This window comes from Microbacterium sp. SMR1 (assembly GCF_003289625.1).
Classification (GTDB): Bacteria; Actinomycetota; Actinomycetes; order Actinomycetales; family Microbacteriaceae; genus Microbacterium; species Microbacterium plantarum.
Map to the genome: position 1 here is coordinate 55372 of NZ_QMBN01000003.1, position 226820 is coordinate 282191.

At 69.3% G+C, this 226820-nt stretch carries 221 protein-coding genes, 5 tRNA genes and 2 pseudogenes (2 of these 228 only partly in view); 103 read left to right on the forward strand and 125 right to left on the reverse strand.

What is annotated here, in order from left to right:
- The 3 genes in view from DO944_RS09910 to DO944_RS09920 are tightly spaced (each overlapping or abutting the next) and all read right to left on the reverse strand, a layout consistent with a single transcriptional unit that may run on beyond the window.
- On the reverse strand, positions 1 to 9 hold the 5' end (the start) of the coding sequence (locus DO944_RS09910) for a CDGSH iron-sulfur domain-containing protein (protein ID WP_112617036.1). The gene continues 198 nt to the left of window position 1, outside the view; the window shows 9 of its 207 coding nt (coding positions 1-9); the start codon lies at positions 7 to 9; its stop codon lies off the left edge, out of view.
- Positions 6 to 959: a glycosyltransferase gene (locus DO944_RS09915; protein ID WP_112617037.1), complete on the reverse strand. Its 954-nt coding sequence runs from the start codon at positions 957 to 959 to the stop codon at positions 6 to 8. Before DO944_RS09915 ends, DO944_RS09910 begins: the two co-directional genes overlap by 4 nt.
- Positions 959 to 2041 (reverse strand): iron-containing redox enzyme family protein, encoded by a 1083-nt coding sequence (locus DO944_RS09920; protein WP_112617039.1) that lies wholly within the window; start codon positions 2039 to 2041, stop codon positions 959 to 961. The genes DO944_RS09915 and DO944_RS09920 overlap by 1 nt, the downstream gene beginning before the upstream one ends.
- A gap of 214 nt (positions 2042 to 2255) precedes the next feature.
- On the opposite strand from DO944_RS09920, the gene DO944_RS09925 reads away from it, so the two are divergent.
- Together DO944_RS09925 and DO944_RS09930 are read left to right on the forward strand one after the other, a co-directional pair.
- Positions 2256 to 3404 (forward strand): zinc-dependent alcohol dehydrogenase, encoded by a 1149-nt coding sequence (locus DO944_RS09925; protein WP_112617041.1) that lies wholly within the window; start codon positions 2256 to 2258, stop codon positions 3402 to 3404.
- A gap of 3 nt (positions 3405 to 3407) precedes the next feature.
- Positions 3408 to 3998, forward strand: a complete 591-nt coding sequence (locus tag DO944_RS09930; protein WP_258524662.1) for a hypothetical protein — start codon at positions 3408 to 3410, stop codon at positions 3996 to 3998.
- 13 nt (positions 3999 to 4011) lie between these two features.
- On the opposite strand, the gene DO944_RS09935 is transcribed toward DO944_RS09930, so the two are convergent.
- The 3 genes from DO944_RS09935 to DO944_RS09940 all read right to left on the reverse strand — a co-directional run bounded on the left by DO944_RS09935 (position 4012) and on the right by DO944_RS09940 (position 7102).
- Positions 4012 to 4914, reverse strand: a complete 903-nt coding sequence (locus DO944_RS09935; protein ID WP_181574206.1) for an SDR family oxidoreductase — start codon at positions 4912 to 4914, stop codon at positions 4012 to 4014.
- An 89-nt stretch (positions 4915 to 5003) separates the two neighbouring features.
- Positions 5004 to 5138 carry a hypothetical protein gene (locus DO944_RS15930; RefSeq protein ID WP_258524663.1) on the reverse strand — a complete coding sequence of 45 codons (135 nt, stop codon included), beginning with the start codon at positions 5136 to 5138 and terminating at the stop codon, positions 5004 to 5006.
- A 137-nt stretch (positions 5139 to 5275) separates the two neighbouring features.
- Positions 5276 to 7102 (reverse strand): DEAD/DEAH box helicase, encoded by a 1827-nt coding sequence (locus tag DO944_RS09940; protein ID WP_112617043.1) that lies wholly within the window; start codon positions 7100 to 7102, stop codon positions 5276 to 5278.
- 103 nt (positions 7103 to 7205) lie between these two features.
- Here DO944_RS09940 and DO944_RS09945 point away from each other — a divergent pair, with 103 nt between their 5' ends.
- Positions 7206 to 9185 (forward strand): AarF/ABC1/UbiB kinase family protein, encoded by a 1980-nt coding sequence (locus tag DO944_RS09945; protein ID WP_181574207.1) that lies wholly within the window; start codon positions 7206 to 7208, stop codon positions 9183 to 9185.
- 3 nt (positions 9186 to 9188) lie between these two features.
- Positions 9189 to 9542: a LysR family transcriptional regulator gene (locus DO944_RS09950; RefSeq protein WP_112617045.1), complete on the forward strand. Its 354-nt coding sequence runs from the start codon at positions 9189 to 9191 to the stop codon at positions 9540 to 9542.
- Between the two features lie 4 nt (positions 9543 to 9546).
- Here the strand turns inward: DO944_RS09950 and DO944_RS09955 are convergent, their stop codons facing one another.
- Genes DO944_RS09955 through DO944_RS09965 form a run of 3 tightly spaced genes read right to left on the reverse strand, consistent with a single transcriptional unit; the run spans position 9547 to position 14521 of the window.
- Positions 9547 to 10149 carry a VanZ family protein gene (locus tag DO944_RS09955; RefSeq protein WP_112617046.1) on the reverse strand — a complete coding sequence of 201 codons (603 nt, stop codon included), beginning with the start codon at positions 10147 to 10149 and terminating at the stop codon, positions 9547 to 9549.
- A gap of 47 nt (positions 10150 to 10196) precedes the next feature.
- Positions 10197 to 11225 carry an alcohol dehydrogenase catalytic domain-containing protein gene (locus tag DO944_RS09960; protein WP_220118324.1) on the reverse strand — a complete coding sequence of 343 codons (1029 nt, stop codon included), beginning with the start codon at positions 11223 to 11225 and terminating at the stop codon, positions 10197 to 10199.
- Complete coding sequence (locus DO944_RS09965; protein WP_181574208.1) at positions 11222 to 14521, reverse strand: DUF5107 domain-containing protein; 3300 nt, start codon at positions 14519 to 14521, stop codon at positions 11222 to 11224. Before DO944_RS09965 ends, DO944_RS09960 begins: the two co-directional genes overlap by 4 nt.
- An 89-nt stretch (positions 14522 to 14610) precedes the next feature.
- Here DO944_RS09965 and DO944_RS09970 point away from each other — a divergent pair, with 89 nt between their 5' ends.
- Complete coding sequence (locus DO944_RS09970; RefSeq protein ID WP_112617540.1) at positions 14611 to 15474, forward strand: AraC family transcriptional regulator; 864 nt, start codon at positions 14611 to 14613, stop codon at positions 15472 to 15474.
- Between the two features lie 6 nt (positions 15475 to 15480).
- Here the strand turns inward: DO944_RS09970 and DO944_RS09975 are convergent, their stop codons facing one another.
- The 4 genes from DO944_RS09975 to DO944_RS09990 form a co-directional block, all read right to left on the reverse strand.
- Complete coding sequence (locus DO944_RS09975) at positions 15481 to 16812, reverse strand: cellulase-like family protein (RefSeq protein ID WP_112617048.1); 1332 nt, start codon at positions 16810 to 16812, stop codon at positions 15481 to 15483.
- A 4-nt stretch (positions 16813 to 16816) separates the two neighbouring features.
- Positions 16817 to 17758, reverse strand: a complete 942-nt coding sequence (locus tag DO944_RS09980; RefSeq protein ID WP_112617049.1) for a carbohydrate ABC transporter permease — start codon at positions 17756 to 17758, stop codon at positions 16817 to 16819.
- Positions 17752 to 18645 (reverse strand): carbohydrate ABC transporter permease, encoded by an 894-nt coding sequence (locus DO944_RS09985; protein ID WP_181574209.1) that lies wholly within the window; start codon positions 18643 to 18645, stop codon positions 17752 to 17754. The genes DO944_RS09980 and DO944_RS09985 overlap by 7 nt, the downstream gene beginning before the upstream one ends.
- A 64-nt stretch (positions 18646 to 18709) precedes the next feature.
- Positions 18710 to 20029: an ABC transporter substrate-binding protein gene (locus DO944_RS09990; RefSeq protein ID WP_023954698.1), complete on the reverse strand. Its 1320-nt coding sequence runs from the start codon at positions 20027 to 20029 to the stop codon at positions 18710 to 18712.
- 198 nt (positions 20030 to 20227) lie between these two features.
- Between DO944_RS09990 and DO944_RS09995 the strand changes: the two genes are divergently transcribed.
- Together DO944_RS09995 and DO944_RS10000 are read left to right on the forward strand one after the other, a co-directional pair.
- Positions 20228 to 21658, forward strand: coding sequence for a carboxylesterase/lipase family protein (locus DO944_RS09995; protein ID WP_112617050.1), 1431 nt, complete (start codon positions 20228 to 20230; stop codon positions 21656 to 21658).
- A 104-nt stretch (positions 21659 to 21762) separates the two neighbouring features.
- Entirely contained in the window at positions 21763 to 22140 is a 378-nt protein-coding gene (locus DO944_RS10000) for a hypothetical protein (RefSeq protein WP_112617052.1), read from the forward strand.
- Here the strand turns inward: DO944_RS10000 and DO944_RS10005 are convergent.
- The 6 genes from DO944_RS10005 to DO944_RS10030 form a co-directional block, all read right to left on the reverse strand.
- Positions 22121 to 22588 carry a DUF805 domain-containing protein gene (locus DO944_RS10005; protein ID WP_112617053.1) on the reverse strand — a complete coding sequence of 156 codons (468 nt, stop codon included), beginning with the start codon at positions 22586 to 22588 and terminating at the stop codon, positions 22121 to 22123. The two genes, DO944_RS10000 and DO944_RS10005, sit on opposite strands and share 20 nt — an antisense overlap.
- 34 nt (positions 22589 to 22622) lie before the next feature.
- Positions 22623 to 23615 carry an SRPBCC domain-containing protein gene (locus DO944_RS10010; protein WP_112617054.1) on the reverse strand — a complete coding sequence of 331 codons (993 nt, stop codon included), beginning with the start codon at positions 23613 to 23615 and terminating at the stop codon, positions 22623 to 22625.
- Positions 23612 to 23857 (reverse strand): helix-turn-helix domain-containing protein, encoded by a 246-nt coding sequence (locus DO944_RS10015; RefSeq protein WP_064954960.1) that lies wholly within the window; start codon positions 23855 to 23857, stop codon positions 23612 to 23614. The genes DO944_RS10010 and DO944_RS10015 overlap by 4 nt, the downstream gene beginning before the upstream one ends.
- Positions 23858 to 23923: 66 nt before the next feature.
- A complete protein-coding gene (locus DO944_RS10020; protein ID WP_112617055.1) occupies positions 23924 to 24331 on the reverse strand; it encodes a hypothetical protein in 408 nt (135 codons plus the stop codon).
- Positions 24332 to 24362: 31 nt separating this feature from the next.
- The gene (gene abc-f / locus DO944_RS10025; RefSeq protein WP_112617056.1) at positions 24363 to 26006 is read right to left on the reverse strand and encodes a ribosomal protection-like ABC-F family protein; all 1644 of its coding nucleotides are present in this window, start codon (positions 26004 to 26006) and stop codon (positions 24363 to 24365) included.
- Positions 26007 to 26130: 124 nt separating this feature from the next.
- Complete coding sequence (locus DO944_RS10030; RefSeq protein ID WP_112617057.1) at positions 26131 to 26772, reverse strand: hypothetical protein; 642 nt, start codon at positions 26770 to 26772, stop codon at positions 26131 to 26133.
- 147 nt (positions 26773 to 26919) lie between these two features.
- Here DO944_RS10030 and DO944_RS15675 point away from each other — a divergent pair, with 147 nt between their 5' ends.
- Entirely contained in the window at positions 26920 to 27087 is a 168-nt protein-coding gene (locus tag DO944_RS15675; protein WP_181574210.1) for a hypothetical protein, read from the forward strand.
- A 216-nt stretch (positions 27088 to 27303) separates the two neighbouring features.
- Here DO944_RS15675 and DO944_RS10035 read toward each other — a convergent pair whose 3' ends face one another.
- The 7 genes from DO944_RS10035 to DO944_RS10070 form a co-directional block, all read right to left on the reverse strand.
- The gene (locus DO944_RS10035; protein ID WP_112617058.1) at positions 27304 to 27531 is read right to left on the reverse strand and encodes an RNA-binding S4 domain-containing protein; all 228 of its coding nucleotides are present in this window, start codon (positions 27529 to 27531) and stop codon (positions 27304 to 27306) included.
- Between the two features lie 61 nt (positions 27532 to 27592).
- Positions 27593 to 28234 (reverse strand): hypothetical protein, encoded by a 642-nt coding sequence (locus tag DO944_RS10040; RefSeq protein ID WP_112617059.1) that lies wholly within the window; start codon positions 28232 to 28234, stop codon positions 27593 to 27595.
- A 784-nt stretch (positions 28235 to 29018) separates the two neighbouring features.
- Entirely contained in the window at positions 29019 to 30050 is a 1032-nt protein-coding gene (locus DO944_RS10050; protein ID WP_112617060.1) for an RES family NAD+ phosphorylase, read from the reverse strand.
- Positions 30043 to 30990: a sce7725 family protein gene (locus tag DO944_RS10055; protein WP_112617061.1), complete on the reverse strand. Its 948-nt coding sequence runs from the start codon at positions 30988 to 30990 to the stop codon at positions 30043 to 30045. The genes DO944_RS10050 and DO944_RS10055 overlap by 8 nt, the downstream gene beginning before the upstream one ends.
- A gap of 7 nt (positions 30991 to 30997) precedes the next feature.
- A complete protein-coding gene (locus tag DO944_RS10060; protein ID WP_112617062.1) occupies positions 30998 to 31885 on the reverse strand; it encodes a sce7726 family protein in 888 nt (295 codons plus the stop codon).
- A gap of 185 nt (positions 31886 to 32070) precedes the next feature.
- Entirely contained in the window at positions 32071 to 32298 is a 228-nt protein-coding gene (locus tag DO944_RS10065; RefSeq protein WP_112617063.1) for an RNA-binding S4 domain-containing protein, read from the reverse strand.
- Positions 32299 to 32318: 20 nt separating this feature from the next.
- Complete coding sequence (locus DO944_RS10070; RefSeq protein WP_112617064.1) at positions 32319 to 32861, reverse strand: LysM peptidoglycan-binding domain-containing protein; 543 nt, start codon at positions 32859 to 32861, stop codon at positions 32319 to 32321.
- Positions 32862 to 33183: 322 nt separating this feature from the next.
- Between DO944_RS10070 and DO944_RS10075 the strand changes: the two genes are divergently transcribed.
- Positions 33184 to 34869 (forward strand): AAA family ATPase, encoded by a 1686-nt coding sequence (locus DO944_RS10075; protein WP_112617065.1) that lies wholly within the window; start codon positions 33184 to 33186, stop codon positions 34867 to 34869.
- Positions 34866 to 35687: an HNH endonuclease signature motif containing protein gene (locus tag DO944_RS15555; protein ID WP_146752030.1), complete on the forward strand. Its 822-nt coding sequence runs from the start codon at positions 34866 to 34868 to the stop codon at positions 35685 to 35687. Before DO944_RS10075 ends, DO944_RS15555 begins: the two co-directional genes overlap by 4 nt.
- Positions 35688 to 35991: 304 nt before the next feature.
- Here the strand turns inward: DO944_RS15555 and DO944_RS10085 are convergent, their stop codons facing one another.
- From DO944_RS10085 to DO944_RS10090, 3 genes and pseudogenes are all read right to left on the reverse strand, one after another.
- On the reverse strand, positions 35992 to 36858 hold the full coding sequence (locus DO944_RS10085) for a hypothetical protein (RefSeq protein WP_258524728.1): 867 nt from the start codon (positions 36856 to 36858) through the stop codon (positions 35992 to 35994).
- Between the two features lie 48 nt (positions 36859 to 36906).
- A pseudogene (locus tag DO944_RS15935) lies at positions 36907 to 37008 on the reverse strand (DUF2510 domain-containing protein); the annotation flags it as partial.
- A 73-nt stretch (positions 37009 to 37081) separates the two neighbouring features.
- Positions 37082 to 37894 carry a CPBP family intramembrane glutamic endopeptidase gene (locus DO944_RS10090; protein WP_181574211.1) on the reverse strand — a complete coding sequence of 271 codons (813 nt, stop codon included), beginning with the start codon at positions 37892 to 37894 and terminating at the stop codon, positions 37082 to 37084.
- A 234-nt stretch (positions 37895 to 38128) separates the two neighbouring features.
- Between DO944_RS10090 and DO944_RS10095 the strand changes: the two genes are divergently transcribed.
- Together DO944_RS10095 and DO944_RS10100 are read left to right on the forward strand one after the other, a co-directional pair.
- A complete protein-coding gene (locus tag DO944_RS10095) occupies positions 38129 to 39340 on the forward strand; it encodes a sensor histidine kinase (RefSeq protein ID WP_112617069.1) in 1212 nt (403 codons plus the stop codon).
- On the forward strand, positions 39337 to 39963 hold the full coding sequence (locus DO944_RS10100) for a response regulator transcription factor (protein ID WP_088380110.1): 627 nt from the start codon (positions 39337 to 39339) through the stop codon (positions 39961 to 39963). The genes DO944_RS10095 and DO944_RS10100 overlap by 4 nt, the downstream gene beginning before the upstream one ends.
- Before the next feature lie 48 nt (positions 39964 to 40011).
- Here the strand turns inward: DO944_RS10100 and DO944_RS10105 are convergent, their stop codons facing one another.
- The 3 genes from DO944_RS10105 to DO944_RS10115 form a co-directional block, all read right to left on the reverse strand.
- Positions 40012 to 41763 carry a DUF2075 domain-containing protein gene (locus tag DO944_RS10105; protein WP_112617070.1) on the reverse strand — a complete coding sequence of 584 codons (1752 nt, stop codon included), beginning with the start codon at positions 41761 to 41763 and terminating at the stop codon, positions 40012 to 40014.
- Positions 41750 to 42070, reverse strand: coding sequence for a nucleotide pyrophosphohydrolase (locus tag DO944_RS10110; RefSeq protein WP_112617543.1), 321 nt, complete (start codon positions 42068 to 42070; stop codon positions 41750 to 41752). Before DO944_RS10110 ends, DO944_RS10105 begins: the two co-directional genes overlap by 14 nt.
- A gap of 74 nt (positions 42071 to 42144) precedes the next feature.
- Positions 42145 to 42216: transfer RNA gene (locus tag DO944_RS10115), tRNA-Arg, on the reverse strand.
- Between the two features lie 84 nt (positions 42217 to 42300).
- On the opposite strand from DO944_RS10115, the gene DO944_RS10120 reads away from it, so the two are divergent.
- From DO944_RS10120 to DO944_RS10145, 6 genes are all read left to right on the forward strand, one after another.
- Positions 42301 to 42939, forward strand: coding sequence for a hypothetical protein (locus DO944_RS10120; RefSeq protein WP_146752031.1), 639 nt, complete (start codon positions 42301 to 42303; stop codon positions 42937 to 42939).
- A 117-nt stretch (positions 42940 to 43056) separates the two neighbouring features.
- A complete protein-coding gene (locus tag DO944_RS10125; protein ID WP_023954731.1) occupies positions 43057 to 43338 on the forward strand; it encodes an iron-sulfur cluster assembly accessory protein in 282 nt (93 codons plus the stop codon).
- Between the two features lie 186 nt (positions 43339 to 43524).
- A complete protein-coding gene (locus tag DO944_RS10130; RefSeq protein WP_112617072.1) occupies positions 43525 to 45123 on the forward strand; it encodes a DUF4041 domain-containing protein in 1599 nt (532 codons plus the stop codon).
- Positions 45124 to 45146: 23 nt separating this feature from the next.
- Positions 45147 to 45515 carry an SdpI family protein gene (locus DO944_RS10135; protein WP_112617073.1) on the forward strand — a complete coding sequence of 123 codons (369 nt, stop codon included), beginning with the start codon at positions 45147 to 45149 and terminating at the stop codon, positions 45513 to 45515.
- Positions 45512 to 46063 carry a GNAT family N-acetyltransferase gene (locus DO944_RS10140; RefSeq protein WP_112617074.1) on the forward strand — a complete coding sequence of 184 codons (552 nt, stop codon included), beginning with the start codon at positions 45512 to 45514 and terminating at the stop codon, positions 46061 to 46063. Before DO944_RS10135 ends, DO944_RS10140 begins: the two co-directional genes overlap by 4 nt.
- Before the next feature lie 77 nt (positions 46064 to 46140).
- Complete coding sequence (locus tag DO944_RS10145) at positions 46141 to 46611, forward strand: DUF805 domain-containing protein (protein ID WP_258524666.1); 471 nt, start codon at positions 46141 to 46143, stop codon at positions 46609 to 46611.
- A gap of 45 nt (positions 46612 to 46656) precedes the next feature.
- Here DO944_RS10145 and DO944_RS10150 read toward each other — a convergent pair whose 3' ends face one another.
- On the reverse strand, positions 46657 to 47136 hold the full coding sequence (locus DO944_RS10150) for a DUF2087 domain-containing protein (protein ID WP_112617076.1): 480 nt from the start codon (positions 47134 to 47136) through the stop codon (positions 46657 to 46659).
- 190 nt (positions 47137 to 47326) lie between these two features.
- Between DO944_RS10150 and DO944_RS15765 the strand changes: the two genes are divergently transcribed.
- Positions 47327 to 47545, forward strand: coding sequence for a response regulator transcription factor (locus DO944_RS15765; protein WP_396652023.1), 219 nt, complete (start codon positions 47327 to 47329; stop codon positions 47543 to 47545).
- Positions 47546 to 48034: 489 nt separating this feature from the next.
- Here the strand turns inward: DO944_RS15765 and DO944_RS10160 are convergent, their stop codons facing one another.
- Positions 48035 to 48757: a FadR/GntR family transcriptional regulator gene (locus DO944_RS10160; RefSeq protein WP_112617077.1), complete on the reverse strand. Its 723-nt coding sequence runs from the start codon at positions 48755 to 48757 to the stop codon at positions 48035 to 48037.
- A gap of 182 nt (positions 48758 to 48939) precedes the next feature.
- Here DO944_RS10160 and DO944_RS10165 point away from each other — a divergent pair, with 182 nt between their 5' ends.
- The 5 genes from DO944_RS10165 to DO944_RS10185 all read left to right on the forward strand — a co-directional run bounded on the left by DO944_RS10165 (position 48940) and on the right by DO944_RS10185 (position 54866).
- Positions 48940 to 50721 (forward strand): 2-isopropylmalate synthase, encoded by a 1782-nt coding sequence (locus DO944_RS10165; RefSeq protein WP_112617078.1) that lies wholly within the window; start codon positions 48940 to 48942, stop codon positions 50719 to 50721.
- 4 nt (positions 50722 to 50725) lie between these two features.
- Positions 50726 to 51469 carry an SDR family oxidoreductase gene (locus tag DO944_RS10170; RefSeq protein ID WP_112617079.1) on the forward strand — a complete coding sequence of 248 codons (744 nt, stop codon included), beginning with the start codon at positions 50726 to 50728 and terminating at the stop codon, positions 51467 to 51469.
- Between the two features lie 84 nt (positions 51470 to 51553).
- Positions 51554 to 52138: a helix-turn-helix domain-containing protein gene (locus tag DO944_RS10175; protein ID WP_112617080.1), complete on the forward strand. Its 585-nt coding sequence runs from the start codon at positions 51554 to 51556 to the stop codon at positions 52136 to 52138.
- A complete protein-coding gene (locus tag DO944_RS10180; RefSeq protein WP_112617081.1) occupies positions 52135 to 53430 on the forward strand; it encodes an MFS transporter in 1296 nt (431 codons plus the stop codon). Before DO944_RS10175 ends, DO944_RS10180 begins: the two co-directional genes overlap by 4 nt.
- A 62-nt stretch (positions 53431 to 53492) precedes the next feature.
- Positions 53493 to 54866 (forward strand): alpha-amylase family glycosyl hydrolase, encoded by a 1374-nt coding sequence (locus tag DO944_RS10185; RefSeq protein ID WP_112617082.1) that lies wholly within the window; start codon positions 53493 to 53495, stop codon positions 54864 to 54866.
- Between the two features lie 85 nt (positions 54867 to 54951).
- Here the strand turns inward: DO944_RS10185 and DO944_RS10190 are convergent, their stop codons facing one another.
- Genes DO944_RS10190 through DO944_RS10200 form a run of 3 tightly spaced genes read right to left on the reverse strand, consistent with a single transcriptional unit; the run spans position 54952 to position 60603 of the window.
- On the reverse strand, positions 54952 to 58359 hold the full coding sequence (locus DO944_RS10190) for an error-prone DNA polymerase (protein ID WP_112617083.1): 3408 nt from the start codon (positions 58357 to 58359) through the stop codon (positions 54952 to 54954).
- Positions 58359 to 59900 carry a DNA polymerase Y family protein gene (locus DO944_RS10195; protein WP_258524671.1) on the reverse strand — a complete coding sequence of 514 codons (1542 nt, stop codon included), beginning with the start codon at positions 59898 to 59900 and terminating at the stop codon, positions 58359 to 58361. The genes DO944_RS10190 and DO944_RS10195 overlap by 1 nt, the downstream gene beginning before the upstream one ends.
- 1 nt (position 59901) lies before the next feature.
- The gene (locus tag DO944_RS10200) at positions 59902 to 60603 is read right to left on the reverse strand and encodes a hypothetical protein (protein ID WP_023954759.1); all 702 of its coding nucleotides are present in this window, start codon (positions 60601 to 60603) and stop codon (positions 59902 to 59904) included.
- 101 nt (positions 60604 to 60704) lie between these two features.
- On the opposite strand from DO944_RS10200, the gene DO944_RS10205 reads away from it, so the two are divergent.
- Positions 60705 to 60962 (forward strand): hypothetical protein, encoded by a 258-nt coding sequence (locus tag DO944_RS10205; RefSeq protein ID WP_112617085.1) that lies wholly within the window; start codon positions 60705 to 60707, stop codon positions 60960 to 60962.
- Here the strand turns inward: DO944_RS10205 and DO944_RS10210 are convergent.
- The gene (locus DO944_RS10210; protein WP_220118329.1) at positions 60914 to 62140 is read right to left on the reverse strand and encodes an epoxide hydrolase family protein; all 1227 of its coding nucleotides are present in this window, start codon (positions 62138 to 62140) and stop codon (positions 60914 to 60916) included. The genes DO944_RS10205 and DO944_RS10210 overlap by 49 nt on opposite strands.
- Positions 62141 to 62232: 92 nt before the next feature.
- Between DO944_RS10210 and DO944_RS10215 the strand changes: the two genes are divergently transcribed.
- Complete coding sequence (locus DO944_RS10215) at positions 62233 to 62805, forward strand: ABATE domain-containing protein (protein WP_112617086.1); 573 nt, start codon at positions 62233 to 62235, stop codon at positions 62803 to 62805.
- A gap of 4 nt (positions 62806 to 62809) precedes the next feature.
- Here DO944_RS10215 and DO944_RS10220 read toward each other — a convergent pair whose 3' ends face one another.
- Complete coding sequence (locus DO944_RS10220) at positions 62810 to 63565, reverse strand: ABC transporter permease (protein WP_112617087.1); 756 nt, start codon at positions 63563 to 63565, stop codon at positions 62810 to 62812.
- Between the two features lies 1 nt (position 63566).
- Positions 63567 to 64490 carry an ABC transporter ATP-binding protein gene (locus DO944_RS10225; RefSeq protein WP_112617088.1) on the reverse strand — a complete coding sequence of 308 codons (924 nt, stop codon included), beginning with the start codon at positions 64488 to 64490 and terminating at the stop codon, positions 63567 to 63569.
- Between the two features lie 76 nt (positions 64491 to 64566).
- On the opposite strand from DO944_RS10225, the gene DO944_RS10230 reads away from it, so the two are divergent.
- Complete coding sequence (locus DO944_RS10230; protein WP_181574212.1) at positions 64567 to 65211, forward strand: TetR/AcrR family transcriptional regulator; 645 nt, start codon at positions 64567 to 64569, stop codon at positions 65209 to 65211.
- Positions 65212 to 65227: 16 nt separating this feature from the next.
- Here DO944_RS10230 and DO944_RS10235 read toward each other — a convergent pair whose 3' ends face one another.
- From DO944_RS10235 to DO944_RS10245, 3 genes are all read right to left on the reverse strand, one after another.
- The gene (locus DO944_RS10235) at positions 65228 to 65725 is read right to left on the reverse strand and encodes an HNH endonuclease (protein WP_112617090.1); all 498 of its coding nucleotides are present in this window, start codon (positions 65723 to 65725) and stop codon (positions 65228 to 65230) included.
- A 313-nt stretch (positions 65726 to 66038) separates the two neighbouring features.
- A complete protein-coding gene (locus tag DO944_RS10240; protein ID WP_112617091.1) occupies positions 66039 to 66944 on the reverse strand; it encodes a M23 family metallopeptidase in 906 nt (301 codons plus the stop codon).
- 242 nt (positions 66945 to 67186) lie between these two features.
- Positions 67187 to 67885 carry a metal-dependent transcriptional regulator gene (locus DO944_RS10245; protein WP_112617092.1) on the reverse strand — a complete coding sequence of 233 codons (699 nt, stop codon included), beginning with the start codon at positions 67883 to 67885 and terminating at the stop codon, positions 67187 to 67189.
- Between the two features lie 124 nt (positions 67886 to 68009).
- On the opposite strand from DO944_RS10245, the gene serC reads away from it, so the two are divergent.
- Positions 68010 to 69122, forward strand: a complete 1113-nt coding sequence (serC, locus tag DO944_RS10250) for a phosphoserine transaminase (protein ID WP_112617093.1) — start codon at positions 68010 to 68012, stop codon at positions 69120 to 69122.
- A 74-nt stretch (positions 69123 to 69196) separates the two neighbouring features.
- On the opposite strand, the gene DO944_RS10255 is transcribed toward serC, so the two are convergent.
- Both DO944_RS10255 and DO944_RS10260 read right to left on the reverse strand, forming a co-directional pair.
- Positions 69197 to 69928, reverse strand: coding sequence for a DUF3027 domain-containing protein (locus tag DO944_RS10255; protein ID WP_112617094.1), 732 nt, complete (start codon positions 69926 to 69928; stop codon positions 69197 to 69199).
- A complete protein-coding gene (locus DO944_RS10260; RefSeq protein WP_023954781.1) occupies positions 69912 to 70295 on the reverse strand; it encodes a cold-shock protein in 384 nt (127 codons plus the stop codon). Before DO944_RS10260 ends, DO944_RS10255 begins: the two co-directional genes overlap by 17 nt.
- A 112-nt stretch (positions 70296 to 70407) precedes the next feature.
- Between DO944_RS10260 and DO944_RS10265 the strand changes: the two genes are divergently transcribed.
- The 3 genes from DO944_RS10265 to DO944_RS10275 are packed head-to-tail and all read left to right on the forward strand — an operon-like array spanning position 70408 to position 74116.
- Positions 70408 to 70683: a multidrug ABC transporter ATPase gene (locus tag DO944_RS10265; protein ID WP_112617095.1), complete on the forward strand. Its 276-nt coding sequence runs from the start codon at positions 70408 to 70410 to the stop codon at positions 70681 to 70683.
- 1 nt (position 70684) lies between these two features.
- Positions 70685 to 72412 carry a helicase-associated domain-containing protein gene (locus tag DO944_RS10270; RefSeq protein WP_112617096.1) on the forward strand — a complete coding sequence of 576 codons (1728 nt, stop codon included), beginning with the start codon at positions 70685 to 70687 and terminating at the stop codon, positions 72410 to 72412.
- 60 nt (positions 72413 to 72472) lie between these two features.
- Positions 72473 to 74116, forward strand: coding sequence for a DNA repair helicase XPB (locus tag DO944_RS10275; RefSeq protein WP_112617097.1), 1644 nt, complete (start codon positions 72473 to 72475; stop codon positions 74114 to 74116).
- A gap of 24 nt (positions 74117 to 74140) precedes the next feature.
- Here the strand turns inward: DO944_RS10275 and DO944_RS10280 are convergent, their stop codons facing one another.
- Entirely contained in the window at positions 74141 to 75145 is a 1005-nt protein-coding gene (locus DO944_RS10280) for a CPBP family intramembrane glutamic endopeptidase (RefSeq protein WP_112617098.1), read from the reverse strand.
- 88 nt (positions 75146 to 75233) lie between these two features.
- Here DO944_RS10280 and DO944_RS10285 point away from each other — a divergent pair, with 88 nt between their 5' ends.
- The 3 genes from DO944_RS10285 to DO944_RS10295 all read left to right on the forward strand — a co-directional run bounded on the left by DO944_RS10285 (position 75234) and on the right by DO944_RS10295 (position 78143).
- Positions 75234 to 75926: a response regulator transcription factor gene (locus DO944_RS10285; protein ID WP_023954791.1), complete on the forward strand. Its 693-nt coding sequence runs from the start codon at positions 75234 to 75236 to the stop codon at positions 75924 to 75926.
- A 112-nt stretch (positions 75927 to 76038) separates the two neighbouring features.
- The gene (locus DO944_RS10290) at positions 76039 to 77724 is read left to right on the forward strand and encodes a cell wall metabolism sensor histidine kinase WalK (protein WP_112617099.1); all 1686 of its coding nucleotides are present in this window, start codon (positions 76039 to 76041) and stop codon (positions 77722 to 77724) included.
- Between the two features lie 131 nt (positions 77725 to 77855).
- Complete coding sequence (locus tag DO944_RS10295; RefSeq protein WP_112617100.1) at positions 77856 to 78143, forward strand: WXG100 family type VII secretion target; 288 nt, start codon at positions 77856 to 77858, stop codon at positions 78141 to 78143.
- Positions 78144 to 78203: 60 nt separating this feature from the next.
- Here DO944_RS10295 and groL read toward each other — a convergent pair whose 3' ends face one another.
- The 5 genes from groL to DO944_RS10320 form a co-directional block, all read right to left on the reverse strand.
- The gene (gene groL / locus DO944_RS10300; protein WP_112617101.1) at positions 78204 to 79823 is read right to left on the reverse strand and encodes a chaperonin GroEL; all 1620 of its coding nucleotides are present in this window, start codon (positions 79821 to 79823) and stop codon (positions 78204 to 78206) included.
- A gap of 175 nt (positions 79824 to 79998) precedes the next feature.
- On the reverse strand, positions 79999 to 80202 hold the full coding sequence (locus DO944_RS10305; protein ID WP_023954799.1) for a cold-shock protein: 204 nt from the start codon (positions 80200 to 80202) through the stop codon (positions 79999 to 80001).
- A 124-nt stretch (positions 80203 to 80326) separates the two neighbouring features.
- Positions 80327 to 80908 carry a LytR C-terminal domain-containing protein gene (locus tag DO944_RS10310; protein WP_112617102.1) on the reverse strand — a complete coding sequence of 194 codons (582 nt, stop codon included), beginning with the start codon at positions 80906 to 80908 and terminating at the stop codon, positions 80327 to 80329.
- Between the two features lie 29 nt (positions 80909 to 80937).
- On the reverse strand, positions 80938 to 81180 hold the full coding sequence (locus DO944_RS10315) for a DUF3263 domain-containing protein (RefSeq protein ID WP_112617103.1): 243 nt from the start codon (positions 81178 to 81180) through the stop codon (positions 80938 to 80940).
- A gap of 9 nt (positions 81181 to 81189) precedes the next feature.
- Entirely contained in the window at positions 81190 to 82185 is a 996-nt protein-coding gene (locus tag DO944_RS10320; RefSeq protein WP_112617545.1) for a DUF2332 domain-containing protein, read from the reverse strand.
- A gap of 66 nt (positions 82186 to 82251) precedes the next feature.
- Here DO944_RS10320 and msrB point away from each other — a divergent pair, with 66 nt between their 5' ends.
- Positions 82252 to 82659 (forward strand): peptide-methionine (R)-S-oxide reductase MsrB, encoded by a 408-nt coding sequence (gene msrB, locus DO944_RS10325; protein ID WP_023954808.1) that lies wholly within the window; start codon positions 82252 to 82254, stop codon positions 82657 to 82659.
- Positions 82656 to 83192 carry a nitroreductase family protein gene (locus tag DO944_RS10330; protein WP_112617104.1) on the forward strand — a complete coding sequence of 179 codons (537 nt, stop codon included), beginning with the start codon at positions 82656 to 82658 and terminating at the stop codon, positions 83190 to 83192. Before msrB ends, DO944_RS10330 begins: the two co-directional genes overlap by 4 nt.
- Before the next feature lie 7 nt (positions 83193 to 83199).
- Here DO944_RS10330 and DO944_RS10335 read toward each other — a convergent pair whose 3' ends face one another.
- On the reverse strand, positions 83200 to 83442 hold the full coding sequence (locus tag DO944_RS10335; protein WP_162815455.1) for a helix-turn-helix transcriptional regulator: 243 nt from the start codon (positions 83440 to 83442) through the stop codon (positions 83200 to 83202).
- Between the two features lie 83 nt (positions 83443 to 83525).
- Here DO944_RS10335 and DO944_RS10340 point away from each other — a divergent pair, with 83 nt between their 5' ends.
- From DO944_RS10340 to DO944_RS10365, 6 genes are all read left to right on the forward strand, one after another.
- Positions 83526 to 83852 (forward strand): helix-turn-helix transcriptional regulator, encoded by a 327-nt coding sequence (locus DO944_RS10340; protein WP_112617106.1) that lies wholly within the window; start codon positions 83526 to 83528, stop codon positions 83850 to 83852.
- A 45-nt stretch (positions 83853 to 83897) separates the two neighbouring features.
- Positions 83898 to 84263, forward strand: a complete 366-nt coding sequence (locus tag DO944_RS10345) for a helix-turn-helix domain-containing protein (protein ID WP_112617107.1) — start codon at positions 83898 to 83900, stop codon at positions 84261 to 84263.
- The gene (locus tag DO944_RS10350; RefSeq protein ID WP_146752032.1) at positions 84253 to 84681 is read left to right on the forward strand and encodes an ImmA/IrrE family metallo-endopeptidase; all 429 of its coding nucleotides are present in this window, start codon (positions 84253 to 84255) and stop codon (positions 84679 to 84681) included. The genes DO944_RS10345 and DO944_RS10350 overlap by 11 nt, the downstream gene beginning before the upstream one ends.
- 124 nt (positions 84682 to 84805) lie before the next feature.
- A complete protein-coding gene (locus DO944_RS10355) occupies positions 84806 to 85828 on the forward strand; it encodes a 3-oxoacyl-ACP synthase III (RefSeq protein WP_258524720.1) in 1023 nt (340 codons plus the stop codon).
- Complete coding sequence (locus DO944_RS10360) at positions 85825 to 88491, forward strand: alpha/beta fold hydrolase (RefSeq protein ID WP_181574213.1); 2667 nt, start codon at positions 85825 to 85827, stop codon at positions 88489 to 88491. Before DO944_RS10355 ends, DO944_RS10360 begins: the two co-directional genes overlap by 4 nt.
- Positions 88488 to 89462, forward strand: coding sequence for an NAD(P)-dependent oxidoreductase (locus tag DO944_RS10365; RefSeq protein WP_112617547.1), 975 nt, complete (start codon positions 88488 to 88490; stop codon positions 89460 to 89462). Before DO944_RS10360 ends, DO944_RS10365 begins: the two co-directional genes overlap by 4 nt.
- Positions 89463 to 89479: 17 nt before the next feature.
- Here the strand turns inward: DO944_RS10365 and DO944_RS10370 are convergent, their stop codons facing one another.
- Positions 89480 to 90433 carry a DMT family transporter gene (locus DO944_RS10370; RefSeq protein ID WP_258524673.1) on the reverse strand — a complete coding sequence of 318 codons (954 nt, stop codon included), beginning with the start codon at positions 90431 to 90433 and terminating at the stop codon, positions 89480 to 89482.
- Positions 90434 to 90627: 194 nt separating this feature from the next.
- On the opposite strand from DO944_RS10370, the gene DO944_RS10375 reads away from it, so the two are divergent.
- The 6 genes from DO944_RS10375 (at position 90628) to DO944_RS10400 (ending at position 93120) form a co-directional block, all read left to right on the forward strand.
- Positions 90628 to 90990 carry an ATP-dependent DNA ligase gene (locus DO944_RS10375; RefSeq protein WP_240309743.1) on the forward strand — a complete coding sequence of 121 codons (363 nt, stop codon included), beginning with the start codon at positions 90628 to 90630 and terminating at the stop codon, positions 90988 to 90990.
- Between the two features lie 21 nt (positions 90991 to 91011).
- Entirely contained in the window at positions 91012 to 91287 is a 276-nt protein-coding gene (locus DO944_RS10380) for a hypothetical protein (protein ID WP_112617109.1), read from the forward strand.
- 78 nt (positions 91288 to 91365) lie between these two features.
- Positions 91366 to 91683 (forward strand): hypothetical protein, encoded by a 318-nt coding sequence (locus tag DO944_RS10385; protein WP_112617110.1) that lies wholly within the window; start codon positions 91366 to 91368, stop codon positions 91681 to 91683.
- A 64-nt stretch (positions 91684 to 91747) separates the two neighbouring features.
- Positions 91748 to 92107 carry a hypothetical protein gene (locus DO944_RS10390; RefSeq protein ID WP_146752033.1) on the forward strand — a complete coding sequence of 120 codons (360 nt, stop codon included), beginning with the start codon at positions 91748 to 91750 and terminating at the stop codon, positions 92105 to 92107.
- Between the two features lie 78 nt (positions 92108 to 92185).
- On the forward strand, positions 92186 to 92620 hold the full coding sequence (locus DO944_RS10395) for a hypothetical protein (RefSeq protein WP_309300109.1): 435 nt from the start codon (positions 92186 to 92188) through the stop codon (positions 92618 to 92620).
- 155 nt (positions 92621 to 92775) lie between these two features.
- Positions 92776 to 93120, forward strand: coding sequence for a hypothetical protein (locus tag DO944_RS10400; RefSeq protein ID WP_112617112.1), 345 nt, complete (start codon positions 92776 to 92778; stop codon positions 93118 to 93120).
- A 4-nt stretch (positions 93121 to 93124) separates the two neighbouring features.
- On the opposite strand, the gene DO944_RS10405 is transcribed toward DO944_RS10400, so the two are convergent.
- Complete coding sequence (locus DO944_RS10405; RefSeq protein WP_112617113.1) at positions 93125 to 93454, reverse strand: hypothetical protein; 330 nt, start codon at positions 93452 to 93454, stop codon at positions 93125 to 93127.
- Between the two features lie 200 nt (positions 93455 to 93654).
- Between DO944_RS10405 and DO944_RS10410 the strand changes: the two genes are divergently transcribed.
- A complete protein-coding gene (locus tag DO944_RS10410; protein ID WP_112617114.1) occupies positions 93655 to 94002 on the forward strand; it encodes a hypothetical protein in 348 nt (115 codons plus the stop codon).
- Between the two features lie 18 nt (positions 94003 to 94020).
- Here DO944_RS10410 and DO944_RS10415 read toward each other — a convergent pair.
- Positions 94021 to 94093: transfer RNA gene (locus DO944_RS10415), tRNA-Thr, on the reverse strand.
- A 64-nt stretch (positions 94094 to 94157) separates the two neighbouring features.
- Positions 94158 to 95138, reverse strand: a complete 981-nt coding sequence (locus DO944_RS10420) for a thioredoxin domain-containing protein (protein WP_112617115.1) — start codon at positions 95136 to 95138, stop codon at positions 94158 to 94160.
- A 245-nt stretch (positions 95139 to 95383) separates the two neighbouring features.
- Here DO944_RS10420 and DO944_RS10425 point away from each other — a divergent pair, with 245 nt between their 5' ends.
- Positions 95384 to 96487, forward strand: coding sequence for an ABC transporter ATP-binding protein (locus tag DO944_RS10425; protein ID WP_112617116.1), 1104 nt, complete (start codon positions 95384 to 95386; stop codon positions 96485 to 96487).
- An 85-nt stretch (positions 96488 to 96572) separates the two neighbouring features.
- Entirely contained in the window at positions 96573 to 97877 is a 1305-nt protein-coding gene (locus DO944_RS10430) for a DUF4032 domain-containing protein (protein ID WP_112617117.1), read from the forward strand.
- Between the two features lie 37 nt (positions 97878 to 97914).
- On the opposite strand, the gene DO944_RS10435 is transcribed toward DO944_RS10430, so the two are convergent.
- The 4 genes from DO944_RS10435 to cysS all read right to left on the reverse strand — a co-directional run bounded on the left by DO944_RS10435 (position 97915) and on the right by cysS (position 103604).
- A complete protein-coding gene (locus DO944_RS10435; protein WP_112617118.1) occupies positions 97915 to 98553 on the reverse strand; it encodes an NAD(P)-dependent oxidoreductase in 639 nt (212 codons plus the stop codon).
- A gap of 55 nt (positions 98554 to 98608) precedes the next feature.
- On the reverse strand, positions 98609 to 101077 hold the full coding sequence (locus DO944_RS10440) for a glycogen/starch/alpha-glucan phosphorylase (protein ID WP_396652024.1): 2469 nt from the start codon (positions 101075 to 101077) through the stop codon (positions 98609 to 98611).
- 141 nt (positions 101078 to 101218) lie between these two features.
- The gene (gene rlmB, locus DO944_RS10445) at positions 101219 to 102208 is read right to left on the reverse strand and encodes a 23S rRNA (guanosine(2251)-2'-O)-methyltransferase RlmB (protein ID WP_112617119.1); all 990 of its coding nucleotides are present in this window, start codon (positions 102206 to 102208) and stop codon (positions 101219 to 101221) included.
- Positions 102201 to 103604: a cysteine--tRNA ligase gene (gene cysS, locus DO944_RS10450; protein ID WP_112617120.1), complete on the reverse strand. Its 1404-nt coding sequence runs from the start codon at positions 103602 to 103604 to the stop codon at positions 102201 to 102203. Before cysS ends, rlmB begins: the two co-directional genes overlap by 8 nt.
- 81 nt (positions 103605 to 103685) lie before the next feature.
- On the opposite strand from cysS, the gene DO944_RS10455 reads away from it, so the two are divergent.
- Both DO944_RS10455 and DO944_RS10460 read left to right on the forward strand, forming a co-directional pair.
- Entirely contained in the window at positions 103686 to 104606 is a 921-nt protein-coding gene (locus DO944_RS10455; protein WP_258524674.1) for a DMT family transporter, read from the forward strand.
- Position 104607: 1 nt separating this feature from the next.
- Positions 104608 to 105102, forward strand: a complete 495-nt coding sequence (locus tag DO944_RS10460) for a GNAT family N-acetyltransferase (RefSeq protein ID WP_112617122.1) — start codon at positions 104608 to 104610, stop codon at positions 105100 to 105102.
- 106 nt (positions 105103 to 105208) lie between these two features.
- Here DO944_RS10460 and ispD read toward each other — a convergent pair whose 3' ends face one another.
- Positions 105209 to 106459, reverse strand: a complete 1251-nt coding sequence (gene ispD, locus DO944_RS10465) for a 2-C-methyl-D-erythritol 4-phosphate cytidylyltransferase (protein ID WP_181574214.1) — start codon at positions 106457 to 106459, stop codon at positions 105209 to 105211.
- Positions 106413 to 106895, reverse strand: coding sequence for a CarD family transcriptional regulator (locus DO944_RS10470; protein ID WP_023954865.1), 483 nt, complete (start codon positions 106893 to 106895; stop codon positions 106413 to 106415). The genes ispD and DO944_RS10470 overlap by 47 nt, the downstream gene beginning before the upstream one ends.
- Before the next feature lie 155 nt (positions 106896 to 107050).
- Between DO944_RS10470 and DO944_RS10475 the strand changes: the two genes are divergently transcribed.
- Complete coding sequence (locus DO944_RS10475; protein WP_112617124.1) at positions 107051 to 107584, forward strand: DNA modification methylase; 534 nt, start codon at positions 107051 to 107053, stop codon at positions 107582 to 107584.
- Positions 107585 to 107661: 77 nt separating this feature from the next.
- On the opposite strand, the gene DO944_RS10480 is transcribed toward DO944_RS10475, so the two are convergent.
- Positions 107662 to 108345, reverse strand: a complete 684-nt coding sequence (locus DO944_RS10480) for a response regulator transcription factor (protein WP_112617125.1) — start codon at positions 108343 to 108345, stop codon at positions 107662 to 107664.
- Complete coding sequence (locus DO944_RS10485; RefSeq protein WP_112617126.1) at positions 108342 to 109550, reverse strand: cell wall metabolism sensor histidine kinase WalK; 1209 nt, start codon at positions 109548 to 109550, stop codon at positions 108342 to 108344. Before DO944_RS10485 ends, DO944_RS10480 begins: the two co-directional genes overlap by 4 nt.
- Before the next feature lie 171 nt (positions 109551 to 109721).
- On the opposite strand from DO944_RS10485, the gene phoU reads away from it, so the two are divergent.
- Entirely contained in the window at positions 109722 to 110408 is a 687-nt protein-coding gene (gene phoU, locus DO944_RS10490; RefSeq protein ID WP_112617127.1) for a phosphate signaling complex protein PhoU, read from the forward strand.
- A 66-nt stretch (positions 110409 to 110474) separates the two neighbouring features.
- Here the strand turns inward: phoU and DO944_RS10495 are convergent, their stop codons facing one another.
- Positions 110475 to 111224: a phosphoglyceromutase gene (locus DO944_RS10495; RefSeq protein ID WP_112617128.1), complete on the reverse strand. Its 750-nt coding sequence runs from the start codon at positions 111222 to 111224 to the stop codon at positions 110475 to 110477.
- 40 nt (positions 111225 to 111264) lie between these two features.
- On the opposite strand from DO944_RS10495, the gene DO944_RS10500 reads away from it, so the two are divergent.
- Positions 111265 to 112083: a class I SAM-dependent methyltransferase gene (locus DO944_RS10500; protein WP_112617129.1), complete on the forward strand. Its 819-nt coding sequence runs from the start codon at positions 111265 to 111267 to the stop codon at positions 112081 to 112083.
- 28 nt (positions 112084 to 112111) lie between these two features.
- Here the strand turns inward: DO944_RS10500 and DO944_RS10505 are convergent, their stop codons facing one another.
- Positions 112112 to 112804, reverse strand: coding sequence for a HEAT repeat domain-containing protein (locus tag DO944_RS10505; protein WP_112617130.1), 693 nt, complete (start codon positions 112802 to 112804; stop codon positions 112112 to 112114).
- 31 nt (positions 112805 to 112835) lie between these two features.
- Positions 112836 to 113783 carry a LysR family transcriptional regulator gene (locus DO944_RS10510; protein WP_112617131.1) on the reverse strand — a complete coding sequence of 316 codons (948 nt, stop codon included), beginning with the start codon at positions 113781 to 113783 and terminating at the stop codon, positions 112836 to 112838.
- A gap of 106 nt (positions 113784 to 113889) precedes the next feature.
- Here DO944_RS10510 and DO944_RS10515 point away from each other — a divergent pair.
- Together DO944_RS10515 and DO944_RS10520 are read left to right on the forward strand one after the other, a co-directional pair.
- A pseudogene (locus DO944_RS10515) lies at positions 113890 to 114972 on the forward strand (MFS transporter); the annotation flags it as partial.
- Positions 114973 to 115211: 239 nt separating this feature from the next.
- A complete protein-coding gene (locus tag DO944_RS10520) occupies positions 115212 to 116861 on the forward strand; it encodes an amidohydrolase (protein ID WP_112617133.1) in 1650 nt (549 codons plus the stop codon).
- Between the two features lie 32 nt (positions 116862 to 116893).
- Here DO944_RS10520 and DO944_RS10525 read toward each other — a convergent pair whose 3' ends face one another.
- From DO944_RS10525 to DO944_RS10545, 5 genes are all read right to left on the reverse strand, one after another.
- Positions 116894 to 118105, reverse strand: a complete 1212-nt coding sequence (locus tag DO944_RS10525) for an alcohol dehydrogenase catalytic domain-containing protein (protein WP_112617134.1) — start codon at positions 118103 to 118105, stop codon at positions 116894 to 116896.
- 104 nt (positions 118106 to 118209) lie between these two features.
- Positions 118210 to 119328 carry an FUSC family protein gene (locus DO944_RS10530; RefSeq protein ID WP_112617135.1) on the reverse strand — a complete coding sequence of 373 codons (1119 nt, stop codon included), beginning with the start codon at positions 119326 to 119328 and terminating at the stop codon, positions 118210 to 118212.
- Between the two features lies 1 nt (position 119329).
- Positions 119330 to 120418 carry a folate-binding protein YgfZ gene (locus DO944_RS10535; RefSeq protein WP_112617136.1) on the reverse strand — a complete coding sequence of 363 codons (1089 nt, stop codon included), beginning with the start codon at positions 120416 to 120418 and terminating at the stop codon, positions 119330 to 119332.
- On the reverse strand, positions 120418 to 121023 hold the full coding sequence (locus DO944_RS10540; protein ID WP_112617137.1) for an FABP family protein: 606 nt from the start codon (positions 121021 to 121023) through the stop codon (positions 120418 to 120420). Before DO944_RS10540 ends, DO944_RS10535 begins: the two co-directional genes overlap by 1 nt.
- Positions 121024 to 121194: 171 nt before the next feature.
- Complete coding sequence (locus tag DO944_RS10545; protein WP_181574215.1) at positions 121195 to 121485, reverse strand: hypothetical protein; 291 nt, start codon at positions 121483 to 121485, stop codon at positions 121195 to 121197.
- 108 nt (positions 121486 to 121593) lie between these two features.
- Between DO944_RS10545 and DO944_RS10550 the strand changes: the two genes are divergently transcribed.
- The 8 genes from DO944_RS10550 to DO944_RS10585 all read left to right on the forward strand — a co-directional run bounded on the left by DO944_RS10550 (position 121594) and on the right by DO944_RS10585 (position 130823).
- The gene (locus DO944_RS10550) at positions 121594 to 122292 is read left to right on the forward strand and encodes a response regulator transcription factor (protein ID WP_112617138.1); all 699 of its coding nucleotides are present in this window, start codon (positions 121594 to 121596) and stop codon (positions 122290 to 122292) included.
- Between the two features lie 50 nt (positions 122293 to 122342).
- Positions 122343 to 124511, forward strand: a complete 2169-nt coding sequence (locus DO944_RS10555; RefSeq protein ID WP_112617139.1) for an RNA degradosome polyphosphate kinase — start codon at positions 122343 to 122345, stop codon at positions 124509 to 124511.
- Positions 124508 to 125446, forward strand: coding sequence for an NUDIX domain-containing protein (locus tag DO944_RS10560; protein WP_112617140.1), 939 nt, complete (start codon positions 124508 to 124510; stop codon positions 125444 to 125446). Before DO944_RS10555 ends, DO944_RS10560 begins: the two co-directional genes overlap by 4 nt.
- Positions 125447 to 125608: 162 nt before the next feature.
- Positions 125609 to 126718, forward strand: a complete 1110-nt coding sequence (pstS, locus tag DO944_RS10565; protein WP_112617141.1) for a phosphate ABC transporter substrate-binding protein PstS — start codon at positions 125609 to 125611, stop codon at positions 126716 to 126718.
- Positions 126719 to 126797: 79 nt separating this feature from the next.
- On the forward strand, positions 126798 to 127751 hold the full coding sequence (gene pstC, locus DO944_RS10570) for a phosphate ABC transporter permease subunit PstC (protein ID WP_112617142.1): 954 nt from the start codon (positions 126798 to 126800) through the stop codon (positions 127749 to 127751).
- A gap of 1 nt (position 127752) precedes the next feature.
- Positions 127753 to 128850, forward strand: coding sequence for a phosphate ABC transporter permease PstA (pstA, locus tag DO944_RS10575; RefSeq protein ID WP_112617143.1), 1098 nt, complete (start codon positions 127753 to 127755; stop codon positions 128848 to 128850).
- Between the two features lie 19 nt (positions 128851 to 128869).
- On the forward strand, positions 128870 to 129649 hold the full coding sequence (gene pstB, locus DO944_RS10580) for a phosphate ABC transporter ATP-binding protein PstB (protein WP_112617144.1): 780 nt from the start codon (positions 128870 to 128872) through the stop codon (positions 129647 to 129649).
- Between the two features lie 337 nt (positions 129650 to 129986).
- A complete protein-coding gene (locus DO944_RS10585; RefSeq protein ID WP_112617552.1) occupies positions 129987 to 130823 on the forward strand; it encodes a type IV toxin-antitoxin system AbiEi family antitoxin domain-containing protein in 837 nt (278 codons plus the stop codon).
- Positions 130824 to 130865: 42 nt separating this feature from the next.
- Here DO944_RS10585 and DO944_RS10590 read toward each other — a convergent pair whose 3' ends face one another.
- The 4 genes from DO944_RS10590 to sigK form a co-directional block, all read right to left on the reverse strand.
- The gene (locus tag DO944_RS10590; RefSeq protein WP_112617145.1) at positions 130866 to 131750 is read right to left on the reverse strand and encodes an aminodeoxychorismate lyase; all 885 of its coding nucleotides are present in this window, start codon (positions 131748 to 131750) and stop codon (positions 130866 to 130868) included.
- Between the two features lie 340 nt (positions 131751 to 132090).
- The gene (locus tag DO944_RS10595) at positions 132091 to 132729 is read right to left on the reverse strand and encodes a hypothetical protein (RefSeq protein WP_036306059.1); all 639 of its coding nucleotides are present in this window, start codon (positions 132727 to 132729) and stop codon (positions 132091 to 132093) included.
- Between the two features lie 115 nt (positions 132730 to 132844).
- Positions 132845 to 133696 carry an anti-sigma factor domain-containing protein gene (locus DO944_RS10600; protein ID WP_112617146.1) on the reverse strand — a complete coding sequence of 284 codons (852 nt, stop codon included), beginning with the start codon at positions 133694 to 133696 and terminating at the stop codon, positions 132845 to 132847.
- Positions 133693 to 134292, reverse strand: a complete 600-nt coding sequence (sigK, locus tag DO944_RS10605) for an ECF RNA polymerase sigma factor SigK (RefSeq protein ID WP_181574216.1) — start codon at positions 134290 to 134292, stop codon at positions 133693 to 133695. The genes DO944_RS10600 and sigK overlap by 4 nt, the downstream gene beginning before the upstream one ends.
- A gap of 245 nt (positions 134293 to 134537) precedes the next feature.
- Between sigK and DO944_RS10610 the strand changes: the two genes are divergently transcribed.
- Together DO944_RS10610 and DO944_RS10615 are read left to right on the forward strand one after the other, a co-directional pair.
- Positions 134538 to 135209: a fasciclin domain-containing protein gene (locus DO944_RS10610; RefSeq protein ID WP_112617147.1), complete on the forward strand. Its 672-nt coding sequence runs from the start codon at positions 134538 to 134540 to the stop codon at positions 135207 to 135209.
- A gap of 172 nt (positions 135210 to 135381) precedes the next feature.
- A tRNA-Lys gene (locus DO944_RS10615) sits at positions 135382 to 135454 on the forward strand.
- 34 nt (positions 135455 to 135488) lie between these two features.
- Here the strand turns inward: DO944_RS10615 and DO944_RS10620 are convergent.
- Positions 135489 to 136499 carry a LacI family DNA-binding transcriptional regulator gene (locus tag DO944_RS10620; RefSeq protein WP_220118331.1) on the reverse strand — a complete coding sequence of 337 codons (1011 nt, stop codon included), beginning with the start codon at positions 136497 to 136499 and terminating at the stop codon, positions 135489 to 135491.
- A 283-nt stretch (positions 136500 to 136782) separates the two neighbouring features.
- Between DO944_RS10620 and DO944_RS10625 the strand changes: the two genes are divergently transcribed.
- The 3 genes from DO944_RS10625 to DO944_RS10635 are packed head-to-tail and all read left to right on the forward strand — an operon-like array spanning position 136783 to position 139756.
- Complete coding sequence (locus DO944_RS10625; RefSeq protein WP_112617149.1) at positions 136783 to 137742, forward strand: carbohydrate ABC transporter permease; 960 nt, start codon at positions 136783 to 136785, stop codon at positions 137740 to 137742.
- Complete coding sequence (locus tag DO944_RS10630; RefSeq protein ID WP_112617150.1) at positions 137742 to 138635, forward strand: carbohydrate ABC transporter permease; 894 nt, start codon at positions 137742 to 137744, stop codon at positions 138633 to 138635. The genes DO944_RS10625 and DO944_RS10630 overlap by 1 nt, the downstream gene beginning before the upstream one ends.
- A gap of 32 nt (positions 138636 to 138667) precedes the next feature.
- A complete protein-coding gene (locus DO944_RS10635) occupies positions 138668 to 139756 on the forward strand; it encodes a glycosidase (protein ID WP_220118333.1) in 1089 nt (362 codons plus the stop codon).
- Positions 139757 to 139902: 146 nt separating this feature from the next.
- Here the strand turns inward: DO944_RS10635 and DO944_RS10640 are convergent, their stop codons facing one another.
- Positions 139903 to 144216 carry a discoidin domain-containing protein gene (locus DO944_RS10640; RefSeq protein ID WP_112617151.1) on the reverse strand — a complete coding sequence of 1438 codons (4314 nt, stop codon included), beginning with the start codon at positions 144214 to 144216 and terminating at the stop codon, positions 139903 to 139905.
- 138 nt (positions 144217 to 144354) lie between these two features.
- On the reverse strand, positions 144355 to 145659 hold the full coding sequence (locus DO944_RS10645; RefSeq protein ID WP_112617152.1) for a sugar ABC transporter substrate-binding protein: 1305 nt from the start codon (positions 145657 to 145659) through the stop codon (positions 144355 to 144357).
- A gap of 445 nt (positions 145660 to 146104) precedes the next feature.
- Between DO944_RS10645 and DO944_RS10650 the strand changes: the two genes are divergently transcribed.
- The 3 genes from DO944_RS10650 to DO944_RS10660 all read left to right on the forward strand — a co-directional run bounded on the left by DO944_RS10650 (position 146105) and on the right by DO944_RS10660 (position 148495).
- Positions 146105 to 147760, forward strand: coding sequence for a catalase (locus DO944_RS10650; protein ID WP_112617153.1), 1656 nt, complete (start codon positions 146105 to 146107; stop codon positions 147758 to 147760).
- 77 nt (positions 147761 to 147837) lie between these two features.
- Positions 147838 to 148179 (forward strand): Lsr2 family protein, encoded by a 342-nt coding sequence (locus DO944_RS10655; RefSeq protein ID WP_036305878.1) that lies wholly within the window; start codon positions 147838 to 147840, stop codon positions 148177 to 148179.
- A 79-nt stretch (positions 148180 to 148258) separates the two neighbouring features.
- A complete protein-coding gene (locus DO944_RS10660; protein WP_112617154.1) occupies positions 148259 to 148495 on the forward strand; it encodes a hypothetical protein in 237 nt (78 codons plus the stop codon).
- Between the two features lie 74 nt (positions 148496 to 148569).
- Here the strand turns inward: DO944_RS10660 and DO944_RS10665 are convergent, their stop codons facing one another.
- Together DO944_RS10665 and DO944_RS10670 are read right to left on the reverse strand one after the other, a co-directional pair.
- A complete protein-coding gene (locus tag DO944_RS10665) occupies positions 148570 to 148809 on the reverse strand; it encodes a hypothetical protein (protein ID WP_112617155.1) in 240 nt (79 codons plus the stop codon).
- A gap of 20 nt (positions 148810 to 148829) precedes the next feature.
- Positions 148830 to 149198 carry a VOC family protein gene (locus DO944_RS10670; protein WP_112617156.1) on the reverse strand — a complete coding sequence of 123 codons (369 nt, stop codon included), beginning with the start codon at positions 149196 to 149198 and terminating at the stop codon, positions 148830 to 148832.
- A 59-nt stretch (positions 149199 to 149257) separates the two neighbouring features.
- Between DO944_RS10670 and DO944_RS10675 the strand changes: the two genes are divergently transcribed.
- From DO944_RS10675 to DO944_RS10685, 3 genes are all read left to right on the forward strand, one after another.
- A complete protein-coding gene (locus tag DO944_RS10675; RefSeq protein ID WP_112617157.1) occupies positions 149258 to 149761 on the forward strand; it encodes a MarR family winged helix-turn-helix transcriptional regulator in 504 nt (167 codons plus the stop codon).
- A 4-nt stretch (positions 149762 to 149765) separates the two neighbouring features.
- Positions 149766 to 150803: a YdcF family protein gene (locus DO944_RS10680; protein ID WP_112617158.1), complete on the forward strand. Its 1038-nt coding sequence runs from the start codon at positions 149766 to 149768 to the stop codon at positions 150801 to 150803.
- Between the two features lie 76 nt (positions 150804 to 150879).
- The gene (locus DO944_RS10685) at positions 150880 to 151158 is read left to right on the forward strand and encodes a PLDc N-terminal domain-containing protein (protein WP_220118335.1); all 279 of its coding nucleotides are present in this window, start codon (positions 150880 to 150882) and stop codon (positions 151156 to 151158) included.
- Between the two features lie 22 nt (positions 151159 to 151180).
- Here DO944_RS10685 and DO944_RS10690 read toward each other — a convergent pair whose 3' ends face one another.
- Genes DO944_RS10690 through DO944_RS10700 form a run of 3 tightly spaced genes read right to left on the reverse strand, consistent with a single transcriptional unit; the run spans position 151181 to position 154119 of the window.
- Entirely contained in the window at positions 151181 to 152035 is an 855-nt protein-coding gene (locus tag DO944_RS10690; RefSeq protein WP_112617159.1) for a PhzF family phenazine biosynthesis protein, read from the reverse strand.
- Between the two features lie 60 nt (positions 152036 to 152095).
- The gene (locus DO944_RS10695) at positions 152096 to 152854 is read right to left on the reverse strand and encodes a response regulator (RefSeq protein ID WP_112617160.1); all 759 of its coding nucleotides are present in this window, start codon (positions 152852 to 152854) and stop codon (positions 152096 to 152098) included.
- Positions 152851 to 154119, reverse strand: coding sequence for an ATP-binding protein (locus DO944_RS10700; RefSeq protein ID WP_258524678.1), 1269 nt, complete (start codon positions 154117 to 154119; stop codon positions 152851 to 152853). Before DO944_RS10700 ends, DO944_RS10695 begins: the two co-directional genes overlap by 4 nt.
- Before the next feature lie 163 nt (positions 154120 to 154282).
- Between DO944_RS10700 and DO944_RS10705 the strand changes: the two genes are divergently transcribed.
- From DO944_RS10705 to DO944_RS10715, 3 genes are read left to right on the forward strand one after another with little or no spacing between them, the layout of a single operon-like run.
- Positions 154283 to 155305 (forward strand): tripartite tricarboxylate transporter substrate binding protein, encoded by a 1023-nt coding sequence (locus DO944_RS10705; RefSeq protein WP_112617557.1) that lies wholly within the window; start codon positions 154283 to 154285, stop codon positions 155303 to 155305.
- Positions 155302 to 155922, forward strand: a complete 621-nt coding sequence (locus DO944_RS10710; protein WP_112617161.1) for a tripartite tricarboxylate transporter TctB family protein — start codon at positions 155302 to 155304, stop codon at positions 155920 to 155922. Before DO944_RS10705 ends, DO944_RS10710 begins: the two co-directional genes overlap by 4 nt.
- A gap of 1 nt (position 155923) precedes the next feature.
- Positions 155924 to 157441, forward strand: a complete 1518-nt coding sequence (locus DO944_RS10715; protein WP_112617162.1) for a tripartite tricarboxylate transporter permease — start codon at positions 155924 to 155926, stop codon at positions 157439 to 157441.
- A gap of 74 nt (positions 157442 to 157515) precedes the next feature.
- On the opposite strand, the gene DO944_RS10720 is transcribed toward DO944_RS10715, so the two are convergent.
- From DO944_RS10720 to DO944_RS10735, 4 genes are all read right to left on the reverse strand, one after another.
- Entirely contained in the window at positions 157516 to 159063 is a 1548-nt protein-coding gene (locus DO944_RS10720; protein ID WP_112617163.1) for a GMC family oxidoreductase, read from the reverse strand.
- Positions 159060 to 160055 (reverse strand): hypothetical protein, encoded by a 996-nt coding sequence (locus DO944_RS10725; protein ID WP_112617164.1) that lies wholly within the window; start codon positions 160053 to 160055, stop codon positions 159060 to 159062. The genes DO944_RS10720 and DO944_RS10725 overlap by 4 nt, the downstream gene beginning before the upstream one ends.
- Positions 160052 to 160951 carry an SDR family oxidoreductase gene (locus DO944_RS10730; RefSeq protein ID WP_112617165.1) on the reverse strand — a complete coding sequence of 300 codons (900 nt, stop codon included), beginning with the start codon at positions 160949 to 160951 and terminating at the stop codon, positions 160052 to 160054. The genes DO944_RS10725 and DO944_RS10730 overlap by 4 nt, the downstream gene beginning before the upstream one ends.
- Before the next feature lie 109 nt (positions 160952 to 161060).
- On the reverse strand, positions 161061 to 161651 hold the full coding sequence (locus DO944_RS10735) for a TetR/AcrR family transcriptional regulator (protein ID WP_112617166.1): 591 nt from the start codon (positions 161649 to 161651) through the stop codon (positions 161061 to 161063).
- A 94-nt stretch (positions 161652 to 161745) separates the two neighbouring features.
- Here DO944_RS10735 and DO944_RS10740 point away from each other — a divergent pair, with 94 nt between their 5' ends.
- Both DO944_RS10740 and DO944_RS10745 read left to right on the forward strand, forming a co-directional pair.
- Positions 161746 to 162135 carry a DUF1304 domain-containing protein gene (locus DO944_RS10740; protein WP_112617167.1) on the forward strand — a complete coding sequence of 130 codons (390 nt, stop codon included), beginning with the start codon at positions 161746 to 161748 and terminating at the stop codon, positions 162133 to 162135.
- Positions 162136 to 162220: 85 nt separating this feature from the next.
- Positions 162221 to 163240: an NADP-dependent oxidoreductase gene (locus tag DO944_RS10745; protein ID WP_112617168.1), complete on the forward strand. Its 1020-nt coding sequence runs from the start codon at positions 162221 to 162223 to the stop codon at positions 163238 to 163240.
- A 77-nt stretch (positions 163241 to 163317) separates the two neighbouring features.
- Here the strand turns inward: DO944_RS10745 and DO944_RS10750 are convergent, their stop codons facing one another.
- Genes DO944_RS10750 through DO944_RS10770 form a run of 5 tightly spaced genes read right to left on the reverse strand, consistent with a single transcriptional unit; the run spans position 163318 to position 166968 of the window.
- On the reverse strand, positions 163318 to 163950 hold the full coding sequence (locus DO944_RS10750) for an HAD-IA family hydrolase (RefSeq protein ID WP_181574217.1): 633 nt from the start codon (positions 163948 to 163950) through the stop codon (positions 163318 to 163320).
- A 59-nt stretch (positions 163951 to 164009) separates the two neighbouring features.
- Positions 164010 to 165422, reverse strand: coding sequence for a PTS ascorbate transporter subunit IIC (locus DO944_RS10755; RefSeq protein WP_112617170.1), 1413 nt, complete (start codon positions 165420 to 165422; stop codon positions 164010 to 164012).
- A gap of 54 nt (positions 165423 to 165476) precedes the next feature.
- On the reverse strand, positions 165477 to 165758 hold the full coding sequence (locus tag DO944_RS10760; protein ID WP_023954969.1) for a PTS sugar transporter subunit IIB: 282 nt from the start codon (positions 165756 to 165758) through the stop codon (positions 165477 to 165479).
- Positions 165755 to 166207, reverse strand: a complete 453-nt coding sequence (locus DO944_RS10765; protein ID WP_112617171.1) for a PTS sugar transporter subunit IIA — start codon at positions 166205 to 166207, stop codon at positions 165755 to 165757. The genes DO944_RS10760 and DO944_RS10765 overlap by 4 nt, the downstream gene beginning before the upstream one ends.
- A gap of 14 nt (positions 166208 to 166221) precedes the next feature.
- On the reverse strand, positions 166222 to 166968 hold the full coding sequence (locus DO944_RS10770) for a GntR family transcriptional regulator (protein ID WP_112617172.1): 747 nt from the start codon (positions 166966 to 166968) through the stop codon (positions 166222 to 166224).
- Positions 166969 to 167089: 121 nt separating this feature from the next.
- Here DO944_RS10770 and tkt point away from each other — a divergent pair, with 121 nt between their 5' ends.
- Positions 167090 to 169165 (forward strand): transketolase, encoded by a 2076-nt coding sequence (tkt, locus tag DO944_RS10775; protein WP_112617173.1) that lies wholly within the window; start codon positions 167090 to 167092, stop codon positions 169163 to 169165.
- Between the two features lie 78 nt (positions 169166 to 169243).
- On the opposite strand, the gene DO944_RS10780 is transcribed toward tkt, so the two are convergent.
- Positions 169244 to 170749 (reverse strand): DHA2 family efflux MFS transporter permease subunit, encoded by a 1506-nt coding sequence (locus DO944_RS10780; protein ID WP_112617174.1) that lies wholly within the window; start codon positions 170747 to 170749, stop codon positions 169244 to 169246.
- 23 nt (positions 170750 to 170772) lie between these two features.
- Here DO944_RS10780 and DO944_RS10785 point away from each other — a divergent pair, with 23 nt between their 5' ends.
- On the forward strand, positions 170773 to 171447 hold the full coding sequence (locus DO944_RS10785; RefSeq protein ID WP_112617175.1) for a TetR family transcriptional regulator: 675 nt from the start codon (positions 170773 to 170775) through the stop codon (positions 171445 to 171447).
- A 75-nt stretch (positions 171448 to 171522) separates the two neighbouring features.
- Here the strand turns inward: DO944_RS10785 and DO944_RS10790 are convergent, their stop codons facing one another.
- The 4 genes from DO944_RS10790 to DO944_RS10810 all read right to left on the reverse strand — a co-directional run bounded on the left by DO944_RS10790 (position 171523) and on the right by DO944_RS10810 (position 175030).
- Complete coding sequence (locus DO944_RS10790) at positions 171523 to 171816, reverse strand: hypothetical protein (RefSeq protein WP_146752034.1); 294 nt, start codon at positions 171814 to 171816, stop codon at positions 171523 to 171525.
- Positions 171817 to 171988: 172 nt separating this feature from the next.
- Entirely contained in the window at positions 171989 to 172858 is an 870-nt protein-coding gene (locus DO944_RS10795) for a WcbI family polysaccharide biosynthesis putative acetyltransferase (RefSeq protein ID WP_112617177.1), read from the reverse strand.
- Between the two features lie 45 nt (positions 172859 to 172903).
- Positions 172904 to 173455 (reverse strand): CGNR zinc finger domain-containing protein, encoded by a 552-nt coding sequence (locus tag DO944_RS10800; RefSeq protein WP_112617178.1) that lies wholly within the window; start codon positions 173453 to 173455, stop codon positions 172904 to 172906.
- Positions 173456 to 173677: 222 nt separating this feature from the next.
- Positions 173678 to 175030 (reverse strand): D-alanyl-D-alanine carboxypeptidase family protein, encoded by a 1353-nt coding sequence (locus DO944_RS10810; RefSeq protein ID WP_112617180.1) that lies wholly within the window; start codon positions 175028 to 175030, stop codon positions 173678 to 173680.
- Between the two features lie 115 nt (positions 175031 to 175145).
- Between DO944_RS10810 and DO944_RS10815 the strand changes: the two genes are divergently transcribed.
- From DO944_RS10815 to DO944_RS10835, 5 genes are all read left to right on the forward strand, one after another.
- Entirely contained in the window at positions 175146 to 176114 is a 969-nt protein-coding gene (locus DO944_RS10815) for a hypothetical protein (RefSeq protein WP_112617181.1), read from the forward strand.
- Positions 176111 to 177721 (forward strand): hypothetical protein, encoded by a 1611-nt coding sequence (locus DO944_RS10820; RefSeq protein ID WP_181574218.1) that lies wholly within the window; start codon positions 176111 to 176113, stop codon positions 177719 to 177721. The genes DO944_RS10815 and DO944_RS10820 overlap by 4 nt, the downstream gene beginning before the upstream one ends.
- On the forward strand, positions 177718 to 178470 hold the full coding sequence (locus tag DO944_RS10825) for an ABC transporter ATP-binding protein (RefSeq protein WP_112617182.1): 753 nt from the start codon (positions 177718 to 177720) through the stop codon (positions 178468 to 178470). Before DO944_RS10820 ends, DO944_RS10825 begins: the two co-directional genes overlap by 4 nt.
- Positions 178470 to 179786: an ABC transporter permease gene (locus DO944_RS10830; protein ID WP_112617183.1), complete on the forward strand. Its 1317-nt coding sequence runs from the start codon at positions 178470 to 178472 to the stop codon at positions 179784 to 179786. The genes DO944_RS10825 and DO944_RS10830 overlap by 1 nt, the downstream gene beginning before the upstream one ends.
- Positions 179787 to 179894: 108 nt before the next feature.
- On the forward strand, positions 179895 to 181517 hold the full coding sequence (locus DO944_RS10835) for a serine/threonine-protein kinase (protein ID WP_112617184.1): 1623 nt from the start codon (positions 179895 to 179897) through the stop codon (positions 181515 to 181517).
- Positions 181518 to 181521: 4 nt separating this feature from the next.
- Here DO944_RS10835 and DO944_RS10840 read toward each other — a convergent pair whose 3' ends face one another.
- From DO944_RS10840 to DO944_RS10855, 4 genes are all read right to left on the reverse strand, one after another.
- The gene (locus tag DO944_RS10840; protein ID WP_112617185.1) at positions 181522 to 182106 is read right to left on the reverse strand and encodes an isochorismatase family protein; all 585 of its coding nucleotides are present in this window, start codon (positions 182104 to 182106) and stop codon (positions 181522 to 181524) included.
- A complete protein-coding gene (locus DO944_RS10845; protein ID WP_258524681.1) occupies positions 182103 to 184307 on the reverse strand; it encodes an efflux RND transporter permease subunit in 2205 nt (734 codons plus the stop codon). Before DO944_RS10845 ends, DO944_RS10840 begins: the two co-directional genes overlap by 4 nt.
- Positions 184308 to 184368: 61 nt before the next feature.
- Complete coding sequence (locus DO944_RS10850) at positions 184369 to 184764, reverse strand: hypothetical protein (protein ID WP_112617560.1); 396 nt, start codon at positions 184762 to 184764, stop codon at positions 184369 to 184371.
- Between the two features lie 69 nt (positions 184765 to 184833).
- Positions 184834 to 185412: a TetR/AcrR family transcriptional regulator gene (locus DO944_RS10855; protein WP_112617561.1), complete on the reverse strand. Its 579-nt coding sequence runs from the start codon at positions 185410 to 185412 to the stop codon at positions 184834 to 184836.
- Positions 185413 to 185600: 188 nt separating this feature from the next.
- Here DO944_RS10855 and DO944_RS10860 point away from each other — a divergent pair, with 188 nt between their 5' ends.
- Both DO944_RS10860 and DO944_RS10865 read left to right on the forward strand, forming a co-directional pair.
- Positions 185601 to 186365 carry a sugar phosphate isomerase/epimerase gene (locus DO944_RS10860; protein WP_181574242.1) on the forward strand — a complete coding sequence of 255 codons (765 nt, stop codon included), beginning with the start codon at positions 185601 to 185603 and terminating at the stop codon, positions 186363 to 186365.
- Positions 186362 to 187489, forward strand: coding sequence for a Gfo/Idh/MocA family protein (locus tag DO944_RS10865; RefSeq protein ID WP_112617187.1), 1128 nt, complete (start codon positions 186362 to 186364; stop codon positions 187487 to 187489). The genes DO944_RS10860 and DO944_RS10865 overlap by 4 nt, the downstream gene beginning before the upstream one ends.
- Before the next feature lie 68 nt (positions 187490 to 187557).
- On the opposite strand, the gene DO944_RS10870 is transcribed toward DO944_RS10865, so the two are convergent.
- Positions 187558 to 187633, reverse strand: a tRNA-Thr gene (locus DO944_RS10870).
- Positions 187634 to 187863: 230 nt separating this feature from the next.
- Between DO944_RS10870 and DO944_RS10875 the strand changes: the two genes are divergently transcribed.
- From DO944_RS10875 to DO944_RS10890, 4 genes are all read left to right on the forward strand, one after another.
- Positions 187864 to 188760 carry a MetQ/NlpA family ABC transporter substrate-binding protein gene (locus tag DO944_RS10875; protein WP_112617188.1) on the forward strand — a complete coding sequence of 299 codons (897 nt, stop codon included), beginning with the start codon at positions 187864 to 187866 and terminating at the stop codon, positions 188758 to 188760.
- Positions 188761 to 188828: 68 nt separating this feature from the next.
- The gene (locus DO944_RS10880) at positions 188829 to 189866 is read left to right on the forward strand and encodes a methionine ABC transporter ATP-binding protein (RefSeq protein WP_112617189.1); all 1038 of its coding nucleotides are present in this window, start codon (positions 188829 to 188831) and stop codon (positions 189864 to 189866) included.
- Complete coding sequence (locus DO944_RS10885) at positions 189859 to 190518, forward strand: methionine ABC transporter permease (RefSeq protein WP_181574219.1); 660 nt, start codon at positions 189859 to 189861, stop codon at positions 190516 to 190518. The genes DO944_RS10880 and DO944_RS10885 overlap by 8 nt, the downstream gene beginning before the upstream one ends.
- Before the next feature lie 119 nt (positions 190519 to 190637).
- Complete coding sequence (locus DO944_RS10890; RefSeq protein WP_112617190.1) at positions 190638 to 191444, forward strand: nucleotidyltransferase domain-containing protein; 807 nt, start codon at positions 190638 to 190640, stop codon at positions 191442 to 191444.
- 107 nt (positions 191445 to 191551) lie between these two features.
- Here the strand turns inward: DO944_RS10890 and DO944_RS10895 are convergent, their stop codons facing one another.
- The 9 genes from DO944_RS10895 to DO944_RS10935 all read right to left on the reverse strand — a co-directional run bounded on the left by DO944_RS10895 (position 191552) and on the right by DO944_RS10935 (position 200886).
- Entirely contained in the window at positions 191552 to 193105 is a 1554-nt protein-coding gene (locus DO944_RS10895; RefSeq protein ID WP_112617191.1) for an alpha/beta hydrolase, read from the reverse strand.
- Positions 193102 to 194256, reverse strand: a complete 1155-nt coding sequence (locus DO944_RS10900; RefSeq protein ID WP_112617192.1) for a DNA polymerase III subunit delta' — start codon at positions 194254 to 194256, stop codon at positions 193102 to 193104. Before DO944_RS10900 ends, DO944_RS10895 begins: the two co-directional genes overlap by 4 nt.
- 75 nt (positions 194257 to 194331) lie before the next feature.
- On the reverse strand, positions 194332 to 194970 hold the full coding sequence (gene tmk, locus DO944_RS10905; RefSeq protein ID WP_112617193.1) for a dTMP kinase: 639 nt from the start codon (positions 194968 to 194970) through the stop codon (positions 194332 to 194334).
- Positions 194967 to 197672, reverse strand: a complete 2706-nt coding sequence (gene topA / locus DO944_RS10910; protein ID WP_112617194.1) for a type I DNA topoisomerase — start codon at positions 197670 to 197672, stop codon at positions 194967 to 194969. Before topA ends, tmk begins: the two co-directional genes overlap by 4 nt.
- A gap of 352 nt (positions 197673 to 198024) precedes the next feature.
- Complete coding sequence (locus DO944_RS10915; protein WP_112617195.1) at positions 198025 to 198342, reverse strand: helicase; 318 nt, start codon at positions 198340 to 198342, stop codon at positions 198025 to 198027.
- The gene (locus tag DO944_RS10920) at positions 198342 to 198650 is read right to left on the reverse strand and encodes a TadE family type IV pilus minor pilin (RefSeq protein ID WP_240309716.1); all 309 of its coding nucleotides are present in this window, start codon (positions 198648 to 198650) and stop codon (positions 198342 to 198344) included. The genes DO944_RS10915 and DO944_RS10920 overlap by 1 nt, the downstream gene beginning before the upstream one ends.
- 26 nt (positions 198651 to 198676) lie before the next feature.
- Positions 198677 to 198877: a DUF4244 domain-containing protein gene (locus DO944_RS10925; RefSeq protein ID WP_112617563.1), complete on the reverse strand. Its 201-nt coding sequence runs from the start codon at positions 198875 to 198877 to the stop codon at positions 198677 to 198679.
- Between the two features lie 96 nt (positions 198878 to 198973).
- Positions 198974 to 199873, reverse strand: coding sequence for a type II secretion system F family protein (locus DO944_RS10930; protein ID WP_112617197.1), 900 nt, complete (start codon positions 199871 to 199873; stop codon positions 198974 to 198976).
- A complete protein-coding gene (locus tag DO944_RS10935) occupies positions 199870 to 200886 on the reverse strand; it encodes a TadA family conjugal transfer-associated ATPase (RefSeq protein WP_112617198.1) in 1017 nt (338 codons plus the stop codon). Before DO944_RS10935 ends, DO944_RS10930 begins: the two co-directional genes overlap by 4 nt.
- Positions 200887 to 200992: 106 nt before the next feature.
- Here DO944_RS10935 and DO944_RS10940 point away from each other — a divergent pair, with 106 nt between their 5' ends.
- Both DO944_RS10940 and acs read left to right on the forward strand, forming a co-directional pair.
- Positions 200993 to 202264, forward strand: a complete 1272-nt coding sequence (locus tag DO944_RS10940) for an MFS transporter (protein ID WP_112617199.1) — start codon at positions 200993 to 200995, stop codon at positions 202262 to 202264.
- Positions 202265 to 202551: 287 nt separating this feature from the next.
- Entirely contained in the window at positions 202552 to 204516 is a 1965-nt protein-coding gene (gene acs, locus DO944_RS10945; RefSeq protein ID WP_112617200.1) for an acetate--CoA ligase, read from the forward strand.
- Positions 204517 to 204538: 22 nt separating this feature from the next.
- On the opposite strand, the gene DO944_RS10950 is transcribed toward acs, so the two are convergent.
- The 3 genes from DO944_RS10950 to DO944_RS10960 all read right to left on the reverse strand — a co-directional run bounded on the left by DO944_RS10950 (position 204539) and on the right by DO944_RS10960 (position 207066).
- Positions 204539 to 206278: a Na+/H+ antiporter gene (locus DO944_RS10950; RefSeq protein ID WP_112617201.1), complete on the reverse strand. Its 1740-nt coding sequence runs from the start codon at positions 206276 to 206278 to the stop codon at positions 204539 to 204541.
- Between the two features lie 102 nt (positions 206279 to 206380).
- Complete coding sequence (locus DO944_RS10955; protein ID WP_112617202.1) at positions 206381 to 206848, reverse strand: RidA family protein; 468 nt, start codon at positions 206846 to 206848, stop codon at positions 206381 to 206383.
- Entirely contained in the window at positions 206845 to 207066 is a 222-nt protein-coding gene (locus tag DO944_RS10960) for a DUF4177 domain-containing protein (RefSeq protein WP_094261190.1), read from the reverse strand. Before DO944_RS10960 ends, DO944_RS10955 begins: the two co-directional genes overlap by 4 nt.
- A 107-nt stretch (positions 207067 to 207173) precedes the next feature.
- Here DO944_RS10960 and DO944_RS10965 point away from each other — a divergent pair, with 107 nt between their 5' ends.
- From DO944_RS10965 to DO944_RS10980, 4 genes are all read left to right on the forward strand, one after another.
- Complete coding sequence (locus DO944_RS10965; RefSeq protein ID WP_112617203.1) at positions 207174 to 209714, forward strand: transglycosylase domain-containing protein; 2541 nt, start codon at positions 207174 to 207176, stop codon at positions 209712 to 209714.
- The gene (locus DO944_RS10970; protein ID WP_112617204.1) at positions 209714 to 210643 is read left to right on the forward strand and encodes a metallophosphoesterase; all 930 of its coding nucleotides are present in this window, start codon (positions 209714 to 209716) and stop codon (positions 210641 to 210643) included. Before DO944_RS10965 ends, DO944_RS10970 begins: the two co-directional genes overlap by 1 nt.
- A 48-nt stretch (positions 210644 to 210691) precedes the next feature.
- Positions 210692 to 210765, forward strand: a tRNA-Pro gene (locus DO944_RS10975).
- Positions 210766 to 210826: 61 nt separating this feature from the next.
- A complete protein-coding gene (locus DO944_RS10980; protein WP_162815461.1) occupies positions 210827 to 211591 on the forward strand; it encodes an HAD-IIB family hydrolase in 765 nt (254 codons plus the stop codon).
- Between the two features lie 97 nt (positions 211592 to 211688).
- Here the strand turns inward: DO944_RS10980 and DO944_RS10985 are convergent, their stop codons facing one another.
- From DO944_RS10985 to DO944_RS11010, 6 genes are all read right to left on the reverse strand, one after another.
- Positions 211689 to 212972, reverse strand: a complete 1284-nt coding sequence (locus tag DO944_RS10985) for an alpha-hydroxy acid oxidase (protein ID WP_112617206.1) — start codon at positions 212970 to 212972, stop codon at positions 211689 to 211691.
- Positions 212973 to 213020: 48 nt separating this feature from the next.
- Positions 213021 to 213740: a FadR/GntR family transcriptional regulator gene (locus DO944_RS10990; RefSeq protein ID WP_112617207.1), complete on the reverse strand. Its 720-nt coding sequence runs from the start codon at positions 213738 to 213740 to the stop codon at positions 213021 to 213023.
- 101 nt (positions 213741 to 213841) lie between these two features.
- Entirely contained in the window at positions 213842 to 214456 is a 615-nt protein-coding gene (locus tag DO944_RS10995) for a thymidine kinase (protein WP_112617208.1), read from the reverse strand.
- A gap of 5 nt (positions 214457 to 214461) precedes the next feature.
- Positions 214462 to 215970: a malate:quinone oxidoreductase gene (locus tag DO944_RS11000; RefSeq protein ID WP_181574220.1), complete on the reverse strand. Its 1509-nt coding sequence runs from the start codon at positions 215968 to 215970 to the stop codon at positions 214462 to 214464.
- 20 nt (positions 215971 to 215990) lie between these two features.
- The gene (locus DO944_RS11005) at positions 215991 to 217049 is read right to left on the reverse strand and encodes an aspartate-semialdehyde dehydrogenase (protein WP_112617209.1); all 1059 of its coding nucleotides are present in this window, start codon (positions 217047 to 217049) and stop codon (positions 215991 to 215993) included.
- Positions 217050 to 217143: 94 nt separating this feature from the next.
- Entirely contained in the window at positions 217144 to 217860 is a 717-nt protein-coding gene (locus DO944_RS11010; RefSeq protein WP_112617210.1) for an NRDE family protein, read from the reverse strand.
- A 71-nt stretch (positions 217861 to 217931) separates the two neighbouring features.
- On the opposite strand from DO944_RS11010, the gene coaBC reads away from it, so the two are divergent.
- Positions 217932 to 219143 carry a bifunctional phosphopantothenoylcysteine decarboxylase/phosphopantothenate--cysteine ligase CoaBC gene (gene coaBC, locus DO944_RS11015; protein WP_112617211.1) on the forward strand — a complete coding sequence of 404 codons (1212 nt, stop codon included), beginning with the start codon at positions 217932 to 217934 and terminating at the stop codon, positions 219141 to 219143.
- A gap of 150 nt (positions 219144 to 219293) precedes the next feature.
- On the opposite strand, the gene thrC is transcribed toward coaBC, so the two are convergent.
- Both thrC and DO944_RS11025 read right to left on the reverse strand, forming a co-directional pair.
- Entirely contained in the window at positions 219294 to 220697 is a 1404-nt protein-coding gene (thrC, locus tag DO944_RS11020; protein ID WP_112617212.1) for a threonine synthase, read from the reverse strand.
- A 71-nt stretch (positions 220698 to 220768) separates the two neighbouring features.
- Positions 220769 to 222055 (reverse strand): aspartate kinase, encoded by a 1287-nt coding sequence (locus DO944_RS11025; RefSeq protein ID WP_112617213.1) that lies wholly within the window; start codon positions 222053 to 222055, stop codon positions 220769 to 220771.
- Between the two features lie 155 nt (positions 222056 to 222210).
- Between DO944_RS11025 and DO944_RS11030 the strand changes: the two genes are divergently transcribed.
- Entirely contained in the window at positions 222211 to 223602 is a 1392-nt protein-coding gene (locus DO944_RS11030) for a threonine/serine exporter ThrE family protein (RefSeq protein ID WP_112617214.1), read from the forward strand.
- Positions 223603 to 223683: 81 nt separating this feature from the next.
- On the opposite strand, the gene DO944_RS11035 is transcribed toward DO944_RS11030, so the two are convergent.
- Together DO944_RS11035 and DO944_RS11040 are read right to left on the reverse strand one after the other, a co-directional pair.
- The gene (locus DO944_RS11035) at positions 223684 to 224712 is read right to left on the reverse strand and encodes a 6-phosphofructokinase (protein ID WP_023955073.1); all 1029 of its coding nucleotides are present in this window, start codon (positions 224710 to 224712) and stop codon (positions 223684 to 223686) included.
- 171 nt (positions 224713 to 224883) lie between these two features.
- Positions 224884 to 226820, reverse strand: the 3' portion of a protein-coding gene (locus DO944_RS11040; protein ID WP_112617215.1) for a DEAD/DEAH box helicase. 217 nt of this gene lie beyond the right edge of the window; the window shows 1937 of its 2154 coding nt (coding positions 218-2154); the start codon falls outside the window, past its right edge — the gene reads right to left on this strand; its stop codon occupies positions 224884 to 224886.

Sequence of the window (226820 nt, forward strand, 5' to 3'; positions counted from 1 at the left end):
CTCGCTCATCGTGTCTCCTTCTTCCGTAGCGTTCTCATGCTGTTCGCCGCTTTCCGCAGTCGCGTGCCCCGGTAGGGCACCCCGCCGCGCAAGCGCAGAGACAGCGCCACCCAGCTCGTCACGCCTCGCTCGACGACCCAGGGGACGGCCCACAACGCATCCGTCCGCCCGAACACCCCACCGCTCCCGTCGCGGCGGCGCCCGGCCTCCGCGACGGCGATGACCGCCACCCCGGCGAGCGCGAGTGCTGCCGGTCGCCGGCGCAGCGCGAGGATGAGCGGAACGACTGCCAGCTCCACCGCGAGCCGAGCGGGCTGCGCGAGGCTGTCGTACGCCTGGCGCACGCGCTGCTCGCGAAAGCGGCCAGCAGTCGCGGGCCGGCGCGCGACGAAGATGTCGCGTGCAATGCGACGGCGGCCGCCGCGGGCGAGGACCGTGCGTTCGAGCTCGAGGTTCTCGAAGAGGACGTCGGTGTCGTAGCCGGGGCGCGCGCGGGCGGTCCGCACGGCGACGGTTCCGGAGAAGTCTCCCCCGAAGGCCCGGTTGATGAGGGTTCGGCCCGTATCCCAGCGGGCGTGCCACGGGCGGGGTCGCTGCCAGATGTTCTGGGGCCGCACGATGTCGGCATCCGCCAGCGCCGCAACCACCCGTTGCAGCGCGCCGTCGTCGTACCGGACGTCGTCGTCGGCGATCACGGTCACCGGATGCCGGGCGAGGAGAAGCCCCGTCATCGCTCCGCGTGCCTTCCCATTGCGGCCGGGGACCGACGGCGGAACCACCCGCACGGCGTTCCAGTCTCGGCGGTGGGCGGCGAACAGGTGCGCGGGCGAGCCGTCGACGACGGTGACGTCGACGCGACGGGCGAGCCAGGCGAGGTACTCCCCCAGCTCGGCCTCATCGGCCCGACGGGTCTCGTCATCCCAGCGCAGCGGCAGAACGTACTCGACGTCCTCGCGCATCACGCCGTGAGGTCGGGAAGAACGCCGCCGCGGAGCGCGCTGCGCCCCGCCTCCCAGGCGGCAAGCACATGGTCGCCCACGAGGTCGTCCAGGACCAGGCACGCGCGGGCGCCGAAGAGGATGTCGGGCAGCAGGTCGGGCTCGTCCTCGGCGAGGGATCCCGCGAGGTCGCGGCCGGCGATCTGCTCGTGCACGGCGTCGGCCTCGACGTGCTCGTCGAAGTACCACGTGACGTCGGTCCCGAATCCGAGGCGCCGGAAGCCGTCACCGTAGGAGCGATTGGGGATCGACGAGGTCATCTCGAACGCTGCGAGGTGACCGACGATCGCGCCGCGCAGGCGACGGTGGAGCCCGAACAGCGACATGGCGTTGTGGCTGGCGAGCACGACGGCGGGCACCGTGTCGATGTACGCGCCATACGTGTCGTCGAGGCCCGCGCCGCGCACGGTCTGGGCGAAGATCGTCGCGTGCACGCCTGCGGGGTCACCGCCGCCGTACTCGTCGGACTGGATCTCGACGAGCGCCGCCTTCGAGCGACCGCTGAGCCGCGGGATCGCCCACGAGTGCGGGTCCGCTTCGCGCAGCGTGTAGACGGTGCGGAGGATGAGGAACTCGCGCAGCTGCTCGAGCGAGGCCTTCTTCGCGACGTATCGCGACATGCCGGGCCCCGCGGTCGGGGCGGTCAGGTCGAACAGCCAGCGAGCGACGGCGTCACGGTCGGGCTCGGGCGGGTCGATGACCTCGGCGGAATCACGCAGGGCCGCTTCGAAAGCGCGCTCGATGCGGCCGCGCGCCGCGATGAGCGACGGCTCCCATTCCCACGAGGCGTCGAGGCCGGGCAGCGAGCCGTAGTGGAGGGCGTACATCAGGAACAGGGCGAGCTGCAGGTCATCGTCGCGGAGGATGTCGCCCGTCTCGGCGAGCGCGCGACCGACGATCTCGGGAGCATCGACGGGCAGACCGCTCGTCGCCGGCGCGACGAGCACCCGCTGGAGCATGGCGCTGACAGGTCCCCTCGAGCAGAACGGCAGGGGGTCGGCGATGCCGAGATCGATCGGGACGGTCTCGATGGTGGTGCTCATAGGGCTCCTCGGGGGTGACAGCCGTGACCGTACGTGCCCCGCGCGGCATCCTTCGAGCGGGTTGACCCGCGTGATCGCGGTGTGCAAGCGGCACCATCGGCCCGGCGCGACGCGCGCGGGTGATAGCGCCTCGTCGTCAGCTCGTCCAGCCCGTGGGCGGCAGGCGGAGTCGCGCGCAAGGTGACGGGCACGAACTCCGGCAGAGAGGCGATCGATGAAAGCCATGACCTATCGCGGACCGTACAAGGTCCGCGTGGAAGAGAAGCCCGATCCGCGCATCGAACACCCCCATGACGCGATCGTGCGGGTGACGCTCGCGGCCATCTGCGGCTCGGACCTGCACCTCTATCACGGCATGATGCCCGACACCCGGATCGGTCACACCTTCGGCCACGAGTTCATCGGCGTGGTCGAACAGCTGGGCGGTGCGGTGACGAACCTCGCCGTCGGCGACCGGGTCATGGTGCCGTTCAACATCTACTGCGGATCGTGCTACTTCTGCGCACGCGGGCTGTTCTCGAACTGCCACAACGTCAACGCCAACGCGACCGCGGTCGGGGGCATCTACGGCTATTCGCACACGGCGGGCGGGTACGACGGCGGTCAGGCCGAGCGCGTGCGTGTTCCGTTCGCGGATGTCGGCCCCACCGTCATCCCGGATTGGATGTCGGACGAGGACGCGCTCCTCCTCACCGACGCCTATTCGACGGGCTACTTCGGCGCTCAGCTGGGAAACATCGTCGAGGGCGACACCGTCATGGTGCTCGGTGCCGGACCCGTCGGCCTCGCGGCGGCGCAGTCCGCCTGGCTGATGGGCGCGGGGCGTGTCATCTCGTTCGACCACCTCGACTACCGCCTGACGAAGGCGCGCGAGTTCGCCCGCGCCGAGACGGTGAACATCTCCGAGCACCGCGACGTCGTCGTCGAGATGAAACAGATGACCGACTACCTCGGTGCCGACGTCGTCATCGATGCCGTCGGTGCCGAGGCGGACGGCAACGTCACCCAGCACGTCACCTCTGCCAAGCTCAAGCTGCAGGGCGGCTCGCCCGTCGCCCTGAACTGGGCCATCGACGGAGCACGCAAGGGCGGATCGGTCTCGGTGATCGGCGCGTACGGTCCGCTGTTCAGCGCGGTGAAGTTCGGTGACGCGCTGAACAAGGGCCTCACGCTGCGGATGAACCAGGCACCGGTCAAACGGCAGTGGCCGCGGCTGTTCGAGCACATCCGCGCGGGGTACATCTCACCGGGCGACCTGATCACCCACCGCATCCCTCTCGAGCACATCGCCGAGGGCTACCACATGTTCTCATCCAAGCTCGACGACTGCGTGAAGACCGTCGTCGTCCCCTCGGAAGGCTGACCCATGTCCTCGAACTCTTCTGACGTGCCCACCCCGTACACCGCGAGCGTGCCGCGGCCGGCTCCCGATCGTGCGGCGCTGCGCGCGCGCATACCGGGATGGGGCGTCGACCTCGATCCCGCCGACCGTCCCTCCGGCACCGTCGAGAGGCTCGACGAGGCCGCCGCCGGACGCGGGATGCCGCCGCGCCAGGGCCTCGACCCGCGACGCGAGCGCTCGATCGAGCACGCCTTCCTCACCCCCGTCTACGGCACGGCGCAGCCGCTTCACGGACTGTCCGGTCGTATCCGCAGGCTCGGATACGACCGGTTCAGCGAGGGGCGCGGCGCGCACTGGCTGCTCCTCATCGCCGGCGATCGCGTCGAGGCGATCGGTGCGCATCTGCGTTCGTTCGCGACCACGCGGCCCGATAACCCGATCACCGAGACCGGTGTTCTGAGCGAGGCCCGGCGGCATCCGATCCGGTCGCGGTTCGGACACGGCCGAGTCGATCAGCGCCACACGTGGCTCGACCCCGTTCTCGTCGCGGGCCCGTGGGTGCTCGCCGTGTGGGGTGTGTTCCGCCTCGTGCGTCGGACAGTCCGACGGAGCTAGCCCGGGCGGGCGTTCAGCGCCGCGGTGTCTCGGCGACGGTCGCCGGATCAGCGAGGGGTTCGAAGAGCGCGCCGTCGCTCGGCGGCGTCTTCGCACCGCGACGGACGCGCGCGTCGGCGATGTCGGCGGACAGGCGCGCGGTCACCCGTGGCGCCAGCCGCGCACCGATGAGCGAGGCCCGCGCCTTCCAGCCGGCGGGCTGCGCGACCCGCGGGCGCAGGCCCGCACGAAGGATGGCGTCGACGACCGGTTCCGGCTCATCCATGAGCGGCATCCGCAACGCCCGGCCCGCGTGGTTGCCCGCGTGCCGCCAGAAGGGTGTCCGCACGGCCCACGGCAGCACGGCAGCCACCGCAACGCCTGAGACTCCCGTGAGCCGGAGCTCCTGCTGCAACGTCTGGGTGAGGCTGAGCAGCCCGGCCTTGGTCGCCGCGTACGAGGCCTGGTAGGCCAGGGGCACGACGCTCTCGACCGAGGCCGTGTTCACGAGCACGCCGGATCCCTGCGCGATGAATCGACGAAGCGCGACGTGCGCTCCGCGCATGGCCCCGATGAGATTCGTCTCGACGACGCGGACGTGCTCCTCGATCGGGACGTCGCCGAACAGGCCGATCGTGCCGACGCCGGCGTTGTGCGCCCAGACGTCTATGCGCCCGAACACCGTTTCCGCCTCGTCGGCGAGGCGCTCGAGGTCGCCCGCACGTGAGACATCCCCGGCCACGGCATGAGCTCGTCCGCCGGAATCCCGGATGCGCTCGACGAGGCTCGTCAGCGCGTCCGGTCGCCGGGAGAACACGACGACGGCGGCTCCGAAGCTCGCCGCGCGCAGGGCGACGCCTCGCCCGATGCCCGTCGAGGCCCCCACGACGACGACGGTAAGCCCGGACAGGTCGGCGAGACGCGAGGAAGCAGCCATGCTCGAAGCATCACCGCCACCGCGCTCACCGCGATGCCCGTTGCGCCGGGTGCTCCCAGGCGCTACGGGCATCGCCGTAGGCGCACTGGTCAGCGGTCGGTACGCGCGTCCTCGGCGGCCTCTTCGGCCTCGGCGCCCTCTTCGGGCGACTCGGAACCGGCGGAGGCCGCTTCGTCGTCCTCGTGCTGGTGCTCGTCGTCTCGTCCGTGGTGGTCGGCACTCATCTGGCTTCTCCGATCGGCTCGTGTGGCGCCCCCCGACTGCGGAGGCACCTCCCACTCTGCACGCGGATCGGATGCCGCGAACCGGGCTTGCACCGGGAGCGGATGCGTGCGAGCCGCACCGCTCCCGGAAGCCGCGGTCAGTCGCGCGTCTCGGAGCGGTGGCGGGGCTTGCGAGCCGGCCGGTCGTCGCGGTCGCCGTCACGGTCGCGGTCACGCGGTCGATCGTCACGGTCGAAGCGGCCGCGCGAGCTGCGGCTCGGGCCGCCGGTGTCGACGCGGATCTCGATCGCCTTGCCCGAGATGCGGGTGTCGGCCAGGCGGTCGAGCGTCGACTGGGGCATGTCGGACGGCAGCTCGACGAGCGAGAAGTCGGGACGGATCTGGATCGCGCCGAAGTCGCCGCGGCTGAGACCGCCCTCATTCGCGAGCGCCCCGACGATCTGACGGGGCTCGACGCGGTGGCGCTTGCCCACCGCGATGCGGTAGGTCGTCATGTTCGGGTTGCTCGCACGCGGGCGGCGTTCCGGCCGCCCGTCGCGGTCGTCGCGGTCGAACGAGCGCGGGGCACGGTCCTCGCGCGGCGCGCGTGCGCGCGGCTCGGGGTCGGGCTCGAGCAGCAGCGGGGTCTCGCCCTGCGCGACCACGGCGAGCGCGGCGGCGACGTCCACTTCGGGCACATCGTGGTGACGGACGTAGTGGGCGACGATGTCGCGGAACCGCTCGATGCGGTCGGTGTCTTCCAGCGCAGCGGTGATGCGGTCGTCGAAGCGCGACAGGCGCGTGACGTTGACCTCGTCGACGCTCGGCAGCTGCATCTGCGTGAGCGGCTGGCGCGTCGCGCGCTCGATCGCGTTCACGAGCCCGCGCTCACGCGGCGTGACGAAGCTGATCGCGTCACCCGTGCGGCCGGCACGCCCGGTGCGGCCGATGCGGTGCACGTACGACTCGGTGTCGGTCGAGATGTCGAAGTTGACCACGTGCGAGATGCGCTCGACGTCGAGGCCGCGGGCAGCGACATCCGTGGCGACGAGGATGTCGAGCTTGCCCGACTTCAGCTGGTTGACGGTGCGCTCGCGCTGCACCTGAGCCACGTCGCCGTTGATGGCGGCGGCAGAGTAGCCGCGGGCGCGCAGCTTCTCGGCGACCTCCTCGGTCGCGCTCTTCGTGCGGGCGAAGACGATCATCGCCTCGAAGTTCTCGACCTCGAGGATGCGGGTGAGCGCATCGATCTTCTGCTGATACGACACGATCAGGTAGCGCTGGGTGATCGTCGAGGAGGTCGTCGTCTTCGACGCGACCGTGATCTCCTCGGGGTCGTTGAGGTACTGCTTCGACATGCGGCGGATGGCCGCCGGCATCGTTGCGGAGAACAGGGCGACCTGCTTGGTGTCCGGGGTGTCGGCGAGGATCGTCTCGACGTCCTCGGCGAAGCCCATCTTGAGCATCTCGTCGGCCTCGTCGAGCACGAGGTACTTCAGCTCGGACAGGTCGAGCGTGCCCTTGTCGAGGTGGTCCATGATGCGCCCGGGCGTTCCGACGATGACGTGGACTCCCCGGCGCAGCGCCGAGAGCTGCACGCCGTAGCCCTGACCGCCGTAGACCGGGAGGACGTGGACACCCTTCGTGCGCGACGCGTACTTCTCGAACGCCTCGCAGACCTGCAGCGCGAGCTCGCGGGTCGGGGCGAGCACGAGGGCCTGCGGGGTCTTCTGGGTCAGGTCGAGCCGGTCGAGGATCGGCAGCGCGAAAGCCGCGGTCTTGCCGGTACCGGTCTGCGCGAGGCCGACGACATCGCGCCCCTCGAGGAGCGTCGGGATGGTCGCGGCCTGGATCGCCGACGGGGTCTCGTAGCCCACGTCGGAGAGCGCCTTGAGCACCTGCTCTCCCAGCCCGAGGTCGCGGAAAGTGATGACGGGCGGCTCGTCGACGGACTCGGGTACAGACTGTTCAGCAGAAGTGGACACGCTTCAGGGTAGTCCGCCTCTGCCGAGATCGCATGATCGGCCCGGCGCGACGGAGCCCGGTGCCCTAGCCTCGAAGCAGGTCGACGGGCTCGAGGGGGTATCGATGCCGGAGTGGTTGCTCTTCACCATCGCCGCGGTGGTCTTCTCGATCGCGGCCACCTGGCTCGCCAAGCGGGCGCTCGAGGCGCGTGTCGGCTGGGTGCGCGGTCCTGTCGTCTCGCTCATCGTCTTCGTCGTCTTCGGCCCGCTCGGCATCTGGGTGCTGCGTGGAGCGGGCGTGCTGCAGGAGCAGGGCGGGCTGCTCACGGATCAGCCCGTCGCTTTCGGCTTCGTTCTGCTCGTGCTGGCCTGGCTGTTCGCGATCGTCCTCATCGCCCTCATCACGCTCGAGCTCATGTGGCCGGCGCGGCCGCCGGTCGGTCCCGTCACCTACGTCCGCGAGGCGTTGCACCGCCGCCGCCGGGCGGTGAGGTACGCGCGTATCGTCGCGATCGCCTCGCGGCACGGCCTCGGCGGAATGCGCAGCGAGTCGGCGCGAGCCGAACTGCCTCGGGCGCTCGCGGCCACCCTCGACGACGCGGGCGTGACCTTCGTCAAGCTCGGTCAGATCCTGTCCACCCGCAACGATCTGCTCCCCGCCGAGATCACGAGTGCGCTCGCCTCGCTGCAGATGGACACGACGCCCATCCCCTGGCCGGAGGCCAAGGCCGCGATCGAGAAGCAGCTGGGCCGGCCGATCGAGCTCGTCTTCGCCGGCATCGACGAGACGCCGCTGGCGGCGGCATCCGTCGGTCAGGTCCACAGCGCACGGCTCAAGGACGGACGCGCCGTCGTGGTGAAGATCCAGCGACCGAAGGCGCGCGCGCAGGTCGCCACCGACCTCGACATCATCGAGCGTGCCGCCGCCGACCTCGAGCGGCGCACGACGTGGGCGAAGGATGTCGGCGCCTCGGCCCTCGCCGCGCAGTTCTCCGCCGCTCTGCGCGAAGAGCTCGACTACCGCGTCGAGGTCGCGAACATGGAGATGCTGCGCGACTCGATGACGGCCGCCGACGCTCGCGCGGTGCGGATCCCGGACGTCTATCCCGACCTGTGCACCGAGCAGCTGATCGTGATGGAGCACGTCCAGGGCATCCCGTTCAGCCGGCTGCCCGAGCCCGGCAGCGACGCGCCGGGCGCCGTCGCGCCCGCGGAGGCGACGCGCATCGCCGACGCCGTGCTCGACGTCATCGTCGGGCAGATCGCACTGCGGGGGGTCTTCCACGCCGACCTGCATCCGGGCAACCTCATCCTGCAGCCCGACGGGATCGTCGCCCTCATCGACTTCGGGTCGGTCGGGATCATCGAACGCAGTATGCGGCGCCTGCTGCTGCCGATGCTCGTGGCATTGCACAACGAGGACGACTCCGGCGCGACGGATGCCGTCCTGATGCTCGTGAAGCCGCGCGGCGACGCCGAGCTCGATGTCGGAGCGCTTCAGCACGACATCGGCGTCATCCTCACACGACTGCACAACTCCACCTCCGACCAGCATCTCTTCACCGCGCTGATCGAGGTGCTCCGGCGCCACCGACTCGCACTCCCGCCCGGTCTGCTGCTGGGGTTCCGGACGCTCGGCGCGATCGAGGGGACGCTGCGGCGCCTCGATCCCGACTACGACATGATCAAGCGCGCTCTCTCTCGGGCCCCGCAGTACGCCCTGCACATGGGCGATCCGCGCTCGGCGCCGATGACCGCTCAGGTGCAGCTGCAGCTTGGGCTCGAGCGAGCGCGTGAGCTGCCCCGCCGCGTGGACGGCATCCTCAGCGACCTCGAGTCGGGCCGCCTCACCGTACGACTCCGCGCTCTGGAGTCCCCCGACGACCGCTCGTGGGTCGAGTCGCTCACCGGACGCCTCACCACGACGCTCGTGGGAGCGACCCTGGTCATCGTCGGCGTCATGATGGGGGTCGTCCAGCACGGTCCACTGCTCACCGACTCCGTGTCGGTGTTCCCGTTCCTGGGTAGTGTGGTCGGGCTCGGCGGCCTTCTGCTGCTGCTGCGTTCGCTGCGTTCGGCGCTCGTCCGTCGCGATGGAAGGTGACCCATGAAGATCCGCGATCTCGTCCACTTCGTCGCGGCCGCCGATGCCCTGCACTTCCCGCGCGCTGCGGAGAAGCTCGGAGTGTCGCTTCCCGTGCTGTACTCGTCGATCGACCGCCTGGAAGAAGAGGTCGGACATCCGCTGTTCACGAAGGACGGCGGCAAGCCGCGCCTGACCCCGGCCGGCACCCTGCTGCTCGCCGACGCCCGAGCCGAGGTCGCCGCGGCGCCCGCGCCGGCTGTCGCGCCGAAGCAGAAGGCGTCGGGCGGCGGAAAGGCCAAGGCGTCGAAGGGCTCGGGTCGCGCCCCCATCGTCAAGGGACAGCCCAAGCCGTACAAGAAGCGTCAGGGACGCTGAGGCCTCAGCCGCGGGTGGCGGCAGTCTCGTGTGCGCTGTTCCCGGTGCGCGACTGCGGCTGCGGGGTCCAGCGGAACAGGTCGATGAGCCGCGCCAGCGCGGGGACGCGCGCGAGCAGAAGCAGCAGGCCGTAGCCGAGGGCACCGCCGGCGACGTTCGAGAGGAAGTCGTTGATATCGGCGATGTGTCCGCCGGCGAAGTACGCCTGCGCCGCGAGCTGCAGCGACTCCACGGTCAGGCTCGTGATCGCCGCCGTGCCCACGACCTTCAGCCACGTCGGCCGGGCGAGCATGAGCGGGATCAGGATGCCGAGCGGCACGAAGACCAGCATGTTCATCAGCGCGTCGTCGAGCTCGTAGTCGGCGAACGGGATGAGCGCCAGGCCCGGCGTCCACGGGATGCCCGAATCGGGCTTGTCGAGGAAGATCGGGAAGATCGTGTTGCCCACGATGCCTGCCGCGTAGACGGCGACCGCCGCGGCCACGGCCGCTCGAGGCAGCGAGAAGCTGCGCCGAGCCCAGAGCACGGCCAGGAGCACGGCGAAGACCACGATGCCGAAAGGGATGACGACGGGAAGGACCGGTACTTCGGCGAAGGGATTGCTCATCACCGTCGACGCTATCGCGCCGCCGCCCCACGCCCGGACGGCGTGCCTCACCGCAAGCGCGGGTCGATGAGGAACTTCATCGTGTCGGGGTCGGAGTTGCGCCTGAAGAAGTCGGCGAGGTCATCGAGACCGCCGCGCGCAGTCACGAGGTCGTCCACTTTCACGGCCCCCGACGCGACCAGCTGGATGGCGAGCGGCCAGGTGTCGACATAGCGGAAGAGCCCCTCGACGACGAGCTCGCGACTCTGGAGCAGGAAGAGGTCGAGGTCGACCGTCGCTGATCCCATGCCCACGAGGACGGCGCGGCCGGCGCCGCGGAGCGACCGCAACCCGGCGGCGATCGCCGCGCGGGCGCCGGACGCGTCGATGAACGCGTCCATCCGCCCGTCGAGTGTCGCCACCTCGGCGGGCTCCAGCACCCGCGTCGCCCCGTGCGAGAGTGCGACCTGCCGACGAGCGTCGACCGGGTCGACCACCACGACCTCGGCGGCGCCGAACGCGCGCGCCGCAGCACCGGTCAGGATGCCGATGGGACCGGCACCGGCCACCAGCACCCGCGAGCCCGGCACCACCCCGGCCTTGCGCACGGCGGCTATGCCGACCGACAGGGGCTCGAGCAGCGCACCCTCGTCGTCGCTCATCGTCTCGGGCAGCGGGTGCGCCGCGTCGCCGGGAACCGCGAGGTAGCGCGCGAACGCGCCGTTCTCGGGCGGTGCCGAGGGGAACCGCATCCGCTCGCACAGATTCGTCCGCCCCGCCCGGCACGCCGGGCACCAGCGGCAGGGACGCTGCGGGTCGATCGCGACCCGCTCTCCGATCCGGTTCGCGTCGGCGGGAGAGGCGACGGCGGCGATCACTCCGGCGGCCTCGTGTCCGAGGATGAGGGGGCTCTCGACGACGAGGTCGCCGACGCGGCCGTGCTCGAAAAAGTGGACGTCCGACCCGCAGAGCCCGACGGCGGTGAGCTCGACGAGCACGTCGCCCGGTTCCATCTCCGGTACCGGCATGTCGCGGACCTCGAGACGACCCGGCTCGACCAGCACGCTCGCCATCATGCGATCGGGGATGCCGCTCATGCGTGCACCCGCTGACCCGCAGATCCGGTCGTCGGCGCTCCTGCGGACGGCGCGTCGATCTCCTCGTCGTAGCGGGCGAGCGCCGCGGCGAGGTCGTCGGCCCGGCGGCCCGCTGCCTCGACCGGATCGAGCGAGAACAGCAGCGTCTCGGGCAGCGATGTCGCGAAGTAGTCGACCCGTGCCGGAGCAGAGCGCAGCTCCGTCACCCGGGCCGCGACGCGTGACCGCAGGCTCGCCGCGGCGGCGGCGTCACCCCGGGCACGGGCGGCCCGCGCCCCGTCGAGCGTGTCGGCGTCGACCTCCGCCGCGGCCGCCTCCGCCATCGCCGCCCGCCACGCGTCATCGGCCGCCGCCGTCTCATCGAGATTCGCTCGAAGCCGCCCGAGACGCAGCCACAGGGCCGCCCGGCTGTCGAGCAGGTGCCAGGCCTCGCCGAGCGATCGCGGAGCGTCGAGAGCGCGCTCGAGGATGGCCGCGGCCTGCGCGGCATCCGGCTCCACCTCCGCAGCGCGCGCGATCGACGCCCGGGCGAACGCGCGGATCGCGACGCCCTCGCCGCCTTCCCACGGCTGCAACGGACGGCTGAGCAGCAGGTCGATGGCCTCGGCGGGTCGCCCGACCATCGTCAGCAGGTCGGCCACCGTCACGAGGAGGTCATCGCGCACGATGAGCCGGTCGCGGTGCGGCTCGAGCCTGGCCAACCGGGCGGCTGCGGAGATGCCGCGCCGCTGCGCGAGCTGGTCGAGCTCGAACCAGAGCCGGGGGTCGTCGCTCACCTCGACGGCCCGGTCGTACAGCACGGCAGCCGCGTCGAGGTCGCCCTCGACCTCGGCCGTGGCCAGCGCGGCGTTGCGCAGCAGCACCCCGTCGCGCGTCGCATCGTCGAGCGCAGCACGCCACTGGACCAGCGCGTCGGCTCGGCGTCCGCGGTCGTAGAGCCACATGCCGAGCAGCGATCGGGCACGCGCATCCGTCGGATCCGCGACCACGGCAGCGTCGAGGGCGTCGAAGGCGTCGAGCCCCGCGGGGAACACCCAGTCGGCGGGCGCGCACTGCGCGCGACGGCGTGCCTCGGCCGCGGCATCCGTCTCACCCGCCTCGGCGAGCACCCGCGCCCGGACGTACTCGGCGATCGGAGCGACGCCTCCCGTGCCGGCCGCCGGGATAGCGGCCGCGGCGGCGAGCACGGCGAGCGCGTCGTCTCGTTGCCCCACGCGGGCGAGGTCACCGGCGAGGTCGAGCAGCACGAGGCCGTCGTCGGGAAGCCCGCGCCCACCGAGATAGGCGGTAAGCACGTCGAGCCGATCGCTCTCCTCGAGCGTCATGAGCTCGGCCGTCGCCTCGACCTCGCGCCCGAGGCGACCCAGGATGATCACACGCAGGTTTCGCGCGAGCGGGTCGTCCGACCCGTGACGCAGCGCATCGTCGAGGCGGCCGAGCGCGGCGAGGTCGCGCCCGGCTCGCGCGTCGAGCAGAGCCATCTGCACGCTGGCGGGGTGGGCCCACCGCACGTCCCACGCGGCCTTCGCGAACGCGTCGTACGCACGCTCATCGTGGCCGCGACGCGTCTCGACGAGTCCGAGGCGGTAGTGCGCCTCGCCGTCGGCGGGGTTCGGGTTGCGGAAGGTCAGCCGGTCGACCGCGGCGCGCAGGTAGGCCGCGGCGGCGTCGTACTCACCGCGGCCGTAGGCGGAGGCGCCGAGCGCCGTGTTCGAGCGCGCGTCGCCGGGGTCACGGCGGAGCGCCTCTTCCCAGTACGGCTCGGGATGCCGCGTCGGGTGGCGGTACTGCGCGAGGTGGACGCCCGTGAGGTACAGCTCGTCGGCTGAAGCGATGTCTGCGGGCAGCGGCGGCTCGGTCGCAACGGCAGGCTCGGGCGCGGCGTCGTGGTCAGCGCGCGGGCGCCACCGGATGAGCTCGCGATCGCCGTCGTGGACGACCACCTCGACATCGGTCGCACCCGCTCCCGCCGGGCAGGGAATCGAGTCGACGAAGGGCCGGCCCGGCTCGAGGTCGATGACACGCTCCGCGGTGTCGGCCCCGACGGAGACCCGCACCCGGGCCGCGGGTACGGCCCCGGTGACGGCGACGCCGACGTGCACGCGCCCCTCCTCGAGACGCACCGAGACCGCGGCATCCTTCGTCGCCTGATGCGCCGCGCCGATGCCGGTGATCGGGAACCAGTACTGCGAGAACGTCTTCACCTCGCCCGGTGCCAGGTAGGCGAAGTCGGGCTGGTTGTCGGTGTACACGCCGGCCATCAGCTCGACGTAGGGGCCGTCGCCGTCGGTCAGCTGGTCGTCCCAGGCGTGGCCGAAGGGGGCATTGCCCCACGTCCACTGCTTCTTGCCCGGTGCGATGCGGCGGTCCGCCCAGTGCACAAAGCCCGCACCGGCGGCATGGTCATAGCCGCCGAAGAAGTCATCGCGCGTCTCGACCACCATGTACGACGTCGGCACCGGGATGTTCCCGTAGTAGTCGATGCGGTCGGCATCGGGGTGGGCTGCGTCGACCCGGGCCGGGTAGTCCACGCCGTAGTACGGGCGGTCGGCTCGCGGGAAGGCGGTGACGGCACGCCGAGCGTGATCGGCGACGTAGCGGACGTCGGTCGGGAAGAACGACTGGTAGTCCTCGTGCGCGCGCGCCGCGACGTTCGCCCACCACAGGAACGTCTGCGGCACCTCGGTGCGGTTGTGCAGGCGGGCCCGCAGCTCGATCAGTGAGCTGTCGGGGCGCAGGCGGATGCCGTGGGTGCCGCGCATGCGCGCGAAGGGGTCGTGATCCGACATCCAGACGGTGACCGCCCCGTCGGGTTCGCGCTCGATCCAGCTCTCCATCGGCAGGAAGGTCGCGGGCCGGTGGTGCTGCGGCCAGTTGAACTCGACACCCCCCGACACCCAGGGCCCGGCGAGCCCGACGAGGGCGGGCTTGATGACGTTGTTCCGATAGAAGAAGTCGTAGTCGGCGCTCTTGTCGTAGCCGATGTGGATGCGGCCGCCGAGCTCGGGAAGCAGCACCAGCCGGATCCAACGGTTCTCGAGGTGCACGGCCCGCCAGTCACGCTCGCGCGGCTCGGCGGCGATCCGCTCGGTGAACGGCAGCGGGTACACCCGCCCGCTCGACCCCTGGTAGACCCGACGGTCGAAGAACATCGGGAGCTTCTCCGGTTGCGCCGGCTCGTACGTGGGGATCGCGAGTGGCTGCTCCCAGACGGCCACGCCGCCGTCGTCGAGCGTCGCCTGCTCGTCCGCGGGCGGCTCGGGAAGACGCAGCGAGGATGTCGAGGTCGAATGCATGCCTCCAGCGTCGCCGAGCGAGCGCGGCCGCGACATGGCGGAAGCGGCCGTGCACCTGGACGATCCGCCGATATGCCAGGATGGCGACCATGGCCATCTCGGACGGTTTCGCGGGTGAGAGGCTGTGCGTCGTGCCGGCGCCGGCCATCACCGCAGCACTGCAGCGCCCCGTGACCCGCCGACTCGTCGTCACCGATGCCGGCTGGTTTCCGCACGCCGCAGATCATGGCCGGACTCGCGAGCGCGGCATCCGCACGACGATCGTCATCGTCTGCACGGCGGGCGCGGGGTGGCTCGAGATCGCCGGGACACGCCACCGGGTGCAGGCCGGCACCGCCGTGGTGATCCCTGCGCGCACGCCGCACGCCTACGGGGCGGATGCCGATGACCCCTGGACGATCTGGTGGTGCCACGTCGTCGGCTCCGACGTCGATGACCTCACCGCGGCGATCGGCACGACCGCCGCGCGTCCGCTCGTACGGCTGCACAGCGTCGAGCGTGCGGTGTCGCTGCTCGATGAGATCGTGCGCGGGCTCGAACGCGATCAATCGCCGGTGCGTCTGGTCGCCGTCACGGGCGCAGCGTTCAAGCTCATGACGCAGCTCGCGTCAGACCAGGCGCTGCCCGAGCGCGGCGACCCGCTCGAACGCGCGATGACGTTCCTGTCCGAGCGGCTCGACAGCGCGGTGCCGGTCAGCGAGCTGGCCGCGCTCGTCGGGGTCTCGGCATCCCACCTCACCTCGCTGTTCCGGCGCGCGACGGGCGGGGGCGTCCTGGCGTACCACACGGGCCTCCGCATGACGGCGGCGCGCACCCTTCTCGAGCGCACCGACCGCACCGTCGGCCAGATCGCGACCGAGGTGGGTTACAGCGACCCGTTCTACTTCTCGCGGCACTTCCGACGCGTGCACGGGATGAGCCCGAGCCGCTACCGGCAGGAGCGTCGCGGATGACCCCGCTCAGCTGCCGTCGCGCGTGGCTGTAGTCGGAGCCGCGAGGATCTCGGCGTTGAGGCGTCGCTGCCACGCGACATCCGACCACTGCGGATGATGCGGCGCCGCGTTCGAGCTGAGCACCATTCCCCACACCCCGTGCTCGAGCGCGGTGCGTACACCGTGCTCGGCGAGCTCCGTTCCGACCGGCCCGTCTTCGAAGTCGGCCCGGAGCGGGGTGTAGCCGACCCACCCCTCCCCCACGACAGCGGGGATGCCGCGGCGCCGCGACCACGCGGCGAGCGCCGTCACCCGCGACCCGATCTCGCGCAGCATCTCTTCGCGGTAGAGCCCGTAGTGGTTGTAGAGCCAGCGGTCCCAGAGGTCGGGGTCGACCCAGTCGTATCCGTAGATCTGCTGATCGGTGATGACGGTGGCCTCGAACTTCCAGTCGGCGGCGCGGCCGTACTCGGCGAACGTGGGCGCGTCATCGACGAGCAGTGCCCGCATGGCTGCGCCCGGGAAGCCGTCGGTGCCTTCGGAACGGATGTCGATGCGTCGCTGCAGCGCGTCGAGCACGCCGTAGGCGTAGACGTGCAGCTGACCGACCTGGAACCGCTCGGAGAGTCCCGCGAGGTCGAGGAAGGGCGCCTTGCCGTAGCTGGCGGTGACGAGGTGACCGGGGTGCGCGGCACGCACGCGGTCGAGGGCGGCATCCCCGCCGTCGACGAACGCGGGGACGATCGAGAAGTCGACCTCGTTGTGGAGCTCGGCGAAGGCGATCGTATCGTCCAGACCCGCGGCCTCGATCTCATCGAGCATCCGAATCGTCGCGGACGCGAGCAGGTCGTAGCGCTCTTCGAGCGGCACGGCGTCGATCGCGCGGAACCAGCGCTCGTCCGCCGCGAACGCCGGCGACTGCTGGTACTCCCAGCTCGCGAGGATGACGACGATGCCGCGTTCGCGGGCACCGCGCAGCAGGTCGAAGAAACGCGTGCGGAGGTCGAGCCGGTAGCCGCCGGGCACGTCGTACCAGCGCGTTCCGTTGCCGAACACCTCGCCGTGCGGCGAGCGCCCGAGTCCCTCGATCTCGAGGTCGCTCGCAAGGTCGTCGAGTCCGAGACCGCCGAACAGCAGCAGCGGCGCGGCGCAGATCCGGATGGCGTTGTAGCCGCGGTCGACGGCCTCATCGAGGGCTGCGCCGAGGTCGGCGTAGGGCTCGCCGGCGCCGGCACGCGTGTACCAGGAGAAGTCCCACAGGGTGATCGTGAGGCGCGGCGGCAGGTGGGCGGGAACGGCGCCCGTCAGCGCCCGGGTGTCGGGGGCCGGGTCGTGTCCGGAGCCGAGGTAGCGGGTCATCGGGTCATCCCTTCGTCGCGCCGGCGGTGAGACCGGCTCGCCAGAATCGTTGCAGAGCGGCCATGACCACGATGAGCAGGACGGCCGAGACCGCGGCTCCCGTCACGACGAGCTCGTAGTACAGCGGTGCGCGCTGCGTCTGGCCGTTCCAGAGCATGAGCCCGAGGGTGACCGGGAACGTGCGGGCGTCGTTGAGCATGACGAGCGGCAGCAGGTAGTTGTTCCAGATTCCCACGAACTGGAAGAGGAACACCGTCACGAGGGCGGGCGCCATCATGCGGGTGGCCATGGTCGCGAAGATGCGCACGTCGCCGGCGCCGTCGAGGCGCGCGGCCTCGATGACCTCGTCAGGCACGCCCGCGGTGGCGTAGATGCGGCAGAGGTAGACGCCGAACGGGCTGACGATGCTCGGCAGCAGGAACGACCAGTACGTGCCGGTGAGGCCCACCGCATTGAACATGAAGTAGGTCGGCAGGGCGATCACCGTCGCGGGAACGAGGACGCCGCCGAGGATCATCGCGAACACGGCCTCGCGTCCGGCGAAGGCGTACTTCGCGAAGGCGTAGCCCGCCGCACCACTGAGGATCGTCGCGATGAGTGCGCCGAGCCCCGAGTAGAACAGGCTGTTGAGCAGCCACTGCGTATAGATGCCGCGATCGGTCGTGAAGAGGTTCTGGAGGTTGGTCAGCGGCTGCGGCGCATCGCTGAACCAGAGTCCGAACGAGCCGAACAGGTCGGCGTTGCTCTTGGTCGCGGCGAACAGTACCCACACCACCGGCAGCGCGAAGTAGACGAGAGCGGCGACGAGCACGGCGAGGGTCGGCAGCGATGCCCAGAACCCCACGCCCGGTCCCCCGGTGCGGCGAGCCGCCCGGCGATCCCGACGATCGGATGCCGCGCCGGTGGTGACCGAGCGGGTGGATTCGGTGACGGGTGCGATCACCATGCGCGGTTCCCCTTCCGGTTGACCAGCCGCAGGAACACGAACGAGAACACGAAGGCGATGACGGCGACGATGACGGCCATCGCGGCGGCGAGGTTCGGATTGCTCTGCGTGAACGCCTGGTTGTAGGCGGCGAGGTTCGGCGTGTAGTCGGTGTTGATGGCGGTCGTGAGCGGCCGCAGCACCAGGGGTTCGACGAAAAGCTGCAGCGTGCCGATGATCGTGAACACCGTGGTCAAAACGAGCGAGGGACGCAGCAGGGGGAGCTTGATCTCCCACACGATGCGCCACTCGCCCGCACCGTCGATGCGCGCGGCCTCGTACAGATCGGCGGGCACCGCCTGGAGCGCCGCGATGAGGACGAGCATGTTGTAGCCGGCGAACGTCCAGATGCCGATGTTCGCGATGGCGAACATGACGGTGCCCGATTCGAGCGGGGCGGCCGAGATGCCGAGGGCGGAGAGCCCCTGGAGGATCGGACTCGTGCTCGGCACGTAGAGGAAGCTCCACAGCAGCGAGGCGATGACGCCGGGCACGCCGTAAGGCATGAAGAACGCGACGCGGAAGAACTGCGGCCAACGGGCTCGGGTCGACTCCAGCAGCAGCGCGAGCACCGCCGAGAGCACGACCATCAACGGCACCTGGATGAGGGCGAACACGGCGATGCGTCCGAGGCTCGAGACGAACGCGGGGTTCGCGAGCGCCCGGGCGTAGTTGTCGAGTCCGACGAAGAGCGTCTCCGGCGCGCCCAGCCCGAGTCCGCTCGCCCGGACCGTGAAGAGGCTCTGCACGACCGCCCAGATGATGGGGGCGACGTAGAAGACGGCGAAAGCGAGGAGGAACGGGCCGAGCAGCAGCAACAGCGGCAGCCGGCTTCGGGTGGTGTGCATGCGATTCCCTTCGGGGCGCGACCGGGAGGGGCGGACGGCGTCGCTGCCATCCGCCCCGCGGGGTTCAGTCGGCGACCGAGATCCCCTTCGCCGTCATCTCGGCCACCATCCGCTCCTGCACCGCGGCGTAGGCCTCGGTGAGCGGGGTGCCCGACTCGACGGCGGCGGCGACCTCGTCGAGGAGGCTCGCGTTCAGCGCGTCGACCAGCGGCGGCCACTGCCAGTCGCGCGCGACCTGCTCGCTCGATTCGGCGAAGACGTCCCAGATGTCCTGGCCGCCGAAGAACTCGAACACCTCGGGAGCCGACTGGATCGAGGGGATCGAGTCGACGTCCGCGATCGCGGGCCAGCCCGCTCCGTTCTCGGTCAGCAGGCTCACGCTGTCGAGGTTGCTGTTGAGCCAGAGGGCGAATTCGGCGGCCTGCTCGGGGTGCGCCGACCCCTTCAGCACGACGTTCGCGGAACCACCCGACCAGCTCGCCGAGCGGGGGTTGGCCTCGTCCCACTGCGGCATGAGTCCGACCGACCACAGTCCCGAGGTCTCGGGGGCGTTGTTGCGGATGATCGCGTCGGCCCACGAGCCGCTCATCCACGAAACGATGCGCCCGGCCTGCACGTCGGCGAACCACTCGCTCGACAGGTCGGCCTGCACCTTCACGAGATCCTCGTCGATGAGGCGCTGCCAGTACTCGGCCATGCGGAGGGTGTCGGGGTTGTCGATCGCGACCTTCCAGGCGTCGCCCTCGACTTGGAACCAGGGCTCGCCCGCCTGCTCGGCGAGGCCTTCCATCCACGCAGCCTGGTTCGGCGCGAACGCCGCGATGTAGCGGTCGGGCGCCGTCGCCCGCACCGCCACGGCGGCCGCATAGAAGTCGTCCCACGTCGCGGGGGCCTCGGTGATGCCCGCCTCGGCGAACACGTCGGAGCGGTAATAGAGCCCCATCGGCCCGGCCGCCTGCGGGATGCCGTACACCCGATCATTGAACGTCGTCGCGCCGATCTGCCAGTCGGAGAAGACGTCGACCTCGTCGCCGACGTAATCGGTGATGTCTTCGAGGGCGCCGTTGAGGAGGAACGTCGGCATCTGGTCGTAGCCGACCTGGGCGACATCCGCGGGGTTGCCGGCCTGGACATCCGAGAGCATCTTGGCGTAGCCGCCCTCGGCGCCCGAGACGATTGTCTGCAGCTCGACCTGGATGTCGTCATGCTGCTCGTTGAAGAGATCTACGGCCTGGTCGATACCGGGCACCCAGGTCTGGAACGTGAGGGTGACCGGCCCCTCGTCGGCGGGCGCGGAACAGGCCGCGAGCGGCGCGATGACGGCGGCGGTGACCGCCAGCGGGAGAAGGCGACGGCCGCGGAGCCGCCGGGGTGGAGTAGACATCGATGCCCCTTTGCATGTGTGCGACGAGCTGCTCGGGTAGCAGCCGGATTTCACACGCTAGAACCGCCGAGAGCGCGCGCACATAGCCGAATGAGCGTGCGCCCTGGACGATCCGCTGATCACCCCCTGAGGACAGCCCCTCTCCGGGACGCCTCATAAGTGGGCCTCATACGGTGGGAGCACACGGAGGGAGCAGGGATGCCGGAGGAAGTCGTGTCGGACGAAGCGCGGGTCAGCATCGGCGGCGGCGAACTGCGAGGCTCGCGCCTGAACGGGGTCGACCGCTACCTCGGCATCCCGTACGCGAAACCGCCCGTCGGCGAGCGCCGCTTCCGGGTCGCCGAGCCGGTCGACCCCTGGGACGGCGAGCGCGACGCGACACGGTTCGGCCCCACGGCCCCGCAGACCCCGTATCCGGGCGACCTCGGCGAGCTGCTCACCGTCCCGACGATCGAGGGCGACGACATCCTCACCGTCAACGTGTGGGCACCGGTGGGAGCGGCGGACGCCCCCGTCGTGCTGTGGCTGCACGGCGGCGCTCTCGAACGCGGCGCCGCCGCGCAGACGATCTACGACGGCACGACGTTCGCCCGAGACGGCATCGTCTTCGTCTCGGCGAACTACCGCCTCGGCGTGGAGGGATTCAGCGTGCTGGACGGCGTTCCCCGCAACCTCGGGCTGCGGGATGCCGCGGCGGCCCTGCGCTGGGTCAGCGACGAGATCCGGGCCTTCGGCGGCGATCCGGCGCGCATCACACTCATGGGCGAGTCGGCCGGCGGCGCTCTCGTCGCCGCACTGGTGAGCGAACCCCGTTCACGCGCCCTGGTCGCGGGAGCGATCATCCAGTCGGGTCCGCTCGAAGCTGCGGAGCCCGACAAGGCGCGCCGGGCGTCGGACGCGATCGCCCGCGAGCTCGGCATCCCGACCACCCGTGAGTCCTTCGCCGCAACGTCCACCGCAGATCTCCTGAGCGCGCGGTCGCGGGCCTCGGCCGGTTCGAGCCCGCTGCGCGGCGCGCCGGGATTCGTCCTCGCCCTCGACGATGAGTCGCTGCCCGAGGTGCCCGAGGTCGCGCTGACGTCGGCGGAGCTGCCCATCGTGATCGGGACCAACACCGACGAGTACCGCCTGTGGCTGACACCCGACGCGATCGCCCGGATCGGGCGACTCAAGGCGTGGGTGGCGCGGCGCGCGATGGGAGTGTCGGAGCGGGCGGCCCGGGCCGTCGCACGCTCATTCCCCGGCGCATCGCCCGGTGAGGTCCTGGGTCAGCTGCTCACCGATCGGATGCTCCGCGCACCTGCGACGCGCGTCGCCCGCGCGCGCACCGCTCCGACGTTCGTCTACGAGTTCGCCTGGCGCAGCCCAGTTCGGGGTTTGGATGCCGCACACGCGCTCGAGATCGGCTTCACCTTCGACCGGCTCGGCGACCCCGAGGCACTGCTGCTCGCGGGCCCCGACGCCCCCGCCGACCTCGCGCGCGACATGCACGCGGCCTGGGTCGACTTCATCCGCAGCGGCGACCCCGGCTGGGCGCCGTTCTCACTGTCGCGCATGACGCGCATCTGGGATGCGGCGAGCCGCGACCTTCCGCAGCGCCGGGTAGAGGTCATCGACGCCCTGAGCTGACCCGGGCATACGCGAAATCCGCCGCGTCGGCTAGGGCCTCTCGCCGATTCGTCGTCGGTGCGAGAGTTTCGTCCGGACCTCTCGCACCGACGAACGGAGCCGTCATGACGGACGCCAACACCTCACCTGCCACGGGCGACGACGCAGCCGACGCGCAGACGCCCGCCCCGGAGGCATCCGAGAACACATCGGGCGTCACCCGCGCCGCGTCGCGGGTCGTGCACGGTGTCGCTGATGCCGGCAAGGGCGCCATCCACAAGGTGCAGGATGCCGCGAAGGATGCGCTTCCCGACGCCGTTCCCGACGTCGCAGACAAGATCGTCGACGCCGCAGCCGGCTTCGCCACCGCCCGGATCGATCAGAACGTCAGAATCGTCGACGGCGCGCTGACCCTCACCCGCCGCACCGGCAAGGCCGCGCGCATCGCTGCGGTCATCGGTGTCGTCGCCGTCATCGCACTGCTCATCGCCCGCCGCTCGTAACGGGATCGAAGCGCGCTCCCCCGCGCTCACCGCGCATCGAGAGCATCATCGCGAGGGCGATCCAGCCGATGAGCGGTAGGACGATCAGAAAGAACCACACGCCGCTGCGGTTCGTATCGTGCAGGCGACGCCAGGTGACGGCCAGCATCGGCAGCAGAGTGGCCAGCGAGAAGACGAGCACGATCACGTCGGGGACGTTCTGCACGACTCGAGTGTCGATGGGCCGCCAGTCGCCTGTCGTGAGACCGTTGACCACCTGGACCACGATCGGGAACAGGACGATCACGAGCATCGGCCACCAGAACTCCGCCCGGCTCGCGCGTCCGCGGAAGGTCGAGTAGTTCTGCATCCACCGCCGCAGCGCCGCGAGCGGCGATGCACCGACATAGGGCCGGGTGAGCGGAGGTTCAGTCAGACGGTTCGGTCGGGGAGTCGCTTCACTCGTCATGCCGTGAGCCTACGGGGCGCCCTCACGCGGGCGCCTACCGGAACACGCGCCCGATCGACGCACCGGTCTGCGAGATCTGCAGCCAGATCGCAAAGCTGTACAGCGGTCGCATGACCCACCGCAGCAGCGGGATTCCTCGCCGCGAACTCGTGCGCTCCCACGCATGCCGGATCAGCAGGCGGGTACCGCCGGCCGCGGGCTCCAGCTCGATCCGCATCCGGCGCTTGTTCGACGTCGGCGAGTCGGGCCAGGTCGTGGTCCACTCGATCGCCGTCGTGGGCTCGCTCTCAACGAGTTCGATGCGGGCGCGCCGACGCTCGGGGTTGATGCGCTGCGGCTTGCCGTTCGGCGCCGTCTCGAGCGCGTACGCGGTCCATGTGGCTCCCGGCGCGACGTCGTCGGGCAGATCGTCGACCCGGCCGAACAGGAGATCCCATTCCGGCATCCGGGCGGGGTCGTTGAGCAGCGCCCACACGTCTGTCACTGGAGCGGGGACATGCACTGCGCCGGCGCCCGAGTGCGACCGGCCGTTGTCGGCGGCGCGAGTCGGCAGCGCGGGGTAACGCTCAGCCTGATCCAGGAGCTCGCGCACCTGCTGCGGGCTCGTGTCGAGGCGCTGGAGAATCGCCTCGATGAGCCCGCTGCCCTCGTCGACCAGCTCGCGCAGCACCGCGGCGGCATCACCGCGCTTGCCGCCCTGACCCGCGCGTCGGAGGACGTCGAGGGCGCGATCGTTCCACGCGAACTCCCCACGCTCGTGATATGTGATGCGGCCAGGACCGGGCATCGTGGCCTGCACTCCGAGTGACGCGAGCTGATCGGCGTGCTGCTGCTCGACTGCCGCGCGCGTGCGCTCGAGGTCGGCGCCGAGCGCGCGCAGAACCTCGCCGGCCACCTGCTCGTTGATCGTCAGGGCCAGCAGAAGGTGGTCGATGTCACCGCTCTGCTCGCCGAGTCGAGATGCCTCCTCCGCACCGGCGAGGGACAGGTCGTACATCGTCGCGGTCGCGACCGTGAGCTTGCTCATCGGGTTCTCCTCGGGACATCGATGGTCGGATCGATCCGTTTGGCGTACTTCTTGTGCACGGCCTGGCGCGAGACGCCGAGCGCGTCGGCGATCTCTTGCCAGCTCATGCCCGCGCGCAGGCCCGCCTCGACCTGCGCCAGCTCGAGGCGCTCGGTGAGAGAGCGCAGCGACGCGATCGCGCGCAGACCCGCACGTGGGTCACGCGTGTCTGCGGCGACGCCGGCGATCTGGGTGGATTCCATATAAGCAACCTAGGTTGCTCGCGGCATTCTTGTCAACCTTGGTTGCCAAGCGAGGGACGCGTCGTACTACAGCCCACCCCGGATGACGACGACGCTGTCACTGATCTGCTCACGGCCCGGGCGGCTCTCGGCATCCGGCAGGTAACGGAAGTCGCCGACCTCGATGGCAGGCCCTCCCGTGATGATCGTCCCGAGTCCGCCTCCCGAGGAGCATGCCTTGTTCTCGAAGCCACCGTCGTGGAGCTGGATGAGGCAGATCTCGTCGTCCTGGCTCTTCGCGAGGAACAGCTCGACGCCGTCCACTTCGCCGACGAAGCGCGTCGTCTCGGACGCGATGCCCTCGATTGCCCGCTGGTCGGCGACGACGTCGCGGTCGGTCTGCTCGGTCGCAAACTCGGGCGGATCGCCTGCCGAGCAGCCTGCGAGCAACAGGATCGGTGCGGCCAAGAGCAGCGCTTTCATCGGCGATCGCATGCCTGCACCCTATCGGGATGGCTGTCGCGGCTCAGGCCTCGGTGACGCGGCCACCCTCGACGTGCCAGCGGCGGTTGGTGCTCACGGCATCCAGCATCCGCCGGTCGTGGGTGACGAGCAGCAGCGTGCCGTCGTACGACTCGATCGCCTGTTCGAGCTGCTCGATCGCGGGCAGGTCGAGGTGGTTGGTCGGCTCGTCGAGCACCAGGACGTTCACGCCGCGCGCCTGCAGCAGCGCGAGACCGGCGCGGGTGCGCTCCCCCGGCGACAGCTCGTCGACCGGGCGCAGCACGTGATCGGCCTTGAGACCGAACTTCGCGAGCAGCGTGCGCACCTCGCCGGACGCCATCTCGGGCACGAGGGCCTCGAACGCGTCGGCCAGTGGGCGTGAGCCCACGAGCAGCGAGCGGGCCTGGTCGATCTCGCCGATGCTCACGCTCGACCCGAGTCCCGCCGATCCTTCGTCGGGCGTCTGCCGACCGAGGATCGTGCGCAGCAGCGTCGACTTGCCCGCGCCGTTCGGCCCGGTGATGCCGATGCGGTCGCCGGCGTTCACCTGCAGCGAGACCGGTCCGAGCGTGAACGCCCCCTGCCGGACGACCGCGCCGTTGAGCGTCGCGACGACGGAGCTCGACCGCGGCGCAGCACCGATCGTGAATTCGAGCTGCCACTCCTTGCGGGGTTCCTCGACTTCTTCGAGCCGGGCGATGCGGCTCTCCATCTGGCGCACCTTCTGCGCCTGCTTCTCGCTCGACTCCGTCGCGGCCTTGCGCCGGATCTTGTCGTTGTCGGGGTTCTTCTTCATCGCGTTGCGGACGCCCTGGCTCGACCACTCGCGCTGCACGCGGGCACGCGCGACGAGATCGGCCTTCTTGCCCGCGAACTCGTCGTACTTCTCGCGGGCGTGGCGGCGCACGGTCGCCCGCTCTTCGAGGTAGGCGTCGTAGCCGCCGCCGTAGATGCGGTGCGAGTTCTGTGCGAGGTCGAGCTCGAGCACGCGCGTGACGCTGCGCGCGAGGAACTCCCGGTCGTGGCTGACCAGCACGACTCCCCCGCGCAGGCCGCGCACGAACGCTTCGAGACGCTCGAGCCCGTCGAGGTCGAGGTCGTTCGTGGGCTCGTCGAGCAGCACGATGTCGAAGCGCGACAGCAGCAGCGCGGCGAGTCCGACCCGCGCTGCCTGACCGCCCGAAAGAGAGGTCATGTGGATGCCGTCGGCGTCGAGCTCGAGCCCGAGGTCGGCGAGCACGATCGGCAGGCGCTCGTCGAGGTCGGCCGCACCGCTCGCGAGCCAGCGTTCCAGGGCCGTGGCGTACCGGTCGTCCGCGCCGGGGACCGAGGGATCGCCGAGGTCGGATGCCGCGGCATCCATCTCCGCCGTCGCCTCCGCACACCCGGTGCGGCGGGCGATGTACGCCGCGACGGTCTCGCCCTCGACACACTCGTGCTCCTGCGGCAGCCAGCCGACGAACGCGTCGGCGGGCGCGAGGCTCATGGTTCCCGCCTGGGGTGCGTCACGCCCGGCGAGGATGCGCAGCAGCGTGGACTTGCCGGCGCCGTTGGCCCCGACGACCCCGACGACGTCGCCCGGGCTGACGGTGAGATCGACACCGTCGAAGAGTGTGCGGTGGCCGTATCCGCCGGCGAGGCCCTGAGCGACGAGAGTTGCGGTCACCGGACGATTCTTCCATCTGGTGGGGCGGGCGCCGGGTCGTGCGGGGTGACCGGTGGCTAACGGGACGTGAACCCGTGAGCCGGAACGACGCCTGTGTCGATTCGCGGTCGCGGCGGGTGGGCGTCTAGCCCTCGCCGAGCGCCGCGTCGCGTTCTCTGCGCCAGGTGACCAGGTATGGATAGGCGGTGTTCACGTCGTGTGCGCGGCGAGCGGCGCGGACCGCGGGGGCGAGCAGAGCCGCGTCGGCGCGATCGTACGAGTGACCGAAGGGCAGGGGGAACCGCGACCGGAAGTGGTCCATCCACAGCAGCACGAGGTCGCCGTCGTGGGCGAGGACCCCGTTCGAGAACGATCCGCGCTCGTGGCGGACGATGTCCCAGCCGCCGTCCGTCCGCGGAACCGCGGAGAAGTCGGGGTCACCCATCCACCGCCACGCATCGCGGTGGCGCACCGGTGCGCCGATGCGACCTGCGAGGGCTGCGGCGAGGGCGTCGGGGGTCCAGGGCGCGGGGAAGAACGACGAGAGGCTCGCGATCAGTGCGAGCGGGCTGAGAGGTCCGGCATCCACACTCCTGCGCTCAGCGGCGAGAGCTTCGTTGAGGATGACCGTGTTGGTCGCGGGCGCTCCGGGATCGAGCATGGCGAGGTAGAGCTGCAACATGTCGAGGTACCGCCGGTGGTCGGCGGCCGTCGCGAACGGCGGGAGCGGGATGCCGGCGACCGCCTCGCGTCCCGCGGGAACGTCAGCGTCGAGGAACTGTTCCATGCGGCCAGTTTGGCGCAGCTCGGGGCGGGTGCTGGCGAGGCGAGGCGCAAGTGGGCCATTCGAACGACGAACACGAATCGATAGCATCGAGGTCAACCATGGGGAGGGCGCATGAGGAAGCACTGGACCATATGGTCGGCATCCGTCTTGGCTCTCCTGACCCTGATCGTGGTTCTCGGCAACGTGCTCCCTCCCGACTCACCCGTCACGACTTTCGTCACCTTCGCGACCATCATCATCTCGAGCGGCGGGCTGTACTGGCTGCATCAGAAGCGGAGCCGGACGCGCGAGAAGAGCGGTCACAGCGACGGATGACTGCACCCCGCCAGCTCACGAGCCCGGCTTCATCACGGGAGCCATCGTGAACGTCACGAGCATCGTGACGTTCGTGGTCCGCGGGGCCGCCGATTTCGGTCGCGGGAACGACGATGCACCGCCTGTCCTGCCGTCGGACTTTCCGCGCCCGACCGCTACTCGGACCGTCGGCACATGAGAACGGCCGCGCTGGCCTCTCGCGAGGGGGTCTCAGCGCTACGGACGAACCCGAGCCCCGCGCCCGCCGAAGACGACCACGTCGTCGTGCTGCAACTGGCGTCCGCGGCGGCGGTCGACCTCGCCGTTGACCGTGACGAAGCCGTCGATGATGGCTTCCTTCACGTCTCCGCCCGAGTCGAGCAGGCCCGCGAACTTCATGAACTGGCCGAGGCGGATGCCGTCGCTCCCGATCGAGACGTCGATGATCCGGGTGGAATCGGGCAGGGGGAAAGGCTAGTCGAGCGACGATGCCCGGAGGATCACCACCACCACGGCGCTGACTTGTCTACGCCACTCGCGCCAACGCGGCAGCGACGGCGTCTGCGGCAACATTGACGGAAGTCGTGGGGCCAACCATGCTGCCGTGGACGATCGCCCAAACGTCGTCGGCGAATGCGTATCCCAGGTATGTACCTAGGCCTTCCGGGATGCCTTTCGAGAACATGGCGATCTCGCCGCGCGTCGTGTGCTCATATTCGTCGGATTCAGCCAGCGCGCTGACGAGCTCCGATGCCGCTTCCTCGTCGATGTCGAGAACCATGACGGAGAAGCCTCCGTCCGTTTGAGGAATGCCGTAAGTGCAACCCACCACATCCGCCGCGGTGTCGAACGCGTCTTGTGCTGCAGGCCCCAATACGTCCGGCGCCTCGATGACCTCGAGCGGATGCGGGCCTTCGACCCGATCGTCGTTGACGGACACACGCACCTGCTCGATGCCCATGAGATTTGAGCAGTCCGGGAGCGCGGCCCGCTCCAGGGGCGGCGTGACACCCGGCTGCACCGTCGGACTTAGGGCACTGGGCTCGGGAGTCTTGCGGGAGTCGGTCGGTGGCGGGGACGAGTCCATGCCATCGATCTGATCTGCGCAGCCACTCACCGTCACCAGCAGGAGTGAGAGCACCGCTACACGGAAAATGCGTGACGACATGCGTCGACCTTATCGGCGGCGCTCTCGCGGACGCGTATGCGCTCGACACCGACCTCGCGACAGTGTCAGCTGCCGCACCCCTCCGGCTTACGGTGAGACCATGTTGCACTCGACTCGGCGAGGCTCCGGCAAGCCGTTGCTCCTGGTTCATGGGCTCGGCTCCAGCGTCGGCAACTGAGCACCGGTGATCCCGGCGCTGGCGGCTGAGCGCGAGGTCATCGCCGTCGGCCTCCCTGGGTGCGGCGAGTCCGCGCCGCTCGTAGGCGAAACCAGGTCGCCACGCTGACGATCGCCGTCGAAGACTTCATCCGCGACGCGGAATCAAGGGACGTCGACGTGGCCGGCAGCTCCATGGGCGACCGGATAGCGATGGAAGTGGCGCGATCGAGGCAAACTTTATCGTGCACGCCATGGTCGCCGCCGCGCAATCGAGCTCGGCATCGAGAGCGAAACCATCCCCACGATTCAGTTCGGCCCGCGCAGAATGATCCCGCGTGCCCCGCTGCTGCGGGCCTTCGGCGTCGACGCCTGACGGACGTCTACGGCGCAGGGTCAAAGGGTATTGGCACCAGGGCCATCAGAATCGCGTCCGTTGATGCACGGAGGCAACAGTACGCGTGCTCGTGAGCTTGATCCGGATCCCCTGGCTCTTCGCGAGCTGCGTCCTGGGACCGAGCTGATGAACCGGGGTCGCGCGGGTCGGCGGCCGGTTCGAGGGCGACGCCCCATCGACCGACGAGCCCTACGCGACACAACGCGCACCGATGCGCTGTGTCGTCCGCTGTCAGGTTGCCAGGGCGACGTGCACTTCTAGCTGCTTGACCGCATACTGGCGCACGGCCACGCCATCCGCCACATCTGGGTGGAAAAGTGCGATGTTGATGCCGTCGCTCACGGAGCTCCGATAGACGACGCCGTCGTAGCCGCAATGCTTGATGAATTCGCAAAGGTGCTGGCTCGGGACGTACTCGAACGGTGCGCTCTTGGGTAGAACGGGACGGGTGAGTTCGTCGCCCAGGCGTTCGAGGAACGGAATGTCGGCCAGTAATTGAACCACGGCTTCATCCTCTAACCCGAATGGTGATATCCGTTCCCGCGGCTGCCGGAGATCGACAGCTTTTAGCTCTGGAATGGTGAACTCCGCTACGCAGGCTGCCTCGCCCGTGTGGGGACGAACTTCGGAAACGGCAGTGCGCGGAGAGGACCCAAGATACAGGTAAGGAATCCCTGCAGGGTTCGCCCGACCATGTCCGGCGTAGGCGGCCGGCGGCGCCCCCATCTTGTCGATCGCGTAAGCCACGTCATCGTTCATGATGCGGGCGCGGTGCCAACTTTCGCTTAGCGTGGAGGGATCTTCGATGAGCAGGCTGAACAGGTAGCGCAGCCTGTCGTAGTCGATCTCCTTACTCAGGAACCAGCGGTTGCCGTGCATCATCTCGGCGCGCAGGTCATCCCACTTCGTCAGGTTTTCCGTGTCATATCCGCTAGGTGGGCCGAAGGACTTCCGGAAAAGGTCACCACTATCGAGAACGTCGGCGAGGAGATCCTTCGCGTGCGCGTCGTCTACCATCACAGGGTGAGTGAACAGAGCCCAGTCCCGGCGGAGGATCTCCGGCAGGGACAAACCATCGTCGACTATTTCGTAGACACCGACCAGAACCTCGAACGCCTCACGTAGGTCCGTCGGTTTGACGAGCGCCGTCTCTTCCGTCCTGCAATACCAGCAGGTGCCGGTTCCTACAGAAGGATCAGCGAAGAAGTTGTCCCGCAGGTGAGTGTCGCCGAAGCATTCCGCGCAACAAAACCGGTCAGGCACTTTGCCCGCGTTGGTAGTCGGCGAGTGTCTCAAGGTGGTGGCGAATGGAGAGCTTCTTGACGTAGCCGAGGCCAGGGAAGTGGCCGGTCTCGTGCAGGACGCGGAATTCCTGCATGGCGGAGGTGTTCAGCAGCTTCGAGTCCCCCGAGTCGTACCTCGCAATGAGCTTCCTCAGAGCTTGAACAAACTTGCCGGCGGGGTCGGTGGGCGTGTCGTTGGTGTCGGATTTGAAATGGTAGACGAACATCGCATCGTCCTTATCCGGGTCGATGAAGGTCAAGTGGATCGCGACCGCGTACGCAGGCCCTCCTCCTTCGCTGTACCGGTCCCCGACGGTGAGGAAGTCGCCGTAACCCTGCACTCCGAAGTCGCCATAAGTGACGTGCAGGTCGGAGAACTGGTCGATAGGCCCGTAGTCGGCGTTCTTACGCTGTTCGAATCCGTCCTTGATGAGCACCCTCGCACTGCTCTGGAAGTGACGACGGTAGAGGGTGCTGGCCTGTTCCTCGATGAAAACGTTCGTCGTGCTCGACATCCGGTCGCCGAGGATCGAAATCAGCGCCTTCGGCTCAGTGAAACCCGCGTGGATGATGGCTTGCGTGTGAGCCGTGTGACTGTCGATCAGGGACTGGGCAGCCTCCACCGGTGTGTCGCTGAGGAGGAGGGCGCCGGCTGAAATTGCGTCGTTGCCGCGGTAGTTCCGTCCGAGGAGGGAACTGATACTGGTGCCGTTGGCCTTCATATCGCCGTGCCGTGGGTTGACGATCACGATGGCGCGCGCCCCCGCGTCCGTCAGCGCACCCAGCGCGCGTTCGAGGCCGGTCAGCGTTTCCCGCACGGGTTCGATGATGGGAACGAAGCCCGCGTCCGCGATGAGAGCTGCGCTCTCACGCAGAGCGATGAGCTCGAACTGCTTACCTCGAAAGTAGGGGTGGTACATCGGGGGGTCAACTCCAAGCGAGGGCGGCGGGAACTGGCAATCTCGTCGCGTCCCGGAGTTTCCTCTCCGACGCTCCGTTCATCTTCACAGCTAGCATGGCAGCACGCAGCGACATCGGGACTGTTTTAATGAAGTCCGATGCTGCGCTCTGGGAGCGGGTGGCCTTGAGCGTCGTGACCATTTGGGCGTGGACGTCCTCAGGGTTAAGGCAGCGGAACATTTCCCGCAGCGCGCCACGCATCTGGGTGTTCGGCACGTTCGGCGGCACGAAGTCAAGTGCCCGGAGGATCTGGTGCGCTTCGTCGACACGGATGAAGTCCAGTGCGGCGATGGGGTCAACGCGCGCCGCGTCGACGACGGCAGGGCGTTCGACCTGCAGGGTGAACTTCTCCGACAGTGCGATGACGCCCACCCATTCCGGGGCGAGACGGAGAACGTGCGCGACGTGCGAGGGGCTGGTGACTACGTTCACCGCGGCGAACACTTCACCGTAGGCGGCCACCTGGTTGGGCAGCCGGGCCAGGGAGTCACGCTCAGACTTGATCTCGTAAGCGGTGGCAGTCCCGTTGAGGACGACGACGTCGGCCTTGCAGATGCCGACGCGAGCCTCGCTGAGCATCGACGCGGTTCGCAGGCTGTGCTGGCCGAGCAGGATCTTCTGGGTGATCGCGGAACGGTAGATGTACTCGTCTCTGTTTCCCACAGAGCGCAGCAGGCGGAATGCGTGGTCGAAGACATCACCGATTGTGGCATCGCCGGGCATCGCTGAGGCCACACCGGACTGGGCCAGAAGCCGAGCGAAGAGTTCCGAGCGTCCACTACGGCCGAACTCGCGCACAACGGCCGCGGAGAACATGCGCGTGAGGGCGGCGAACTCGGACTTCCCGGGATTCATCGACAGCCCCCTTCCACGTAACCCTTACCCACGGCCTCGCTGCTGATCGATTCTATCGGGGGCTCCGACACCGAGGATGGAACGCCACCCCCCCGGAGACGTCGGACTTCCCGCGCCCGACCGTCACCGCGACCGTCGGCCCCTAAGAACGGCCGCGCTGGCCCCTCGCGAGGGGAACCTCGGCGCTACGGACGAACCCGAGCCCCGCGTCCATCGAAGACGACGATGTCGTCGTGCTGCAGCTGGCGTCCGCGGCGACGGTCGACCTCGCCGTTCACCGTGACGAAGCCGTCGATGATGGCTTCCTTCACATCACCGCCGGAGTCGAGCAGGCCCGCGAACTTCATGAACTGCCCGAGGCGGATGCCGTCGCTCCCGATCGAGACGTCGATGATCCGGGGAGTTTCAGCCATGCGGAAATGCTAGCCGAGCGCTACGGGCGCAGGACCAGGATGTCGCCGGGCTGGATCTCCACCTGGGACATGAACTTGCCGTTGTATGCCATCACGGTGACGTAGTCGATGCACAGGCGATCACCGATGCCCCACGCCGTGTCGCCGGACGCCACCGTGTACGTCGAGATCTCGCCCTCATTATCCAGCCGGACCTCGCCAGATGCGTAGGCGGTCGGACCGAGGTCGGTCATCGTCTCACCGAGCCGCGCCGCAGGATTCCATGCGTCGTAGGGATGGATCGCGGCCCACATCGGGCAGTCGCCCGGACCCTTCGCGGAGATACTGACTCCGCCGGTGTCCTGGTACTCGACCGTGCCGTCCTGGCCGTCCAGTGGTGTGGTGATCTTTACGACGGTGTCTGACCGCGGGCTCACCGACGGGGCCGCTGTCGGCCGGACGTTCGAATCAGAGTCCGCGCTCATCGAATCTGCGAGCCCCGAAACGGCCGGCATAGCCAATGCGACAAGACCGGCGACCGCTAGCCCGGCGGCGCACAGCAGAATTCCCTCGCGTTTGTTCATTGCTGAGGAGGCTATCGGACACTCCACTTTCCCGCGCCGACTCGAACGAGAATCACGCTTAGTGCCGCGAGCCGCTTCGCTCAACCGAGACCACCGCGGCCTACCATCCAATCATTCCCAGGTGCCGGCCGTTCAGATGGTCGAATGGTCGGGCACCCGACGGTGTGGCAGGTCGAGTTACGGGTATTGAACGCGATGTCGTTGGACCCCGACGCCGTGCGCTCAGCCAGCGCAGCTTTCGTGATCGCAATCATCGCTAGGCTTCGAGAGTCGCCGGGATCGCGCCGCCGACCATCTCGAGACACGGAGCGCCAGAACACCCATGCCGTCGATACCCGCAGAGACCAGCATCCCTGTTTATCTTGCTCGTGAACTCGAGCTCGCGAGCAAGGCGATCCCCGAGCCGGCCCTGGTCGTCGTACCGGTGATCGATGGCTGGGACGACTTCTCCACTTCGTTCCGTGCCGCGCTGCACTTCACCCGATCGAACAACTCCGCCGTCTCGGTACGTCTCATGTTCGCCGACTCGGCGAGCACCGGGCCAGCGACGACGCGACTGCTGGGCGGCCGTCCGTATATCGCATTCGACGAGATCGAAGAGCCGTTCGTGTCGATCCTGGGTGAGGCAGCGGGATACCGCACGCTCGTCGAACGCCTCGGTTTTGAGCATGCGGTCTCGGCGCTTCGCCGCATGCGTGACCTCGTCGTCGCCGAGCTCGAGGGCATTGACGAGCCCATGCTCCAGCTCTCTCGTTCGAAGGACTTCGCGCAGGGCGTGCTGCGCGACGACGCCACCTGGACCGCCTACCGGCAGGGCGGACGCTACCTTACGCCGACCGGCGCCGCCGACGTTGACGACGCTGCACGCTCATTCGAAGCGTCGGCGCAACTGCCGGGCATGAGGGGCGCGCACATCCTCGACGCAGACTTCGGCTCGGACTTCCCGTTGGCGCGGCGGTCACTCGTTCTCGTCGGGCAGAACGGCGTCGGCAAGACCCGGTTCCTCCGTTCGCTCATCGATGGCCTGCAGACCGCACCCGACGAGAATGCTGCGGCCCTCCAGCATCCCGCTTCTTTCGAGCCCCGCCCGCGTGTGTCGCGAGTGCTCGTCTTCTCATCGACAGTGTCGGACCCTTATCCCGCCGAGGTCCCGCCTTGGCGCGGTCTCGACTATAGGTATCACCGCATGGTCGGCCATCCGCCCGGAGCGGACGATGATCTGGCTCGATCGCTCGTTGATTGCTTGCGCTCGGCGGGTGAGGTCGAAGGTCTTGGTGCGCGGGGCGGGATAGATGTCCTCGACGCCGTGCTGGAGCCGCTTGGCATTCGTGACGAGCTTCATGTTGAGGTGAAGGCCGTCCCGCCGGATGCGGACGCACTCCCGCCAGCAATCGCCGTTGGAGGAAGGCTATACCTCCCGTTCTTCCACAGATGGAATGAACAGCGACGGTTGCATTTGCACGCACGGATGATCGAGAACGCTCCACCCAAGGCGATCGTCGCCGGCCGCGCGCGCGACCTGAGCAGCGGCGAGCAGACACTCCTGCGCTTCGCGGTGCAGGCCATCGGCTCGTTGCGCACCGGTTCGCTGCTGATTTTCGATGAGCCGGAAACACACCTGCACCCGCACTACGTCTCGACGTTCATGTCGATCCTCGACGCGCTACTCGAAGCATCGCACTCGATCGCTCTGATCGCCACCCATTCCGTGTATGTCGTCCGGGAGGTTCCGGCACGCCGCGTGCGAATCGTGCGTCACGACCGTGACGGCGAGATCACGATGGATCCGCCTCGATTGCAGACCTTCGGAGCGAGCATCGACAGCATCTCAAGCTTCGTCTTCGGCGACGTATCGACGAAGCATCGCTTTCAACAGGTGCTCGACGAATGGTTGGCCGAATCGCCGGGTGCCACAGTCGCGGACTTCCGCGAGCGCTTCCGCGAAGACCTTAATGCCGAGACGCTCTCGTATTTCGCGCAGCGCGTCGCCGAGAAGGGTGCGAAGTGAATCATCTGCCGCTGCCGCCCGGTGCCGGCGACGCGATCATTCATCACGAATGCCAGTTGGCCGGATGGAGCGGTTATCTGCATCGGTGGTTGGCCGCCGCAGCCGGATATCGCACTGCCGGCGGCGACCCGTGGCAGGTCACTCCCGCCGCGTTCTCCCAGACTGAGGCAAAAGAGCTGTACGTCCTTTACGATCGTCGGCGCAGGTACGGCGACATTGCCAAGATTCGCAGGCCCGCGGGCGGATATCGCTCCTGCCCCATGTGTGGGTCGGGCGGCACAGGAGTGGTGGATCACGCGCTACCCCGTGGCGAATTTCCCGAGTTCTCCGTCGTACGAGAGAACCTCGTGCCAGCATGCCCGTACTGTAACAGCGACGCGAAAGGAAGCACTTATCGCGGCACGGCCCCCGATGAGCGCCTGATCCACCCGTACTACGACACCTGGGCGTCCCTTCCGCTCTGGCACGTGGAATTCGGCCCCGACCTCGACGCGCTGGTGTTCGACGCCGTCCCGGATGGCGAGCTACCGCCTGCGCGGCGCGCCACCGTTGCTTTTCATCTCGGCTCGGTGCTCGGTGCCGAGTGGCGGAACAGCACCACTTCGTACTGGGGAAGCTTGCCGCGAATGATGCGTGTACGTTTGGGGCTCCCAGTTTCCGTCGATGCTGTTCGGTGCGAGCTCGAGATGCGCCTCGCGGAGGAAGAGGAGCTCTCCGGCCCCAATGCCTGGCGGTCCGCGTTCCTGCGCGGGGCGCTTCGCGATCAGCGAGTCATTGCGCACCTCGCTGCCGTCGCCGAGGCCACACTGGCGCCATAGGCGCACGGCGCACGGCGGATACGGCTCGTCACCGCCCGAACACGCGCCCAGCGACAGAACGGCGACAGCGACGAGCGCCGGCATGGCAGGACGATGTCTCACGGAACACCTGCACGCTGATGTCGGCTCGACCTGCTCAGTTGAGCTCAATCGCACGGCACATCGACACGACCTCGGCCCTTGGCAGACGTACACCAGCGCGGCTCCGTCTGTGCGATGATCTCGACGCCGTACCAGCGCACCGCGCACTTACTCGATCGACTCGCTCGTCACCGTCGCGCGGTGCCGCGCGGTCGAACGGACCTCAGAACGATATGTAGTTACCGTTGTCATGCAGCATGAACGATTGCGCCGTCTCGGGTACCACGTAGGCCGTGTAGCCGGTGAAGGAGTTGCCCGGGTAGAGGGTCGGCCCCTCCCACATCTGCGGCATCCCGTCGCCGAAAACAACCGATTCGCTTGAGTACTGATTGCCTTCCGCCGTAGCGAGCGAGAGATCCCATTCCGCCAAGCTCGGCTCCACTCCATCAGGGTCGATACCAGTCATGGTGAGCTCTACGACGACGTACTTGAAGCCGCTCGGTGCCGGCGAGTTGAACTGATTCCAATCATTCACAAGCCCGCCTGCGTTTGCATCCACGATTCGCCCGGTGAGACTGTACTTCTCGCCGCCGAACAGGCCGACAGCGACGTAAGGCTGAGGATAAGGGCGTTCAGCTGACCCGTCCGCACTCGGCGCCGCAGGCTCCGCAGCCGGTCGTGACGGGGCCGATTCCTCGGCGACCGCCTCTTCCGCCGGCGGTCCCGGCTGCTGTGTCGCTGGCGGCTCGACAGCCTCCGCTGCCGGTGAGGCAGCAGCCACCGGCCTTGCCGGGGCAGTCACGACATTCATGAAGCTGATCGTCATCACCAGCCCTGTGAGCATCGCGAGGCCGAGCACGAGGCCGAAAATGCCCATCACCTTCGACTGGTGCTTGACCAGTGCAAAGATGCTCAGCGCGACGGCCGCGACCCCGAGCAGCAACCCCAACCACGGAATCCAGCCGATAATGAAAGCGCAGATTCCAACGAGCAATGCCGCGAGCGCCAAACTCTTGGGCTTCGCAGGAGCATTGCCGGGGTACGCGGGCGCGTTTGGAGCCTGCGTGTACGTCGCAGTGGCAGCGCTCATTGCGATCGAACCGTTACCCGTCGCCGGTGACGGCGAGGGCTGTGGCCCGCTCACGGGCGGCGGCGACTCGAGCCAGCGAGAGCCGTCCCAGTAACGCGGTTCATTGTTTGCGTGCGGTGCCGCGTACCAGCCGGCAGGTGTTCCAGACATTCGTCTCCCCAGATGAAATCCAACGCCCCAGTGCGTCTACAGGGACGTTACCGCCTATCGAGCACCTCGCCAGTCACGCGAGCATCCTTCCGTCTCGAAGTGCGGCGATTGTCAGCGCGATTCCGATGACCGCCTGCACTCCCCCGACAGCGAGCCACGAGCTGACAGCATCCACTTCCGGCATCGCCGCCACGGCGATGTAGTTGCCGACGTGGAAGCCACCGTGCACGCCGACGGCGGCCCACAGCGACCCCGTCCACAGCAGCAGCCCGACGGCGAGCAGGGAGAAGCCGAGCGGGAGCGCGAGGTACAGCACGTGCTCCGAGACCGATTGCTGTCCGCCCTGCGACACCAGGTGGATGGCGGTGAAGACGAGCGTGGTGACCGTGATCGCCAAGACGGGGCGGTCACGCAGCCGCCAGAGCAGCCATCCACGGAACAGCAATTCCTCGGGCAGCGACTGCTGCACGAAGGCGAGCCCGAGGTAGTAGATGATCAGTAGCGCGCTGATGAGGACGGCATCCTGTTCCCCGCCGGGAAGTTCGTCGTCTCGGACGGGGCCGATCGCCGGAAGCGCTGCATAGACGATGACCACGGTGAGCGCGGAGACTCCGATGCCGAGCGCAAGCCACAGGCCCGAACTGCGTCGCCAGCTCCACCCTGCGGCTCGCAGGGGTGCGCGCTCGACCGTGGTCATCCAGATGCGCAGCACGAGTAGGACGAATCCAAGCACCGACAGTTGCACGACTGCGGCCAGCGCGAACCCCCACGGCGACGAACCGCCGAAGACCTCCGCCGCCCCCGGAATCAGAACCACAACGGCGGGAATCACCCCCGCCAGGAGGTTTGCCGCCATCAGGATCGCGACCGCGACGACCGCTCTCACGATGATGCCGACCGGACCAACACCGAGTCGGGGCTGGCCCGGTGAATGAATGAAATCGCCCGAAGGTGCGGCGCTGGATGCCGGTGAGGAGGTCATGTCGCAAAGCTAAAAGCGGGTATATGACGCGGCATCGCCCTCGGGTCAGTCCTGTTCATTCGGCGGTCACTGCTCGCCGCGCGAAAGTCGTGACTCGGGTCACCGCCATGACCCGCTCCGCCTGCATACGCTGAAGCCATGGCGCGCATTCCGACTCTCCGTACCGGTCTGCTCGACATCGCCGTGAGCTTGGGCTTGGCCGGTCCGGTTCTGATGGTGCTCTACTCCTACGACATCCGTCCCCTCTGGCTCACCGCAACGGTCACGGTTCTGACGGTCGTCTCCGTTGCCCTCTGGGTCATCTGGCGCAAGTCGGGCCAGCGTTCGCGTGTTGCGGCTGCCCTGTTCGCCGTCATCGCCGTCGTCGTGATGTCGTTCGGCAACGGCGCCCTCTACTACGGCATCATCTGGGCGGCTCTGCTGATGCTCGGCGTCACGTTCTCCGCGACGAGAGTGCTGTGGGGTTATGCGACCGCGCTCGTACTCATCGTCCTATCCCTGCATCTCGCCAGCGGAAGCCCGGCAGAGTTCATGCTCGCGGAGGCCATCGGCACGGCAGTGCTCGCGGGGATCGCTGCGGCGGTCGCGGTCGTGCTGCGAGACAGTCTGCGTGTGAACGACGATCTGCAGGATGCTCTCGCGCGGCTCGACGCGGCTTATGCCGAGTTGCAGCGACGGTACGCCGCCGATCGCGATCTAGTTCTCGCGCAGGAACGGGAGCGTACGGCTCGCGAACTGCACGATGACCTCGGCCATCGCCTCACGGCGGTCGGGCTCTCGCTGGACTACGCGAGCCGCGTCGCCGATCCGGCTGCAGCGCGCGACGAGGTCGTCCACGCCCGAGCGGTCGTCGGCGAGAGCCTGGAAGCGATGCGGCGGCTCGTCCGTGCGATGCATCCGATCGAACTCGGCGAGATCGGCGACCTCGATGCGTTCCGCATGCTGGCCGAGAGCTTCCGCGGCACGGGACTGACTGTCTCGGTCGAGATCGAGGGTGAGCGCTCTCTGCCACGCGAGCACGCACTGCTCCTCCTCCGCTTCGTTCAAGAAGGTCTGACAAACGTCATCCGACACGCGGATGCCGCCACCGCCAGCCTGCGCATGGAGGTCGGCGCCACGTCGATTCAGGCGACGCTCGACGACGACGGCGTCGCGTTCCAGGGTGGGACACCGCCGGCTGCGGGCTTCGGCCTGCGCTCGCTGCGTGCACGGGCCGAGGAGCTCGGCGGCTCGCTGGCGGTTGAGGGAGGAGCGTCGGGTTTCCGACTCTCGATGCTGCTGCCCGTCCGGGCTGGCGGCGAGACTGCGGGTGCCCCGGAAGATGTGAGCGTGCCGGCGGGAGTCGCGTGAGCGTCATCCGAGTGCTCGTCGTCGACGATCAGGAGCTTCTTCGTCGCGGCCTGCGAATGATCCTCGAGACCGACAGCGGCGTCGAGGTGGTCGGCGAAGCGGAGGACGGTTCGCGGGCGCTCGCGCTCATCCCGACCGTCCGCCCCGACATCGTGCTCGCGGATGCGCGCATGCCGGTCCTGGATGGATTGGCGCTCGTCCGAGAGTGCGCGGTGCATCATCCGGGTCTGCCCGTGCTGGCCCTTACGACGTTCGACGACGCGGAACTTGTCCGGTCGCTGCTCGAAGCGGGCGCCGCGGGATTCCTTCTGAAGGATGTCTCCCCGGACCGACTGCTCGACTCGATCAGGCAGGTCCTGAATGGCGGCTTGGTCATCGACCCGCGCGTCGCACGCGTCGCGCTCAGCCGTGACAGCGGTGTCGCTCCCCCGCTCTCACCCGAGCTGACGCAGACGGAACAGGCCGTCGCCGAGCTGCTCGCGCTCGGGCTACCGAACGCGGAGATCGCGGCGCGCCTGCACCTCGCTCACGGCACCGTGAAGAACGCGGTCTCGGCGCTGCTGAGGAAGCTGGGACACAGTGACAGGACGTCGCTGGCGTTGGAGTTGGCGCGCGGGAGGTGAGCGCAACCAGGGCTCCGTTCGGGAACCGCTCGGGCGCGCTCGCTCAGGTCAGGCGCGGCCCGCTTGCAGGCCGACATCGATGACAGATCTCATGTACTCCCGGAGACCAGGGTCACAGACGTACACGTACGTCCCCAGAATCCCGCGCGTCAGCAGGACTCCATAGATGTTTTGGACGAGCGCGAGGAGATCTGCATCCGTCGTGCGCCGACCGAGCTGGCTCAGGTTCTCCTTGCCCTTCCTATCGCGGTACGCAGCGCGATCCACCGCGACTCGTCCGTCATAGCGCAAATCGTTACCGATGATCACGCCGGTGTAGTTGAGGTCGTATCCCTGAACCGTATGGATGGATCCCACCTCCTCCAGCGACCCGGGAGAGTTGATCCAGTCCTTGTCAGTGCGATTCCACGTGAACGGGATCCCTTCCAGCTCGAAGTCGGATCCCGGTTTGTTCCCTCGTGTCCTCCAATCCCAGGCGTAGCCGGCCACGAGACGGGCAAGCCCAACCTCGCGGTCGCGCTCGCGGATCGCATCTTGCATGCCCGCGACGCTGTCGAAGAACCTCAGATCGTATTTGCCGAAGTCAGGGCGGTCTCCCGCCCGCAGCTCGCCTCGCAGCAGCTGACGAGTGAACCCGACATAGTCGGCATCCGCCCTGACGCGCATCTGTCTCGCTAAGGGGAACCACCGCTTGTCTCGCTGCGCGTCCCTGATCTCGGTGTCAAGCACCTCACTCGGGAGATCTGCCGGCCGGACACCCTGCCGCTCGTCGATGAGCAAGATCTGGTGACGGCTTTGCGCACGGACCCAGTCGAGTTGAGTCTTGGTCGTGTCGTCCAGTCCGAAGAGCCGTGCGTTGATCTCAGCGAAGTCCCGGTTTCGGATGCCCGACGACTGATTCGCGCGACGATTGAGCCGGTGCGTTTCGTCCACGATCAGTAGGTCGAACGGCACCGTCGACTTGCCCACATCGAAGGGGTTGAGAACGAGCTCCTCGCTGACCTTGGGGGTCTTCCGAAAGACCTTCTTGATCGAGTCGCGTAACGACTGCTGCGGGACGACGAGCCCGATACGGACGCCCCTCAGCAACTCCCGGTTCTCAGGAACGAAAAACTCCGCAAAGAGGGAATCCTGTTCGACTTCATCCGCGTCGTCATAGTCGCGTATGTCACCCAGCAGCTTCATGAGGAAGATGGCAACGATGGTCTTGCCAGTGCCGGGGTTTCCCTGGATGACGCTGGTGGATCGGGTGCCCGCCGCGAGATCTTCCAGAAGCGCCTCGACGATCTGCTCGACGGCAATCGCTTGCTCATGCGTGAGGACCTTGAACGGCGAGAGCTTGAATAGATCGGTGTTCTCGATCTCGGGAATGCTCCGCTGAAATAGCCCCTCGGAGCGCAGCTGCTCGAAGACCTCGCGGAAGCCCTCCCGGTACCGTTCCCGCTCGTAGTAGCGCGCATCGATGATGCCCTCGTTGCCGTTGAGAACGGTGAAGTGCCCGTCACCTGCAAGCCAGCGGATGAGATGCGACTCGAGATCGAGGCAAGCTGACTTGTTGAATGCCTCGTCGATCACCACCCGCGATCGGCGCAACGCTGCCTTGGCCGGATTGCGCAGGTGCTGCTCCATCCGCGAGGCAGCATTGATGGTCTCGCCGACATAGACGAGCGGTGGGCCCGGGGCTCCGGCGCTGTCGAGTACATACACGACCGGCCAATTCGTCCGCCGCTCATCTTCAGACGCCCAAGCCCGGACGTTTGACGCGGTGAGGTCGAACTCCTGAATCTCAGAGGGCGTCATACTTGGTGCTCCGTCCCCTCGCCTTGTCGACGGGGTACTTTGCCCGGGTCTCGGCAAGCTTGTCGAGAACGATCTGGTCCAGGTCGAGGCCAAGCCGCTCCGCGAGAAGAGTGCAGTAGGTTACGACATCAGCCAGCTCTTCTCGAACCCGCGTCTCGTCGGCATCGTCGCTCCACTGGAAGCACTCGAGCAGCTCCGCGGCTTCTATTGAGATGCTCTTGGCGAGATTGCTCGCCGTGTGGAACTGACCCCAGTCACGCTCCTCGACAAACTGCGACAACGCTTCTTTCACCGACTCACTCGTCACGGTGTGACGGTACCGCAGGCGAACCCGACTCACGGCTTCGGAGGTCCGGGACAAGCGAGCCAGCGAGTAATAGGTGCCCCTGGAGGGATTCGAACCCCCGACCCGCTCCTTAGGACGGAGTGGCTCTTCCACTGAGCTACAGAGGCTAGGCACCCCAAGTCTAGACGGCCGCGGGCCGCGGCATCCCGTCCCTCCTCAACCCCAGCGCGCCCCGCCCTAAGCTGACCAACGTGACCCGAGATGCCCCAGCCGCCGCGCCAGCGCGCGGGCCGCTACGGACGGCAGTCGGGATCCTCGCCGCGTTCGTCTTCTTCTTCGCCACCATGGCGACCTGGATCGGCGGACTCATTGCGTTCGACGCGCTCGGCATCCCGATGCAGGGCGATGAGTGGCTCGGCTGGGTGCTCGCGGGGCTCATCGCCCTCGCGGTGTGGCCGCTCGCGGGACGGCGAGCACATCGCGAGTTCTGGGCTCACCAGCACCACGGCGCCACTCCGCCGAGAGCGTCCGTGACGGCACCGGATCGCGCTCTGCGCATCCTCGTCATGGTCGTCGGCGCGGCGGGGCTCGTCGCGCTGTGCGGGCCGCGCAACATCACCCTTGCGCTGGCCGAGGCGTGGCAGATCATCGCTCCGGGCGGACGGTCATCTAGTGCGCTCCTGCAGCTAATCGGTCTGCTGCTGTGCTTCGTGCTGATGGTTCCGCCGATACTCATCACACAGCGGAGCCTCCGCCGCACCCCGCGCGATCACCCGGATCGCCTGGGCCTCGAGCTCCGCCAGAACTGGTACGTGTCGGCGGCGACCGCGTGGGTCTGCTGCCTGCTGCTCGGGCTGATCGTGAGCTTCGTTCTCGCCAAAACCCTCTGACGCGGTAGTCGCCCGCCGACCTTCAGAATCGCCTGGGAGTCGGCGCTCACGTTTGCGTTCGGCTCGGATTCTCGGAATCGTGGCGGGCTCCGCAGCAATCCACGGAAGGAGAGCTTCATGCTCACGCTCACCGAGAACGCCGCCACCGCGGTGAAGAACCTCACCGCCCAGATCCCCGCCGAGACGGGCGGTATCCGTATCAGCGACTCCGGCTCCCCCGAAACCGGCTTCGCCCTCTCCCTCGCCGAGGCCCCGCACAGCGAGGACGCCGTCGTCGAAGCCGACGGTGCCCGCATCTTCGTCGACCCGGCCGCGGCCCTTGCGCTGGATGACCGCGTGCTCGACGCACAGGTCGACGGCGAGGGCGCGATCAGCTTCGCGCTCGGCGTCAGGGGCTGACACCCCACAGACTTCGAGAGCCCCGGCATCCGCATCCTCAGCGCGGAAGCCGGGGCTTTCGTCTGTCCGAGCGACAGCAAAGTGAGTCCAGGATGCGACGCGCATTCATTCCCGGCGACAAGCGAAATTTGAGCATGGCCCGCCATCGGGCATATTAGAAGGGTCTCATCTGAAAGGCCCAACGACGTGACCGATCGCACTTCTCCGCCGCCCGCATCGTGGTATCCCGACCCGGGTGGAGTATACGAGAGCCGCTACTGGGACGGCGCTACCTGGACGGACCACATCGTGATCGATGGGGTTCAAACGCGCGAGCAGGTCCGCGAAACACCCGACAGGGCCGCGACCACGCCCGGCCAGCCCACGACACGGCGTGCGGCCCGTGAATCGACGGTCAGCGAGTCCGCGAGCGATGACATGCCCGCTACGGGCGGGCAGGTCGACGCACCCATCCTCAATGAAGCTGCGCCCGCCATCGCGCAACAGCCGAGCGCGCCTCTCGCCCCGCAGGAACTGTCGCCAGCTCGGTCGACACCGCCGCAGAAGGTGCCGTTCTTCGGTGCCCGCAAGTTCGCTCAGGACCTCCAAGCAGAGAATGCCCGCCTCGAGGAACTCATCGCTCGCTACGGCCTTCGCGAGCTTGCCGACTTGGACGCGGCGAAAGTGAGCATTCAGGCGGAGACCGCGCGGGCAGAAGCGGATCTTGACCGCGCTCGTTCCGGTGCCTTCGCGGCCCACCAGGAGAAGGCATCGGTAGCCGCCCAGGTCATCGACCTCCGCAATCAGATCGAACTGCAGGAGTTCGGACTCTTCGATTTCGAACATCCCGCGGAAAGCTCAGTAGCGCTAGCGACGGAACTTGAGTCCGTGCGCAGCGAGATCAAGAGCAAGATTAGAGCTGGTGGGGCCACGCAGGCCACGCAGAACTTCACGTTCAACAACAGCGCCGCCAAGGGACGAAAGTTCGTCGCCGACATGTCGAAGCTTCTTCTGCGGGCCTACAACGCCGAGGCTGAGAACTGCGTCAAGACGGTTCGAGCAGGCAACCTCGAGGCCGCCCGCAAACGTCTCTCGACGGTCGTCGATCAGGTCGAGCGTCTTGGCAAAATGATCGACCTGCGCATCACTCCCGGGTACCACCGGCTTCGGCTGCGCGAGCTCGAACTTGCGAGCCGTCATCTCCAGGCGGCCCAGGCCGAGAAGGAGCTCGAGCGCGCACGACGCGAGGAACTGCGGGAGCAGAAGAAGGCTGAGCAGGAGCTCGCGCGAGAGAAAGAGCGGCTGCAGAAGGAGCGCTCGCATTACGCGAACGCGCTCGCGACCCTGGAAGCGAAGGGTGACCTCGAAGGGGCACAGCGCATTCGCGAGAAGCTCGACGATGTTGAGAACGCGATCGAGAACGTTGACTACCGCGCGGCGAACATCCGAGCCGGTTACGTATACGTGATCAGCAACATCGGTGCTTTTGGCCCCGATGTCGTCAAGATCGGACTCACGCGACGGCTCGACCCCATGGACCGGGTGAACGAGCTCGGAGACGCGTCCGTGCCGTTCCGATTCGACGTGCACGCGCTGTTCTTCGCCGATGACGCTGTTGCGATCGAGTCCATGCTGCACCAGCAGTTCGCTGAGCAACGGCTGAACAAGGTGAACCTGCGGCGGGAGTACTTCCGCGTGACGCCCGAAGACGTACTCAAGGCGCTCAATGAGCATCACGTCGAGGTCCTCGAGTACACCCTGGACCCGGTTGCAGCCGAGTATCGGAGCTCCATCGCCGTCGCCTGAGACCCGTCGATAGGGTCGAAGGGATGGAAGCCGAGATCATCCCCCGCATCGTCCTGTTCGTCACTATGGCCGGCTCGGGTGCTCTGCTGATCTGGATGGCGCGGGCTGCGGCATCCGGAAAGCTGAAGCGGAACTCGCTGGCCGGCATCCGCACCCCCACCACCATGGCCAGCGACGAAGCATGGCTTGCTGCCCACGAGCGTTCGAAGGGGGCGACCCTCCTCACCGGTTACCTGTCCATCGCAATCGGCGTGGCCTCTCTCGTGCCGATGGCGCCGGCAGCGCTCGGGATCATGGTGCTCGCGGGCGCAATACTCATGGTCGTCGTGATGATGTGGGGAACCCGCGTCGGCACCAAAGCGGCGCTGGCGGCAACCGAGGCAGCGCAATGACACCAACGCCCGTCGAGATCAACCTGCACGACGACGTCGTCTTGCGGTCGCTCCGCACAGAGGATGCCGCGGCCCTCGCCGAGGCGTACCGCGTGAATAGCGAATACCTCGCACCTTTCGAGCCCCTCCGCCCGGCGAACTTCACCACCGAATCGGGCCAGCGCACCGAGATCGCCGCGCTCACCGCAAGCCGCGAGGCCGGTACGGCACTCCCCCTCGTCCTCGCCCACGGATCACGGATCATCGGGCGGATCACACTCTCGGCCATCACCCGCGGAGCCTTTCAGAGCGGCAACCTCGGCTACTGGATCGACCGAAGCTACGCAGGTCGCGGCCTCATGACCGCGGCGGTCAACGAGATCTCACGCCTCGCTGCGGACGAGCTGCAGCTGCACCGCATTCAAGCCGGCACGCTCGTCGACAACGTCGCCTCGCAAACCGTGCTCAGAAAGTGCGGCTTCATCGAATTCGGGCTCGCACCTCAATACCTGCTCATCGCCGGGCGCTGGCAGGACCACCGGCTATTCCAGAGGATTCTCGCGAGATAACCCGCGGGCGAGCGCACGAATACGGCAGGATGGGCCCGCACCATTCTCGTGAGTCGAACCACCCACTGGAGGATCCTGTGACCTACGCCGCCGCGCCCCAAGCTCCCGCTTCCGGACCCAACCCGCTGTCACAGCCTCTTTATGGCGCCTCGTTCGGCCAGGCGTTCGCCCGCTTCTGGCGGAAGTACGTGACCTTCTCGGGTCGCGCGAGCCGGAGCGAATTCTGGTTCTGGTACCTCGCACACTTTCTCGTCGTGACGGCCATCACCGTGTTCATGATCATCGGCGCGTTCGCCGGGATGACGACCGACCCACTCACCGGCCGGAACGAACCCGGACCGCTCCTCGGCGTGGGCGCACTTCTCTTCGTGCTGTGGCAGCTCGCGACCCTCATTCCGATGATCGCGCTCTCGTGGCGACGACTGCACGACGCGAACCTGGCGGGTCCGTTCTGGTTCCTCGGTCTGATCGCCGGGATCGGTGGGATCGCGGTCCTCGTGCTCTGCGCACTGCCGAGCAACCCCGCCGGAGCCCGCTTCGACAGGTGACCGCCGCCGCCCTGTAACCCGAGGCGCGCAAGAAGCTGCCCGCCGTCACTCGCCGCGATCGGCGAGCCAGTACAGCGCCCCGTCGGCTGTGCGCACGAGCACTCCGGTGTCGACGGCGTGACGGCGGAAGAACGCGGCATCCGTCACGAACATGCTCAGCCGTTCGTTGAGCGCCGGCTCGCTCACCCGTTCGCCCGCGCCGACGACCCGGCGCGCTACCGCCGCCACGGCGGGGTCGAGCTCGTCGAGCGCGAGGTCGCCCGCTGAGATCCGCGACCCCTGCAGAACGGCGAGAGCACCGAGCTGAACGTCGAGCGCGGCGAGCGCGTCATCCAGAAAGCTCTCGCTCAGGCGCACGCCGTCATCCGTCCGTTCGGCGACGCCGCTTCGAACGAACGCCTCCGACTCTCCATCGACGGATGCCGACGGCGTCGGCCCGATCAGCTCAGCGAAGGCCACCCGCAGCCGCGGGCTCCGGAGCATCATGACGAGGGAACGAACCGGACGCAGCGACGAGTCGGACATCCCTCGATCCTCACCGAGCCACGCGCGCGCAGCAAGACGAGGCCCGCTTCCTGCTGAAGAACACCCTCCCCAACGAGCTCGTGGCCGCGGTGCGGGCCGTCACGGCACGTGATGCCGTCGTGTCGCCCCGGACTACCGCGAAGCTCATCGACGCGGCGATGCCGCATCTCTCGCGCACGGGCCGACCGGCATCTCTCGAGGCGCTCTCGGCCCTGTCGCCCGCGAGCTCGAGGTGTTCCACTACGTCGGGGAGGGCTTGACTAATGCCGAGATCGCGGCTGCGCTGCACCTGAGCGAATCGACCGTGAAGGCCCGCTTCGGCCGCATCCTCGTGAAGCTCGATCTCGCCAACCGCGTACAGGCTCTGATCCTCGCCTACGAGCTCGGAGTCGTCAGCGTCGACCGCTGAGCCTGTTTGCGGCACGGCGCCGCGGTGTGTCTCACCCGGGCTGGTGCTTCGCCTGGCACGTCGCGCCCCTTCGCGAGCTGGGTCTGCGCATCAGATGACAGGTGAACCGCATGAGTCTGGGCCGCGCACGTGCCAACCTCGCGCAGCTCGACCTGTCCCACGGCAGCCCGCGCTCCGCCGGGCACGTCGAGCCCCCTCGCAGCGCCGATAGGGGCGCGAAGTGACAGGTGAAGCCGCCAACCCGGGGAGCCATCGCGCGACTCGGCAGGTCACGCCCCCTCACAGCGCCAGCATGGGCCCGAACTGACAGGTGAAGCCCCCAGCCCGGGGAGCCATCGCGCGACCTGGCACTTCACGCCCCCTCGCAGCGCCAGCATGGGCCCGAACTGACAGGTGAAGCCCCCAGCCCGGGGAGCCATCGCGCGACCTGGCACCTCGCGCCCCCTCGCAGCGCCAGTACGGGCGCGAAGTGACAGGTGAAGCGCCAGGTCAGGCTGCCAACTGATCCAGCAGTGACGTCAGGTGCGCGCGGGTCAGCGCTGCTGCGCGCTCGCCATCGCGGTCGGCGATCGCGTCGGCGATGCGCTCGTGCACCTCGTGGTCCGCGTCACCACCACCCGCACCACCCGCAGCACCCCCGCCCACGCGACCCGCGCCAGCACCCCCGCGCCCGCCCCGCGCGCGGAGCATCGCGATCATGGCCTCGCGGCTGCGCGGGGTGAAGCCGTCGAACATCTCCAGCAGCAGCGGATTGTGCGACGCGGCGACGATGATGCGGTGGAACGCGGCATCCGTGTCGACATGTTCCTCGACGTCCGAACGGTGCGCCGCACGCCGGTCGAGGGCAGCGCGGAGCGCCCGCACCTCGGCGGGGGTCCGGCGCACGGCGGCGAGCGCCGACGCTTCGACCTCGATCGCGAGACGGGCTTCGAGCACGGCGCGGATGTCGGCCCGTCCGACGACGCGCGACCAGTCTTCCGGGGCGTCGAGTGCGGCGACGAACACTCCCGCTCCCTGGCGTGAGATCAGCACCCCACGTCCGGCGAGCTGTCGAATCGCCTCGCGAACGGTCGAGCGACCGACGCCGAGCTGCGGCGCCAGGGTGGTCTCCCCCGGCAGCTTCGCGCCCAGCGCCCACTCCCCCGCACGCACCCGGGCGAGCAGCAGCTCGGCAGCCTGATCAGCGAGCGGTTCCCGTCGGACGGTCGTCATACCCACATCCTCTCACCAATCAGGCAACACCTCAGCTTGTCTGAGGAGTTGTGCTAGCGTCTGGGTCATGCTCGATCGTCACGACCTCCTTCTTCGCCGCCACGGCGGGGCCTAGCCAGACCGGCTCCCCACCGTGGAGCCTCCCCGCGCCGGTCTCCCCTACCGACCATGCGAGAAAACCCATGACGATCCACGCCTCCATCCGCCTCTCCACGCCCGCGGGCCCCGTCCCCGCCGATGCGCCCACCTGGAACCGGCAGCGCCAGTCGCAGATGCCGTCGCACCGGTACCGCGACGCGTTCGCGCGCGTCGACATCCCGGCGGCAGATCAGGCAACCCCGCGCAGCTGGCCCGCCAACCGCCTCACGGCCGCACCGCTGTGGGTGCCCGTCGACCTCCGTGACGGCAACCAGGCCCTCGCCGAACCCATGGATCCCGAGCGCAAGCGTCGCTTCTTCGAGCTGCTCGTGACGATGGGCTACAAGGAGATCGAGATCGGCTATCCCTCCGCCTCCCAGACCGACTACGACTTCGTGCGGCTGATCGCCGAGACCGATCTCGCGCCCGACGACGTCACGATCGTCGTGTTCACGCCCGCAAGACGCGACCTGATCGAGCGGACGGTCGCGTCGATCCGCGGCATCCGCAACGAGGTCGTCATCCACATGTACACGGCGACCGCGCCGGTGTGGCGGGATGTCGTGCTGGGGCGCGACCGCACCGAGCTGGCGGAGCTCATCCTCGCGGGCGGTGAGGACGTGCTGCGCCTCGCGGGCGACTCGCCGAACGTCCGCTTCGAGTTCTCGCCCGAGGTGTTCAACCTGACCGAGCCCGACTACGTGCTCGAGGTCTGCGACGCGATGACGGCCCTGTGGGATGCCACGCCCGCGCGCCCCGTCATCCTGAACCTCCCCGCCACCGTCGAGATCGCGACACCGAACGTGTACGCCGACCAGATCGAGTACACGCATCGAAACCTCACCCGTCGCGATTCGGTGATCTTGTCGGTCCACCCGCACAACGACCGCGGCACCGGCATCGCCTGCGCCGAGCTGGCCGTGCTCGCCGGGGCCCAGCGCGTCGAAGGGTGCGTCTTCGGCAACGGCGAGCGCACCGGCAACGTCGACATCGCCACGCTCGCGCTCAATCTGCACGCGCAGGGCGTCGACCCCATGATCGACTTCTCCGACATCGATGAGATCCGGCGCACCGTCGAGTACTGCAACCGCATCGAGATCCACCCGCGGCATCCGTACGTCGGAGACCTCGTGCACACGGCCTTCAGCGGCACGCACCAGGACGCCATCAAGAAGGGCTTCGCCGAGCACCGCGAACGTGCCGCCGCGCTCGGGCGCGACGAGCGCGAGATCGACTGGCGCGTGCCCTACCTGCCGATCGATCCCGCCGACCTGGGGCGCAGCTACGACGCCGTCATCCGGGTGAACTCGCAGTCGGGCAAAGGCGGCGTCGCGTACCTGCTCGAGACGGCGTACGGCATCGAACTGCCACGGCGCTTCCAGATCGAGTTCGCCCGGCACGTGCAGCGACACACGGATGCCGGCGGCGGCGAGGCCACGGCGAGCGAGCTGTGGGAGCTGTTCCGGACGACCTATCTCGGCGACATCGCGACCGGCCCGCGGCTGACGCGCTACGACTCGACGGATGCCGGCACCGACATCACCCTCGCCGTGGACGGGGTCACGCACACCAGCGAGCACCCCGGAGTCGGCCCCGTCGAGGCGCTCACGGCCGCCCTCGCCGAGCACGGGATCACGATCGAGGTGCTCAGCCTGCACCAGAGCAGCATCGGCAGCGGCACCGATACCGACGCCCTGACCCTCGCTGAGTACCGTGACGGCTCCGGCGTGGTCGCCTGGGCCGCCGGCTCGAACCGATCCGTGCTCGCTGCCACTCTCGACGCGATCATCCGCGCCGCGCAGGGGCCGGCCGAAGCGTCAGACTGACCTCGTGAGGATCGCGATCGCCGGCAGCACCGGCACCGTCGGCAAGCTCGTCCACAGCATCGCCACCGAACGCGGACACGACGTCGTCGCGCTCGCGCGCAGCAACGGTCACGACCTCGAGCATGCCTCGCTCCCCGCCTCGGTTCTCGACGGTGTCGACACGATCGTCGACGTCAGCGGCATCCAGACCCTGTCGCGGCATCGCTCGCGCCGGTTCTTCGAGAGCGTGTCGGCCAACCTGCAGCAGGCGGGAACGGCCGCAGGTGTCAAACACCTCGTCGCTCTCTCGATCGTCGGCATCGACGGGGTGGATGCCGCCTACTACGGCGGCAAACTCGCGCACGAGCGGGCGGTGCAGCGCGGGGCGCTCCCCCACACGCTGCTCCGCGCTGCGCAGTTCCACGAGTTCGCCGAGCAGACGCTCGTCCGCGGAAAGTTGGGCCCGATCACGGTCGTGCCGGCCGCCCGGGTTCGCCCGATCGCTGCGCGCGAGATCGCCGAGCACCTCGTCACACTCGCGGAGGGCGAGCCGGTCGGCCGGGCGCGCGATCTGACCGGGCCGCGCGACGAGCTGCTCATCGACATGGTGCGAGCGCTGCTCGATGCCCGCGGCATCCGCCGCACCACGGTCGAGACGCGCCTGCCGGGCTCGTTCGGCCGTGCAATGTCGTCGGGGCGCCTGCGCGGGCACGCGAACGCCGAACGCGGAACCGTCATGTTCGCGGAGTGGCTCGCGAGCCAGACCTGAGTCGGCGGTCACACCGCGCGCACGGCGTCCGACAATACACAAGACTTGTTGCGCAATGGTTCTTGTGCATCTAGCGTTGCGGGTATGACCTCTGCTGATCGCTCCGCTTCTCGACTCGAGACGGCGGCCGCCATGCGCGTGCTCGCGCACCCGACCCGACTGCGTCTCCTCGGCATCCTGCGCGAGAACGGCCCGCAGACGGCGGCTCAGCTCGGCGAGATCGTCGACGAAGCGCCGGGCACGATCAGCTATCACCTGAGCAAACTCGCCTCGATCGATCTCATCGAGCCCGCCGAGCCGCGCAGCGCCGATCAGCGCGAGCGCTGGTGGCAGGCCGCCGCTGCCGAGACGACGTGGGAGCCGGCCGAACACCTCGACGACCCAGCCCAACGAGCTGCCTCATCGGCGCTGGAGAAGTCGATCGCGCAGATCTACGCCGCCCGCTACAGCGAGTACGTCGACGCGATGCCGACTCTTCCCCCCGAGTGGGTGGCCGCCGGGGCGACCGGTGACCGGACGCTGCGCCTCACGCTCGACGAGCTGACCGCGATGCGCACCGACCTCGAGTCGCTCATGCACCGGTGGCAAGAAGCGAGCGCGCAGCACGACGATGCAGATGATGCCGCCGTACCGGTCGCCCTCGTCTACCAGGCCTACCGCCGGCCATGACCACGACCGACTCCCCTGTCCGTTCGGCCGATGCGACGCACCGGCGCGCAGCATCCCGCGCCCTCTACGCCCTACTGTCGGCGCACGCGATCTCGCAGACGGGCAACGTCATCACGGCCTTCGCGATCCCCTTCTACGTCCTGGCCACGGGCGGCTCGGGCGTCGAGGTCGGGCTGGCCGCGTTCGCCGCGACCGCGCCCGTCATCGTAGGAGGCGTGTTCGGCGGGGTGGTCGTGGACCGCATCGGCGGCCGTCGCGCCGCGATCGTCGCCGACATCGTGAGCGGTGTGACGGTTCTCGCGATCCCCGCGCTCGCGCTCACGGTAGGCCTGCCCTTCTGGGCTCTGCTGGCACTCGTCTTCACGAGCGGCGTGCTCGACACACCCGGCCAGATCGCCCGCCGCGTGATGCTGCCCGAACTCACGGAGGCGGCGCACGTCAGGCTCGAGCGGAGCGTCGGACTCCTCGACGGCTCGGAGCGCCTCTCCAAGCTCATCGGCGCGTCCGTCGCCGGCGCGCTCGTCGCTCTCCTCGGACCGATGGCAGCCCTCGTCACGAACGCTGCTGCGTTTCTCATCTCGGCTGCGATCACCCGCCTGATGGTCCCCGCGACGACGGCGCGAATGACCGCCGTCGGCGACACGGATGCCGCAGCCCGGCGCTCGTACTGGCGCGAGCTGCGCGACGGGTTCCGGTTCGTCGTGCGTGATCCGCTCATGCGGCTCATCGTCGGCATGGTGCTCATCACCAACCTGCTCGATGCGGCCCGCAGCGCCTCGCTGATGCCTCTCTACGCGAACGCCGAACTCGGCGGCGCCGGAGCCCTCGCCGTCATCGTCGCTGTCATGGGCGGGTGCGCGCTCATGGGCAACATCGCGTTCGGCTTCATCGCGCACCGGATGCCGCGGCGCGTGACCTTCGCGCTGTGCTTCCTCGTCGCCGGCGGCCCGTCCAGCGCGGTGTTCGCCCTCGGCGCGCCGTTCCCGGTGCTCGTCGCTGCCGCCGGCGTCTCGGGGCTCGCGGCCGGCGCGTTGAACCCGATCCTCGGCGCGGTGCAGCTCGAGCGCGTCCCGGCGCCCATGCGCGGTCGCGTCTTCGGCCTGCTCAACGCCGGCACATGGGCAGGGGTCCCGCTCGGCGCGCTGCTCGGCGGCATCGCCGCCGATGGCCTCGGTCTCTTCGCATCGTTCGGCATCGTCGCGATCATCTACACCGTGGTCACGACGGCACCCCTCACGGGCGGAGCCTGGCGGCTGATGGAACGGCGACCGAACGAACAGGCGGCACTCTAGGCCCCTGCGCCGCGTCTCGCACGTCGTTCCCTATCCGGCATCCGCTCGTGTTGACTGCGGGGATGAGCAACTGGGCCGAGACCGTCATGTTGTGGCACGTGTACCCGCTGGGGTTCACGGGAGCACCGATCCGGCCGGACGGCGCCGACGACGACGGCCAGTCGGATGCCGGCGCCGCAGACCAGCCCGTCGAGCACCGGCTGAACCGCATCGAGGCCTGGCTCGATCATGTCGTCGAGCTCGGCCTCAACGGGCTGCTCCTCGGCCCGGTCTTCCCCTCGAGCACGCACGGATACGACACCGTCGACTACTTCCGCATCGATGCCCGGCTCGGTGATGACGGCGACATCGACCGTCTGATCGCGGCGGCCCACGACCGCGGCATCCGCGTGCTGTTCGACGGTGTCTTCAACCATGTGGGGCGCGAGCACCCTGCGTTCGCGGCTCTCGAAGAGCAGGGGCCGGAAGCCGACACCGCCGACCTCTTCCGCGTGCGGTGGGACGGCTGGCAGGCCGGCGAGCCGGTCGACGCCGACGTCTTCGAGGGGCACGACGCCCTGGTCACGCTGAACCACGACTCCCCCGCTGTCGCGGATCTCGTCGTCGAGGTGATGACCCACTGGCTGGGCCGCGGCATCGACGGCTGGCGACTGGATGCCGCCTACGCTGTGCCGTCCGCCTTCTGGGCGAGAGTGCTGCCGCGGGTTCGCGCCGAGTACCCCGAGGCGTGGTTCCTCGGCGAGGTCATCCATGGCGACGCTGCCCGCATCGTCGAGGAGTCGACGATCGACTCGCTGACGCAGTACGAGCTGTGGCAGGGCATCTGGCACGGCATCGCCGACCGCAACCTGTTCGAGCTGAAGCACGCGATCGAGCGGAACAACGAGCTCCTGTCGGTCTTCGCTCCGCAGACCTTCGTCGGCAACCACGACGTCACGCGGATCGCCTCGGCGATCGGCCCCGACCTGGTGCCGCACGCGCTGGCGGTGCTGTTCACCGTGGCGGGGGTGCCGTCGGTGTATGCGGGCGACGAGTACGGCTATGAGGCGGTGAAGGAGGAACGTCTCGGCGGTGACGACGCGGTGCGCCCCGAGTTCCCCGACGCGCCGCCCGCGCCCGATTCGCTGCCCGAGAGCGCGCAGCACATCCTCCGCACCCATCAGCAGCTGATCGCCGTGCGCCGGCAGCATCCCTGGTTGCATCGCGCCCACACCGACGTGATCCATATCGACAACACCGCGATGGTGCTGCGGACCGCGACGGGAACGGATGCCGTCGTCACGGCGCTCAACGTCGGCGACGCGCCGGTGACCGTGCCGGTGGCCGATGCGACGCGGCTGCTCGCCGGATCGCTGGTCGACGACATCAACAGGCACGCCGGCGAGGCATCCCTTCCCCCGCGCGGTTGGGCAGTCCTATCGGCTACCCCCGCCTGACCCGCGACCCGACCCAGATGGCGGTCGGTTCTCCCCCACGCGTGACGACAATTCGCGTCGGCTCGCATCGGGTCGCGCGGTGGCGTCAGCGGAAGTCTCGTGACTGGTGCCTCACCCCCACCCGCAGGTCTTCGAACGCGTCGGCGAGGATGTTCACGACCCCCTCGTTGGACCGCTCGAGGATGCCGCGGACGATGAGCGCCGGGCTGTCGCGCACCACCCGCCGGTAGCGATGCCACATGCCCGTCGAGCAGATGACGTTCATCAGTCCGTGCTCGTCCTCGAGGTTGAGGAACGTGATGCCGGAGGCCGTCGCCGGCCGCTGCCGGTGGGTGACGAGCCCGGCGATCTCGACGCGGCGCCCCGACTCATGCTGTCGCAGGTCGTTCGCGGTGAGCACGCCGCGCGCATCGAGCTGCGAGCGGTAATGGGTCATCGGATGGTCGTCGGGTGAGATGCCCGTGGCCCACAGGTCGGAGGCCAGCACGTCGTAGCTCGACTGGTCGGTGAACAGTGGCGGCTGTACGGCGATGAGCGAATCGGGCAGGTACTCGATGCGGTCCTGCGCGGCCGATCCCGCCAGCCAGATCGCCTCGCGACGGGTGTGCCCGAAGCACTCCAGCGCTCCCGCGGTGGCGAGCGCTTCGAGCTGCGTCGTGTCGGCACCGGTGCGGCGCACCAGGTCGCGCATGTCGCGATAGGGGCCGGATGCCTCGCGCTCGGCGACGATCCGCTCGGCGAACCTCTTGCCGATGCCGGTGACCGCGGCGAGCCCGAGCCGCACCGCGAAGCCGCCGTCGCGGCGATGCGCCGCCGACTCGTCGGGGGCGTTGATGTCGAAGACCGGCACGGGAGGCTGCTCGCCGAGGCAGCTGTCGCGGCCCGTGGGACCCGGCCGCCCCGCCTCACCCGACACGGATTCGAGCACGGCCTCGGCTCCCGAGAGCTGCAGGTCGGGGCGTCGCACCTCGACCCCGTGACGGCGGGCGTCGGCCGCCAACGTCGCCGGTGAGTAGAAGCCCATCGGCTGAGCCCGCAGCAGCCCCGCGAGGAACGCCGCCGGGTAGTGCAGCTTGATCCACGAGCTGGCGTAGACGAGCAGCCCGAACGACAGCGAGTGGCTCTCGGCGAAGCCGAAGTTCGCGAACGCCTGGATCTTCGCGTAGATGTCGTCGGCGGCATCCCCCACCAGGCCGTTCTCGGCCATGCCCTCGTAGAGCTTCTGCTTGAGCGAGTCGATGCGCTCGATGCCGCGCTTGGAGCCCATCGCACGACGCAGCAGGTCGGCATCCTCGCCCGAGAGTCCGCCGATGACCATGCCCATCTGCATGAGCTGCTCCTGGAAGACCGGCACCCCGAGCGTGCGTTCGAGCACGGGCTTGAGCTTCTCGTGCGGATACGTCGTTTTCTCGTATCCGAGCTTGCGGCGCACGTACGGGTGCACGGCACCGCCCTGGATGGGCCCCGGCCGGATGAGAGCGATCTCGATCACGAGGTCGTAGAACCGTCGCGGCTGCAGGCGCGGCAGCAGTCCCATCTGCGCGCGGGACTCGACCTGGAACACCCCGATCGAGTCGGCCCGGCACAGCATGTCGTAGACGGCGGCCTCTTCCTTCGGAAGCGTCGAGAGCTCGAACCTCTCCCCCGTCGCTCCCTCGATGAGGTCGAAGCAGTACTGCAGCGCGGCGAGCATCCCGAGGCCCAGCAGGTCGAACTTCACCAGGCCCATCCAGGCGGCGTCGTCTTTGTCCCACTGGATGACGGTGCGGTCCTGCATCCGGGCGTGCTCGATCGGCACGACCTCGCCGACGGGACGATCGGTCAGCACCATGCCGCCCGAGTGGATGCCCAGGTGCCGGGGTGCCTTCAGCAGCTCGGCGGCGTAGCTGAGCACCCGCTCGGGGATGTCGTGGTCGGGACCGGTGTCGAGCGTGGCCCCCCAGCGTTCGACCTGCTTCGACCAGGCATCCTGCTGTCCCGGGGAGTGCCCGAGGGCCTTCGCCATGTCGCGCACGGCGTTCTTGGGCCGGTACTGGATGACGTTCGCCACCTGCGCCGCACGCTCGCGCCCGTAGGTGGCATAGACCCACTGAATGATCTCCTCGCGCCGGTCGGAGTCGAAGTCGACGTCGATGTCGGGTTCCTCCTCGCGGAGGGCCGACAGGAACCGCTCGAACGGCAGCCGGTAGTAGATGGAGTCGATCGCGGTGATGTCGAGCAGGTAGCAGACGGCGCTGTTGGCCGCCGAGCCACGCCCCTGACAGAGGATGCCGCGCCGCCGCGCCTCTTGCACGATGCCGTAGACGATGAGGAAGTAGCCGGGGAAGTCCTTCTGCTCGATGACCGCGAGCTCTCGCTCGATGCGGTCGCGGTCTTCGGGCGGGAGGTTCGGGTACTTGCGGGGCACCGCCTCCCACACGATCTGGCGCAGCCACGACATCGGCGTGTGCCCCTCGGGAACGGGAAGCTTCGGCAGGGCGGGCTTGGCTCGACGCAGCGGGAAAGCGAGCTCGTCGGCGAGCTCGACGGTGCGTGCCACGGCTCCGGGGAACCGGCGGAAGCGCCGCGTCATCTCGGCTCCCGACCGCAGGTGCGCCCCGGCGTGGGACGGCAGCCACCCGTCGAGCTCGTCGAGACCGCGGTTGGCCCGGACCGCCGCGATCGCGGCAGCGAGGTGGGCGCGATCGGGCACGGCGTAGTGCACGTTGTTCGTCGCGAGGATCGGCAGGCCGCGCTCACGCGCGAGGCCGGCGAGGATGTCGTTGTGCCGCGAGTCCAGCGGCTCGCCGTGGTCCATCAGCTCGACCTCGACGGCGTCGCGCCCGAACCGGTCGACCAGAGCGTCGAGCTCGGCGGCGGCAGCATCCGGTCCGCGCTCGATGAGCGCCCGGCGCACTGCTCCCTTGCGGCATCCGGTGAGGATGCTCCATTCGCCTCCGGCGATGTCGGCCAGATCGTCGAGCCGGTACCGGGGCTTGCCCTTCTCCGCTCCCGCGAGCTGGCCCTGCGTGAGCGCCCGCGCCAGCCGGTGGTACCCCTCTTCGCCGCGGGCGAGGATGAGCAGATGCTCGCCCGGCGGGTCGGCCTCGTTGCGCGCGGCGCCGACGCGCTGCGGCAGATCGAGCGACAGCTCCGCCCCGAACACGGTCTTGACGGCCAGCTGCTCGGCGGCCTCGGCGAAGCGGACGATGCCATAGAACCCGTCGTGATCGGTGACAGCCAGGGCGTGCAGCCCCAACCGTTCGGCCTCTTCAGCCAGCTCTTCGGGCGATGAGGCCCCGTCGAGGAACGAGTACGACGTGTGCGCGTGCAGCTCGGCGTATGGCACCGCGTTCTCGGGACGCTCGATCCTCGGCGCGGAGTACTTACCCCGCTTGCGCGACCACGCGGGACTGTCGCCCCCGTCCGCACCCGGCGGCGCGCTCGGCGCGCGGTTGCCGCTGAGCAGCCGCTCCATCTCGGACCACGGCACCGAGGGGTTGTTGAAGCCCATCAGTCGTACCGCCCCTCGACCGACCATTCGCCGCCGTCGCACACCAGCAGCCATGCGGTCTGGGTGGCATCGACCATCTGGAAGCGGTGGGCATGGCGCGCTCGCGCGGCATCCCACGCCCGCTCGATCACCGGCCACGGTCCCGCCCACGAGCGGATGCCGCGAGACCCGGTCGACGACACCAGAGCGGCCGGGATCGCCGTCAGCTCGCCCCGTCCGTCGACGGCCACCATGTCGCCCTCCCGATCGACGACAGCCAGCGGCAGCGCCCGCTCGAAGACCGTCGCGGGCAGCGGATCGGGCAGGCTCCCCGGCCAGGGCCGTTCGCGCGAGCTCGTCACCGGGCGGTCACCCCACGGCACGAGCACCTGCCGCTCGGCGAGCCAGCGGCCACCGCCCACGACCGGGGTCACGACGCCCGTGTGGCCGAGCATCGCCTGCACCCGCGACAGAGCGTGGTGCACCCGCTGCTCGGGACCGGAGCCGAACAGCGAGACGGCGTGATGGGATGCCGCATCCACCGCTTCGGGCTCGATCTTGACCCGAGCGACACCGCTGGTGAGCTTGCCGCTCTCGGCCAGCTGCCAGCGCACCCGGTCGACGACGGCGGCGGCGTCGAAGGTGCCGGGGTGGAGCCAGACACGGTTGCTCGTCTCGCCCCGGTCGCCGGTGAGGATGACCCGCAGCTCGGTGCACACGAGGTCGACCGCGCCGAGTCCGGAGATGAACTCCTCGGCCGCGACCCTCATGCCGAACGCGACCTGGTCGGCGAGGTCGAGCGGAGGCTCGAACGAGACCTCGCGGTGCAGCTCGGGCGGCGGAGTGCGCGGGACCACCGGGCGTGAATCGGCGCCGGAGGCGAGGCCGTGCAAGCGCGCGCCGCGGGGGCCGAAGCGTTCGACCAGTCGTTCGGGCTCGATCGCGGCGAGGTCGCCGAGGGTCTGCACGCCGAGCCGGGCGAAGAGGTCGACGGAGTCGTCGTCGAGCACCGCGATCGTCAACGGAGCGAGGAACTCCGCCGAGCGCCCGGCCTCGACCACCCGGATGGGCCGGTCGGGGCGGGTGCTCATCCGCGCGGCCTGCTGCGCCGTGAAGGGGCCGTCGGCGACACCGGCCCGCACGTCGAGGTCGCCCTCGGCGACTGCGGCCAGCAGCGCGCCGGCGGCCTCGGTCTCACCGCCGTAGAAACGTGCGGGGCCGCGCACGCGCAGCGCGCAGAGCCCTGCCTCGAGCACCTGCACTCCTGGCGCCATCTCTTCGAGGCGCGCGACGATGGGAGCGAACTCCCGGTGATCGCGCACCGCATCCGCGTCGGCCACCTGCAGCGCGGGGCATCGCGCCTGCGCGTCGCGGCGACGCTGCCCGCGGGCGACGCCGTCGGCACGCGCGGCCGCTGAACACGCGATGACCACGCCCTTCTCGAAGACCGCGATCGGCGCGTTCGGATCGCCGCCGCTTTCGCGCACGAACGCCACGACCGGCCAGTCGGGCACCCACACCACCAGGCTGCGTACCGGTGCCGTCGCCTCCTGCTCCCCCACGTCAGACCGCCCGTCGCATCGGGATCGGCTCGACGACCGGGCCGCCCGCGAGAGCCCGCTCGTGCGGAGCAGCCGAGATCGCGCCATCGGGCGCGGGCAGCAGCATCCGCGCCGATCGGGGAACCGGGAACCGCCGGCTCGACACGGTGACCGTCAGCTCGCGGTCGCTGAGGTAGCCGTCACCGTCGCCCAACCCCGACCACCGCGGATCGGTGACGTCGAGCATCGCCTCGGTCTGCGGCCACGGCCCCTGCACGAGCAGCACCGTTCCGCGGTCGCGCAGCCGGCCGGCGAGCTTGGCGATGTCGGAGTCTTTCGCACGCTCGGGCGGACGCACCGCGACGACAGGAAGGACGTCGGCGATCGTCGCGGTGACGGCGAGCCACCGGGCTCCCGGATCGGGGATCAGCACGACGCGGGACAGGTCGACCCCGGCGTGCTCCGCCGCTTCGGCTCCGAAGCCCGGCATCCCGACTACACCGCACCACGACCCGGTCTGCGACGGCTGGGCGAGTAGGGCGAACAGCAGTGAGGACGACGAGCCGAGCGAATAGGCGGCGCCGGGACGCAGCCCCCGCCCGGGCAGCAGTCCGGCCAGGGCAGGATGGGTCGGCAGTACCGGAGCATCGAGGCGGCGCCCCTGCATCCGCTCCATCTGCGCGCGCAGTCGCTGCACGTCCTCGGCGGCAGCGGGATTGCGCATGATCGTCCTCACTCAGCAAGGGTAGAACATATGTTCTAGACCATCAATGTCGAGATCGAAGATACGACCGACTTCCGACATCGCCTGGCAGATTGGATCGCGTGAACGCCTCCGACACCCCGCCCGTGACCCTGCGCCCCTATCACCCTCCGAGAGGGCGGCGAGTTGCACACCCGCAGCGGGCGCGGTCGGCGGCGACCCCCGAGCTCACCTCCGACGTCAGCATCGCCGCCCGGCCCTTCTTCGAGAGCGTCGGCTTCCGCGTCGTCCGCGAGCAGCACCCGGTCAAAGAAGGGGTCGAGCTGACGAACTACCGGATGCGGAAGGTCCTCTCGCCGTCCGCGACCGCGGCATCCTGATCTCCGGCCTCCGCGAGCACGGCGGCCAGCCCCTCCCGCAGGTCGGCGACGAAGGCCTCGGGCATCTCGAGCGACGGGAAGTGCCCACCGCGCCCCGCTGCCCGCCACCGGACGATGTTGCGGAAGCGTTGCGCCACCCACGGGCGGGGGTGCTTCTCGATGTCGTGGGGATACGTCGTGAGAGCGGCCGGCACGTCGACCCGGAGGTCGGGGTCGAGCGACTGGTGGCTCTCGAAGTAGATGCGCGCCGCTGACGCACCGGTGCCCGTCAGCCAGTACAGCGTCACGTTGTCGAGCAGTCGGTCGCGCGAGATGCTCTCGAAGGGAGTGTCGACGGTGTCGGTCCATTCGTGGAACTTCTCCAGTATCCACGCGAGCAGACCCACCGGAGAGTCGACGAGCGCGTAACCGATGGTCTGCGGCGACGTCGCCATGACCTTCGCGTAGGCGAGTCGGTTCGCATCGAACGCGCGCGTCTCGTCCACCCAGCGCCGCTCGGTCGCATCGAGCCCATCGGCGCTGAGCCCCGGCGGACTCTGGGGCGTACTCGTGTGCATGCCGATCACATGGCTCGGGAATCGGCCGGCGAGCACGATCGTGACGGGACCACCCCAGTCGCTGCCGTGCGCCAGGAACCGCTCGTAGCCCAGGCGCGTCATGAGCTGCGCCCAGGCAGCGGCGATCCGTTCCGTGCCCCATCCGGGCTCATCGGGCTTGTCGGAGTAGCCGTATCCCGGCAGGGACGGCGCCACGACATGGAACGCCGGCATCGTCGGATCGTTCGGTTCGGCGAGGTCGTAGATCACGTCGACGAACTCGGCGACGCTGCCCGGCCACCCGTGCGTCATGATCAGCGGCACCGCATCGGGGCGCGACGACCGGCGATGAAGGAAATGGATGCCGAGGCCGTCGACGACCGTGCGGAACTGACCGATCTCGGCGAGACGCCGCTCGAACGGGCGCCAGTCGTAGACCGTCCGCCAGTACTTGACGAGGGCGGCGACATCGGCTCGTGGTGGGCCCTGGGCCCAGCGATCCTGTCCGCGGGCGTCGGGGCGGGTGGTCGCGCGTTCGGGTAGACGCGCCATGCCGAGGCGCGCCCGCAGGTCGTCCAACTCAGTATCCGCCGCACGTTGCACGAAGGGCGATACCGCCTCGGACGGGTGGGAAGCGGTCACGATCACTCCGTTCGTCGCGGCACGCAGTTGCGAACCGCCATAGCCGGTTCTATCAGAATCGGGCAGCCAATGGAACCAGCTATGGTGGTGCCATGTCGGACGGCTTCCCCGAGTTCCGTGTCGGCTCCGTGCTGTCGACGAGCTTCACAGGCACGCTGACCGAGCGACACGGCGCCCGCGTCGAGCGCATCCCCACACCGGCGCGGCTCCAGGCGTGGTTCGAGAGGTTCGATCTCGCGGTCGCACGGTGCTCGGCATCCGATCTCGACCGGGCCTATGTCCTGCGAGAGGCGATCCACGCCGCCGCGACAGCGCGGGCGCAGGGCGCGGCGTTGCCGACCGAAGCGGTCGATCGGCTCAATGAATTCAGCGCACGCGGCGGGGCGACCGCCGCCCTGACCGACGACGGCCGGCGGCGCTGGCACCTTGGATCGCCCGCTGCGGTCGACGCCGCGCTCGGAGTCGTCGCCGCAGACGCGATCGAGATCCTCGCCGGCGCGCGACCCGGCGCGTTCGCACTGTGCGCGTCACCGACATGTCGTGCCGCGTTCTTCGACACCAGCAGAGCCCGCACCCGGCGATGGTGCGACATGAACACGTGCGGCAACCACGCGAAGAAGGCTCGGCTGCGCGCGAAGGAAGCTCACACGGGAGAGGCTCACTGAGGAGTCACACGTCACGCGTTCTGAGGACGAGAAGAGCGGCGAGCGTCGTCCATAGCGTGAAGATCGCCATGATCCCGAGTCCCACCAGCGGCGGCATCCCGCTCGTCGTCCCGACAGCGTACGAGGCCTGGCCGGCCGTCGTGGGCCAGTAGGTACCCGCGAACTCACCGATGACCCCGGGCATCCCCGGGGCGAGAGCGGGCACGAGAAGCGCGACGGTCACGATGATCGCGAGCGCACCGGAAGAGCTTCGCGTGATGATGCCGAATCCGAGGCCGAGGACGGCCGTGAGGACGAGGTACACGATCGCACAGACGATGGCCCGAGCAGTTCCAGGGTCATCGAGTGCCGACACGGGCAGACCAGCCGCAGCAAGCGCGGCCTGCGTGGCACCGAAGCTGCCTGCCACCGCCGCGACTGCCACGACCAAGCCGACGAGCGCCGAAACTCCGAGCTTCGAAGCCAGGAGGGCCCCGCGCCGGGGCACGATGGCGAGGCTCGTGATGATCTGCCCCGAGCCGTATTCACTGGTGATGGCCTGCGATCCGATGGTCGCGAGGAGGATCTGACCGACCAGGATGCCCTTGAAGCTGATGCCGGTGGGGTCGAAATCGGAAGGGAGCGCGGCCTGCCAATCGGCCACGAGCCCGCTCACCCCCAGCAGGCTGACCATCACCGTCACGACGACTGCCGAGGCAGCGAGGATCCAGGTGCTGTGGACACTGCGGGCTTTGATCCATTCGGAAGCGAAGAGGTTCATGTCAGGCGGCCTTCTGCTCGATCGTGGTCATGGCGAGAAACGCGTCTTCGAGCGAGTCCCGAACGAGGGTGAGCTCGAACACCTCGGCGCCGGAGGCGGCTGCGATGCGGCCGACGCTCTCCGTCGTCGTCCCCGAGACGACGAGAACGTCGTTGCGATCGGCGTCCGCCCGAACCGGAAGCCCGGCTCGCCGGAGCGCATCACGCAGGACATCGGCATTCGGAGTCCGAACGCGGACGTACTCGTTCGTGTGCGAGGCGATGAATGCGTCCAAAGACTGGTCGGCGAGCAGACGACCGTGGTTGATCACGATGAGGTGATCCGCCGTCAGTTGCATCTCACCCATCAGATGGCTCGAGAACAGCACCAATCGGCCTTCCGCGGCGAGCTCGCGCATCAGGGATCGAGCCCAGCGGATGCCTTCCGGGTCGAGCCCGTTGAGAGGTTCGTCGAAGATGACGATGCCGGGGTCGCCGATCAACGCCGTGGCGATCCCCAGCCGTTGCTTCATCCCGAGCGAGAAGTCGCCGGCCGGCCGGCTCCCTGCTTCAGCCAGGCCCACCAACTCCAGAACCTCCCCGACTCGACCCCGCGGCACGCCTCCAGCACGCGCGACGGACGCGAGATGATCCACGGCCGTACGCCGCGGATGAACGGCACGCGCATCGAGCATCGCGCCGATCACCCGCATCGGATGGGGCAACTCATGCAGACGATGCCCGTTCACGGTCGCGGCGCCGCTCGTGGGCTTGTCCAGGCCGAGGAACATGCGGAGAGTGGTGGACTTGCCCGCCCCGTTCGGCCCGAGGAAGCCGGTCACGATCCCGGGCCGAACCTGGAATGACAGACCGTCGACGGCGGTGACGGTTCCATAGCGCTTGACGAGATCGTGAGCTTGGAGAGATGCCTGCGTTGTCTTCTGCACGGTAGGTACACTACACCGTACCGTGTAGTTCTGCTGCACTGGTCGGTGTAGAGTTCGGGAAGAGCAAAGGATGACGATGAGCGATGCGAGGCCGGTTAGGCAGGGCCAGGAGCAGAAGCGCTCCGCGATACTCACGGCGGCGCGAGAGCTCTTCGTCGAGGTGGGCGTCGAGCGATCGAGTATGGATGCCGTTTCGGCGCGCGCGCGTGTCTCCAAGCGCACCGTCTACGACTACTACGGAGATAAACGGCGGCTGCTGCTCGGAGTGGTCGAGAGCGCGGGCGAGACGGCCGTGAACACCCTCCGCGAGCTGTCCGAGACGCACCTGCCGGACACAATCGCGATCGACGGCCGCGATAGATTGCACCAGGCTGTGATCGCGTTCGCCGCCGAACTCGGGGGGTTCCTCGCCACGTCGACGAACTACGCAGCTGCGGTCAAGCTGATCTCGGAGAACGAATCGCTCCTGCCCGAACTCGAGGACCACCCGCTGGACCGAGCGCACGCCGACGTTCTCGCCGAGCGCTTCGCTCACTTCGCGACCGAGGGTCTGCTCGACCTCGACGACCCGGGACTCGCCGCCGAGCATTTCCACGCGCTCACGACGCTCCGGGTTCTCAACGAGCCCGCTCGCCGCCGGACGGACGCCGAGCGGGTCCGACAGATCATGACCGATGGCGCCGGCGCATTCCTGCGCGCTTACGGCCAGAGAGCGCGGTAGGCGCGCACCGCGGCGATCAGGCGGCGAGACTCAGGTACGGCTCCCAGCGCGGGTCGGATCGCTCCGTGCCCCGTACGGCCCACTGCGGGCCTCGCGGGGGCTTCGGCAGCCATCGCAGCTCCCACCCCATCTCCTGCGGAGTGTGGTCGCTCTTGAGGTTGTTGCACCGCAGGCAGCAGGCGACGAGGTTCTCCCACGAGTTGCTGCCCCCGCGCGAGCGCGGCATGACGTGGTCGATCGTCGACGCCGCCTTCCCGCAATAGGCGCATCGGTGCGCGTCGCGGCGGAGCACGCCACGCCGCGTCACCGGCACGCGGCGCGCACTCGGGATACGGACGTACCGGGTCAGGACGATCACCGCCGGGCGTTCGTACGTTCCATCGATCCCGAGAACGGGATCGTGGACGACGTGCTCGACGATCGTCGCCTTGTCGTTCAACACCAGGAGGAGGGCCCGACGGAACGACACCACAGCGAGTGGCTCATACCCGGCGTTCAGTACCAGAGTGCGCATTTCCTGTCCTCACGAACTGCCCTGACGGCTTCAGCGGATGTTCGATGACCGACGTCGCGCGAGCCGTGCGGGCAGGTCCCGCGAGGGTGCGAGCACGAAAAAAGGCGCTGTCATGAAGACAGCGCCTTGATTCACGGCCGAGGCCGCAGTGGTGCACACGATGCCGCAGGACGTAGCGACCGATCGCATTCACGGTTCGAATGCCCGGTACTGGTCCCATCAGCTCCCCCTCGGCGTGCGCGAGCGTCGCGTTCAGGGTAATACACCCTCGACGCAGGAAGGTCGACGGGAGATGAACGGATGATGCGTGTCGTCAGCCCGCGTTCGCGACGAGCCACGACTCGGCGTTCATGTACGCGCCGTCGACCACGATCTCGAGATGCAGGTGCGTTCCGAACGCGCGGCCCGTATCGCCGACCTGGCCGAGCAGCTGTCCCGCCGAGACGGTGTCGCCGACCTGCACCGCGCGGGTGCCCCAGTCCATGTGCGCGTAGAGGCTCGTGACGTTCGTGCCGTTGATGTTGTGCGCGACCTTGACGTACACGCCCCAGCCCGGACCGCTCTCGCTCGAGGCGACGACCGTGCCGTCGGCGACCGAGTAGATCGGCGTGCCACGGTCGGCCATGTAGTCGGTGCCGCGGTGACCGGCGTACGGGGTGCCGAAGTTGTTGAACGACATCAGCGGACGACGCACGAGACCGGAACCCGGCGCGACGAGCGGGATCGACTGGCTGTACGACGTCGACGACGAGGCGGTCGAGCTGCTCGCGGAGATGCGGTTCGCGAGGGCCTCGGCGGCTGCCTTGGCGGCGGCCTCCTCGTCCTTCTTCTTCTTGATCTCTTCGGGCGTGGTCGCCGTGAAGCCACTGCGGTCGAGAGACGCGGGTCCGACCTCGGACGCGACGACGATCGACTGCGCGTTGTTGGCGGCGACCTGCTGCAGCGTCATCGCGTCGGCCGACGTACCGCGCACGGCGGCGAAGGCCGGGATGGCGACGGTGGCGACAAGGCCGACCACGGCAGCGACGGTGAAGGTGCTGCGAACGGGGTGGACCCGGCGACGGCTCCGGCGGGAAGCGCGGTTCTCGATGGTCGCGACGTCCCGCTTCTGCTTCTTCGCCATCGGGAAGCGGCGGCCACGCAGGGCGCGACCAGAGCGTTCGGGATTCGTCGCGTCGACCTCGGGTACGTCTACCGACGAATCGTTGTGTTCAGCCAAATCAGTCCTCCGGCGCCTCTGCGCGATGGTCTGCGCTGGCTCGTCGACACTGCGCGTGTAGATCCACGCGACATTCGGGTGTCACCGCGTGGACGACGAGCCGAAGAGGCAATCCATGCAGCGGTCTCGGGCGGGCTTCTCGCCTGAAGACTTCTCGAGGCTACCGGAAGGTAACGAATAAGTCACGCTGTCGTTCCCTTCCCCACCGGACGCTCAGGTCCGGTGGCCGAACGCTCGCGGACTCAGTCGCGACGCGTGAGGAAGATGTGCGACGCGACCTCGACGGGCAGCTCGAGCCCCTCGTCGACACCGTCCATCTGAACGAGGACGTACCCCTCCGAGAACTGGAACGTGCCCTCACGGCCGGGGACGACGCCCGCTGCCCGCAGCTGCTGCAGCAGTTCGGGGTCGACCTGGGCCGGCTCGGCGAGCCGTCGCACGGTGCCCTCGATCGGCCCGCCGGTCTCGTTCAGCAGACGCACGAGGCCCACCACACCGTCGTCGAAGGTGCGCGCAGGCACATCCCCGAGCTGGTCGAGACCGGGGATCGGGTTGCCGTAGGGCGATTCGGTGGGGTGACCGAGCAGCTCGATGAGGCGACGCTCGACGAGCTCGCTCATCACGTGCTCCCAGCGGCAGGCCTCTTCGTGGACATAGGCCCAGTCGAGTCCGATGACATCACTGAGCAGGCGCTCGGCGAGACGGTGCTTGCGCATGACGTCGACCGCCTTCTGCCGGCCGCTGTCGGTCAGCTCGAGCGAGCGGTCTTCCGACACGACGACGAGTCCGTCGCGCTCCATGCGGCCGACCGTCTGCGAGACGGTGGGACCGGAGTGCCCGAGGCGCTCGGAGATGCGTGCACGCAGGGGGACGATCGCCTCTTCCTCGAGCTCGAGGATGGTACGCAGATACATCTCTGTCGTGTCGATGAGATCGGTCATCACAGCCCTTGTCGTGCGCGTGGTCGGGAGGATCCCAGCCTATCCGCTGGTGAGGACATGCGAGGCTGCCCTTACCTCCTACTCATGGCACGGCAGGCCCGGACGCCACCCCTAGAATCGGCTCATGGCGCACGTCACCCTGCCCCGAGACATCCTTCCCCGCGACGGCCGCTTCGGCTGCGGTCCCGCCAAGATCCGCCCCGAGCAGGTCGCCGCCCTGTCGGGTCCCGGCTCGATCCTGCTCGGCACGTCGCACCGCCAATCGCCGGTGAAGAGTCTCGTCGGCCAGGTCCGCTCCGGCCTGTCCGATCTGCTGCGGCTGCCCAACGGATACGAGATCATCCTCGGCAACGGCGGATCGACCGCTTTCTGGGATGCCGCGGCATTCGGCCTCATCGAGAACCGCAGCCAGAACCTCATCTTCGGCGAGTTCGGCGGCAAGTTCGGCGCGGCCGCATCCGCGCCCTGGCTCCAGGCTCCCGACATCCGCAAGGCCGAGCCCGGCTCGAGCATCTCGGCCGAGGCTGTGGAGGGCGTCGACGTGTACGCCTGGCCCCACAACGAGACGTCGACCGGTGTCGCCGCCCCCGTGCGCCGCGTCGTCGGCGACGAAGGCGCGCTGACCGTCATCGATGCCACGAGCGCGGCGGGCGGCATCGACTTCTCGGTCTCGCAGTGCGACGTCTACTACTTCGCCCCGCAGAAGAACCTCGGCTCGGATGGCGGCATCTGGTTCGCCGCGGTCTCCCCCGCCGCGATCGAGCGGATCGAGCGGGTCGCCGCGTCGGGCCGCTACATCCCCGAGTTCCTGAGCCTGAAGAACGCGCTCGACAACTCGCGACTCAACCAGACACTGAACACGCCCGCCGTCGCGACGCTCTATCTGCTCGACAAGCAGCTCGAGTGGATCCACAGCAACGGCGGCCTGCAGTGGGCGGCTGACCGCACCGCAGAATCCTCTTCGGCGCTGTACGACTGGGCCGAAGCGTCCGAGCACGCGACGCCGTTCGTCGCCGATCCCGCCGACCGCTCCCCCGTCGTGGTGACGATCGACTTCGACGACACCGTCGATGCCGCTGCCGTCGCCAAGAGCCTGCGCGGCAACGGCATCGTCGACACCGAGCCGTACCGCAAGCTGGGCCGCAACCAGCTGCGCATCGCGACGTTCGTCTCGATCGAGCCCGACGACGTGCGCCAGCTGATCAAGTGCATCGACTACACGATCGACCGTCTCTGAGCGCGTAACGCCGCTGAGACGACAGAAGGGATGCCGCACCGCGCGGCATCCCTTCGTCGTTCCCGCTCGAGCGGTCAGCGCTCCCAGGGCGATTCGTCGTGGTCGGAGTCGTCATCCTCGGCCGAATCATCGTCCTCGTCCGAATCATCGTCCTCGTCCGAGTCGTCATCATCGTCGTCGAACTCGTCGTCAGCCGAGTCGTCTTCGTCGTCATCGGCAGCGCCGGAATCGAGCGCGTCGATGTCGACCCCGTCGACGTCGCCCGCGTGGGTGACCGCCGTGCTGCCGTCCGCGAAGTCGTCCTCGTCCGCGTCGTCGTCGAGGTCGTCCGCGTCGTCGTCGAGATCGTCCGCGTCGTCGTCGCTGTCATCGTCCTCGTCCGCGGCGGCCTGTGCGGCCTGGTAGTCCGCGAGCCGCACGGCCCACGGAACCCACTCGGGAGCGAGCAGCGCTCCGACGGCCGGGAGCAGCTCGACCTCGAGCACCGTCGGCTCGGCGTCTTCGACGACGGCGACGCTGACCGTCCACAGCCACCCGGGGTAGCCGGCCAGACGGTTGGCGAAGCGCAGAGATACGACGCCGTCGGCCTCGACGACGTAGTCGACGGGATCGCCGACGGTCGACGGGGGCGTGATCTCGGCGAGCGCGGCCAGGGCGAGATCGTGAGCGGCGAGCAGACGTTCGTCGACCGCGACCGGCTCGGACGCTACGGCATCCTCGGGCGCTGCGGCCTCGTCAGACGCCGGCTCGATGACGTCGACCTCGTCCGTCGCCGACGTGTCGGCGGGCTCAGGCGTCGAGGTCATCGGCGACCTTGCGCAGCACCGCGGCGATCTTCTTGCCGTGACCCGAGCTGGGGTAGCGGCCGCGACGGAGATCGGCGCCGATGCCGTCGAGGAGTTTCACGAGGTCCTCGACGATGATCGCCATGTCGTCCGCGGGCTTGCGGTTGCGCTTGCTCAGGCTCACGGGAGCCTCGAGCACGCGGACGGCCAGCGCCTGCAGACCGCGCTTGCCATCAGCGACACCGAACTCGAGGCGCGTGCCGGGCTTGAGCGACTCGGTGCCCGCCGGGAGTGCCGTGGCGTGCAGGAAGACGTCCTGGCCGTCATCGGAGGAGATGAAGCCGAACCCCTTCTCGTCGTCGTAGAACCTGACCTTGCCGGTGGGCATGTGCGTACCTCGCTGTCACGGACCGCGTTTCGCGGGCAGAACGGAATGCCGGGGCCGTGTCAGCCCCGGTAACCAGCCTACGGCACCACTGCGAACCGCTACGCTGATGCGGATGAGCACGCGCAGCACGGGCGACGACCTTCCGGTCCGCCGTATCGACCGCATCCTCGCGTTCATGTCGCTGGGGCTGCTGATTCTGGCGATCGTCTGTTTCTTCGCGATCATCATCGGCACCGCGACCGGCATGGAGCAGACAGACTTCGGCACCGGGGCGTGGCCCACGGTCAGCGCCATCGTGTGGATCGCGCCGCCCGTCGCGTTCGCCCTGCTGCTGACGGTGCTGATCATGACCTTCATCCGACGGAGCCGGGCCAACAAGGGCCGGTGACGTGTCTCCCGTCGACGCCCGTGCCCTCGCGAGCTGGCTCGCCACGGTCGACGACGACGTCCTGACGGACCTGCTCCGTCGACGCCGCGTCTCGCCCGACGTCGCCTGGGCCGATTTCTTCGACGCCGCCGAGGCCCTGCTCGATCCCGCGGCGGTGGCCAAGGCCGCTCCGCTTCTCTCCCGGCCGCTCGTCGAGGCCATGGACGACGCGGTCGCCTCCGGCGATGCGGTTCCGCCCGGTACGGCACGCGACGCCCTGCTGCATCTCGGGCTCGTCTCTCCTGGCGGGATGCCCTACGCCGGTGCCGCTACGGCGTGGCGCGATGTCCCCCGCCCCGAGGCCCCCGGCCGTTCCATCACGAGGGGCTCGCCGGAGGAAGATGCGCAGCTGGCCGAACGCGCCTTCACCGCGCTCTCATCACTCGCCGATGTCCTGTCGCTGACGCAACCGTCGCCCCTCGGACGCACCGGTGCGGGAACCCTGGGTGCCGCCGACCGCCGCCGCCTGATCGAAGCAGGAGCGGTGGCGGATGCCGAGACAGCCGACCTCGTGATCGGGATCGGTCTCGACGCCGAGCTCCTCGGTCCGGTCGAGCGCGAGTGGCGGGTGACGACCGACGGAACCGCCTGGTTGCTCCGTGGCTCCGCCGATCGCTGGGCCGACACCGCCGGCCGCCTGCGCGACGCGCTCCCGGCGGCTCTGCGGACGACGGACGGCGGATGGCAGCCGCCGGCGCAGTGGCACCTCGCCTATCCGCTCGACCCGCAGTGGTACGCCCGCGCCGACCGCCTGACGGCGCAGTGGCGGCTGTGGGCGATCATCGACGCATCGGGGCGCCCGGCAGCCTGGGCGACGGCGCTAGCGAACGGAGGCGACGTCGACCGGACGACGCTGCAGGAGCACCTGCCCGGCGAGGTCGACCGCATCTTCCTCCAGAACGACCTCACGGCGATCGCGCCCGGGCCGCTCGAGCCCGCGATCGATGCGCGGCTGCGCCGGGCGGCGCGGCGCGAGTCGCGCGCGCAGGCGTCGACCTACCGGTTCTCGGCCGAATCGATCGGAGCAGCGCTCGCGGCCGGAGAGGATCCGGCATCCCTCGCCGAGTTCCTCACCGCGATCTCGCTGACCGGCCTGCCGCAGCCGCTGGCGTACGAGCTCGAACGGGCGGCCGGCCGCCACGGCCGACTGCGCGTGGGCTCCGACCCCACCGGTCGAACGCAGGTCACCGCATCCGACCAGGGTGCCCTCGACACGCTCGCCGTCGATCAGGCGCTGCGTCCGCTCGGGCTCGTGCGCGATGGCGACCGGCTCGTCAGCCGCAGCTCGGTCGACACCGTCTTCTGGATGCTGAGCGACGCTCGCTACCCCGTCGCCGCGGTCGACGAGAACGGAGAGGTACGGATCCTCGACCGCGCCAAGCTGGCCGCATCGGCGGACGACGCACCGGCGGGCACCGACGACACCCGCTTCTTGCCTCTCATCGAGCGAATGCGTCGAGCCCATTCCTCCGACGACGCGGATGCCGCGTGGCTGGGGCGCGAGCTCGAGCAGGCGGTCAAGGCACGCGCGGCGATCGAGGTGAGCGTGCGTCTGCCGGACGGCTCGACGCGTGACTTCGTGCTCGAAGCGACGGGGCTGGGCGGCGGCCGGCTGCGTGGGCGCGACCGCGCCTCGGATGTCGAACGCACTCTGCCGGTGTCGAGCATCGTCTCCGCCCGGCTGACCTGAGCATCGCAGGCACCCTCCGTACAGGCCGACGTGGGCTGAGCACCGGTACGATTGCTCGTTATGGCTGATGGCCCCCTGATCGTCCAGAGCGACCGCACCGTGCTGCTGGAAGTCGCCCACCCGAGCGCGGAGGACGCGCGGCACGAACTGGCGATCTTCGCCGAGCTCGAGCGGGCGCCCGAGCACATCCACACCTATCGCATCACGCGCCTGGGGCTGTGGAACGCACGCGCCGCGGGGCACGATGCCGAAGACATGCTGGCCACACTCGACCGCTGGTCGCGCTTCCCCGTGCCGCCGTCGGTGTCGACCGACATCCGCGAGACGGTGACACGCTACGGCCGCCTGGTCATCGAGCGCGACGACGAGGGCACCCTGATCCTGCGGTCGAGCGACGCGGCCGTTCTCTCGGAGGTCACGCGCAACAAGCGCATCCAGCCGCTCCTCCTGGGCAACCCCACGCCCGACACGTATGTCATCGATGCCTGGGCCCGCGGCCAGATCAAGCAGGAGCTGCTGAAGATCGGCTGGCCCGCCGAAGACCTCGCCGGCTTCACGCCGGGCACGCCGCATGAGATCGAGCTGCACGAGGACGGCTGGAGCCTGCGCCCCTACCAGCGCAAGGCGGTCGACATCTTCACCGAGGGCGGCTCGGGTGTGGTGGTGCTCCCCTGCGGCGCGGGCAAGACGCTCGTCGGAGCCGCGGCGATGGCCGACACGAAGACGACCACGCTCATCCTCGTGACCAACACCGTCAGCGCGCGGCAGTGGCGCAACGAGCTGCTCAAGCGCACGAGCCTGACCCCGGACGAGATCGGCGAGTACTCCGGTCAGTCGAAGGAGGTCAAGCCGGTCACGATCGCGACGTACCAGATCCTCACCGCGAAGCGAAAGGGCGAGTACGCCCACCTCGCGCTCCTCGACGCGCTCGACTGGGGTCTCGTCGTGTACGACGAGGTGCACCTGCTGCCCGCCCCCGTGTTCAAGCTCACCGCCGACCTGCAGGCGCGACGCCGGCTCGGCCTCACCGCGACCCTCGTCCGGGAGGACGGCCGCGAAGGCGACGTGTTCAGCCTCATCGGCCCCAAGCGCTTCGACGCGCCGTGGAAGGAGATCGAGGCACAGGGCTTCATCTCCCCCGCCGTCTGCTACGAGGTGCGCGTCGACCTCCCGGCATCCGACCGCCTCGAGTACGCGGCCTCGGCCGATGACGAGCGGTACCGCCTGGCTGCCACCGCGCACGCGAAGATCGGGGTCGTCCGCGACCTCGTCGCGAAGCACACGGGCGAGCAGATCCTCGTGATCGGGCAGTACCTCGATCAGATCGACGTGCTGTCCGACGCGCTGGGAGCGCCGAAGATCACGGGTTCGACGCCCGTCGACGAGCGCGAGGAACTGTACGAGGCGTTCCGAACGGGTGAGATCCCCGTGCTGATCGTGTCGAAGGTCGCGAACTTCTCGATCGACCTCCCCGACGCCTCCGTCGCCATTCAGGTCTCGGGATCGTTCGGCTCGCGCCAGGAGGAGGCGCAGCGACTCGGGCGTCTGCTGCGGCCGAAGTCCAACGGTCACACCGCGAGCTTCTACACGCTCATCGCGCGCGACACGGTCGACCAGGACTTCGCACAGAACCGGCAGCGCTTCCTCGCCGAGCAGGGGTACAGCTACACGATCCTCGACGCCGAGAAGCTCGAAGCGGCCTGAGCCGGTCGCCCTACGGCGGAGGTGTCAGGGCTTGGTGAGCTCGGGCGTCGGCTCGCCGGGAAGCGGCACGGTCGCCGTCGGCGTCGGCATGGGGATCGGCGGCGGCAGCTGGGTCCGCGGCAGGCCGTACGTGCGCGCGATCGGTCGCCGCCGCAGCACGAGCTCGACGGCGAGACAGTAGCCCCCGAGCAGCAGCACCGACGTCGCGAAGCTGACCCAGCCGACATCCGCCGCCGCCGGGTCGGCTCCCGTCGCGATCCCGGTCACGAAGGCCAGCAGGTTGTTGACGATGTGCACGGCGATGGCCGCTTCCAGCCCGCCCGTCCGCCAGGTGAGCCAGCCCGCGGCGATCGCGAAGAGGCCGACCGCGGCCTGACCGACGGGGTCGTACCCGTGTCCGAGGACGAACACGGGCACCGGCAGCAGGATGGCGAACAGCGGATGCCGCAGCCACCGCCCGATCGACTGCATCAGGTAGCCGCGGAAGATGTACTCCTCGGCGGCCGCCTGGACCGGCACCACGAGGATGACCACGAGCAGGCTCAGCCACAGGGTGGCGCCCACCGGGGGCGTGAGCGATTCTCCGCTCTGCTCGGCGGGGAGGAGCGCGGTGGCGATGGCCACGACGATCGCCATGGCCACGGCCAGCCCGGCGCAGACGAGCAGCCACCGCCACCGCAACCGTCCGAACACGGCGGAGGCGAACCCGACACGACGTCCGTTGACGATGAGCGACGCGAGCAGGTACGCGGGCAGCAGCAGCGCGATCGCGCCGAGGCCGATGAACAACGAGAGCGGGTCCGAGATGTCCAGGACCCCGCCATCGTTGAGGACCCGGTTCAGCGCCCGCGCCGCCTCTTCGCTCGACAGCGCGATCAGCAGGGCGACGAGTGCGGCGCCCAGCACCATGAGGAGGAACAGAACGATGCCGAGAGCGCCCACCGCGAGCGGGGTCCACCACCCCGAACGACGACGTGCGAAGACGAGCCGATGGAATGCGAGACGGTCGGAATCGATCGGACGCGGCATGCCTCCATCCTCTCGCGACCCCTACCAGGTCGACCCCCTGCGGCGCGATATCCAGCAAACCGATGGGATCCGGTGCCAGTATGGGCCTATGACAGCACCGCGCATTCTCGTCGTGGACGACGAACCGAACATCCGTGACCTGCTGATCACCGGGCTGAAGTTCGCCGGATACCAGGTCCGCGCCGTGGGCAACGGAGCACAGACGATCTCGGCCGTGCTCGAGGAGGAGCCCGACCTGATCGTGCTCGACGTGATGCTGCCCGACATGAACGGCTTCAGCGTCACCAAGCGCCTGCGGGGCGCGGGCTACACCGCGCCGATCCTCTTCCTCACCGCAAAGGACGAGACCGAGGACAAGATCGAGGGACTCAACGCCGGCGGCGACGACTACGTCACGAAGCCGTTCAGTCTCGACGAGATCGTCGCCCGCATCCAGGCCATCCTGCGCCGCACGATGCAGGCCGACGAGGAGTCGATCATCCGCGCCGGCGAGCTGACGATGGATCAGGACACCCACGACGTCCAGGTCGGCGACGTCTCGATCGACCTGTCGCCCACCGAGTTCAAGCTGCTGCGCTACCTGATGCTCAACCCGAACCGGGTGCTGAGCAAGGCGCAGATCCTCGACCACGTGTGGGAGTACGACTTCAACGGCGATGCCGGCATCGTCGAGAGCTACATCTCGTACCTGCGCCGCAAGATCGACCCGCACTCCTCCGAGCCGCTGATCCAGACCAAGCGCGGTTTCGGATACATGCTCAAGGCCGACAAGTCGGCGTGATCCGCGGGAGCGCAGACGCCTGAGCGATTCCGCGAACGACGGCGTCACCCGGTGGTGGCGCGGCATCAGCCTGCGCACGAAGGTCACGGGCGTCATCGTCACCCTGCTGGCGATGGGGCTGATCGCGGCGGGCGTGGGAACGATGATCTTCCTGCGCAACGCCCAGGTCGCCGCGCTCGACGGCAGCCTGAGGTCGCTGGCCCCGACCGACCTGGCGAGCACGGTGATGGATGTCACCGTCGAAGACGGCATCGCGCTCTTCGAGGCGAAGGAGTCACCGGCGCCGACCACCTTCGTCGTCGCGATCTACAGCGCTGAGGGCGAGCTGCTGTCGGTCGCGGGCGGGCCCGAGTCGGTCCGCCCCGATCTGCCCGCCTCGTTCCCCCTCGACCGCACGGTCGTCAAGGGCACCGAGCCTTTCGAGCTCCCCGCTCGCCAGGGAACCGGCACCTTCCACGCGAGTGTCGATGTCCTCCAGCCCGAGGGGTCGCGTGAGAGCTATACGCAGCTCGTCGCGCTTCCGCTGACCTCGGTGACGCAGACCGTCGCGAACTTCATCAGCATCTACACCGTGATCGCCGCCCTCATCCTCGTGGCCGGCGCTCTCGGCACCCGCTGGCTCGTGACCCTCACCTTCCGCAGCCTCAGCCAGGTCGAGGAGACCGCGATGACGATCGCGGCCGGCGATCTGAGCCAGCGCATGGGCGACATCTCCCCCGGCACCGAGGTGGGCCGGCTGAAGATCGCCATCAACGCGATGCTCGACCGCATCGACACCGCCCTGGCCCAGCGCGACGCCACGGTCCAGCAGATGCGGCGGTTCATCGGCGACGCCAGCCACGAGCTGCGCACGCCGCTCGTGACGGTCCGCGGATACGCGGAACTGTACCGGATGGGCGCGATCACCGACGCCGAGCACACCGCGCAGTCGATGGAGCGGATCGAGAAGGAGGCCGTTCGGATGAGCGGCCTCGTCGAAGACCTCCTGGCGCTCGCGCGCCTCGACGAACGCCGTGACCTGGTCATCGCGCCGGTCGACCTGCGTCCCATCGCCCGTGACGCCGCGCTCGACACGCGAGCGGCGGCGCCCGAGCGCCATGTCTCGGTGATCGAGTACTCCGATGAGACGCTCACGGTGGATCTGCCGACGAACACGCGGACCGGCACGACGACGAAGCGTTCCGGCGGTGCCCGCAACCGCACCGGCCAGACGCTCTCCCGCCTGCGGCGGCGGCCGAAGGACGAGCGGGGCGCTCGTTCGGGAGACTCCGGCACGGCGTCCCGGAAGACGGATGCCGCGTCCGCGAGCACGTCGCCCGGCGCGACCGCCGACACGAAGCCGCTGCTGCAGCCAAGCGAGCCGCCGCTCGTACCGGTCGTCCTCGGCGACGAGAACCGCATCCGCCAGGTCGTCGCCAACCTCATCGGCAACGCGCGGCGTTACAGCCCGGAGGGCACCCCGATCGAAATCGCCGTGGGCCTGGATCGCGACGCCCGCATGGGATGGATCTCGGTGATCGATCACGGCGAAGGCATCCCCGAACCGCTGCGCGAGAAGATCTTCCAGCGGTTCTGGCGGGCCGACACGTCGCGCACGCGCGAGACCGGCGGCTCGGGCCTCGGCCTGTCCATCGTCGCCTCGATCGTGGAGGCGCTGCACGGTTCGATCGACGTCCAGGCCACGCCGGGCGGCGGCGCCACGTTCCGGGTCGCGTTCCCCCTGGCCGATCGCCGCGAGGCCGCCGAGCATCTCTGGATCGAGACCCAGCCGCTGCCGCGTCTGCGCGACGAGCGCTGAGCGGGGTGGCGGCGGCTTCTCCCCCGCCGCACCGGGCACCGGCCTCTCCCCGATCGCTTCCGCGCGCGAGTACAGCGTGTCGACGGCGACCTAGCGTGTCGGCATCCACCGCACACGACACAAGGAGCGACATGGCCACCTTTTCGATCGACAGCGACGCCGTAGCGAGCGCCACCGCCGCCATCCGCGCCACCTCGGGACGCATCGAGAGCGACACAGGCGCGATGATGGCGCAACTGACACAACTGCAGGGCTCGTGGACCGGCAGCGCCGCTCTCGCATTCCAGGCCATCGTCGAGAGGTGGCGCGCGGCGCAGCGCGAGGTGGAGGCGGCGCTCGGCGACATCGGATCGGCACTGGATGCCGCCGGCCAGCAGTACCTGCAGGCCGAGGCTGCGGCCGCGGGCCTGTTCCGCTGAGGCCCCTCCGAAACGCAGAACGGCCCCTCCCGAAGGAGGGGCCGTTCTGTATGCGATGGATCAGAAGTCCATGCCACCCGTGGGGTCGCCCGCGGGAGCCGGGGTCTTCTCCGGCTTGTCCGCCACGACCGCCTCGGTCGTGAGGAACAGGCCCGCGATCGACGCGGCGTTCTGCAGCGCGGAGCGCGTCACCTTGGCCGGGTCGATGATGCCCTGCTCGAACAGGTTGCCGTACTCGCCGGTCGCGGCGTTCAGGCCGTGTCCGATCTCGAGCTCGGCCACCTTGTTGGCGACGACGCCCGGCTCGAGGCCGGCGTTCAGAGCGATCTGCTTCAGCGGAGCCTCGATCGCGACCTTGACGATGTTCGCACCGGTCGCCTCGTCGCCCGAGAGCTCGAGACCGCTGAACGCGTTCTTGCCGGCCTGGATGAGCGCGACACCACCACCGGCGACGACACCCTCTTCCACAGCTGCCTTGGCGTTGCGGACGGCGTCCTCGATGCGGTGCTTGCGCTCCTTGAGCTCGACCTCGGTCGCAGCTCCGGCCTTGATGACGGCAACGCCACCGGCGAGCTTCGCGAGGCGCTCCTGGAGCTTCTCGCGGTCGTAGTCGCTGTCGGTGTTGTCGATCTCGCGACGGATCTGGGTCACGCGGCCCTCGAGCTGAGCCGAGTCACCGGCACCCTCGACGATCGTGGTCTCGTCCTTCGTGATGATGACCTTGCGCGCACGGCCGAGCAGGTCGACGGTGGCGTTCTCGAGCTTGAGGCCCACCTCTTCGGTGATGACCTGGCCACCGGTGAGGATCGCGATGTCCTGCAGCTGAGCCTTGCGACGGTCGCCGAAGCCGGGAGCCTTGACGGCAGCCGACTTGAAGATGCCGCGGATCTTGTTGAGGACCAGCGTCGCGAGAGCCTCGCCCTCGACGTCCTCGGCGATGATGAGGAGCTCCTTGCCCTCCTGGATCACCTTGTCGACGATGGGCAGAAGGTCCTTGATGTTCGAGATCTTCTGGTTCGCGATGAGGATGTACGGGTCCTCGAAGACGGCCTCCTGGCGCTCCGGGTCCGTGACGAAGTAGGGGTTGATGTAACCCTTGTCGAAGCGCATGCCCTCGGTGAGCTCGAGCTCGGTGCCGAAGGTGTTCGACTCCTCGACGGTGACGACGCCCTCCTTGCCGACCTTGTCGATGGCCTCGGCGATCAGTTCGCCGATCGAGGCGTCAGCAGCCGAGATCGAAGCGGTGGCAGCGATCTGCTCCTTCGACTCGACCTCCTTGGCGTCAGCGAGGAGCTGGTCGGTGATGGCCTTGACGGCCTTCTCGATGCCCTTCTTGAGCGAGATGGGGTCGGCGCCGGCTGCGACGTTGCGCAGGCCTTCGCGGACGAGCGCCTGAGCGAGGACGGTCGCGGTGGTCGTTCCGTCGCCGGCGACGTCGTCGGTCTTCTTGGCGACCTCCTTGACGAGCTCCGCACCGATCTTCTCGTACGGGTCGTCGAGCTCGATCTCCTTGGCGATCGAGACGCCATCGTTCGTGATGGTGGGGGCGCCCCACTTCTTTTCGAGCACGACGTTGCGACCGCGCGGGCCGAGCGTCACCTTGACGGCGTCGGCCAGCGTGTTCAGGCCGCGCTCGAGGCCGCGGCGGGCCTCCTCGTCGAAAGCGATGATCTTTGCCATGTGTGTGTCGTCCCTCCCGGACGGTGGAGAACAGTCTTTAGCACTCGATGAACGTGAGTGCTAAAGCCATTCTGGCACTCGCCCATGGGGAGTGCAAGCCGCGTGGCCGGTGACGCGACCCGGGGAAACGACGGAGCGCACCGCGATGGCGGTGCGCTCCGTGGAGTGTTGCGATTCAGGCGACGACGCGCACCGATTCCGCTTGCGGACCCTTCTGCCCCGTCCCCACGGTGAACTCGACCGCCTGCCCCTCTTCGAGCACGCGGAAGCCGCTCATCTCGATGTTGGAGTAGTGGACGAAGACGTCCTGCCCTTCGTTCACGGTGATGAAGCCGAAACCCTTCTCGGCGTTGAACCACTTGACGGTGCCCTGTGTCATGCGAATCTCCTGATGCTGTGCGACAGCGTCATCGTATGCAGGGCGTTCCGCCGGATCCGGCGCTTCCGGTCACTGTTGACACGGCCGCATCGAGAATTTCACGAGCGTGAAACACGCCCGGTCGTCAGCCCTCGCCGCCACCGCCCGCGCGGTCCTCGCCGACTACCACAGTGAGCTGCTTGCTGGGCTCCCCGTCCGCGCCGTCCGGGCCTGCATAGGCCTCGCTCATCTCCACGTCCGCTCCGCCGATCACTTGGGCGAGGCCCCGCGCGGCACCCTCGTCCTCCGCATGGACGTAGAAGATCGTGGTCGTCGCGAAGTCATGAGTGCTGGCGTCACCCGCGTCGACGACATCCGAGTTCCATCCGGCACCGACGACGGTGTCACGGAGGGCGGTCGCCAGTCCGCGCTCCGACGTCGCGTTGAGGATCAGGACGGGATACGAGGTGTCGACGACCGGATCGGCCTCGACGGGAGCCTCGACCACGGACGTCGCCGTGGGCGCCGCCGGGAACAGCCCGATGCGACCGGTGACGATCATCGTGCCGAGGACGCCCGCCGCCACCAGGACGAGGACCGCGACGGCAGCCCAGACCAGGAGCACGCCGGCACGCAGCCGGGGGTTCTCGGCCCGGTGGGCGCCGACGCGGGTGGTGTCGGCGGGCAGCTCGTCGAAGCGGTCTTTCGGGTATGTCGTTGTCGGCACGGAGGAATGCTATCTGCCGAAGCTTCGCGTCACATGGCCGCGCGGTCGGCTCGCGAGCGCTCGGCCGCCGCACGCATGCGCCGCAGGCGGTGCACGAGCAGGGGGTCGTGCGACACCGCGTCGACCGACTCGATGATCCGCCCGAGCAGCTGGTAGTACCGCGCAGGGCTCAGCGAGAGCTCTTCGCGAACGGCCTCTTCTTTCGCGCCGCTGTGAGCACCCCAACGTGCCTCGAAATCGAGGATCGAGCGGTCGCGTTCGGAAAGTGCCACGTCTCCACGCTACGACCGCGCGCGCTCGGAGCCGGGACGCCACTCCCACCATCGCCCCAGCGGGTCGGCCGCAGCGTCGATCTCCCCGTCGAGGGCGACCGCGAAGCCGTCGCGCCAGCCGGAGGGAGCACCGCCTGCCCAGCCGTCATGGGTGGCGGGCTCGTCGATAGTCAGCCAGCGCCCGAGTCCGCGCGCACGCGTGACCACGCCCGCGCGTCGTTCCCGCGGGATGTGCACGAGCACCCCGGGCGTGGTGATCACGAGCGTCGCGTCGGCCGGGGCGAGCGCTGCTACGTCCGGAAGAAGGTCGTACGCGTCGCCGGCGAACAGAAGGGGCGGGTCGGATTCCGCGACAGCCGCCGCCGCTCGGATGCGCTCCGCCCGCCCGCTCTCGCCCGGCCACACCAGGCGCGTCAGCCAGTCGACGTCGCGGGGATCGCGCACGTCCAACGGGGCGAGATCGATGCCGGCGCGCCAGACGATCTCGGGATGCCGCACGCGCGGCATCCGCACCCCCCTCACCTCGCTCGGCAGCTCGACCACGGCTGCCCCCGCGGGCGGGTCGAGGCGCGTCTCGCCGTCGTCACCCCGGTACCGATACGAGTAGCGGTCGGGATACAGGCACAACCCGGCGCTCGCTCCGACCTCGAGCAGCGCGATAGGCCCCGAGATGCGCGACAGCGTCGGCAGAAGCGCCGCGCAGCGGAGCGGCTCGTTCGTCTGCACCGAGCGGACGAGGGTCTCCGAGACGACGGCGTCGGCGTGATCGAGCACCCACGATGCCCACGACGACGAATCCACGTCGCCGGAACCCAGCAGGCGGCAGACCGCGAACACCAGCGGCGGCTGGCGCCGGTTCGCGGGAAGCCGCGACAGCACCTGCTGCAGGTCGCGGTCTTCGACGACGCGCCGCGCCCATGCCGCGTAGAGATCCGATCGCCCGGGTGCCTCGTCGACGGCGAACCGCCGGTAGCGCTCGATCACGGCGGCGAACTCGTCGGACATGAAGCCATTCTCCGGGAACATCGACCCGCAACGTCGAGTTGAATAGGACGAGGCGAAGGAGCAGACATGACCTATTCCGTGAACAAGACCGACGAGCAGTGGCGCGAGGAGCTCACCCCTGAGCAGTACGCGGTGCTGCGGCAGGCCGGCACCGAGCGCGCGTGGACCGGGGAGCTGCTCGACGAGAGCCGCGCGGGCCTGTACACCTGCGCCGCCTGCGGCGCCGAGCTGTTCCAGAGCGGAACGAAGTTCGACTCGCACTGCGGGTGGCCGAGCTTCTACGAGTCGGTGCGCCCCGAGGCCGTCGAACTGATCGAGGACCGCTCGCACGGCATGGTGCGCACGGAAGTGCGCTGCGCGAACTGCGGTTCGCACTTGGGGCACGTCTTCCCCGATGGTTTCGGCACGCCCACCGGTGACCGCTACTGCATGAATTCGCTGTCGCTGTCGTTCACGCCCGAGCAGGAGAAGTGACCGGAGCCTTCGAAGCCGCCGGCGCACGCCGGTCGTGGTCGAAGGTCACCGACGAGGCACCCTCGCACGAGGAGCTCGTGCGACTGGTCTCGGCCGCGGGGCGGGTCGCCGACCACTCGTCGTTGCGTCCGTGGCGGCTCATCGAGATCCGAGGCGACGGACGGACGCGGCTGGGCCGCGCGCTGAACAAGGCCGAGGGCAAGCTCGGTGTCTCGACGAAGCCGATGCGCGCCCCGCTGCTCATCGCGGTCGTCGCCAGCTACAGCAAGAAGAGCAAGGTCCCGCGGTGGGAGCAGGAGGCCGTGGCATCAGGCGTCGCTCACATGCTGAGCCTGCTTCTCGACGAGGCCGGGTGGGGCGTGTTCTGGCGCACGGGCGGCGCGACGCGATCCAAGGCGGTCGCGAAGGCGCACAAGCTCGGCAAGCGCGAGGAGCTGCTCGGCTGGCTCTATGTCGGCGGTAAGCCCGCAGACCGCGACTCCGGGCGCCGCAAGTCGATCGACGGCGAGTCGTTTCTGAGCCCGATGCCCTGAATCGCCCTCAGGTCGGAGGCTGCGAGCGGGATCGGAGCCTGCGGGCCGACAGACGACGCTCGTCGAGGAGGTCGGCGATGTCGACGTCGAGCGCTGCCGAGATCCGCGCCAGCTCCTCGATCGACATCGCCGACGGCTGCCGAACGTGCAAGCGGCGGGCGAGCGTTCGCATCGGGATCCCGCTCGCCTCTGCCAGCCATTCCTGCGTCAACCGCTCATCCGCGAGAACCGCGCGGATGGACCGAGCCACTCGAGCGCTTAGCAAGCCGTCTGCCATATGGCAACACTATTGACGCTCTTGCCACATGGCAATAGTTCAGCCAAACTTGGCACGTGCCCACAGGAAGAACGCCGGAACCCGGCTCGCTCAGTCGCCACGTCGCGAATCTGCTCGCCGTCGAGATCGCTCGTCGCGGGCTGCGTCAGACCGATGTCGCCGCCCAGGTCGGCATGTCGGCCTCGCAGCTGTCGCGCGTCCTCGCCGCGAAGAAGGTCTTCACGATCGATCAGCTCGACGCGGTGTGCCGCGCCGTCGGCATCCCCATCGGGCAGGTCGTCGTCATGCCCGGCCGGCGGCGGTGGCCCGGCAGCGGAGCCGTCGACATCGCCGTGTCCAAGGCGCCGCAGAACGACCGCGGAGCGGACGAGTGTGACGGATGATGCAGCCGGGCGGCAGAATGCCGCCAACTCCGCCAAACTGGGCACGTGCCCTCAGGAAAGACCCCGGAACCCGGCCCGCTCAGTCGTCATGTGGCGAGTCTGCTCGCCACCGAGATCGCACGCCGCGGACTGCGCCAGACCGACGTCGCCGCCCAAGCGGGCATGTCGGCCTCGCAATTGTCGCGGGTGCTCGCTGCCAAGAAGGTCTTCACGATCGACCAACTCGACGCCGTCTGCCGCGCGGTCGGCATCCCCATCGCGCAGGTCGTCGTCATGCCGGGCGGGCGGTCTCGCCGGACCCGCGACGGGTCTCCCATCCCTCGCATCGATGTCGGACCCTCACGCGATACTGAGCGGGCGGTGGCCAAAGCGCCACACGATGACCGCGGAGGGGACGACGGTGACGGATGACGAACTTCTCGACACACTCGATCTTCTCGGCGTACGCCTGACCATCACCGACCTGCCTCCCGACCGCGACGGAGAGTACGAGCACGGGCTCCGTATCGTCCGGCTCCGGCCGGGAATGGCCCGACGCCTCCACCGGTCGGTGCTGGCGCACGAGTGCGCCCATGCCGTCCACGGTGACGTGCCGCTTCGCGACCCGCACCACGCCGAACGGCAGGAGGCGAGAGCCGACGAATGGGCGGCGCGGATGCTGGTGTCCGTCGACGACTACGCGCGCGCCGAGAACATTCACGACGGACACGTGGATGCGATGGCCCTCGAGCTCGATGTGACCGTCGACCTCATCCGGGCCTTCCAACGCACGCTCCGGCATCCTCGCACCCTTCGTATGCCGGACATTCCGACGGGCGCGCCGCGGTAGCACAGCGATCCGCATGCAGCCGACCGCATGAGTCGAGACGTAAAATCGAGGGATGCCCGGAGGCGCCTCGAGCGCGGGTCGGAGGCAGAAGCCGCTGGCCACCGGAGACACCGCGGGAGTCGCATTGCACGGAAACGCCACCACTCGTTACGACGACGTCGCCCTCCTCTCGGTGGCGAGTGTCCTCCCCTCCCGCATCACCCCGTCAGACGCGATAGAGGAGCGGCTGTCGGATGTGCTGCGTCAGCTGAAGCTCAAGCCCGGACTGCTGCGACGCGTCGCGGGCGTGAACGAGCGACGCAATTGGGCGGCGGGCGAGTCGTCCGACGACGCGACGATCCAGGCCGGTCGGCGAGCGCTCGACGAGGCGGGTGTGCGCCCGGATCAGATCGGACTGCTCATCAACACCTCCGTGTCGCGCAAGCATCTCGAGCCGTCGGTCGCGGTGCGACTGCACCACGGGCTCGACCTGCCCACCTCGGCCATCAACTTCGACGTGGCCAACGCCTGCCTCGGATTCATCAACGGCATGAGCCTCGCGTCGGGCATGATCCAGTCGGGCCAGATCGACTACGCGATCATCGTCAACGGCGAGGACGCCGACGAGATCCAGGTCAACACCGTCGAGCGACTCAATCGCGGCGGTCTCGGCCGCGACGGCTTCATGAGCGAGTTCGCGTCGCTCACGCTCGGCTCCGGCGCCGCCGCGGCCGTGCTGGGGCGGGCGAGCGAGAACCCCGGCGGGCACCGGATCGTCGGTGGCGTCACCCGCGCGGCCACGCAGTTCCACGAGCTGTGCGTCGGCAGCGTCGACGGGATGTTCACCGACGCCAAAGCGCTCCTGAAAGGCGGGCTCGCGCTGGTCGTCGATGCGTGGAAGGAAGCGCAGTCGACCTTTTCGTGGTCGACGATCGACCGCTACATCACGCATCAGGTCTCGTCCGTGCACACCAACGCGATCGTCAAGGCGGTCGGTCTCGACCGGCGTCGTGTTCCGGTGACCTACCCTCACCTGGGCAACGTCGGACCGGCGTCCATCCCGATCACCCTCGATGCGGAGAAGTCGACGTTGCAGCGTGGCGACCGGGTCCTGCTGATGGGGGTCGGGTCGGGCCTGAACACCAGCATGCTGGAGCTCGCCTGGTGATCCCCTCGGTGCCGCGGCAGCTGCCCGGAGTAGAGAGCAACGTATCGACGACCCGCGTCGTCACCGGTGTCGGCGCCGACGCCGGGTCGCAGCGCCGGTGGCACCTGCTCGACACCGCCCCGCTGCTCGTGCGCGAAGGGATCACGCCCGTCGGGACGATCGTCGCCGTGCACGGCAACCCGACCTGGTCGTATCTCTGGCGCGGGCTCGTCGCCGCGTCGCTGCAGCGTGCACGGGCCGGCGGGCCGGCCTGGCGGATCGTCGCCGTCGACCAGCTCGAGATGGGCTACTCCGAACGGACGTCGCTGACGAGAGGCCTGCCGCAGCGCATTGCCGACCTCGGTGCGATCATCGACGACCTCGACATCACCGGCACGCTCGTGACTCTCGGACACGACTGGGGCGGCCCGATCTCTCTCGGGTGGGCCGTGCGCAATCGTGACCGGGTCGACGCCGTCGCCGTGCTCAACACGGCTGTGCACCACCCGGCCGGGATGCCGCTGCCCTCGGCGCTGCGCGTCGCGGGAGCCCGATCGCTGCTGGCCACCACGACGGTCAAGACGACCGCGTTCCTCGACACGACTCTCGCGCTGGCCGATCCCCCGCTCGCGCCCGACGTGCGCGCCGCCTACCGGGCGCCCTACGCGTCGAGCGAGCTCCGCCGGGGCATCGGCGCTTTCGTCGCCGACATCCCCGCGACGCCCGACCACCCGAGCACGCCGGCGCTCGATGAGCTCGCGGGCGGTCTCGTCGACCTCACCGTGCCCGCCCTGCTGCTGCGCGGACCGCGCGACCCCGTCTTCGGCGAGCACCACCTCGACGATCTCGCGCGTCGCCTCCCGCACGCCGACGTCCACCGTTTCGAAGGCGCCGGTCACATGCTCGCCGAGGAACGACCGTACGCAGATCTGGTGCTCGACTGGCTCGATGACAAGGGCCTGTCCGGCGGCGACCACGGGGACTCCGTCGACCACGGCATCCGCGCCGAGGAGGAGAACGCGCACGACGACGCGCAGCCGTTCGTTCCGATCTGGCAGCGACTGTACGACCGCCGCGACGACGGCGACACCGCCGTGGTCGACCTCACCCGTCGGGTCGGCGGCGAACCGCTCGATGTCAGCTGGAACGAGCTCGCGCAGCGCGTCGACCAGCTCGCCGCCGGATTCGCGGCGTTCGGCATCAGTCCCGGAGACCGCGTCTCGCTCCTGGTCCAGCCCGGCCCGACCCTGACGGCCGTGCTCTACGCATGCCTTCGCATCGGTGCCGTCGTGGTCGTCGCGGACCGGGGGCTGGGCGTCCGCGGACTCTCGCGGGCCGTTCGCGGCACCGAGCCCGCCTTCGTCATCGGCGAGCAGGCGGGCCTCGCAGCAGCCCGCGCACTCGGATGGCCCGGCCGACGCATCTCGGCGCCGAACCTTCCGGCGCCGGCAGCGCGCGCGCTCGGCGTCGAGGCGAGTCTGGCCGAGATCGCAGCATCCGGGTCGCGTGCCGCTGTTCCGGCGCCCCCGAGCGCGCACGACGAGGCGGCCATCCTCTTCACGTCGGGTTCGACGGGACCGGCGAAGGGCGTCGTGTACACGCACGCGCAACTGGCCGCGCTGCGCGACACGCTGGGGGCCCACTTCGACGTCACCCCGGACGTCGGACTGGTCACGGGCTTCGCTCCGTTCGCGCTGCTCGGGCCCGCGCTCGGCACGCGCTCGGCGACGCCGCGCATGGACGTCTCGGCACCGCGCACCCTCACGGCCTCCGCCGTCGCCGAAGCCGTGCGCGCCTCACGTGCGCGGATCGTGTTCCTCTCCCCCGCCGCCGTCGCGAACGTCTGCGCCACAGCCGGCGCGCTCACTCCCGACGATCGCGCAGCGCTCGCGCAGGTCCGGACCTTCCTCTCGACCGGCGCGCCGGTGAGCATCGACCTCCTGCGTCAGGCGCACGAGCTCATGCCCGCCGCCGCGGCGCATACGCCCTACGGCATGACCGAGTGCCTGCTCGTCACCGACGTCACCCTCGACGAACTCGAGAGCGCGCAGCAGGCACCCGACGCCGGGGTCTGCGTCGGCACGCCGATCGGGTCGGGCACGGTGCGCATCTCGGCGCTCGACGAAGACGGGCGGGCGACGGGCGATCTGTCCGACGCGCCGCACGTGACGGGTGAGATCGTCGTCTCGGCACCGCACCTCAAGCGCGGATATCACCGCCTCTGGGCCACCGACCGCGATGCCGCACGCGACACTCAGGCGCATCCGGGACGCTGGCACCGCACCGGCGATGTCGGCCACCTCGACGCCGATGGCAGGCTCTGGGTCGAGGGGCGGCTTCCCCACGTCATCGTCACGGCCGACGGCCCCGTGACGCCCGTCGGTCCGGAGCAGCAGATCGAGAGCATCGACGACGTTCGCCGTGCCGCGGTCGTCGGGGTCGGACCGCGCGGCCGCCAGGTCTGCGTCGCGGTCGTCGAGACGACGCCCGGCGCGCGTCGGCCGGGCCTCGCACCGTCGGAGCTGGCCGAGCGTATCCGGGCGGCATCCGACACTCCCGTGGCCGCGGCGCTCGTCGTCGCGGCGCTGCCGACCGACATCCGTCACAACTCCAAGATCGACCGGTCGCGCTTGGCGGCATGGGCCGAGCGCGTGCTCGCGGGCGAGAAGCCGAGCACGCCGTGATCGTCCTCGCCACCGGTGCATCCGGATTTCTCGGTCGCGCCGTCGTCGCCGAGCTGATCTCCGCCGGACATGAGGTGCGAACCCTGCAGCGTCGCCCCTCGGGTGTCGCCGGTGCGCACGACATCCGGGGATCCGTCACGGATGCGACGACCGTGTCGGATGCGGTGGCGGGCGCCGATGCCGTCGTCCACCTCGCCGCGAAGGTGTCGCTCGCCGGTGACCGGCGTGAATTCCACGACGTCAACGTCGGCGGCACGACGACTCTCCTCGACGCCGCGGCGGCAGCCGGCGTGGCGCGCTTCGTTCAGGTCTCCTCACCATCGGTCGCCCATGCCGGGTCTGCGCTCGCAGGAGCGGGGGCCGACCCGGCCGACCCCGTCCGCGCGCGCGGCGAATACGCGCGCACGAAGGCGGAGGCCGAGCTCATCGCGCTGAGCCGCGACAGCGCAGCGATGCACGTCGTCGCGGTGCGGCCGCACCTGGTGTGGGGGCCGGGCGACCCGCAGCTCATCGAGCGCATCGTCGCTCGGGCGCGGCGGCGAACCCTGCCCCTCCTCAACGGCGGCACGGCGCTGATCGACACCACGTACGTCGATAACGCCGCCTCCGGCATCGTCGCGGCCCTGCACCGGGCGGATGCCGTCGGCGGTCGCGCCTACGTGCTCACCAACGGCGAACCGCGGCCCGTGGGCGACCTGATGGCGGGCATCTGCCGCGCGGCGGGAGCCCCCGAGCCGAAGCTGCGCCTACCGGCTGCCGTCGCGCGCGCGGCGGGAGCCGCCGTCGAGAAGGTCTGGGAGGTGCGTCCCGGCGCCGACGAGCCGCCGATGACGCGCTTCCTCGCCGAACAGCTGTCGACCGCGCACTGGTTCGATCAGACCGACATCCGGCGCGACCTGCAGTGGGCGCCGACCGTCTCGATCGATGAGGGTCTCGCGCGCCTCGCGGAGCACTACGCCGCTCGTCGCTGAGTCGCGCTCATCACACCTCAGCGGACTCGGCGCCGCCACGGTACGACGGCGATGACGACGCCGACGAAGGCCACACCGGCCGCGACCGTGGCGGCCAGCAGCGACGGTCCGGCCGGAGGGGGCGCGATCGCATCGAGGACGATCGATGCGGCGAGCAGCCCCACGACCGATCCGAGGCCCAGGAGCAGCACGCCGGTGCGCTTCACCAGCGCGGCCGAGATGACGATGTAGACGACCCCCATCGCGCCGCCCAGGTACATCCAGGGCTCGGACGGCAGCGCCGCGGGCATTCCATTGAGGGTCACGCTCACCGCAGCCGCGATGCCGAGCGCGATGGAGCCGCCCGTGAAGTTCACGACCGTCGTCGACAGCGGGCTGCCCAGCTCCTGGCGCAGGCGCCCGTTGGTGCCCTGCTGCCAGGCGATGCCGGCTCCGGCGATGAGCGGCAGCGCCAGCATCCACCACGCGACCGGTTCACCCCGCTGACCGAGCGCGCACAGGACGACTCCGACGATCGCGAGCAGTCCCCCGACCAGGCGGGGCACGGTCACGGCGACCACCCCGGCGGGTCCGTACCCGACGCGATCGAGTACCAGGCCGCCCGCCGTCTGGCCCGCGACCAGCCCGACGGTGAAGAGCGCGACACCGATCGTGGCGACGGTGAGCCCCTGCGTGGCGACCGTGACGGCGCCCGCGAGGCCGCCCAGCAGCATCCAGATCGGGATGCCGCGCCCCGCCCCCGCGATCAGGAGACGGAGTCCCCGCCGGCCGCTGGGGGCCAGCAGGGTGATCGCGAGGATGAGCACCAGCCCGCTTCCGAACGAGATGGATGCCGCGACGAACCCGTCACCGATCGCTGCGCCGAGCGCGCCGTTGATGCGCGCTTGAACGGCGGTGAGGACGCCGATGAACACCGTCGCGGCGATCGCCGCTCCGAGCGGCAGAGCCGGGGGTCGAGTCTGATCGGTCACTCGGTCAATAGTGCATCAGGAGCGCCGCACGCCACGAACCCGCGCGCACTGCATCCGCCCCTCTTGACGCTCGCAGGACGAACCGGGACCGTGGACAAGGAGAACGGGGAACGATTCGCGGGTCTGGTCCACACGCCGCATATCCCCCCTCGGTGCGGCGGCCGACCCGCGAATCGTTCTTCTCGGGGACCATCATGGGGCGATTCATCTACGGCAACGGCAACACCAAAGTCGAGATCGAGGACCGCGCGCTCGCGCACCTGCAGCAGGTGATCGGGTCGAAGCTGCGGCGCAACGAGTGCTTCTTCTTCACGTGGCGCGACGACGTGAGCATCGGCGACGGGCGGCGGTCGGTCTGGATCCATCAGAGCGCCGACCTGGTGTTCAAGTACCACGGTCACCGTTCGCCGCAGCTGAACCGCGACTGGCTCGAGGCGCTCACCGCCGTCGCGAATTCCGGCAGCGGTCTGTACTTGACCCCGGAGCCGACCCCGCGGGGTCGCAGTGACGTGGACGCCGCGGCCCGCGGCCGTGTCGACCTGATCGGGCTGAACTGACGCGACGCTTAGGCTTGTCCCATGTACGTGGGCACCATTCGTCGTGTCGAGAACACCACCGTCGAACTTGCCGGGCACTCGCTCGAGGAGATCCGCGATCAGGCGCAGGCTGCTGCGCCGGAAGGCTTCGACCTCGTGTCGGCTCCCGTCCAGATGATCAAGGGCAGCACCGAGCTGAAGGCGACCGCGACGTATCAGCGGCGCGACGGTTTGCGCGACATCGAGGCCGATGACCGGCAGGCGCTCTTCGCGCAGGTGCCGGAGGGCTGGCAGCTCGTCAACATCCGCAAGCACTGACGACGCATCCGCGCGCCATCTCGTCGGGATGTCGTCGGGCCATGACAGTCTTCGGGCCGGGAGAGGAGAACCCGGCCTGTGGGGACGAACAAGCGCTACGCCGATGCGATCGATCGCCGTGCCGACGAGCGCACCGAGCGGGTCCTCATGCGCATCCCGCCGTGCACGATCCCGATGCAGGCCTACGGCCCCGACCCGCTCGAGTGGCCGGCGGAGCGGCCCACGGTGTGGGCATGGGTGTCGTGGCCGCACAAGCCGGCCGAACGCGTTGCGGCTGTCGCACACGGATGGAACGACCGCGTCGTGGTGGTGCATTGGATGAGCCCGGCCGGCGAGCTCAACACCGTCGTCTGGCGCAACGCCGTGACACGTCGCACCGACCGCGCGCACGGATAGCCCGCCGCTCCCGAGTTGGCAACCCCGTGCCGCGCCGTCGCTCCGCGTGGCATGGTGCGTCACGATGCGTTACGTCAAGTACGGGGGCGAGACCTTCATCACCAGCGACGCCGTCGCTCGCGCATTGCTGGCCTTGACCGCGAGCGTCGCCGCCACGTCGGGAAGTGAAGTCGTCACCATCCTCGCGATCGAGCCGGGATCGGAGGAACCCGCGCAGGTCGACCTCGTGATCGGGACGGGCATCCACATCCTGTCCCGGCCCGCCGCCATCGATATCCCGGAGCCGGATTTCGAGGACGCCGTCGGCTGGCTGCAGCTGCATCCCGACTATCCCCGGCTCTCCCCGGAGTCCGACGCGACGTCCGGGACCGAGGATCTCGCATCATGGAACGACGATTTCGGTGGAGCGATCGACATCATCTGAGACCTCGCGGCGTGAGCCGTTACGCGCCGAGCCCTTGACGACCGCTCGCGCGACGAGGACCGTTGTGAGCAAGCAAGCGTGAAAAACGCGACGGCCTCCTCGCTCCCTCCCCTCATCGGAGCGGCCGTCGCCCTGTGCACGTATGGCGGCCAGCATGGGCCGCTTCATCTACGGAAATGGAACACCAAGGTCGAGATCGAGGATCGCACGCTCGCTCACCTGCAGCAGGTCGTCGGCGCGAAGCTCCGACGGAGCGAATCGTTCTTCTTCACCTGGAAAGACGACGCGAGCGTGGGCGGCGGGCGGCATGCCGTGTGGATCCACCCCGCCGCAGACATCGAGTTCAAGTTCCACGGGGGGCGCGAGCCCCAGCTGAGCCGGGAATGGCTTGCCGCGCTCGCCACGGTCGCGAGCTCTCCGACAGGGCTCTACGTGGTGCCGGAGCCTGCCCCGCGGGCGGCATCCGTGCGGGGCGGCGGAGCTGAGCTCTATGGGGAGCGCATGGGCGCGTGACAGGCCGATGCGCGCGGCACGGCATCCGGTTTCGGTCGCCGCGAGCACCGGCGCGGCTCCTGAGGTTGCGAACTTCAGGAACGGTTGGCTGCGCGGGTGATAATGAGCGCTGGCAACACGACAGGGTGTCTTGCCGGGTGCCATTGGAGGAGCGCATGCCGTTTCGCACGAAGGAAACACTGGAGGCCTGGCTGGCCGAGTTCGCTGAGCTCGGTTACCCGATCAGCGAGCGGCTGCGGGTCATGCCTCAGGACGGCACCGGGGGCCACGATACCGGCCTCATCGGCCTCGACCTGGCGAACGCCGGCACCGTGACCTACCTGCAGCCCGAGCCCGTCGGGTCGACGCACTGGGCGATCACGTTCGAAGCCCGCGAGCAGGACGTCAAGCTCGACGCGGGCCGCGCCTTCGAACTTTCGTCGGAGCTCGCGATGGTGTCCGCTCTGTGCTCGTTCCTGCAGTCCAAGTCCGCCGCGTTCATCGCCAATCGGGCAACCTGAGGACTCAGTCGCCGGGCGGCTCCGGGACCAACCGCAACCCGGCCGCGCTGTTCGCCGCCTCGTTGAGAACCACGAGCCACCGCCGGTTGAGGGTGCCCGTCGGCGCGTCAGCAAAGCTGAAGTACAGCGAGGAGGCGCGGGAGATCCAGACGCTCCCGTGCTGACCTTCCTGGCCCTCGGCCGCGTCGTCGCCATGCGTGTCGGGCTCGCTGCCCCATGTGAAGACGAAGCTCTCGTCACGACGGAGCTTGGTGACGATGACCGCTCGGAGATGCTGCAGCGCCCAGTCGTCGATGTTGATGGCCGGTGCGACACCGTAGATCAGATGTCCCATGGTTCTCCCTCTCGAGCAGCGGTTCCGACCCGCCCCGGACCGGGGGCTCCTGTGACGCCTGAGCGTCCGAGCGGCTGACCAAAATGTACCGCGCCCGTCGGGGCGTCGGGTGACTGCGCCGAGGGCGCAAATGATGCGTCGCACTCCCCCGCTCGCGCAAGCCACCTTGCGCACTTTCGCCGCCCGACGACAATTGTCCGGTGCGTCGGATCCACTACGGAACGGGCGTCGTCCTCACGACGGACGACGTCGCCGACGTGTTGCTCCGACTCAACGTCGCCCTCGCGAACCTTGCACACTCCGAGCGGGTGACGATTCCCGTCGCGAGTGGCGATTCGGCGAACAGCAGCGTCGAACTCATCCTCGGGCCCGGCATCGCGATGATGTCCGAGCCCGCTCCGTGGCACGGAGACGAACCGGACTTCTCGACCGGTGCCACCCTGCTCCGGATGAACCCGCACTACCCCTATCGGCGCCCGGCCGGACAGGCGCAGCCGATGTCGCCGATCGAGACCGACGACTGGGACCCTGATCTCGACGGCTACTGACACCGGACGGGGTCACGGAGCCGACTACGGGACTCGAACCCGTAACCCCCGTATTACAAGTACGGTGCGCTACCAATTGCGCCAAGTCGGCAAGGCGTCCAGTCTAGCGACGGACGCGAGCGGCGCCGAAACGTCGGCGGCGCTGAGGCGGCCCGTCAGGACGCGGGCGCCTCGGTCGGCGTCGGAGTCGGGGTGGGCGCGGACTTGTAGTACGCGTCGCTCGCGGTCGTCAGCACGAACTGCGAGAACTCGGCCGGGTCGCTCAGGTCGCCGATGTACTGCTTGCCGTTGACGAGCACCATCGGTGTTCCGGTCAGCGCCAGTCCATTCGTGTCGGGGATGCCGGCGACGGCGCGCTCGGTCGCCGACTTCGCCCATGCGGCGTACGAGCCCGACTCGATGCAGTCGCGGACGACGCGGGTCGAGTCGACGCCGGAAGCCTGCGCCATGTTGGCGAGCTCGGTGTCGGAGTAGCCGTCGGAGTCGACCTCGGGCTGACGCGTCAGCAGTTCGTTGTTGAACGCGAAGAAGGCGTCGGGCGCGTTCGTCGCAACGCACGCTGCAGCGCTGGCCGCACGGAGCGAGTACTTCGTTCCGTTCGACTTCGCCGTCAGCATCGCGACCGGGTAGTAGCTGAGCGTGACCGCACCGTCGTCGACCCACGAGGTCAGCTGCTGCGCATTGGCGACCTGCCACTCGCGCGCGCCGGCGGAGAGGTAGTCGACGTAGACCCGGATCTCGACGGGCGGTGCCGTCGTGGAGGTCGGAGTCGGAAGGCCCTCGGCGGGAGTCGCGGCCGCGGCATCCGGGGCGGGCTCGGCAGGCGCGGACGCGTCGGTCTCGGCGGCGATGTCGGTGGAGACCGAGGTATTGACGACGTCGGCGACGACGAAGCCGTCGCCCGACGCGGTGGCGGGCTCGAGCTGCGGCTTGCTGCCGGCGCTCGAGACGGTCATGGTGACGGCCACCGCTGCGGCTGCCACGACTCCGACGGCGAGCACCCCGAGACCCGAGCGACGCGCGATGCGCGCACGCGACTGCCGGGTGTGAACCTGCAGCGCCTTCTCGCGCACCGCCTCGCGACGGTCGATGACTGCCGGCGATTCGGGAGCGTCAGGAGTGTCGTCAGAAGACATGGAACCTCGGGGAACAGAAGTAAGGATGAGGCCGCGCGGGGCGACTCGCGACGGGCCTCACGGGTCACTCGATGGTAATCAGCCAGCCTGGGAAAGCCCAGAGCACCACCCGGAATGCGTTGTCTCCCGCACGCCCGCGCCCGTGCCATACTGAGAGCGCGCCCGATGAGGGGCGTACGGGGGCGACCCCGTTCCATTCACAACGGATCGTCCGGCACGTACCTGCCGGTGAAGGAGAAGAAACGATGGCGACTGTCACTTTCGACAACGCAACCCGTCTGTACCCCGGTGGCACGCGCCCCGCGGTCGACAAGCTCAACCTCGAAGTGGGCGACGGCGAGTTCCTCGTCCTGGTCGGCCCCTCCGGTTGCGGAAAGTCCACCTCGCTGCGCATGCTCGCCGGCCTCGAAGAGGTCAACTCGGGCAGCATCCGCATCGGTGAGCGCGACGTCACCGACGTTCCCCCGAAGGACCGCGACATCGCGATGGTCTTCCAGAACTACGCGCTCTACCCGCACATGACGGTCGCCGAGAACATGGGCTTCGCGCTCAAGATCGCCGGTGTCGGCAAGGAAGAGCGCGCGCAGCGCGTGCTCGAGGCCGCCAAGCTCCTCGACCTCGAGGAGTACCTGACCCGCAAGCCGAAGGCCCTCTCGGGTGGTCAGCGTCAGCGCGTCGCGATGGGCCGCGCCATCGTCCGCAAGCCCCAGGTGTTCCTCATGGACGAGCCGCTGTCGAACCTCGACGCCAAGCTCCGCGTCCAGACGCGCACCCAGATCGCTTCGCTGCAGCGCAGCCTCGGGGTCACCACGGTCTACGTCACGCACGACCAGACCGAGGCCCTCACCATGGGTGATCGCATCGCGGTCCTCAAGGACGGCATCCTGCAGCAGGTCGGCACCCCGCGCGACCTGTACGAGAAGCCGAACAACGTCTTCGTCGCCGGCTTCATCGGCTCGCCCGCCATGAACCTGTTCACGGCGTCGCTCGCCGAGGGCGGTGTGCAGTTCGGCACCAAGGTCGCCGCGGTCGAGGCCGACACGCTCGGCAAGGCACACGGTTCGACGGTCACGATCGGCATCCGCCCCGAGGACATCATCGTCAACCCCGAGGACGGCCAGGGCCTGACCGTCGACGTCGACCTGGTCGAGGAGCTCGGTGCTGACGGCTACCTCTACGGCCACACCGACATCAACGGCAAGCGCACCGACATCGTCGCGCGCGTCGACGGCCGCCGTCACCCGAACGCGGGCGACAAGGTCGTCCTGGCTCCCGTCACCGGACACGTTCACGTGTTCGACGGCGAGACCGGCGAGCGCCTCACCGACAAGGCCATCGCTTCGGCCTGATCCGGTATCTTCGTACGCTGCGGCGCGGGTGGCCTCTGGTCGCCCGCGCCGCAGTCTTTGCGCCTCACATCCGATCGGAGAATCCGTGACCGCCTCGCTCTCGATCACTGCCAGCAGCGTCGACCCGGGTCTGCTCGCCCTCCCCTGGTCGACGACCCTCGCCGATTGGTCGACGCCCGACATCGTCTACCTTCCCAAGGGCATCTCGCGTCACCTCGTGCGCTTCGCGAACCTGTCCGGACGCGTCGTGGCGATCAAGGAGACGACGGCGACGATGGCTCGGCGCGAGTACGAGATGCTCGGCTCGCTGCAGCGCCTCGACGTGCCCTGCGTCGAGCGCGTCGCAGTCATCGACGGACGTCGCGACGAGAACGGCGAGGAACTGCCGGCTGCCCTCGTCACGGCCCACCTGAAGTTCTCCCTCCCCTACCGCGCCCTCTTCACCCAGGTGCTGCGTCCCGACACGGCGACGCGTCTCGTCGACGCCCTCGCCGTGCTCCTCGTGCGCCTGCACAACGTCGGCTTCTTCTGGGGCGACGTCTCGCTGTCGAACACGCTCTTCCGCCGCGACGCCGGCGCGTTCGCCGCGTACCTGGTCGACGCCGAGACCGGCGAGCTGCACGAGCGGGGCCTCACGCGCGGTCAGCGGATGCACGACCTCGACATCGCACGCACGAACATCGCCGGCGAGATCATGGACCTCGAAGCCGGTGGCCGCCTCGAGGGCGGTGTGGACGCCATCGCGATCGCCGACGGCATCATGTCGTCGTACCACTCCCTGTGGGCGGCCCTCACCGACCAGGAGACGTTCTCGGCGAACGAGTCGTGGCGCATCACCGAGCGCGTCCAGAAGCTCAACTCGCTCGGGTTCGACATCGGCGAGATGTCGATCGACGCGGCCGCCGACGGCACACGCGTATCGATCCAACCGAAGGTCGTCGACGCCGGCCACCACCAGCGTCGCCTGCTCCGCCTGACGGGACTGGATGTCGAGGAGAATCAGGCCCGCCGTCTGCTCAACGACCTCGACGAGTTCAGCGCGCGTGTGTCACGCCTCGGGTCGAACGAGGAGATGGTCGCGCACGAGTGGCTCACCCGCGTGTTCGAGCCCGTCGTCCTCTCCGTGCCCTGGGACCTGCGCGCCAAGCTCGAACCGGCGGAGCTCTTCCATCAGGTGCTCGAGCACCGCTGGTACCTCTCGCAGACCGAGGGGCGGTCCGTTCCCCTCGCGGAGGTGCTGTCGTCGTACGTCGAGAACGTGCTCCGTCACCGGCGCGACGAGGCGACCGTCATGGGGCCGCCGACCGAGACGATGTCGGTGCCGATCGTCACCGATTCCGTCCCGGTCGACGACGACGAGGCGGAGGTCGACTGGCGCGACCTGGTCTGAGCGCCCGGTCGCCCGCGCTTCGAGGGCGTGCCGCCGGTCAGTAGCCGACGGTGAAGCGCTCGCGGACGTGCTTCGGGTTCTCGATCTCGTCGACGACCGCGATGGCGAAGTCGGCGCCCGAGATGGACGAGTCGCCGTTCTCGTCGGTCACGAGCACGTCTCCACCGTCGCGATAGTGTCCGGTGCGCTCGCCCGGGTTGAATGAGCCGAAGCCGCCGGCGGGGTGGATGAAGAACCAGTCGCGACCGCTCTCGTCGGCCTGCAGATCTTCGAGGATGCCGATCGCCTCGAGCGCCTCGTCCTTGAACTCCTCGGGGAAGCCGCTGTCGATCAGGCGCGGACCGCCCGGCGCGACGAGGCTGCCACCCGCGCCGCCGACCACGCCGACGCGCACGTTCTCGGGAAGACTCTCGACCAGCAGCGCCGTGTTCGGGCGCACCTGGCCCTGCATGTCGCCGCGCGGCGCGACGGCGGAGACCACGATATCGACGCCCTCGAGCTGACCGACGAGCGCCGGCACGTCGAGCAGGGTGCCTTCGAGGTAGGTCGCACCCTCGACGCGCTCAGCGGGAACCTTGCGGGCGACCGAGACCACGGTGTGGCCGCGCGACACGGCTTCCTCGACGATGTGGCTGCCGGCGTAGCCGGTGCCTCCGATGACAGCGATGCGTGCCATGACTGTTACCTCCGTTGGATGTCGAGCGCAGACCGCGGTCCGCGCGTGTGGCGAGTCAGCGAGCGGGCTGGGTGTGCCAGATACGGTCGATGTAATCGCGGATGGAGCGGTCCGACGAGAAGAAACCCGTGCGGGCGACGTTCAGGATGGCCGAACGGGTCCAGGCATCGCGGTCGGCGTAGGCGGCATCCACCCGCTCCTGCGCCGCGATGTACGACGTGTAGTCGGCCAGCACCATGAACCGGTCGTCGTAGAGCAGGTTCGAAACGACGGGCTCGAAGGTCGAGCGGTCGCCCTCCGAGAACGCGCCCGACCCGATCAGGTCCAGGGCACGGCGCAGCTCGTCGTCAGCCTGGGCGAACTCTCCCGGCCGGTAGCCGGCGGCCCAGAGTTCCTCGACCTCGGGCTCGCTCATGCCGAACAGGAAGAAGTTGTCGTCACCGACGAGCTCACGGATCTCCACGTTCGCGCCGTCATCGGTGCCGATGGTGAGCGCGCCGTTCAGGGCGAACTTCATGTTGCCCGTGCCCGAAGCCTCCTTGCCGGCCAGCGAGATCTGCTCCGACAGGTCGGCGGCGGGGATGACCCGCTCGGCGAGGGTGACGTTGTAGTTCGGCGGGAAGACGACCTTGAGGCGCCCCTCGAGGCGCGGGTCGTTGTTGACGACGGCGCCGACCGCGTTGATGAGATGGATCACCCGCTTGGCCATCGCGTAGCCGGGAGCCGCCTTCGCGCCGAAGATGAAGGTGCGCGGCTGCAGGTCGGATATCGCCACTCGGCCCGACACGACACGCTCGTAGAGGGTGACGATGTGCAGCAGCTTCAGCGTCTGACGCTTGTACTCGTGCAGCCGCTTGACCATGACGTCCAGCAGATGGTCGTCGGCGATCTCGAAGCCGTCGCGCTTCATCAGAACGTCGTTGAGGCGCCGCTTGTTCGCGGCCTTCACGTCGGCGAAGGCAGCGCGGAAGTCCGGGTCCTCCGCGTACGACTCGAGTTCACGCAACCGCTCGAGGTCGGTGAGCCAGCCCGTGCCGAGCGCGGCCGTGATGAGTTCGGAGAGCTTCGGGTTCGCGAGCCGCATGAACCGGCGCGGCGTGACGCCGTTCGTGACGTTCGTGAACTTCTCGGGCATCATCTCGTCGAACTGATGCAGCACATTCTCGCGCAGCAGCTGCGAGTGCAGCTCGGCGACACCGTTCACCTTCGCCCCGGCGACCGTCGCGAGGTAGGCCATGCGCACGGCCCGGTGCTCGGAGACGATCGACATGTCGCGCAGACGCTGCTCGTCGTCGCCGAACCGCTCGCGCACGCGCAGCAGGAACTCGTCGTTGATGCGGTAGATGATCTCGAGATGCCGCGGCAGCAGGCGACCGAGCAGATCGACCGACCAGACCTCGAGCGCCTCGGGCAGCAGGGTGTGGCAGGTGTAGGCGAAGCACTTCTGGGTGATCGCCCACGCGGCATCCCAGTCGAGCTTCCGCTCGTCGACCAGCACGCGCATCATCTCGGGGACGGCGATGACGGGGTGGGTGTCGTTGAGCTGGAAGATGACGCGGTCGGGCAGATCCTCGAGATCGAAGTCCTCCGGCAGCACCTTCGTCATGTAGTCGGCGATGGATGCCGCGACGAAGAAGTACTGCTGCTGCAGGCGCAGCTCCTTGCCCTGCGGAGTGGAGTCCTCGGGGTAGAGGACCTTCGAGATGTTCTCGGCGAAGGTCTGCGCGCGCACCGCCTCGACGTAGTCGCCGCTGTTGAAGGTGCGCAGGTCGAAGGCCTTCGTCGCCTCGGCGCTCCAGAGGCGGAGGGTGTTCACCCGACCGTTCTGGTAGCCGGGGACCATGTAGTTGTAGGGCACGGCACGGACGCTCCAGGCCGGCACCCACCGGCTGCGGATGACGCCGTCATCGTCGTAGGTCTCGGTGTGACCCGCGAACGACACAGTCTGCGCCGCTTCGGGGTGACGGAACTCCCACGGCGAGCCGAGTGCGAGCCAGGCATCCGGCTTCTCGATCTGCTCGCCGCCCCGGAACACTTGCCGGAAGATGCCGTATTCGTAGCGGATGCCGTAGCCGATGCTCGGCACGCTGAGGGTGGCCAGCGAGTCGACGAAGCACGCGGCCAGCCGCCCGAGACCGCCGTTGCCGAGGCCCGGCTCGACCTCGTGGGCACGCATCGTGTCGATGTCGACGCCGCACGCCGCCAGTGCTTCGGTGGCGATGTCGGTGAGCCCCGACGCGAGCAGGTTGTTGTCGAGCTGGCGCCCGAGCAGGTACTCCGCCGACAGGTAGCAGACGGCCTTCCGCTGGTCCTCGCGCTGACGTCGCTGATCTTCGAGCCACCGCGCGACGAGGTAATCGCGGACGGTCGCCGCGAGCGCCATGTACTTGTCGGTCTCGGTGGCCGCCGACAGTGCGACGCCGCGCTCCATGTTGAGGTTCAGCAGGAACTCACGCACGAAACCGTCGACCGTGGCCGGAGGCGAGCTCACCGGCGCGAGCGCCAGCGGGTGGGTCGCGACGATCGTGCGGGAGCCGGAGGTGTTGTCGTTCTCGCTCACGCTTCGAAACTACCCGCTGGATCGTCATCCCGCGGGGTCGTCTCCGATGGACCTCCCGGAATTTACAGGAAGGTCATCGCTCGGTCACAGCCGGCGTCACCGCGATCACTCCTGGGCGGCGCGGATCGTGGCGACCTGGTAGAGCGCGACGGACGCCGCAATACCGGCGTTGAGCGACTCGGTCGCCGACGAGATGGGGATCGAGACGACCTGGTCGCACGTCTCCGTCACGAGACGCGAGAGCCCCTTGCCCTCCGAGCCCACGACGATGACGACCGGGCGGTCGGCCAGCTGCAGCGCCGGCAGCGAGACGTCTCCCCCGCCATCGAGACCGAGTACGAAGACGCCCTGCTTCTTGAACTCCTTGAGCGTGGTCGTCAGGTTCGGTGCGATCACGACCGGGATGCGCGCGGCCGCGCCGGCGCTGGTCTTCCACGCGGCGGAGTTGACGCCCGCCGAGCGGCGCTGCGGCACGATGACGCCCTGGCTGCCGAAGGCGGCCGCCGAACGCATGATCGCCCCGAGGTTGCGGGGGTCGGTGACGCCGTCGAGCGCGACGAGCAGCGGAGTCTCGCCCGAGTCGATGACCTGCTCGAGAAGATCCTGCGGGTGGCCGTACTCGTACGGGGGCACCTTGATCGCGACGCCCTGGTGCACGCCGTCGAACCCGGCCATGCGGTCGAGCTCCTGCCGCGTGACCTCGAGCACGGGGATGCCGCGGTTCGTGGCGATCGACAGCATCTCCTTGACGCGGTCGTCCATCTCGACGCGCTGCGCGATGTAGAAGGCGGTGGCGGGGATCTTGGCGCGCAGCGCCTCGAGGACGCTGTTGCGGCCGGTGACCGTCTCGGTGTCGTCACCCGACTTCGACTTCGGCGCGCGGTTCGAGCTGCCCTGGCGCTGCTGCGGCTTGCCGCCGGCGGCGATGTAGCGCTCCTGGGCGGCCTTCCGCTTGCCGGCGGGGTGCCAGGCGCGGTCTTCGGCCTTGGGGGTCGGGCCGCGCCCCTCGAGCGAGCGACGGTTCTTGCCGCCGGTGCCCTTGGTGGGGCCCTTCTTCTTGCCGCGTCCGGCGGACGGGTTTCCTGGCTTAGCCACGGTTCACACTCCAATGGGTCCCCTCGGGACCGTCTTCGAGGACGATGCCGGCCGCCGCGATCGCGTCGCGGATGCGGTCGGCCGTCGCCCAGTCCTTGGTGGCGCGCGCCTCGGCGCGCTGGTCGATCATGGTGCGCACGAGCGCATCGAGAGCGATGGTCTCGGCGTCGTCGCCGCGCGCCTCGCCGGCGGCGTCGAGTCCGAGCACAGCGAGCATTCCCGAGACGGCTGCGACGGCATGCGCCACTGCGTCTCGATCGCCCGCGTCGAGAGCGGTGTTGCCCGCCCGGACCGTCTCATGGAGCACGGCGAGCGCCTGCGGGACGGCGAGATCGTCGTCCATCGCCGAGGCGAAGGCGGCGGGAAGGTCGACCTCGCGAGGCGCTGATGCGTCGGGAAGCAGGCGCGCGGCGCGCTGCAGGAACGCCTGGATGCGGGCAAGCGCCGCCTCCGCCTCATCGAAACTCTGTGAGGTCAGGTCGAGGCTCGATCGGTAGTGGGCGGCTCCGAGCGCGTATCGCACGACGCGGGGGTCGCGCTCACGCAGCACATCGTCGGCGAGCAGGAAGTTGCCGAGCGACTTCGACATCTTCTGATCGCCGACCGTGACGAGGCCGTTGTGAATCCAGTAGCGCGCGAAGGCGTCACCCGCGGCGGTGGACTGCGCGAGCTCGTTCTCGTGGTGGGGGAAGCGCAGGTCGAGCCCGCCGCCGTGGATGTCGAACTCGCCGCCGAGGTAGCGCCGGCTCATCGCCGAGCACTCGATGTGCCACCCGGGACGGCCGAATCCCCAGGGGGCGCTCCAGGCGGCATCCGACGGCTCGTCGGGCTTGGCGCCCTTCCACAGGGCGAAGTCGCGCGGATCGCGCTTGCCTCGGGGGTCGGCGTCCGCCGCGGCCTCCATCGCATCGAGCGACTGGCGCGTCAGCGAGCCGTACTCGGGCCACGACCGCACATCGAAGTACACGTCTCCCGATCCGTCCGGCGCCGCATAGGCGTGGCCGCGCTCGATGAGGGTCTCGATGAGCTCGATCATCTGCGGAACGGATGCCGTGGCGCGCGGCTCGTACGTCGGTGCGAGCACGCCGACCGCCGCATAGGCGCGAGTGAACTCGAGCTCGATCCGGTAGGCGAGCGCCCACCAGGGCTCGGCGTCCGTGGCATTGGCGAGGATCTTGTCGTCGATGTCGGTGACGTTGCGGACGAAGGTCACCCGCCCGTGACGGTACTCGAGCCAGCGACGCAGGATGTCGAACCCGACAGCGGCCCGGACATGGCCGATGTGGGGCCCCGACTGGACCGTCGGACCGCAGACGTAGACCGTGACGTTCGACGGGTCGCGCGGCGCGAAATCGCGCAGCGCCTGCGCGCGGGTGTCGTAGAGGCGAACGGTCACTGCACCAGCCTACCGGCGGGCTGCCACGCCGCCGTGGCATGAGCGCGTTCCGAGACGCGGTAGAACTGGAGGGTGCTGCCCGTGATCGCCGTCCTCGCCGCGGCAGTGCTGTTCGGCACGACCGGCACCGCACAGGCCCTCGGCCCCGAAAGCACCACACCGCTGGGGGTCGGCGCCGCCCGGCTCATCGTCGGCGGCACGGCGCTCGCTGCCGTCGGCCTTTCGGTCGGGGCCCGAAGACAGCGCGCACGCTTCGCTCGCGACGGCATCCGCCCGGTCACGAGTTCACGCGCCGTCGCCCTCATGGCACTGACCGGGCTCTGCCTCGCCCTCTACCAGCCGTTGTTCTTCCTCGGCACGGCGCGCAACGGTGTCGCCGTCGGGACGGTCATCGCGCTCGGATCCGCGCCGGTGCTGGCGGGACTGCTCGAGTGGGCCCTCACGAGGCGGCGGCCGACGACGTCGTGGATGACCGCGACCGCCCTGGCCACGGCCGGAGTCGCCCTGCTCGCCGTCGCGGGAGGCGGCTCGGCGGGGGCGGACGGTCTCGGCGTGTTGGGGTCACTCGGGGCGGGCGCCTCGTTCGCGGTGATCGCCAACGCGCAGCGGCGGCTGATCTCCGGCGGCTGGGACGCCTTCACCGTCTCGGGCGCGATGGGAGCCGGAGCTGCGGCGTGCGGCGTCGCGATGCTTCCCTTCACCGACATGGGCTGGCTCACCGACCCCCGCGGCTGGGCGATGGCTCTCTGGCTCGGGCTCGCGACCGTCGCGCTCGCCTACGCCCTGTTCACCTGGGGGCTCGGCGGTCTGAGCGCCGCGACCGCGGCGACTCTCACCCTCGCCGAACCGCTGACGGCGAGTCTGCTCGGCGTCATCCTGCTCGGCGAACGTCTCGCTCCGCTCGCGCTCGTTGGGCTGGCGGTGCTCGCCGCGGGCCTGGTGCTGCTCGCCGCGACCTCGCGCTCTCGTAGCAACCCCGCCCCGACACCCCTGGAGGCCTGACATGACGGAATCGCTCACCATCGTCCGAGATGATCTCTCCGGCCTCGCGACGCGCGGGCTGCTGGCCGCGCATCTGGCCGGCATGCTCGCGAACACGCCCGTCGAGAGCGTGCACGCACTCGACCTGACGGCGCTGCAGCATCCCTCCGTGCGGGTGTACTCGGCTTGGCTCGGCGACGAGATCGCCGCCGTCGGAGCGTTCAAGGTCTTCGGCAGCGACCGCGCGGAGATCAAATCCATGCGCGTCTCGGAGGCCTTCGTCGGGCGCGGGCTCGGGCGCGCGATGCTGCAGCACCTCGAGCGGGAAGCCCGGGACGCCGGCATCCGCTCGCTCTGGCTCGAGACCGGCTCCGGGGCGGATTTCGTCCCGGCACGCGGACTCTACGAGAGCGCCGGGTTCTCGTACTGCCCGCCCTTCGGCGATTACTCCCTCGATCCGCTGTCGGTGTTCATGACGCGCGACCTCGATCCCGCGACCGAGTCGGCTGCTCGCTGAGCCGCAGCGCGGTCGACGTCGGGCGCACCTCGATACATCAGGCGCAGCTCGAACCGCGCTTCATCCGCGCAACTGCGCCCTACCCGTGCCGATGACGGTCGACCCGTCAGCGGATGCGGTGAACGAGGGCGACGGCGGTCGCTGAGACGCCTTCGCCGGTGCCGGTGAACCCGAGCCCGTCGGTCGTCGTCGCGGCGACGGAAACCGGCGCCCCGAGGGCATCCGTCAAGACCGCCTCGGCTTCGGCACGGCGGGGCGCGAATCGCGGGCGGTTGGCCTGCACCTGAACCGAGACGTTGCCGATCGCGAACCCGGCCTCAGACACGAGCTCGCGCACCCGCCGCAGGAAGACGACGCCCGAGGCACCCGCGTATTCGGGACGGTCGACGCCGAAGTGGGTGCCGATATCGCCGAGGCCCGCGGCCGCGAGCACCGCGTCGACGATCGCGTGGGCGACGGCGTCACCGTCGGAGTGTCCGCGCAGTCCGGCCTCACCGGGCCAATCGAGCCCGGCCAGCCGCAATGCCCCGTCTCCCCCGAAGGCGTGGACGTCGGTACCGATACCGACGAGCGGGATCACGGATTCCGCCGCAGTCGTCGGCCGCAACAGGTGACGCGCTCGATCGAGGTCGGCGGGCGTGGTGATCTTGAACGACAGGTCGTCGCCCATCACCGTGTGGACGGGGTGACCGGCGGCCGCGAACAGGGCGGCGTCGTCCGTGTACTCCTCGGCCGCCGCGGCGTACGCCGCCTCGAGGAGAGCGCGGGGGAAACCCTGGGGGGTCTGTGCCGCTACGAGCGGAGCGCGATCGACGGCTTCGTCGACCACGGCGCCGGTCACGCGTTTGAGCGTATCGACGACCGGTCGGGCGGGGACGACCCCGGCGCCGGTGCGTTCGACTTCGGCGATCACCCGTTCGAAGACATCCGGCGGGGTGAGGGCGCGAGCGGCGTCATGGACGAGGACGGTCTCAACGTCGGCCCACAGTGCTGCGAGCCCCGCGGCGACCGACTGCTGCCGCGTCTGCCCACCGACGACGACCGAGACGAGATCAGACCGCCCGCCGAATGCCGCTTCCGCCTCGGTCAGCGCGTCGCCCTGACGCCCGTGGGGAACGACGATCACGACCTGCGCCGCCGGCGCCGCGGCAATGCCGTCGAGGGCGTGCCTCAGGATCGAATGCTCGTCGATACCGACGAAAGCCTTCGGCGCCCCGGCCGACAATCGTGTTCCGGAACCGGCCGCGACGACGACGATAGCGACGCGCGGAACGGGGATGATGCCCACGGCAGCGGATGCCGGATCGGCCTCAGGAGGCGAGGACCTCGTCGAGGACGCCCGAAGCGTGGTCCTCATCGGCCTTCAGCGCGAGCGCGATCTCGGAGACGAGGATCTGACGCGCCTTGGCGAGCATGCGCTTCTCACCCGCGGACAGGCCACGGTCCTGGTCGCGACGCCACAGGTCGCGAACGACTTCGCTCACCTTGATGACATCGCCCGAGGCGAGCTTCTCGAGGTTGGCCTTATACCGACGCGACCAGTTGGTCGGCTCTTCGGTGAAGGGAGCGCGCAGGACGTCGAACACGCGCTCGAGACCGTCCTTGCCGATGACGTCGCGAACGCCGACCAGGTCGACGTTGTCAGCCGGGACCTCGATGATGAGGTCTCCCTGGGTGACGTTGAGCTTCAGGTATTTCTTCGTCTCGCCCTTGATGATCCGGTCCTTGACCTCGATGATCGTGGCTGCCCCGTGGTGGGGGTAGACGACGGTTTCGCCAACCTCAAAAAGCATGGAGTTATATCCCTTCGGCAACATCCAGGATAACACAGGGGGCATACAGTAAGGTTTGCCGCCGCTTATGCCCCGCAGCGTCCAGCCGATGTCGGCGGACCAGCCTCGTCACCCTCTAGACTGCTGAGGACGCCGTCTGCCTGCCTGGAGGATCCGTGAAACTGCGAATCGTCGCTTCGATTGCCGTGGGCGCCGCCCTGACCCTGGGAGCCGCCGGCTGCAGCATGATCGCGCCGCAGGCGACCACGATCGACTTCTCCGCTTCGGACGGCGTGAACATCCCGCCGTCCGGCCCGCTCGACGTCCGCAACGCGATGGTCATCGCCGACGAGTCCGGCACGGCCGGCAACTTCCTCGCCGCCATCGTCAACCCCACCGACGAGGACCACACGCTCATCTTCGGGTTCGACGGCGTCACCACCGAGATCGAGGTCCCGGCCCGCGACAGCATCAGCCTGGGCGTCGACGGCAACGAGCCGATCCTGCTCGACGGCATCGACACCAAGCCCGGCGCGACCCTTCCGATGTCGTTCCAGTCGGGCGACGCCGAGGGCGTACGCATCGACGTGCCCGTCCTCGACGGCAAGCTTCCCTACTACACCGAGTACGTCCCGCTCGAGACGCCGACCCCGTCGGCCACGCCCACTCCAACGGCGACGCCCACCCCGTCGGCCAGCCCGACCCCGTGACGACTCGGCGCATCTGACGCGACGAGAGGGCCCGGCGTTCATCGCCGGGCCCTCTCTTTTCATCGCGCTCGCGAGCGTCAGCCTTCGAATCGATAGCCGAGGCCCCGAACGGTGAGCAGCATCGACGGCTGCCCCGGGTCGCTCTCGATACGCGAGCGGATGCGCTTGATGTGCACGTCCAAGGTCTTCGTGTCACCGAAGTAGTCGCTGCCCCACACGCGGTCGATCAGCTGGCCGCGGGTCATGACACGTCCAGCGTTGCGCATCAGCACTTCGAGCAGCTCGAACTCCTTGAGCGGCATGTTGATCACGCTGCCGTCCACGGCGACCGTGTGACGGTCGAGGTCGATCGTGACCCGCCCGCCGACGAGCACGCGTTCGTCGACATCGACCTCTGCGGTCGCCGCACGGCGCAGCACAGCCCGCATCCGCGCCAGCAGCTCGCGCGACGAGTACGGCTTCGTCACGTAATCGTCGGCGCCCAATTCGAGCCCGACGACGATGTCGACCTCGGAGTCCTTGGCCGTGAGCATGATGATCGGGATCTTCGACGTCGTCCGGATGATGCGGCACACCTCGGTTCCCGGCATCCCGGGCAGCATGAGGTCGAGCAGCACGATGTCGGCACCACGCGACTCGAAAGCCTCGAGCGCAGCGGGTCCGTCCTCGGCGATCTCGACCTCGAAACCTTCCCGTCGCAGCAGGTAGGCCAGCGGGTCGGCGAGGTCGGGCTCATCCTCCACGAGCAGGACACGGGTCATGATGGGTCTCCCTTCGTCCGGGCGGGAAGGGCCCGGGCGATCTTCTTTCTGGTCTTCCTGGGCGTCGGCGCCGCGCCGTCGGGCGCGGCGATCGCGGGAAGGCGGATGGTGAACGTGGAGCCGCGGCCCGGCCGCGACCACAGCTGGACCTCGCCCCCGTGGCGCTGGACGGCGTGCTTGACGATCGACAGCCCGAGCCCCGTGCCCCCGGTGCGTCGGGAACGGGCGTAGTCGGCCCGGTAGAAGCGCTCGAAGACGCGCTGCTGCTCACTCTCGGGGATCCCGATGCCCCGGTCGGTGACGGCGATCTCCACCGTGTCGCCGTTGCCACGGATGCCCACGCCCACTTGGCTCGCCGGCGGCGAATAGACGATGGCGTTGGCGATGAGATTGCCCACCGCTTCGCTCAGCACCTGCACGTCGCCGCGGACGTAGAGCCCGCGGTCGCCACCGCGCACGAGCGCGACGCCCGCCGACTCGGCAGCGATCGCGTGCGTCTCGATCGCCGACGTGACGACCTCGTCGATCGCGACGTCGCGCAGCTCGGTCAGCTCGTCGGAGGACTGCAGGCGAGACAGGCTCATGATGCGCGAGGTCAGGTTGCCGAGCCGCATCGCCTCGGCGCTCAGCCTGCTGGCGAACGAGCGCACCTGTTCCGGGTCGTCGGCGGCCGACTCGATCGCCTCGGCGAGCAGAGTGACGGCTCCGACCGGTGTCTTCAGCTCGTGGCTCGTGTTGGCCACGAAGTCGCGGCGCATCTCGGCGAGCCGCTCGCGCTCGGTGATGTCGCGGACCAGCACGAGCGTGAAACGCGGCGTGATGCTGCTGGCGCGCGCGACGATGAGGCGCGGTTCCGCCGGCGCGACGCCGCGTCGGAGCTTCAGCGTTCCCGTCTCGGAATGCGGCACGCCGCGGGAGGACCGCAGCAGCTCGCGCAGCTCGTCTCCGGGGATCGACTCGCCCTCGAAGAGACCGAACAGCTCGGCGGAGGGCGACGTCGCGACGATCGTGAACGACGCATCGACGATGAGCGCAGCCTCGTCGAGGGCGCCCAGAACCTCACGCGCGCCCGCAGGCAGTTCGCCGTCGGCCTGTTCCTGCGCCTGAGCGCGAGCACGCCAGGCGAGGAAGGCCACGGCGCTGATGAGAAGGCCGACGAACACGCCCGCGAGAAGGGCGAGCAGCGCGAGCTGCGTCGGATTCATTCCTCCAGATTAGAACGCGGCGCAGGGTCCGCCCATCGCGTCTCGGCCGTTCCTACCCCGACTCGCGCGGATGTTCATCGGCTCGGCACCGTTCGTTAACCTTGTCGAGCGACAATCGCGTCGCCGTGAGTACGGCGTCGTGCTGTCTCCGCAAGAAGGAAAGGTGCTCCGATGCGCGAAGTGTTCCACCAGTCCCTCGAGGACGTCCAGACCCGCCTGGTCGAGATCTCCGAGCTGGTGACCGTCGCGATCGAGAAGGCCACGCGTGCATTCGGCACGAGCGACATCACCCTCGCCGAAGAGGTCATCGACGCGGATGCCGTGATCGATGAGAAGGCCATCGCGATCGACGAGCTGGCGATCGAGATCCTCGCCCGCCAGCAGCCGGTCGCCCGTGACCTGCGCATCGTCGTCTCGGCGCTGCGCACGAGTGCGTCGCTCGAGCGCATGGGCGACATCGCCGAGCACATCGCGCAGCTCACCCGCATGCGCTTCCCCGAGCGAGCGATCCCGAAGGGCCTCAAGGGCACCTTCACCAAGATGGGCGAGATCGACGTCGAGGTCGCGCGCACGCTGACCGAGCTGCTGCGCTCGGAAGACCTCGCGCTCGTCGAGACCCTGCGTGCTCTCGACGACCGGCTCGACGACCTCCACCTCAGCGTCTTCGAGAAGGTACTCAGCGAGAACTGGCAGGGCGAGGCCGCGGCCACGGTCGACGCGACCCTCGCCAGCCGGTACCACGAGCGCTTCGCCGATCACGCGGTGACGGTCGGCAAGCGCGTGGCCTACCTCGCGACGGGTGAATGGCGCCCCGACACCGAGACGATCAACGTCATCGTGAACGAGAGCGGTCTCTGACCGACATCCGGTCTCGACGACGAAGGGGCGGTGCCGATCGGCACCGCCCCTTCGTGCGTGTCGTACTTATGCCTTGCCCTGGTTGGCCACGGCAGCAGCTCCCGCTGCGGCCGCCTCGGGGTCGAGGTACTCGCCCGGACCGAGCGGCTTCAGGTCCTCGTCGAGCTTGTAGACCAGCGGGATGCCGGTGGGGATGTTCAGCTCGGCGATGTCGTCGTCGCTGATGCCCTCGAGCTGCTTGACGAGCGCGCGGAGCGAGTTGCCGTGAGCGGTGACGAGCACGGTCTTGCCGGCACGCAGGTCCGTGGCGATGTCGGACTCCCAGTAGGGCAGCAGACGGTCGATGACGAGCTTCAGTGACTCGGTGCGGGGCACCTCGCCGTCGATGTCGGCATAGCGCGGGTCGTTCACCTGGCTGTACTGGTCGTCGTCGGCGAGGGGCGGCGGCGGCACGTCGAACGAACGACGCCACAGCATGAACTGCTCGTTGCCGAACTCCGCGAGGGTCTGCGCCTTGTCCTTGCCCTGCAGGGCGCCGTAGTGACGCTCGTTCAGACGCCACGAACGCTTGACCGGGATCCAGAGGCGGTCGGCCGCATCGAGCGCGATCTGAGCGGTCTGGATGGCGCGGCTGAGGACCGATGTGTACAGGACGTCGGGAAGCAGGCCCGCCTCGGCGAGCAGCTCACCGCCGCGCTGGGCCTCGGCCTTGCCCTGGTCGGTCAGTCGGACGTCGACCCATCCGGTGAACTGGTTGGACTTGTTCCACTCGCTCTGCCCGTGGCGGAGGAGGATCAGCGTGTAGGGCGCACTCATGCTCCGAGTCTATCGAGCCGGGGCCTGCGATCATGGGGTCATGGCCCCGGGACATATCGGGCAGGCCACCCGTGGAACCACGAACACGAACCGCCTGCGTCGCGTCGATCGCTGGATCGCGCGGCATCCCGTGCTGCGCCGGTGCGCCGACCCCCTGGTGATCGACCTCGGCTACGGCGCGAGCGGCGTCACGGCGTTCGAGCTGGAGGCACGCCTGCGCCCCGCGCGACCCGACGTCGAGGTGCTCGGGCTCGAGATCGATCCCGAGCGCGTCGCTCGCGCGCGCACGCAGCTCGAGGAGGTGCGGGTCGGACGGACGCCCTTCGCCCCGGACGCCCGCGTCGGATTCGCGCGAGGCGGGTTCGAGGTGCCCGTGCCGGGGAGCCGACGGCCGGCGATCATCCGCGCCTTCAACGTGTTGCGCCAGTACGACGAGGCGGATGTCGCCGACGCGTGGTCCCGGATGACGTCGCGCCTCGCGCCCGACGGGATGCTCGTCGAGGGCACGTGCGACGAGATCGGCCGGGTGAGCACCTGGATCGAGGTGGGCCCGGATGCCGCACCCCGCAGCCTCACGATCTCGCTCCGTCTCGCGGGGCTCGACTCCCCCGCGATCGCCGCCGAACGGCTGCCCAAGGCGCTCATCCACCGGAACGTCGCGGGTGAGCGGGTGCACGAGCTGCTGTCGTCGCTCGACGACGAGTGGCGACGGGCCGCGCCGGCATCCGCTTTCGGCCCGGTGCAACGGTGGCGGACGGCCCTGGGGGCGATGGCTGACCGCGGAATCGACCTCGGCGACCGTTCACGGTGGCGCCTGGGCGAGTTCACCGTTCCCTGGAGCGCAGTCGCGCCGCACTGACGCCCGCCGCGTCCGTCATCGCGCGAGGTCAGCCCTCGTTCCAGTCAGCGGCGTCCCGTCGCGCCGCAGCACGGCGAGCGACGGCGACAGCGGCTTCGTAGCCCTCCTCGGGGTACGAGACGAGGTGCTCCGTCGCGAGGGCGTGCACGCGGACGTTCCACTCCCCCGCTGCCGCAGCCCGGTCGATCGCGTCGCGGCCCGATTCGCCGAGCATCACGAACGCCCGGCTCAGACTCTGCTGCAGATCGTCCGGCCCGAGGCCGAAGTGCGCCGCCAGTTCCGATGCGAGCGCGGCGCGCTCGGCCTCGGGTGCGAGTCCGGCTGCGGTACGCCACGCGGTCCGCGCGACGTCGGCGTTCTCGTCGTGCAAGAGCTCCGATGTGATCGCGGGCCAGGCCCGGGGGTCGCGGATCTTCGAGAGCGTGTGGAGCGCCTGAGCCCGTGCCCTCGGGAACGGCGATCCGAGCTCGGGAAGCACCCGATCGAGAGTCGTGTCGCGGTCCTGCCGGGTGAGGGCCCAGGTCAGGGTCTCGCGAACGGTGAGGTCGGGCTCGTGCGCGCACTGCTCGACGAGCACCGGAACGTACTCGGGACGCGGGTAGGTTCCCGCCGCCATCGCGCTGCGAACCCGCTCCGACCCGTCGGGTGAGGCCAGTGCGCGGCGCAGCAGATCCGCGGCCGTGGGGGCGTCGGCGGCGGACGGGATGTTCTCACTGGTCATGGTGTGGCTCCTCGTCTCCTATCGAACACGCTCAGCGGCCCTCGGGCTCGGATCCGGCCGATCTCACGAGGCGGCTGCGGCGCGCGGCTTGCCGCGCCCGCCCGCGACCGCGCTCGGCGAGGAAGCCCGCCAAGTCGTCGACGACGGCTTCGATGAGCGGAGCCCGCGGCCCGTCCGCATCCCACCCCGCGTACAACTGCGCCTCGAGGCATCCGTCAGCCCCGGCGATCGGGACCGTCACCGTTCCCGGAGCCGGGTCGTCCGTCAGCACGGCGATCCCGCGTCCCGCGGCCACCAGCGCGCGAGCGATCGCGGGCTGGCGCACGGTGATGGGGTCGTCGTAGGCGAGGCCGGCCCGGCCGACCTCGTGGTCGAGGGCACGTCGCGCCGCGCTGTTGGGCGTCAGCAGCACGAGCGGATGCTGCACGAGCTCGCCGACGCCGACCTCCGCGCGCCGCGCGAGGTCGTGCTCGCGCGGCACATGAGCCCACACGCGCGCTGCGGACAGACGGCGCCCACGCCACCCCGGCCGCGGCGTCGTCGTCGAGATCCCGAGGTCCGCGCCTCGCGTGGCGGCCAGGTCGAACACGCGGAACGGGTCGGCGTCGTCGCAGTCGAGCACCGGCGCGGCCGCACCCCGTGCGACGAGGTAGGGGGCGATCGCCGACGTGATGGTCGCCGACGGCGCGATGACGTGCAGAATGGCTCGGGTCTGCCCGCTCTCCTGCTTGGTCCGTCCCACGACGTTCTCGGCGAGCGCGAGCAGGTCGGTTACGCGATCGTAAAATCTGGCACCGGCCGGAGTCGGGCGCACCGGCCCGTTGCCCCGGACCAGCAGGCGAACCCCGAGCTCCTCCTCGAGCCGCTGGATCTGCCGTGACATCGCCGGCTGCGTGATACTGCGGCGACGCGCACCCGCCGAGATCGAGCCCTCCTCGACGACGGCGGCGAAAGACGCGAAAGCGAACAGGTCGGCCATGCATCGAGAACATACCTCAATGCCCGAATATCATTCGACAACATGGCGGGCTCTCGGGAGCATGGCCGGACGGCGCTGCTGCGTCGATACGAGAGGACCCGACCCCATGACCGTTTCCGCCTCCGCGCTCCACGATGAGCGCAAAGCCCGCCGCGCCGCCTTCGGCTCGTTCGTCGGCACCTCGATCGAGTGGTACGACTTCTACCTGTTCGGAACCGCAGCCGCTCTCGTGCTGCCGACGGTGTTCTTCCCCGGCGCGGATCCGGCCATCGGGCTGCTGGCATCGTTCGCGACCTTCTGGGCGGGCTTCCTCGCGCGGCCCCTCGGCGGACTCTTCTTCGGCCACATCGGCGACCGTCTCGGACGCAAGAACACGCTCGTCGTCACGCTCATGATCATGGGCGTCGCGACCTTCCTCATCGGGCTCCTCCCCGGGGCCGACGCCTGGGGCATGGCCGCCCCGATCCTGCTCATCGTGCTGCGGGCCGCACAGGGGTTCGCGGTCGGCGGCGAGTGGGGCGGAGCCGTCCTGATGGCCTCGGAGAGCGCGCAGAAGGGACGGGGCGTGCGGTCGGCGATGTGGGTGCAGCAGGGTTCACCGGTCGGCAGTATCCTCGCCACCGTCGCGTTCCTGCTCGTGGGGCTGCTCGACCAGGAGGCCTTCCTCTCGTGGGGCTGGCGGGTGCCCTTCCTCGCCTCGGCCGTGCTCGTCGCCGTCGGGCTGCTCATCCGGCTCAAGGTCGAGGAGTCGCCCGAGTTCGAGGCGGCTGCGTCGGATGCCAATGTGCCCCGCATTCCGATCAGCGAGCTGCTGCGTCATCATTGGGGCACCCTGCTGGTCGGCGTGCTCGCGTGCGGCCTCGGCATCGGCGGCGCCTATTTCACCTCGACGTTCATGCTCTCGTACACGACGACTCAGCTGGGCGTCGACCGTCAGACGATGCTGATGATCCTGCTCGGCACGGTCTTCGTGCAGTTCGCCTGGCAGCCGATCGCGGCGCGCATCGCCGAACGCGTCGGGACGGCACGGTTCATGGTCGTCAGCCTCGTCGCGGCGATCGTCATAGCGTTCCCGGCATTCCTCGTCATCTCGTCGGGCGAGCCACTCGGCATCTTCCTGGTTCTCGCGGCGGTCATGATCCCGACCTCGGGCTACTACGCGGTGCTCGCCGGCTTCCTCGCTCAGGCGTTCCCCGTGCGCATCCGCTACACGGGCATCTCGGCCGCGTATCAGCTGTGCGCCACCCTCATCGGCGGCACCACTCCCCTGCTCGCACAGCTCGCGCTGAACATCGGCGGGGGCAGCTGGGTCGGGATCGCGGTCTTCTACGTCATCCTCATCGGCATCACCCTCGTAGGTGTCGTGGGCGTGACGGTGCGCAGCGGCTTCTCGGCCGCCGCGGAGAAGCGCGAGCGCGAGGTGTCCGCATGAGACTCGACGCGATCATCGAGAACGGGCGCATCCGCACCGGCGATGCCGAGCGACCGATGGTCTCGCGGGTCGGGGTCTTCGCTGGGCGGGTCGTCGGGGTCGATGAGGAGATCGACGGTGCGACCGCGGAGCGCGTGCTCGACCTCGGCGGCGCTCCCGCGGTGCCGGGCTTCCATGACGCGCACCTGCACTTCAGCCTCCACGGGCAGAAGCTCCTCCGGCTCGATCTTTCGCACACGGCACAGCCCGACCTCGACGCCGTCTACGCGGCGATCGCGACGGCCGTGGCTGCCACCGCTCGCGGCGCGTGGGTGCTCGGGCGCGGACACGACCAGAACAAGCTCGGCCGCCACCCGCAGCTGGCCGATCTCGATCGCATCGCGCCCGACAACCCGGTCTACCTCGAACACACCTCGGGACATATGGGCGTCGCCAACAGCGCCGCCTTCCGGGCCATGGGCCTCGACCCCTCCGCGCTGCCGCATCACGTCGACGGCGGACACATTTCACGCGACGCCGACGGCCACCCCGACGGCCTGCTGCAGGAGCGGGCGCAGGAGCTCGTCACGGGCGGGTTCCTGCCGGTGGCACTCGATACGCACCGCGAGGGCTCTCGGCTGGCCTCGGCCGACCTGCTGGGATACGGCATCACGACCGTGACCGAACCGGGCATCGGGGCACCGGGGCAGATCGGGCAGAGCCCCATCGAGCTGCGCGCCTACCAGGAGGGAATCGAGGCCGGCGACATCCGCCTGCGCATCAACGCCATGCCCTACATCCGCGTCATGCACGACCTGGGCGCGATCGGCGGCGGCGCACGAGGATGGGGGCTCGACTTGGGAGCCCGTACCGGGCTCGGCGACGACCGACTGCGCATCTCGGGGACCAAAGTACTCAGCGACGGCTCGCTCATCGGACGCACAGCGGCGATGTGCTGCGACTTCAGTGACGACCCGGGCAACCGGGGCTTCCTGGTGTGGGAGGAACCGCAGCTGCGCGAGATGATCCGCGACGCGCACCGCAACGGCTGGCAGATCGCCACTCATGCGATCGGCGACCGAGCGCTCGATGCGCTGATGGATGCCGTCGACGCCGCGCAGCGGGAGTTCCCCCGTCATGATCCGCGGCACCGCATCGAGCACTGCGGCGTCTCGCGTCCCGACCAGATCGACCGAGTCGTCTCACTCGGCCTCATCCCGAGCCCGCAGGGCCGGTTCGTTTCCGAGACCGGCGACGGCCTGCTCGCGGCCGTCGGACCCGAGCGCGCCGACATGGTCTACCGCATGCGGACCTGGCTCGACCGCGGTGTCGAGCTGCCCGGTTCGACCGACGCCCCCATCGTGCACCCCGACCCGATCGCGAGCATCCATGACATGGTCAACCGCCGCACGGCGGCCGGTGTGCCGCTCGCGCCCGCCGAAGCGGTGTCCCCCGCACAGGCTCTACGGGCCTATACCTACGGTTCCGCCTACGCCGCGCGCGAAGAGCATGTCAAGGGCACCATCCGCCGCGGGATGCTCGCCGACCTCGCGGTGCTCAGCGACGACCTGCTCGAGGTCGACCCCACGCGCATCTCGTCGATACAGGTGGGCGCGACGATCGTCGGAGGCGAACTCGTGCACGACCGCGGCGCGGTCGTGTCGTGATGGTGCCGCAGCTGCGGTGACGCCCGGCCGGATCAGCCGCCGATGTCGAGGGCGACCTTGATCCAGCCGGGCTCGCGGCGGTCGAAGGCCTCGTACGCATCGATGACGCCCGCCAGCGACTCGTGCGCCGTGATGAGGGCGGTGGGATCGAAGACACCGGCGGCGACCATGTCGATCAGCGGAGGCGTGACGCTGTGGTGATCGCAATTACCCATCCGCACCGTGAGGTTCTTGTTCATGGCCTGCCCGATCGGATAGACCTCGGCCAGCGGTGAGTAGACCCCGATGATCCCGATGCGGCCGTACTTGGCGACCATCTCGACCGCCCAGCGCGACGCCTGCGACGGAGCGTCTCCCGGTCGCCAGAGATCGCCCTGGGGTGCGATGTCGGGCGCGACCTGCGCGACCTCTTCGTCGAATCCCGCCGCGGCGTCGTCATCCGGAGCGGCCGGCCCGCGAGCCGGACGCTCGGCATCCACCCCCACGGCGTCGATGACGCAGTCGGCCCCGATGTCGTTCGTCAGCTCCATGACGGCCGACACGGGGTCGACGTCGTTGAAGTCGACGACCTCTGCCCCGAGGGTCCGTGCCTGTGCGAGGCGATCCGCGACGCCGTCGACGACGATAACGCGTCCCGCCCCCTGCTTGAAGGCCGAGACGACGGAGAACTGCCCGACGATCCCCGCTCCGAGCACGACGACGATGTCGCCCCGGGAGACACCGGCGAGCTGAGCGCCGAACCAGGCGGTCGGGAAGATGTCGGAGAGCAGGATCGCCTGATCGTCCGTGACGGAGTCGGGCAGCTTCGTCATCGTGTTCTGTGCCCACGGGATGCGCGCATACTCGGCCTGCAGGCCGTTGACCGGACCCGTCGCCTCGGGCCCGCCGAAGAAGGATGTGCCGGCGTGCGGCCCGTTCGGGTTCGCCACATCGCACTGCGCGGTGTGCCCGTCGCGGCAGTAACGGCACGCGCCGCACGACATCGTCGAGTTGATCACGACACGGTCGCCGGGTTGGAAGCCGCGGACATGTTCGCCGACCTCGGTCACGACGCCGACCGCTTCGTGTCCGAGGATGGTGCCCTCCTTCATCCCCGACATGGTGCCGCGGATGAAATGAAGATCGGTGCCGCAGATCGCGCTCCGGGTGATGCGGACGATGGCGTCATGCCCGTCTTCGATGCGCGGTTCCTCGACCTCGTCGAGCCGGATGTCGCCGATGCCGTGCCAGACGACTGCCTTCATGATCGCTCCTCACTCCAGGGGAAGACGACCACGCTAGGGAGAGGCCGGGATGCCGCGCGAGGCGGTTGCGAACCCCTGCTGCCTGCCGTACCGTCGGCGGGCGCTCAGATCCGCGGCATCGCCGCGCGGGCCTCGGCCTGCGGCATCCCCGCCGCCGTGAGCAGATCGACGACCAGTGGACGCAGCGCCGTGATGACGTTCTGGTCGCCGAGTGAGGAACCGGGCGCCAGACTGGTCGGATCGAGCCGGGTCGCGACCGCGAGCAGCGACTCTCGGGCGGCCGGTTCCAGCGCGATGTCGTCGATCGACTGGCCCAGCAGGTCGGCGGCGCGCGCGATCTGGGCGAGCAGGTCCGCCGCGATCGGGCGCGGCTGGCGGTCTTCGAGGGCGTACACCACGCGGCGCGCGATGACCCGGAGGTTGCGTGTCGCGAGGTCGAGGGATGCGCGCATCCGGTCCTGCCGTTGCAGCTCCTCACGCTGGCGCCGGAGGAACGGCGAGATGCGCGCTACGGCGAGCCCGGAGTCCAGCGAGGTCGTCCAGTCGTCGACGAGCGGCTGCAGCGCCCGCGCCTTCTCGAGTCCGCGGTCGGCACGCACGCGGTCGCCGCGGCGCAGCGCCTGGATGACCGTCGCCGCCGCGCCGTCGAAGTCCGCGAACAGGGCGCGGCCCGCGCGCGAGACTTCGCGCAGCGGCCGGCGCGGCAGCAGGGCCGTCGCCAGCAGCGCGGCCACCGCTCCCACCGATCCGTCGACCAGGCGCAGGAACGGCATGCTTCCGGGAATCGCGATCACGATCACCGACTGGATCGCCGCCGAGATCGCGAAGCTCGGCTGCGCCGAGAGCGCCCGTGCGGTGAGCAGCGTCGCGGCGAGAGCCAGGGCGAGCTGCCAGGTTCCCGATCCGACGACGACCACGATGAGCTCCGAGACGAGCACGCCCACCAGCATCCCGATCACCGTCTCGAGAACCCGACGAGGCCGCGCGTCGCGCACCAGACCCAGGCTCGAGATGGTCACGGTCGCCGCGAGCAGGGGCGACGGATGCCCCAGCGCGAGGTGCGCGAAGGCGTAGGCCGCGGATGCCGCGACGACGATCTGCACGATCGCCGGAGCGGAGTCGCGCGCGCGCTCGAAACCCCGTCGCGGGCGCACGCGCGCCCGCCAGCCGGTCGCGATGGGTGCGGTGACGGCGGGCGGCTCGTCGGAGCGCTCGGGCGACACGTCAGGTGCGGCGGCTCAGGCGGGGCAGCCTCGGCGGCGCAGCGGTGCGCCCGGCGTCGGGCGGCACGACGACCTCCTGCACAGCGGCCACGCTCTCGCCGTCCGCGTCCACCACGAGCTCGGCGTCGACGGGCACCGACCGCTTGACGATGGCCAGGGCGATCGGGCCCTGCTCGAAGTGCCGGGCGACCGAGGTGATGCGACCGACTTCGTCGCCGTCGCGGCGCACGACCGCTCCGCGTTCCGGAAGCACCGCGTCGCTGCCGTCGAGCTGCAAGGCCACCAGCCGGCGGGGCGGGTGGCCGAGGTTGTGCACCTTCGCCACCGTCTCCTGGCCGCGGTAGCAGCCCTTCGACAGGTGGACGGCGGTGCGGAGCCAGTCGACCTCGTGGGGAAGCGTCATGCCGTCGGCCTCGGTGGCCGCGCGCGGCCGCCACGCGGCGACGCGCAGGGCGTCCGCGGCCCATCGCCCGGCGACACGGCGACGGCCCGCGGCGGCATCGTCGGCGAGCCGGTGGAGCTCCTCGCGGTCGACGACCGCCTCGGCCCAGTCGCGTCCGGCGCCGGGATGCCCCTCGCCGGCCGCGTACCCCCACCCTCCGATCGAGACCTCGGGCCACGGGTCGCGCCACACGGCGGACGATGCGAGATCGGCCACTGCGGATGCCGTTCCGCCGACGACCGCCGTGTCGCCGGAACGATCGACGACCTCGACCCGCAGCCGGAACCGCATGCGCGTGAGCCAGGTGATCAGCGCCTCGAGACGCTCGACATCGGTGATGAGCCAGGTCGTCTCGCCGTCATCAACGACGGATGCCGCGTGCTCTACGTGACCGTGCGGGTCGAGCACGAGCAGTTCGGTGCTCTCCCCCGGGAGCAGCTGCGTCAGCGCCTGCGACGTGAGCGAGTCGAGCCAACTGAGCCGGTCGGGGCCTGCGACCGTGACCACTGCACGGTCGCCCAGGGGTGCGACCGCACCGCCACTGTCGAGGAGCTGCTGCTCGCGCATCGGATTGCCGATGTGCGTGAGCCCCAGGTCGTCGCACACCGCTCCGTCGACGCCGGCGAAGGTCGCGCCGTCGCCCGGCATCACTCGGCCTTGGCCAGACGGGCGGACGCGTGCGAGGCGAGCTCGCCACCGAGCGCCGCGATGTCCCACGCCCAGAGGAGGTGGCCGTCGACCAGCCCGTACATGCGAGTCGCCGCGGTGTACTCCTTCGCCCCCGCCGTGCGGACGACGGCGTCCGTCGCGAGGTCGATGCGCGGCCCGCGGACCTGCCCGAGGTAGAGCTCGCTCACGCCGTCGGAGTGCACGAGGGCGACCTCCAGGTCGAAGCCGCCTTCAGCGTTGCGGAGCGCCTCGACGTCGTCGACGGTGCGCTCGCGCCCGGGTGCGGATGCCGGAAGCAGTCCCGGTCCCGCATCCTCGGCTCCTGCCGGACGCGCGACCCTCCAATAGCCGGTCTCGGCGACCAGCGGGCGGATGCGTGCACCGCTGTCATCGAGGAGCCAGGCGCTGGCGGAGTAGTTCAGATAGTCGCCACCGTCGTGGCTGAAGCTCACCTGGTGCGCGAACTCGCCGGTCAGATGACCGTCGGCCGTCTCGTAGTCGATGACGCCCGAGCCCTCCCAGACTCCGAGCAGCCACGACAGCGGGACGAGGTCCGCCGGCAGGTCGGTGGGCAGCTCGAGCACGATGTCAGCGCTGGCCGCGGTAGAGGTTCTTCACGACGACACCCGACACGAAGACGATGGCGAGCGACGCCAGTCCGAGCAGGCCCACGTAGAAGATTTCGAGCACGAGGAGATCCATGTCTCTACTCTATGCCCGCGCGGACCGTTCACGCCTGTGGCAAGCGGTTGCGGTCAGGCTCCGACGAGCGACGCGAGCCCGAACCCGATGCCGACGAAGCCCATGACGAACAGCGCGCCGAGCACACTCACGGCCACGCGCTCGATGAAGCCGCGCACCCGTCCCAGCGCCAGCTGGATCGCGAAAGCGAGGATCAGGCAGCCGCCGAGGGCCACCGGCATCCACATGGCCCGGTCTTCGGCGGGGGCGAGGATCCCGACGACGACTGCGGCGACAGCCGCGGCGATCCAGACGGCGACGACTCCGACGACGGTGCGCGGGGGTGCGAGATCGGGCGTGGTCACCGTCCCATTGTGGCCCACCATGTCGCGCGGTGCGACGGTGCGCACAGGCCGCGCCCAGCGAACGCCTAAGATGAGGTCACGTCCCGGCCGCTCCCGGAGGAATCCCCGTTGGCACAGCTTCTCGTTCTGAGTTCCACGCACGGCGGTGGTCTCGCGCTCCCGGCGCTCGAGCTGCTCAGCCACCGGGTGCGGCAGATCCCCGCCGAACCCGCACAGCTGGTCAACGCCCCCAGCGCCGAAGTCGTCTTCGTCGACGCGCGTCATGACCTCGTGGGGGCGAAGTCGCTGTGCAAGATCCTCGGCAGCACCGGCATCGACGCACCGCTCGTGCTCATCGTCACCGAGGGCGGCCTCACCGCCGTCTCCACCGACTGGGGCATCGATGACGTCATCCTCGCGACCGCCGGCCCCGCCGAGATCGACGCGCGCATCCGTCTGGCGATCGGACGTGTGAGCAAGGAGGCGGTCTCGAGCCGCATCCAGACCTCCGGCATCACGATCGACGAGTCGTCGTACTCAGCGAAGGTGCACGGACGGCCGCTCGATCTCACGTACAAGGAATTCCAGCTGCTGCACTTCTTCGCGACGCACCCCTCGCGGGTGTTCACCCGCGAGCAGCTGCTGAGCGAGGTCTGGGGATACGACTACTTCGGCGGCACGCGCACGGTCGACGTTCACGTCCGGCGACTGCGCGCGAAGCTCGGCGACCTCGAGCAGCTGATCGGCACCGTCCGCAACGTCGGCTACCGCTTCAACGTCTACGAAGACGAGCCGGTTCCCGCCGGCGGCGCATCCGCGCAGAGCTGACTCTCCGCCTCGTTCACCGGCAGGACACGCAGGACTGCCATGATGAGGGGATGATCGACACCGAGGCTCTGGACTCCGGTCTGGGCGACGCCGACGACGACGACTTCGACCCGGCCGTCGAAGACGTCGACGCACAGCTGCCCGACCACCGCTACACCGACCGTGAGATCAGCTGGCTCGCCTTCAACCAGCGCGTGCTCGAGCTCGCCGAAGACCCGACGCTGCCGGTGCTCGAGCGGGCCAACTTCCTGGCGATCTTCGCGAGCAACCTCGACGAGTTCTTCATGGTGCGCGTCGCCGGCCTCAAGCGGCGAATCGTCACCGGCCTCGCGGTACCCACCAACGTCGGCCGAGCTCCGCAGGAGGTGCTCTCCGACATCTCCGCCGAGGCGCACGCGCTGCAGCTGCGCCACGCCGGCGCATGGGGCGACATGGTGCAGCCCGCCCTGGCGGAGGCGGGCATCGAGATCGTCGGATGGGACGACCTCGACGATTCCGAGCGCGGCCGACTGTATGACTACTTCCAGGCGCAGGTCTTCCCCGTTCTGATGCCGCTGGCCGTCGACCCGGCACACCCCTTCCCCTATATCTCGGGGCTGTCGCTGAACCTCGCGATCCGCATCCGCAACGCCAAGACCGGCCGGCAGGAGTTCGCGCGCCTGAAGGTGCCGCCGATGCTCCCCCGGTTCGTCGAGCTGAACACCGGCACGTCGGTCAAGCGCTACCTGCCGCTTGAGGACCTGATCGCGAACAACCTCGAAGACCTCTTCCCCGGCATGGAGATCCTCGAGCACCACACGTTCCGGCTCACGCGCAACGAGGATGTCGTGATCGAGGAGGACGAGACCGAGAACCTGATCCAGGCCCTCGAGGCCGAGCTGCTCCGGCGTCGCTTCGGGCCGCCGATCCGGCTCGAAGTGACCGAGGACATGGACGACGTCACGCTCGACCTGCTCCTCGGCGAGCTCGACATCACCGACCAAGAGGTCTACCGGCTGCCGGGACTGCTCGATCTGCGCGGACTCTTCGACCTCGCGCGCATCGATCGCCCCGAGCTGCGGTACAAGCCCCACGTCCCCACGACGGCGACCGCCTTCCAGCCTGCCGAGCAGAACGGGCGCACCGACTTCTTCGGCGCCATCCGCGCCGGCGACGTCCTCGTACACCACCCGTACGAGTCGTTCACCACGAGTGTCGTCGCGTTCCTCGAGCAGGCGGCCCGCGATCCCCACGTGCTCGCCATCAAGCAGACGCTCTACCGCACCTCGGGTGACAGCCCCATCGTGCAGGCGCTGATCGACGCCGCCGAGCGCGGCAAGCAGGTGCTGGCGCTCGTCGAGGTGAAGGCACGCTTCGATGAGGCCGCCAACATCGTGTGGGCTCGCAAGCTCGAGAAGGCCGGCGTGCACGTCGTCTACGGCCTCGTGGGGCTGAAGACCCACTGCAAGCTGCTGCACGTCATCCGCGAAGAGGACGGCACGCTCCGCAGCTACAGCCACATCGGCACCGGCAATTACAACCCCAAGACCAGCCGGCTCTACGAGGACTTCGGCCTGTTCACGAGCGACGAGCAGGTCGGCCGCGACCTGACGCGTCTGTTCAACGAGCTCAGCGGCTACGCGATCGAGAAGAAGTTCAAGCGGCTGCTGGTCGCACCCCTCCACCTGCGGAAGGGGCTGCTTCGGCACATCGACGCCGAGCGCCGCAACGCGCTCGACGGCAAGCCCGCTCACATCCGCATCAAGGTCAACTCGATGGTCGATGAGCAGATCATCGACGCCCTGTACCGGGCGAGCCAGGCGGGCGTGCGTGTCGACGTATGGGTGCGCGGCATCTGCTCGCTGCGCACCGACCTTCCCGGCGTCACCGACAACATCACCGTCCGGTCGATCCTCGGGCGCTATCTCGAGCACTCGCGCATCTTCACGTTCCACAACGACGGCGACACGATCGCGTACATCGGCAGCGCCGACATGATGCACCGCAACCTCGACCGCCGCGTCGAGGCCCTGGTGCGCGTCGTCGCTCCTGCCCACGTGAAGGAGCTGACGACGCTGTTCGACCTGGCGATGAGCGACTCGACCAGCTCGTGGCACCTCGGTGACGGCGGAGTGTGGACGCGCCACGCGTTCGACGACGACGGCAAGCCGCTGGTCGATCTGCAGGACCGCACCATGGCTCAGGTGCAGCGGCGCCGCCGGGCGCGGGCGGTGCGATGACCGACACCGCGGTGTACGCGGCAGGCGGAGTCGTCTGGCGGTGGGTCGACGACAAGGTCAGGGTGCTGATCATCCATCGCACCAAGTACCGCGACCTCACCCTGCCCAAGGGCAAGGTCGATCCCGGTGAGATGCTCGCCGAGACGGCCGTGCGCGAGATCCGGGAGGAGACCGGCATCTCGGTCCGGCTCGGTCCGCCCGTCGGTGTCTCGAAGTACCACCTGCCGAGCAAGAAGCAGAAGATCGTCCACTACTGGGCGGCTGAGGCGACCGACCTGGCGATCAGGATGTCGACGTTCGTACCGAACAAGGAGATCGCCGCGCTCGAGTGGATGAGTCTGAAAAAGGCTCGCAAAGCGCTCAGCTACCCGGTCGACGTCGAGATCCTCGACGAGTTCGTGCGGCTCGTCGACGAGCGCGCCATCGACACATTCCCCCTCATCGCGCTGCGGCACGCGAAAGCCGTGGCTCGCGAGGACTGGGACGGCGAGGATGCCGCGCGGCCGCTCTCGTCCCGAGGCAAGAAGCAGGCGCACGCGATCGTCGGCCCGCTCGTCGCGTTCGGCGTCCGCCGCATCATCTCGTCCGACGCGCGGCGATGCGTGCGCACCGTGACGCCCCTGGCGGCCGCGATCAGCAAGCGGATCGACAAGTCTCCGCACCTTTCGCAGGACGCCTGGGAGAACGGTCAGGCCGATGTCCGGTCGGTCGTCGGTGATCGCGTGCGCGCCCGCAAGCCGGTCGTGCTCTGCACCCACGGCCCGGTGCTGCCCGACCTCCTCAGCGAGATGGCGCTGGCCACCGGCACCCTGCGCGGGTCGTATCTCGGCAGCGCCTCATCGCTCGAGACGGGCGCATTCTCGGTCGTGCACCTGCCGCGGGAGAACCCCGGGGCCGGGATCGTCGCAATCGAAACCCACATGCCGAAGGTGTGATCTCGCACGCGATGATCCCCCGATAGCCGCGTCTTTCCGGGGCTGGGGAGCGCCGTTCACCTTCTGTTCACCCCCACAGCGCACTCTCGTAAGGGACGGTGTCTACCGTTCGGGACGAACCTGCACCGGGTTCTCGTCATCAACATGCGAAGGATTCACACAGTGAAGCTCTCCCGACTCGCCCAGCTGGGCGCCGTGGCCGCCGTGGCCTCTCTTGCCCTCGCGGGCTGCGCTGCGAACGAAGGCGGCGCTCCCGACGCCGGCGCCGGCTCGAGCGACTCCTCGGCCCCCTCCCTCGAGGGCAACCTCGTCGGTGGCGGCGCCTCGTCGCAGGAGGTCGCCGTCCAGGCCTGGACCCAGGGCCTGCAGACCGCCAACCCCGGTCTCACGATCGACTACGACCCCTCCGGCTCGGGCACGGGACGCGAGTCGTTCCAGGCCGGCGCCGTTCAGTTCGCCGGCTCGGACCGCGCGTTCAAGACCGACGAGATCACCGCCGGCCCGTTCGAGGCGTGCGCCGAGGGCTCCGACCTCGTCGAGCTCCCGACCTACATCTCGCCGATCGCCGTCGTCTTCAACATCGACGGTGTCGACTCGCTCAACCTCGACGCCATGACGCTGGCGAAGATCTTCGCGGGCCAGATCACGACGTGGAACGACCCGGCCATCACGGCCCTCAACGAGGGTGTCGAGCTGCCCGCGACCGCGATCACCCCGGTCCACCGCTCCGACAAGTCGGGCACCACCGGCAACTTCACCGACTACCTCGGCAAGACCGCTCCCGACGTCTGGACCGCCGGTTCGGTCGAGGAGTGGCCGGCCCTCGGCGGCGAAGCCGCTCAGGGTACGTCGGGTGTCATCTCGGCCGTCGAGGGCGGCCAGGGCACCATCGGCTACGCCGACGCCTCGCGCGCCGGCGACCTCGGCACCGTCGCGATCAAGGTCGGCGAGGAATTCGTCGAGTACTCCCCCGAGGCTGCTGCCGCGATCGTCGACGCCTCGCCCGAGGAGGAGGGTCGCGCCGCCACCGACATCGCGATCAAGCTCGACCGCACCAGCACCGAGGCCGGCGTCTACCCGATCGTCCTCGTGAGCTACCTCATCGGCTGCGCCGAGTACAAGGACGCCGCGACCGCTGAGATGGTCAAGGGCTTCTTCAGCTACGCCGCGAGCGCCGAGGGCCAGGATGCCGCGGCATCCGCTGCCGGCTCCGCTCCGATCTCGGAGACCCTGCGCACGCAGGTGACCGAGGCCATCGAGGCCATCAAGTAATACGCTCCGGGTGCCCGGTCCGGTTCGCGCCGGACCGGGCACCTCGCGCGGTTCCCGTCCGTCGCACAGAATCGAAGCCATGACCACCACACCCGAGGTCACCCGCACCGGAGCCCCGAAGGCCAAGACCCGAGCGGGCGACCGCTGGTTCTCCGGCACGGCGCTCTTCGCCGGCTCGATGATCCTCGTGACCCTCGCCGCGGTCGCGATCTTCCTGGTCATCCAGTCGCTCCCCGCCTTCGTCGCCACCAACGAAGACGCCTCGATCCTGCCCGACAACTTCTGGTCGTACGTCGGGCCGCTCGTCTTCGGCACCGTCTGGGCAGCCGCGTTGGCGCTGCTCATGGCCGTGCCGCTGTCGCTCGGCGTCGCCCTCTTCATCTCGCACTACGCCCCGCGCCGGCTGGCTCAGGCCCTCGGGTACGTCGTCGATCTGCTCGCGGCCGTCCCCTCCGTGGTCTTCGGTCTGTGGGGCATCGGCGTACTGGCACCGGCCGTGCAGCCGATCTACAGCTGGTTCGTCGACAACGTCGGGTGGTTCCCGCTCTTCAACGGTCCGGTCTCGAGCACGGGCCGCACGATCTTCACGGCATCCGTCGTCCTCGCGGTCATGGTCACCCCGATCATCACCGCGATCTGCCGCGAGATCTTCCTCCAGACCCCGACCCTGCACGAAGAGGCTGCGCTGGCCCTCGGGTCGACGCGCTGGGAGATGATCCGGATGGCCGTCTTCCCCTTCGCCCGCAGCGGCATCGTCTCGGCCGCCATGCTCGGCCTCGGGCGAGCACTCGGCGAGACCATGGCCGTCGCCATGGTCCTGTCCGTGTCCGGCGGGGTCACGTTCGCGCTCTTCACGTCGGGCAACCCCTCGACGATCGCGGCGAACATCGCTCTCACCTTCCCCGAGGCCTACGGGACGAACGTCAACGTCCTCATCGCCACGGGCCTCATCCTCTTCGTCGTCACCTTCGCGGTGAACGCGGTCGCGCGCTACATCGTGAGCCGCCGCAAGGAATTCTCGGGGGCCAACTGACATGACCGCGACTCTCACTCCCCCGAGCACGTCGGCGCGCAGCGCTTCGACGAGCCTCACCACGGGGCACCTGCCCAAGTGGGGGCCTTGGGCGATCCTCGGCGCCTCGCTCGTGGTCGTCGGCATATTCTTCGGCGTCATCGCCGCGGCATCCGGCGATGCGCTCAACGTCCCCGGATGGCTGATCCTGTCGGCCGTGGCATACCTCGTGCTCATCACGGCGGTCTCGGCCGCCGTGGAGGGCCGCCGCAAGTCGGTCGACCGCCTGGTGACCGGGGTCGTCACCGTCGCGTTCCTCATCGCGATGGTGCCGCTCGTCTCGGTGGCTTTCACCGTCATCACGCTCGGCGCTCCCAGCTGGAGCGGCGAGTTCTTCAGCTCGTCGATGCGCAACGTCGTCGGTGAAGGCGGCGGCGCGCTGCACGCCATCATGGGCACGGTCCTGATCACTCTCGCCGCAGCCGTGATCTCGATCCCGATCGGAATCTTCACCGCGATCTACCTGATCGAGTACGGCCAGGGGAAGCGTCTGGCTCAGGGCATCACGTTCCTCGTCGACGTCATGACCGGTATCCCGTCGATCGTCGCGGGCCTGTTCGCCTACGCCCTGTTCGCGCTCTTCCTCGGCCCCGGCATCCGCCTGGGCATCATGGGGTCGGTCGCACTCGCCGTGCTGATGATCCCGGTCGTCGTCCGCTCGACCGAGGAGATGCTGCGTCTCGTCCCCAACGAGCTGCGCGAGGCGTCGTACGCGCTCGGTGTGCCCAAGTGGCTCACGATCGCCAAGGTCGTGCTCCCCACCGCCATCGCCGGTATCACCACCGGTGTGATGCTCTCGATCTCGCGCGTCATCGGCGAGACCGCCCCGCTGCTGATCACCGCCGGCTTCACGGCATCCATGAACTACGACCTCTTCAACGGTCGTATGCAGACCCTGCCGGTCTTCACCTACACCCAGTACATGAACCAGGGCATCCCCGCCGAGGCCTTCGTCGGCCGCGCCTGGGCTTCGGCTCTGACCCTCATCGTCATCGTGATGCTGTTGAACCTCGTGGCGCGCCTGATCGCCAAGTTCTTCGCACCCAAGACCGGCCGCTGACCCGAAAGAAGAAACCTCCGTGTCCAAGAGCATCGAAGTCAACGACCTCAACGTCTACTACGGCGACTTCCTCGCCGTCGAGGGCGTCTCCCTCGACATCGAACCCCGCAGCGTCACCGCCTTCATCGGCCCGTCGGGCTGCGGCAAGTCGACCTTCCTGCGCACCCTGAACCGCATGCACGAGGTCATCCCCGGCGCTCGCGTCGAGGGCAGCGTTCTGCTCGATGGCGACAACCTGTACGGACCCGGGGTCGACCCGGTGCTCGTGCGCCGTCAGGTCGGCATGGTGTTCCAGCGGCCGAACCCGTTCCCGACCATGTCGATCCGCGAGAACGTGCTGGCCGGCGTCAAGCTCAACAACCGTCGCATCTCGAAGTCGGACGCCGACGCGCTCGTCGAGAAGTCGCTGCGCGGCGCGAACCTCTGGAACGAGGTCAAGGACCGCCTCGACAAGCCCGGCTCCGGCCTCTCGGGCGGACAGCAGCAGCGTCTGTGCATCGCTCGCGCGATCGCGGTCTCGCCCGACGTGCTGCTGATGGACGAGCCCTGCTCGGCCCTCGACCCGATCTCGACGTTCGCGATCGAGGAGCTCATCCAGGAGCTCAAGAGCGACTACACCGTCGTCATCGTCACGCACAACATGCAGCAGGCGTCGCGCGTCAGCGACAAGACCGCGTTCTTCAACATCGCCGGAACCGGCAAGCCCGGCAAGCTCATCGAGTACGACGACACGACGTCGATCTTCACCACCCCGTCCGTGCAGGCCACCGAGGACTACGTCTCCGGCCGCTTCGGGTGAGTCGAGCCCCCGGCTCGTCGTGTGCCGGGATGCAAGGGATCGTGCGCAACGCGCCGGTGCGAGGACTCCTCGCCCGGCGCGTCGCCGTTTCCGCCTTGCATCCCGGTGCGACGGGCTGCGTCGGGCGTTCGGGCGGCCGTCGTGCCCGGATGCAAGGGATCCGTGCCGACACCCCGGTGAGGATGCCGTTCGGGCGGGGTGTCGGGGCGAATCCCTTGCATCGCGGAACGGGCTCGCGCCGCACAGCGGTTCCTGCACGGAGCGGGGCGGGCCAGGCCAGTGCACAGAACGAGCGATGTGTCCCACCGGTCGGCGCCGGGTCGAGCACGGTGAGGAGATGTGCGAGTCGCGATCGGTCTTCACGACCCGGGAGCTCCGGGCCGACGGGCTGAGCCGCCGGGAGATCACCGCGGCGGTCGATTCCGGCCGGCTCAGCCGCATCCGGATCGGGATGTATGCCTCCCCTGGCGCGTGCGCCTCCGCCCGCGCGGTTGCAGCACACGGCGGCTCGATGGCGTGCGTCACGGCGGCCCGCCACCACGGCCTCTGGACCCTCGATGACGACGACGAGCCGCACGTATGGCTGAAGACCGGCCAGCGAGCCCACCACGACGGGTCGTGCGGGTGCATCGAGCACTGGGACCGAGATGCACGTGACGCGGCATCCGGTCCTCTTCCCCTCCGGCAGGTCCTGCGCCAGATCCTCGGATGCCGCGGTCCCGAGCACTTCTTCGTCACGCTCGAATCCGCGCTGCGACAGCGCCGCCTCACGAGGGACGATCTGCGGTGGCTCCGCCGGCACACCAATGGCCGCGGCCGGCAGGCGCTGCGCCTCGCTCGAACGGATGCCGACAGCGGACTCGAGTCGCTCCTGCGGTGGCGTCTACGGAAGCACGGCCTCCGGGTGAGGACGCAGGTCTCCGTCTTCGGAGTCGGCGTCGTCGACGCGCTGATCGGCGACCGGCTCATCGTCGAGCTCGACGGCAGGGCCAATCACCACGGCGAGGCGAAGCGCCACAAAGACCTCACTCGCGACGCGAACGCCGCCTCATGGGGTTACGTGACACTGCGCTTCGACTACGCGCTCGTCGTCTACGACTGGGAGCTCGTCGAGTCCGCCGTCCTCGGCGCCCTGCGCTCCCACCCGAGCCTGCAGCTCGCGGCATCCGCCTGATGCCCACTCCACACCCTCGGCCTTGACCGCCGAGACCGGGGGTCAGTCGCGCGGCGAGAGCAGGTAGGCGTTGAGCGATGCCGTGAACTCGGCGTCCATGTCGAGAGCGGCGCCGTCGAGCTCGATGATGGGAGCCGCGAGCCGGACGCTCGACACCAGCCATGCGGCATCCGCTCGTCGCAGCTCGTCGACCGGAATCGTCTCGTACGCCGTCTCGAAGCCGCGCTCCGCGAGGTGCTCGAACAGGCTCAGCTGCGTCGTGCCGTGCAGGATCCCGCCGTTGGGCGCCGGGGTGACGAATGTGTCGCCGCGCCGCAGGATGAGCGATGCCGTCGGCGCCTCGAGCACGAACCCGTCGGAGCTGAGGAAGATCGCATCGTCGGCTCCCCGCCGGTGCGCCTCGCGCAGGGCGGCCATGTTCACGGCATACGACAGGGTCTTCGCACCCAGGAGCAGCCACGGAGCCTGCGCGGGCGCGTCGATGGCGTAGCCGCGGTCGAGCGTCACGACGCGGATGCCGCTCGTGCGCGGCTCGCTGAAGTCCGCCGCGGCCGCTGCCGTCGCCCACGCCGTCGGGGTCGGTCCGTGCTCGATGCCGCGGCTGAGGATCAGCTTCACGACTCCCTCTCCCGAACCGCATTCGGATGCCGCGACAGCCACGGCCGCCCGCCACTGGGCGATGTTCGGCACCGGCAGGTCGCAGAGCTCGGCGGAGTGCGCCAGGCGCTCGAGGTGCGCCTCGACCTCCTGGGGGTGGCCGTCGACCACGCCGATGGACTCGAAGATGCCGTCGCCGCGCTGGGTGCTGAGCTCTCCCACCGTCAGCGCCGGGGCCGCGGGATCGACCGCAGTGAAGGTCGACGCGAAGTCCGACCGGGTGTCATCCGCCGCGAGCGGGTCGATCATCAGCGCGAAACGCAGTGCCATGCGCCGAGCCTACGACGCGCCCGGTGCCGGGATGCACGACATCCTGCGCGACACCCCGGTACGGATGCCGCTCCCCCGGCGCGTCGCCCACGATCCCTTGCATCGCGGCCCGCCCGCCGCCGCCCGAGAGTCCCCTCCAGTACCGGCCGACCACCGGTTTTGTCTACCCCGGGAATGCCCACGCCCGAGGCTCCGTTAGACTGTATGTGCCGGGCCGCAGTAACCCCGGGCTCCATCTTCAGCCGCTGCGAGCGGCCACGCGCCGAGAGGCGTTCTGCGGCCCGGCACTTCTCATTTCCGGCCTCTTTTCCCGGCTTTCTGTCCGGGCGCCGGCGCTGCCTCAGGTAAGAGCCTCGCGGCGCCACAGCCCCGCGCACGAGCCCAGGTCGTCGGCGTACGTGCTCAGGCGCAGGGCGCGTGCGGTCAGCGCCGACGAACGGTCGGGTTCGCTGACGTCGTGGTCGTCGGCCACCGAGGTCGCTCCGGCGGATTGCACGCGGCAGAACGACGCGGCGCGTTCGAGCGCAACCGCGAAGTCGCCGCGGAAGACGCCCCGCATGATCACGTCGATGAGGGCCACGAGCTCTTCCGGCCCCGCCGGCGTGGGGGCCCCGGCGATCACTTCGTCGGCAGAACGCAGCACGACCCGTCCGCGTTCATAGAGCAGCGCGGCGGTGCGCGGGTCGCGGTGGATCATCAGCTGCAGCAGGTAAAGCCGCCAGAGCGCGCCCGGGAGCGACTTCGCGGGCGATCGCGACCACAGCTCGGCGACGGTGTCGATGCCGTGCTCGGCGGTGAATCCGACGAGGCGGTCGACCACGGCGTCGCTCGGGTCTTCGCGCACCCGCGACAGCAGGGCACCCGCCGTCGCGTGGGCGACGCGAGACACCTCCGCCGGATCTTCACCCGCGAAGTGCCGATCGAACTCGTCGGCGGGTCGCCGAACGGGCTTGTGGTAGTCCCGGGATCCGTCCGTCATCATTCCAGGCTAAGCGAGAGCGGCAGCCCTCCGGCCCTCGCGGGCACAAGCTGGAAACGACAGAACGGCCCACTCGGGGCCGGCCGTTCCGCTGCCGGATAACGGGGTCGGGCAGTCAGGCGCTCGTCGGGATCGCGACGATCGGGTCGGTGGTGGGCAGGCCGCTCGGCGACCCGCCGCTCTGCTCGATCGTGAGGGCGATGACGTCCTCAGGCTGCATGTCACCCTCGAGAAGCATGGCGGCCGAACCGTCGCTCGATTCAAAGGCGCCCGCCGGGATCGGCGCGCTGCCGCGCACGAACCATGCCTCGTACGACTGGTCGTCGGCGATCTCGGGCAGGCCTTCGGCGACGAGAACGACGCCGTCGACGCTCGGCGACCAGTGAACAGTGGCTTCACCGCCGTCCACGAGCTGTGCGGTGCTCGACTGGGCGTCGTCGGAACGCTCGATCTGTGCGAGCACGCTCTCGGCGGACGGCGCGCGCATGCCCTGAGTCAGGGTGCCGACACCCCAGCCGATGCCGACGAGCAACGCGATCGAGGCGGTCAGTGCGAAGAGGCTGCGCGTCCAATTGCGACGCTGCACCAGCTGCACTTCCTCGGTCACGGGAGAGCCGACGGAGTAGCCGGATGCCGCGGCCCGCGGGTCGTCGTTCTGGAGCTCGTCCGCCGGGTCGGCGATGTCGTCTTCGTGGCGCGGCGCTTCGACGGGTGCGGACGTCTCGGCCCGCGGCCCGACGGCTTCGGGCGCACCGATCTGCGCGAGCAGGCTCGTTTTCAGGCCCGGCGGGGGCGTCACATCGGCGACACCTTCCGACAGCAGAGCCGCCGCTGCGGCATCCGCCTCGACCAGGGGCATCCACTCGGGGTGCGCGTCGAGGGCCTCGCGATAGGCGAGCTCGTCCTCAGGCGACAGCGCTCCGAGCGCGTACCCTGCCGAAAGCTCGGCGAATGTCTGTTCGTTCACGATGTCACCCCCATTGCACTACGGAGCTTGGTCAATCCATCACGCATCCGTGTCTTGATCGTTCCGAGCGGCGCTCCCACCAGCGCTGCGATCTCGCTTTGACTGTAACCCCCGTAGTAGGCGAGGGTGATGGCCTCTCGTTGCGCCTCGGGTAGAGAGCTGAGAGCCCGAGCGACGCGCCGTCCTTCGATGCGCAGCTCCACCTGTTCGGCGACGCCTTCGGGCTGTGTCGCCATCTCTCGGTAGCCCGCGCGTACATCGCGATCGCTGCTCGCCTGCGACGACCGGACTCGGTCTACCGCTCGGCGGTGGGCGATCGTGAGAACCCACGATCTTCCTTGCCCCTTCTTCGGAGCGAACGTCGAAGCGGATTGCCACACCTCGAGGAAGACCTCCTGGAGCACTTCCTCGCTCTGCGCGCGGTCGACCAGCACGCGCAGGATGAGTCCGAAGACCCGTCCGGACAGGGTGTCGTACAGGCTGGCGAAAGCACTGTGGTCACCGTCGGCGCAACGCTGGATCAGCTCCGCGACGTGATCCGTCGACGGCCCGTCGTCGGGCACGTCCATTCCATCTATGACCATCGCTACCAGCATGCCGCATCCTCCGACCTGTTCCCGGATGCAGCGCCGACCTGTTATCGGTTCTCTACCTGCCGCGCTTCGCGGCCAGGACCGTCACGGCGTCCGTGTCGCCCTTCTTCGGATGAGAGGAGTGCTTCGGATGCCTGAAAACTCGGTTTCGAACTTTCTTGAACTTTTTCCGATCCGATCGGTGGGGGCCTCCGAAGAACCCTCGACGCCGGGGACGGACCCACGGCGGAGAACACACGGAGGCAATCATGCTCAGCACCAAGAAGAAGTTCACTGCTGCCCTGGCCCTCGGCTTCGCCGGAGCCCTCGCTCTGTCGGCCTGCTCGTCGGGATCGGGTGACACGATGACCGAGGAGACCGAGGCCCCCTCGTCGTCGGCCGCCCCCATGGAGTCGGCATCGCCCGACGCTTCGATGGACCCGGCCGCCAACCTCGTCGGCCCCGGCTGTGCCGACTACGCCGCAGCCGTTCCGGACGGCGCCGGCTCGGTCGAAGGCATGTCGCAGGACCCGGTCGCCACGGCCGCCTCGAACAACCCGCTGCTCACGACGCTCGTCGCCGCCGTCAGCGGACAGCTCAACCCCGACGTCAACCTCGTCGACACGCTGAACGGTGACGAGTTCACCGTCTTCGCTCCCGTCGACGACGCTTTCGCGAAGATCGACCCCGCCACCATCGAGTCGCTGAAGACCGACTCGGCGACCCTCACGTCGATCCTCACCTACCACGTCGTGCCCGGCCAGATCGCGCCCGACGAGATCGACGGCACCCACACCACCGTCAACGGTGCCGACCTGACCGTCACCGGCTCGGGCGACAACATCATGGTCAACGACAGCGCCGCGGTCATCTGCGGTGGCGTCACGACGGCCAACGCCACGGTCTACCTCATCGACACGGTGCTGATGCCCCCGATGTGACCCGAACAGCCGCGGTGAGGGGTTCCCGCGGCACGGCCTCGGTATCTCCGTGGCCGAGGCGAAGCCGCCGGTGCGAGCACACCGGCGGCTTTGTCGTGCCCGGACGGATGTCGGCGGGTCGGGTGTCGGTCGGTTCGGGGCCTCCCCCGCGGCTACTAAGCTGGGAAGCTCAGGGCCTCTAGCTCAGTCGGTAGAGCATCGGACTTTTAATCCGCGGGTCGTGGGTTCGAGCCCCACGGGGCCCACTCCTCGAAGGATGGCACGGCACGCAGAACGCGGTCAGCGCATCACTCGAGCTGTGCTTGCGCGGACCACGAATTCCACCGACGGAAGCTGGACGGCCTCCGGTTCTTTGCCTTCGACCAGCGCGACCAGGGCATGCGCACATGCTCTTCCCCAGGCGATCACATCCTGACGCACCGTTGTCAGCGGCGGCACGATGTACGGCGCGAGCGGGATGTCGTCGAACCCGACGATCGACAAGTCACCGGGCACCGTCAGCCCGCGGTCGATGGCGGCCGACATCCCGGCGATGGCCATCAGATCGTTGGCGTAGACGATCGCCGTCGGAGGATCCGACAGGTCAAGTAGCTCGTGGGTCGCCGAGGCCCCCGCCGCACCGGTGAAATCGGCGCTGACAGCGGGCCCGGGCGGCAGCCCCAGGTGCGCCATCTCTTGCTCCCAGGCCTGCCGGCGGACGTGGGAGTGGATGTAGCGGTCCGGGCCGCCGACATGCGCGATCCGTCGGTGCCCGAGGGCACTCAGGTGGCGCACGGCGCGCCGCACGCCAGCGGCGTCGTCCAAGCCGATGGGCGCTATGTCGCCACTCGCGGGACCAGCTGGCCCGACCATGACGAACGGCATGCCGAGGCGCGTCAACTCATCGGGACGGGTGTCGTCCATACGCAGGTCGCCGAGGAAGACGCCATCCACCCGCGACTCGCGCGCGAAGCTGACATACGCTGCGTGCTCGGCATCTTCGCTCTCGACCACTTGGAGCATGAGCGCATAGCCGATGCCCGACAGGCCGCTCTCGACGCCAGCGATGAACTGCGGGAAGAAGGGGTCGGTGCTGAACAGCTCGGGCTCGCGGCGCACGACATAGCCCAGAGCCTGCGCACGGCTGCGAGATAGGGCACGCGCGCGCGAATCAGGGCGCCAGTCGAGATCGGCCGCGGCCTGCAGGATGCGCTGACGAGCGGTGTCGCCCACACCGCCGCGTCCATTGAAGACGAACGACACGGCGCTCTTCGATACGCCCGCGCGAGCGGCGACGTCGCCGATGGTCACCTTGCGCTCCCGATGCTCGCCGCGGGACGGGCGGGGCCGGTCCTCGGGGCTCTGCGAAGCAGCCGGGCCTGGCGGGGGCGTGGTCATCGCCCCATCATAGCGCGCGTTTTAGCGCTCTTTTAGTGCGGATCGCCGGCGTTGATCCGCGTTCTGGTGCGGCGAAGACGCGTTCACGCCCAAGAGTTGACCTACGGGAGACAAACCGGTTTACTACCATCGTCGGGATGCCTGCCGTCCACCCAAGACCGACGGCGCACGCGACTCGAGAATGAGGAGTGCCGCGATGACGCGCGTAGCAGACAGGGTCTCCGATCCGACCGGCGTCGTCTCGCCCCAGACGACCGCGACACCGCGACGGAAGCGACGAGTGCACCGCTGGCTGGGCGAGAATCCGATCGGCCTGCTCTTGAGCAGCCCCTATGTCGCCTTCGTCGTCGTCGTCTTCCTCGTGCCGTTCTGCTTCGGCATCTGGATGTCGTTCCACGAGTTCTTCTTCACCGCCCCCGGCGTCGCGGTGCCGCATCCGTTCGTCGGATTCGACAACTTCGCCACGGTGCTCGCCGACAGCCAGGTACGGCAGGCGTTCTTGAACCTGCTGATCTTCCTCGTCATCAACGTGCCGCTGACGGTCGTGCTCGGCCTGCTGCTCTCGAGCGGACTCAACGCCGTCGTGCACTGGAAGGGCTTTTTCCGCGTCGCCTACTACATCCCCTACGTCACCGCGTCGGTCGCGACGATCGCGGTGTGGATCTTCTTGTTCAACGGCAACGGCGTCGTGAACGCGCTGCTGGGCAGTCTCTCCCCCGACCCGACGTGGCTCGCGAATCCGACGATCATCATGCCGCTGATCGCGGTGTACGTGACGTGGAAGAACCTCGGCTTCTACATCCTGCTCTATCTCGCCGCACTGCAGAACGTGCCCGAAGAGCAGTACGAGGCCGCGCAGCTCGACGGTGCCGGCCGCTGGCAGCGCTTCCGCTCGGTCACCCTGCCGGGAGTGGCTCCGGTGACGTCGCTGGTCATTCTGCTGTCGATCATCACGACCGGCCAGATCTTCACCGAGCCATATCTGCTCACCGGCGGTGGGCCGAACGGCGCCTCGCTGACACCGGCTCTGCTCATGTACCAGAAGGGCATCCAGCAGGGGCAGCCCGACATCGCCGCTGCGATCGGCATGATCCTCGTCGTGGCCGTGATGCTCGTATCGCTCGTGTCGCGCCGCCTGACGGAGAGGAAGAACTGATGACCACCGAAACCCCCCTCCCCGTCGACGCACGCACAACACGCGCCCGTAGGCCCGGCGGGTCGCGTGTCCTCGCCGCGCTCCGCTTCGGCGCGCTCGGCGTCGGCGCCCTCGCCGCGCTCGTGCCCTTCTACTACATGGTCATCGGGGCGCTGCAGCGCGAACGCGACACCAGCCTGTTCGGCCTGCTCCCGCTTCCGGGCAACCTGACGCTCGAGAACTTCATCGAAGTGAACGAGTCGATCAACCTGCTGCGCTCGCTCGGCAACTCGCTGATCATGACGGCCGGTGTCGTCGGCTGCACGCTCGTGTTCGGCCTGCTCGTGGGCTACGCACTGTCGATCCTGCAGTTCCGCGGTCAGGGCCTCGTGTTCGCCCTTGTGCTGCTGGTGCAGGCGATCCCCTTCCAGCTGCTGATGATCCCGCTCTACGTCATGGTCGTGCGCTACTTCAACCTCGCCGACAACTACGTCGGCATGATCTTGCCGTTTGCGATCAACTCGGTCGCGGTTCTGATCTTCCGCCAGTACTTCCTGCAGATCCCGAAAGAGATCTTCGACGCCGCTCGCATCGATGGGGCGAGCGAGATGCGCATCCTGCGGTCGATCGCGGTGCCCCTCGTGCGCCCCGCAGTGCTGACCGCCATGCTCGTGACCTTCATCGGGCCGTGGAACGAGTTCCTCTGGCCCTTCCTGGTCACCAAGAACGCCGACCTGCAGACCCTCGCCGTGAGCCTGGCCAACTTCTCGCAGTCCAACGGCACCTTCCTCGCCAACCCGATGGGTGCCGTACTCGCCGGAGCCTGCGTACTGGCCGTGCCGGTCGTCGTGCTGTTCCTGCTCTTCCAGCGCCATTTCACCTCGGCGAACCTCGGGTCCGCCGTCAAGGGCTGACGCAGCCCGTCCCTCCGAATGAAAGACACACGATGACCACTCATTCCCCCGTGGAATCGATGACCGACGTGCCGTACGCGCTGCGCCGGATCGGCACGATCATGACCTCCGACGCGAACGATCCGTTCGAAGTCGAAGGCGTGCTCAACCCCGGCACCGCCTGGGGCCCCGATGGTGAGCTGTACCTCTACCCACGCATCGTCGCCGAGGGCAACGTGTCGCGCATCGCACGCGCACGCGTCGTAGTCGACGACGGCCAGCCGGTCGCTGTCGAGCGCCTCGGCGTCGTGCTCTCGCCCGACGAGGGATGGGAGTACGGCGCGAGCAACGCCGGTGTCGAGGACCCGCGCATCACCTTCGTGGCGCCCCTCGGTCTGCACGTGATGACCTACGTCGCCTACGGCCCGCTCGGTCCGAAGTCAGCCATGGCCGTGTCGACCGACACCGTCACGTGGCGTCGACTCGGGCCCGTGCGGTTCGCGTACCAGCCCGAACTCGACTCAGACCTGAACCTGTTCCCCAATAAGGACATCGTGTTCTTCCCGGACGCCGTTCCGGGCCCCGATGGTCGCCCGAGCCTCGCGGTGCTGCACCGCCCCATGTGGGACCTCGATTGGTTGCGCGACGGCGAAGGGGCGCGCCCTCCGGCGGGGATCGACGACGACCGCCCCTCGATCTGGATCGGCTACATCGACCTCGAGGCCGCGACACGCGACCTGTCGACGCTCACCCACATCGAGAAGTCCGAGATGATCGTCGCGCCGGAGGCCTGGTACGAGAGCGCCAAGATCGGCGCCGGCCCCTCCCCGCTCCGCGTTCCCGAAGGCTGGCTGCTGCTGCACCACGGCGTCTCGGGCGCGCAGCCGAAGGGGTTCGAGCTCGCACACGGCTCGAAGTACGCAGCGGGCGCCATCATCCTCGACGCGGCGGACCCACGCCGGATCATCGCGCGCTCGTCCGAGCCGCTGCTCGCGCCCGAGGTCGCAGAAGAGGTGTCGGGCACGCTCGGAAATGTCGTCTTCCCGACGGCCATCGAAACGATCGGCGGGCGCGACTTCGTGTTCTACGGCATGGCCGACTCGTCGATCGGCGTCGCAGAGCTGCGGCGCACCAACGACTGATCCGCAGCGCGAACCGAACCACACACGACGGAACCCCCTTCCCACCGGGAGGGGGTTCCGTCGTGTGTGTACTCAGGCACCCGCGGGTCGGACAGACGAGTGCGGCCGGTACCCCACAGGGCTCCGGCCGCACTGTCGCTCCGGTTTCAGGCGCGGTTTCGACGAGCGCCGCGCACCGCGGCGGCTCCCGCTACCAGCAGCGCCCCGGCGATGCCGATCGCCCACATGACGCCCGCGATCTGCCCGCCCGTAGCCGACAGCTCACCGTCGCGGTCCAGGTCGCCGGTGGACGGAGGGCCGGCGGGGTCGCCGCCCGAACCGCCGCCGGCGCCGCCATCCGAGCCACCGCCCGTGCCGCCATCCGAGGGCGCAGCGGCGACCGTGACCACCAGCGACGCGACATCCGTCTCGCCCTGCATCGCGACGAGCGTGTGCTCCCCCGGTGCGACATCGGCAGGCACCGCCGCCCTCAGCTCGAACGCCCCTTCGGCATCCGCGATGACTGCGCCCAGGTCGACAGGCGTCGAACGCAACTGCACCACGTACTCGGCGCCGCTTTCGAACCCGGTGCCGACGACGCTGATCGGCGACCCGGCCCGCACCTCGCCCGACACCGACAGCGTCGGCGTCGCGGGTGCTTCATCGACGAGCAGCCCATCGATCGCCGCGCGGAGCGCCGCGGCTCGAGCATCCGCCGTCTCCTGCGAGACGCCCGCGGGCGCCCGAAGCAGCTCCTTCGCGGCCTCGAGGGCCGGAAGCAGCGGTTGCCAGCTTTCGGCGGTGTACCGCGTGCTGTCGAGGGCGTTCGCCTGCTCGACCAGCCTCTGCAACTCCGCGGTCGAGATGGCGATGCTTACGCTCGACCACACCGGCTCGTCGCCGTTGGCGTGCAGCAGCAGCACCGACGTCGACCCCGACCGGCCCGTTGTCAGGTCGAACTCGATCCGGCCGTCGGCCGCCACGCGGGCGTCACCGTCGACTGTCGCGACCGCAGCGTCGAGCGGGTACGCCGAGAACGTGTCATCGCCGTCGAGCGGGGTGATGGATGCCGCGACCACCGCGGTGCTGTCCGCCTCGACGGTCACCGACTCGGTCAGCGACGCGAAGTTGTACCCGCCGTACAGCTCGAGCTCGAAGATCGACATGCCGTAACGAGTGACGGGCAGCCCCTCAACACGCACGTAGCGCACTTCGGTGTCGGCGAAATCGACGACGTTGCGCAGCTCGGCCGATGTCTTCTGCACCCGCGCGAGCTCGCTCCACGTCGCGCCGTCGATCGATCCCTGCACACGGTAGTCGTTCGACGTCGCCGCCTCCCACGTGATGACCGCCTGGTTGACCGTGCGCTCAGCGCCCAGGTCGACCTGCAGCCAGCGCGGAGTCGTATACGGCGCGTTCTGCCGCAGCGACGCCCACCGGGTCGTCGTGTTGCCGTCGGTCGCGTACTGAGCGGCGAGGGCATCGCTGAACTGCGAGTCGGCTGTCGTGTCCTTGCCGAGGGCGAGATTCTCGCGCCCTGCGGGCGCTGCGTTCGCCGAGACGATCAGGTCATCGGGGAACACCTCGAACTCCCACAGCGAAACGCCGTATTGCGAGGCACTGCGCGCCGACGCCTGCATCCGGACGTACCGGGCGTCTGCGTCGATCTCGAGCACGTCGACGCCCCCGTCGCTGCCGGCTTCCGGGGTGGTGTAGACATCACGCCACGACGCGGCGTCATCGGAGACCTGGATGCGGTAGCGGGTCGCGTACGACGCCTCCCACCAGAGCCGCACCGCTCCGATCGGCTGCACCGACCCCAGGTCGACCTGCGTCCATGCGGTGTCCGACAGGTTCGAGCTCCACCGGGTGGCCATGTTGCCGTCGGTGATGCTCCCGATCGCGCTGCCTCCCGACGCGGTCACCGACCGGCCGAGGGCGATGTTGCGCGTCGAGCTGACCTCGAACTCTGCGACGCCGTACGACCCGTCGCCGACGCTTTCGAGCATCAGCAGGCGCACGTATGTGGCCGCCTGCGGCGCGAACTCGACCGCATCCGTACCACCGTCGCCGTCCTGCACGACCCGCTGATCGACCCAGGTGCGGCCGTCGAGAGATGTCTGCAGCAGGTAGCGCTCGGCCGCGGCATCCTCCCACTCGATCGTGACCCCTGTGACGAATGACCCGACCCCGACATCGGCGGTGAGCCACTGCACACCGGCCTCGCTCGATCGCCACGCCGTGCCGGCGTCACCATCGCCCGCGAACGCGGCGTCGGACCCGGCCGCCGTGCTGCTGGCGCTGAATGGCGACGCAGCGCCGCCCTCGGAATTGGTCAGCGGCGCGGTCACCGTCTGCCCCAGATAGGCGCCCGAACCGAGCGCGAACGTGCCGCGCTGGCTCGTCTCTGCGCCGATGAGGTCCACCCGCACCAGGAGCGCCGGCTTGTCAGGGTTGGCGAGGCTGACGACCGGAGAGTCGCCCGACTCGTCGAGGATGACGATCGCGGGCTGGTCGACGCGCAGCACGCGTCCGTCGCCGAGATCGAGGTCACCGGCTTCGTAGAACGTGGCCATCGTGCGCTCGAGCCCTGCGTGGCGCACCGCCTGCACCGACGCGTCATTGCGCAGCGTCTCGACTGCGGGGGCGGCGGCATACGCGGCGACCTCGCCGGGGCCGGCCGCCGGCAGGACCGTGTACTCGTAGCTCGCATCCGTCGGCCGCACGCCGTGATCGAAGTAGAGCGTGAATGCGTCTCGCTCGACGACGTCTTCACCCACCCAGCTGCCGCTCTGCAGCTGGCGTGAGACACGCAGCGAGCCGTCGTCCGGCACGACGTAGCCGACCTGGTCGTTGTAGGCCCAGCGGGCGCCGTCGAGCGGCTGGTCGGCCGTGCCGGCCTCGATCGCCTCGCCGCCTACCGAGGCGTTCGGCTTCGCGGACGCCTGGTTCACGACCGTGTGCACGGCGCCGTCCGACGTCGACCGGATGCCGGCGCCCAGGGCAACCATCTCGTCGTCGAAGTAGTAGTAGCTCTTGCTCGCCTTCGACGACGAGCGATCGAGCGTGTACACGCTCGCACCGTACGTGCCGTCGGAGACACCGCCGGTGAAGCTGCCGCCGTTGCCGACGCGCCCGTTCGTGCCGCGCGTCTGTTCCTTGACGTAGGGAGCGGTAACTCCCGGGTAATGGAACCAGTCGAAGGCGGGCCCGAGCTCGAGGTACTCGCGACCGGTCACCTGGATCGCGGTCGCGCCGGCGGAGTTCCAGTACACCTCGTTGCCGACTGCGGGACGGAACGTCGACCGGTACTCGGCTCCGACCGTGCGGCTGGAGTTCAGACGGGTGAAGATGCCGTAGTCATCGCGCAGCTGCGACGAGAACTCCGAGCGCCAGAAGTACTTGTTTCCGGTTACTCCGTTCCCGACCGCCTGCCCGCGGATATTGGCCGCGAGATCGCGGTACGCGGTGGCGTACAGGGCGTCGGTGCGCACCATCTGATCGAGCGGCTCGAGGAACTCGGCGGCGTAGCCGGTGACGCCGTCGACCGTCTTGGGCGGACGGTAGCCGAGATACAGCATCCCGACCTCGCCGCGGATCATCCATCGAGTGCCGTTGATGATGTAGAACGCGATCGTGTCGAGCTGTTCCCGGGTGAAGCCGAGGCTCGTCCCGCGTGCGGCATCCGCCCAGATCGCGACGTTGGTGAAGAGGGCCATGCCGTAGCCCTCGCTGTACAGCTGGGCCTCGTGTGCCCAGAAGCTCGCATCGGGCTGCACCGCTTCGTTGACGTCACCGGACTCGTCGACTTCGACCGTCTCGACCATCGTGGCGAACCCGGCGGTGATGTCCTCGAAGTTGCGGGTCGACACCGCCTCGAAGAGGTAGTTGGTCGTGCGCCACGCACCGTTCGCGCCGACGGGGTCGAGCTTGCCGGTGTTGTGCTCCTGCGCCGCGTCGAACGCCTCGCCCGACAGCTCATCACCCACGAAGACTGCTATGCGGCCCATCACCATCGACTCGCCGATCTCGGTCTCCCACCAGTTCTGGTTGCCGGGGTCGACCCGATCCCAGTGCACGAGGGCGCGATCGAGAGCTGCTATCAGTTCAGGGTCCTCGAACCCGGGGGCATCGGGCGACCGGTAGGCCTGCGCCATCGCGAGCATGCGGTACAGGGCGATGTAGGCGGACCACGTCGAGCCGTTCGCGGAACTCGTGCGGTCGGCGTAGTTCACGTCCGCCCACGAACCGTCCTCGTTCTGCGAGGCGGCGTACTCCTGGGCCTCCGACGCGCGCGCGAGGAAGATGCCGTTGGCGATGATGATGTCATCGCCCTGCCCCAGGTAGTAGTCCTGCAGGCGGCTGACGATCGTGTCGACGTCGTCGTCGAGGGTGGCAGCAGCCGCCGGCGGAGCGATGAGGGCGCCGGCGCCGAGCACCAGGGCGGTGATGGTCGCGGCGAGCGCGGTAAGGGATCTCAAGACGGCTCCTTCGGCCTGACGGGCGCAGTGGAGCGTCGGTACGCAGCACTGCGGAGATGGGGATGATGCAGGACGGCACGAACACCGTCGACGGAACGGAAAGGCCGGGCGGAGGACACCCTCCGCCCGGCCCGGGAATCAGCCCTGCGAGGCGAGCTGGTCGATCGTGTCGGCTGCGCTCTGCATGGTCTCGTCGAGATCGGCGCTGCCGGTCTGCACCGCTGCGCCCCAGGCATCGCGGAAGGTCTGCCAGATCTCCGACGCGTTCGCGATGTTCGGCACGTCGACCGTCAGCGGCACCTCTTCGGCGAAGGTGGCGAGCAGCGGGTCACCGGCGAGATAGTCGGCGGCGACCTCGGTCAGGTCGGTGCGGATCGGGAACTGCCCCGTCGTCTCGAGCAGCGCCAGGTCGTTGTCTGCGTTCATCGAGAACTGGGTGAAGTCCCACGCGGTCTGCTTGTTCTCGCACGAGGAGTAGATGCCCACGTTCTTCGAGTCGCCGAACGTGTACGTCTCCTCGAGCGGAATGCCGTCGGCCGTGGGCAGCGGCACCACTCCGAACTCGACCTTGCCCTCGAACTGCGCGGCGCCCCAGGGCCCCGCGATACCCATCGCGGCGACGCCGTCGGCGAACGGGCCGGCCCAGGCGTCGCCGGAGTAGGCCTCGGCCGACGAGTAGCCCTCGGCATAGAGCGTCTTCCAGAACTCGAGCGTCTCGAGTCCCTCCGGGCTCGTGAACGTTGCTGCTCCGTCAGCTACGAGCTGCTCACCGCCCGAGTTGGCCAGGAAGAAGGGGTAGAAGTCGAACAGGGCGTTCGTGTAGTCACCGGATGCCGGCGGGTACAGCGCGAAGTCCGCCGAACCCGCGGTCTTGATCGCCGCCGCGGCGGCCAGCACGTCGTCGTACGTCGACAGGCTGGGGTTCTCGGCATCCAATCCGGCCTGGGCGAAGGCCGTCTTGTTGTAGTAGAGCATGAACGGATTCGCCTTCCAGGGCACCTGGTACAGGTCACCGTCGGGCGAACGGAATCCGTCTGCGGCATCGCCCGAACGCTCGGTGATGAATGACTCACCGTCGTCGAACGTCTTCGAGATGTTGACCAGACCGCCCTGCTTCTGGAACGCGGGTACCGCAGCGGGCGCCGTGTTGTAGACGAGGCACGGCGTGTTGCCCGCGGTGATGGCGGCCGCGATCGCGTCTTCGGAAGACTTGCCCGAGGGGATGGCCTCGGCGGTCACCTGCGCGTCGGGGTTCTCGGCGTTCCACGCGTCGACGACGGCCTCAGCCCACGCGATCTCCTGCTCGTTGGTCGAGTACCAGATCTTGATCGGGCCTTCGGTCAGCTCAGAGCCTGAGCCGGGACCGGTTCCGCCACCTGCACAGGCGGTGAGCGGCAGGGCGACGGCGACGAGTGCGGCGGCCGCGACAACGGAACGCTTCATTGCGCGCTAACTCCTTCGTATGGCGCTGCCCGCGTCAGCGACGGAACTTCACTGTGATGCGGCTCCCGATGCGGTCATCGGCGACGACTTCGGCACGCCGGAACGAGTTCGAAGTCGCGTCCTGCCACGATTCACGCGTGCGGGCCGCGTTCGTCGTGACGGTGGATGCTGCACTCCTAGTAAACCGGTTTGGTCGGGGACATGTCAAGGCGCAATACACCTTCTCGCACGGCAACTAAAACGGTCTATCCCGACCATGCCGGCGCACCCGCAGCACAGGTTCCCCCCGGTCGATTCGCCAGGATCTGCGCATGCCGGAGGCCCAGGATCCACCGTTCGTGGCGACTCGACGATCGGGGCACCCCGCAACCCCCTTTCGACCGCATCCGCTCCCCCGTAGCGTCGGCCGCATCCCCACGACGATGCGAACCATACGGAGGACGCGATGACCGATGTATCGAACCAGGGCCCGGCTGAGGGCGACGACCGTCCCGAGCTGACGACCCGACAGGGACACCCCGTCTACGACAACCAGAATCAGCGGACGGTCGGAGCTCGCGGGCCGGCGACGCTGGAGAACTACCACTTCCTCGAGAAGATCAGCCACTTCGACCGCGAGCGCATCCCCGAGCGGGTCGTGCACGCGCGCGGCTTCGTCGCTTTCGGCTACTTCGAGGCGACCGGGATGTGGGGCGACGAGCCCATCTCGCAGTTCACGCGCGCGAAGCTCTTCCAGGAGCCGGGCAAGCGCACCGACCTCGCCGTCCGGTTCTCGACCGTCATCGGCGGACGCGATTCGTCGGAGGCGGCGCGCGACCCGCGCGGCTTCGCCGTGAAGTTCTACACCGAAGACGGCAACTGGGATCTCGTCGGCAATAACCTCGGTGTCTTCTTCATCCGTGACGCGATCAAGTTCCCCGACGTCATCCACTCGCTCAAGCCCGACCCGATCACTTTCCGGCAGGAGCCGGCGCGCATCTTCGACTTCATGTCGCAGACGCCCGAGTCGATGCACATGCTCGTGAACCTCTTCAGTCCCCGCGGCATCCCGGCGAACTATCGCACCCAGCAGGGTTTCGGGGTCAACACCTACAAATGGGTCAATGAGCACGGCGAGACGAAGCTGGTCAAGTACCACTGGATCCCCTCCGTCGGCGTCAGCTCGATGACCGAAGCGGATGCCGCCGCCGTGCAAGCCGGTGATCTCGGTCACGCATCCCGCGATATGTACGAGGCGATCGAGCGCGGCGAGTATCCCGAATGGGAGCTCCAGGTGCAGATGATGGACGACCACGACCACCCCGAGCTCGATTTCGACCCGCTCGACGACACGAAGGTGTGGCCCGAGAACGAGTTCCCGCCGCGTGTCGTCGGCAAGATGGTGCTCAATCGGAACGTGTCGAACTTCTTCGCCGAGAACGAGCAGATCTCGTTCGGCACCGGCGTCCTCGTCGACGGCCTCGACTTCTCCGACGACAAGATGCTGGTAGGGCGCACCTTCTCGTACTCCGACACTCAGCGCTACCGCGTCGGTCCGAATTACCTGCAGCTGCCGGTCAATTCCCCGAAGAACGCCTCGGTGGCGACGAACCTCCGCGATGGACAGATGGCGTACCACGTCGACAACGGCGGTGAGAATCCCCACGTCAACTACGAGCCGTCCATCACCGGCGGGCTCCGCGAAGCCCAGTACCCGACCCACGACGAGCAGGGGCCGGAGATCGTGGGGCGGCTGACGCGCAAGCGGATCCCCCGGACGAACGACTACACGCAGGCCGGACAGCGGTACCTGCTGATGGAGGACTGGGAGCGCGATGACCTCGTGGCGAACTTCGTCGACCTGATCGGACAGGCCGCTCGCCCCGTCCAAGAGCGGATGCTCTGGCACTTCTACATGGTGGAGGACGACCTCGGCCGTCGCGTCGGCGAGGGCTTGGGAATCACGCTGGAGGAAATCAAGGACCTGCCGCCTCTGCAGTCGCAAACGCTCAGCGAGGACGAGCTCGAGCGACTGCGCAATCTCGGGCACAACGGCTCTCGCGACGTGGCGGGTCTTCAGATGACTCATTGCGTTCCCAATGCGCGCGCACAGGTGGCCTGAGCATCAGATAGCCACGACACGAAATACTGCGGTCACGTGGTGATGCAGAACGCCGTCAAACCGTTAATATGTCAGCCATGGCCCGCAAACAAATCACCCAGCTCATCGACGATCTCGACGGAACCGTTCTCGAGAGCGGCGAAGGAAAGCAGATCACCTTCTCCATCGAGGGACGCGCTTACGAGATCGACCTCTCCGACGATAACGCCGAGAAGTTCTACAAGGCGCTGGCACCGTTCGTGGATGTCGCTCGCTCGATCCGCGCGAACACGCCTTCGCGTTCGCGCTCCTCGCGCGCGAACAAGAGCGACCTCGATCTGACGGCCGTCCGTGAATGGGCGCGTTCGAACGGTCACACCGTCAACGAGCGCGGCCGTGTTCCGGCAGCCGTGATCGAGGCGTACCGCGCCGCGAACTGACCCCATTCCATCGCAGAAATGGCTCAGGCACCTCCAGGCCTGAGCCATTTCTCGTTCTCCTCGATGGACGGAGGATCCCATGACCGAACCGCCATCAGGCGATAGCGATAGCGATAGCGCGAGCAAGAGCGGCGGCGTGAACGGGGTCGCGATCGGGATCGCGCTCGGCCTTCCGCTCGGCAGCGCCATCGGCATGCTCGCGTTCGACGACATCGCGCTCGGCGGCGCAATCGGCCTCTCCCTCGGGATCGTGTTGGGCGTCGCGGCCGACGCGCGCCGCCGCGATCAGTCGGATGATGCCGATGCCGGCGGCTGAACCCGCAGGTCACGGCCCCGCGCGGAATCCCGGATGCGGTCACGCGGATGAGGCGACGTCCTGCGCGGAGCTGATCAATCGCGGGACGCCCGTGAACCCCGCCGCCGTCGGATGCCGAAAACCAGCGCCACCACCCAGTAGAGCGCGAGTAATGGCGAGATGACGGCGAGCACGATGCGGATGACGTCGCCGCCGTTGAGCGCCCAGGGAATCCAGATGGCCGACATCCCGACCCAGACGACCGCCTGCATGACGATGACGCCGAACGGGGTCGCGGCGGAGGCCGTTCCGATTCGCTGCCACAGACTCTGCACCCAGCGAACCTAACAGCCGATCAGCCCCGGTCGTGAAGCGTGACGTGGTACCCGTCGGGGTCGGCGAAGGTGAAGGTCAGCCCGAACGGTCCGTCGACAGGCTCAGACACGATTCGGTGCCCGGCAGCGAGCAGTTCATCGTGGATATCCTGCACACCGGTCGCATGAAGCCACAGCGCGACGCCCTGGCCGGGCTGCTCGAGCGCGTCGAAGTCGACGCCGGGCATCGGGTCCCGCAGGGCGAACGCGATCGGCGTGGTGGAGAAGACGACGGCATGCGGCGGCCCCTGCGGCGATTGCTCGAGCCCGAGGAACCGCTCGTAGAACGCGTGGGCGGCCGCGAGATCGCGCACTTGGAGGGAGATGAAGTCGGGTCCGGTGACAGGCATGAGCAGATTCCTTTCGCATGTCAGTTATCTGACACGTCCCACTATGTCAGAATACTGACATGAGTCAAGACCGCGACGGAATCGACCTCGAGACGTCGATGGGGTACCTCGTGAAGGAGGTATCGAGCGCCCTTCGATCGGCGATGGAAGACGTGCTGCGCCCGCTCGGCATGAACATCACCCACTACTCGTGCTTGGAGCTGCTCGCACAGCGCCCCGGACTGTCGAACTCCGAGCTCGCTCGGGGCACGTTCGTCACGCGACAGAGCATGAACGTCCTGCTGCAGACACTGGAACGAAACGGCGAAGTCACGCGTGCGAACACGCCTGCAGCCGGCAAGGCACTGCCGACGGAGCTCACCGCGCGCGGGCGTGAACGACTGGCGACGGCGACGGCGGCGGTACGCGGAGTGGAACTGCGGATGCTGGCAGGGATCGATGACACCGACAGGCTGACGACGTTCCGGGCGCTGCGGCGTATGGCGCGGTCTCTGCGGCAGCCCGGCGCCGTCGGCGACGAACCAGCGGCGGACCCGGCGTCTCATGCACCCTCTCTAGGCTGAGGTCGTGCCCGGCTTCTTCACACTCCTCTTCGCGGCGCTCGGCATCCTCCTCGCCGCCCGCGACCCCCGTCGAATGCTGCCCGGCGTCCTGCTGACGCTTGCAGCGAGTGCGCTCGTGGCCGAGGTGGTGATCTTCATCCTCGGCGTCGGGCTGGTGGTGGCGACACTGACCGTTCCCGGGAACAGCGTCGTCTCGCTCGTGCTGATCTTCAGCATCCCCCTGCTCGCAGCGGTGGGACTCGGCGTCGCGCTGCTCGCCAACGGCGTGGTGATGATCCAGCGCGAAGGACGGTCGCTGGCGAACCGCCTCTCGCTCCTGGCCGGAGTCGGCGTCTTGGCCATCCTCGCGCTCGGCATCGTCGCCGTCACGGCGGGATGGTTCGAGCTCGCCGTCATCCTTCTGCTGCTCGCCGCTCCGATCGGCTACGTCGGCATGGGCTTCGTCGCCTACCTCTGCTGGTCGGCGGTGTACGCGCGCATCGCACGACGCGCGCCCGCGCCGGCGGCGATCGTCACGCTCGGCTCGGGCCTGCGCCGAGACGGGAGCGTCCCGCCGCTGCTCGCCCAGCGCGTAGCGCTCGGCGTGGCGACGCTGCAGCGCTCCCCCGGCGCGATGCTCGTCGTCTCGGGCGGTCAGGGCGCAGACGAGCCACGGAGCGAGGCGGCCGCGATGGCGGAGTACGCCGCAGAGCTCGGCGCCCCCGCGGAACGCCTGCTCGTCGAGAACGCATCCCGCACCACCGAGGAGAACCTCACGCTGACCCGCGCGATCCTCGCAGAACGTGACGTCACCGGCCCGGTGCTCGCCGTGACGAGCGACTATCACGCGTTCCGCGCCGCGACGCTGCTGCGCACCCTCGGCATGCGGGGCCACGCGATCGGCGCCCGCACCGCCCGCTACTACCGGCCGAGCGCGCTCCTGCGCGAGTACCTCGCCCTGCTTCGCGACCACCTCGTGCTCAACGCCATCGCACTCGGCGTCCTGATGTTGCCGCTCATCGCGTTCGTTGCGATGTCGCTGATCACTCTCTTCGCGGATTGAACGTCATTCCGCGGGGGTAGGCGAGATCCATCGACAGGCTCACGACACGAGCCCTGCCTCGGGCGAGGCTGGAAGCATGATCGAAACCGCACGATTCCTCGTCGTCTCAGACGAGTGGCTGCCGCGCGAGTGGATGCCGGGGGTGGCGACATCCGTCGTCGTGGTGCTCGCCGTGATCGCTGCCCTCGCGGCGATCCTGTTCATCTCGAGCCTGATCTCGATCCTCGCTTCGCCGCGCTACACCGGCGGCGGCAAGCTGCTGTGGATCATCGGGATCTTCGTCTTCCCGATCGCCGGCCCGCTCGTCTGGTGGCTCGGTGGCCGCAAGGCTCGCATCCGCACCGACCGCGTGTGACCGGAAGCGCCCCTGCAGGTCGTCAGACGATGGCGACGGCGTGACCCGAGACCGTGATGCCCCCTGAGACGGGGATCTCGACAGTCAACTCCCCCGGTCGGCCGACGTGTGCGCCCTGCTCGATGACCACGACCGCGGGAGCGTCGACGGCCCCGAGCGAGCGCAGGTAGGCCCCGAACGACGCCGCAGCCGACCCCGTCGCCGGGTCCTCCGTGATCCGACCGACGGGGAAGAGGTTGCGCGCTTGGAAACGATCGGATGCCGCGCGGAACGCAACGGTGATGGTGGCGGGCCACCCTCGGTCGTCGAGCAGCGCACGAACCGCGTCGGGGTCGAACGAGAAGTCGTCGAAGGTCTTCTGCTCTGCCAGCACGATGACCGGATGCGTGTTGCCCGTGTTCGCGAGCCGCGGCGGCAGCTCGGGGTCGAGGTCGGCCCGCGTGAGGCCGAGCAGATCGAGAATCGCCTCGAGATCGGCGTCGTCGAGGTCGCGGACCGATGGCTCGATGCTGGTGAAGGAGGCACGGATGCCGTCGCCGTCGCGCGAGACCGCGATCGACACGACGCCGACGGGGGTATCGAAACGAACCGCGCCGTCTGCGGCGACCTGGCCTCGCTCGGCGAGCGCGACCGCTGTGGCCACCGTGGCATGGCCGCAGAACGGAACCTCGGCGATGGGCGAGAAGTAGCGGACCGAGCGCGCACCGTCGACGGTCGTGCCGGTGACGAAGGCCGTCTCGGCGTAGTCGACATCGGCCGCGATGCGCTGCATGGCGCTGGCGTCGAGTGCGCCGGCATCCAGGACCACGCCGGCGGGATTCCCACCTTCGGGTCGCGTGCTGAACGCGGTGTATCGCAAGACCTCGGGCGTACTCATCCGTTCAGGCTACGCCCGCGCGTCGGTGGCACGCCGAAGTTGCCGACGACGCGGCGACGCTCAGCGCTCGGGCGACGGGGCGAGCCGGTACAGCACCTGCGGACGGCCGCGTTTGCCGTAGCGATGCGAGAGATGGATGACGCCGGTGTCGACCAGGTGCGTCAGGTAGCGGTTCGCGGTAGCGCGAGAGATGCCGCAGGCCGCGGCCACCTCGGCTCCCGTGAGCGCGACGACCGGGTCGAGGGCGGCGACGACCTGCGCGAGCGTCGGCGCAGCGAGGCCCTTCGGCAGGCCGGCGTGGTCACCACCGCCCGTCATCCGTCCCTCCCCCCGGTGCGATCCGGATGCCGCGACCGGCGCGGTTCGGATGGTGCCGGTCGACAGCAGCCGGTCGATCTCGCCCTGAGCCAGAAGCGCGTCACGGTCGCCGCTGACGATCCGCTCGCGGTCGGCGGCATAGCGTTCGAGTCGCTCGCTCAGTGCGGCCTGCGTGAAGGGCTTGACGAGGTAGCCGACGACCCGCGCAGCGAGAGCCTGACGCACGGTGGTCTGATCCTGCGACGAGCTGATGACCAGCACGTCGGGTCCGTCGTCGCCGAGCGTGCGCAGCCGGTGGAGCACCTCGATGCCGCTGATGCCGGGCAGCCGCATATCGAGCAGGATCAGGTCGACCCCGGACCGGCTGTGCTCGAGAGCCGCCTCGCCGGTACCCGCGGTGGCGACGACGACGAAGCCGGGGGTGTCGGAGACGAATCCCGCGTGGAGGGCGCGCGCACCGCGGTCGTCATCGACGACGAGGACCCGGATCGGTCCGGTCATCGCGCAGCCTCCAGCTCGAAGGCGAATCGCGCTCCCCCGAGCGCCGATCTCCCGACCTCGACCGAGCCCGATCGGGCCGTGACGATTCGGCGTACGACATCCAGTCCTAAGCCTCGACCGAGGCCCGTCGTGTCGGTCTTGGAGGAGTAACCGGGCGCGAAGATACGGCGGGCGACGCGCGGCTCGACACCCGGGCCGTCGTCGTCGACCGAGCCCACGATGCGGGACCCCCGGCGGCCCAGCTCGCAGATCACATTCGCCGCGCCCGCCTCCGCCGCGTTGCGGCACAGGTTCGACACCACCGACACGACCCCCTCGTCGATGTCATCATCGATGTCGAGGTCGAAGCGCACCCGAGCCCCGAGCTCGTGCAGCTCGGCACGCACGGTCGGGATCATCGCGGCGAGCACGGGCTGGTCGTCGCGGGCCCCGTCATCGCCGGCGCCGAGGGGGCGGCGCACGCTCGCGATCTCTTCGATGTATCCGCGAGCCTCGTCGGTGTCGCCGCGGGACAGGAGGCCGTGGATGACGTGCAGCCGGGTGCTGAACTCGTGCGACTGCTCGCGGAGAGCCGTCGTCGTCCGCCGCATCTGCGCGTGCTCCGCGGCGATGACATCCAGCCGGCGGAACCGGCGCTCCACCGCGGCGGTCAGGATCGAGCTCGCGAGCGTCGCGACGACGAGCGCACCAATCGCCCAGGGCAGCAGGGCGCCGACGGCCTCGTCGAGCTCGCCGGCGATCTGCGACTCGAGCACACCTACAGCCACCATCCCGATGGGCGTTCCGTCGGGCCCGCGCACCGGGACCTTCGCGCGCAGCGACGGCCCCGAGGCGCCGACCTCCGTGCCGACGAACGTCTCGCCCGCGAGCACGGAGGCGTTGGCGGTCTCGACCTGCACGCCGCGTTCGGACGCCAGAGGGTGGGTGATCCGGACGCCCTCGTCGTCGGTGATGACGACGTAATAGACACCCGCGGCTCCACCGACAAGCTCCGCGATCGGCTGCAGGACCGCGGTCGCATCGGCCAGGTCGGCCGCATCCGCCAGGTCGGTCGACGACCCGGCTCCCGTGGCTCCGGCCACGGCCTCGCGCACCTCCGGAAGGTCGGCGAGGCTCGAGGCCACCTCGAGCACGCGTTCGGTCGTCGCCTCTCGGATCGTGCGCTCCTGCGCCGCGAGAGCGATGGCCACGGTGGCCGACAGCGCCGCGAGCGTCACGACCGACGGGAGCACGAGCAGCACGAGGCGCGCGGCAGACGCTCTCACCGTGAACGGCATCCTGTCCACTTCCTCGTGCGATCGGACGCTGTCGGGCCGTGCCCGTGCGCATCTATGAGAACAAATCCCGCCACGCTCGGGGGCGGCTCAGCGAAGTGCCATCCTAATTCGATCTCGCGGAGACGACGATGTCCGCGCGAATGGAGTGATCATGACGCATAGCGCGACAGACGCCGGCGCGCGCCCGGCGCACCGTGGCCGCACGCTCGCGGCCCGCATCATCGGGGGCGCCGTCGCGGCGGCGGCCATCACGACCGCTGCGGTCGGCTCGGTCACCTCGGCCGCCACCGGCCAGGAGATCAACGCCTCGATGACGATCATCGCCCCCGCGGCCGCCGGCGGCGGCTGGGACGGCGTGGCCCGCGAGCTGCAGCAGGCGCAGAAGGCCAACGGCCTCGTCAACAACGTGCAGGTGGTGAACATGCCGGGCGCGGGCGGGACGATCGCGCTCGGCAACGTCTCGGTGCTCGACGGTCAACCGCGCAACATGCTCGTCGGCGGCACCGGACTGCTCGCGGCGACGATCCAGTTCGACTCAGCCGCCAAGCTCAGCGACGTGACTCCGCTCGCGGTCGTCGTCGAGGAGTACGACGTCATCGTCGTGCCGGCCGACTCGCCGTACGAGACTCTCGACGACCTCGTGAACGCCTGGCGCGAGAACCCGAAGTCGATTCCGTGGACGGGCGGCGGATCGTTCGATCAGCTCGTGGTCACCGACCTGGCCCTCGCCGCGGGCATCGACCCCGTCGACACGACCTACATCTCGTCCGACGGCGGTGGTGAGGCCATCCAGGCGCTCCTCAACGGCACCACGAAAGCGGCCGCCGGCGGCTACCCCGACAACATCGATCAGATCGAGGCGGGCCGGCTGCGGGCGCTCGCGCTCGTCGCGAAGGAACCGATCGACGGCATCGACATCCCCACCGCCGCTGAGCAGGGCTACGACATCTCGCTGTCGAACTGGCGCATGCTCGCGGCGCCCTCGGGGCTCGATGAGGCCGACGTGACCGCTCTGACCGAGCTCGTGCTCGACTCTGTCGCCACCCCGGAGTGGCAGGACGCGATCGAGCGCTACCGCTGGACCGAGCGGATCATCACCGGAGACGAGCTGACCGCCTTCCTCGACGACGAGGAAGAGCGCATCACGAACCTGTACGAGGAGATGGGACTATGACGTTCCCCCCGAACCCGACCGCAACCTCGGCCGTCGTCGGCGATCGCTTGCGGCTCGTCTCGGGCCCCGGCATCGCCGCCCTGCTCAAGGGGCTGACGATGCCGGTGATCATCGCCGCATTCGCCACCTATCTGCTGGTGGGGATCTTCACGATGAAGGTGCCGGCGAACGCCGTGTTCCCCGGTCCCCAGTTCTTCCCCGCGATCATCGCCGGAGGGCTCTACATCTTCGCGGCCGCGCTCGTCGTGTCGGCGGTGAAGGAGATGCGCGAGACGAGCGCGGCACAGCCCGACATCGCAGCGGTCAGCGCCGACGTCATCGGCGGCGACGAAGCGGATGCCGAATCCGACGGCTCCGCTCCCGCCCGGGCCGTCCGGGTGGACGTGCGTTCGCTGCTGTGGGTCGTCCTGTCGTTCCTCGGCTTCGCCTTCCTGCTCGAGGTCCTGGGGTGGATCATCGCGGCAGGTCTCCTCTTCTGGTGCGTCGCGCGCGCCTTCGGCTCGACGAGGCATCTCGGCGGACTCGTCGTCGGGCTCACGGTGAGCTCGATCGCCTACATCGGTTTCGACATGGTGCTCGGGATGCCGCTCCCCTCCGGCATCCTCGGAGGGTTCTGACATGGATGTGCTTCAGCTTCTCGGCGAGGGCTTCGCCGGTGCACTGACCCCCGCCAACCTGCTCTGGGTGCTCATCGGCTGCCTGCTGGGCACCGCGGTCGGCGTTCTCCCCGGACTCGGCTCCTCGATGGCAGTCGCCCTGCTGCTGCCGATCACGTTCTCGCTCGATCCGACGGCCGCCTTCATCATGTTCGCGGGCGTGTACTTCGGCGGGCTGTTCGGCGACTCGACCATGGGCATCCTCATGAACACGCCCGGCCAGGCCTCGGCGATCGCGTCGACCTTCGAGGGCCACAAGATGGCGCTCAACGGACGCGCGGCCCAGGCGCTGGCGACCGCAGCCATCGGCGCGTTCATCGGCGGCTTCGTGGCGTCGATCGTCGTGGTCTTCGTCGCTCCGGCCCTCGCGGACTTCTCGAGCAGGTTCGGCCCCGCCGAGTTCTTCGCGCTCGCGGTCTTCGCGTTCGCGGCGACGTCGTCGGTCGTCACCGACAACGTCGTCAAGGGCCTCACCGCCCTGTTCATCGGCCTCGGCATCGCCGTGATCGGCATCGACGGAGTCTCAGGCGCTCCGCGCTTCACGATGGACTCCCCCCACCTGTTCGACGGCATCTCCCTCGTCACGGTGACGGTCGCGATCCTCGCCCTCGGTGAGGTCATCTACGTCGCCTGCCTCGAACGGCATACCTCGAACAAAGCGCTCATCAAGCCGACGGGGCGCCCGTGGCTCTCGCGCCGCGAGCTGAAGGAAGCCGCACCCGCCTGGGCACGCGGCACCGCGATCGGTCTACCGTTCGGCGTCGTGCCCGCCGGCGGTTCGGAGATCCCGACCTTCCTCGCCTACGGCCTGGAGAAGCGACTCGATGCGCGGCGCAAGAACCCGCAGTTCGGCAAGGGCGCCATCCGTGGTCTCGCCGCTCCGGAGGCCGCCGGCAACTCCACGACGGGTATGGCGATGGGTGCGCTGCTCGCGCTCGGGCTGCCGATCTCGGCGACGGCCGCGATCATGCTGGCGGCCTTCCGCCAGTACGGCCTGCAGCCCGGTCCGCTGCTGTTCGACCGGGCACCCGACCTGGTGTGGTCCCTGCTGGCGAGCTTCTTCATCGCGATGGTCGTGCTGCTCATCCTGAACCTCCCGTTCGCGATGCTGTGGGCGAAGCTGCTGCTGATCCCGCGCCCGTACCTCTACGCGGGGATCACGGTGTTCTGCGGCCTGGGTATCTACGCGACCTCGGGCTCGACGTTCGACCTGCTCATGCTGCTGGGCATCGGACTGCTCGGGTTCCTCATGCGCGCGCTCGACTTCCCGCTCGCGCCGCTGATCATCGGCATGGTGCTGGGGCCACTAGCCGAGACGAGCCTGCGCGACGCGGCGATGAGCTCCAATGGCGACTTCTCCGTGCTCGTCCAGAGCCCGATCACGATCGTGCTCTACGCGCTCCTCGCGCTCGTGCTGATCGTCTCGGTGCGGGGCCGCGTCGTCGCCCACAAGCGCGAGAAGCAGCTCGTGAAGAGCTGATCGAACACGGCACGGACGGGTAAGGGCGGATGCCGCAGCACGCGGCATCCGCCCCTCCTCCGTCTTCCCGACGATCAGGCCGAGGCGAGCAGTCGATCCGCCGTGCGCAGTGACAGCGCCATCTGCGTCAGTCCCGGATTCGCCGACAGCGCGCTCGGGAACGTCGAGTTGTCGCAGATCCACATGTTGGGGATGTCGTAAGACCGACCCTCCGGATCGACGACGCCGTCACCGGGATCGCTGCTCATGCGACACGTGCCCATCGTGTGGGCTGTCCGCGCGAGCACGCGCGTCTCGCGTGCGCCGGCAGCGTCAAGGATCCGCGTCATGATCCCCACGGCGTGGTCGTCGATCGCTTTCTCGTTCGGCCCGGGCGAGAAGCTGATCTCCGCGCGCGGGATACCCCACTCGTCGGTCTCGTCCGAGAGGATCAGCCGATTGTCGTCGGACGGGAGGCACTCGCCGTTGATCCCGATGCCCGCGGAGAACTGCCAGGCGTCGAGAGCGTCCATCAGGTCCTGACCCCACAGCGACCCGCCGCGCACGAGCGACGTCGCGTAGGTCAGCGGCATGACCCCGAGGCTCTGAATGAGGTAGCCGCCCGCGAAATCGACGCCCTCGGGCCGCACGAAGTCCTCCGTGATCGCCGCAGACGGATAGCCGCGGTAGCCGCGGATGCTCTCGTCGAAGCGGCCCCACACCTGCACCGCGCCGTGAGCGAGGAAGTTTCGACCCACCTGACCGCTCGAGTTCGCGAGCCCGGTGTTGAGCAGAAGCCGCGGCGTCTCGATGCCCCCGCCGGCGAGAACCAGAGCAGCGCAGCGCTGCCGGTACTCGACGCCCTCGTGCAGGTAGACGACGCCGGTCACCCGGCCCGCGGCATCCTGTTCGATGCGATGCACCATCGAGTCCGGGCGGATTTCGGCTCCGTGAGCGACTGCGACGGGCAGATAGGTGATGGCTGTCGTCGCCTTGTACCCGAACCGGTCGCCCTGATGGATACCGCCGACGTCGATGCTCGCTTTACGCAGGCCGTAGTGCGGCTGGTCGCGATCGCTGGTGATGATGGCGGCCGGAGCGTCCGTCGCGGTGATCCCCAGACGTTCGCACCCCTGCAGCACGAGATCGGCCGGCGCATTACGGCGGGTCGGACCGTCGAGGTACTCGCGCTGCGGATCCCACGGGTAGGGAGTCGGACCGCTGACGCCGATGACCCGCTCGACCTCGACGATGTACCGGATGAGCTCGTCGTAGTCGATCGGCCAGTCGTGTCCCTGCCCCGTCTCGCTGTGCAACGAGAGGTCGCGGCGGTCCGGGCGCGGGGTGAACGCACCCCAGTGCAGCGTCCCGCCGCCGACGCCCCAGCCGCTGTTGTTCGGGCCGAAGGCTGTGGGGGTGTCGCCGCCGCTGAACCGGTCGGACATCCAGTTGATCCGCGTCGCCTCGCGCTCATCGGGGGTGAACTCGTCCATCTCGAGGTTCGGTCCGGCCTCCAGCGCGACGACCCGCAGTCCGCGCTCGGCAAGCCTGCTGAGCAACGGCCCGCCGCCGGCTCCGGTCCCGACGACGACGACATCCACGACCTCGTCGAGGTCGTATCGGCGCATTCCGGAGAGGTTCATGCGGTGCGTCCTTTCGCGGCGCCGAGGCGTCCGAGCTCTTCGGGTTCCCATTCCTCGCGCTCGCCCGCGGCCAGCACGAGGTAGCCGGCGGGCTCCGGCCCCGTTCCGCCGGTCGCGAAGCCGGTGTAGCCGACACGTGCGAGCGACGCCGGGTGCGACAGCCAGACGCGGGCGAGGTCGTTACGGGCGTCCTCGAACCACAGGCTCAGCTGATCGGGCGTGAGGACCGTGCCGGAGGGGGCTTCGCCATCGATCACCTGACGGATGACAGCATCCTGGGCGGCAGGTCCGCGCATCCAGATGGCGGCGAGCGCGTCGAGCCCGGCGCGATAGGCCTCGACGTCGGACGACATGCCGGTGGGACGCCAGCCGTCGCTCTCCTCCGCTTCGATCATGCGGTCGAGGCGGGCAGCGAGATCGATCGTCGCTCCAGCGCCCTGCGGGACGATACGGCGCGCGACGTCGCGCAGGAGCCCCAGCTGCGCGGGGGTGAGGGCCGTCGGACGATAGGCCGGGTCGTCGGCGAGCGCACGTCGGGCGAGAGTGGCGCGCATGGCGGCGTCCGTCCGCGACGACGCGATGATTCGCGCCCACGCCTCGGGAACGCGCGGACCCCACGCGGCGATGTCCGCCGCGAGGTCGCGCACCGACGCCCCGACGTCCTCCGTCGCGGCCGCGGGCACCTCGTGCTCTCGGATGCCGTCGGGGATCACCGTCCCCTCGAGCACGACCCCGGCAAGCCCGAAGACGCCGAGCGCGCCGTCGAGGATCCGCTCGACGAGATCTTCCGCGAGCCTGTGATCGTCGTAGCCGGCCACGAGGATCCACGGTGTGGTGATCTCGGCGTGGGCGATCTCCTCGATCAGAGCATCGGCGCCGAGAGCCGGGTCGACCGTGATCTGCCGGAACGCGTCGGCGGAATCGTCCGAAGCGTCATCGAGCTGCGGTACGTCTCCCCGGAGCGAGACGACCGCGAATGCGTTGTCGCTCACGGGGTGACCATGCCCCCGTTGACGTTGAGCGTCTCACCCGAGACGTAGCTCGACTCGGCCGACGCGAGGAAGACGAACGCAGGAGCGATCTCGGCCGGCTGGCCGGCGCGCTGGTAGGTGCTCTCGTCGTCGAAGGCCCGCATCTGCTCGTCCGAGACGCCATCGCTCACCTGGAGCGCCGACCACGTCGGACCGGGGGCGACGACGTTGACCCGGATGCCGCGCGGCGCGAGCTGCTGTGCGAGCCCCTTCGAGAGATTGTTGATCGCGGCCTTCGTCGCGGCATAGTCGACCCGGTCGGGTGCCGGCTTGTACGCCTCCAGCGAGGCGGTGTTGATGATCGAGGCGCCCGCCGGAAGATGGGCCAGAGCCGCCTTCGTGATCCAGAAGTTCGCGAAGACGTTCGTGTGGAAGGTCTCGGCGAACTGCTCGTCGGTCAGGTCTTCGAGCCGTTCGACCGCGACCTGCTTTCCCGCATTGTTGACCAGGATGTCGATGCCCCCGAGGAAGTCAGCGGCCTCCGCCACGAGCGCACGGCAGGCCTCGGCCGTCGAGATGTCAGCGGCGATGGCATGCCCGCGCACGCCGGCGTCGGCGATGAGGCCGAGGATGCGGTCGGCGTCGCGCTGCTCGGCAGGCAGGTGGACGATCACGACGTCGGCGCCCTCGCGGGCGAAAGCGATCGCCGTCGCACCGCCGATGCCGGAGTCCCCGCCGGTGATGAGGGCTTTGCGACCGAACAGGCGCCCCGAACCGCGGTACGTCTGCTCGCCCAGGTCGGGAACCGGCTGCATGTCGGCCTGGATGCCCGGCTCGGGCTGGTGCTGGACGGCCGGCTCGACCCGGTCGTATCGGGTCACCGGGTTGTCGAAGGTGTACTGATCGCTGTGCTCCACGGGCTCACGGTAGGTCTCGGCCGAAACTCGGCGCGAACGCTTGCCAAAAGTCAAGGAGTGGGCGTAAAGCGGATCACCAGCCGACGCCCTGCGGACCCGCCTCGCGGCGTCAGGGCTGCAGCGACCCCGTGACGAGCGCGATCGCCGTGCCCACAGCGTCCGCCGCGCCGGCGGCATCCACGCGCGCGAGGGCGAAGGCCGACACGACCAACCCCGTGCACGCGTCCGCCAGGGTCGCGACCTGAGCACCGTCGAGGTCGGAGCGGCGGGCGGCGACACCGCGACCGAAGGCTGAGCGCAATTCGGATCGGTACCCGGCGATCACGTGCGCGACGGCTTCGTCGCGCCCGATGGGCGCCGCTGCCGTGTTCACGAGCAGGCACCCGCTCGACGCCGGAAGCGAAGCGGGCTGCTTGAGGGCGGTTCGCAGGCCGAGGAGGTACTCCTCCAGCGCGCCCGGGGCGACCTCATCGACGGTCAGAGGCGACAGTCGGGGCCGGATGATCTCGTCGAGGTAGCTCTCGACCGCGGCGTCGAAAAGGCCGCGCTTGGAGCCGAATGCGTGATAGATGCTCGATCGGTTGAGGCCGGTGACGCGCTCGAGCTCGGGCAACGGTGCGCCTTCGTAGCCCTGCTCCCAGAAGACGCTCCGCGCCGCGCGAACGACGTCGTCGCGGTCGTAGCTCTGCGTTCGGCCCATGCGCCGCGCCCCCTTTTGTGTATCGGTCAGTTCAGTATATATTGAACCAAGCGATACAGAAACTGCGGTGTCCACCGCCGGAAGGGAACAGCTCATGATCTTCGTCGGTCTTGCGCTCGCGGGCCTCGCAGCGCTCATCCACGTCTTCATCTTCTACCTCGAGTCCATCGCCTGGACGAGCGAGCGGGCACGCAAGACGTTCGGCACCGGAACGGTCGCGCAGGCCGAGACGCAGAAGGCGCTCGCCTTCAACCAGGGCTTCTACAACCTCTTCCTGGCGATCACGGTGTTCATCGGCATCGCATTCGTCATCGCCGGGAACGTCCCGGTCGGTGCGACCCTCGTCTTCACCGGAGCAGGTTCCATGGTCGCGGCCAGCCTCGTGCTCATCCTCTCCGACCACTCCAAGGCCTCCGCCGCCCTCAAGCAGGGCGTGATCCCCGCCTTCGGCGTCATCGCACTCGCGCTCGGCCTCGCGATCTGACCCGGCGCCCATCCGCGCCGCCCTCTCGTCCGCGACTCCGACCGAGCCCGCGGCATCCGTTACCGACCCCTCACGAAGGAGAAACATGACCCACGCAACGAGCACCCAGATCCGTCTGGCCCGCCGCCCCCAGGGCTGGCCGACGCCCGACGACTTCTCGATCGAGCGCGTCGAGCTGAGCGAGCCCGCGCCGGGCGAGGTGCGCGTGGCGAACGAGTTCGTCTCCGTCGACCCGTACATGCGCGGGCGCATGAACGACGTCCGCAGCTACGTCGCGCCCTACGCGCTCGGAGACGTGATCGCCGGCGGCGCGATCGGCCGCGTCGTGGCGAGCGCCTCGGACGACCTGCCCGTGGGAACGGTCGTGCTGCATCAGCACGGGTGGTCGGATGTCGTCCAGGCCGATGCTTCGACGTTCCGCGCCGTCCCCGAGGTGCCGGGCCTGCCGCTGTCGGTGCGCCTGCACATCCTCGGCATGACCGGCCTGACCGCTTACGTCGGACTCACGGCCATCGCGCACATGAAGCCGGGCGACACCGTGTTCGTCTCGGGAGCGGCCGGAGCGGTCGGCACCGCCGTCGGTCAGATCGCCAAGCTGCTCGGAGCAGGCCGGGTCATCGGCTCGGCCGGCTCTGCGGAGAAGGTCGCGCTGCTCACCGAGAAGTACGGCTACGACGCAGCCTTCAACTACAAGGACGCGCCTGTCCGCGAGCAGCTCGCCGCGCACGCCCCCGACGGCGTCGACGTGTTCTTCGACAACGTGGGCGGCGACCACCTCGAGGCCGCGCTCGACGTCATGAACGCCGGCGGACGCCTGGCGCTCTGCGGCGCGATCACGGGGTACAACACCACCGAGAAGACGCCCGGGCCCGACAACATGGCCAACATGATCACCCGTGGTCTCACCGCGACCGGCTTCACGCTCGCCGCCTACCTGCACCTCGCGCCGGAGTTCACCGAGAAGATGAGCGCCTGGTTCGCCGAGGGGAAGATCGCCTACGACGAGACCATCGTCGACGGCATCGAGAACACCGTCGAGGCCTTCCTGTCGATGATGCGCGGCGCCAACACCGGCAAGATGCTCGTGCGAACCTCCGCGCGGTAAGCCCTGACCCGACCGAAAAGGCGGTGACGCTTCGCGCGTCACCGCCTTTCGCTTCGGCTCGACGACGGACGAAGCCGTCACTCCCGCAGGTGCAGGCTGCCGTCTCGCCAGTCGGCGGAGCGAAGGTCGTCGATCCGGGCGTCGACAACGGCGGAACCGAGGTGGTCCCCCACACCGACGACCCATCCCGCTCCGGCGGCGCGGGCCGAACGCACGCCGGCCTCGGCGTCCTCGAACACGACGCATCGCGCGATGTCGACGCCGAGCAGCGCGGCGCCGGCGAGGTAGGGCTCGGCGTCGGGCTTGCCGTGACCGACGTCCTCCGCCGACACGAGCGCGGACGGGACGGGATGCCCCGCGGCCGCGAGCCGCCGGCGCGCCAGCTCGCGCGTGGCCGAGGTCACGACGGCCCACGACCCCGACGGGATACGTGAGGTGAGGGCGACCGAGCCGGCGATCGGCGCCGTCAGCGCGGCGGATGCGGCCTCCGCCTCATCGAGAGCGGCGACGGCCTCGTCACGCAGGCCCGCCGCCACAAGCGTCGCGACGGTGTCGGCGGCGCGCACCCCGTGCTCGATCTGCGTGCGGAAGTCGAAGCCCGGGGCGTACCGCTTCGCCCAGGCGTCCCAGGCGGTGGCGGCGGCCTCGAGCGAGTCGACGAGCACTCCGTCGCAGTCGAACAGCACGGCGCGTGGGGTGATTGTGGTCACAGGATGCTCCAGGGAGGACGATGCCCGCCGGGGCGGACCCCGGCGGGCATCGGTTCGGTTCAGCGGGACGTGGCTGCGGGGGCCGCGGGCGCGTCGGCCTCGGCTTCAGCCACCTTGCGCCGGTCGCGACCGCGCAGGGCGAAGGTCGTGCCGTAGAGCGCGACGAGGGCGACGGCGAGCGCGACGATGACGGCGATCTGGCCGCCGGCACCGGAGACGCCGCCGAGGATCAGGCCGAACACGCCGTAGTCCGAGTCGGAGAAGGTCGAGTTCGAGAACCCGATGTCACCGAGGACCGGCAGCAGGAACAGCGGCAGGAAGGTGATCGCCACGCCGTTGGCGAAGGCTCCGAGGACGGCGCCCCGGCGACCGCCGACGGCGTTGCCGATGACGCCCGAGGCGGCACCCGTCATGAAGTGCGCCACGACGCCGGGGATGATGATCGCCGTGCCGAGCGCGGCCATCCCGAGCATGCCGACGATGCCGCCGACGAAGCTCGCGAGGAACCCGATGAGCACCGCGTTCGGGGCGAAGGGGAAGACGATCGGCACGTCGAGCGCGGGCTTGGCGTTCCTGACGAGCTTCTCGGAGATGCCCTTGAAGGCGGGCACGATCTCGGCGAGCACGACGCGCACGCCGGCGAGGATGATGAAGACGCCGGCCGAGAACGTCGCGGCCTGCAGAGCGAGGAACACGATGAAGTTCTGTCCGTTCGACAGCTCCCCCTCGATGTACGCGGCTCCCGCGAACAGTCCGACGATGATGTAGATCACGGCCATCGAGAGTGCGACGATCACGGTCGTGTCGCGGAGAAAGCCGAGCCCGCTGGGGAATGAGATCTCCTCGGTCGACTTCGAACCGCCCTTGCCCCGGGTGATCAGGGCGACGAGACCGCTGAGGGCGACGCCGGCGCCGCCGGTGTGCCCGAGGGCGACGTCGTCGCTGCCGGTCACGCGGCGCATGAACGGCTGGACGAGAGCAGGCGAGACCACCATGTAGATGCCCTGCGCGATCGAACCCCAGAGGACGACAGCCCACGGCTCGAATCCGGCGACACCGAGGATGACGGCGAACATGGCCGCGATGTAGAACGCGACGTGACCCGACAGGTAGATGTACTTGAAGCGCGTGGTCGCCGCCAGCACGATGTTGACGATCATGCCGAAGAAGAAGATGAGCGCGGCGGCGGAGCCGTAATCGAGCAGCACCTGGGCGACGATCGCCTCGTTGTTGGGGACGACGCCCTGCACGTTGAACGCGTGCTGGAACATCGCACCGAACGGATCGAGCGAGCCGACCACGACGCCGGCGCCGGCGGCCAGCACGAGGAAGCCGACCAGGGTGCGGATCGTGCCTTTGAGGACGTCGCTGAACGACTTCCCCTGCACGGCGAGACCGATCAGGGCGATGAGCGCGACGATGACCGCCGGCTGGGTGAAGATGTCGAGCAGGACATCGATGACAGCATCCATCGCGGATGCTCCTTTCGTCGGTGAAAGCGTCGGGTGGAGGGCGGGAGGGTCGGGTCAGGAGTGCCGCTTGACGGCCTCGTCGACCTTCGTCCGGAGCTCCGCGAGGTCGATGATGCTGTCGAGCGCGACGACGTCGTCGCCGAGGCCGCTCGCGGCCTCCGCGATGTCGCGGCCGACGAAGATGGTGTCGGCGTCGCCCCGGGCGACCGAGCCGAGGTCGGCGTGATCGACGGTGATGCCGGAGACTCCCAGCTCCTTCAGCACCTTCTCGATGTTCATGTGCACCATGAAGCTGCTGCCGAGGCCGGAGCTGCAGACGGCGAGGAACTTGGTCATTGGTTGACTCCTGTCATGAGGGCCGCGCGGACGTCGGCGGTGGTTCGGGCGGAGAGCAGAACCGCACGGGCGCGGTCGTCGCTGAGCAGTCGGGCGAGCTCCGACATCGTCGAGAGATGCGACTCGGTGTCGGTCGCCGCCAGGCAGAAGAAGAGGGTGATGGGGTGGGCCTCTTCGTCGTTGAGCAGGACGGCGGGGTCTACCCAGAGCGCGGAGAGCCCCGTGCGCACGACACCCTTCTCGGGGCGGGTGTGGGCCAGCGCGATGCCGAACCCGAGATCGATGTAGGTGCCGCCGGCGGCGATCGACTCGATCATCGCGTCGATGTACGACCGCGTGATGGAGCCGTCGCCGAGAAGCGGTCGGCTGACCGTCTCGATGGCCGCGCGCCATCCGTCGAGGTCGGTCGCGAACTGGATGCGGTCGTCGCTGAGCTGTTCGATGAGCATGGGGGTCCTTCCGGTCAGACGCCGGGCCGAGGGCCGTGGAGCGTGAGGGAGATCTCGCTGTTCTCCGGAGCGTGGCGTGCCGTGCCGAAGGCGACCGGCGTGCCGTCGGCGTCGAACACGAGGGAATCGATGGTGAGCAGCCGCAGGCCGGCGCTCACCCCGAGGTTCAGCGCCACGTCCGGCGCTGCCTCGTCGACGCGCACCGTCATGTCGTTGCGGACGAGGCTGACTCCGTACTGCTCCTGCAGGAAGGCGTACAGCGACTGGTCCGAGAAGTCACCGGTGTACACCCCGGGGTACCGGGCGTGCGGAACCCACGTGAACACGTGCTGGTGGAGCTGGCCGTTGACGTAGCGCAGACGGACGAGCTCGACCACGCCCTCCCCCTCCTCGAGTTCGAGGAGGCGGGCCACCTGCGCACCGGCGGGCACGAGCTCCTGACGGAGCACGCGGGTCGTGACGACGTTGCCCGCGCTCGTCTGCTGACGGTGGAACCCGGTGACGACGTCGGCGAAGTGCTCCGGGTAGTGATCGCCCGCAACCGGCTCGGTGACGAACGTGCCGCGGCCGTGCTCGCGAGCGAGCCATCCGTCCTGCACGAGCCCGTCGACGGCCTTGCGCAGGGTGATGCGGCTCACCTCGAACTCCTCGCACAGCTCGGGCTCGGACGGCAGCCGGTCACCGACGGCCATCTCGCGGATGCGTCGCAGGAGTTCGTCGTGGACGGTCCGGTACTTCGCGGTTCCGGCTGCTGTCACCATTGGTCGCCTCCTTGCTGACTCGCGTCATCATGACGTCATGACTAATCCGAGCTCGATCATGCCCGAAACCCGGCTTTCCCGCAAGATTGCGTCACAAAGTCGTTATGACATCATGATGACTATGGAGAACCTGATCTCGACGCCCGCCGCACCGGCCACCATCCCGGACACCACCGAAGCCACCGATCACGACGTCGTCGTCGCCGCCCGCCTGCTCGCTGCGGATGCCGTGGAGGCCGCTCGCTCCGGACACCCGGGCACCGCGATCGCCCTCGCGCCGATCGCGACCGCGCTCTTCCAACGGCACATCGAGCACGACCCCGCCGACCCGCAGTGGCAGGGTCGTGATCGCTTCGTGCTGTCATGCGGGCACGCGAGCATCCTGCTGTACACGCAGCTCTTCCTCACCGGGTACGACGTCACCATCGATGACCTCCGCGCCTTCCGCACGCTCGGCTCGCGCACTCCCGGCCACCCCGAACTCGGGCACACCGCCGGGGTCGAGACGACGACCGGGCCGCTCGGACAGGGCCTCGCCACCGCCGTCGGCATGGCCATGGGCATGCTGCACGAGCGGGCGACCTTCGACCCCGACGCCCCGCGGGGCGCATCGCCCTTCGACCGGCACGTGTGGGTGCTCGCCTCCGATGGTGACCTGCAGGAGGGCATCTCTTACGAAGCCGGGGCCCTCGCGGGCCGTCATGGACTCGACAACCTCACCGTGGTGTACGACGACAACGACATCCAGATCGAGGGCGACACGCGCCTGACATCGTCGGAGGACGTGGGCGCCCGCTTCCGCGCCCAGGGGTGGCACGTCGAACGGATCGAGCTGGCCGCAAGCGGCGACGTCGACGTCGACGAGCTCGACCGCGTCCTGGGCGCACCGAACCCCGTCGGCAAGCCGCGCCTGGTCATCCTGAAGTCGCAGATCGCGTATCCCTCGCCCGGAGCCCTCAACACCGCGGCATCCCACGGCGCCCCGCTGGGGGCCGCCGAGATCGGACTGCTGCGCGAGGCGCTCGGCACGCAGGCTGCGCCCTTCGACGTGAGCGAGGCGGTCCTGCGCCGTTCGCGCGTCGCTCGAGCGCGCGGTGCGCGTCTGCACGCGGAATGGGACGAGGCGTTCTCACGGTGGCAGGCATCGGATGCCGGTCGAGCCGACGCGCACGCCGCGTTCCGGGCACGCCGCCTGCCCGATGATCTCGACACGCGACTCCCCCGCTTCGACCCCGGCACGGAGGTGTCGACGCGCGACGCCTCCGGTGCCGCCATCCAGGCCCTCGCGCAGGCGCTGCCCGCGATGTGGGGCGGATCGGCCGATCTCGCCGAGCCCAACCGCACCGAGATCCACGCGGGCGGATCGTTCCTGCCCGAGGAGACGGCCCTGGGAACGCGAGCGGGCCGCAACATCCACTGGGGCGTCCGTGAGCACGCGATGGGTGCCGCGATGAACGGCATCGCCCTCGCCGGCGGTTGGCGCGTCTTCGCCGGCACGTTCCTGGTGTTCAGCGACTACCAGCGCCCCGCGATCCGCCTGTCGGCGCTCATGGGACTTCCGGTGACCTACCTGTGGTCGCACGATTCGGTCGCGCTGGGTCAGGACGGCCCCACCCATCAGCCGATCGAGCACCTGGCGAGCCTGCGCGCGATGCCCGGCTTCACCGTGGTTCGCCCAGCCGACGCGAACGAGACCGTAGCGGCATGGCAGGCGATCGTCGAGGCGGACTCCCCCGCCGGGCTCGTGCTGGGCCGGCAGGGCGTGCCGGTGCTCGACATTCCGATCGCTGACGTGCGCGCCGGGGTCCGCCGCGGCGGCTACGTCGTGCGCGACGTCGTCGCTCCGGACGCCGTCATCATCGCGACCGGGAGCGAGGTCGCCCTCGCGCTGTCGGCCGCCGAGACGGCCGCAGCATCCGGGCTCGCGATCCGGGTCGTGTCGATGCCGAGCCGCGAGTGGTTCCTGGCTCAGGACGCGGCCTACCGCGACGCGGTCCTGCCGCCGTCGCTCCACGCGCGAGTCGCGGTCGAGGCGGCGTCGCCGTTCGGCTGGCACGAGATCGTGGGCTCGTCGGGCGCCGTGGTCGGCATCGACGAGTTCGGGCTCTCCGCTCCGGCGGCAGACGCTCTGCGCGAGCGCGGCATGACGGAGGAGCGCGTTCTCGACGCCCTCCGCTCCGTCACCGCCCGGAGCTGATCGACCTCATCCCTCGACCCGACCGAAAAGGCGGTGACGCTCCGCGCGTCACCGCCTTTCGCGTCGGCTCGACGACGGTCAGCGCCCCGGCGTCGCGACGGGGGCCGGGCGGCGGACGAAGAATGTCAGCACCACCGCCGCCGAGGCGATGCATGCGCCGGTGACGAACGCCGTGTGGACCCCCGTGGCGGTCGCGGCGATCACATCGACGCCGTCAGCGACAGCCGATACAGCACCGACCGACATCAGGGTCACGAACAGAGCGGTTCCGGCGGCACCGGCGACCTGCTGCAGCGTGCTCACCGTCGCACTGCCGTGGGAGTACAGCCGCGCCGGCAGCGAGCCCAGCGCCGAGGTGAGCAGCGGCGTGAACACGCAGCCGAGGCCGAGGTTGAGGGCCATGTGGACCGCGATGATCCAGGCGATCGGGGTTCCGACGCCGAACGTCGTCATGCCCCACAGCGCGGAGGCCGCGACGATCATGCCCGGGATGACCAGCGGGGTCGGGCCGAACCGGTCGAACAGCGCGCCGACCACGGGAGCGATGAGCCCCATGAGCACGCCGCCGGGCAGCAGCATCAGGCCCACGGTCAGGGTGTCGAGACCGAGCACCTGCTGCAGGTACAGCGGCAGCAGGATGAGCGATCCGAAGAGGGCCGACATCACGACCACGACCAGCACGACGGCGAGGCTGAACGACCGCGACTGGAAGGTCCGCAGGTCGAGCAGGGCCGCATCGGTGCGCTGGAGCTTGAGCTGACGCACCACGAAGGCCGCCAGCGACAGGGCACCGACGACGAGGGGTATCCACACCGGGACCGGCGCGTGGCCGGTCGCCGACTCTCCGATCGAGCTCAACCCGAAGATCAGCCCGCCGAAGCCGAGAGCGGAGAGCACGACGGATCCGACGTCGAAGCGCGCCTCGCGCGTCTCAGTGACGTTCTGCACCCAGATCGCGCCGAGGCCGAGCGCCAGCAGCGCGATCGGGAGGACGAGCCAGAACATCCAGCGCCAGTCGAGCACCGACAGGATCAGACCCGAGACGGTCGGGCCGATCGCCGGCGCGACGGCGATGACGATGCTGATGACGCCCATCATGCGACCCCGGCGGGCGGGTTCGACGACATTCAAGACGGTGGTCATCAGCAGCGGCATCATGATGGCGGTGCCCGAGGCCTGCACGACGCGGCCGGTGAGCAGCATCCCGAAGCCCGGCGCGAGCGCCGCGATCAGCGTGCCCGCAGCGAACAGCGACATCGCGGTGAAGAAGACGCTGCGGATCGGGAAGCGTGCGAGCACGTAGCCCGTCAGAGGGATGACGACGGCCATCGTCAGGAGGAATCCGGTGGTCAGCCACTGCGCGGTCGCGGCGGTGATCTGCAGGTCGACCATGAGCCGCGGCAGCGCGACACCCATGATCGTCTCGTTGAGGATGACCACGAACGCCGAGGCGACGAGCAGTGCGATGACGGGGCCGGTGCGCACAGTCGTCGCGCGGGAGGCAGGAGGCGTCGGGATGGCTGAGGTATCGGGATGCTGCTGCTCAAGTGTCACTGACTGATTATATGGCAGTCTCTGCCACATTGGCGCTGTGCGACACTGAGGTCATGCACCGCGACGGCGAGAACGACGCCCCGATCATCGAGGAGCATCCCGCGGGTCTGCGCGAACGACGACGCCAGGAGACCCAGCGCGAGCTGTCGGATGCCGCGCTCGACCTCTTCGAGCAGCACGGTGTGCATGGCACCACGGTGGACGACATCGCACGCCGCGCCGGCACGTCGCAGCGCACCTTCTTCCGCTACTTCGCGACGAAGGAGGCAGCCGTGTTCGCCAGCGCCGACGACTCGGCGCGCGTCGTGGGCGACGCCATCGACGCCGTGCGCGCGGGAGCGTCCGTCGTCGAAGGGATCGAACGCAGCTGGCTGAAGCTCCTCGACCGCTTCGACGCGCATCCCGACGAGCACATCCGCGCGCTGCGCATCCGCCGTCTCGTCGGCTCGGAGCCGTCGCTGCTGGCCGTCGCGCTGCGCAATGAGGCCGAAGAGGTCGAGCAGCTCACCGACGCCGCCGTCGACGCGGCGGGCGCCGACGCCGATGTGCTCGCCGCTCGCGCGGCCGTTTCGACGATGGCCCTCGTCCTCCGGCTCACGATCGACGAGTGGGTCCGGCGTGCCGAGCTCAACGAGCGCGCGAGCGTCCGCCAGATCTACCTCGAGATGCGCCGAGGCGTCGCGACGGTCGCCCGCGACCTCGAGGCCGATCCCCCGCACCACGGCTGACCGAGGTCCCATTTCGGCCGGAAAAACCGGCGGTGGACCCGACCTAAGTGGGACCTCGCAGGGTGGAGTCGGAGCTCAGGCGCGTACGCGCTGAGGCGACGCCGGGCCGCGGGCGCGTCGTCGCGGCGAGCGCGCATTGCGGCGCGCAGACGCCGGCCGGGCCGCTTCGGCGACGGCTGCAGCAGCCGCGTCGGGCGAGGCGTGGGTGCCGAGATCGGCGCCGTGGCCGCTCTCGGCGTCGAAGGTCGCCGGTGCCGAACCGGTGGTCACGAATCCGGCGTACTGGCCGTCGAGGGTCGCGACGAAGAAGTCGGCGTCCGCCTGTCGCCAGACGAGCGCGGGCGCGGAAGAAGAAAGAGTTGAAAGCACGATGTCCTGAGAATGAGCGCGCACAGCATGATGCGCGGAAGAAGAAGGGAGCTGGATGAACCAGTGATCGCGTCGGACGATCTGCTCGACAGTGAGCCAGGCGAACGACACACGAGCCCCGAAGGGACGTTTCAACGCTAGCACGCCCCCGATGAGCGGGGGCCGGACGGGGTCAACCGCTCCACCGCCCGGCCAGCTCGCGGAGCCTGACGATCGCCGCGGCGACGAAGTCGGGGTGCGCCCGGTACCACTCGGCGTGAGCTTCGGCGACGAGTGCCGGATCGACCTCGACCCCGTCGACGATCCACGAGCGACGCGGTGCATCGGGCAGCCCCCAGGCGTCGACCACCCAGTCCTCGAGCGGGGCCCACACGGCGTTCAGCAGGGGCCTCCCCGGGTCGGTCGGGCCGCCGGGCAGGCCGAGCGCCGACAGCACGCGCTCCGCCAGGGGCATCCATACGCCGTTGCCCGGATGGTTGATCGTGCGCATGACCTCGGCGGAGGTAGGCCGCAGCAGGTCTGACGCAGCGACGTCGATCGCCTCCTCCCGGCGACGCAGCTCGGCGAGGGAGTCGCTCTCAACCTGGTGCACAGCCCGGCGGTCGAGCAGCGGAAGCGCAGGGAGCCCCGCCGCCGCTGCGAGGGTGCGGATGTCGTGGTACGCCACGATCGGCGGCACCTCTTCGATCCCGTCCACGTGCAGCGCAGCCTGGAACGGATGCAGGCCCGCGTAGCGGACGACCGGGAAGGTCACGAGGCGGGCGGTCGGGGCGAGGGATGCCGCCAGCTGGCGGGTTCCCAGGCGCAGGCCGTGGTAGTCGTCCCGCACGGGCTGAGCCACGAGGAAGGATGCCCGGGGCAGCAGCTCGTGCAGGCGCTCGACGTCGGCGGCATCCATCTCGTGAACGGGAGGAACCCGAACCGTCGGACGGTCGGGGGCGTCGAGCACGATGCGCATCGATTCGGCCTGGCAGTTGCCGACGACGAGCCCGAAGCCCTCCGGCGGCTCGACACCCCGGAACGGGGAGGGGGCGTGGTGCATCCCTCTACTGTGGCCATCGGCCTCGACGGACGCCGGTGTTTGCGGTCAGCCCGCCCGATGCGCTATCGCCGAACGCGCCCGGTGACGACGCACGCCGTCACGATTGGCGCACCGAACCGAGCAGTAGCGCTGCCGACCGTTCCGGGTCACGTCGACCACGACGTTGCGGCACGGATCTCCGGCGACGCGGCCCGCGGCGCACCGCGACAGCCTCTCCATCCCCCGCGTCGTCACGTGGAGGGCCGTACCGACCGCGATGACCGCACGAAGCACCTGAGGCAGACGCTGGTCGTCGTCGCGGTAGTGGAGGTGCCACTCGCCGTCGTGGTCGGTGAGCCGGGGGTACGCCGTCGCTGCGGCCATGAGTCGGTTGAGCAGCGTGGCGCGCTGCGCTGCCGACTCGGCATCGACGACCTCGAGCCAGGAATCGATGACCGCACGGGTCGCATCGAGGTCGGACGGAGCCGCCGGGGCGTAGATCGCGGTCATCCCGAACTCGTATGTGCGCTCGACGATCGCATCTCGATCGCTCGGCCAGTCGTTGGCCAGCGAGGCGGCGAGCAGGACCGCGTACTCGCCGTAAGGGTTGAGCTGCATAACGGCATTACATCACGATCGAATCATGTCACCCTCCTCCCCCGCATCGCCCGTCGCACCGCTTCACACGCGCACTCACGAGCACGGCTGGACGACCGAGTCCGCGCACCCCACGTCAGAGGGAATCGTCCGTTACGTCCGATGCGCGGGATGCGGCACACGACGGGTCGACCTGCAATCGACACCATCGCTCCCGCCGGTCGCGGAGACCGCTGAAATCGATCAGCCGATTTCACCCGGATGAGTGAGACGCCACCACTCGGAGGGAGGCTCGATCTCACCGTCGAGCACGACGGGCACAGTGACCGACTCCGGGCCGGCCGACCAGGTGATCTCGCCGAGTACCTCGCCGTCGGTCCAGAGGCGGGGCTCGCGCACGTCCCCGTCGACGACGATCGGGGTGTCGGACCACGTGCGCAACGAGGCCCCCTCCCCCAGCACGACCCGGGCCGAGCTGCCCCACGCGGTCGTGTAGGTGCCGATCTGCTGGCGGGGCTGCGCGACCGAGGTGACGTGGAACCCGTCGACGACACGTTGCAGGATGCCGAGCACACTGGCGCCCACGCCGCGCTGCGATGAGCCGCCGAGCGCCACCCCCACGACGCTCAGCGGCTCGGGAAGACCGACGTCGAGGGTCGCCGTGTAGAGCAGATTCGCACCGGTTTCCTCGAGCGTGCCGGTCTTGAGTCCCGTGATCCCGCTCTGTCCGAGCAACCCGTTCGTGTTCGCCATGGCCCCCGGCCCCGGCAGGTTCAGAGACGGCGTGGCGGCGATCGCCGCCACCGTCGGATCTGCGGCGGCGATGCGACCGAGTGCGATCAGGTCGCTCGGCGAGCTGGTGTTCCGGGGATCCAGCCCCGACGGCTCGACGATGCTCGTCCGCTCCAGTCCTTTCGCCGTGAGCCACCGGTCAGCGGCTGCGCGGAAGCCCGACACCGAGCCGAACGCCCACACGGCGATCGCCTCGGCGTAGTTGCTCGCCGAGGGGATGAGCATGGTCGCAAGGGCGTCGCGCAGCGAGAGCGAGCTGCCGATCGGCATCGGAGCGATCGTCGCGTCACGGACGAAGTACGCGTCGTAGAGCGCGTGATCGTCGCGGTCGAAGGTGAGCGTCGGCCCCCGGTCGCCGTCGGTGATCGGGTAGGCGTCGAGGACCACGAGCGCTGTGACGAGTTTGGTGATGCTGGCGATCGGACGAGGGTCGTCACCGCCCTGGACCGTCCAGACCCCGGCGGCCTCCGGGCCGAGATACGGGTCGGCGCCCGCGACCGAGAGCGCGGCTGCACCATCAGCGGTGAGACCGAGGTCGACGGCAGCCGGCGGGGCGGGCGCTCGGGGAATCGAGACCTCACCCGCAGCCGGCTTGAGCGGGGCCGTCAACGCCCAGGCGGCGTATCCCCCGGGCGCACCGAGCACGATCGCGGCCGTGACGCCCGCGGCGATCCAGCCGGTGCGGCGTCGACGGCGGCGCGATGCCGACACTTCTTCCGGGGACGCCGCCGGCACCCCGGCGGCTGCCGAGAAGAACTCGCCGAATTCGCCGAGGTCGTCGCTTTCCGAGTCGCGTCGCGTCATCGCGGTTCCCTCCGTCTGTGTCGCCCATCTTCACCCAAACGTCATCCTCATGGATGATTCGCGACTCTCAGCGACCCCATAGTGTTGAGGCGATCTTGAAACAAGGGGGTTGCACGTGCACTGCAAAACGCTTCGATGGGCCGCACCGGCCGCGATCGGTCTCGTCTTCGTTCTGGCCGGCTGCACGGCCGCCGACGGTTCCGCCGACGCGGCTGAGGAATCGCCGCTCTCCGAGTATTTCTCCGCCTTCTACGGCAGCGACATGAGCGAGGAAGAGCAGCAGGCGAAGTTCGAGAAGGAGAACAAGCAGCGCGAAGAACTCGTCGCGCAATGCATGCAGGACGAGGGCTTCGAGTACATCCCCGCCCCCAGCAGCATGTCGTTCAGCTCGGGCACCGAATGGAAGCCCGAAGATCGCGACTTCGTGGCCCAGTGGGGATACGGCGCGGTGGAGTACCCCGAGGCCGACGAACAGACTGAGCCCGAGCAGATGCCCCCCGACCCCAACTCGGACTACGTCATGGCGCTCTCCGAGTCGGAGCAGGCCGCGTATTACGAGGCGTTGTACGGGCCGACCCCGAGCGAAGAGGAGATGTCGGAGGACGGATCGTACGAATACAACTGGGAGACAGCCGGCTGCAACGGCTGGGCCTCTCACGAGATCAGCGGCGACGACCCCCTGCAGTCCGACGAATTCGCCGACGTGATGGACGCCATCACGAAGTTCTACGAGAACTCCTCGTCTCTCCCCGCCATCGTCGACCTCGACCGCGAATGGTCCGCGTGCATGGATGCCGCGGGATACCCCGGATTCGCCACCCAGGCGGACGCCCAGAACTCGATCTTCGACGAGCTCAACGAGATGTACGAGACCATGACGGAAGCCGGGCCCGACCAGGCGACGATGGACGAGATCCACGAGCGCGAGGTCGAACTCGCTCTGGCCGATCTCGACTGCCGCAAGGAGACCGACTACCGCGCGAAGTACGACAAGGCGCAGTTCGACGCCGAGGAGCAGTTCATCGCCGATCACAAGACGGAGCTCGAGGCGATGAAGGCGGCGGCTGAGCAGGCTCGCCCGTGAGTGGTGAGCGCGTGAACGACGCCTCGGCGGCTGACGACTCGTTCGATGAACTCGTCGGCGACCCCGCGGAGGCGCCCGACGCCGCCGACAGCACGGATGCCGCGGTATCCACGCCGGCGGCCGGAGGTGGGCGACTCGCCGTCTGGCGATCGGTCGTCTCACGCAACCGCGTGCTCTGGATCTCCGCAGCAGTGGCCGTGGTCGCGTTGGTCGGCGGGCTTCTCGTCGGCCGGTTCGTCATGGCGCCCGCCTCGGCGGCGGCAGACGACGCCCCCGCACCCGGTCTCGTGACCGTCCCGGTGGAGTTCGGCCCGTTGAGCAATGACGTCACCATCCGCGGTGAGGTGGGCTTCGCCGACCCTGTCGAGGTCAAGATCGATACGTCCGCGATCTCGGGTCCTGCCGTCGTCACCGGGCAGGTTCCGGCCCTGGGAGCCGAGCTGACGCAGCTCTCGATCGCGCTCGAGGTCGCGGGGCGTCCCGTCATCACGCTGCCCGGCGAGCTGCCTGCGTACCGCACACTCCGGTTCGGCGTCTCCGGCCCCGATGTCGTGCAGTTCAAGGAGGCCATGCGCTCCGTCGGCATCGACGCGGGAGATCCCGCCGACAACGTCTTCGACGAGCAGGCGGCGAACGCGGTCACCGCGCTGTACGCCGCTGTCGGCTACACCGGCCCCGAGTCGGAAGAAGACGGCGACAGCGCGGTGCGCGCAGCGCAGGAGAGCGTCCGCTCGGCCGAGCAAGCTCTCTCCACCGCGCGCGCTCAGCTGGCCTCGGCAGGACGGGACGGTGACGCCATCGCTCGCGCGGACCTCGAGGTCGCGAACGCCCGGGCGGTCCTGCAGGGCGCGCGGGATAACGGCGCCTCCTGGGACGAGATCGTCGCCGCCCAGAACCAGGTGGCTACCGCGGAGCTCGCGCGCGAGCAGGCGAACGCCGCCCCCGACACGAGCAGCGAGCGCGCTGCGGTCGATGCCGCCGCGAGCCAGCTCTCGCAGGCGCAGGACGACCTCGCCCGAGCCCGCCAGCAAGCGCTGCCTGCTCTGCCTGCCGGCGAAGTGCTCTACCTGACCGAGCTGCCCCGCCGCGTCGACGCGGTCACGGCCGAGCGCGGCAGCATCCTCTCCGGCGCGGCGATGACCGTCTCGGGGGCGACCGTGGCGCTGAACGGCTCGGCGGCCGAGGCCGACGCGAAGCTGCTCGCGGTCGGCTCGGCCGCCACGTTCGCGCTGCCCGATGGGACTGAGCACGCCGCGACCGTGACCGCGGTGGAACCGGGCACCGGCGGCGAAAGCCGGTGGAAGGTCAGCCTCGAGCCGGCGGAGCTGACCCCCGAGCAGATCTCGCAGCTCCAGGGCACGAACGTGCGCGTGACGATCGCCGTCGGCGCAACCGCCGGCGACGTGCTGAGCGTTCCCGCGGCGGCGCTGACGGCGGGGCCGGGCGGCGAGACCCGCGTCGAGGTCGTCGAGGGCGACCCGCGTGACCCCGACGCCCGAACCCGGCTCGTCGTCGTGGAGACCGGACTGTCGGCCGGCGGCGCCGTCGAGGTGCGTGCCACCGAGGGCGAGCTGGCGGAAGACGATCTCGTCGTGGTCGGGCGATGACAGACACGATCGTCGCCACCTCCGACCGTTCCGCCGCACCGGACGCGGGCGAGGACGTCATCCGATCGGATGAAATTCCGCCGGTGATCGAACTGCGCGACGTCACTCGATCATTCCCCGGACCGCCCGAGGTGCAGGCGCTCAAAGGCATCAATCTGACCGTCTCCGACGGCGAGTACGTGTCGATCGTCGGGCCGAGCGGGTCGGGCAAGTCGACGATGCTCAACATCCTCGGCCTCCTCGACCGCCCGACGGTGGGTGAATACCGCCTCGCGGGCGAGCTCACCGGCGGATACACCGAGGACGAGCGCGCCGCGGTGCGAGCACGTCGGCTCGGGTTCGTGTTCCAGGCCTTCCACCTGATGCCGCGGCGGACCGTGCTCGAGAACGTCATGCTGCCGATGCTCTACAGCGGCACACCGCGGGCCGAGCGCGCCGACCGCGCACGGGCCGCGCTCGAGCGCGTCGGCCTCGGCCACCGCGTCGACTTCCGGCCCGGTCTCCTCTCGGGCGGCGAGCGCCAGCGGGTGGCGGTGGCGCGTGCCGTCGTCACCCAGCCGCGGGTCATCCTCGCCGACGAGCCGACCGGCAACCTGGACCAGTCCACGACGGCGGACATCATGGCGTTGTTCGAGGAGCTGAACGCGGGTGGGCTGACCTTCGTCGTCATCACCCACGACCAAGGCGTGGCCGACCGCGCGGCACGGCGCATCCGCATCGCCGACGGCCGGATGAGCGAGCTGAGCTGATGCCGGCGTTCTGGAAGAAGCTCCGCGGGCGCGTCTCTCGCCGCCGCACCGACGTCGAGACGACGACTGCGGTCGCTGAGGCACGCCAGGTGGCGCGCGCCGATCGCTTCGGATTCGGCGACCTCGTGCTCGAGGCGACGACCGACATCGGCTCACGCCCGGGACGCCTCGTGATGACCGTCATGGGAACCGTGCTGGGCATCGGCGCGCTCGTCGCGACCGTCGGCTTCGCGCAGACCGCAGCCGGCCAGATCGCCCGGCAGTTCGACGCGGCCGCAGCCACCCATCTGAGCATCGCCCCGACCGAAGCGCAGGCGCGGGGCGGACAGCGGGTCGCGACCGCCTCGCTGCCGTGGGACGCCCCCCTGCGCCTCGAGCACCTCGCCGGCGTCGAGTCCGCCGCCGTGCTGGCGCCCGTCACGCTGCGCGAGAACACGATCACCACCGTCCCCATCAACGATCCCTCGATCGCGGCGCCCGCTCCGCCGGCGCTCTTCGCGGCCTCGGGCGAGATCCTCGACACTCTCGGTGGGCGCATCGTCACCGGCCGATCGTTCGACGAGGGGCACGACGCACGCGGCGACCGCGTCGCGATGCTGGGGTCGCGGGCCGCCGAGCGGCTCGCGATCAACCGCGTCGACACGCAGCCGTCGGTGTTCATCGGAGGGGTGGCCTACGCCATCGTCGGCATCTTCGACGAACTCGACCGCCGCGCCGAGGTCGTCGATGCCGTGGTGATCCCCACGGGCGCTGCCCGGCAGGACTTCCAGCTCGCCTCCCCCGGCGACGCGATCGCGCGCATCGTGGTCGGCACCGGTCCGCAATTGCGCGAGCAGGCACCGCTGGCCCTCGCCCCCGACGCGGTCGACACGCTCGAGGTCAGCGCACCGCAGGGGCGTTCCGACCTCGCCCGCGACGTGCAGGGCGACGTGAATGTGGTCTTCCTCATCCTCGGCGTCATCGTGCTGCTGGCGGGAGGGCTGGGGATCGCGAACGTCACGACCCTCTCGGTGCTCGAACGCACCGGCGAGATCGGGCTGCGCCGCGCGCTGGGGTCCACCGGCAGGCAGATCGCCGGCCAGTTCGTCGTCGAGTCCATCGTCATCGGATTGCTCGGTGGCCTCATCGGGTCGGCGCTCGGCGTGTTCGCCGTGCTGGGGGTCTCGATCGTGCAGCAGTGGTCGCCGGTGCTCGACCCGTGGGTAGCACTCGGCGGAACGGTCCTCGGAGCGATCATCGGCCTCGCCGCCGGCGGCATCCCGGCTCGACGAGCCTCTCGGATCGAACCCGTCGTCGCCCTGCGCGGCAACGCCTGAACCGTCGCCCCATAGCGCGGACCGGGCCCGAGCGCCAGTCCTCTTCGCTCGGGATCGCGCAGGTCTACCGTTGCTCGCGGTGGGGACGGCCGAGGACGAGGACGCGGGATGATCGACGGTGTCGCGAACGATGATGTCGCGCTGCCGGGCGCCCTCCTGGCGGGCCGGTATCGCGTCGTCGAGCCGATCGGCTCGGGCGGCATGGCGCGGGTGTTCCTGGCGCGCGACGAGGCCCTCGGACGCCCGGTCGCTGTCAAAGTGCTGCGGCCCGAGCTGACCGACAGTGCCGCGTCCGATCGTGCGGCGATCGAGACGCGCCTGCTCGCCTCGCTGAACCACCCGGGACTGGTCACGCTGTTCGACGCCCATCTGACGGCCGAACCGCGCTTCCTCGTGATGGAGCATGTCGTCGGGACGACGCTGGCCCAGCGGATCGCGACAGGTGTGCTCGACGAGGGCGAGCTCACAGCGCTCGGCGGCCAGCTCGCGGACGCGCTTCACGTCGTCCACGACGCGGGAATCGTGCACCGCGACGTGAAGCCGTCCAACATCCTCCTCGCGCGCTCGACGGTCCCGGGGGTTCCGCTGCGCGCCAAGCTCGCCGACTTTGGCATCGCCCACCTTCTGGACAGCGAACGTGTCACCTCACCGAGCCTGCTGATCGGCACCGCCGCCTATATTGCTCCCGAGCTGCTGCACGGGGCCGACCCGGCCCCGCCGTCGGACATCTACGCCCTCGGCCTCGTGATGCTCGAGGCGGCCACGGGCGAGCGCGCGTTCTCCGGGTCGGACGGCAATCGCGGCCAGCTGCTGGCACGCTTGTCACGCGATCCCGACATGCCCCAGGGGCTCGATCATCACTGGCGCGACCTGCTGTGCGCGATGACAGCACGCCGCCCCGAGGATCGCCCGACCGCGCTCGAGGTCATGTCACGGCTGAGTGGGGCGCACGCCCAGGCCGACGTCGCGGGAGAAGCCACCGTCGCCTTCCCGGCCAGCACAGCAGCGACGCGATCCGGCTTCGTGCCCGCCGCGAGCCGCGCCGCTCAGTCTGACGTCGCGACCGCCGCGTGGCCGCTCACCTCGACGCACGGGACCGCGTCGCCGACGAACCTCGACGCCCCCGTGACGGCAGCCGCGGCTCTCGCGGCACGCGGAGCGGGCACGGAACCCACGTTCTTCTCGCCCAGCCTCAGTGCGACCGCAACGTCCGCACCGGAACGGGTCACCGCCGCCCGACAGCGTCGCCGAAAGCGGACGGCGATGGCTGTCGGCGCCCTCGCCGCAGGGTCGGCTGGCGTGGTGGTTGCCGCACATCTCATGCTGATGCCGCCGCAGGCCTCTCCGGTGACGGATGTCGCCGTGCCGACCGTCGTCGAGACTCCGTCCCCGTCCGTTTCGGGCGTCGACGGCGATGCAGGCGAGAGCGAGGAGCCAGAGACGCCCGCGGACGATGTCACGACGGGGACGCAGACTGTCGTCGCCCCCGGCACCGGTCAGGCCGGCGCTCCGACGCAAACCACCGACACTGTGCCGGCCGACATCGTGCCAGCCGACACCCCGACCACCGAAACGGTCATCAGCGACGCGCCTCCCGCGGGGAGCAACGGATCAGCGCCGGGCGAGAACAGCGGCAACAGTAACGGTCCCGGCGCGAACAGCGGCGCGGGGCCGATGTCCAACGGTCCGGGCTCTCAGAAGCCGGGGAAGCCGGAGAAGCCGGGCGGCTGAGCTCTCAGCGGTCCGTGCTGGCGGCGAGCGCCGCGCCCGCGTGGGCCAGCTCGGCGAGCGCGGCCGCGCTCGATTCTTCCGCGACTCCCGCCACGAGGTCGGTCAGGATGCGTACCCGACGACCGTGCGCGATCGCGTCGAGGGCCGATGCGCGCACGCAGTAGTCGGTTGCGATGCCGACGATGTCGACGTCGACGACCCCGTGCTGCGTCAGCAGGTCGGCGACGGCATGCCCCTCCTCGGTCGTCCCTTCGAAGAGCGAGTACGCGGGTACGCCCTGCCCCTTCTTCACGTGGTGGGTCACGGCGGACACGTCGAGCTCGGGGTCGTACTCCGCGCCCGCGGTGTCGGCGACGCAGTGCACCGGCCAGGTGTCGACGTAGTCGGGCTCGTCGACGGCGAAGTGCCCGCCGTTGTCATGATCGCCGTGATGCCAGTCGCGCGAGGCGACGATGATCTCGTAATCACCGGCGTGCTCCCGGAGGTGACGCGTGATCGCCGCGGCGACCGCGTCACCCCCGGTCACACCGAGTGCTCCGCCTTCGGTGAAGTCGTTCTGGACATCGACGATGAACAGGGCACGGGTCATGCGTCGAGGGTACGCCGCGTGTCCTCGCGCTGCACGTCCCGCTCGCGTCGCCACTGCTTCGAGGGCCACCAGATGGCGGGGCCGATGTCGTGAGCGAGTGCGGGGACGAGGAGCGAGCGGACGACGAAGGTGTCGAGCAGCACCCCGAAGGCCACGATGAAGGCGATCTGCGCGAGGAACAGGATCGGGATGACGCCGAGAGCCGCGAACGTCGCCGCCAGCACGAGCCCCGCCGAGGTGATGACCCCGCCGGTCGCCACGAGCCCCCGGGCGATGCCTCGACGGGTTCCGTGTTCGAGAGTCTCCTCACGAACACGCGACATGAGGAAGATGTTGTAGTCGACCCCCAGCGCCACCAGGAACACGAAGCCGTACAGCGGCACCGCGGGATCGCCTCCGGGGAAGTCGAACACGTGGTTGAACACGAGGGCACTCACTCCCAACGCCGTGCCGAACGACAGGATGGTGCTCAGGATGAGCAGCACCGGCGCGAGGATCGAGCGCAGCAGCAGCATCAGGATGAGCAGGATCACGACCAGGATGACCGGGATGATGACTGTCCGGTCGCGGATCGAGGTGTCGTTGGTGTCGACGTTCGTCGCTGTGGTCCCGCCCACGAGCACCTCGGGTACCTCGTCGGCGAAGGTCGCTCGTAGATCGCGCACCGTCTGCTCGGCCTCGAGCGAGTCCGCCGGATCGGCGAGCGTCACCGACAGCAGGACATCGCCCTCCGACACTGTCGGCTCGGGGGCCGGTGCCCCCGGGGGCCCGGCGGCGGTGAAGACCGGCTCGCCGCCCTCGAGAGCCACCGAGACCTGTCCGGTGGGCGAGTCCGCTGCGACCGCGGCGACCGACGAGATGCCGGGGTTCTCCTCGAGCACGGCGAGCGCGTCGGCGAGACGGTCTTGCGGAACGATCACGGACGCCGGGCTGCCCGACCCCGCCGGGAAGTGCTCGGCGAGAGCCGCCTGACCGTCGCGGGCTTCTGAGGCTCCGAGCACGAGGTCGCTCGAGGGCACACCGTTCGCGTTGAGCTGCAGCACGCCTGCAGCCCCGACGAGCAGCACGACGGTACTCGCGATCCAGACCGCCCGGGCACGACGTGCGACGAAACGCGCCTGACGCGGCCAGAGTCCGCGAACCGGCTCCCGCGGGTCGTCAGGAAGATCGATGGCGCCGGTGCGGGGGATGAAGGGCCAGAAGGCGGCCCGCCCGAACAGCGCCAGGAGTGCCGGCAGGAAGGTCAGCGCCGAGAGCATCGAGAACGCGATGCCGATGGAGGCGATCGGACCGAGCGCCTTGTTGCTCGCCAGGTCGCTGAGCAGCAGGCAGAGAAGGCCCGCGATCACGGTGCCGCCCGAGGCGAGGATCGGCTCGACAGCGCCCTTCCAGGCGCGGAGCGTCGCGTCCCAGCGGGATGCGCCCGCCCCGATCGCCTCGCGGTAACGAGCCGTGTAGAGCAGGGCGTAGTCGGTCGCCGCGCCGATCACCAGGATGAAGAGGATGCCCTGCACCTGTCCGTTGAGGACGACGATGTCGGCCTTGGCGAGCCACCAGACCGTCAGGAGGGCGACGCACAGCGCGAAGACCGATGTGAGCAGAACGAGGATCGGCAGCAACGGCGAGCGATAGACGACGACCAGGATGATGAACACCGCGGCCAGCGCGACGATCAGAAGCAGTCCGTCGATGCCGAGGAAGCCCTCGGCGAGATCCGCCGTGAACCCGGCGGGTCCCGTGACCCACGCTTCGACGCCCGCGGGCAGGTCCTCCTGGACGAGCGCCCGGACCTCTTCGACGACGTCGCGCACCTCCCCCGAGGCGTCGATCGGCACGAAGACCTGGACAGCCAGACCGTCCTCGGACGGGATGGGCGGCGACACCTCGCCGACACCGTCGAGCTCGCCGATGGCGGTGCCGAGCTCGCCGAGTGCTGCGAGCTGCGCCTCGTCGAGCGGATCGGATGCCGCGGCGACGACGACCGCCGGGATCTCCTCGCCGCCGGTGAAGTCGGTCAGGCGCTCACTGACCTTCGTCGCGTCGGCGCTCGCGGGGAGGAACGAGGACTGGTCGTTCGTGGCCACCTCGCTGACGCGCCCGAAGTAGGGTCCACCCACCGAGCCGCCCACGAGCCAGACGAGCACGAGCAAGGCGGGAATGCCGATGCGCAGCCAGCGTGGGACACTTCGTTTGCTATTCACGTAGGTAGCTTATCTAGCTACATTCGGATACGCCAGTCCGTCTGCCGACTCGAGACCCCGCTCAGCCGCGGACGAAGAGGACGATCCAGGATGCGACGAGCGCGACGACGCCCACACCGAGAAATCCGGATGACAAGCCGACGAGCAGTCGGCGAACCGGCGGCCGACGGGTCAGCCGCATCCTTCCCCGCCACCCGTGGCGATACCAGATGTCGGCTCGATCGCGGCCCGCGAGGAGCGCGGCCGTGTGCTCATCGACCCGCGCACTGTTCGCCTCACCCTCGTCGTCGAACCAGCGCACCCACGTGCCGTCGGGCTCGTGGTCGACGAGCGCATCGGCCGGAAGCCACGTCCCGTCCGCCGCCCACAGCACGAGGAGCGCGATGCCGAACGTGACAGCGCCGCCGAAGCCCGCCCAGCTGAGGATCTCGAGGACCGCGTCGAGAGTCGTCGTCACGCGCGCCGCCGGCTCGGGAAGCGGGTCGCTCGGGCCATGCACTCAGTATGGTTCACGCCGGGCGCGAATTCATGACGGACGCAGGAGCACTGCGAGAGAGGCGAGCGTGCGCTCGAGCTCGATCGAGGGCTCAAGAAGCCACTGGATCTGCAAGCCGTCGGATGCCGCGATGAGCAGAGCCGCCAGTTGTTCCGCCGGCACGTCGTCACGAACGGTTCCCGCACGCTGCTCGGCCCGCAGCCGCTCGGTCAGCTCGCCTCGAATGCGCTCGAACCGGGCCGTGAAGAAGCGCTTGCCGTGCTCACTCCCCGCCTCGAGCGCACCGGCGACGAGGATCGAGTAGAGCTCGACGAGGCCCGGAACCTCGAGGTTGTCGACGGCTGCGCGCGTCATCACCCCGACCGCCGTTTCGGGCGGAGTCCGACCGCGCTGTCCGCGCTGCGTCTCAGCGTGCTCGTACACGGCCACGAGGAGCTGCTCGCGCGACTCGAAGTAGTGCAGCAGTGCGGCGTGCGAGACCCCGATGGCCTCGGCGATCCGCCGCAGCGACGTTCCCTGCAGCCCACGCTCCTGGAAGACCTCGATCGCGCGGTCGAGGATCTCCTGACGTCGCGCCACACCCTTGGCGTACGCGCCGGGGCGCCCCATCTTCGCGCGATCGTCGTTGCTCACACCGCGACTGTAACAAGAAACCTCCACCTGGATGTATTACGTGTTAGCGTGACGTCGTGCCACCACGGGCACCCCGCACGATGACGTACGAAAGAAGGTCGACTGTGACTCAGGTCCAGGCATCCGTCCAGCTCTATTCGCTTGCGAAGGAGTTCTCCGCCGACATGTCCGGCTCGCTGGCGAAGCTCGCCGAGATCGGATTCGCACACGTCGAGGCGTTCGACTTCGTCTCGCGTCCGACCGAGATCCGCGCGGCGCTGGATGCCGCCGGCCTCACCTCGCCGACCGGTCACGCTCCCCTGCTGACCGACGAGCTCTGGACGCCGGACGGCTCCATCCCCACCCCCGCACCCGAGGTCGTCTACGAGGCCGCCGCAACGATCGGCATGAAGACGGTCATCGACCCGTTCGTCGCCCCCGAGCGGTGGCTCACCGAGGACGGCGTCGCCGACATCGCGGAGCGCCTGAACGCGCAGGCCGAGATCGCCGCCGGCTTCGGCCTGAGCGTCGGTTACCACAACCACGCGCAGGAGTTCGTCGCGTCCTTCGACGGTCAGAGCGCCTACGAGCGTTTCGTCTCGCTCCTCGACGAGCGCGTCACGCTCGAGCTCGACCTCTTCTGGGCGCTCACCGGTGGCCAGGACGTCCCGGCCCTCGTGAAGAGCCTCGGCGACCGGCTCGTCGCCGTCCACGTCAAGGACGGCGTCGTCCCGGCCTCCAACCCCTGGGCCCCGGGAGCCGCGGAGTTCGGATCCGACAGCCTCGATCAGCGTCACGCCGGCACGGGCGACGTCCCCCTCGCCGAGTCGCTGCGCGCGGCGACCACTCTGAAGTACGCCGTCGTCGAATACGACAAGGCACCCGGCGACGTCTTCGCCGACGTCGCCGCCAGCCTGGCGTTCCTGCGTGAGAACGGAGTCAGCGCATGACCGGGCCCGTCGGAGTCGGTTTCGTCGGCGTCGGTGTCATCAGCGACACCTACCTCGAGAACCTCGGCTCGTTTCCCGATGTCCGCGTCGTCATCCTCGGCGACCTCGACGTCGACCGCGCCAAGGCTCAGGCCGAGAAGCACGGCGTCGCCGAATGGGGCACGACCGACGATGTCCTCGCGCACCCCGATGTCGACGTCGTCGTCAACCTGACGATCCCCGCCGTCCACGTCGAGATCTCCTCGCGCGCGATCGCGGCGGGCAAGCACGTCTGGACCGAGAAGCCGCTCGGCCTCGACCGCGAGAGCACGGCGGAGCTCCTGCGCCAGGCGGATGCCGCGGGCCTGCGCATCGGTTCGGCCCCCGACACGCTCCTCGGCCCCGGCTTCCAGACCGCGAAGCGCGCGATCCAGAGCGGTGTGGTCGGCGAGCCCATGTTCGCGTCGACGACGTTCCAGACCGTCGGCCCCGACCTGTGGCACCCGAGCCCCGCGTTCCTCTTCGCCCAGGGAGCCGGACCGCTGCTCGACATGGGTCCGTACTACTTCAGTGGTCTCGTCAGCCTCTTCGGGTCGGTCGACCGCGTCGCCGCCGTCGGGCGTAAGAAGCTCGAGGAGCGAACCATCCAGGCCGGGCCCAACGCGGGCACCGTCTTCCCCGTCGAGGTGCCCACCACGATGCAGGTCATCACGGCCTTCGAGGCGGGTCAGCAGGCGGCGAGCCTGCTGAGCTTCGACTCGGCCCTCGAACGCCACGGCGTGTTCGAGGTGCACGGCACCGAGGGCTCCATCGTGCTCCCCGACCCCAACCAGTTCGAAGGACGCATCGCCTACGTCAAGGCGCGGAAGTCGATCTCGGACGGCAACTGGGGCGAGCAGGAGTGGATCGAGATCGAGCAGGAGGGCAAGCTCACCGGCCGCGGCCTGGGCCTGCTCGACATGGTCCGCGCGATCGCGGAGGACCGGCCGCATGTCGCCACCGGCGAGCTCGGCTACCACGTGCTCGACGTCATGCTCTCGGCGCAGGAATCGGCCGCCTCGGGCGAGTTCGTGAAGGTCGCGAGCACCGTGGCGCCCGTGCCGACCGTGCCGGTCGACTTCGACCCGTTCGCCGCGACGCTGTAAGCCGCGCTGCGGCCCGCCCAACGGGAACGCGAAAGGCCCGGACTCTTCGGAGTCCGGGCCTTTCGTTGTGGAGCCGCCTAAGGGAATCGAACCCTTGACCTATTCATTACGAGTGAATCGCTCTGCCGTCTGAGCTAAGGCGGCGCGCGTCGCTGTGCGATGCACGATCAGCAATGTTACATGGTCTCCGACCCCGTCGCGAACCGGCGGCGCGGCCGACGCCCTTATATCGGGAGACGCCGTGTTACGCGACGATTACTCCCCGTCCACCCGTGGCGCTTACCGTCGGAGGGCACCGCGATGAGGCGAGCGCGACCCCGGTCGCGCACGGGCGGGTCACCGCCCCGCGGTGCCCGATCCGAGGAGCACCACTCATGTCCAAGCGACTTCTGACCGCGGCCGCCCTGGCCCTTCCCCTGACCCTCCTGCTGGGCGCGTGCGCGTCGGACGCCGGCTCCGGCGACGCCGGCGATGGCGCGCAGGACGGCCCGGTGCGCATCGGCGTCGTGGGCGCGGGCGACCCGTACTGGGAGACCTACAAGGAGGCCGCGGCCGAGGAAGGCATCGAGGTCGACATCGTCGACTTCACCGAGTACACGCAGCCCAACCCCGCGCTGTCGGCCGACGAGCTGGACCTCAATCAGTTCCAGCACATCATCTACCTCGCGACATACAACGTGAACGCCGGCGACGACCTCGTCGCCGTCGGCTCGACCGCGACCTACCCGCTGGGCCTGTACTCGACGCAGTACGACTCGGTCGACGACATCCCCGAAGGCGCCACCGTCGCCGTCCCCAACGACGAGAGCAACCAGGCTCGCGGGCTGCTCGTGCTGCAGGCGCAGGGCCTCATCGAGCTCAAGGACGGCGGGTCGGTCTTCTCGACGACCGCCGACGTCGAGCCCGGCTCGAAGGTCAAGGTCGAGGCACTCGACGCCGCCCTCACCGCGACGTCGCTGCCCGATGTCGCCGCCGCGATCATCAACAACGACTTCGTCGAGGATGCCGGGCTGAAGTTCGACGACGCGCTCGCGACCGACGACCCCAGCGACCCGAGCGCTCAGCCGTACATCAACATCTTCGCCGCCAAGGCCGAGGATGCCGACAACCCGACCTACCAGAAGCTCGTCGAGATCTTCCAGGACACCCAGGCGGTCACCGAAGGACTGCAGGAGGCGTCCGGCGGCTCGGCCGTGCTCGTGAAGACGCCGAAGGACGAGCTCGCTTCCGCCCTGAAGCAGGTCGAGGACGACATCCGCGCCAACCAGTGACATCCCCGCGTGTGCGGCCCGCTCCCCCGGACGGGCCGCACACGCATGTCTCGTTCGAGGAGCCCCGCATGACCCTCATCCGCCTGTCCGGCGTGACCAAACGCTTCCCTCCGTCCACCAAGGGCGGCGAGCCCGTCGTCGCGGTCGATGACGTCGACCTCGAGATCGAGGCAGGAACCGTGTGCGGCATCGTCGGGTACTCCGGCGCGGGAAAGAGCACGGTGCTGCGCCTGGTCAACGCTCTCGAGACGCCGACGAGCGGCAGCGTCGAGATCGACGGCCGCGACATCACGGGGCTCCGCGAGCGCGAGCTGCGCGCCCTCCGCGGCGACATCGGCATGATCTTCCAGCAGTTCAACCTGTTCGACTCGCGCACCGTCGCGGGCAATGTCGCGTACCCCCTCGAGGTCGCCGGCCGCTCGCGTGCCCAGGTCAAGCAGCGCGTGGCCGAACTGCTGGAGTTCGTCGGGCTCTCGGGCAAGGCCAAGAACTACCCCGAACAGCTCTCGGGCGGGCAGCGGCAGCGCGTCGGCATCGCGCGGGCGCTGGCCACGAGCCCCCGCATCCTGCTGGCCGACGAGGCGACGAGCGCTCTCGACCCCGACACGACTCAGGAGGTGCTCGCCCTCCTCAAGCGCATCAACACCGAGCTCGGCGTGACGATCCTCGTCATCACCCACGAGATGGAAGTCGTCCGCGCGATCGCCGACCGCGTCGTCGTGATGGAACATGGACGCGTCATCGAGAGCGGTGACGTGTTCGACGTTCTCTCGGCACCGTCGCACGACGCCACGCGCCGCTTCGTGGCGAGCATCATCGATGAGGCGCCCACGGGCGAGAAGCTCGCGGCACTGCGCGCCCGGCATCCCGGCCGCATCGTCACGTTCACGATCCGCGAGGGCGAGTCGCCGCAGGCGGACGTGTTCGCGGCGCTGTCGTCGCACGGCGTCCGGTTCGAGCTCATCCACGGCGGCATCAACGACATCCGCGGTCGCGTCTTCGGCCATCTGACCCTCGCTCTGTCGGGAGAGAAGGACGCCGTCGACCGTGCCGTGGCGGCGGCATCCGCCCACGCACCGCTCATCGAGGAGGACTCCCGTGGATAGGCTCATCGACCTGCTCCCCGACCTCTGGCCGGCGACGGCCGAGACGCTCTACATGATCACGCTGAGCCTCGTGTTCGGCGGTATCGCGGGCTTCCTGATCGGCCTCGCGCTGTACGCGACCCGGGCCGGCAGCCTGTTCCCCAACCGCGTCGTGTTCGGCATCGTCAACGTGATCGTCAACACCTTCCGGCCTATCCCGTTCATCATCTTCATGGCCGCGGTCCAGCCCCTCGCCCGCGCGTTCAGCATCCGCGGCATCGGCATCGAGTTCGCCGTCTTCGCGATCTCGATCGCGTCGATGTTCGCCATCGGACGCATTGTCGAGCAGAACCTGCTGACCGTGCGCCCCGGGGTGATCGAGGCCGCACGCGCCGCCGGCGCGAGCCGCTCGCGCATCCTGTTCCGGCTGGTCCCCCGCGAGTCGCTCGGTCCGCTCGTGCTCGGCTACACCTTCATCGTGGTGGCGCTCGTTGACATGACCGCGGTCGCCGGTGCGATCGCCGCGGGTGGCCTCGGTCAGTTCGCGCTGGTGAACGGCTTCCGTCAGTTCAACCCGTGGGTGACCTGGGCGGCCGTGATCATCATCATCCTGCTCGTGCAGGGCGTGCAGTTCCTCGGCAACGCCCTCGCGCGCCGCATCCTTCGGCGCTGACACCCGCCGAGGTCCCAGTTGGGCGGGGTTCGCGCCCGTCGAGGTCCCAGTTCGGCCGGGTATGGCGGCATCATTCCGGGCCCGAGTGGGACCTCGGCGGCGGGGGCTAGCCTGGCGGCATGCTTTCGGATGCCGATCTGGTTCGCATCGCGCGTGATCTTGCAGCGACGCCGGGCGTGGTCGCGGTGGCGCTCGGCGGCAGCCGCGCGCGCGGCACGCATGCCGCCGACTCGGACGTCGATCTCGGCGTCTACGTCGACGGGCGAACATTCGACCGCGGCGTCCTCTCCGCGTCGGTGTCTCGCTGGGCCGGGACGTCGGTCACCGTCGGACCGGCCGGGAGCTGGGGCCCGTGGGTGGATAGCGGCGCGTGGGCGACGATCGCGGAAATGCCCGTCGACGTCATCATCCGCGACGCCGACCGCGTTCGAGCTCAGGTCGCGAGGGCTCGTCGCGGCGAGTTCGCCTTCCACGCGCAGCCGGGGCATCCATTCGGGTTTCTCGATATCGCATACGCGGGCGAGGTCGCACTCGCGAAGCCGCTCGTGGATGGCGCGGGTTTCCTGCGCGATAGCTCCGCTGCCCTCACTCCCTACCCCGAGCCGCTGCGGCAGGCCTTCCTCGACGATCTGTGGCAGGTGGACTTCCTCGTGGACGCCGCAGCGAAGGTCGCTGATCGCGGCGACACCGCCTACCTCAGTCTCTGCCTGAGCAACGCGGCCGTGCGGCTCGGGTACGCGTGGCACGCCGACGCCAGAGCCTGGGCCATCAACGAGAAGGGCATCGTCCCGGGAGTCTCTCGTCTGATCTCGGCCCCGGCCGACTTCGACATCCGGGTCGCCGCTGCTCTCAGCGCGCTCAACGCCTCACCCCAGGGCGCGCGGGCAGCGGTCGAGATGCTTCGGACCCTGCCTCGCCCGTCCTGACCGCCGCCGAGGTCCCACGTGGGCCGGTTTCAGCGGCCCCGTTCCCGGCCGAACTGGGACCTCGCGCGGCAAGCTGGGACCGGGGGGGATGCCGAGGGACCAGACACCTAGCGGCAGACGAGGCCGTCCTCGGGCACCGTGTCGTCGAGGAAGAAGGCCTCGACCGCGTCGTCGACGCACGAGTTGCCCTTCTGGAACCCGGTGTGCCCCTCGCCCTCTCGCGTGACGAGCACGCCCGAGGCGAGCTGATCGGCGAGCGATTCCGACCACTCGTACGGAGTGGCGGGATCGTTGGTCGTGCCCACGACGACGATCGGCGCGGCACCGTCGGCCGTGATCTCGCCGCGGGTACCGGTGGGCGGGTACGGCCAGACTGCGCAGGCGTCGACGCCCTCCCAGTACGGTGCGACCGTCGGCGCTTCTACCGCGAGGCGCGCCTTCGACGCGGCCTCGGCCTCGGGGTCGTTCTCGGCCGGGTAGTCCATGCAGTTGTACGCGCGGAACGCCTCGGACGAGTTGTCCGAGTACTGCCCGTCGGACGTGCGCGCGTAGTAGAAGTCGGCGAGCAGGAACGCCGTCTGCGGGTCGCCCGCCAGCGTCTGCGAGAGAGCCTGCCTCAGGATCGGCCAGTTGTCCTGCGAGTACAGCGCGGCGATGATCGCGGTCATGAGCGAGTCGGCGCCGAGCCGGCGACCGTCGGATGCCGGCAGGGGCGACGCGTCGACGCTCGCAAGCAGCGTCCCGAGGTCGGTCATCGCGTCATCGACGGACCCGCGGAAGGGGCAGTCCTCCTCCTCGATGCATGCCGCCATGAACGCGCGCAGCGCCGACTCGAAGCCGACCGCCTGGGTGGCGCTGACATCGAGAGACGACACGCTCGGGTCGATCGCACCGTCGAGCACGAGACGCCCGACGTTCTCGGGGTAGAGCTTGGCGTAGGTCGCCCCGAGGAAGGTTCCGTACGAGTACCCGAGGTAGTTGAGCTTCTCGTCGCCGAGCACCGCACGCAGCAGATCCATGTCGCGCGCGGCGAACTCGGTCGTGATGAAGGGCAGTATGCCGCCGCTGTTCTCGTCGCAGGCGGCGGCGAACTGCTCGTTGCGGGCGGTCAACTCCGCTTCCCACTCGGGCGTACCGCGAGGGGCGGCCGGGATGTCGAAGAAGTAGGCGTCGGTGCCCGCGGCGTCGAAGCACGCGACGGCGCTCGAGCGGCCCACGCCGCGCGGGTCGAACCCGATGACGTCGTAGGCGTCGGCCAGCACTGACCCGACCGCGAACTGGGCGCTGTCGGCGATCAGGTCGTACCCGCTCGCGCCGGGACCGCCGGGATTGACCAGCAGCGACCCGAGCGCTTCGCCCGATCCCGCCGCCCGCCGCACGACCGCGAGTTCGATCTCGCCCGCGGACGGATCGTTCCAGTCACGCGGCGCGCGCACTGTCGTGCAATCGTATGAACCCGAGTCGGCGCCCACGCAGGACTCCCATTCGAGTTCCTGCCCGTAGAACGGCATCAGATCCGCTGAGACGCCCTCGGTGATGGGTGTGCGGCTCGGCGCCGGCGAAGCCTGATCGGGGCTTCCCTTGAAGACGCATCCGGTGAGGACCGTCACCGTGGCCGCGGCGATCGCGACGACGGTGACCAGACGACGGGGAGCTTTCACGGTGTCCTTCCGCTGGCGACGGTGATGAGCATGCTCTCGAGGGCGAGCAGGGGGGCCGCGTTGCCTTCGAGGGCGCTCCGCGTGGCCGAGATGCGATCGAGCACGACGAGCGTGCGGTCGGGAGTCCATGCCGACGCAAGAGCGGCGAGCTCGCTCGTCAGCTCGCGATTGATGAGGTCGCCCTCCCGGCCGAACTGCAGCATCAGCGTGTCGCGGTACATCGATTCGAGATCGGTGAGGACCCGATCGATGCCGTCGCGCAGGCTGCGCGTCGCCCGACGCTTCTGCTCGTCCTCGAGCGCGCTGAGCTGACCGCGCACGGCGGGCGGCACGGGTGCACCCGGAGCGACCCCGAGCGTGCGCCGCAACGCCTCGCGCTCGGACTCGTCGCGTTCGGCCGTCAAGGCCTTGGCATCCTCCGTCGCGGCGCTCACGATGCGACCGGCCGTCTCGACGGCGTCGGACACTCCGCGCACCGCCAGCACCGCGCGCAGCGTCGCATCACGGCGCTCCCGAGAGGCGGCATCCGTCGCGAGGCGCTGGGCCATACCGATGTGGCGCTGGGCGAGACGAGCGGACTGCTCGGCCACCGCTTCGTCGACGCCCGTGCGCGCGGAGATGAGCCGTGCGACATCCGCTACGTCGGGCTCACGCAGTCGCAGCGTTCGCACGCGCGACCGGATCGTCGGCAGCAGATCAGCATCGCTCGGCGCGCACAGCACCCAGACCGTCTGCTCTGGCGGCTCCTCGAGAGCCTTGAGCAGAACGTTGCTCGTCCGCTCGACCATCCGGTCGGCGTCTTCGACGACGATGACGCGGTAGCGACCGAGAGACGGCGAGAAGTACGACCGTTCGACGAGCGCTCGGGCGTCGCGGATGGAGATGACCACGCCCTCCGTGCGGAGGGCCGTGAGATCGGGATGCGTGCCCGCGAGGACCTGCCGCATCGCGCCCTCATCCCCCGGCTCGGCGATCAGCGCTGCCGCGAACGCGTGCGCGAGCGTCGAACGCCCCGAGCCGGGCGGGCCCGTGATGAGCCAGGCGTGCGCGAGCTGCGCGGGGTCGGATGCCGCGGCCTGCAGCGCCGCGACGGCCGAGTCCTGACCCCAGACCTCGCCCCACGGCGGCGCGAGCGGAGCGGAGGCGGTCATGGGTCCAGCCTACGGGGAGCCTCCGACGTCGGTTACCCCGCGCCGCGCGGGCCGCGGCCGGCCGCCCGCGCCGACTCAGCCGCGCAGCGAGCGTTCGACACGTGCACGGATCTCGACGGACAGGTCGACCGGTGGACGGGATGCGTCGAGCACGAGGAACCGCTCGGGTTCCGCTGCGGCGAGCCCGAGGAAGGCGGTGCGCACACGCTCGTGGAAATCGGCCTTCTCGGCCTCGAGCCGGTCGAACGGTTTGTCGTCGGCGTCGAGACGTGCTCGGGCGGCGGCGGGGTCGAGGTCGAGCAGCACCGTGATGTCGGGTAGCGCGCCGTCGGTGGCCCACAGCGAGAGGTCGCGCACCTCGCCGGCATCCAGGACCCGTCCGGCCCCTTGGTAGGCCACGGACGAATCGAGGTACCGATCCTGCACGACGACGGCGCCGCGGTCGAGGGCCGGACGGACCACGGTCGCGACGTGGTGTGCACGGTCGGCGGCGTACAGCAGGGCTTCGGCGCGCGGAGCGATGTCTCCCCGGTGGTGCAGGACGATGTCGCGGATGAGCACGCCCACGTCGCTGCCGCCCGGCTCGCGCGTGCGCACGACCTCGCGTCCGCTTTCGCGGAGCCAGGCCTCGAGAGCGGTCGCCTGGGTCGTCTTCCCCGACCCGTCGCCGCCCTCGAGGGTGATCCAGAGTCCGCGGTCGGCGGTGCCGGTCACTTCTTCTTTGCCGCGGGCTTGCGTGTCGTCGTGGTCTTGCGCGCCGCCGTCTTGCGCTTGGGCGCCGGGCCCTTGGCGCGCTTGTCGGCGAGCAGCTGAACGGCGCGTTCGAACGTGACCTCTTCAGCGTTCTCACCGCGCGGGATCGTCGCGTTGGTCTCGCCGTCGGTGACGTAGGGGCCGAAGCGGCCGTCCTTCAGCTTGATCGGCTTGCCGCTGGTGGGGTCGGCCTCGAACTCCTTGAGCGCACTGGACGCCGCACGAGCGCCGTACTTGGGCTGCGCGTAAACGGCGAGGGCTTCCTCGAGCGTGATGTCGAACAGCTGCTGCTCGCTCGCGAGCGTGCGCGAGTCGGTGCCCTTCTTCAGGTACGGACCGTAGCGGCCGTTCTGCGCGGTGATCTCGTTGCCCGACTCGGGGTCGACGCCCACGACGCGAGGAAGCGACAGCAGCTTGAGCGCCTGTTCGAGGTCGACCGTGTCGACGCTCATCGACTTGAACAGCGACGCGGTCCGCGGCTTGGGGGCCGCTTCCTTCTTCTTCGTCGTCTTCTTCTTGGCGGGGGCGACCTCGCCGGTCGCCTCGTCGACGGTCTCCTCGGGCTCGGGCTCGAGCTCCTGCACGTAAGGGCCGAAGCGTCCGTCCTTGACGACGATGAGCTTGCCGTTCTCGGGGTTCTCACCGAGGACGCGGTCACCGGCGACGGGAGCGTCGATGAGTTCCTGCGCCTTCTCGGGCGTCAGCTCGTCGGGCGCGAGGTCGTCCGGGACGTTGACGATGCGCGTCTCGCCCTCGCCGACGGGGACGTCGAGGTACGGCCCGTACTTGCCGAACCGCAGGGTCGCCACGTCGCCGATGGGCGTCGCGTTGAGCTCGCGGGCGTCGATGTCACCGAGGTTCTCGACGATGTTGCGCAGGCCCACGTGGTTGTCCGAGCCGAAGTAGAACTCCTTCAGCCATGCCTCGCGCGCCTGCTCGCCCCGGGCGATGGCGTCGAGGTCGTCTTCGAGCGCCGCCGTGAAGTCGTAGTCGACGAGGTCGGAGAAGTGCTGCTCGAGCAGCCGCACGACGCTGAACGAGAGCCAGCTGGGGACGAGCGCCTGGCCACGCTTGGTGACGTAGCCGCGCTCGAGGATGACGTCGATGATGCTCGCGAAGGTCGACGGACGGCCGATGCCCTTCTCCTCGAGCGCCTTGACGAGGCTCGCCTCGGTGTAGCGGGGCTTGGGACTCGTCGCATGACCCTTGGGCTCGACATCCGACAGCGCGAGCTCGTCGCCCACGGCGACGGGCGGCAGCGACTGGTCGGCGGAGCGGTCGTTGTCGCCGCGCTTCTCGTCGTTGCCCTCTTCGTACGCCTCGAGGAAGCCCTTGAAGGTGTAGACGGTGCCGGATGCCGTGAAAGCGGCCCGCTTGCCGGCTGCGTCGACCTCGAGCGTGACGGTCGTGGTCTCGTACTTCGCGTCGGACATCTGGCTGGCGACGGTGCGCTTCCAGATGAGGTCGTACAGGCGCTGCTCGTCGCGGTCGAGACCGGACGCGACGGATGCAGGCGTGCGGAACTCCTCGCCCGACGGGCGGATCGCCTCGTGCGCCTCCTGGGCGTTCTTGGCGTTGTTGCGGTACGAGCGCGGGCTCGCGGGAACAGCACGGTCACCGTACAGCGCGACCGCCTGCGTGCGCGCCGCTGTCACGGCCTGAGCCGACAAAGCGGTCGAGTCGGTGCGCATATAAGTGATGTAGCCCTTCTCGTAGAGACGCTGGGCGACGCTCATCGCGTGCTTGGCGCTCATCGAGAGCTTGCGGCCGGCCTCCTGCTGCATCGTGGAGGTCGTGAAGGGCGGCTTGGGGCTGCGGGTTCCGGGCTTGGCCTCGACCGCGGTGACGGCGGCGGTGGCAGCCTTCTCGATCGCTGCGGCGAGCTCGCGGGCGTCCTTCTCGCTGAGGACGACGACCGCCTTCTTGAGCGATCCGGCGTCGTCGAAGTCGGTGCCGCGGGCCAGCGGGGCGCCGTCGAGACGCGCGAGGCGGGTCGAGAACGAGCCGCCGTCCTTCGCCGCGTGGGCCTCGATGTCCCAGTACGACGCCGAGACGAACGACATCCGCTCGCGCTCGCGCTCGACGACCATGCGGGTCGCGGCGGACTGCACGCGGCCGGCGCTCAGCGCCTGACCGTCGCGGCCGGAGCCGATCTTGCGCCAGAGCACGGGTGAGACGTCCCACCCGTACAGGCGGTCGAGGACGCGGCGGGTCTCCTGCGCGTTGACGAGCGCGAGGTCGAGCTCGCGGGTGTTGTCGGCAGCCGCGCGGATGGCGTCCTTGGTGATCTCGTGGAAGACCATGCGCTTGACCGGGACCTTGGGCTTGAGCACCTCGAGCAGGTGCCAGGCGATCGCCTCGCCCTCGCGGTCTTCATCGGTGGCGAGCAGGACCTCGTCGGCGTCCTTCAGGGCGCGCTTGAGCTCGGCAACGGTCTTGGTCTTGCGATCGCTGACCACGTAATACGCATCGAAGCCGTTCTCGACGTCGATGGAGTACTTGCCGTACGCCTGCTTCTTGTCGGCCGGGATGTCCTCTTTCTTAGCGAGGTCCCGGATGTGCCCGACCGAGCTGAGCACTTCGTACTCGTCGCCCAGGTAGCCCTGGATCGACTTCATCTTGGTCGGGGACTCGACGATGACGAGTTTCTTGCCGCCTGCCACGAGTCTTCCTTTCTCCAGCGCACACCATACACGCGCCACACGGTGGAGGACGCTGGGAACGGCGCGCCATATCCTCGCGTCGGCATGCCGGGGCTCACGGGCCGCGCGGGCGCGCGCGTGCACGCGAAATACACCCTTCACAGGCGCGCCTGGCGACGGCAGGATGCGACGGGGTTCAGCCGGGAATCACGCATTGCGGATGACCCCCACGCGGCGGATGACGGACGCCCCCTACGATCGCAGCAAGCCGGCGGTTCCTGATCAGTCCCACTCGGCCAGGCCCGGTGGCTGAGGCGACCGGGCCGCTCCCCCGGGTGGCGGGTTCACGACCGCGGTCGAGACATCGAATGAGTCACTCCGGCGGGCCGGCCCGGGCGCGCGCCTGGACAGCGAACACACCGCCCGACGACGCGACCGCGACGGTCGCGACCACGCCGTCCACCTCGCACGCTGTGAGCGCGAGCCCCGACCGTGCGACGACTTGCCCGGCTCGCTCGCACGGCACTCCCCCGACGAACCCGAGCGCGGCATCGGCCGCCGCGAGCGCCGCCGTGTCGGCGACGGCAGACACCCGCGCCGACTGGATCCCCGCGACTCCCGCCAGGGCGCAGCCCGCGGCGACCGTCGCCGTCACTGCCAGAACGCCGATGGCCGTCGCGACGCCCGCCATCAGAGCCCTCCGGTGAGCGCGCAGCTCTCCGCGCGCAGTGACGGCAGCGGCAGCGGGATCGCATGATCGGCCGTCACGATCGCGCACGTGAGGTCCGCGTCGGATCGCACGTCGAGCGCGGCGCCCCCTGCCGCTGCCTGCACCGCCGCCGCCGCGCGCCCGGGATCCTCGCCGCGCGCGACGAGCCGCGCGGCCTGAGCAGCCGCATGCTCGAGCCGGATCTGCGTGCCCGCCGCCGCCAACGCGGCGACGGCGAGCAGCACCAGGAGCATCGCCGCCGGAACGACGACCGCGAATTCGGCGGCCACCGAACCGCGCTCGTCTCGGCAGAACCTCATTCGACGGTCAACGCCCGCCGCACGAGATCGGTGAGGATGCCGCGCACCTCGTCGCTGCGCATGATCACCACCAGCAGGCCCGCAAAGGCGACGGCGGCCATCGTCGCGATGGCGTACTCCGCGGTCGCGGCGCCGGACTCGTCGGCGAAGAGCCTCGCGGCGCGCGCTCGCGTCAATCGAGGAAGGGATCGGTTCATGTCTGCTCCGTTCTGTCGTTGCGTGTTCGGATCGGGCACGGTGGGCACGGTCTGGGTCTGGTCGGACGCGATCGAGCTCGCGCGGGGGTGGCGGTGTCACAGCGTCACCGAGGTGCTCGTCATCGCGCTGAGGAGCATCGGCGCGACGCCGATGAGGAGAAACGCGGGTAGTGTGCAGACCCCGAGCGGCAGCAGCAGCCGTGATGTCAGCTGTGCCGCCCGCATCCGCCCCTCGATGCGGGCACGGTGACGCTCGAGCTCCGCGGTGGCGCGCAGAAGGTCCACCGCCGGCACGCCTGCCGAGGTCGAGAGATCGAGGACGTCGCGGTCGGCATCCGCCGGCGAGACGTCGACGGATGCCAGTACCTCCTCCGCACGGCCGATCGATACGCCGCTCGACAGCGCGATCGCGAGGAGTTCCGCCGACATGCCCGGGATACCACCGCCCGGCCGGGCGCGAGCTACGAGACGACGTGTCCACACGTGCGCGCCCACCATCAGCAGCGCCCCGACGACGAGGCACGCTGCGCCCACAGGGTGCTGCAGCGTGGCAAGCACATCGAAACCGAGCAGCAGTGCCAGCGCGACGGCGACGAGCGGCAGCCACCCGACCAGGCGCGCCGTGGCCGTCGGCTCGGCGAGCGCGACGCGGATGTCGTCACGCGCTGCCTCGGCGTCGCGGAGCGCCTCGGCCATCCCGCGCAGCGTGCGCGCGAGCGGGGCGCCCACCGTCGTCGCGACCTGCCAGGCTTCGGCGACCTCGCACCAGGCGCCCTCCTCGGCAGCGATGGCGTCGGCGAGCGGTCGGCCCGCTCGTCGTTGTTCGTGCACGCGCCGAGGTGCCGAGTCACCCGAGGCGGCGAGGTGCTCCCAGGCCCGGTCGGGTGCGATGCCTGCTTCGAGGAGCACGGCGAGACGATGCAGGACGGGTGCGACATCCGCCGCTGCAGCATCCGACTCAGCCGCGGAACGGCGCCAGCGCCAAGTCCGCGTCATGCCTGTTCCTCGATTCCGAGGCGCCCGTCCCGGAGGACCGGGCGGACGATCCCCATGACCCGTCGCACACCGTCGACGTTTCCTACGTGGACGACCGCGCCGATCGCGCTCACCACCTGGCGGGCGACGCCGTGATCGTCGAGGCCCGCCAGCGCACCGAGCGCCTCGAGCCGGGCCGGGACCTCAGCCAGACCGCTCGCGTGCACCGTCCCTGCTCCGCCCTGGTGCCCCGTGTTGAGGGCGGTCAGCAACTCGCGGACCTCTTCGCCGCGGCACTCGCCCACCACGAGCCGATCGGGCCGCATGCGCAGCGCCTCCCGGACCAGCCGAGCGAGCGGCACAGCTCCGGCGCCTTCGAGATTGGGCTGGCGCGCCTCTAGCCTCACATGGTGCGGGTGATCGAGCCTCAGCTCGGCGACATCCTCGATCGTGACGATCCGGTCGGTCGGGCTCGCGGCCGAGAGCAGCGCTGCGAGGAGCGTCGTCTTGCCGGCGCCCGTCGCCCCTGTGACGAGGAGGTTGGTCCGCTCCTCGACGAGCCGACGAAGGTCCGCGGCGACCGCGGTGTCGAACATGCCTCGCTGCTCGAGATCGGCGAGACTCAGTTGCTCGACCGCGGGGAGCCGGATCGAGATCACCGACCCCTCGCAGGCCACCGGCGAAAGCACGGCGTGCACCCGGATGCCGCCGGCCCAGCGCACGTCGGCACAGGGCGTAGCGTCGTCGAGATGACGCCCGCCGAGGGCGATCAACGCGACGGCGAGAGCGCGCACCTCCGCCTCATTCGGACACCACCCCTCGACGGCCTCGGCGCCCCGACCGCGGTCGATGAAGACGCCGCGTTCCCCGTTGACGAAGACGTCCGTCACATCGGGATCGAGCAGGTACTCGCGCAGCGGGTCGAGCGCCGCATCATCGGGGAGCTGTCGCCGCGGTCCCGGCACCGACGCCGGTTCGCCGCGTGAGGCCGCAGCGGAGCCCGGGCGCGGAACGACGACGAATGCTGATGCCATGCCCCGACACTAGAAAGCGCCCCCGCCCTCATTCGCGGGCCGCCGCCATTCGTGGCACAAGCCGTGTCTTATCCCCGTTGGGGAGGAACCGGAACGAGACACTGGCATGGTGGTTCACGACGAGTCGACCGGTGCGGTTCACCGCAACACGGGCTTCCGATGGTTGTGGGCGTCGAATGCCCTCCAGGAGACCGGACGCCAGTTCGCGACACTCGCCCTGTCGGTGACGGCGGTGGCCGTCCTCGGAGCCGAGGCGTGGCAGGTCGGTGTCATCTCCGCGCTCGGCCTGAGCGCCTATCTCGTGATCGGTCTCCCGGCCGGCGTCTGGGTCGATCGGTGGCCTAAGAGGCCCGTCCTCGTGTGCACCGAGCTCATCCGTGCTGTCGCTGCGGCGAGCGTCGCGGTCGCGTACATCGCCGGCTGGCTCTCGGTGTGGCAGCTCATGGTGGTCGCCGCGATCATCAGCGTGACGTCGGTATTCTCCGACACGGCGCAGACGGCGTTCACCCCGGCCATCGTCGGGCCGTCGCGGGTATCCGAGGCAACGGCTCGAATCCAGTCGACCGACACCTCGATGCAGGTCGTCGGCCCCGCGCTGGCAGCAGCCGTGCTCACACGCCTGGCGGCACCGCTCCTCTACGTCATCACGTCGGTCACCGGCATCCTGGCCGCCGTCGCGGCCTCGCTCATCCGCGCACCGGAGCCTCGCGAGAAGGGTGTCGCCCCTCCCCCGTTCTGGGCGTCGCTCGTCGAGGGGATCGCGTTCGTCCGGCGGCATCCCGTTCTCCGGACCATGCTCGTCACGAATGCCCTCATCAACGCCGGCGCCGGCGTCTTCGCAACGCTGATCGTTCTCGTCGCGCTGGACGACCTCGGGATGACCGCGAGCGGCTACGCGCTTGCGAGCGGCATCGGGGCGACCGGGGCCATCATCGGGTCGTTCGTCGCCATGCGGATCCGCACCCGCCTGGGTCCCATCCGAACGATGCTCATCGGATACTGCCTGCTTCCCGTGGCCGCACTGATCCTGCCGTCCGCGTACGTGGTGCCGCTTCCCTCAGTCGTGTTCGTCGCGGGGTCGAGCTTCGCCTTCGGCCTGATCGTCGTGACGACGATGATCAGCTCGGCCGGTCTGCGCGCCGAGGTGACTCCGCCACAGCTGATGGGACGAGCCACCGCCGCGAACCGATTCGTCACGCAGGGCGCCATGCCCCTCGGGGCACTCGTCGCGGGCATCGTCGGCAGCGCGGCATCGAACGGTGTCGCCCTGTTGCTGTCGCCTCTGCTGCTCACCCTCGCAGCGGCCGCGTTCGCTCTCTCGCCGCTGCGGCCCCACCGTGCGCTGCCGGACGAGTGGAAGCACCACCTCGCCAGGTGAAACCCGCGAGAAAAAGAAGAAGGACGGCACCCCACATTGGGGGATAGGGGTGCCGTCCACGCAACGTCCCGCCGCTTGGGGGGTAGGTCGGGCCGCCACGGGCGCGAACGATGTCGCAGCCGGGATCAGCTTACGCTGTCGAACCGGCTGCGACCCAATCACCACACCCCCGCGCCACCCTCGGCATGACCACCCACTATCGGCGGTAGTCTCCTGATCTCGCCGCGGTCTAGATTGACCGCACGCCGCCCGCGCGCGGCGCCATCGACCGCGAAGGAGCGTGCCGTATGAGCAGCCAGATCGACCACCTGCTGACCGAGACCCGACGGTTCGCGCCGTCGCCCGAGTTCGCCGCATCCGCCGTCGGCACCGCCGAGCTCTACGAGCGCGCCGCAGCCGACCGCGAGGGCTTCTGGGCCGACCAGGCCCGGGAGCTGCACTGGCACAAGCCCTTCACGCAGGTACTCGACTGGTCGAATCCCCCGTTCGCGGAGTGGTTCGCCGACGGCGAGCTGAACGTCGCGTACAACTGCCTCGACCGTCACGTCGAGGCCGGCCTCGGCGACCGCGTCGCGCTGCTGTGGGAGGGCGAGCCGGGCGATGACCGCGCCGTCACCTACGGCGAACTCACCGACGAGGTCAAGCGCCTCGCCAACGTCCTGACCGAGCTCGGGATCGAGCAGGGCGACCGCGTCGCGATCTACATGCCGATGATCCCCGAGGCCGTCGCCGCGATGCTCGCCGTCGCCCGCGTCGGCGCCGTGCACTCGGTCGTGTTCGGCGGGTTCTCCGCCGACAGCCTGCGGACCCGCATCGACGACGCCGGAGCCAAGCTCGTCATCACCGCCGACGGCGGCTATCGCAAGGGCAAGGTCTCGCCGCTCAAGCCCGCCGTCGACCAGGCGCTGGCCGACCGGGGCGCAGGTCCGCAGCTCACGGTCGAGCATGTCATCGTCGTGCGGCGCGGCGGCAACGACATCGAGTGGAACGACGAGCGCGACCTGTGGTGGCACGACGTCGTGCCCGCAGCATCCCCCGACCACGAGGCACAGGCGTTCCCCGCCGAGAACCCGCTGTTCATCCTGTACACCTCGGGTACGACGGGAAAGCCGAAGGGCATCCTGCACACCTCCGGCGGATACCTGACGCAGGCCGCGTTCACCAACCGCGTCGTGCACGATCTGCACGCCGAGACGGACGTCTACTGGTGCACCGCCGACATCGGGTGGGTCACCGGCCACAGCTACGTCACGTACGGACCGCTCGCCAACGGCGCGACGCAGGTGCTCTACGAGGGAACCCCCGACACGCCCCACTCGGGCCGCTCGTGGGAGATCATCCAGAAGTACGGCGTGACGATCTACTACACCGCCCCCACCGCGATCCGGTCCTTCATGAAGGTCGGCCGTCAGGTTCCGGCGCAGTACGACCTGTCGAGCATCCGCCTCCTCGGCTCGGTGGGCGAGCCCATCAACCCCGAGGCGTGGATGTGGTACCGCAAGGTCATCGGCGGCAAGAAGGCGCCCATCGTCGACACGTGGTGGCAGACCGAGACCGGCGCCATCATGATCTCGGCGCTGCCGGGCATCACCGAGACGAAGCCCGGATCCGCGCAGGTCGCGCTCCCCGGCATCTCGATCGACGTCGTCGACGAGGAGGGCAACCGCGTGGGCGAGGGAAACGGCGGACTCCTCGTCATCACCGAGCCCTGGCCGAGCATGCTGCGCGGCATCTGGGGCGACCCCGACCGCTTCGTCGAGACCTACTGGGAGAAGTTCCAGAAGCAGGGCTACTACTTCGCCGGCGACGGCGCCCGGCTCGACGACGACGGCGACATCTGGCTCATGGGCCGCGTCGACGACGTCATGAACGTCTCGGGCCACCGCCTGTCGACGACCGAGATCGAATCCGCGCTCGTCGCGCACGAATCGACCGCCGAGGCGGCCGTCGTCGGAGCCTCCGACGAGACCACGGGCCAGGCCGTCGTCGCGTTCGTGATCATCAAGCAGAGCTACCTCGACGCCCACTCCCCCGACGGTCTCGCGACGTCGCTCCGGCAATGGGTCGGCGAGCAGATCGGACCCATCGCGCGGCCCCGCGACGTCTACATCGTCGGCGAGCTGCCGAAGACCCGCTCGGGCAAGATCATGCGACGACTGCTGCGGGATGTCGCCGAGGGCCGGGAGGTCGGCGACACCACGACACTCGCCGACACCGCGGTGATGTCGGTCATCAGCGCACAGCTGAAGTAGCCCGCGCGCGGGCTCGATCGCGTCACTCGGCGTCGCGATCGAGTCCGCGGGCCCGGATCTCCTCGATGTCGAGGTCGGCGAGGATGCGGCGTGCCACGAGGTCGTCGATCGTGCCGTCACGCCGCAGGCGCAGCAGCACCTCGCGCTTGCGATCGAGCATCGCCAGCCGCAGCCGCGTCGCCTCCCGGTGCCGGATGAGCGGCGAGCGCTGCGTCAAGTCGATGTCGTCGCTCACGGCGAGCATCTCGAGCTGCGGCGCAGGCCGATGCCCGTCCCCGTCCGACGGTCCCGGCGGCACGGGGCCCATGCGCGACGCATCCTCGTCGGACGAGTCGTCGTCGATGTCGGCATCCGGGTCGCGTTCCTCCGCCGCCCGCTGGCGCGCGACGGCGCGGGCGTTGGCGAGCTCGAGGCGTTCGTAGCCCTCGTGCCGGGCACGGTCGCGGACACGATCGCTGACCCCGTGCTCCGCGGCGAGGTCGTCGAGTGCTGCGAGAGCGGCGCCCGAAATGGCCCGCTGGGCGAGCTCGTACTCCTCGATCGCCGCATCGTCGGCAGGGAGCTTCGCCCACCGGATGACGACGGGCAGCAACGGCCCCTGCACGAGCAGCGTGAGCACGATGACCCCCGCGGTGACGAACACGATCGAATCGCGTCCCTCGACCGGCTCGCTCGAAGCCGTCGTGATCGGCACCGACAGCGCGATGGCGAGCGACACGGCGCCGCGGAACCCCGACACCGTGCTGACGACCCGCGAGCGATGACGCAGCGATCTGCTCGACCCGGCCGCCGGGCGCGAGAAGGGCGAGAACAGCCACTGGAACAGGTAGCGCACGACGAAGAGGGCGACCCACGCCGCGAGAGTGACGAGAAGCAGGATGCCGATCTCCGACGGCGAGATCTCATGCAGCACCAGCTGGACCTCGAGGCCGATGAGCACGAACAGCGCTCCGTTGAGCAGGTACACCCCGAACGGCCAGGTGGCATCGGCGGCCCGGCGCGACATCGCCGTCGTGATGCGCGGCGACACCCAGGCGACGATGAGCCCCGCGAAGACCACGGCGAGCACGCCGGACGCCTCGATCAGCTCGGCGATGAGGAACGCGACGAACGGAACGAGCAGCAGCGTCAGGTTGATCGTCAGAGTCGACTGCATCCGCCGCAGCGCGAGGAAGGCGAGGGCCGCGACGGCGATGCCGGCCGCAGCGCCGCCGAGATACGAGAGGAGCACCATGCCCGTGATCGAGAGGGCGCTGACCTGGTCGCCGAGCAGGAGCGAGACCGCGATGGCGTAGAGGACGAGGGCGGTGCCGTCGTTCGTAAGACTCTCGGCCTTGAGCTTCATGAAGGTGCGGGCGGGAAGCAGCCTGCCGAGCGCGGCCACCGCGGTGGCGTCGGGAGGCGCGACCGCCGCCCCGAGCACGAGGGCGGCCTCCCACGGCACACCGAGCCAGGTCGCGACCGCCGCGACGGCGAACGCCGAGGCGACGACGAGCAGGGTGCTCATCGGCACGATGTAGCGGAGCGACCGGCGGACCGAGCGGAGCGACGTCGTCCACGCCTCGCGGAACAGCAGCACCGGCAGGAAGAGCAGCAGCACCGTCTCCGGCGGCAGCTCGATCGCCCGCAGCTCGGGGACAAACCCGAGCAGCAGACCGATCACGAGCAAGACCAGCGGCGTCGCGACGCGCAGCCGCGGCGCCAGGACGGTTCCGACCAGAAGGGCGATGCCCAGCAGAACCGTGACCTCGAGTCCCTGCATCCCTACCGCCCTTCCGCGTGGTCCACACCAGAGCGTAGGGCCGCGAGCGACCGCACGGGCGGTGTTCCGGCCGAGGTTCGCGGTGGGCGGAGAGCCCGAGGATCAGACCAGGGCGAAGACGACCTCGACCTCGACCGGAGAGTCGAGCGGCAGCACCGGCACCCCGACCGCCGACCGCGCGTGACGACCGGCGTCGCCGAAGATCTCGCCCAGCACCTCGCTCGCACCGTTGATGACACCGGGCTGTCCCGTGAACTCGGGGACGGACGCCACGAACCCGGTCACCTTCACGACCCGAGCGAGGTTGTCGACACCGCCGGCCACATCCGCCGCGGCGGCGATGGCGTTGAGCGCGCACTGACGCGCGAGCTGCTTGGCCGCGTCGGCGGCGACGAGACCGTCGCCCTCGCCGACCTTGCCGATCGCGGGCAGCGCACCGTCGACCATGGGCAGCTGCCCGGAGGTGTAGACGAGACCGTCGTGCTCGGTCGCGGGGATGTAGGCGGCGACGGGCGGGACGACGGGCGGAAGCTGGATGCCGAGCTCGGCCAGACGCGCCGAGACGCTCATGCGCCCGTGCCCTCGAACTGCTGGGCCGCCTGGTGGGCCGCCCCGAGACCGGCGTTGGCTGCTCCCCCGCCCACGGGACGCTTGAAGTAAGCGACGAGCCCGCCCTCGGGTCCAGGAACGACCTGCACGAGCTCCCAGCCCTGCTTGCCCCAGTTGTTGAGGATCGCCGCGGTGTTGTGGATCAGCAGGGGCGTGGTGAGGTACTCCCACGTCGTCATCGGGGCTCCGATCTGTGGCTTTCGCTCGCGCGCCGGCATGCGCGGAGGCACGCGCGCAAGGGGTGGTCCTGAGGCGGATGCCCAGGTATCTCGCTTACGATCACCCTATGCCTCACAAGAAACGCACGGCCACCGGTGTGCTCGGCGGTCTCGCCGGCCTGGTCGGCCTGAGCGCTGTGGCCGGGATCCTCGTCACGGCTACCGTGACCCCCGCCATCGCCGTGTCGGGTTACGCAGCCACCAGCGCGATCGACGTCTTCGACAACATGCCGAGCTACCTCGAAGTCGACGAGCTCATGCTGCCGACCGAGTTCTACCGCAAGGACGCAGACGGCAACGACGTCCTCATGACGCAGTTCTACGACCAGAACCGCATCCCGGTCACGTGGGATGAGGTCGCGCCGGTCATGTTCGACGCGATCACGTCGAGCGAGGACAAGAACTACTACACGCACGGCGGCGTCGACCTTCTCGGCACCGCGAGCGCGGTGTTCGGCAACCTGCGCGGCGGCGACACCCGCGGCGGCTCGTCGATCACCCAGCAGTACGTCAAGAACGTGCTGCAGCAGGCGTGCGAGAAGGAAGCCAAGTCGCAGGACGAGGTCGAGGCGTGCTTCCGCTCGACCACCGTCTCTTCCGGCACCGACGGCATCGAGCGCAAGCTGCAGGAGATGCGGTACGCGATCCAGCTCGAGAAGCGGTATCCGAAGAACGAGATCCTGCTCGGCTACCTGAACATCGCGCACTTCGGCGGCACCGTCTACGGCATCGGCGCGGCGTCGCAGTACTACTTCGGCGTGCCCGCCTCGCAGCTCACGATCGGCCAGGCCGCGGCGATCGCGGGCATGGTGCAGGAGCCGAACACCTACCGTCTGGATCGTCCCGACAGCGAGTCGAACGGCGCGGCGAACGGCTACGAGCTGACGAAGGACCGTCAGATCTACGTGCTCAACCGCATGTTCTCGGATGGCAAGATCACGCAGGAAGAGCGGGATGCCGCCATCGCGGAGCCGATCACCCCGAACATCCAGGAGCGCCCGCAGGGCTGCCAGCTCGCCGCCGGCGCCGAGTTCTTCTGCGAGTACGTCCGCAACATCGTCCTCGACGACCCGGCCTTCGGCGAGTCGCTCGAGGAGCGCCAACAGAACCTGCGCCGCGGCGGCATGAAGATCTACACCACTCTCGACCCGCAGCTCCAGGATGCCGCGCTCGACGCGATGTCCGTCGTGCCCGCGACCGACGACCGTCTGAACCTCGGCGCCTCTGGTGTCCAGGTCGAGGTCGGCACCGGCCGCGTGCTCTCGATGGTGCAGAATCGCCCATTCGCGCCCACCGGAGACGACGCCGGCACGGTGACCCCGGTCAACTACAACGTGCGCAACCAGGACGGCGGCGGTGGTCACTCCGCGGGCTCGACCTACAAGGTGTTCAGCCTCATCAACTGGCTCGAGCAGGGGCACTCCGTGAACGAAGTGATCAACGGCCGTGTCGGGAACAAGCGCGTGCTGACGAGCTGCGACGGCGCCACCCAGAACGTCCGCACCGGCAACAGCGGCCGCCCGAACGAGATCGGCAACTTCCAGAGCAGCAACGGCTACTCGGGCACGATCAAGAAGTTCACCGAAGACTCGCTGAACTCGGGCTTCCTCGCGATGGCCGAGCGCATCTCGGTGTGCTCGACCAACCAGGTCGCGATGAAGATGGGCGTCATGCAGTCCAACGGCGACCCGCTGGACATCAACAACAACCCCTATGACGTGCTGGGATCCGCGGCGGTGGCACCCATCGACATGGCGGAGGCCTACGCGGCGATTGCCGGTGGAGGCACGCGGTGCGAGCCGAAGGTCATCGACCGTGCGGTCAAGTCCGACGGCACCGACATCACGCCGCAGACGAGTTGCGACCAGGCCATCTCCGCCAACGTCGCCGCCACTGCCGCTTTCGCGCTCGAAGGCGTCATGAACGCGACGGGCCAGGGCGCCCGCATCTTCGACGGCGTGCCGGTGTTCGGCAAGACCGGTATCCACGAGTACGAGCACACCTGGATGGACGGTGCGAGCACCAAGGTGGCCACCGTGGTCTGGGTCGGCAACGTCGACGGCTTCGCGAAGCTCAACGAGTACCGCGTCAACGGATGGCGACTCGATCAGATCCGAAACGCGATCTGGCCGAAGATGCAGGGAGCGGCGAACGCCAAGTTCGGCGGCGATCGGTTCCCGACCCCGGACACGAACCTCACGAAGAACACCCTCACGGAGCTCCCGAACGTCGTCGGTCAGAACGTCGATGAGGCGCGCGGCACCCTCGAGGCGGCCGGCTTCTCGGTGAACGTCGCCGAGCCCACCGACTCGACCGAGCCCGAAGGCCGGATCGTGTCGCAGGATCCGGGCGCGGGTCGCGCCGCGGGCGGCGCGACCATCACGATCACACCGAGCAACGGTCAGGGCGCCACGGTGCCGCCGGTGACGGGCAACCCGCAGGAGGCCGAGCGCCAACTGCGAGCCGCCGGCTTCACGAGCGTGACGACGGCGTGTACCGAGAAGGACGACCCGCCGCAGCCGACGGTGACGGGCACCAGCCCTGCCGCAGGCGAGGCGGTCGGCCGCGGGACGCAGATCACCATCGAGTACACCGCGAAGAACTGCTGATGGCAGGCGTCCGCAGGACGCTCTCCACGATCGCCACCGCCGGCGCCCTGGGCGCCGGCGGTGCGGTCGTCTGGGGGGTGGGCATCGAGCGCCATCTGTTCACCGTCCGTCGCCACGAAGTCCACGTGCTGCCCGAGGGCAGCCCCAGCATCACCGTGATGCACCTCTCCGACGCCCACATGGCGCCGTGGCAGCAGCGCAAGCAGCGGTGGATCGCAGAGCTGGCCGAGACGACGCAGCCGGACCTGGTCATCAACACGGGCGACAACCTCGGGCACGCACGCGGCCTCGCCGGCATCCGCCGCGCTTTTGCTCCCCTTCGCGGCGTGCCGGGCTTCTTCGTCCACGGGTCGAACGACGTGTTCGAGCCGAGCGCGCGGAACCCGCTGCGCTACTTCACGGGCCCCTCGCGTCACGCCAAAGCGGCGCCGAAACTCGACACCGCGGCGATGGACTCGTTCTTCGCCGAGGACCTCGGCTGGTCCGAGCTCGACAACGCCGCCGCTGCCGTGCGCGTGGCCGGCATGCGAATCGACGGCGTCGGGGTCGACGACGCGCACCGCGACTGGGACGACCTCGACGTGCTGCCGGGCGCTCTGGCGGCCCTGCAAGGCCGCAGAAGCGCCGACCTGACCCTGGGCGTCACCCACGCCCCGTATCGCCGCGTGCTCGACCGTTTCGTGGATCTGGGGGCGGACATGGTCTTCGGCGGCCACACTCACGGCGGGCAGGTCCGCATCCCCTTCGCCTCGCGCGCCCTCGTCGCCAACTGCGATATTCCGCTCGATCAGGCGCGCGGCCTGAGCTCATGGGGTGCGGACCGTGTCCCACTCAATGTGAGCGCGGGCCTCGGTCACTCCATCTATGCGCCGGTGCGTTTCGGGTGCCGCCCCGAGGCCTCCGTGCTGGTCCTCCGCGCGCGGGCGTGAGCCGATTCGTCTTCCGAGCCGGATCGGGGTAAGCTTGGAGGGTTGCCACGGGGTGTGGCGCAGCTTGGTAGCGCGCGTCGTTCGGGACGACGAGGCCGCAGGTTCAAATCCTGTCACCCCGACAGCGAAGAGGCTCCGCCGCAAGGCGGGGCCTCTTTCATGCCACCGGAGAACGGAGCACGGATGCCCATCCCCCGACTGGTCGCCTTCGACCTCGACGACACCCTCGCTCCCTCGAAGAGCGCCATCAACCCGCGCATCGGGCGCCAGCTGCTCGAGCTCGCAGCCCGTGTGGAGGTCGCGATCATCTCCGGCGGACAGCTCGCGCAGTTCACCGCGCAGGTCGTCGACCAGCTGCCCGAGACGGATGCAGACCTGCTGTCGCACTTCCACCTGCTGCCGACCTGTGGAACGCAGTACTACCGCCTCTCCCCCGCCGGCATCGAGACGGTCTACGCCCGCTCGCTGACCGATGACCAGAAGTCCCGCGCCCTCGCCGCGGTCGAGGAAGAGGCGCGTCGGCTCGGCCTGTGGGAGAGCGAGACCTGGGGCCCCATCCTCGAGGACCGTGGGTCTCAGATCACGTTCTCCGCGCTGGGTCAGCAGGCTCCCGTCGACGCCAAGATGGCGTGGGATCCCTCCGGCGAGAAGAAGAATGCGCTGCGAGCGGCGGTGGCAGACCGCATCCCCGACCTCGAGGTGCGCGCGGGCGGCTCGACGTCGGTCGACATCACCGAGCGCGGCATCGACAAGGCCTACGGCATGACCCGGCTGATCGAGCAGAGCGGCATCCCGCAGGACGACATCCTGTTCGTCGGCGACCGTCTCGACGAGAACGGCAACGACTATCCGGTGCTCGCGATGGGCGTGGCCTGCCACGCGGTCGAGGGCTGGGAAGAGACCGCCGACTTCCTCGACCAGCTCATCCCCACGCTTCCGCTGCGCTGACCCCCTGACGCGGGCGACACCGCGCCACGCATTCGGGCCCCGGGCCGAGCAGCCTGACAACTGCCGGCACCGGGGCCCGTTGCTTCGCGTCCCGTCGTCAGGCTCGCGACGCCGTCTTGGCCCGCGTGGCGGCGCGACGCGGCGCCGAGCCTGTGATCGGCACGAGCCGCTGCAGCTGCGTGACGTGACGCGGCTCGAGCTCCTCGAGGCTCGAGACGCCGAGCAGCTGCATCGTGCGCTCGATCTCGCTGCGCAGGATCGCGATGGTCCGGTCCACGCCCTGACGGCCGCCCGCCATGAGCCCGTAAAGGTACGCGCGCCCGATCAAGGTGAACTTGGCACCCTGCGCGATGGAGGCAACGATGTCGGCACCGTTCATGATGCCGGTGTCGACCATGACCGTGGCGTCCTTCCCGACCTCGCGCACGACCTGCGGCAGGAGGTGGAACGGCACGGGGGCGCGGTCGAGCTGGCGGCCGCCGTGGTTCGAGAGCACGATGCCGTCTACGCCGAGGTCGATGAGCCGCTTGGAGTCCTCGACGTTCTGCACGCCCTTGATGACGATCTTGCCGGGCCACATGCTGCGGATGACCTCGAGGTCGTCGTAGCTGATGGTCGGGTCCATCGCGGCGTTGAGGAGTTCGCCGACGGTGCCGCCGGTGGTCGTGAGCGACGCGAACTCGAGCTTGGGCGTCGTGAGGAAGTCAATCCACCACCAGGGGCGCGGGATGGCGTTGACGATCGTCCCGACGGTCAGCGCGGGCGGGATGGAGAATCCGTTGCGCTTGTCACGCAGGCGCGCTCCCGCAACCGGGGTGTCCACGGTGAACATGAGAGTGTCGAAGCCCGCCTCGGCCGCCCGCTTGACGAGACCATATGAGATCTCTCGATCGCGCATGACGTAGAGCTGAAACCAGTTGCGTCCGTGCGGGTTGGCCGCCCGGACGCCCTCGATCGACGTCGTCCCGAGCGTCGAGAGGGTGAACGGGATGCCGGCCGCGCCCGCGGCGGATGCCCCCGCGCTCTCGCCTTCCGTCTGCATCAACCGGGTGAATCCGGTCGGGGCGATTCCGAACGGCAACGCCGAGCGCCCGCCGAGGATCTCGGTCGACATGTCGACCGATTCCGCCGGACGCAGGATGTCGGGGTGGAACTCGATGTCCTGGAACGCCTGCCGTGCTCGCGCGAGCGAGATCTCGCCCTCCGCGGCACCGTCGGTGTAGTCGAACGCCGCCTTGGGCGTGCGGCGCTTCGCGATGGTCCGCAGATCATCGATCGTCAGGGCCGACGTGAGTCGGCGGCGGCGTCCATTGAGATCGGGGGCCTTGAACTGCATCAGTTCGAGCAGCTCGGGAATCTTGGGCAACTGTCGGGTGACCATATTCTCTCCTCAGTTCCGGCGGGGCCGACGGGGTCGGACCGGATGGGTTCAGGTGGATTCGGGGCGCACGGGGTTCGCGGACGCGTAGTACCCCGTGATGTGGTCGTGGACGGCGGTGCGGGCATCGTCTACCCGCTGTTCGTCGATCGCCGCCACGATCGCGTTGTGCTCGTCGCGCAGGCGGTCCACCGCGCTGTCCCAATCCGGGATGCGCGCGGCACCCTGGAGCACGTAGTCCTCGATCGACGACCGGAGGCCCGCCATCATCGCCGCCACGACCTCGTTGCCCGACGCCTCGGCCAAGGCGACGTGGAACTGCGCATCGAGTGCCAGGAAGTCGGCGGGGCTGAGGTCGGCGGCATCCATCGCACGGAGCGCTTCGCGCGCCCGCTCGAGATCGACGTCGGACGAGCCGGCCAGCTCACCGGCGACCCACTCCTCGAGCAGGAGACGCGTGTTCACGACATCCGAGATGGCGAAGCCCTGCGCGGCGACCTGCAACCGGAGGAGCGCCTGCATGCCGCCGGTCGGGCGGGCCACGACGATGGCCCCCGCGCTCGGCCCCGATCCCGTCGCGGTGCGGATGAGGCCCATGACCTCCAGCACGCGGAGCGCTTCGCGCACGCTGGATCGCCCGACCCCGAGCTGCGCGACGAGGTCGCGCTCGGACGGCAGTCGGTCGCCGGGACCGAGCTTGCCGGCGAGAAGATCGGATTCGATCTTCTCCAATACGACGCGCCAGGCGCGCGCCGGGGTTCCGTCAGCCATGACGCCCCTCTCCTTGGTGGCCGGACCACGATACATCTTGTGGTCTGACCGCGCAAAGCGCTGGACAGGCGCGTCGTGAAACGTATCAGTCGCCGGACACCTCAGGCGAGGCGACCACCCGACTCGCGGAGATAGCACTCAGCGCACATCGACTCGTACGTCACCCGGTCGAGAGCGAGCTCGTCGATCGCCACCTGGTCGCCTTCGAACACGAAGCGTCCGCCGACCAGACGTGCGTTGAAGAGGGCCTTCCGCCCGCAGCGGCAGATCGTCTTCAGCTCTTCGAGGCTGTGCGCGAGCTCCATCAGACGCGCCGAACCGGGAAAGGCGCGGGTCTGAAAATCGGTGCGGATGCCGTAGGCGAGCACCGGGACGTTCTCCTCCACCACGGTCCGCAGCAGATCGTCGACCTGCTCCGACGTCAGGAACTGCGCTTCGTCGATGAGGAGGCAGGCGACATCCGCTCCCGTCTCGGCGCGCACGCGCTCACGATGCACGCCGAAGACGGCCCGCAGGTCGTCGCCCGCACCGACGAGGAAGTCGACGTCTCGCTCGACGCCCAGCCGGCTTGCGATCTGACCCGCGCCCTTCGTGTCGATCTCGGGCTTCGCGAGCAGCACGTGCTGGCCGCGCTCCTCGTAGTTGTAAGCCGCCTGCAGGAGAGCCGTCGACTTGCCGGAGTTCATGGCTCCGTAACGGAAGTAGAGCTTGGCCATGCCCGTCAGGGATTGATCGAGAGCGCTTCGGCCGTCGCCTCGATCGACGCGCGAGCGGCATCCGCCCGCGGGTTCAGCGGCTGCCCGTAGCTCGGGATGAGCTTCTTCAGCTCGGGCTCCCAGCCCGCGATGCGGTCGGGGAAGCACGTCTTGAGAAGTCCGAGCATGATGGATGCCGCAGTCGAGGCGCCCGGCGAGGCCCCCAGCAGACCGGCGATCGACCCGTCGGCAGAGGTCACGACCTCGGTGCCGAATTGCAGCACGCCGCCCTTCTTCGGGTCCTTCTTCATGACCTGAGCACGCTGACCGGCCTGGATCAGCTCCCAGTCCTCGTCCTTCGCGGTCGGCATGAAGACGCGGAGCGACTCCACCTTCTTGCGGTGGTTCTTGAGCAGCTCGCCGACGAGGTACGAGATGAGACTCGGGTTGTCGACGGCCACCTTCAGCATCGGCAGCAGGTTGTGGGGGCGCACCTGCGACACGATGTCGGTGATGCGGCCGTTCTTGAGGAACTTCGGGCTGAACGTCGCGAACGGTCCGAACAGCAGCGAGGCCTCGCCGTCGACGACGCGCGTGTCGAGGTGGGGAACCGACATCGGCGGAGCACCCACGGAGGCCTGCGAGTACACCTTGGCCTTGTGCTGCGAGACGACGGCGGGGTTCGTGGTCTTGAGGAACTGCCCGCCGATCGGGAAGACGCCGTAGCCCTTGATCTCGGGGATACCCGACTTCTGCAGCAGCTTTAGCGCCCAGCCGCCGGCCCCGACGAAGACGAAGCGCGCGTCGGTGTGCCCGGGGGTCTTGCCGAGGCGATTGCGCCAGAAGACCCGCCACGAGCCGTCCTTCTGGCGGCTCAGCGTGCGCACCTCACGGTCGGTGATGACCTCCACGCCCTGCTCCTGCAGGTGCGAGAACAGCTGCCGGGTGAGCGATCCGAAGTCGACATCCGTGCCGGCGGGGACGCGCGTCGCCGCGAACGGCTCGCCCTTGCGGCGCTCCTGCATCAGCAGCGGCGCCCACTGGTTGATGACGCGCGAGTCTTCCGAATACTCGATGCCCGCGAAGAGGGGCTGGTCCTTGAGCGCCTCGTAGCGGCGCTTGAGGAACGCGACGTCCTTCTCACCGCGGACGAAGGTCATGTGAGGCGTCGCGTTGATGAACGTCGACGGTTCGTCGAGGATGCCGCGCTCGATGAGCGAGGCCCAGAGCTGACGGCTCTGCTGGAACTGCTCGTTGATCGTGATCGCCTTGCCGGGATCTACCGAGCCGTCCGACGCCTCGGGCGTGTAGTTCAGCTCGCACAGCGCGGCGTGACCCGTGCCCGCGTTGTTCCACGGGTTCGAGCTCTCCTGCGCCAGATCCGACAGGCGCTCGTGCACCTCGATCTTCCAATCGGGCTGGAGCTGCTTCAGCAGCACACCGAGCGTGGCACTCATGATGCCCCCGCCGATCAGGACGACGTCGACCTTTTCACTCACGATGCACCAGTCTATCCCGGTGGCGGCGCGCGGCATCCCGCCGCCCCGCCTTGACGTCAGAGACGCTCGGCGACGATCTCCGCGATCTGCACCGCGTTCAGCGCGGCACCCTTGCGGAGGTTGTCGTTGCTGATGAACAGCACGAGTCCCTTGCCCTCGGGCGCGGACTGGTCGGCGCGGATGCGGCCGACGTAGCTCGGGTCGTTGCCGGCTGCCTGCAGAGGCGTCGGGACCTCCTCGAGCACGACACCGGGCGCCGCGGCCAGGATTTCGCGCGCCCGCTCCGGCGTGATGTCGCGCGAGAACTCGGCGTGGATCGACAGCGAGTGACCCGTGAACACGGGGACGCGCACGCAGGTGCCGGCGACACGCAGGTCGGGCAGCTCGAGGATCTTGCGGCTCTCGTTGCGGAGTTTCTTCTCCTCATCGGTCTCGTTGTCGCCGTCGTCCACCAGGTTGCCGGCGAACGGGATGACGTCGAACGCGATCGGGGCGATGTACTTCTCGGGCTGCGGGAAGTCGACCGCCGAGCCGTCGTGCACGAGATCGAGCGCGTGTCCCTGAGCGAGGACTCCCTCGACCTGGCCGAGCAGCTCTTCGGCGCCGGCGAGGCCCGAACCCGAGACCGCCTGATAGGTCGAGACGATGAGGCGCTCGAGCCCGGCCTCGGTGTCGAGCACCTTCAGCACCGGCATCGCGGCCATCGTGGTGCAGTTCGGGTTCGCGATGATACCCTTCGGCGGGTTCACCGTGGCGTGGGGGTTGACCTCGCTGACGACGAGGGGAACCTCGGGGTCCATGCGCCAGGCGCTGGAGTTGTCGATGACGACGGCGCCCGCTTCTGCGAAGCGCGGCGCGTGCGCGCGCGATCCGGTCGCCCCCGCAGAGAAGAGGGCGATGTCGATGCCGGCGGGGTCTGCGGTGGCGATGTCCTCGACGATCACGTCGTGCCCGGCGAACTCGATCGAGGTGCCCGCCGAGCGCGCGGTGGCGAACAAGCGCAGTTCGCGGATCGGGAAGTTCCGCTCGACGAGAATCTCGCGCATCACCTTTCCGACCTGGCCAGTGGCGCCGACGACGGCGACGGAGAGTCCGGAATCGGAGATGCGGGTCATAGCGGTTCCTTGCGTGGAGCGTGATCGGGTTTCGGCGATTCTATCGGCGCACCGGGGCGGGTCCGACGCACGTGACAGCCGATGACCGCGCGATTCACGCCATCTCGGGGCGGTTCCACTCCCCCGGCACGTCGAGGGCGCCGTAAGCGAGGTCGACCCCGCCAGTGCCGACGGAAGCGGTGCAGACGAGCAGCGACAAGGTCGGGACGCCGTACGGACGGTTGTCGCGGATGATCGCGGCGTCGTCGGTGGCCGGGGTGGCCGCGGTGTCCTGGAGCACGTCGAGCCAGGGCTGCAGGCCGTCCGCGCGATCGAGCTCCGGCGCGGCCGCCGCGAACTCGCCGAGCCAGCGACGGATCCGGGCGGTGCGCGGATCGTCGACGTCGTCGTGGGCGATCATGTGGGTGCCGGGACCGAGTTCGACCGTCCGCAAGGTCGCGGCATCCCACATCGAGACCCGGACCCCACCGGGCGAGACGTCGACGAGATTGAAGCCGTGCGTGGGCGGGGCGCCCGTCGGCGGCGAGCCTGCGACCGCATCCAGGACGATGCCGCCGCGCGACAGCGCCGGCGCGTCATCCGGGAGCACGTCGGCTCGATTCAGGATGACGGCCAGCCGGCGAGCGGCCGGGTCGGCGGCGAGCCAGGCCCCGCCGGCGCGACGGTCGCGCACGCCGACGACATCGGCGTACGTGTCGGGCCACCAGGGACCGATCGGGTCCCACGCACGCGACGGATCCTCGTCGCGGACGGCCAGCAGCCGAACCGGCCGGCTCGGATCGGCGGGCACCTGGATGACGACGGTGCACATGGGATCACTCGCTCTCGGCGGCCGGTGGTCGATCCGCGCACCCCGCCCGGGGCCGTGGGAGGATCGGGGGCATGTTCATCGTAGTCGGGGTCACCGGTGGCATCGCCGCCTACAAGAGCGTCCAGCTCGTACGGCTGCTCGTCCAGCAGGGGCACGACGTCCACGTCATCCCCACCGAGGACTCGCTGCGCTTCATCGGCCTGACGACATGGGAGGCGATCAGCCGCAACCCCGTCACGACGTCCGTCCACGACGACGTCGCGCGTGTGCGGCACGTCGCCCTGGGGCAGAGCGCCGACCTCGTGATCGTCGCGCCCGCGACGGCCAACACGATCGCGTTGATGGCCGCGGGTCTGGCATCCGACCTGCTGGGCACGACGCTCCTCGCCACCACGGCACCCGTCGTGGTCGCCCCGGCGATGCACACCGAGATGTGGCGGCACCCGGCGACCGCCGCCAACGTCGCCACGCTCCGCGAGCGCGGCGTGCTGCTCGTCGGGCCCGCGGACGGCCCGCTGACCGGCGGCGACAGCGGCCCGGGCCGCATGTCGGAGCCGGAGGACATCGTCGCGGCGGCTCTCGCGCTGGTGTCCCCCGCGCCGACCGACCTCGACGGCCTGCACGTCGCGGTCTCGACCGGCGGCACCCGCGAACCGCTCGACCCCGTGCGCTTCCTCGGCAACCGGTCGAGCGGCCGTCAGGGCGCGGAGATCGCCGTCGAGGCGGCGCGGCGCGGCGCCACGGTGACGCTCGTCGCGGCATCCGTCGACGCCGGCGTTCTCGACGCCGCCGCGGCCCACCCGCGCATCACGGTCCAGCATGTCGAGACCGCGGCTGAGCTCGGCGGGGCGATGTCGGATGCCGCGACCGCCGCCGACGTCGTGGTCATGGTCGCGGCCGTCGCCGACTATCGCGCCGCTCGGGTGTCGGAGCACAAGCTGCGGAAGGAGGACGGTCCGCTCGAGACGATCGAGCTGGTGCCGAACGACGACATCCTCGCAGGGCTCGCCGCCGCTCGCCGCGACGGTCAGACCGTTGTCGGGTTCGCCGCCGAGACCGCTGACTCCGACCTGCTGGTGCGCGCCCGACGCAAACGCGACCGCAAGGGCGTCGACCTCCTCGTCGTGAACGAGGTCGGGTGGGACGCCGGTTTCGGTGCGGGCGAGAACGCCGTCGCCGTCATCGGAGACGGCGGCGCGGTCGTCGCCGAAGCCTCCGGCCCGAAGGACGCCGTCGCGCGCGCAATCTGGGACGCGATCGTCGCGCTCCGCGCCGCGAGCTGACGCTCACCCCCTGGCCGGGCGAGATGCATCCGTCGGATATGTGGTGCCCACGCGCACTCGGAGTCACGCGGAGGCGACACCAGCCCCACCGGTCCTGCAGGTGTATCGCCACCGGCGCGCCGTGGCGGGGCCGACTGCGGACGGGCGGGATCAGCTCAGGGCGCGCTCGCGGATGAAGGCCGTCAGCGCGGCGGCGTCGTCGGGCAGGTCGACGACGTGCTGCGGCGCATCGAGCATCGCCTGCAGCTCGCCCGAGTACGTCATGTCGATCCCGATGGCTTCATGGATGGTCTCCGCGAACTTCTCGGGCTTGGCGGTCTCGAGGACGAGCATGGCCTCGCCGGGCTCGATGTACTGGCGAGCAACGGTGACTCCGTCGGCCGTGTGCGGGTCGATGATCTCGCCCGCTTCCTCGTGGACCTCGCGGATGGTGGCGAGCCGGTCGGCATGCGTGGACGTTCCGCTGACGATGCCGAACTCGGCGGTGAAGCGAGCGAGGTCGGCGGAGAAATCCGCGAAGCCCTGCGTCTCGAGATCCTTCCACGCCGCGACGACGCGCTCGGGGTCTCGCCCGACGAGTTCGAAGATGAAGCGCTCGAGGTTCGAGGCCTTGGAGATGTCCATCGACGGGCTCGAGGTCTGCAACGTCTGCGCGGCGGAGCGCGGACGGTAGATGCCGGTGCGGAAGAACTCGTCGAGCACGTTGTTCTCGTTCGCCGCCAGCACCAGCCGACGGATCGGCAGACCCATCTCGCGCGCGTAGAACCCCGAGAGGATGTTGCCGAAGTTGCCGGACGGCACCGTGATCGAGACCTCGGCGTGGCCGTCGGCGTCCGTCGCGCGCAGCCAGGCCCAGAAGTAATAGACGACCTGCGCCGTGATGCGGGCGAGGTTGATCGAGTTGACCGCGCCGAGGTGCAGCGACCGCTTGACCTCGAGGTCGCCCGCGAGCTCCTTGACCAGGTTCTGGCAGTCGTCGAAAACGCCCTCGATGGCGATGTTGTGGATGTTCGGCTCGTCGAGCGAGAACATCTGCGCCCGCTGGAACGGGCTCATGCGGCCCTGCGGCGACAGCATGAACACGGCGATGCGCTCCTTGCCGCGCAGCGCGTACTCAGCGGCCGATCCGGTGTCGCCCGAGGTCGCACCGAGAACGTTGAGCACGGACCCCGTGCGCGCGAGAGCGTGCTCGACGACCTGACCGAGGAACTGCATCGCGAGATCCTTGAAGGCCAGCGTGGGGCCCTCGGAGAGCCCGACCAGCGTGATCCCGCCACCGATCCGCCGCAGCGGCACGACAGCATCGGGGAAGGGAGCGTATGCGGCCTCGGTCATGCGGGCGAGGTCGTCGCGCTCGATGTCGGTGGCGAAGAGCGCCAGGACCTCGGTGGCCAGCTGCGGGTAGGTCAGAGCCCGCCAGCGCTCCAGGGTCTCGGGAGAGACCGAGGGCATCTCTTGCGGCACGGCGAGACCGCCATCGGTCGCGAGCCCCTCGAGGAGAGCGTCGCAGTACGGCAGCGGCTCAGCGCCGCCTCGGGTCGAGATGTACAGCACGCGGGGCTCCTCGGTGACGGGTCGGGGACGGCTTTCGATTGTCGCAGGTGCCGCGCCTGCCCGGCGGGGCGTCAGCGCCCGGTGCCGGCGTAGACGACCGCTTCGGTGTCGCCGTCGAGCCCGTACGCCGTGTGCACGACGCGCGCCGCCTCGGCGAGCTCGTCGCCGCGGACGACGACGGAGATGCGGATCTCCGAGGTCGAGATCATCTCGAGGTTCACCCCGGCGTTCGACAGCGCTTCGAACAGCGTCGCGGAGACGCCCGAGTGCGTGCGCATTCCGGCACCGACGACGGAGAGCTTCCCGATCTGATCGTCGTGCACGAGGCTCTCGAAGCCGACCTCGCTCTGCTCCCCCGCGAGGGCGCGGAGCGCGACGGTCGCATCCGTCTTGGGCAGCGTGAACGAGATGTCGGTGCGACCCGTCGTGGCCGCCGAGACGTTCTGGACGATCATGTCGACGTTCGCGCCCGACTTCGCCACGATCTTGAAGATCTCGGCAGCCTTGCCCGGGACGTCGGGCACGCCGATGACGGTGATCTTGGCCTGGCTGAGGTCGGTGGCGACGCCCGCGACGATCGGCTCTTCCATCTCTTCTTCCTTTCGGCCTTCGGGCAGCGTCATCCCGGGACCGAGCACGAACGTGCCGGACCCCGAGCTGAACGTCGACCGGGCGTTGATCATGACGCCGTGACGGCGGGCGTACTCCACCGCACGGATGTAGAGGACCTTGGCGCCGTTCGCGGCGAGCTCGAGCATCTCCTCCGCCGAGACGACGCCGAGCTTGCGAGCCTTGGGCACGACGCGCGGGTCGGCGGTGTAGATGCCGTCGACGTCGCTGTAGATCTCGCAGACGTCGGCCGAGAGCGCTGCGGCGAGCGCGACGGCCGTGGTGTCGGATCCGCCACGGCCGAGTGTCGTGATGTCGCGGGTGTCGCGGTTGAACCCCTGGAACCCCGCGACGATGACGATCGCGCCCTCGTCGAGGGCCTCGCGCAGCCGCACGGGCGTGACGTCGACGATGCGCGCGGCACCGTGCGTGGCATCCGTGATCATGCCCGCCTGGCTGCCGGTGAACGACCGGGCTTCGAAGCCCATCGAGTGGATGGCCATCGCCAGAAGAGCCATCGAGATCCGCTCACCCGAGCTCAGGAGCATGTCGAGCTCGCGGGGAGCCGGGATCGGGGCGACCTCGTTCGCGAGATCGAGCAGCTCGTCGGTCGTGTCGCCCATCGCGCTCACCGCGACGACGACGTCGTGACCGGCGCGACGGGTGTCGACGATGCGCTTCGCGACCCGCTTGATGCTCTCCGCGTCGGCGACGGACGACCCGCCGTACTTCTGCACGATCAATGCCATGTGGGACTCCCGGATGCCGGTGCCGGCGCGATTGCTACGGGCGCCCGGATGCCGCGCCCACCGGACCATCTTACGGAGCGTCCCATGCGCACAGCGCCATGTGACGACCGACCATCGGCGCGGGATCCCGGGTGCGCGGACCTAGGCTGGAACCCATGGGACGCCGCTCGCTCTTCACGGCGCTGAATGCGCTCGTCCACACCTCAGACCCGGCCGGCGGCCCGGCGACGGAGATGCTCCCGGTGATCGACGACGCGTTCGCGGTGCGGGTGCTCGACCTGGCGATCCGACTCGGCGAGACGATGCTCGTGGCGGGCTCGCCCGCCAGCGAGGTGACCCTCACGATCGTGCGGGTCTCGGGCGTCTACGGCCTCGACCCGGTGCACGTCGACGTGACGTACAACTCGATCACCGTCGCGCACCATCGCAGCGGCGAGGACCGACCGATCACGCTCATGCGCGTGGTCCGCGGCGCCGCGCCCGACCATGCACGGCTGCAGCGGTTGCAGGCGCTCGTGGCCGAGATCCGGTCGGGACTCCCCCTGGATGCCGCGGCCCTGCGCTTCCGCGGCATCCGTCGCACACCGTTCCGGTATCAGCAGCCGGTCGCCGTCGCCGCGCAGGCGCTGCTGGCGGTCGGCGTTGCGGTGATGTTCGGGGCGAACTGGCTCGTCATCGTGCTGTCGTTCCTCGCCGCGGGGTCGGCGGCGGTCACCCAGTTCCTCCTGGGCCGGGCGCGCGTGCCGTTCTTCTTCAGTCAGATCGCCGGGGCGTTCGTGCTCACGATCGTCGCAGCGGCCTCCCCGCTTCTTCGAGCGACGGGGTGGGAGGCCGCGATGACCATGCGCCCCTCCGTCATCGTCGCCTCGGGCATCGTGCTGATGCTGGCGGGCCTCACCGTGGTCGGGGCGGCTCAGGACGCCATCGACGGGTTCGCGCTGACGGCGATGGGCCGCATCCTCGAGCTGGTGACGCAGACTCTCGGCGTCGTGCTCGGCATCCTCGCCGGCATCGAGACCGCGCGAGTCATCGGGCTGGGCCTGGAGGCCCCGACGGAGGCGCTGCCGCTCGGACCCGTGCCGCTGCAGTTCCTCGGCGCAGGTCTGATCGCCCTCGCCGTCGCCGTCATCAACGGGGCCGGGCTCCGCATCATCGTCGTCAGCGTCGCGCTCAGCGTCGTCGCGTGGCTCGGGTACGTGGCCGCGGCCTCGCTCGGCTTCGAGACGGCGGCGGCGAGCGGCGTCGGCGCGTTCGTCGGGAGCCTCGTCGGCATTCTCGCCGCCTATCGTCTGCACGTTCCGTCTGTCGCGATCACGACGGCGGCGATCCTGCCTATGGTCCCCGGTGCCGCGGTGTTCCGCGGGCTCCTCGGCGTGGTCGAGTCGGGTGACAGCCCGGCGACCCTGCTCACCGGATTCAGCACCCTCGCGGCAGCCGCGACCGTCGGCATCGCCCTGGCGGTGGGTGCGTCGCTCGGCATCTACCTCGGCCAGCCGCTCCGCGCGTCGCTGGGGTCGGTCATCCGTGCGCGCGCGCGGGTGCGCTGAAAGCGAGAGAAGCGAAACGGCCGCGTCACGAGCAGGCGGGGAACCTGCCGCGGACGCGGCCGAGACGAAGCGACGCGGAGATCAGCCGAACAGCGCGGCGGCCTCCTCGTAGCGGTACAGCGGGACGGTGTTCAGCTCGCCGAGGGCCTCGTCGAACGAGACGCGGACGATGTCGGTGCCCTTGAGCGAGACCATCTGACCCCAGGCACCGTCGACGAGCGCGTCGGCCGCCGCGAGCCCGAGGCGCGTGGCCAGCACACGGTCGAACGCGGACGGCGAGCCGCCGCGCTGGATGTGACCGAGCACGGTGGCGCGCGTCTCGATGCCGGTCAGGCGCTCGATCTCGGGGGCGAGCACCTCGCTGATGCCACCGAGACGGGGACGGTTGAACGCGTCGAGGCCCTTGTCGCTGTAGGCCTCGTCCTGACCCTTCAGCTTGAAGCCCTCCGACACGACGACGAGCGGGGCGCGGCCGCGGTCGAACGCCTTGGTCACCTGCGCCGTGATCTCCTCGATCGACATCGGCACCTCCGGGATGCAGATGACGTGGGCGCCGGCGGCGATGCCGGCGTGCAGGGCGATCCAGCCGACGTGACGGCCCATGACCTCGGCCACCATGCAGCGCTGGTGCGAGTCACCGGTCGTGCGCAGGCGGTCCATCGCGTCGGTCGCGATGTTGACGGCGGTGTCGAAGCCGAACGAATAGTCGGTCGCCTTCAGGTCGTTGTCGATCGTCTTCGGCACACCGAGGACGTTGATGCCGTCGTTGGCGAGACGGTTGGCCGCAGCGAGCGTGCCTTCTCCGCCGATGGCGATGATGCCGTCGATGCGGTGCTTGTCGAGGGTCGCCGCGATGTTCTCGGCGCCGCCACGGGGGCCTTCGTACGGGTTGGTGCGGCTCGTACCCAGGATGGTTCCGCCGACCTTCGACAGGCCCTTCACCTCGTGGCGCGTGAGGGGGAAGAAGTCGCCGTCGACGACGCCGCGCCAGCCGTCGCGGATGCCGACGAACTCGATGTTGTACGAGGTGGTGCCCTTGAGCACGACGCCTCGGATGACAGCGTTGAGTCCGGGGCAGTCGCCGCCGCTGGTGAGGATGCCGATCTTCATGGGGAGATCCTTCGTTGTTGCTCAGGGTGGAGTGTGGCGACGCTGCCTCAGGTCGAGACTATCGTCGCGGCGCGGGTGCTGCCAGGCGAGCCCGCCGGGAGAACTCGCGAGGCCCGTGCGGATGCGACCAGGCGCGCCCTCCGACCACCGACGAACAACGGAGAGGACGGCTCAGTCCGCGCCGAGCGCCTGACGCAGCAGGTGCATGAGAGCCGACAGCTGCACCGAGTCGCTCGAGGTCGGGTCGACGGCCTCACCATCGAGCGCCCGAGCCGCGAGACCCTGCTTCGAGTCGATGAGCTCGGCGATCTTCGTGTCGATCGTGTGAGCGGCGATGATCCGCCACGCGGTGACGGGCTCCTCCTGACCGATGCGGTGCACCCGGTCGATCGCCTGCGTCTGCTCGGCCGCGGTCCACGACAGCTCGGCGAGGACGACGTTCGAGGCTGCCTGCATGTTCACGCCGACGCCGGCAGCCGTCAGCGAGCACACCGCGATGGCGACATCGGGATCGTTGTTGAACGCGTCGATCGCGTCCTGGCGTGCCGTCGCGCTCTGATCGCCGCGCAGCGACACGGTCCGCAACCCGGCGGCCGCGAAGTGGGCCTCAGCGGCATCCATGACGTCGATGTGCTTGGCGAAGAACACGACCTTGCCGACGGAGCGCTGCAGCTGGGCCGCGTAGTCGGCGGCGAGCACGGCCTTGGCCTGGCCGATGCGGCGGACCATCGTGAAGACGTTCTCGGCGCCGGTGCCCGCGGCCTTCGACTCCTCGAGCTCCTGCGTCGCGACGAGGCGCACGATGTCGGAGTCGGCCTCGCCGATGAGCACACGGTCGCCGCGCGCCTCGATGATCCGGCGGTACCGCGCGGCGAGACGCTCGCCGAGTTCGTGCTCGGCCTGGCGGATCGACCGGCCGTACTCGTCGTCGAGCTGCACGGGCAGGTCGGCGATGAGCTTGTCGGGAAGGTCGGCGGCGACGTCCTTCTTCTTGCGGCGCACGATGCCCATCGAGATGACGGCGTCGCGGGCAGCGGGATAGAACGCCTTGTCGGCCGGCGTCAGGCCGGTCTCGTCCAGACGCTCCATGAGCACGGGGCCGGGCTTCTCGCCGTTCGTCCACCCCAGGAACCGCCAGATCGCGTCGAAGTCCTCGACGTCGTTGATCAGCGGGGTTCCGGTGAGGGCCAGCATGAGCGGGTCGCGCACCTGCTCGCGAATGCGGCCCGCGAGGGCGAGCACGTTCTGCGAACGCTGCGAGCTGAGGTTCTTGATGAAGTGCGCCTCGTCGACGACCATGCCGCGCAGGCCGATCGAACCGAGCCACGAGAGGTGGCGGTCGAGCACCTCGTAATTGACGATGAAGACGTCGGCGAATGCGTCGATCTGATCGCCGTCGCCCGAGATCACGGTCGCGCGTCGCTGCGGCGTCCAGCGCTCGACCTCGCGCGCCCAGTTCATCTTGACCACGTTCGGCACGACGGCCAGCAGCGGATAGGCGCCGGCGACGGATGCTGCGAGCACCGACTGCGCCGTCTTTCCGAGACCCGGCTCGTCGGCGAGGAGGAACGAGCGGTGACCGGCTCGCACCGACTCGAGGAACCGCGACTGGTGCGGCATGATCTCGAGACCCTTGGGCGACAGACGGTCGAACTCCGGCACGGGAGGCAGGTCCATCGAGGCAGCCGCCCCGCCGGCGCCGGACTCGAACGCCTTGTAGAGCGGCCCCATCAACTCCCAGCCGTCGAGTCTCCGACGCGGGGTGTCGTGCGGCGCGTGCAGCTCGAGGTCGGGCGCGAGGAAGGGGTTCGCCTCGCGTCGTGCGATCACCTGCGGCGGTGTGACCTGCCGGTCGGCGAGAGCCGCGGGCACGACGGGCGCCTGAACCGGAGCGGCATCGGTGATGATGAGCTCGTCCTCCGGCAGCTCGGCACCCGACTCGAGAAGCCAGTCGCGCCGCATCCGCTTCGCCACCGGCGACGTCGCCTGGTCGACCTCGAGCAGCTGGATGAGAGACGTGTCGCGCGCGGCCGTCTTCGCGAGGATCGTGGCGACGCCGTCCAGCCGCTTGAGCAGCTCCGCCCGGGCGGCGGTGGAGACGTTCTCGT

Bases quoted from the DNA above. Each gene is read 5' to 3' on its own strand.
- DO944_RS09915 (WP_112617037.1), bottom strand. From the start codon at position 959: ATGCGCGAGGACGTCGAGTACGTTCTGCCGCTGCGCTGGGATGACGAG.
- DO944_RS09920 (WP_112617039.1), bottom strand. From the start codon at position 2,041: ATGAGCACCACCATCGAGACCGTCCCGATCGATCTCGGCATCGCCGAC.
- DO944_RS09925 (WP_112617041.1), top strand. From the start codon at position 2,256: ATGAAAGCCATGACCTATCGCGGACCGTACAAGGTCCGCGTGGAAGAG.
- DO944_RS09930 (WP_258524662.1), top strand. From the start codon at position 3,408: ATGTCCTCGAACTCTTCTGACGTGCCCACCCCGTACACCGCGAGCGTG.
- DO944_RS09935 (WP_181574206.1), bottom strand. From the start codon at position 4,914: ATGGCTGCTTCCTCGCGTCTCGCCGACCTGTCCGGGCTTACCGTCGTC.
- DO944_RS15930 (WP_258524663.1), bottom strand. From the start codon at position 5,138: ATGAGTGCCGACCACCACGGACGAGACGACGAGCACCAGCACGAGGAC.
- DO944_RS09945 (WP_181574207.1), top strand. From the start codon at position 7,206: ATGCCGGAGTGGTTGCTCTTCACCATCGCCGCGGTGGTCTTCTCGATC.
- DO944_RS09950 (WP_112617045.1), top strand. From the start codon at position 9,189: ATGAAGATCCGCGATCTCGTCCACTTCGTCGCGGCCGCCGATGCCCTG.
- DO944_RS09955 (WP_112617046.1), bottom strand. From the start codon at position 10,149: ATGAGCAATCCCTTCGCCGAAGTACCGGTCCTTCCCGTCGTCATCCCT.
- DO944_RS09960 (WP_220118324.1), bottom strand. From the start codon at position 11,225: ATGAGCGGCATCCCCGATCGCATGATGGCGAGCGTGCTGGTCGAGCCG.
- DO944_RS09965 (WP_181574208.1), bottom strand. From the start codon at position 14,521: ATGCATTCGACCTCGACATCCTCGCTGCGTCTTCCCGAGCCGCCCGCG.
- DO944_RS09970 (WP_112617540.1), top strand. From the start codon at position 14,611: ATGGCCATCTCGGACGGTTTCGCGGGTGAGAGGCTGTGCGTCGTGCCG.
- DO944_RS09975 (WP_112617048.1), bottom strand. From the start codon at position 16,812: ATGACCCGCTACCTCGGCTCCGGACACGACCCGGCCCCCGACACCCGG.
- DO944_RS09980 (WP_112617049.1), bottom strand. From the start codon at position 17,758: ATGGTGATCGCACCCGTCACCGAATCCACCCGCTCGGTCACCACCGGC.
- DO944_RS09985 (WP_181574209.1), bottom strand. From the start codon at position 18,645: ATGCACACCACCCGAAGCCGGCTGCCGCTGTTGCTGCTGCTCGGCCCG.
- DO944_RS09990 (WP_023954698.1), bottom strand. From the start codon at position 20,029: ATGTCTACTCCACCCCGGCGGCTCCGCGGCCGTCGCCTTCTCCCGCTG.
- DO944_RS09995 (WP_112617050.1), top strand. From the start codon at position 20,228: ATGCCGGAGGAAGTCGTGTCGGACGAAGCGCGGGTCAGCATCGGCGGC.
- DO944_RS10000 (WP_112617052.1), top strand. From the start codon at position 21,763: ATGACGGACGCCAACACCTCACCTGCCACGGGCGACGACGCAGCCGAC.
- DO944_RS10005 (WP_112617053.1), bottom strand. From the start codon at position 22,588: ATGACGAGTGAAGCGACTCCCCGACCGAACCGTCTGACTGAACCTCCG.
- DO944_RS10010 (WP_112617054.1), bottom strand. From the start codon at position 23,615: ATGAGCAAGCTCACGGTCGCGACCGCGACGATGTACGACCTGTCCCTC.
- DO944_RS10015 (WP_064954960.1), bottom strand. From the start codon at position 23,857: ATGGAATCCACCCAGATCGCCGGCGTCGCCGCAGACACGCGTGACCCA.
- DO944_RS10020 (WP_112617055.1), bottom strand. From the start codon at position 24,331: ATGCGATCGCCGATGAAAGCGCTGCTCTTGGCCGCACCGATCCTGTTG.
- DO944_RS10030 (WP_112617057.1), bottom strand. From the start codon at position 26,772: ATGGAACAGTTCCTCGACGCTGACGTTCCCGCGGGACGCGAGGCGGTC.
- DO944_RS10040 (WP_112617059.1), bottom strand. From the start codon at position 28,234: ATGTCGTCACGCATTTTCCGTGTAGCGGTGCTCTCACTCCTGCTGGTG.
- DO944_RS10055 (WP_112617061.1), bottom strand. From the start codon at position 30,990: ATGTACCACCCCTACTTTCGAGGTAAGCAGTTCGAGCTCATCGCTCTG.
- DO944_RS10060 (WP_112617062.1), bottom strand. From the start codon at position 31,885: ATGAATCCCGGGAAGTCCGAGTTCGCCGCCCTCACGCGCATGTTCTCC.
- DO944_RS10065 (WP_112617063.1), bottom strand. From the start codon at position 32,298: ATGGCTGAAACTCCCCGGATCATCGACGTCTCGATCGGGAGCGACGGC.
- DO944_RS10070 (WP_112617064.1), bottom strand. From the start codon at position 32,861: ATGAACAAACGCGAGGGAATTCTGCTGTGCGCCGCCGGGCTAGCGGTC.
- DO944_RS10075 (WP_112617065.1), top strand. From the start codon at position 33,184: ATGCCGTCGATACCCGCAGAGACCAGCATCCCTGTTTATCTTGCTCGT.
- DO944_RS10085 (WP_258524728.1), bottom strand. From the start codon at position 36,858: ATGAGCGCTGCCACTGCGACGTACACGCAGGCTCCAAACGCGCCCGCG.
- DO944_RS10095 (WP_112617069.1), top strand. From the start codon at position 38,129: ATGGCGCGCATTCCGACTCTCCGTACCGGTCTGCTCGACATCGCCGTG.
- DO944_RS10105 (WP_112617070.1), bottom strand. From the start codon at position 41,763: ATGACGCCCTCTGAGATTCAGGAGTTCGACCTCACCGCGTCAAACGTC.
- DO944_RS10125 (WP_023954731.1), top strand. From the start codon at position 43,057: ATGCTCACGCTCACCGAGAACGCCGCCACCGCGGTGAAGAACCTCACC.
- DO944_RS10135 (WP_112617073.1), top strand. From the start codon at position 45,147: ATGGAAGCCGAGATCATCCCCCGCATCGTCCTGTTCGTCACTATGGCC.
- DO944_RS10140 (WP_112617074.1), top strand. From the start codon at position 45,512: ATGACACCAACGCCCGTCGAGATCAACCTGCACGACGACGTCGTCTTG.
- DO944_RS10150 (WP_112617076.1), bottom strand. From the start codon at position 47,136: ATGTCCGACTCGTCGCTGCGTCCGGTTCGTTCCCTCGTCATGATGCTC.
- DO944_RS10160 (WP_112617077.1), bottom strand. From the start codon at position 48,757: ATGACGACCGTCCGACGGGAACCGCTCGCTGATCAGGCTGCCGAGCTG.
- DO944_RS10165 (WP_112617078.1), top strand. From the start codon at position 48,940: ATGACGATCCACGCCTCCATCCGCCTCTCCACGCCCGCGGGCCCCGTC.
- DO944_RS10175 (WP_112617080.1), top strand. From the start codon at position 51,554: ATGACCTCTGCTGATCGCTCCGCTTCTCGACTCGAGACGGCGGCCGCC.
- DO944_RS10180 (WP_112617081.1), top strand. From the start codon at position 52,135: ATGACCACGACCGACTCCCCTGTCCGTTCGGCCGATGCGACGCACCGG.
- DO944_RS10185 (WP_112617082.1), top strand. From the start codon at position 53,493: ATGAGCAACTGGGCCGAGACCGTCATGTTGTGGCACGTGTACCCGCTG.
- DO944_RS10190 (WP_112617083.1), bottom strand. From the start codon at position 58,359: ATGGGCTTCAACAACCCCTCGGTGCCGTGGTCCGAGATGGAGCGGCTG.
- DO944_RS10200 (WP_023954759.1), bottom strand. From the start codon at position 60,603: ATGCGCAATCCCGCTGCCGCCGAGGACGTGCAGCGACTGCGCGCGCAG.
- DO944_RS10215 (WP_112617086.1), top strand. From the start codon at position 62,233: ATGTCGGACGGCTTCCCCGAGTTCCGTGTCGGCTCCGTGCTGTCGACG.
- DO944_RS10220 (WP_112617087.1), bottom strand. From the start codon at position 63,565: ATGAACCTCTTCGCTTCCGAATGGATCAAAGCCCGCAGTGTCCACAGC.
- DO944_RS10230 (WP_181574212.1), top strand. From the start codon at position 64,567: ATGAGCGATGCGAGGCCGGTTAGGCAGGGCCAGGAGCAGAAGCGCTCC.
- DO944_RS10235 (WP_112617090.1), bottom strand. From the start codon at position 65,725: ATGCGCACTCTGGTACTGAACGCCGGGTATGAGCCACTCGCTGTGGTG.
- DO944_RS10245 (WP_112617092.1), bottom strand. From the start codon at position 67,885: ATGACCGATCTCATCGACACGACAGAGATGTATCTGCGTACCATCCTC.
- serC (WP_112617093.1), top strand. From the start codon at position 68,010: ATGGCGCACGTCACCCTGCCCCGAGACATCCTTCCCCGCGACGGCCGC.
- DO944_RS10255 (WP_112617094.1), bottom strand. From the start codon at position 69,928: ATGACCTCGACGCCTGAGCCCGCCGACACGTCGGCGACGGACGAGGTC.
- DO944_RS10260 (WP_023954781.1), bottom strand. From the start codon at position 70,295: ATGCCCACCGGCAAGGTCAGGTTCTACGACGACGAGAAGGGGTTCGGC.
- DO944_RS10265 (WP_112617095.1), top strand. From the start codon at position 70,408: ATGAGCACGCGCAGCACGGGCGACGACCTTCCGGTCCGCCGTATCGAC.
- DO944_RS10275 (WP_112617097.1), top strand. From the start codon at position 72,473: ATGGCTGATGGCCCCCTGATCGTCCAGAGCGACCGCACCGTGCTGCTG.
- DO944_RS10280 (WP_112617098.1), bottom strand. From the start codon at position 75,145: ATGCCGCGTCCGATCGATTCCGACCGTCTCGCATTCCATCGGCTCGTC.
- DO944_RS10285 (WP_023954791.1), top strand. From the start codon at position 75,234: ATGACAGCACCGCGCATTCTCGTCGTGGACGACGAACCGAACATCCGT.
- DO944_RS10290 (WP_112617099.1), top strand. From the start codon at position 76,039: ATGGGGCTGATCGCGGCGGGCGTGGGAACGATGATCTTCCTGCGCAAC.
- DO944_RS10295 (WP_112617100.1), top strand. From the start codon at position 77,856: ATGGCCACCTTTTCGATCGACAGCGACGCCGTAGCGAGCGCCACCGCC.
- groL (WP_112617101.1), bottom strand. From the start codon at position 79,823: ATGGCAAAGATCATCGCTTTCGACGAGGAGGCCCGCCGCGGCCTCGAG.
- DO944_RS10305 (WP_023954799.1), bottom strand. From the start codon at position 80,202: ATGACACAGGGCACCGTCAAGTGGTTCAACGCCGAGAAGGGTTTCGGC.
- DO944_RS10320 (WP_112617545.1), bottom strand. From the start codon at position 82,185: ATGTCCGACGAGTTCGCCGCCGTGATCGAGCGCTACCGGCGGTTCGCC.
- msrB (WP_023954808.1), top strand. From the start codon at position 82,252: ATGACCTATTCCGTGAACAAGACCGACGAGCAGTGGCGCGAGGAGCTC.
- DO944_RS10375 (WP_240309743.1), top strand. From the start codon at position 90,628: ATGGGGCGATTCATCTACGGCAACGGCAACACCAAAGTCGAGATCGAG.
- DO944_RS10380 (WP_112617109.1), top strand. From the start codon at position 91,012: ATGTACGTGGGCACCATTCGTCGTGTCGAGAACACCACCGTCGAACTT.
- DO944_RS10390 (WP_146752033.1), top strand. From the start codon at position 91,748: ATGCGTTACGTCAAGTACGGGGGCGAGACCTTCATCACCAGCGACGCC.
- DO944_RS10400 (WP_112617112.1), top strand. From the start codon at position 92,776: ATGCCGTTTCGCACGAAGGAAACACTGGAGGCCTGGCTGGCCGAGTTC.
- DO944_RS10405 (WP_112617113.1), bottom strand. From the start codon at position 93,454: ATGGGACATCTGATCTACGGTGTCGCACCGGCCATCAACATCGACGAC.
- DO944_RS10420 (WP_112617115.1), bottom strand. From the start codon at position 95,138: ATGTCTTCTGACGACACTCCTGACGCTCCCGAATCGCCGGCAGTCATC.
- DO944_RS10425 (WP_112617116.1), top strand. From the start codon at position 95,384: ATGGCGACTGTCACTTTCGACAACGCAACCCGTCTGTACCCCGGTGGC.
- DO944_RS10435 (WP_112617118.1), bottom strand. From the start codon at position 98,553: ATGGCACGCATCGCTGTCATCGGAGGCACCGGCTACGCCGGCAGCCAC.
- DO944_RS10460 (WP_112617122.1), top strand. From the start codon at position 104,608: ATGACGGAATCGCTCACCATCGTCCGAGATGATCTCTCCGGCCTCGCG.
- ispD (WP_181574214.1), bottom strand. From the start codon at position 106,459: ATGAGGACCACGCTTCGGGCGTCCTCGACGAGGTCCTCGCCTCCTGAG.
- DO944_RS10470 (WP_023954865.1), bottom strand. From the start codon at position 106,895: ATGCTTTTTGAGGTTGGCGAAACCGTCGTCTACCCCCACCACGGGGCA.
- DO944_RS10480 (WP_112617125.1), bottom strand. From the start codon at position 108,345: ATGACCCGTGTCCTGCTCGTGGAGGATGAGCCCGACCTCGCCGACCCG.
- DO944_RS10485 (WP_112617126.1), bottom strand. From the start codon at position 109,550: ATGAATCCGACGCAGCTCGCGCTGCTCGCCCTTCTCGCGGGCGTGTTC.
- phoU (WP_112617127.1), top strand. From the start codon at position 109,722: ATGCGCGAAGTGTTCCACCAGTCCCTCGAGGACGTCCAGACCCGCCTG.
- DO944_RS10495 (WP_112617128.1), bottom strand. From the start codon at position 111,224: ATGAGTGCGCCCTACACGCTGATCCTCCTCCGCCACGGGCAGAGCGAG.
- DO944_RS10500 (WP_112617129.1), top strand. From the start codon at position 111,265: ATGGCCCCGGGACATATCGGGCAGGCCACCCGTGGAACCACGAACACG.
- DO944_RS10505 (WP_112617130.1), bottom strand. From the start codon at position 112,804: ATGACCAGTGAGAACATCCCGTCCGCCGCCGACGCCCCCACGGCCGCG.
- DO944_RS10510 (WP_112617131.1), bottom strand. From the start codon at position 113,783: ATGGCCGACCTGTTCGCTTTCGCGTCTTTCGCCGCCGTCGTCGAGGAG.
- DO944_RS10520 (WP_112617133.1), top strand. From the start codon at position 115,212: ATGAGACTCGACGCGATCATCGAGAACGGGCGCATCCGCACCGGCGAT.
- DO944_RS10525 (WP_112617134.1), bottom strand. From the start codon at position 118,105: ATGAAGGCAGTCGTCTGGCACGGCATCGGCGACATCCGGCTCGACGAG.
- DO944_RS10535 (WP_112617136.1), bottom strand. From the start codon at position 120,418: ATGCCGGGCGACGGCGCGACCTTCGCCGGCGTCGACGGAGCGGTGTGC.
- DO944_RS10555 (WP_112617139.1), top strand. From the start codon at position 122,343: ATGATCGACACCGAGGCTCTGGACTCCGGTCTGGGCGACGCCGACGAC.
- DO944_RS10560 (WP_112617140.1), top strand. From the start codon at position 124,508: ATGACCGACACCGCGGTGTACGCGGCAGGCGGAGTCGTCTGGCGGTGG.
- pstC (WP_112617142.1), top strand. From the start codon at position 126,798: ATGACCACCACACCCGAGGTCACCCGCACCGGAGCCCCGAAGGCCAAG.
- pstA (WP_112617143.1), top strand. From the start codon at position 127,753: ATGACCGCGACTCTCACTCCCCCGAGCACGTCGGCGCGCAGCGCTTCG.
- DO944_RS10585 (WP_112617552.1), top strand. From the start codon at position 129,987: ATGTGCGAGTCGCGATCGGTCTTCACGACCCGGGAGCTCCGGGCCGAC.
- DO944_RS10590 (WP_112617145.1), bottom strand. From the start codon at position 131,750: ATGGCACTGCGTTTCGCGCTGATGATCGACCCGCTCGCGGCGGATGAC.
- DO944_RS10595 (WP_036306059.1), bottom strand. From the start codon at position 132,729: ATGACGGACGGATCCCGGGACTACCACAAGCCCGTTCGGCGACCCGCC.
- sigK (WP_181574216.1), bottom strand. From the start codon at position 134,292: ATGCTGGTAGCGATGGTCATAGATGGAATGGACGTGCCCGACGACGGG.
- DO944_RS10610 (WP_112617147.1), top strand. From the start codon at position 134,538: ATGCTCAGCACCAAGAAGAAGTTCACTGCTGCCCTGGCCCTCGGCTTC.
- DO944_RS10625 (WP_112617149.1), top strand. From the start codon at position 136,783: ATGACGCGCGTAGCAGACAGGGTCTCCGATCCGACCGGCGTCGTCTCG.
- DO944_RS10630 (WP_112617150.1), top strand. From the start codon at position 137,742: ATGACCACCGAAACCCCCCTCCCCGTCGACGCACGCACAACACGCGCC.
- DO944_RS10635 (WP_220118333.1), top strand. From the start codon at position 138,668: ATGACCACTCATTCCCCCGTGGAATCGATGACCGACGTGCCGTACGCG.
- DO944_RS10645 (WP_112617152.1), bottom strand. From the start codon at position 145,659: ATGAAGCGTTCCGTTGTCGCGGCCGCCGCACTCGTCGCCGTCGCCCTG.
- DO944_RS10650 (WP_112617153.1), top strand. From the start codon at position 146,105: ATGACCGATGTATCGAACCAGGGCCCGGCTGAGGGCGACGACCGTCCC.
- DO944_RS10655 (WP_036305878.1), top strand. From the start codon at position 147,838: ATGGCCCGCAAACAAATCACCCAGCTCATCGACGATCTCGACGGAACC.
- DO944_RS10660 (WP_112617154.1), top strand. From the start codon at position 148,259: ATGACCGAACCGCCATCAGGCGATAGCGATAGCGATAGCGCGAGCAAG.
- DO944_RS10670 (WP_112617156.1), bottom strand. From the start codon at position 149,198: ATGCCTGTCACCGGACCCGACTTCATCTCCCTCCAAGTGCGCGATCTC.
- DO944_RS10675 (WP_112617157.1), top strand. From the start codon at position 149,258: ATGAGTCAAGACCGCGACGGAATCGACCTCGAGACGTCGATGGGGTAC.
- DO944_RS10685 (WP_220118335.1), top strand. From the start codon at position 150,880: ATGATCGAAACCGCACGATTCCTCGTCGTCTCAGACGAGTGGCTGCCG.
- DO944_RS10690 (WP_112617159.1), bottom strand. From the start codon at position 152,035: ATGAGTACGCCCGAGGTCTTGCGATACACCGCGTTCAGCACGCGACCC.
- DO944_RS10695 (WP_112617160.1), bottom strand. From the start codon at position 152,854: ATGACCGGACCGATCCGGGTCCTCGTCGTCGATGACGACCGCGGTGCG.
- DO944_RS10705 (WP_112617557.1), top strand. From the start codon at position 154,283: ATGACGCATAGCGCGACAGACGCCGGCGCGCGCCCGGCGCACCGTGGC.
- DO944_RS10710 (WP_112617161.1), top strand. From the start codon at position 155,302: ATGACGTTCCCCCCGAACCCGACCGCAACCTCGGCCGTCGTCGGCGAT.
- DO944_RS10715 (WP_112617162.1), top strand. From the start codon at position 155,924: ATGGATGTGCTTCAGCTTCTCGGCGAGGGCTTCGCCGGTGCACTGACC.
- DO944_RS10720 (WP_112617163.1), bottom strand. From the start codon at position 159,063: ATGAACCTCTCCGGAATGCGCCGATACGACCTCGACGAGGTCGTGGAT.
- DO944_RS10735 (WP_112617166.1), bottom strand. From the start codon at position 161,651: ATGGGCCGAACGCAGAGCTACGACCGCGACGACGTCGTTCGCGCGGCG.
- DO944_RS10740 (WP_112617167.1), top strand. From the start codon at position 161,746: ATGATCTTCGTCGGTCTTGCGCTCGCGGGCCTCGCAGCGCTCATCCAC.
- DO944_RS10745 (WP_112617168.1), top strand. From the start codon at position 162,221: ATGACCCACGCAACGAGCACCCAGATCCGTCTGGCCCGCCGCCCCCAG.
- DO944_RS10755 (WP_112617170.1), bottom strand. From the start codon at position 165,422: ATGGATGCTGTCATCGATGTCCTGCTCGACATCTTCACCCAGCCGGCG.
- DO944_RS10760 (WP_023954969.1), bottom strand. From the start codon at position 165,758: ATGACCAAGTTCCTCGCCGTCTGCAGCTCCGGCCTCGGCAGCAGCTTC.
- DO944_RS10765 (WP_112617171.1), bottom strand. From the start codon at position 166,207: ATGCTCATCGAACAGCTCAGCGACGACCGCATCCAGTTCGCGACCGAC.
- DO944_RS10770 (WP_112617172.1), bottom strand. From the start codon at position 166,968: ATGGTGACAGCAGCCGGAACCGCGAAGTACCGGACCGTCCACGACGAA.
- tkt (WP_112617173.1), top strand. From the start codon at position 167,090: ATGGAGAACCTGATCTCGACGCCCGCCGCACCGGCCACCATCCCGGAC.
- DO944_RS10780 (WP_112617174.1), bottom strand. From the start codon at position 170,749: ATGTGGCAGAGACTGCCATATAATCAGTCAGTGACACTTGAGCAGCAG.
- DO944_RS10785 (WP_112617175.1), top strand. From the start codon at position 170,773: ATGCACCGCGACGGCGAGAACGACGCCCCGATCATCGAGGAGCATCCC.
- DO944_RS10795 (WP_112617177.1), bottom strand. From the start codon at position 172,858: ATGCACCACGCCCCCTCCCCGTTCCGGGGTGTCGAGCCGCCGGAGGGC.
- DO944_RS10800 (WP_112617178.1), bottom strand. From the start codon at position 173,455: ATGCAGCTCAACCCTTACGGCGAGTACGCGGTCCTGCTCGCCGCCTCG.
- DO944_RS10810 (WP_112617180.1), bottom strand. From the start codon at position 175,030: ATGACGCGACGCGACTCGGAAAGCGACGACCTCGGCGAATTCGGCGAG.
- DO944_RS10825 (WP_112617182.1), top strand. From the start codon at position 177,718: ATGACAGACACGATCGTCGCCACCTCCGACCGTTCCGCCGCACCGGAC.
- DO944_RS10830 (WP_112617183.1), top strand. From the start codon at position 178,470: ATGCCGGCGTTCTGGAAGAAGCTCCGCGGGCGCGTCTCTCGCCGCCGC.
- DO944_RS10835 (WP_112617184.1), top strand. From the start codon at position 179,895: ATGATCGACGGTGTCGCGAACGATGATGTCGCGCTGCCGGGCGCCCTC.
- DO944_RS10840 (WP_112617185.1), bottom strand. From the start codon at position 182,106: ATGACCCGTGCCCTGTTCATCGTCGATGTCCAGAACGACTTCACCGAA.
- DO944_RS10855 (WP_112617561.1), bottom strand. From the start codon at position 185,412: ATGGGGCGCCCCGGCGCGTACGCCAAGGGTGTGGCGCGACGTCAGGAG.
- DO944_RS10860 (WP_181574242.1), top strand. From the start codon at position 185,601: ATGTCCGGCTCGCTGGCGAAGCTCGCCGAGATCGGATTCGCACACGTC.
- DO944_RS10865 (WP_112617187.1), top strand. From the start codon at position 186,362: ATGACCGGGCCCGTCGGAGTCGGTTTCGTCGGCGTCGGTGTCATCAGC.
- DO944_RS10875 (WP_112617188.1), top strand. From the start codon at position 187,864: ATGTCCAAGCGACTTCTGACCGCGGCCGCCCTGGCCCTTCCCCTGACC.
- DO944_RS10880 (WP_112617189.1), top strand. From the start codon at position 188,829: ATGACCCTCATCCGCCTGTCCGGCGTGACCAAACGCTTCCCTCCGTCC.
- DO944_RS10890 (WP_112617190.1), top strand. From the start codon at position 190,638: ATGCTTTCGGATGCCGATCTGGTTCGCATCGCGCGTGATCTTGCAGCG.
- DO944_RS10900 (WP_112617192.1), bottom strand. From the start codon at position 194,256: ATGACCGCCTCCGCTCCGCTCGCGCCGCCGTGGGGCGAGGTCTGGGGT.
- DO944_RS10915 (WP_112617195.1), bottom strand. From the start codon at position 198,342: ATGGCGGGCGTCGCGACGGCCATCGGCGTTCTGGCAGTGACGGCGACG.
- DO944_RS10925 (WP_112617563.1), bottom strand. From the start codon at position 198,877: ATGAACCGATCCCTTCCTCGATTGACGCGAGCGCGCGCCGCGAGGCTC.
- DO944_RS10930 (WP_112617197.1), bottom strand. From the start codon at position 199,873: ATGACGCGGACTTGGCGCTGGCGCCGTTCCGCGGCTGAGTCGGATGCT.
- DO944_RS10935 (WP_112617198.1), bottom strand. From the start codon at position 200,886: ATGGCATCAGCATTCGTCGTCGTTCCGCGCCCGGGCTCCGCTGCGGCC.
- DO944_RS10940 (WP_112617199.1), top strand. From the start codon at position 200,993: ATGGTGGTTCACGACGAGTCGACCGGTGCGGTTCACCGCAACACGGGC.
- acs (WP_112617200.1), top strand. From the start codon at position 202,552: ATGAGCAGCCAGATCGACCACCTGCTGACCGAGACCCGACGGTTCGCG.
- DO944_RS10950 (WP_112617201.1), bottom strand. From the start codon at position 206,278: ATGCAGGGACTCGAGGTCACGGTTCTGCTGGGCATCGCCCTTCTGGTC.
- DO944_RS10955 (WP_112617202.1), bottom strand. From the start codon at position 206,848: ATGAGCGTCTCGGCGCGTCTGGCCGAGCTCGGCATCCAGCTTCCGCCC.
- DO944_RS10960 (WP_094261190.1), bottom strand. From the start codon at position 207,066: ATGACGACGTGGGAGTACCTCACCACGCCCCTGCTGATCCACAACACC.
- DO944_RS10965 (WP_112617203.1), top strand. From the start codon at position 207,174: ATGCCTCACAAGAAACGCACGGCCACCGGTGTGCTCGGCGGTCTCGCC.
- DO944_RS10970 (WP_112617204.1), top strand. From the start codon at position 209,714: ATGGCAGGCGTCCGCAGGACGCTCTCCACGATCGCCACCGCCGGCGCC.
- DO944_RS10980 (WP_162815461.1), top strand. From the start codon at position 210,827: ATGCCCATCCCCCGACTGGTCGCCTTCGACCTCGACGACACCCTCGCT.
- DO944_RS10985 (WP_112617206.1), bottom strand. From the start codon at position 212,972: ATGGTCACCCGACAGTTGCCCAAGATTCCCGAGCTGCTCGAACTGATG.
- DO944_RS10990 (WP_112617207.1), bottom strand. From the start codon at position 213,740: ATGGCTGACGGAACCCCGGCGCGCGCCTGGCGCGTCGTATTGGAGAAG.
- DO944_RS10995 (WP_112617208.1), bottom strand. From the start codon at position 214,456: ATGGCCAAGCTCTACTTCCGTTACGGAGCCATGAACTCCGGCAAGTCG.
- DO944_RS11000 (WP_181574220.1), bottom strand. From the start codon at position 215,970: ATGCCGCGCGCCGCCACCGGGATAGACTGGTGCATCGTGAGTGAAAAG.
- DO944_RS11005 (WP_112617209.1), bottom strand. From the start codon at position 217,049: ATGACCCGCATCTCCGATTCCGGACTCTCCGTCGCCGTCGTCGGCGCC.
- DO944_RS11010 (WP_112617210.1), bottom strand. From the start codon at position 217,860: ATGTGCACCGTCGTCATCCAGGTGCCCGCCGATCCGAGCCGGCCGGTT.
- coaBC (WP_112617211.1), top strand. From the start codon at position 217,932: ATGTTCATCGTAGTCGGGGTCACCGGTGGCATCGCCGCCTACAAGAGC.
- DO944_RS11025 (WP_112617213.1), bottom strand. From the start codon at position 222,055: ATGGCATTGATCGTGCAGAAGTACGGCGGGTCGTCCGTCGCCGACGCG.
- DO944_RS11030 (WP_112617214.1), top strand. From the start codon at position 222,211: ATGGGACGCCGCTCGCTCTTCACGGCGCTGAATGCGCTCGTCCACACC.
- DO944_RS11035 (WP_023955073.1), bottom strand. From the start codon at position 224,712: ATGAAGATCGGCATCCTCACCAGCGGCGGCGACTGCCCCGGACTCAAC.